The following is a 230,686-nucleotide window of genomic DNA, read 5'->3' on the forward strand; positions in this document are numbered from 1 at the left end:
GACCCGGCCATCGACCCGAGCTCGGACAGCCGTTGGGTGGACTTTGACACCCTTCTGTCCACGGCGGATGTCGTCAGTCTTCATGTCCCGCTGCTGGAAACCACTCGCAACCTGATCGGCGTACCTGAGTTCGCCAAGATGAAAGATGGCGCAATGCTGATCAACACCAGCCGTGGCGGTGTTGTGGACGAGCAAGCACTGGTCGACGCACTGAAGAGCGGAAAGCTGGCGGGTGCAGGTGCCGACGTCTTGGCCGCCGAGAACATCGACATGATCAAGCCATTCGACCATGACACGCCAGATATCGCGAACACGCCCAACCTGATCGTCACTGCCCATGTCGCCGGCCAGACCGATGAGTCGCTGTTGCGCGTTGGCATGAGCGCACTGGAGGCGATTGCCGCCGTGCTCAAGGGCCAAGCACCTGCCCACCCGGTCAACCAGCCTGCGCCGAAGTCGTTCAGCTAAGCCTATTTACGAAACTGGAGGTATCCAATGTTCATCAATGTGTCCGATGAGTCGATCAGTGTTAACGCCACCTGGGAGCGAGCTGACCTGGCGTTGATCGAGGAGATCTCGCACTACCCAGTGGCACTCATCGGCGACGTGCTCCATCGCATGGGCATGATGGCTTCGGCAATTCGCCACACCGCTGGCAAGCCTACGTTCTTCGGCACCATCTTGCCGCTGAACACTCGCGAGGGTGACAACCTCGCTATCCACCGTGCGCTGGACGAAGCCCAGCCAGGAGATGTGCTGGTCATCAACGGCAACAGTGAAGTGAACCGCTCTGTGTTCGGAGATCTGCTCGGTGAGATTTGCCTAGCCAAGCAGGTTGCAGCGGTCGTCATTGATGGCGCTGTACGTGACATTGAAGAGCTCGACAGCATAGGGCTGCCTATCTACGCCCGTGCAGTGAACCCAGCCGGCCCCTCGAAATGGGGCCCAGGCCAGGTAGGTGTTCCAGTCGCCTGCGGCAATGTCGTTTGCTACCCAGGCGATGCCATTATCGGTGACCGCGACGGCATCATCGTGATTGCTCGCAGCCTGCTGCCGACGCTAGCTGAGAAGGTGAAACTCCAGGACGGCTACGAAAACAGCTTCCGCGAGAAAGTACGGGCAAGCGTGCGCTAAACGCACGCTACCCTTGTAGGTAGTGGCCTCCCACGCCTCGACATGTACATGCCGAGTGGCCTCTACCTACCCCTCTGAACCTATCGCTAGCGCGGCTCTGCGCGATGACTAAAGCTCACCTTCGAGAATGATCAGCTCACGCCGAGACGCTTTGGTGGCAAATTCTATGGCCTCCACATAAGCCGGGGCGTGGTAGCAGGCTTTGGCCTGCTACAGACTGGCGAACTCGACGATCAGCAGACGCTTAGTGTTCAAGGCTCAGACCAAAGCTCCATCATCCAGCGCCTTGAACTTCGCATCGTACTTCTCAGCGATGGGTGCCCAGAGACGTCCGTATTCCGCCTGCGCCTTTTGATCGATGATCTCACCGCCGAAGATGATTCAGTAACCCCTTCATTCTGCTCTCTTTTCACTGATAACCCACCTGATAACACCTGACTGCATCACCATAGAAAAAGCCCCCATCAGGGGGCTTTAGCAAACCATCAGTGGAGCGTGTTACTGGGCGAGCCAGCCTTCCACCACATCGGAGCCGTATTCGGCTTTCCATTCCTTCAGCAGCTTGTGGTTGCCACCCTTGGTCTCGATGATTTCGCCGTTGTGCGGATTCTTGTACTGCTTTACCTGGCGGGCACGACGTGGGGCTTTCTCTGCAACAGCAGGAGCGGCGGCGCGACGGCTAGCCTGGGGATCCAGGATGTTGATGATGTCACGCAGGCTGTACCCGTATTTGCTCAAAAGATCGCGCAGTTTGGTCTCAAATTCGATCTCCGCTTTCAGCTCGGAGGAGCCTTTCATTGCTTCTAGTTCGGCCAGTTGTGCGGCCAATTTTTGCTCAAGCTGACGGAACTCTGCCAGACGGGACATAGTGCTTCCTCGAATACCGGATCAAATTAGTGGGTCACTATAAACTATTTCCAGCTCGCCCTACTTAAATTTTGAGTATGCACTGCCATTCTTGTTCAATTTCTAAGCAGTGACGTTCAAATAAACACGCCTGAATTAGCAATGCGAATAGCTGAGCCTGCCAGCGCGATGAGATATCTGCTTCGCTCCCGCCGAGCATGAACACTTGTCTCACTGACACCAGCGCATGAACCAAGACCGAGAATTGCCGGTCAATCTGTAACAGGAGATAGCAACAGATGGGATTCAGCGAATGGTTTCATTTGATCTGCAAAGGATGCTCATTGGCGAGTTCCCGCTGACCTTTCTCTTGGAGGTCGCCCTCCGCGTTTCAGCGGCTTTTCTAGCCGTGTTTTTCTTTCTGAAATTCAGTGGTCGACGCGGAATCAGGCAGCTTTCCCGATTCGAGCTCGTGGTGATCCTCACCTTGGGCTCAGCCGCAGGCGATGTGACCTTTTACGAAGATGTCCCCCTCCTCCCGGTCGCCTTGGTTTTCCTCACGCTTTTGCTGCTCTATCGCGGAACCGTCTACATGATGAGGCGCAGCAGAACCTGCGAGGCCTGGATCGATGGGTTGCCCATCACGGTCGTAAAGGACGGGATGTACGAGATCCATTCGCTGCGGAATTTGAACATCTCGTCCAACGAGCTCTTCATGGAACTGCGCCAACAAGGCGTGGAGCATCTCGGCCAGGTTCGGCTCGGCCTATTGGAAACCGATGGCGATATCAGCCTGTATTTCTATGGGCCAGATGACACCCGGCCAGGGCTGTCGGTGCTCCCGGTCGAACATCGTCCAGAATACCTGGCACCGCCGAACGCGGGCTTACATTGTTGCGTCAGCTGCGGCTTCCCTACCTTCCATGAACCTCAAGACTCAGTCGTGTGTGAACGCTGCGGACATAACGTCTGGTCACCTGCATTGGATACCGTGCGCAACCGCTAGACCAAATCCACTTAATAGCGCGGGGGTTGGACAGGCACCGTCTTCACTGACGGGTTTATTCACGTCCTTTTCACATGCGATGTGGGAACGTTAGTTATCCCTACGTGTGATAGAAGCTCCCTTGCCCGCCCCCAGCGGGCTTTCTTTTGCCCGCAAATTGCTCCGTCTAGCCCCTGCCCCGAGCTACTGCTCACCTCAATGGATAGTCCCAGCCCGCCGTACATGGGCACCTTTCAGAGCCTCGTACTTCCACACCAGTGGCTAATCCAATTCAGTGTGGGACAGACTGTCGTGTTACTGAATGCGCCGCAAGTGTGCGCAGAGATCGGAACGCCACGGCTTGGCCTGAGCAACAAAAATCATGCTGAATGTCACAAATTAATCATTGACGATGTACTATTTTCTTTTTAATCTCTGCCTACACCTTCCAAGCAGGCGGAGCACACGATGAGCACCTATTGGCGTAACCAGTTCGAAAAAAACTTTGTCTCACCTGAAGAGAAGCTCGATCTGGACGAGATTCTCCAGGAATCGCACGACGTCTATTGGGGTTCGCTGGGTGCCTCACTGATCAAATTTCATGGCCAAATCGACCCCACCAGCCTGGCGACTCTCGATCAGATTTACCAAGGTGAGATTCCTGTTCAGGCGGCAGCTCGAGACTGCTACGACTACGCAATCAACGGTCGGCTGAAACTCGCCACGAATGGTGCACAGCAAGACCGAATGAACGACAGCTGGGGACGTTTGGCCACGCTTGTGCTGTCTGCTAGACCCGACATCGAAGTCTTCTCGCCAAGCGTTCGCGGCCGTGAAATGACTTTACCCAGGGGGCTCGAAAAAATTCTGTTCCACGCTCTGATTCGAGCACGCCTAGACCTCGATACCCACCCGGCATTTAAAGATGACGACGCGCTACCCATGTTCTTGTCGGGGGAAGATCAAAGCGGATATCTGACCCTCAAGGAAATTGCAGTGTTGGGGCAAATGACCGAGCGAGCAGTACGCAATGCGGCTCAACCCACCGCAGCTGACCAGCTTCAAACACGTAAAGAACAGAATCAGACGGTGGTCGACTCGAACGAGGCGTTGCGCTGGCTGAAAGGACGCCGGGGCTTCATCGCCACCCGCGCTGACTAATACGCTGCCAATTACCATAGGACACGATCATGAGCCTCGAACAATTCAGCACCCTGCTCTCCGCCACTTCCTACGACTTTACCAACAACCTGCCGGAGGAGCTGTTGCTAACATCTGAGGGCAACCTGCATACATTCTATGCACCCTTCGACCACATCAATACCGGCGCCCGTATCGTGCTATGCGGCATCACCCCAGGGCTGCAACAAGCCAGCCGCGCCCTAGATGAGGCATGCAAACAACTTCGCCAGGGCGCCTCCATCGAGCAGGCCAGGGAAGCTGCCAAAGCAACCGCCAGCTTTGCTGGGCCTATGCGAAACAACCTGGTCAACATGCTTGATCACGTAGGTGTTCACACGCTGCTTGGCATCGACAGCTGCGCTCGACTCTTCGATACGCACCGTCATCTGGTGCACTACACCTCGGCGTTACGCTATCCAGTTTTTGTAGACGGTCAGAACTACAGCGGCAGCCCAGCCATGCTCAGTCGCTCCAGCTTGCGGCGCCAGGTTGAAACCCACTTGGCGGAAGAGATCAGAGTCTTGGGCCCGCAATGTTTGTACGTACCGCTCGGGCCGAAGGTGGCGGAGGTCTTCCAGCATTTGCAGGCCAAAGGCCTGCTGAAAGCCGAACAAATTCTTGATGGGCTTCCCCACCCATCTGGCGCTAACGCAGAGCGCATCAGCTATTTCCTCGGCAGAAAATCCCGAGATGAGCTGTCGACTCAAACCAATCCGACAGTGTTGGACAGCGCCAAATCCAAGATATTGGACAAGCTGGCAAAGCTCCCGAGGCTGGAGCGTTTTTAATAGCAAGGTGGGGGTTCACGTGCTTTAGATCTTAGTCACCGCCTGGGGTGGGGCGGTAATTCCCCCCTCTCTCTTGCTGGGCTTTTCCAGCTTACTGCTAAGCAGTACAGCGGCTCCGGTCTTCAGTAGCCGCTTTTTTCTGTGCTCGTTTTGCGCTGTATCAATCGAGCAAGCGCGTGATGATTTATCCCTACGTGTGATAGAAGCGCCCTTGCCCGCCTAGCAGCGGGTTTTCTTTTGCCCGTAAGTCGTCATCGACTCGAGCCACTCGTCCGTTTGTCTACCCGCTTCCTTGGCCGTGGCTGTCCTCTAAGGACACCAGCCAGAGCCTTTCTCATGCGACAGCTATTCCAAACGATAACCCTTCCCCTCGCCTGCACTCTGCTGTGGGCTTGCTCCGCTACCGAAACGAAGTCTCCTGTGGAGACACCAGGCAGGCCCGAGTCTGCTAAAACCCAGTTGCTGGAGGCCGGCGCTGCGACGCTGCAATCCAAGCCGCCCATCGACGCTATCAACGCCTACCTGGATGGCTTTCATTTTTATAACGGACATCCGGGCGTGCAGATGGAAGCTCACCATTACTGCTCCATCCTGAATGAGGATGTCATCCAGTGTGTGATCTTCGACGGCAATACCAAGGGCGCGAAGATCATGGGCGTCGAATACATCATCGACGAGAAGCTTTTTGCCGGATTACCACCCAAGGAGAAGGCAATGTGGCATAGCCATGGCTATGAGGTCTCCTCTGGGCAGCTGATTGCACCAGGCATTCCAGCACCTGCTGAGCATGCTCTTATGGAGCGACTGGCGCATACTTATGGGAAGACATGGCACACCTGGCACACCGATCAGGATAAAGCGCTGCCTGTAGGTGTGCCGCAGTTGATGATGGGTTTTACCGCAGATGGGCAGGCTGACACGGCGATGGTCGAACAGCGCAATCGGCGCCTGGGTGTGGATGCTGTGAAAACCAAAGCTGAACGGGCTGACATTCGTATTCCTGATGCTGATCCCCAGGCTGATGGCTGGCAGCACGGTAACGTCATTCAAATCACCGATCCAACCGGTGCCCATGTACATCGCTCTTCAACAGCTACACCACCCACTACAAATAGCCGATCCAGCCATTAGCCCCTGCATCAGCTTTGTGTGGATGGGGCCTCGGGCGTGCCCCCTTTCGGGGAAGCGGCTGTCGTGTACCGCGCCCTGGCGATGCCAGGGTCACGGCCCTACCGGGCTTCCATCCTCACGCCTCCGCCCATCCATGGGCTACGCGCTCCGCTTGCTAGTTGCCGTCACTCAAACGCCCGGCCTAGTCCTTGTCTCAAAGTGAACGATCAGCACACCGCGACACTCCATGTACCGCATCGTGTTTAGTGATCAGCACGGCGAGGGAAGGATCCTGATCAACATCCATGGAGAGGAAAACTGTGAGCGTCACCTTGAGATGTCTCAAATGCGGTGGGCAAGACCTTGTACGACCACAGCGGTTAAACAAGAAGGCCATCCTCACGTGCCGAGGATGTGCCGCCATTGCCAATTACGGTGATCTGATGGAGGCAGAAAGTAGAAGGCTCATCGCCGACATCCGGCAGCGCCTATCTCTCTTGAAAGCCGGATAGCCGCGCTCCGATTGCGAACAGCGTGCCAAGCTATGTCGCAACCTTTATTACACGATACGTTGCGCTTCACGATCTTTCGCGCAGCCGGTCAGCTAATACCAAAGTAAAGGGCGCGTCCCGAATTCGCCAAGCATCTCAACAGAACACACAGGCTCTCTGTGTGAACACACGAGGTGCGAGATCATGGCGAACGATCAAGACAAGACAGGTCAGCAAGGCGGCACCGCACAAAACAATCCTGGTAATTTTGCCAACGACCATGAGAAGGCTTCGGAGGCCGGTCATAAAGGCGGCCAAGCCTCGGGCGGCAATTTTGCCAATGATCCTCAGCGGGCCTCGGAAGCCGGCCAAAAAGGCGGTCAAATGTCCGGGGGAAGATCTGAGGATCAACAAACAGGGCAAGGTAGCGGCAGTGAGCTTCAGGAAGATGATCCTCAGCGTGCCGGTGGCGCAACCCAACGTGGTGGCCAGGGAGGACATACCACCGGCAGTAAAGCTGACCGGGAGCAAAGCATGGATGAAGGGTCGCAAGCTATTCAGGATGAAGACAGCGGGATGACGGAAGAAAACCGCTGAGCAACTATCCAGGGCTATGGATAGCCCTGGTTCTTCACCCGACCGGATGTTAGATGGAGCAGTTTGCGTTGAGCAGTTGGCCGTCAGCATCCCGCTCAACGACCAACCTTGAAATACGTAGTGTCTAGGCCACCTGCTTCGCTGCTGGCCGTTGATCTGTAGCCAGACGTCTGGCTCTACCAACACCCCAAGCCAGAGCTCGAGTCATAGATTCGCCGGGGCGGGAATCGAAGGCTTCTTCATGCAATGCCATTCCACAGCCAGCGTACACACCGATGAACATTTGCGTCTGACCGGTGCGCGAGAGCCTGACCTGAACATCAATCGTGGTGCCGTCGTCCAGCGTCTCGTCATGAGTCCGATGATGAAGCACTGGATCCGCCCAATCCCAAAAAACCTCACCTCGAATACGCATGCGCCCTCCTACGACTTTAGTCTTATACGGAAATCTGACCATAGCAAAGCAAGGAGGCAGTTCAATGACTCAGGCGGTAGCACCGCGAATTATCAGACAATCGGCGCAATTTTCGATACAAGAAAATTTCCTTGTACAAGTTTACAGCTGTGGTCAGGCGGTCAGAGCAGGCAACTGGGTTGCCAAGAGGCCGGCTGCAGCGGAATTCAGCAAGTCAGGCGTGAGCTTTTCACGAAGCACCCATTTACACGCGACTATTTCATGGTCGGCCACAGGCTTCTCAGTTTCGTGGAATCGGGTGATGAAGATGTGATGCACGACTGAACCCACCCTGATCGAGCACAAAGAAAGTAGGCCATGCCCTTCAATGGATGTCTCCTCACGTAGCTCTCTTGCTGCAGCACTATGAGGGGTCTCACCAGGCTCAATCGAACCACCCGGAAAATTCCATTTGCCGCCTTTTTTCCGAACAAGCAGTACCTTGCCGCTTCGCAGACAGATTATCGTTGCCCTGGATTTACTTCTGCATTTTCGTTTGTCCCGCATGCACACACTCGAATCGTCAATCTATACCCACCATCTCGCGACTCAGAGCATGGGCTTCTTCCCTGAAGACGTTTCCATGGGGCGACTCGTTCAATCTCATCGACGCATTAGCCCTCGGTTCACCTCTGGTGCGCAGAGCTTGGATAGGTAAGCTCTTCTTCGATGGTGCCGTCGGCCTTGTTGATTTTCACCGAGGCGGTTTTGCCCCGGGAGAACTAAGACAGTACCGTAGTGCTAACAATTTGCAATAACGATAAGATTGATACACAAGTCAATATCATTCGAGAAGGGAAATTAGAGTAGGTATTCGATTCACCAAACCCTCGAAAAATCAACACATCAATTTCCTTGCGTGCAGTCATGAACCTAGCTATTACTTACGTCTCCAAAGGAGGGGGATGGCAAAATGCAACCAAGATTCGTTATCGTTCCAGCGGTTCCTATAGAAAACGAATCATTCCAGGTTGGAAATCGGTTTTACGCTGCTACAAGCTCGGGAGGTTTTGATATCTACGACAATCAGGAAAAAATTAGAATAAAACGGAATTTCTCTAGTAAATCGCTAGCCCTGGCAGCGTGCGAGAAGATGATCTCAGAATCGCGAAACCCGTCCGAGCAATTTCCAGTAATGCGGACGGAATAGATTGCAAGAGGAGATTGCCTTCATGACTCCGCCCACAGACAAGACCTACATTTATTATGGCGCCATCTCAATCGCAGCTGCCTTTGTATTCATTTGCATGGCCTATGAATTTTCGGAGGCGCAGCTAATATGGACAATCATACGTCACTACTAGAGTGTCTCCTTATTCTCACTGGATCACTGATAGGCGTGGGCTTGGCGGCAGCTTTACTCCATTGGATCGTCTAGCACACTAAGCATGAGCCGTTTTTGGCTCACCAATCTCATCCGGCAGCACCGGAGGCTCCACATGCCCACCAAGCGGCTTATCGCCGAGCAGGCGAATCAATACAGCGACGATGAGCGTGTAAAACTTATAAGAGAATTTTGGAATTCAGGAAAATCCCTCAATGAGTTCTGCATAATCAAAGGCCACCCTTCCTTTCAGGTGATGATGAAATTGATAAGTATCTCAGCAGCCCCCTGTGAGCGCTCTGATAGTTCCAGCTGGTGGGACATCGCAGACATTGATGGTCAATATAATGACGAGCAACTCAGCAGAATTGCCAGCAGCCTCGCACAACTGCACGCCCAATTAAGATCAATCAAGCAAGAGATCGAATCACTTATGAATGGGCTGCACTATTAACAACCTGACAAGTAACGCCAAATCATTTTCGCAGGAGCACGAACTACTTAGCTCATCAAGATAAATTGCTAGGACTAAGCGACCTGGTCACACCATTCTAATTGGCCTCCGCGCATCATGCATATGATGGCTCGACTACCTGCGGCACTACGACTCTGTGTAAATAGCTCGTTAACCCGAACGCGCAGTGCCATCGCGCAACGTCCGGAGATCGCCGTTTATGGCAATGCGCGTAGTAACACGAGCGAGTGACTTCAAACATCGAGCAGAGTAATTCGACAGGCTCCTCGCGGCGGAGCTGATCAATCAACGCGAGCGCTCGTGTTCCCTCGGCCATCAAGAGCGCAGTAGCCTTTTTTAAAATCGATTTCTCCCGCTCCAGCCGGTTGATCCGAGCTTACAACTCTTGGATCTTCTGCTGCTCGGGGGTCAGCGCCTTGCTCGCTGGCGTAGCACCGCCACGCTCTAACTGGAATTGATTCACCCAGTGGCGCAGCCTGTGCTGCCGCGAACAGGTCACCGATGATCTCGCCCCGCTGGCTCAGGTCAAGCAGCAACACCTCCGCCTTGCTGTCCGAAAGGCCTCTCTGACTTCCGCACTGGGAATCACGTACCAAATGCCCGGGTGCTACGCTTAGTCAGCCTTAACGAATAAGATACGCAATTGGGACGGAGAACAGCCTGCATGCGGTTATCGACATTCATCATTCAGCACATGGACACCATCCTCCAGGCTTGGGAGGACTTTGCTCGTACCGTTGAATTACATCGCGAAGCGCTCAGTGACAAAGGCTTAAGAAGTCATGCCGCCTTCATCCTTCAGGCCGTGGCTCGCGATATGGATACGCCGCAAAGCTTGCAGCAAGAGATCGACAAATCTCAGGGCTTAGGCCCATCTGTTGTGGGAGAAAGCGCTGCTGAGACACATGCTGCACTTCGCTTTCTGGATGGATTCACCCTCGATCAGATGGTGTCCGAATATAGAGCCCTCAGATCCAGCGTGCTCAGACTTTGGCTTTCACAGGGAGCATCACCCGATCAAGCGGATCGAGTATCCGAAATCATCCGTTTCAACGAAGCTATCGATCAGGCGCTCGTCGAGTCCATCGCTTCCTATGGCAAGGCTGTCGATACCACGCGCAAAATGGTGCTGGGGGTACTGGGTCACGATCTTCGATCACCGCTAACGGCAATTAAGATGGGAGCGGCGTTGCTTACCAAAGCGAAGCAGTGGGGAGAGCGTGAACAGAGCTTGGCGGTGCAGATCGACACCAGTGCCGACCGCGCCAATCAGTTGGTGAACGATCTGCTGGATCTCGCCAGATGCAACCTGGGCCTGGGCATCACGGTGCAACGTCAGGATATCGATCTGACGTCGTTGTGTGCCAGGGTGGTACAAGAGGTCTGCTTCGCCCATCCACAGATTAACGTCGTTTTTGAACGTACCGATGCACTGCCGGCGAGCGTCGATCCGCTACGCATGAGCCAGGTGATATCTAATCTGATGGTAAATGCCATACGACACGGGGATGTTGAGCGGCCAATCCGAGTAGGTGCAACCTGCGTTGAGAACATGGCCGTAATTGAGGTACATAACTGGGGAAAACCAATCTCTGCCGAGCAGATCACTTACCTATTTGATCCTGAAGCACGCTTAACACGCGCAAGTCGTGCTGACGGTGAGCAGAGCCAAGGTTTAGGGCTAGGTTTGTTCATAGCCAAGGAAATCACAGCCAGCCATGCCGGCACCATTCATGTTGTATCTAGTCCTGAGCAAGGTACGACTTTTAGGGTGAGTTTTCCGAGACAGCCAACGACATAAGCCCTTCCACTTTAACAAGCGCAAGCTTGCTCTTTGACTTTGGAGAGAAACCTTAAGGTTAGCTGGGTCGAAAGCCGTCGCTTGCCTGCGCTGCCGGGAGACTGGCGCAGAAAATCTATTTTGGTGACTAACGAAAAAAGCCCGCGCTTTGGGCACGGGCCGCTCAGAGAGCAAGACCCGCCCTGATCAGTTATCCAATTCGTCTTTGATAATCTTGCCGTCATGCGGATCAACCTGGAATTCGTATTGCTTGCCATCAGCCTTGATACCCTCGCCTTCCCAGTGACCATCGTCGGCTTCGATCTTGGTAATCTGGGTGTAGCCTGCGCCTTTCAAGGTGGCCTCAGCCTGATCCTTGTTCACCTTCCAATCAGCACCGGGCGTATCAGCCCATGCCGAAGTAGCCCCCATAGCACCAACTAATGCCAGGCCAGTGAACACTCGAGTCATCGCTTTCATCGCTAACATCCTTTTCCATGACAGTTAACGATCTGACCCGAACGCTGATCTTGACGTTCAGTTTGTGTTGAAAGCCGACACTGATTCCGGGCGCCCATCATGGTGAACGAGCTCCTTCAGATCTCGTGAAAGCAAAGCAGCGGCTGTGGGCTTCAGCATGCTTGAGCTCAAGTCCTCCCAACAAATCCACTTACAGGCGACGATGCCTCTGCCAAGCGCGACGCAGCGACCGTCTGGTACGTCAGTCGTAAAAATGTGGTGGAGAACGTTGCCTACCTCGACGGTGCCCACAGGGTTCAAGCCTGAGCAATGAAGCGCCAGAGCCTTCCAAAGCTCGCGAGCAGCGGCAACGATTGGCGCCTCACCGGTCGCAAGCACGCCGCTTGGAAACTTCCATTTAGAACCCTTCCTGCGGACAAGCAGAATCTTGTCATTTCGTGAGCAGATGATCGTGGCCTTGGCTCTGAGCGGGTGATGCTTGGTGACGCTCATGAGGGATCGCACCTAGAGTATGGGCGACATCCTGAACGCTGGGGTGGGCTTCCATATGCTGATGACCTCTACGCTCGAAAAGTAGTTCAGGGGCGCAATGGAGCACAGCCCACCGCTGGCAGGATGCTGCAGCGTAGGTCATGAGGCCTCTGGCCTGCCTGTCAACCTATGCAATTCCCCAGGGCCACTATAGTGCCCGCTTTTCTAATGTGGTAGCGCTAATGCTGAAACCCATACTTCTAGTCGAAGACAGTAGCTTCGACCTGGAGTTGATACTCGTTTCACTGGAGCGCAGTAAACTTGCGAATGAGGTCGTAGTAGCACGAGATGGTGAGGAGGCCTTGGATTATCTTCTGCGGCGGAACGCCTTTGCCTCTCGCCCTGAAGGCAACCCTGCAGTGGTGCTCCTTGACCTTAAATTGCCCAAGGTGAACGGCCTGGAAGTCCTGGAGGTCATACGATCAATCGATGAGCTACGCACCATTCCCGTTGCGATGTTGACGGGTTCAAAGATGGAATGCGATGTCGAGAAAGCATATTGGGTTAGGGGTGAATGCTTACGTCGTCAAACCGCTCGAGTTTAAGCAGTTCGTATCATCGGTTTCAGGCCTGAGCAGTTTTTGGGCGCACCTAAACGAGCCTCCCCCCGGCTCAATACGAGTCGGGATCAGTTGACCCAATAACGACAACGGGAAGGAGACAATATAATGACTGATCCGATAGCCCGGCTGGACGCTGAGATTGCTTTTCTGGATCAGGTTGCTGCCGAACTGGAGCGCCAGGTTGGGCCCAGCCCTGTCACTCGCACTTTGGTCATTGCCTGGCTGACTGAGTGGGTGAAGAGGTCGGGCGGATCGAAACCCGATTTGCTTCACCTGCCTCCGGCCCTCAAGGCGGCTTATGCCGCCTGGACTCATCAAGCCGTGGACGAGTGACGAACCAGCCAGCCACGGGAATTCGCTTAATTTGTCTGTTGGTGAGGGTGGTGACGCTCGGTTGCAAGACGTCTTGCTCCCCAATGCCAGGGGGCGCGCTTTTTTCTCTTCCGGGCGAAGGTCAACGGCCTCCTCATGAAAAGCTGTGCCGGTGTCTGGGACACCTTTCGACACATGAAGTGAACTCCGCTTCAACATGACGGCCCTCCGTCAAAGGGAGGACAACTGATGAATCAGTCGAGAGAGCTTCATTCCACCGTCATCTGCCTGCAGGCAGGAAAGGTATTGCTTGTACGCAAGGAGGCACCTCAGTGGTCACTCCCTGGCGGCAAAATCGATCCTGGCGAAACGCAGCTTGAAGCAGCACGTCGTGAGCTACAGGAAGAAACGTGCCTAGAACTGACTGACGCTCAGGTTTTGGGGCATCACGTGCTCCAAGCGGAAGAGCACTGGCTGTACCGAATGGCCGTTCCGGCCAGCGTGATGCCTCGACCTTCGCACGAGATAGTGGAGTGTCGCTGGTTCTCAATCGAGGAGATCACCAAAACCTCAGTCAAGCCAACAAACGTAGAACTGCTAAGACGAGAAGGAATAATCACCGCTGACGAATAGCGTGAATCAGCCAAGGAGCTTGATTGTTCGATGGGCAGCAGCACTGATGAGTATCGATCAGAAAACTTGCCCGTCCCAAGAAAAGTATCGGTACGAGGAGAAATTTTCTGGCTTTATCTGGGCTTCGCCAACTCCCCCATCGTACTGGATGGCGGTCGCTTAATGGCTTTCCTTTCTGGCTCATTGGCAATGCTTTTGGCCCGTCCAATCCCCCCAAGCCAGCGCACGATTCATCGATTCGCCCGGCATGGCAGCAAATGCCTCTTCGTGAAGGGGCATTCCACTCGCGGCATAAACCCCGAGAAAAACCTGGGTGGCTCCGGTTCGTGACAACCTCGTCTGGACTTCTATAGCGGTTCCGTCGTCCAGCGTTTCATCATAACTGCGGTGGGCAAGCGCGGGGGCAGCCCACTTCCAGAAGACATCACCACGTATTCGCATGCCAGCCCCCTTTAGCTTTAAAGCGGAACGGTTGGAGCCCCCGAGCTTGGGATTCTCTCAGCTAGCCCTTGCGAACAGCCGATTATGATGGATGGCCACCGATTCGTCCCAGCAGCTCCATTTGGATCGCTCTGATATCGATGTGATCCGATTGGTTCAGCCAACTTTCGGATAGGCAGCGAATCAGTACCGCCTGCCTTGTTGGTCTGAACTTTGCTGTCCGCCATGGCTTCCCCTGCATACCGATCACGAAATTACGCGGCTGCAGGAGCTGACATTCATGAGAGCACTGACCTACCACGGAGCACACGACGTCAGGGTCGATAACGTCCCTGACCCGATCATCGAGCAAGAAGACGACATTATCCTCAGGGTCACCGCCACAGCCATTTGCGGCTCTGACCTGCACCTTTACCGAGGCAAAATTCCAGAAACCGAAGCGGGCGATATCTTCGGCCATGAGTTCATGGGCATCGTCGAAGACACCGGGAATGCAGTCACCAATCTCCAGATCGGCGACCGCGTGGTGATTCCCTTTGTGATTGCGTGCGGCAGCTGCTTCTTCTGTCAGCACGATCTGTTTGCTGCCTGCGAAACCACCAACACAGGTCGTGGCTCGATCATCAACAAAAAGGGCATTCCACCGGGCGCCGCTTTGTTCGGATACAGCCATCTCTATGGCGGTATCCCTGGCGGCCAAGCGGACTACGTCAGGGTGCCCAAGGGCAACGTCGGCCCGTTCAAAGTGCCCACCACGCTGGCCGACGACAAGGTGCTGTTCCTCTCGGACATTCTGCCAACCGCCTGGCAGGCGGTCATCAATGCCGAGATTGGCCAGGGCTCATCGCTGGCGATTTATGGTGCCGGGCCTGTGGGCTTGCTGAGCGCCGCCTGTGCGCGAATGCTCGGCGCTCAGACCATCTTCATGGTCGACGACAACGATTATCGCCTGGCCTACGCACAAGAGGCCTATGGGGTCATACCGATCAATTTCGAGCAAGACGACGATCCCGCCGACAGCATAATCCGCCAGACGCCAGGCATGCGCGGCGTCGATGCGGTGATCGATGCGGTCGGTTTCGAGGCCAAAGGCAGCACCGCCGAAACGGTAATGACGGCGCTGAAGATCGAAGGCAGCAGTGGCAAGGCGCTGCGCCAGAGCATTGCTGCGGTGCGACGCGGTGGGATTGTCAGCGTTCCAGGTGTGTACGCCGGCTTCATCCACGCCTTCATGTTCGGCGATGCCTTCGACAAGGGGCTCACCTTCAAAATGGGCCAGACCCATGTGCAGAAATACTTGCCTGAACTTCTTGAACACATCGAAGCAGGTCGCCTGCAACCAGAGCTGATCGTCACCCACCGCCTGGCCCTCGAAGAAGCGGCCATGGGCTACAAGATGTTCGATCAGAAGCAGGACAACTGCCGCAAGGTCATCCTCGTGCCAGGCGCGGCAGCAGGCACCTTGGGCCCTGACTACGTGTAAGGAGGCAAGCACATGAACGGTCTCGCCAGCTACTTCTGGATTGCCGTGGCGGCAATCCTCTTGCTCATCGATCTATGGGCCATCGTCAGCGTATTCAGAAGCGACAAGTCAGATGCAGTGAAAGCGGCCTGGGCCCTGCTGATCGTCGCGCTACCGCTGGTTGGCCTGGGTATCTGGGGCGTTGCTGGCCCGCGCGGTATCAAGCGAGGTACCGGGCCCACTTCCGACGAGCACAGCAAAGGCTGACATCTCCGAGCTCCACTTACAGGGGTTTCAACATGATCGATCAAGCGACAGGCATGAAATCAGGCGAACGCTATCGCGTGGAAAACGTGGAGCGCGCTCATCAGTTTCCAGGCTTCTTTCAAGACGGGAAGTATTATCTCGGCCCTGAACTTCTCACCGCCGTGGGCTGGCTCGAAGGTACGCGCTTCATCTACGACAGCCTGGATGCCGAAGGTGAGCCCGTATTTCCAAACCGGGAGGCAGGCACGGTGGAAGGGCTGACGTTGACCCTGATCGATGGCACCTCTCTTGAGCTCTCGCGGATCGAGGCCAGCGAAACCGTTGCCCCCCTTGACCTCAGCGCCTCGGGTGCGCAACGAGAAGCGCCTGTCCGTGGCGCTCCGCTCAAAGGGCCTCTGCGCGGCAAGGTCGTGGTCATCACCGGCGCATCCAGCGGCATAGGCCGAGCCGCCGCGCATGCCTTTGCGTGCAAAGGTGCTCGCCTGGTACTCGCCGCACGCGATGAAGAGGCGTTGTTCGACGTGCTGGATGAATGCACCGATTGCGGTACGGATGCCATAGCGATCACGACCGACGTTACCCACAGCGACCAAGTTCAAGCGCTTGCCGTTCAGGCCGCAGACTTTGGACATGGACGGATCGATATCTGGGTCAACAATGCCGGGGTCGGCGCGGTCGGCAATTTCGAAGAAACGCCGTTGGAGGCGCACGAGCAGGTCATCCAGACTGACCTGATCGGTTACCTGCGAGGTGCCTACGTCGCCCTTCCCTTCTTCAAGGCACAGGGCAGCGGCATTCTGATCAACACGCTGTCGCTGGGCAGCTGGGTGGCCCAGCCCTACGCCGCCGCTTATTCGGCGAGCAAATTCGGCTTACGTGGACTGACCGAGGCATTGCGAGGCGAGCTGACTGAATATCCCAACATCCATGTCTGCGATATCTATCCAGCAGTCATGGACACACCTGGCTTCCGAGACGGTGGCAACTACACCGGACATACGCTGACACCGCCAGGCCCCGTATACGATCCCGAGATGGTGGCAAAGGCTATGGTGGCCTGCGCAATCTCGCCTCGTGCTCACACCACGGTTGGCGCTGCGGCGCGCCTCGCGCATTTGGCCAGCTACCTGATACCAGGCCTGCCTCTGTTGTCAGGAAGGCTGACGCGCTGGGGGATAAATCGCAGCCCCATAGCCGAAGCATCATCAGGCAACCTCTTTGATCCTCCAAGTGGCCGGAGGGGTATCGACGGAGGCTGGAGAAAGCCGAAAGACAAAACGCCGCTGCTGATCGGCGCAGCGGCGCTGGGAATCCTTGTAGGTTTTACACTCACACATTCACGACGCAGGGATAGCTAGAGGAGGTCTGCGTACCGAAAATGAGCATGGTTTCATTGCGAGATCACGTTCGATCCCTACTTTGCTGACGAGCTCGTGGGATTAACCGGGCGATAGTCCTCCCCTGCTACCGCTCTCAAGTAAGCAGCGTCAGCCTCCAGACGAAGATCGCGCCATTCCTGCCAGCAGATAATCCCTCGACGATCCATCTCATCGGCCTGGCGAAGCAATTCGTCATGATATTCGTCTGGCGAATCCATTCGGAAGGCCCTGCTTTTCAGCACGCGGTACCAGTCTGCCAGACAGTTGAGCTTCAGCAATTGGGCGGCAGAGAGGTTTTTCTCGAACGTTCGCATCAGGAGGCCTCACACGCTGATGGAGGGTTGAGTCACGAAGATTCCAGAGGTTCAGTAAAGCGGTGTCAGCGGCGTCGATGTGTCCAGAAGGTCGCCCCGTTATGGTTCCGCTCACGGATGGGTATGGACGGCACTGACTCAAGTTGGAGTGAATTTCTTGAACGCTGGCGATGTCGTAGTGATGGCGCGCTGCTACGTCTTGCTGGAAGAAAGCAAGCAGACCTGGATGTCCCTCCCTTCCTGCAGCCGCATGTCCGAGTACCCATATGAAAGAGCTGCTTTCCGCTGCGAAGATAATTCGCCCAACTGTTCTCATCGTTGAGGACGAACCCATGATTCGAGAGCTTTTGACCCTGTACCTGGAAGAATGGGGGGCCATGGTGACAGCGGTGGCGACTGCCGATGACGGCAATGAGGCGTTGAGGAAGCAAAATTGGACGCTGCTGATAACGGATGTGCAAACGCCTGGTTCACTCAATGGGGTCGATCTTGCCTGGATGGCAAGCCAGCAAAAACCTCAGACGCGCATCATTGTCATGAGCGGATACTACGAATTTGCAGGGAGAGTGTTGCCGCCAGGTGCCCGGTTCCTTCCTAAGCCGTGGCCAATAACCCAGCTCCAGGAACTGCTCTGCGCTCAGCTTAACCACGCCAGCGGAGGCTGAAAATTCGGCGTCTGCAGACGGGATGCGAGCTTGATCCTTCCCAAACGTTCGCGAACAAAGCTTAAGGACGCCACACACGCCTGCACCAGTTCTTTCGCGCAACCCGTCGGCCTCGGCAAGAACCCACGGAGTAAACACCCCACGCCCCGACGTCCGAGTTGAACACAGACTTTCCTGTGTGACGACATGAGGTGAAAGATCATGGCTAACAACCAAACCAATCGTGGCCATCAAGGTGGTACTGCTCAGAACAATCCTGGCAATTTTGCCAATGATCGCGAGAAAGCGTCGGAGGCAGGTCGCAAAGGCGGGCAGAGTTCAGGCGGCAATTTTGCCAACGACCGTGAGCGCGCCTCAGAGGCAGGCCGTAAAGGCGGTCAAAACAGCCACGGCGGCGGGCGCGGTAGCGAAAACCGGTAACTTGAAATGAGCTTGGCCGGGGTGCCTGGCACTCTGGCCACTTTTTGAGAAAATGAAAGCGGTCTTAAGGAGACAGCGAAATGGGCAACAAGGGTTTGCTTCTCGCTCGAAGACGACCACCAACAAGCACCAGCGCCAATGACGCTGCCGCTAGCAATAGGCTCACCCCTAGCATCTGGCTAGTGAGGTTATGAAACCCTGAAACCGCAGCGCCGATTATGGCTAACATTCCTGAAAGCCCAGCGTAGCCTACCGCAGTCATCAGCCATCCCCAGTTACGCATCCCCTACTCCTCCAATGATGATTCCAGGTCTCGAATCAGCCTGATTACGACTATACGCATTTGGCTAAGTGCCATCGGTGTGTGCAGGCGCGCCTAGAGTTTGAAGCGTACATGGATACAACTTTTACTATCCTGCCGATCAACCACCACTGCCGCGCTACCGTAGCCGGAATAGCTTTTGACCAATCGCATGCCAAGCCCCGTACCTGTCGGCTTAGGATAATTATCAGGAAAGCCGTCGCCCTCATCCCTGACGGTGAGCTGAGCATGATCGCCGGCATGCTTGACGATCACTTCTATGGATCCTTTGCCGTACTTAAGGGAGTTGGTGATCAACTCGGAGATCACTAACCCCAAGGGAGCCATTCTTTCAGGTGGCAGGACGAAGTCGTCAGCCTCCAACAGAATTTGCCGGTCGGCCAAAGCCTTGCCCAGATCACCCAACAGGGCACTTAGGTAATCGCGAGCGCGTACTTCTTGGTCTTCGGCGGCCTGGTATAGTCTCTCGTGAACACTGGCAATGGTCACCACTCGCCCTGCGGCAGTTTCGAGCTGCAACTTAACAGCCGCATCTGGCGTGAGATTGGCTTGAAGTAACAGCAGGGTGTTTACAAGGTGGAGGCTATTTTTGACGCGATGATGGATTTCTTCGAGATAAAGGTCGCTTCGATTTTGCCTGCTGTTCTGCGCCTCAATGAGAGAGAGCAGCTGAGCTTCGTACTGGTGCCGTTCAGTGATATCCCGTGATACCGCTATGATCCGTTCGACCTGACCATCCGTGCCCATGATTGGCGCCACAGTCACGTCCCACCATTTGGGTTCATCGGGAGCGATTGGGCAGTACGATTCGAACCTCATGGTTTCGCCAGCGCTAACTTTAGCTACCGCCTCCCAAACAAGTGATCGCGACTCCTCAGGCCACAAGTCATACCATCGCTGACCTTTAACACTGGTCAGTTGGGTATCCAGGAATTTCAGCCCGGCTTCATTCATGAACTCGATCTCGCCGCTCGGGGCCAGGATATCCACCCAGTCAGGGCTTGCGTTCAGAATGGTCTCGGAATAAGGGTCGGGAACTGGAACATCCACGCCTGCAGATATTCTTTCGACAGCCATGGAAATGACGTTCGAGATGCCTTCCAGAAATACCAGATCGCTCTCTACGAAATCGTCCCCGTTGCTGCTGTCGGCTTCCAGTACACCAAACGGGCTGAGCACACCCCGGATCGGGACATTGATGGCCCGCTCGATTCCATATTTTTTGAGCAGTTCCGGCGTTCGAAAGCGATTTTCCATACCCAAATGATTTGAGAGTACGGGCCTATAGGTGGCCAATGCATAGCCTGCGGGACTAGCCACATCGCCGCCCACGGTTGCCCGCCCGATGTCAGAAGCATCCCAGCCAACGCCATGGGTCAGAACAAACCCTTCCCCGTCCTCTGCTGGCTGGAGCACCTTGGAAAAACGAGTGCACATTCCTTCAGCGACTACTTCACATGCACGGGTCAGCAACAGATCCAAGTCCGCAGCCTTCAGGGACATTACGCCAAACTCGACCACGAGCTCATGTTGGCGGTGCAAGCGCGTATGAGTCTTTTTCAAGGCCGCTCGGATTGTTTCGTCCACTGGTAGCTGCTGCATAGTCTTCCCTTCCGGATTAACGGGAAACGCCCAGAATCCTTTCAGGGCGTACAGGCGGTTCGCTTACCGCTTTCCTACCATAGCCGCTAATCCATGACGGCGCCTAGCGCACCACTCATCGCCCAGTAGCAACGGCGTAGAGGCCCAGAGCCCTAATGCATATGACCCGCGAGCAAACCCTACATGCCGAAAACCATCCTCATTGTGGAAGACGACGACCTCCTAAGAGACCTAACTGCCGAGAGCCTCTCGTCACTCTACGCCGTTGCTATGACGTGCTGCGCAAATGCTGACGAGGCGTTGCATTACCTTTGCAATAAGGAAGTCCCTAGCTTGGTGATGACCGATATCCATATGCCTGGAAGCATGGACGGTTTAGGCCTTGCACACGAGATTTGGCGTCGATGGCCTACCCTGCCAGTGATTCTGACTTCGGGCGACGCAATAATCGACACCGGTTTGCTGCCTGCTCGGACAGCATTTCTCCCCAAACCTTGGGAGATTTCTGATCTCGCCTCGCTGATCAACAAATTAGTAACGCTCCCGCCGCAAGTTGAAGCCTGATCCAAAGAACACTGCCTATCCCTTCCATGCTTCGTATTTGGCTAGCAGCGGTTGAACGCTCAACCCATGCAGCAGAATGCTCAACGCCACCACGGACAGCACCAGGTTGATGCTTTGCGCGGCCAAGGTGGGAAGCAGCCCATGATTGAGGGCATAGAACAGGTAGTAGAAGCTGCCGATACCTCGGATGCCAAACCACCCTAAAAGTCCACGCTGGCGGATATCCAGCATTCCTCGAGCCGGGAACAGCAGGATGCTGATGGGGCGAATGACAAAAAACAAAGCACCGGCAACAAGCACTGCCCGCCAGTCCCAATGCTCAATGAGCACTACCCCGAGCAGGGTCACCAGAAATACTTCCATTGCCCGTTCGATCAGGTTACCGAACGCCAACATGTCACCCAACATGATCCCCGCTGCTACCTGCGAGTCGTCGAGCCCTTTCAGATCGCCTTTGACTGCTAGCTCCGGCGCCACGTGCTGGTGACCTACCACAGGCTGTACCAAATGTTCAGCAGCCGGCGCTTCAGGGCTATTGGCGGTCTGCACCTCCGCCTGACGTAAACCAAGTCCCGCAGCGAACACCGCGAGGAACCCATAAGCCTGTATCGACTCGGCGCTCACGTATGCCAACGCAATCAGGGCAAGGGCCAGATAGTCATTGGGCGAGACGGTGCTGTCGTCGTTGCGCAGACGCAAGAACAGCGTGAGCTTGCCCAGGCCGCGCCCCATCCAGTAGCCAAGCACTAGACCTGCGGTTACTGCCCACAGCATGTCCTTGAGCAACCAGTCACTGAACCAAGTCTGGCCATTGTCCTGTTGCAGGAACAGTCCAAGCATGACGAAGGGAAACGCCACGCCGTCGTTGAGCCCTGCCTCACCCGACAAGCTGAAACGGACAAGATCATCGTCTTGGGCATCAACCACCTGCACCAGAGTTGCGAGAACAGGGTCAGTGGGTGCGAGGATCGCCCCGATCAGTAGCGAGACACCCCACCCCAGGTTCAGGCCGTAATGCAGCACCAGCGTTACCCCACCGATGCAGATCAACATCACCGGCCCCGCTAGAAAAAAGGCGCTGCACCAACGGTGGTTGTGCAAGGGCACGCGCAATTTCAAGCCACTGAAGAACAGCGAAAACAACACGGCGACCTCTGTGAGGTGCTCCATCCACCCGCTCGACTTGCTCAAGTCCAGTTGAAGAAAACCCAGCCCCGATGTACCCAGCCCGATACCCAAGGCAAGGCACACCACAGACGAGGTCACAGGGATCCAGCGCAGGTAGGAGGATGAGAGTGCGAGCAGCAGCAAGACTGCGCCCAGCATGGCGAACCAGACGATGAAGGTCATCTGCGCAGAAGCCTTGGGAAAGTTTTCGAGTATTTTTTTGACTTTCCGTCACGCCACGTCGTTCCGCTGCGCTTAGTGGGTTCACCCAATACCTGAGGTAAATGTAAAAAAAGATTTCAGCCCTTCACTGCGGTCAAACCCTATAGATCGCAGTGGAGATTACGTCATGAAATTCGCCCAGTTCTGCCAATGGCTCGCCAACCACGCCGGTAAGCCGAGCACCTTTTTGATCGCCGTGGTGTTGATCGCCATGTGGGCTGCCTCTGGGCCCTGGTTTCACTACAACGATACCTGGCAACTTATCGTCAACACGTCGACCACCATCATCACATTCCTGATGGTTTTCCTGATTCAGAACACCCAGAACCGGGATAACGACATCATCCACGTGAAGCTCGACGAGCTGATTCGCGCTACGAAATCTGCGGAGCAGTCGGTATTGGATCTCGAAGCGCTCGATAACCGGGAAATCCATAAACTTCGCAAGGAATATCAGGCGATGGGCAGCGAATGTGATCCCCACCATCAGGCGCCTGCTGAGCATCAGACGGACGATGTGGCTCGGGATAACCTACAGCGCTAGAGACCTTGTTGGTGGCCCAGCAGAAGAGTTGAAGGTACGTCTGCAGGGGGAAGCGCTTGGTCAATAGCTTGAGCGAGTTCCTCTATCGACCACGGCTTGAAGAGGTAGGTAACAGGTGGTGTGACCTGAGAAGCATCCAGCTGATAGCCCGAGGTCAGAATGGCGGGTAGCCCAGGCCACCTTTCGTGTGCCATGGAGATGAATTCCATACCTTTGATGCTTCCCGGAACACCGTGATCGACAACGATCAACGAGCAGTCGCTCTTGAGTCCCATCAAGTGAATCAAAGCATCTTCTGAGTTATCGAACGCATCGCAGGTGGCGCCCAACTCGATCAGGATTTCCACCAGAAGGGCTTGAAGCGTTGGATCATCCTCTACGACAACTACTGTCTTCCCTGACAGCGACAAACCCTCAATGTCGAGCTTCATCACCCTCTCCAGTACGTAATCCAATGGTCGAGTGTTTCACTCTTCCGGACATGCGTCGATGGGGGCTAAAGGCCACCAAACTCAATGGCCTTACAACTTCGTCAAATGGGACAAGCCTTCACGCATGAAAATCTCCACGGTCTTTGGGCCTACGCCCTCTAAACTCAGTAGCCAGCGCTTAAATCCCTCAGCATCTGACCCCTCCTGCAGTGCCTCAAGTTGGGCAACCAGTTCCACTTCTACCTTGTTGCCAAGATCATGCAGTCGTCGGGCAGTGGATTCATCGTAGCGCGCATAGCCGGCCTGGCCGAGGAGTTTGACCAGCGTGGAATGAGAAGTCTGGGCAAGCTTAATCGGCGTATCCAGGCCCTGCTGATCGACAAGCGTCCGGTACGCCTGCACTGCTACGGTGGCGCGGATGCGCTTCCCCATGAGAAAGCTGGCCAACAACCATCTGAACACGCCAAGGGCATCCGTGACCTCAATGCCGAGGTCACAGGCAGTTATAGTCTTCAACCTTTGCTACGGCGCGGGTCAGCTGAACGTGGATAGGTGCGTTCCTCCTCGAGAGTGCCGTCCGCTTTGTGGATCTTCACGGACGCCGTCTTACCCTCGAAGACATCTGCAAGGACACTGACAAGCTCCTGCTTCGTGGCGGCTCGTTTTGAGGCTCGCTCAGCACCGACTTTCTTCAATTCCCAGCCATCCGAAGTCGGGCTGAGGTGATAACTATCCATCAGCTGGTTCTCCTCTCTAAAGGGATTGGCCATCGTCCTGAAGGTCTTCTTCAGCCTCAGCCGCATCCGTGGCATCAGCGTCATTCAGTGGCGGCGACGTGGGCTTTTCCGGATCGTTAATGAAAGGCACGTCGCTTGGGCCTTTTTCTTCAGAGCCTTCGGTTTTAGGCTGCATGGCAACACCTCCAGGCACGTTGATGGAATACCGGTCTCAGGCCCCTTAGGTAGCACCTGAGAATTTGCCGACATCGATAGGTTGCGGAACGAATTCGGGGCCCTCTCCAGCCAGCCTCCACTTCACCTTGGCAATGCCATACCGCTCAGCCATCGGGCGACTGACCAGTTTGATGTTCTGCTGACTGAAACGCGGAATGATGCCCACGCCGGCATCACAGCCGGCCCAGTGCCATGCGGCGCCGTTGTCCATTTTCTCCAGACGGATAATGAATGTCCGAGGCTCACTGTGAAGCTCGTACTCAATTACATAGAGTTGCTGTCCGATCACCAGAATTCCCTCCCTAGTCATGCGTTATTGAGCAAACCAAGGAAGAAATAATTCCATCGAAATGGCAGGTGGTAAGCCACTGCGCATAGTCGACGCGCCGGGGCTATGTGTCCTGACTACCTGTAAGAAATTCGAACAAGGTCTCAGCGCAGGCCGTAATCCCCTCCAGAAGCACCATTTCGAAGCCATGGGTATTCTCGGTGGGTATCGCAATGCAACCAGCCCGGGCATCGATCCCGGCGCTCATCACCGCGCTTGCATCGGATGCAAAATCGACGAGCAATGCCGACTGGGGCTTAAAACCGGCCTTTAGGCCAGCGGCGATTAGGCCCTGCACCACGGTGCGGCTGTAGTATCCCTTCTGGTCGCCGGTATTGATGATCGGATTGGCCGAAAGCTCCGTGCCATATTCCTCAAGTACAGGGCCGACCTCGACAGCGATTGTGGTGTCGCCGGGCAGCCGGGAAGCTGCGTACATGGCGCCGGCATTCGACTCTTCCTCCAGCGTCGTAAGCACGAACCAAACGTCTTGCTTCAGTTTCTCTCGCCGTTCACTCAGTAGCTTCGCACAGAGAATGACAGCGCTCAGCGGAGCTCGGTCGTCGAGGAAGTGAGCGGCAATACAGTCATGTACCTTGAAGGGCTTACGCCAGTGCTGACTCAGCACGACTCGAGTACCAGGCCGAACGCCAAGCTTCTGGAGCTCTGACTTGCTCTTGCGCGTGACGATATAGACATCTTTCCACTGAACATTTCCTGCCAACACGTCTCTTCCATTCGAAGTACGACCGCTGTTGTGCATTGAACCGTAGGACAAAACACCCGGCAGGATGTGTTCATCGCCCAGGATATCGACAGGGCACACGCCGAAGCTTATCGGTTGCGCCCCCCCTAGAGCGAGCACCTCCAGGGTGCCGTTCTCCAGCACATTTTTGACGATCATCGCGATCTCATCGAGATGGGCCATAACGCGTATGGCTGCCTCTGGGCTACCAGCGCGGCCCCCACGAATTACCCCCACCACATTGCCAGCAGGGTCGATGTGCGTGTCATCACAGAATAGGCGCAGCTCGCGCAGACAAATGGCCCGTACTTCATCTTCTTGTCCGCCCGGCCCTCGGGCGTTGAGGAGCTCGGTCAGTAATGCCTCAGTCTTCAAAATGTTACCCCCATGTTCGCACGCAGACGTGTTCAGGCCAGCTGGATGTACACCGAGTAGCTACCCAGTAACACCCAGAACACCAGAAAGATCCACGGCGTCCGTAGCGAGAACAGCAATGATTTTCGATGCCCTGCACGCGAGGTTTCCGCCTCACAGAACAGCGGCGACTCGTCGTAAGCCAACCCCATCAACGGCTCGCTGCGCAGTAGGTGGCTCTGTTTGAGCTGCCAGTGATCGATGATGTTGTAGGCCGCCCGAATGCCAGGCCAGGCGTTGAGCGAGCTCAGTACCCCGAGCAAGGCGAGGAAAGCGGGCACGATCAGGGTGAACATCTCGCCCCATCCTTGATTGAGGTTCCCCATGGAGGAAACGAAGGCGATGACCAGGAATGACTGAGCCGCCAGGTAGGCATCCGTGCGGTTGGCCAGGATGCTGGTTTCGTACTGGATCTCACGCCGGTAAAAATCCAGACGCTCCTTAGGAGAGCCAAACATCCTGGCATTGTGCTCGCTGATCTCGTGCTCAGGGGTCGTTGGGGTAATGATTCGAGGCACTCGCTACTCCGGGTATTGGGCTCCGAGCGAAGAGATGAGACTGGAGCTGAGTCCGGTAGAACAGGCGATGGGGCATGGAATTCAATTGGATTGATATCCCGCACCGCTCGTCGTACCAACCGCAGATTGAAACCAACACGAGGAGGCAGGGCCTTTCGAACCGGTATGAACGTTCTCAACTGCAGGAGCTTCTACCATGCGAGACTTCCCTACCCCGCCCTTCCCTTCGCAGCCTCAAAATGTCCCTGGCTCACAGCGCAAGATGGAGCCCTACCCGGATTGTGGTGAGCAGTCGTATACCGGCCACAATCGCCTCGAAGGCAAGGTTGCACTCATCACCGGAGCAGACAGCGGCATCGGGCGGGCAGTGGCGATTGCCTATGCCCGTGAAGGCGCCGACGTCGCCATCGCTTATCTGAATGAGCATGAAGACGCGAAAGAAACCGCGCGCTGGGTTGAGTCCGCAGGCCGTCAATGCCTGCTGTTGCCCGGAGACCTGGCGCAGAAACAGCACTGCTACGACATCGTCGAAAAGACCGTTAGCCAGTTCGGGCGTATCGACATCCTGGTCAACAACGCGGCGTTCCAGATGTCCCACGAAACCCTGGAGGAAATCGACGATGACGAATGGGTGAAGACTTTCGATACCAACATCACCGCCATCTTCCGTATTTGCCAGGCGGCCCTGCCTTCCATGCCCAAGGGCAGTTCGATTATCAATACGAGCTCGGTCAATTCCGACGATCCATCCCCCAGCCTGCTGGCTTATGCCACGACCAAGGGGGCCATTGCCAACTTCACTGCTGGCCTGGCTCAGTTGCTAGGCAAGAAAGGTATTCGGGTCAACAGCGTTGCGCCAGGGCCTATCTGGACGCCTCTAATTCCTTCCACCATGCCAGAGGAAGCGGTTACACACTTTGGTTCCAAAACACCATTGGGTCGTCCCGGACAACCGGTGGAGGTCGCTCCGATCTACGTGCTGCTGGGCTCCGACGAAGCCAGTTACATCAGTGGCTCACGTTACGCAGTGACTGGCGGCAAACCGATCCTCTAGTGAAAAGAGGCTCGCCGTGCTGGCGAGCCTGACTCTCTTTTTGCGTGGCAGTTTCAGCGTTTGTGCTGATCGTGATCACGGGCCGTTTTTTGCGCTGTCGAGTCATGTGATGTGCCGGTGGATCCATCCGGACGATGAGCATCGTTATCTCGCTCCTCTTCCCCATGCGGCCTTGTCTGCGCACCTTCTTTTTGGCTGACGCTCACTTTCTTCATGTTGCTCTCCTCCCATTGCCTTTGAACAAGGGAAGCCAATCTACGGGGCAAAGTTCAGGTCAGTGACACTTCAGGAGATGGGCGGGCAACACGGGCGATGAACCAATTACCCCAGGCTCGCGTCCACCGCAAAACAAGCGAGTCGATTCTGGAATGGAAAACGACCCTGTACTGGCCGCCCTCGGCTATCTCAAAAACAACAAACTGATTTTGAGCACAGCAGAATCGTGCACTGCAGGCTGCCTTGTGGCGTTGTTGGCGGCGGTACCGGGTACCGGAGAGGTGCTGGAAAGCGGCTATGTCGTCTACTCACCCAGCGCCAAGAAGCGGCTGCTGGGGGTCAGTGCCGAAACCATCGAACGATACGGCCTGACCAGCGAAGCAGTAGCTTGGGAAATGGCCTTGGGCGCCTTGAGGGACAGCGATGCGAATGTGGTGATCGCCACCACCGGTATAGCCGGGCCGGCGCCCGAATCCGGGATACCACCGGGGACGATGTGCTTTGCGTGGGCCTTCGCCGGCGAGCCAATTGCCGTTTTCACGCGCACTCAACGCTTCTTCGGCGAGCGGCCTGAAGTCATGCGCCAAGGTGCCCTGTTCGGGTTGACCCGGCTTTCCCACTATCACCAGCGCTGGCTACGCGGTGAGCGCGCCTGAGGGGGTGATCATGTCGGAAGATGAACTGCTATCCAGGCGTCATCCTGTTCAAGAAGACATGCCGATGCAGCAGCGTGTTTGGCGCTTCGAGCGCGTGGGGTGGTACGTGCTCGTGGCCATCGTATTGCTTGCCTTGGCAGGCCTGTTCGGTAATGGCCCATTGAGCGATGCGGAGGTGGTGAGCCCGAATGGACGGGTACGGGTTGAGTACCAGCGCCTCAGCCGAAGCGGCACGACAGACAGCCTTTTCATCACCGTTCAGGGTATCCCTGGTCAGCCGGTGGAGGTGCAACTCGAGGGATCATTGCTCCGTGACGCCAGTATCGAGACGTTGCAACCGGAGCCACAACAGTCGATGTCGCATGGCCAGGCCATGCTGTTCCAATTGGGTACTAAGCAAGATGGGGTCGCCACCTTGTACTTGACCCTTCGAAGTGAGCACGTAGGCACTCTAGAGGGCAGCGTCAGGGCTGGCCCTGAAAGCGCCGTTCACTTCTCCACATTCCTTTACCCCTAGGAGTGCGTCATGGATTCGATCCTCCGCGCAGCCGGGATGTACGTCGCACTTATGCTGCTGTTTCGCGTAGCCGGACGGCGCTCACTGGCCGACCTGACGACCTTTGACTTCGTCTTGTTGCTGATCATTGGGGAAGCCACCCAGCAGGCACTTCTGGGCGAGGATTTTTCATTCACCAATGCCATGCTGGTAATTGCCACGCTGATCGTTTTGGACGTCGGCCTTTCACTCGCGAAGCTCAACTCCAAGCCCTTGGCCAGGTTTCTGGATGGGCACGCTACCCTGGTTGTTGAAAATGGGCGCTTCCTGCATCACCGCATGCGTCGCGCACGACTCACGGAGGACGATATCCTTGAGTCAGCGCGGGACAGCCAAGGCATCGAGAACATTGAGCAGGTAAAGTTCGCTATCGTCGAACGCAATGGAAAGATTTCGATCATTCCTGCCGAATAAGGCACGGAGCTCCACCTCTCAGGCCTTTTAGAGTGCAAATATCGCCTGGCTATGGTCGATGGTAGGGATGGGCATCAGTTCGCGCCGGGATACCAGCCAGGCCCGCATCCGCTCGGTATCAAAAATCTGACCCTCTTCCATCATCACCAGAATGAGCGCTTGGGACATTCGGTAACAGCCGCATTTAGAACAGCGTCGCTCTTCCCATCCACCGGTGCATTCGACGGACTCAGCTTGCCCAGCGCAAATCAGACAACTCATGTAAGCCCCCTTTTGTTCTTGTTCCTTGCAGGGTAATGCGAGGGCACAAAGCTCCCTTGTGTCCCGCTTTACATGAGATATTCATGCCAATCCTAAATTCCCTCTATTTGCGCAACGCTCACATAAGACGAACCAGACGCCAGATAGCCATGTCGGAATCAGAACACATGATCTCGAAGGCACACCGATGGAAAGAGAACCGGTAGAAGCTCAACAGGGTGCACCTGAGCGAGATGAGGGTGGCTGGTTGCCCCTGGAGCAGTATGGTGCACTCGGGGATGGGCGTTCCGTGGCACTGATTGGTCTGGACGGTTCCATCGACTGGTGGTGTGTGCCGCACATGGATTCACCTCCCCTGTTCGACAAGCTGCTGGCTCCGCAAACAGGAGGCTACTTTTCCATTACCCCCAACGAGCCGTTCGTTGCTGAGCGGCGCTACCTGCCAGGCAGCAACGTCCTCGAGACACTCTTCATCACCCACGAGGGTCGTGCGCGGCTGACCGAGTCCTTGAACAGTGGCCCCGCTGGGCGTTTACCTTGGGCCGAACTTGCCAGGCGCCTCGAATGTGTCGAGGGTACGGTCGATTTCGAGTTAGCCATCGACTTCGGAACCCAAGCCGACACGGTAAGCCCCTACGTGGCGCCGAATGACAATGCCTGCGTTTTTCATGCGGGCCGAATACTCGGCATGTTCCTGCACGACCATCAGGTGCACATCGAACGCAAGGATGACATGGGCGTGCGTGCTGTCCTTAGCCTTGCAGCAGGACAACGCTCAGTGGTCGCAATCATCGCAGGACGAGATGAGCCCCTGGTCGTACCCCCATTGGCCTTGATCGATGAACGCATCGACGGCTCGCACTGTGAGTGGTGCCAATGGTCGAAGGGGCTGGTCTACGACGGCCCGTACCAAAACCATGTAGTCCGTAATGCGCTGGCCCTCAAGCTTCTGTTGTCCTCTCCAAGTGGCTCGATCATGGCGGCAGCGACCTCATCCCTTCCCGAGCGGATTGGTGGCAGCAAAAACTACGATTACCGCTTCGCCTGGATACGCGACGCCAGCTACACCATCGAAGCGTTTCTGGGCATCGGCGCACAGCCGGAAGCCAAGGCTGCCTTCACCTGGTTGCTGCGCCGCCTGAGTGAACATGGGCCACGGGTGTTTTATACCTTGGACGGGGCCATTGGTGATTGCGTGCGCCAGGTTGATCTCCCTGGTTACAAAAACTCGCCTCCAGTCGTTGGCAACGACGCGCGCGACCAGCTGCAGCATGGCGTGTTCGGCGACATTTTCGAAACCGCCCGTTGCTTCATCGACAGCGGCAACATTCTTGATTCCCCGAGCGCCATGCTCCTCTCAGGCCTTGCCGACCAGTGCGCCGACTGTTGGCGTCAGCAGGACGCCGGTATCTGGGAGTTGCCGGAAAAGCAGCACTACACGATGTCCAAGATCAGTTGCTGGCAAGCCTTGAGCCGGGCCATCGAACTGGCAGATGGCGGCCACCTTCCCACCACCTGCCGGGAACGCTGGGATCGCGAGCGCCAGCGCATCCAGGCATGGATCGAGGCGCACTGCTGGAGCGAGGAGCGCCAAGCCTACCTGTTCTATCCAGACAGCGACCGGCTGGACGCCTCACTGGCACTGGCGGTCAGGTTCGGTTACCCCAGCAAACAACGTATGCGCAGCACACTGCAAGCCATTGACCATGATCTGGGGGCGGGCGCTTTCCATTATCGCTACACCGATGCACAGGAAGAGGAAGGTTGCTTCCTGGCCTGCACATTCTGGTTGATCGAAGCCTGGGCAATCCTCGGCCAGCAAGAACATGCCGTAGCCGCCTATGCAGATGCTTTGCAAGGGCTATCACACGGGGTAGGCATCTACTCGGAGATGATCGATCCGCAGACTGGACAATATCTGGGCAACCTTCCTCAGGGCTTGACTCACCTGGCAGCCCTCAAAGCCGCAATGGCTATTGGAGGTTGCCATCCTGAACGATGACGCCAGCCATCATCTGCGTTGAACCGTCTCGCTTAGCGGCTACTCAACCAGAGGCAAGTTCTTACATCCAATCCGTGATGAGGTAACGCCATGAACGCTATCGACTTACTGATTCAAGACCACAAGTTGGTAAAGAAGCTGCTCGAAGAGCTGTCGACCACCACCGAGCGAGCAGTGAAAAAACGGGCCGATCTACTCCACAGGATCGAGCAGGAGCTGCAGATTCACACCGCGCTCGAAGAAGAAATTCTATATCCGGCCATCAAGGAAGCGGGTGGCAAGGAAGAAGCGAAAATGTACTACGAGGCCAAGGAAGAACACCGGACTGTTGACTCCCTCGTCCTACCCGACCTGCTGCATACCGAAACCGGCACCGTCGAATTCGCCGGGAGAGTCAAGGTCATGAAAGAGCTGTTGGAGCATCACATCGAGGAAGAAGAAGGCGAGCTCTTCCCCACCGCGAAGAAGCTGCTCAGCAAGGATACCCTCGAGGAGCTTGGGCAAACCATGGAAATGCAGAAAAAGATGCTCAAGGGCGAGCGCCGAGCCGCTTAGTGGAGCCATCACCTGCCAGCTCTCTGGAAGCTGGCAGGTGATTAGCTTCAGATACCCATCATCATTTGGAAGGTTTCATGGAATATTGGATTGGGTTACTTGAATGGCCTGCCATGGTGATGACCGTGCTGGCAGCCTGGTGCATCGGTTCGCGCCGTCCGGGTAGAAGAAAGATTGGATTCTGCTGTTTCATCGCAAGCAACGTGCTGTGGGCTGTGTGGGGCTGGCAAGCACAAGCCTGGGCTCTGATCATCCTACAGTTCTGCCTCTGCGCGATGAATCTGCGAGGGTGGCGGAAGAACACGCAACTGGAAATTGCCGGGTGATAACGCTCTGACAAGCCGGTGAAGGGTTGCTTTTAAAACATGCAGGTTGCCCTTCTCACCAAGCTTCCGTCCCTGGAAGCAGTGAGAGCGGATCACGCAGCAGGCTTGAGCACCACTTTCGTCCAGCCATCATCCCGCGCATCGAAGTGCTTGTAGGCATCTGGGCCTTCGGCCAATTTCAAACGATGGGAAATGATATGCGAGGGCTTGGCGCGCCCATGATGGATAAGCTCTGCCAGGCGGCGATTGTAGGCCTTTACATTCGCCTGACCTGTCCGGATCTGTTGGCCCTTGAACCAGAACGCACCGAAGTCGAAGGCCATCTTGCCCTCCTTCGCCAGTTCGTTTTTCGCTCCAGGATCTTCTGGCACAAACACCCCAACCACGCCGATGCCGCCAGTGGCCTTGGTTGAAGCGACCAAGTTGTTCATGGTGAGGTAGTTCGCTTCATGGCCATGCTTGTCGCAGCACTGGTAACCGACGCACTCACAGCCCCGGTCGGTGCCTTTGCCGTGGGTAAGGTTCATGATCTCTTCCACTGCTCTTTGCTCGACTGCGTTGATGGGAGTTGCCCCAAGCTGCGCGGCAAGCTGTAGGCGATCCGGCTGGTTGTCGATGACGAAAACCTGGGACGCGCCTTTGATGATTGCCGAATGCGCCGCCATCAGGCCAACAGGCCCTGCGCCGTAAATCGCAATGCTCTCACCAGGAAGCAGTCCGGCCAGCTCAGTTGCATGCCAACCAGTAGGGAAAATATCCGAGAGCATGACGTAGTCATCTTCTCGTTCCTGGGCGTCCTCAGGCAGCACCAGGCAGTTGAAATCCGCATACGGAACGCGGAGCAGTTCCGCCTGACCGCCTTGGTAGGGCCCCATCTCAGCAAAGCCGTAAGCGGCGCCGGCAGAACCGGGATTGGCTGTCAGGCAGAATCCCGTGAGCCCTTTTTCGCAGTTCTCACAGAACCCGCAGCCGATGTTGAATGGCAGGCAGACGCGATCACCAATTTTGACCCGGTCGACTCCGGCGCCCACCTCAATCACTTCGCCGAGGTTTTCATGGCCAAAAACTCGACCTGTCTCGAAAGACGTGCGGCCTTCGTACATGTGCAGGTCAGAACCGCAGATGTTGGTCGTGGTGATACGCACCAGTACGTCGGTGGGCTTCTCGATTTTTGCGTCAGAAACATCCTTGACCGCGACGTCACGTGGGCCGTTGTACACGATGGCTTTCATGTTGAACTCCCAAAGTCAGGGGCGACGGAAAAGCGCCCTACTCTGTTCAGGTGAATCCAACGTCAGTACGTTCATCGTGTTGATTGTAGAGGCAGACCGGTGGCGCTAAATGCTGTCGCTCCCACCGGAACAGGGATCGCGTGAGCTATGAGGTTGGAAGCGAGACTCTGAATACAGTGCCAGATTGCACACTGGATTTGACATCGATGGAGCCACCATCATCTATAGCATTGCTGATAGTAAATGTCCGCGCTAGATCTCATACGTTATATTGCTCAAGGTCTCGATGAGGCCTAGACGGCATTCTTATCTAAAGAAGGACGCGAATTTCCCTGGCTTCGTTTGGCATGAAACTCCCTTACCTCATCCCACGTCATTTTGATCGCGATGCTCAATGCAGACGACTCGTCTATTACATAGACTTCCCCCTCTGGGTCACTGATCGGCGACACCAGCCGGAAAGGCTCCTGCAAACGACCGCTACCGATCATCCCATTCTGGCTGAAAATGACAGCGGGACAATGATCCCCTCCTTCGTACAGAGCTTTCACACCAGCCTTCAACCACTCCCAATCCACTTTCCCAGGATGCGGAGGCCTGGTGGTGTGAAAAACGACAGGGATGATTGAATCCAACCCTCCTACGATCTCATCAGGAAACCCTGACACAAGCACTTCATCATCAATAGTTCTCAAAACTTCGGTAACAGCGGCCCCACTCGCCAAGTCCATACCCGGAATGAGATGCGGCTCTAGGAACGCCATAAATCGAAGGTATCTTTGAGAATGCAACGTCTGTCCTTGACTTCCCTCAGCTTTAGCTAACACGGCAACGAGTAGGCTTCGAATGAGCTTGGCTGCTTCGTTTGGTTCGATGTGACTAATGCTCCCCTCCTCCCGCAATTTAAAAAGAGATGAATTGCAATAGCCAAGATCAAAACAAGCCTGATGAAATGGGTGGCGTTGGCTGACTAGGTCTTCGCTGACCCACTGAGCCAGATTCTGCACGGACTCAAACCGCTTCGAGGGTTCGTTGGACAGGTGGGGCATTGGCGTGACGACTTCTTCAGTGATGTCGTACATCTGCTTCATCTCGATGGCGTATCGGAGTGCTTCAAGTTGTGCCCACTCAACCATTGGCTCTATCTTGGCGGCATGTTCTTTATCGGGTGACGCATTGAACGCAGCGACCGCTAATTCTCCGAGGACACGACCAGCGAGGAAGGCATCGCTGCACTTAATCACACCTCCTGAGAATGGCACTCCAAGCGAGAGGTTCGCCACCAAGGTCATTCCAACCGCAGGATCTGTCCAGTCCAGCTGACTCCTCCCTACGAATGGCATGTAGTTCTGTCTGACTGCCGAGTTGCAAACAAAGGCCCGAGCATGCTGCCCCAAGCTCCCCCAGAAATCGAATCTCGTAGGCACAACCCTATGACGGTATTGTCGAGTCTTGAGATGCCACTGGAAATCGCCGCAAAACTCCGGATCGAAATGCTCTTCCAACAAAGGAAACGCAGCTTTCGCAATGTCATAAACAGTGGTGGGCGTCTGCCCTAGAAGGTCACCTCTACGGTTGTGAATGAACGCTCCAGCTTCGGATTCTCGTTGAGGTAGACCATGGTCTCTACACCACGCATACATCGTATAGGGATCGATGGCGGTAAGCGTAATGCACCACCTACCCCTCCCAAATCCGTGGACGTCACGCCAAAGCATCATAAATCCGTGTGATCCAGCCCGATCCCCTGCCCTAGCGATCACATCCATAGCTGAAAGAACAACTCTAGGGGGCCAACGCTCATCGTCCTCAACGAAGCCCCTACGATCATTCAAGGAGAGCTCATCTCCTAATTGATCTATGCCTTTGTAAGCAAGGTAAAGGTCAATTGACGTCAGCGCTTCGGGGGGAAGGTTCGTACTACCCGTCAGGTGCCAGGCTTCCGGCAAGTGCGCAACCAGGCCAAATCCAGACTCATTGCTGGTGAGTCGAAGTGCCAGGCACTGCTTTCCTGACCAAGCATTCATGCTACCTACAGCGTGAACCAGAAGAGTTGACCAATCTGAGGCGACAACTACGAAGCACACATCGAAATGCCCCAAGAATGGCAACATGTTTCGAAGCTCTTGCTCATATCCCGCAAGTTCTGTGACAGTCTGACGCTCTGTTTCGCTCGCACGCTTCACTTCAAAAACCACAAGAGTTTTGGTCTCTGAATTGAAACAAAGGATGTCTGGGCGTAGCACTTCACCAGTAGTAAGAGAAATGCTTTTATTAATCGATATTATTTCCAATAGGCTAAGCCTACCAAGCACATGCCTAGCCGCTTCAGCGGAGGTTCGTCGCGAGATGTAGTCGATACTAAAGGCTGGCAAGAAGCACTCTTCACTACCTAGATCTGCCAGCGACAGGACAGCCTCCTGACCCTGGATCGTATCCAAGAGCTCCTCTTGCTCTATAAGTTGCTGCAACCACGTTACCACTTCGGATTCGGGAGGGAGTTTCTGCGCTGACATGACTGTCCTTGACTTGACGAATACAAACGGTCAAAAATCTTTCCTCAACTCGAAGAGACTAGCCCACTCTAGGCAAGAAGCGAAGGGCTTTATGAATATCTTCGGGCCTGAAGCCAACAATTTGGCGTCATTTTTTACACCCAGCCGCACCATTGACATGCATAGCCGAAAGTTACTACAAGGTAGTGGCGCGACTCTACGCGCATTAAAAACCCTACGAAAGGAACTCGCAATGGCAGACGTAGCTGTGACATGCGTTACAAAACCTAACGTGAACAGTGCTCACGAGCGCATCACCCACTTGGGTAATCCAACTGCGGGTTGGAAATGGACAAGGGAACAGGTGATTCAAAGCATCGATGCTAAATCGAATACTTTTTATGTCCAAGACCCGGCTAGTGGGAAGAAGGCTTACATCGGCGTAGTTAGGGAAAACGGCAAGGCTGCTTATCTGCGAACTTATGCTGATGGGCAATGGAACAACAACCTGCTCTCCTTGAACCAATGCCCCTTGGGCTAATTCTACATAAATTAGCTACCAGGCTGGGCTCTACATTGATGAGTAGAAACTTCATTCATGCGGAGCCCGACTAGCTGCATTGCTACCAGCAGCAAGTCTATGCGAGACCATGCTGGAACTCAGAGATCCGGCAAGCGGAGCGCGCAGACGGGAGGATGAAAGCTCGACAGGGCCAAAACCCGCCTTGGGCGGGATTTGGTTCACGCCAGCCGTCCGCGAAGCGGCCCGCTCATTGGTTATCGGTGAAGCTTACTGAACCTCTCCACCACCCGAGCTGGCGCAATCGACTGCCATGTATCGAGCACAGTGGTTTTGTAAAACAAATACACTCCTGTACCGGCAAAGAAAGCGCCAACCGCTAACCCTGTGATCGATGCCAACCAAGTAGCGAGAGTTCCTTGGCCGGAAATAGACATACGACCACCACTGAACAAGAAATCTACCAAATATGCGAAACCTATGAAGCTCGCCACAAAAGCTATTGCAGCCATAATCGCTGCTGTTATTAATATATTAATCTGAACCTTATAACGCATACTTGGCACCGACAACAGCCTACCGCTCGCAGTCCGAACAGCATAGACAACTGCGATATTCTTGATTTTATTCTTCGAATTCTGCACAAGCGCGTAAAACTCGACCTGACTACCCTGCTCAAGCTCCTCATAGATAGCCAATGGAATTTTAAAGTTCGGGATGACCACTCCATCCACTCGCATAATCACCTGAACGACGTCAGAAAAATGCTCGAAAACTCGGATCTCCTCCAAGCATCCCGATATTTTGAGGTAATCGAACTTAGTCACTTACAGCTCCTTGCTTAACTGCCTATATTGCAGGCACAGGGATACCTAGGGCATGAACCAGCCATACCCTTGGCTCATTTCTAAAATTGATTCCCGCGATTAGGTGTTAGAGTACCGATTACCCAACAGGCGCCGGAATTCGTTGAAGCTACGCCGCCCACCATCGCGTTGGAATGTAGCTATCGCGTATCGGGAGTGGATCGTGGTAATGACCCAAAACCTCCCCTCCTTGGCTGCAGCGAGGATGTCGGAGGTTTGAATAAGGTGGCCATCCGCGTATCGCCCATGCGGGCCCTTCCTGGTATGCCCGTACACGACGCCAACCGCACTGTTCCTACTGATGTGGACATTTACAAGAACCGCCGTGACCTCTTCTTCGAAGCCCTGCCCGACCGCTCGAGCAATCCGAAGCAGGTCGAAATCGGAATAGCGTTTGACATAAAAATCGACTTCTACTTCGCTGTTCTCAGTCATGTTTGATCTCCGCCATTACCTGCAACTGATGTCGAATTCGAGGTACGACTGCGATACAGCTCTTTCAGCCCAGTCAGAGAATCGACTTTGAGGCCTGGTTCATGTGTGTCGATGTAAACCTCACCACCCTCAACCTCCAGGATCGAGACCGGCACTTCATCCATGCTGAGGCCCATGGAGAGAGACCTCAGCTTTTGCATCCTCCAGCCATCGCCTTTGTTCATCCATGCGGGTGTGACGGCTTGGACTTCCCGAACAACCAGGCTCTCATCTTGAGCCAACAGCAACTCAACGAGCCGGGCCTCATCGTTGAGCATCTCCTCATAATTCCTGAATTGGCCTTCATGGAGACGCTGAACGCTCACGTGGTACCAGTGGGTAGCAAGCGCTCGGGAAACGCCGTGCCAATGCATGAGTCCATCGCCAAACATGCCTGGGATGCCGGCCATGTCAGCTTGGTGGGAACGGAACATATCTTGATCTCTGAAACAGTCGAGTCGTCACAAGCGGGGCCGCGACACCTAGAAGATTGAGAAGATGCCTTGCAGCGAAGATGACTTGCGTTGTCCTGGCCCTTTGAGCACGTAGACGGTGTTTCTAGTCTCGAAGAGGTAGCCTTCATTGAAGGTTCTAGCGATTGTCGACCGCACCCAATCGCCAGGCTCGAAACGGCGCTGTTCGTCATGCACGACCTTGTGGGCAAACAAGAACATGGGCTGACATCCAGCCGCAGCCACCTTGGCCTGCTCATCTTCCGTGAGGATGGCGTCCAAGATCACCCAATCCTCTACCACGCAAAGAGGCATCCGCTTGTAATGTTCTCGAGCAGCGAGGAGCACATTTTCGAGGGATAGTTCAGAGCCGACCAGGTCAACGCCTCCCTCCCCAAGTGGCCCGTCGCTGAGTGGGCTATCCATCAAGCACATCCCCGCATTTCATTTTTCATAAATTGCAGGCCCAGAGGCCTGACCGCCATGATGAGGAATATATTCGTTTGTTTGGCGATAGGCAAACGCGGCATACATCTTGGTTTTTGGGGATTTGTAATGTCGCTCCGCCAATCCTTTGCGGCAGTGCTCCAAATGCTGCGCCAAAGCAAAGGCAACACGCAGCGCTCCATGGCATCCAGCCTGGATCAAACGACCATCAGCAAGGTGGAGAGCGGTAGGCATTCTGTGACCTTGGATGTAGGCCAAAAATTGGCTGCTGCGCTTGATCTTGAACTCACCGCGCTGATTGCTCTGGCCGTTTCTCGCGACAGCAATCGCACGCCTCGGGAAATACTTCTCACCTCGCTGGCCCAGCTCGAAGCCCTCGAATTGGCGGATACCAACCAGCCCTCAGCGCCTGGCAGCAAACTTCCGCTCAATGTTGTGTCGGCACGAGAGAAATGGCAGGCCGTACAAGAACTAAAAGATCAAGGCCTCACTCAATCCGAAGCTCGAAAAAAACTAGACCTGCCTGAGTCCACCGTCCGGCGTCTGTGGCATCTAAAACGCGAAAGTTAGGCCTACCGGGGGCCGGCTGCCGATAGAGCAAGAGACAAATCGTAGAAACCGCCGAATCAACCGCATCGTCAACAGGCATAGAGGAACTGACAAATTGAGCTTCGACTGGAGACGGGATGGGCGGCATGGTTGCGCCCTTCACAAATTCTCAGATGCAGTGACGTGATCGCCAACACGCAATTGGCCTCAAGCGGATGGGGCAGCCGGCAGCTTGCGTCCATACCTTTGGAAGACGCAAAGATGCTACTCACAACGCTGAAAAGACCACAGAGATGGTGGCCCAGGCTACTGAACCTAGAGTGTAAACAGAGGTGGTAAAAACGGGGGCGTTTTTACATTTTTTTAGGAATTTGTAATGAGATGCGGGGCGCGACCCTCTTCACCCCCAATGAAACTGGGGGTTCGAGGGTGACAGAGCGGTTTTTACACACCCGTTTACAATGCTCTTGATGGAGACCAGGCGTTTATCTTGCTGCTGCTCCACGCGGGGCGCTCCAACTTGCATCAGTTACAAAGCCGAGGATTGTACCCCAGCTCAACGTTTGGCGCGCACCTCGTCGACGCCGCGGTTGGCCAACTGGTCAGCGCGCTCGTTGCCGGGGTGGCCGATGTGCCCGCGCACCCACTTCCAGGTGACCTTGTGGCGGTTGACCTGCTCATCGAGCTGCTGCCACAGGTCGGCATTCTTCACTGGCTCTTTCGCGGCCGTCTTCCAGCCGCGTTTCTTCCAGTTGACCATCCACTCGTTGATGCCCTTCATCACGTATTGCGAGTCGGTGGTCAACACCACCTCGCATTCGCGCTTGAGCGCCATCAAGCCCTGGATCGCGGCCATCAGTTCCATGCGGTTGTTGGTGGTTTCGCGCTCGCCGCCCCACAGCTCCTTTTCGACGCCCTTGTAGATCAACAGGACGCCCCAGCCACCAGGGCCAGGATTGCCCTTGCAGGCACCATCGGTATACAACTCGACGCTATCGCTCATGTACCACTCATGTTCAGTGCTTTTCGGTATCCGGGCTGACCGCGGTGCGGTTGACCTTGGCCAGGGGCAACGGCAGCAGCTTGCCCATCGGCTCGCGGCGCTCCTGGCGCAGCGGCCTCAGGCCGACCACCATCTTGCGCGCTACCAGCAGGTAAACCCCGCCACCGGAGCTCTGCCAACCGCCCGCCACCCGTTCCCAGCCCGCCAGGCGTTGTTGCCAAGCCGGTGAGGCAAGCGGCGGACGATAACACCCGAAGCGGCGTTTCTCCAGCGCGAAGCCCAGCAGGTTGAGCCAGTCACCCACCCGTGACGGCGAGATGCAGCGGGCCTTGCGCAGCGCGCCATGGCTGAAGAAGTGGCGTATGCCCCAGCTGCTCCAGGGGTTGATGCCGACGATCAGCAGATGCCCACCGGGGCGTACGGCACTGGCGGCCTCGCGCAGCAAACCATGGGGCGACAGGCAGAAGTCCAGGCCGTGTTGCAGCACCACCACGTCGGCGGCGTGCTCGCTCAAGGGCCAGGCCTGCTCTTCGCAGACGATCTCCACCCCCGGCAACGGCGCGCCCAGGCGCACGTTGCGCTGTACCTGAGGGGCGCTGGGCGGTGCCTCGGCGCAGGGGCCATAATGCACCAGGTAACCACCGAAGAAGCGCCCGAGCTCCTCCTCCAGCAATTTTTCCTCTTCTTTGAGCATCAGCTGGCCGAGCGGGCCGTGGAACCAGTCACGGGCCAGGCTGATCAGCTCGACCCAGGCCGGGTCGGCCTGGGCAAAGGGTTGGTCGGTCATTTGCGCTCTCCCTCGAAGGTTCTCGCACCGCGCCATCGCGGCTAAGATGCCCTCATGTGCCACGCTTGGCGATACGGATCCACACCATGATACAGATCGATGCGCTCCCCGCTTTCTCCGACAACTACATCTGGTTGTTACAGGATACTGCCAAACGCCGCTGCGCGGTGGTCGATCCTGGCGATGCCGGACCGGTGCAGGCCTGGCTGGCCGCCCATCCTGACTGGCTGCTGGAGGATATCCTGATCACCCACCACCACAATGACCACGTCGGCGGAGTCGAGCAGCTGAAAGCGCTGACCGGTGCGCGCGTCTGCGGCCCCGCCAACGAGCGCATCCCGTGCCGCGACCTTGCATTGGACGAGGGTGACAGGGTGACCGTGCTGGGCGTGACCTTCCAGGTCCTGGCAGTGCCGGGGCATACGCTGGGCCATATTGCCTTCTTCAGCGACCAGCCCGCGACGCCGGTGCTGTTCAGCGGCGACACGCTGTTCGCCGCCGGCTGCGGGCGGATGTTCGAGGGCACGCCGGAGCAGATGCAGCCCGCCCTCGCCAGGTTGGCCGCGCTGCCGGAGCGTACCGAGGTGTACTGCGCCCACGAATACACCCTGAGCAACTTGCGCTTCGCCAAGGCCGTCGAGCCGCAAAACCCGCACGTTCTGCAACGTTTCGATGATGTTACCCGGCTGCGGGCCGACAATCGCATCACATTGCCATCAACCATCGGCCTGGAACGGCTGACTAACCCTTTTTTACGTACCGCTGAAACATTAGTTAAACAAAAAGCTGACGAATGGAAGGGACATTCAAACGCCACGCATGTCGCTGTTTTTGCTGCCTTGAGGTCTTGGAAGGACACCTTCTGATAACCTGAAGATATATCGCAACATGCGCTGCAAGGTTGACCCGGCGGGATGCGGTTTCTAGAATCGCCGAAATTTTTTGCCCGGATACCCGTCCCCGCCGATGTCTTCCCCAAGCCGCAGAACCGCTCATTCAGTCGCCCTGACGCGCCTGGCCCAAATCAGTGCGCTGGCGCTGGCCGCCACCCTGGTGGGTTGCCAGAGCACCCGTCAGCTCGACGAATCCGATAGCGTTCGCGCGCACAGCTACCAGGCGCGGATCAAACACAAACCCGCTCCCCTCGCGGTCAAACCAGCCGAGCAGGCGCCCCAGGATGTGTGGGAGCGCATGCGCCAGGGCTTCGCCCTGCAAGACACCATCGACGTCAACCCGCGCATCGAGCAGCAGCGGCTGTGGTTTGCCAGCAACCCCTCGTTCCTGGAAAACGCCGGTGAGCGCGGCAGCCTGTACCTGCACTACATCGTCGAGCGCCTGGAAGAACGCGACATGCCGCTGGAGCTGGCCCTGTTGCCGGCGATCGAAAGCGCCTACAATCCCATGGCCTACTCGCGCGCCCATGCTGCAGGCATGTGGCAGTTCATCCCCTCCACGGGGCGCCACTTCAACCTGCGCCAGACCAATTTCTACGATGGTCGCCGCGACATCACCGCATCGACCAATGCCGCGCTGGACTACCTGAGCCGCCTGCACGACATGTTCAACGGCGACTGGTTGCTGGCGCTGGCCGCCTATAACGCCGGCGAAGGCACCGTCAGCCGGGCGATCGAGCGCAACGAGAAACTCGGCCTGCCAACCGATTACTGGAACCTGCCCCTGCCGCAGGAAACACGCGACTACGTGCCCAAACTGCTGGCCCTGTCGCAGGTGGTGCTGACCCCCGAAGCCTACGGCGTGAATCTCAACCCGATCGCCAACGAGCCCTACTTCGAAGCCGTCGCCATCAATGACCGCCTGGACCTGTCGCGGGTTGCCGCCTTCGCCAACATAGACGAAGACGAACTGATCCAGCTCAACCCGGCTTTCAAGAAGCGCATGACCGTGGATGGGCCCAAGCAATTGCTGGTGCCGACGGCCAAGGCGCAACTGCTGTCCGACAGCCTGTCCAACCTCAAGCCTGAACAACTGATCAGCCTGCAGCCGAACAAGGCCGTGTTCGCTCGCGCCGTGGCTGAAGCCAAGGCGCCTGCCAGCGCCCGCAGCTACCGCGTGAAGCGCGGCGACAGCCTGAGCACCATTGCAAGGGCCAACCGGGTTTCGGTCAAGGATATCCAGCGCTGGAACAAGCTCCCGGGTAGCCGGGTAAAGGCCGGCCAGGTGCTGGCGCTGCGTGGCGGGAGTGCGGCGGGCAACCGGGTGGCGGCATCCTCCAAGCGCTCTACCCAGTACAAGGTCCGCAAAGGCGACTCACTGTATCTGGTGGCGAAACGGTTCAACGTCGAGATGAAGCACCTCAAGCGCTGGAATCCGCGCAGCGGGCATGCCCTCAAGCCAGGCCAGACCTTGACCGTCTACCTGGGGCACTGATCTGAATCGGGGCTGCTTGGCAGCCCCTCGATCTCCTTCCCGCCACACCCTTTTTCCAACCCCGCCAAGCTGTTACTGTAGCCCGACCAAAGCCCAACGCCTCTGGATCGGATGCCGACTTGATACGTCCCCTCCTGCTGTCACTCAGCCTGGCCTTGAGCTTTCCCGCAGCCGCGATGGTGAGCGAAAGCCACGGATACGCGCAGTTCGGCACGCTCAAGTACCCAGCGACATTCACCCATTTCGACTGGGTCAACCCGCAAGCGCCCAAGGGCGGCACCTTGCGTGCTATGGCATTGGGTACGTTCGATACGCTCAACGCCTATACCTTCAAGGGTTCAAGCCCGGTCACAACGCCGAACTTCCTGCAGTACGGGGTCAACGAGCTCAACGAAACGCTGATGGTCGGCACCGGCATGTACGACCCTTCCGGCGACGAACCCACGTCCAGTTACGGCCTCATCGCGCGCTCGGTGGAGTACAGCGAGGACCGTAGCTGGGTGGTGTTCAACCTGCGCCCGCAAGCGCGCTGGCATGACGGCAAACCGATCACCTCGGCCGACGTCGCCTTCTCTTATTACACGCTGCTAAAAGGCGGCCACCCGATCTACCGCACCAATCTGCAGGAAGTGCAGCGCGTAGATATCCTTGGCCCGTTGCGCATCCGCTTCGTGTTCAAGCGCGCTGGCAACCCGCTGCTGATCCTGCGCCTGGGCGAGATGCCGGTGCTGCCCAAACACTACTGGCAAGGCCGCGATTTCAAGGCCACCACCTTCGAGCCGCCTCTGGGCAGTGGCCCCTACCGCATCACCCAGGTGCAGCCCGGCAGGCGCCTGGTGTTCGAGCGAGTGAAGAATTACTGGGGCAAGGACCTTGCGGTGAACCGCGGCAAGTACAACTTCAACCGCGTCAAATACGAGTTCTATCGGGATGCCACAGTCGCGTTCGAAGCCTTCAAGGCCGGCGAATTCGACATCTATATCGAGCATCAGGCAAAGAACTGGGCCAACGGCTACAACTTCCCGGCACTGCGCCGTGGCGAGGTGATAAAGGCCCAGATCCCGCACCGCATCCCGACCCAGACCCAGGGGTTGTTCATGAACACCCGCCGGCCCACCTTCAGCGACGCCAGGGTACGCCAGGCGCTGGGCCTGATGCTCGACTTCCAATGGACCAACCGCGCCCTTTTCAGCAGCGCCTACCGCCGCTCGACCAGCTACTACCCCAATAGCGAGTTTGCCGCCAGCGGCTTGCCCACGGGCAAGGAGTGGCTGCTGCTGGCGCCGTTCCGTGACCAATTGCCGGAAAAGCTGTTCACCCAACCCTATCAGGTCAGCCACACCGATGGCCGCGGCATCAACCGCCAGACCCTGCGCCAGGCGCTGAGCCTGCTCGGCGACGCCGGCTGGAAGCTCGACGGCCAGCGCCTGGTCGACGCACACGGGCAGCAGCTGCGCATGGAACTGCTGCTGGTGAACCCCAACCTCGAACGCATCTTGCAGCCCTATGTCGAAAACCTGGCGAGCATCGGCATCGATGCGCGCTTGCGCACCGTGGACCGTGCCCAGTACAAACAACGCCTGGACCAGTTCGACTTCGACATGATTCTGATGACCCTGAGTCAGACCTTGAGCCCCGGCCTGGAACAGTGGTTGTACTTCCATTCCAGCCAGGCTGCGACCAAGGGCAGCAAGAATTACGCGGGGGTCAGGGATCCTGTGGTCGACCACCTGCTCGATACCCTGCTCGCCGCACGCACCCGCGATGACCAGGTCGCCGCCGCCCGCGCCCTGGACCGCGTGCTTTCCTGGCAGTACTACATGATCCCCAACTGGTATCTCGACAATCACCGCCTGGCCTACCGCAACCGGTTCGGTTTCGTCACCACACCGCCCTATACCCTCGGGCTGAATACCTGGTGGCTAAAGACTTCGGAGAAAGCCCAATGATGCCAACGTACCGCCTGCGCCAACTGGCAGGCAGCCTGCTGCTCGCCTGCCTGAGCCTGCCGGCCATGGCCGCGCCGCAACACGCACTGACCCTTTATGATGAAGCGCCGAAATACCCGGCCGACTTCAAGCACTTCGACTACGTCAACCCCGACGCGCCCAAGGGCGGCACCTTCCGCCAGTCCAGCTTCGGTGGTTTCGACAGCCTCAACCCCTTCATCAACAAAGGCGTGGCCGCCGAAAACGTCGGTGCCATCTACGACACCTTGATGCGCCAGAGCCTGGACGAGCCCTTTACCGAGTACGGCCTGGTTGCCGGCAAGATCGAAAAGGCCCCGGACAACAGCTGGGTGCGCTTCTACCTGCGCCCCGAGGCACGCTTCCACGACGGCCACCCGATGCGCGCCGAAGACGTGGTATTCACCTTCAACGCCCTGATCAAAGACGGCGCACCGCTGTACCGCCAGTACTATGGCGATGTCGCCCAAGTCGTCGCCGAAGACCCGCTGCGTGTGCTGTTCACGTTCAAGCACAAGAACAACCGCGAGTTGCCGCTGATCCTCGGCCAGTTGCCGGTACTGCCCAAGCACTGGTACGAAGGCCGCGAATTCAACCGCGGCAACCTGGAAATCCCGCTCGGCAGCGGCCCGTACAAGATCACCGAGGTCAAGCCCGGCCGCTCGATCCGCTACGAGCGGGTCAAGGACTACTGGGCCAAGGACCTGCCGCTCAACCGCGGCCAGTTCAACTTCGACGCCATGACCTTCGACTCCTACCGCGACAACACCGTCGCACTGGAAGCACTCAAGGCTGGCCAGTTCGACTATGGCCTGGAAACCAGCGCGAAAAACTGGGCCACCGCCTACAACGTTCCCGCTGTACGCGATGGCCGCCTGATCAAGGAAGAACTGCCCAACGGCAACCCCACCGGCATGCAAGGGTTCATTTTCAACCTGCGTAAACCGGTGTTCCAGGACATCCGCGTGCGCCAGGCGCTGAGCCTGCTGCTGGACTTCGAGTGGACCAACAAGCAGTTGTTCAACGGCGCCTACACCCGCACCGGCAGCTACTTCGAAAACTCCGAAATGGCCGCCCGGGGCCTGCCCTCGCCTGCCGAGCTGAAGATACTCGAGCCGCTGCGCGGCAAGATTCCCGAACAGGTGTTCAGCGAGGTCTTCCACAACCCGGTCACCGACGGCAGCGGCATGATCCGCGAACAGCAGCGCCAGGCTTACAAATTGCTGATGGACGCTGGCTGGAAGATCGTCGACGACAAGATGGTCGACAAGAACGGCAAGCCAGTGTCCATCGAGTTTCTGCTGGCCCAGACAGAATTCGAGCGCATCCTGCTGCCGTTCAAACGCAACCTGGCCGACCTTGGCATCGACTTGAACATCCGCCGCGTCGACGTCTCGCAATACATCACCCGCCTGCGCTCACGTGACTTCGACATGATCGTCAGTGGCTTTGCGCAGTCCAACTCCCCAGGCAACGAGCAGCGCGAGTTCTGGTCCAGTGCGGCGGCTGACAACCCCGGCAGCCGCAACTTCATCGGCCTGCGTGACCCGGCCATCGACCAGCTGGTCGAAGCACTGATCAACGCCGACTCCCGGCAAAGCCTGATCGACCACTCCCGCGCCCTGGACCGGGTGCTGCTATGGGGCTACTACGTGATCCCCAACTGGCACATCAAGACCTGGCGCGTGGCCTACTGGAACCACATCGGCCACCCCGATGTTTCACCCAAGTACGACATCGGCATCGACACCTGGTGGATCAAGCCTGACGTGACGCCAGCCGTGTCCGAAACGCCCGCTCAAGAGGCCAACTGACATGCTGGCCTACATCCTGCGTCGTCTGCTGCTGATCATCCCGACCCTGTTCGGCATCCTGGTCATCAACTTCATCATCGTCCAAGCCGCCCCCGGCGGCCCGGTCGAACAGATGATCGCCAAGCTCGAAGGCTTCGAGGGCGCCACCAGCCGGATCGCCGGCGGTGGCGCCGAGGTCTCCGTGGCCGGCTCCAACTACCGCGGCGCCCAGGGCCTCGACCCGGCGCTGATCGCGGAAATCGAGCGCATGTACGGCTTCGACAAGTCGCCCCCCGAGCGTTTATGGATAATGGTCAAGAACTACGCCCAACTGGACTTCGGCGAGAGCTTCTTTCGCGACGCCAAGGTCATCGACCTGATCGCCGAAAAGATGCCGGTTTCGATTTCGCTCGGGCTGTGGAGCACCTTGATCATGTACCTGGTGTCGATCCCCCTGGGCATTGCCAAGGCGGTGCGCCACGGTAGCCACTTCGACGTCTGGACCAGCTCGGCGATCATCGTCGGCTATGCCATCCCGGCGTTCCTGTTCGCCATCCTGCTGATCGTGCTGTTCGCCGGCGGCAGCTACTTCGACTGGTTCCCGCTGCGCGGCCTGACCTCGAACAACTTCGACGAGCTGTCCACGACCGGCAAGGTGCTCGACTACTTCTGGCACCTGGTGCTACCGATCACCGCCCTGGTGATCGGCAACTTCGCCACCATGACCCTGCTGACCAAGAACAGCTTCCTCGACGAGATCAACAAGCAGTACGTGGTCACCGCCAAAGCCAAAGGCCTGAGCCGCTCACGGGTGCTCTACGGCCACGTGTTCCGCAATGCCATGCTGCTGGTGATCGCAGGCTTCCCTTCGGCGTTCATCGGCATCTTCTTCACCGGCTCGCTGCTGATCGAGGTGATCTTCTCCCTCGATGGCCTGGGCCTGATGAGTTTCGAGGCGGCCATCAACCGCGACTACCCGGTGGTGTTCGGCACCCTGTTCATCTTCACCCTGCTCGGGCTGGTGGTGAAACTGATCGGCGACCTCACCTACACCCTGGTCGATCCGCGCATCGACTTCGCCAGCCGGGAGCACTGACATGGCCTTGTCCCCTCTCAACCGTCGGCGCTTCGAGCGCTTCAAGGCCAACCGACGCGGCTGGTGGTCGCTGTGGCTGTTCCTCATCCTGTTCGGCCTGAGCCTGGGTGCCGAGCTGATCGCCAACGACAAACCGATTGCCGTGCGCTACGACGGCGAGTGGTTTTTCCCGGCCTTCAAACGCTACCCGGAAACCACCTTCGGTGGCGAGTTCCCACTGGAGGCCAACTACAAGAGCCCGTATATCCGGGAGCTACTGGCCAAGAAAGACAGCTTCGTACTGTGGGCCCCGATCCCCTACAGCTACCAGAGCATCAATTACGACCTGCGCGTACCCGCCCCTGCGCCGCCCTCGGCGGACAACTGGCTGGGCACCGACGATCAGGGCCGCGATGTGCTGGCACGGGTGATCTACGGCTTCCGCATTTCGGTATTGTTCGCCCTCACCCTGACCATCCTCAGCTCCATCATCGGCGTCATCGCCGGTGCCCTGCAGGGTTTCTACGGTGGCTGGGTGGACCTTGCCGGCCAGCGCTTTCTGGAGATCTGGTCCGGCTTGCCGGTGCTGTACCTGCTGATCATCCTTGCCAGCTTCGTACAGCCCAACTTCTGGTGGTTGCTGGGCATCATGTTGCTGTTCTCATGGATGAGCCTGGTTGACGTGGTGCGCGCCGAGTTCCTGCGCGGGCGCAATCTCGAGTACGTGCGTGCCGCCCGTGCCCTGGGCATGCGCAATGGCGCGATCATGTATCGGCACATTCTGCCCAACGCCATGATCTCGACCATGACGTTCATGCCCTTCATCCTCACCGGTGCCATCGGCACCCTCACCGCCCTGGACTTCCTCGGTTTCGGCCTGCCTCCGGGCGCGCCGTCGCTGGGCGAACTGGTAGCCCAAGGCAAGTCCAACCTGCAGGCGCCATGGCTGGGCATCAGCGCCTTTGCCGTACTGGCGATCATGCTGAGCCTGCTGGTATTCATCGGCGAATCCGCCCGCGATGCCTTCGACCCGAGGAAGTGAGATGAGTGAACAGAACCTGATCGAAGTGCGCGACCTGGCGGTAGAGTTCGTTACCGGCGAACAGGTCAACCGTGTGGTCGATGGCATCAGCTTCGACATCCGCAAGGGCGAGACCCTGGCGCTGGTCGGCGAGAGCGGTTCGGGCAAGTCCGTTACCGCCCACTCGATTCTGCGCCTGCTGCCCTACCCGCTGGCACGCCACCCCAGTGGCAGCATTGGCTACGAAGGCAAGGACCTGCTGCAGCAAGGTGAGAAGGCCATGCAGAAGATTCGCGGCAACCGCATCGCGATGATCTTCCAGGAGCCGATGACCTCGCTGAACCCGCTGCACTGCATCGAGAAGCAGATCAACGAAATCCTGCTGCTGCACAAGGGCCTCACCGGCAAGCAAGCCACTGCGCGCACGCTGGAGCTGCTTGAACTGGTGGGCATTCCCGAGCCACGCAAACGCCTCAAGGCCCTGCCCCACGAGCTGTCCGGTGGCCAGCGGCAGCGGGTGATGATTGCCATGGCCCTGGCCAATGAGCCGGAGCTGCTGATTGCCGATGAACCCACCACTGCACTCGACGTGACCGTGCAGTTGAAGATTCTGGAACTGCTCAAGGAACTACAGGCGCGGTTGGGCATGGCATTGCTGTTGATCAGCCATGACCTGAACCTGGTCAGGCGCATCGCCCACCGAGTTTGCGTGATGCAGCGCGGGCAGATTGTCGAGCAGGCCGATTGCGCAACGCTGTTCAGCGCGCCGCAGCACCACTACACGCAGATGCTGATCAATGCAGAGCCCAGCGGGTTGCCGGCGCAAACCGCAGTGGGTGCGCCACTGCTGGAAGTGAACGACCTGAAGGTATGGTTCCCGATCAAGAAAGGCTTGCTGCGCAAGACGGTCGACCACGTGAAGGCCGTGGACGGGATCAACTTCAGCCTGCCCCAGGGGCAGACCCTGGGGATCGTGGGTGAGTCCGGATCGGGCAAGTCGACGCTTGGGCTGGCGATCTTGCGCTTGATTTCCAGCCAAGGGGGCATCCGCTTCCACGGCCAGGCACTGGAAGGCTTGAACCAGCAGCAGGTGCGGCCACTGCGACGCGAGATGCAAGTGGTGTTTCAGGACCCCTTTGGTAGCCTGAGCCCACGTATGTGTGTGGCGGACATCGTTGGCGAGGGGCTGCGGATTCACAAGATTGGTACAGCCGCGGAACAGGAAGCGGCGATTATCGCGGCGCTGGAAGAAGTCGGCCTGGACCCTCGCACCCGCCATCGCTACCCGCATGAGTTTTCGGGCGGGCAACGTCAACGTATCGCCATCGCCCGCGCGCTGGTGCTCAAGCCGGCGTTGATTCTGCTGGATGAACCGACCTCTGCGCTGGACCGTACGGTGCAGCGGCAGGTGGTGGAATTGCTGCGCAACCTGCAGCAGAAGTACAACCTCACCTACCTGTTCATCAGCCATGACCTTGCCGTGGTCAAAGCGTTGAGCCACCAACTGATGGTGATCAAGCATGGGCATGTTGTGGAACAGGGCGAGGCCCGGCAGATCTTCCATTCACCCCAGCACGCTTATACGCAGCAACTGTTGGAGGCAGCGTTTTTGCGCCACGACAGCTGAGGGTGACTGCCTTCGAGCGCCAGCGCGTGCGTCGCTGTCAGCACTGCCCTGGTGGCAGATGCTGACAGCGCCACGCAGGGTGCACCGGGCCAGAAGTGTTGGCCTGATAAGGCCCAGCGCCAACGAACCCCTCATCGCGAGACGAGCCCCTCCAGCAGCTACGCAAGCGCAGCGCTGGAGCTAGGCAGCCCGCACAGTGGAGCAAGCGCTCCGGATCCGAAATCAATCGTGCCCGAGAACTTCACCAACCGCGGATCGCCCTGAGTCATGTAGCCACCATTGGCTGAAGCCCAGTAGTTCTTGTCGGTAAGGTTTTCCACGTTCACCCGCAGGGTCAGGTCCTTCTCGGCGACTTTCAGCTTGTAGCGTGCACCGGCATCGAAACGGTTCCAGGTCGGCAGGCTGAGGTCGTTGGCGGCATCGACGTATTGGCCGCCGGTGCGCAGCATCCGGGCATTGAGTGCCAACCCTGGCACCCCCGGCACATCCCAGTCGACACTGGCGTTCAGCTGGAAAGTCGGCACGCCGATGGCGTGGTTGCCGTCATTGGTACCGTTGGCAGTCTTTTTCTGCTCCGACGCCATGCGGGTACCGCCGGCCATCAGGCGCAAACCTTCGATCGGTTCGCCGTAGACACTCAGCTCCAGGCCTTTGTTGACCTGCTCGCCATCGCGAATGTAGGTAGTACCCTCGGTATAGCCATCGGACGGTTTTTCAATGCGGAACACAGCCAGGTTCGCGCCGTAGGTCTGCTTATCGAGCTTGATACCTGCCTCAAGTTGCTTGGTTCGGCCAGGCGGGAACATCTGCCCGGCATTGACAGTGTTCGCCGGCGCCGTCGGGCCCTGGGCCAACCCTTCGATGCGGTTGGCGTAAACCGAGATGCTGTCGGTGGCCTTGTACACGATCCCATAGACAGGCGTAGTCACGCCCTTTTCATAAGCAGGACCGTTACGGCTTCCGTCATTGGCCGGGTTGGCGACGCCATTGAAAGTGGTACCGTCATAGAAATAGTTTTCGATGCGCAGTTGCTGACGACGCACCCCGTAAGTGAGCAACAGACGGTCATCGAACATGCCCACCGTGTCGGAAATAGCGATGCTGCGGTTACGGGTCTTGCCGGTCACACCGGGGTCACCCATCTCACCACCGGTGAGGTAGCCGTCGGTTGGCTTGGGCAGCGTGACCTTGTCGTAGATATTGGTATTGCCAGGGACTGGGCGATAAAAGGTGTAGGCGTTTTCCGCCTGCGTCCACAGGGTATTGGCGCCCACGGCAATCTGGTGGCTGAACGGCCCGGTCTGCAGGCGGCCATTGAGGCCGGCGCTGAAGCTGGTGTTGTCTTCGCCGTGGACGATATCCGAACCGGAGAGCGTAGCCGTGCCGCTATTGCCCACCAGCACCGGCGTGCCATAGGTGCCATGCTCGCGGGTATGGCGCGCACCACCGGCCAGATAGGCGGTCCAGCTCTCGTTCAGGTCCCATTCGCCACGAATCATGCCGAAGGTATCTTCCGACTCGCTGTAGCTCCAAGCCTGGCCGTAGTTGTGGCTGGCATCCGGTGCGGTTGGCACCTGGGTGGCGGTGCCTGGGCGCACTGAGTTGCGCAGGTGGTTGATACGCTGCTTCTGGTAACCGAAGTCGGTGGAGATGCGCACCGTGTCGCCGCGGTAGTCCAGGCCGGCAACGAATAGCTTGGTCCGCTGGTCCTGATCGTCAACAGCGGTTTCACCTTCACGCTGGCTGAGGTTCAGCCGCGCGCCAAAGCGGTTGTCTACGCCGAAGCGCTGGCCGATGTCCAGATGCTCGCCGATGCGCCCATCAGCACTGATGTCCTGGGTGTAACGGCGGGTAGGAACATCGCCAGCACGCTTGGGTTGCAAGTTGACGTTACCACCAAGGCCAGTGCCGGTCGGGCTCACACCATTGAGAAACGCATTGGGCCCTTTGAATACTTCAACACGCTCCACACCGTCGGTGGACATGATCTGGCGCGGCAGAATGCCGTAGAGGCCGTTGAAAGAGATGTCATCCCCTGCCAGCGGCAGCCCGCGTATCACGAAGACCTTCGACTGGTTGCCGAAGCCGAACGACTCGCGCACGGACGGGTCGTTGGCCAGCACGTCACCGATGTCCTCCGCCTGCTGGTCTTCGATCAGCTTGGAGGTGTAGCTGGTCAGGGTGAACGGGACGTCCATGTTGTCCTGATTGCCCAGCACACCCATGCTGCCGCCGCGGGCGACCTGGCCACCGGCGAACGCCTCGGGCAGCGCGCCGGGGGTGGGCTTGACGGCGTCGGCGTTGACGTCAGTGGCGTCGAGCTGAATAGGCTCGGCCGCTTGCGCCATCAGCGTTACGGAACAGCAGAGCGCCAGCATGGCTGGGCGCGATGGGAAGCGAGACGCCATCGTACAAATCCTGACAAAGAATTGTGAGTTAGAGTGATGGCGTGAATGATAATGCTTCCCATATATGAGCATCAACCTGAAACAAGGCCAAATGCCATCTATAGGACCAGTGGCATTTCGAGCCGTCACAGCGCGAGCAAGCCACCGATGCCTGGGGTTGGATTGCAGCGCCCGCGCAGACCGCTTTTCAGCTAAAAATACTCAGGCCTGAACAGCCCGGCCCACCGCGGCTTCGCTGTCAGCCACCATCCCCTCCCGCATGCGCTGCGCATCGCGACTGAAACAGCGCGACGCGGCCAACAGAAACACCATGGTCAACATCAGCGCCACCGGTATCAGGTACATCGCGTCGTGCAACCCCTGGGCCTTGAACGCCTCGCTCATTAGTACCTCCCCCGCTGCATCCATGGCGGCGACGGCGAAATGGTCCGACAGCCCACCGACCACCACCGGCCCCAAGCCACCGCCCAGCAGATAGAGGCCGGCGAAATACAGCGCCATGGCCGTGGCGCGCAAGCGAGGCTGCACCACGTCCTGGATGGCCGTGTACACGCAGGTGTAGAAGTTGTACGAAAACAGCCAGCCCACGCCGAACAGCGCCACGAACAGGCCCAGCTCGATCCGCCCGGCATGCAGCGCCCAGGCGGTGGCCAGCGTGGCGACCAGCATGCTCAAAACGGCGAACATCAGCCGGCCGTTGGCAAAGCGCTGATGCACCTTGTCGGCCACCCAGCCACCCAGAGTGAGGCCAACCAGACCGGTCACACCGACGATGACCCCGGTGGCCACTGCGGCTTGTTGCAGTTGCAGCTCGAAGTACCGCTGCAGCATGGGCACCATGAACGAGTTGCAGGCGTACGACGCAAAATTGAACGTAAGGCCCGCGAGCACCAGCCAGGCGAAGGTGGGCACGCTGAGTACGCGGCGCAGGGGCCGGTCCAGTGGCGCCTGGGAGACGGCTACGGTTTCGGCCGCACCGCGTGCGGGTTCGCGGATCAGGAACAAAAACAACGCCAGCACCACACCCGGCACAGCGGCGATGAAGAACGGTGCGCGCCAGCTGCCGAAGGCCTGCACCATGGCGCCAATGGTGAAGAAGGCCAGCAACAGGCCCAGCGGCAGGCCGAGCATGAAGATACCCATCGCCCGTGCCCGCCGCTCGGCAGGGAACAGGTCGCCGATCAGCGAATTGGCGGCAGGCGCATAGCTGGCTTCGCCGATGCCCACCCCCATGCGCACCAGCAGAAAGCTCCAGAAGCTGCCGACCATGCCGTTGACTGCCGTCAGCCCGCTCCACGCCATCAGGCCCCAGCCCATCAGCCGGCTGCGCGAGCCGGTGTCGGCCAGCCGTGCCAGTGGCAGGCCGGCGATGGCATAGACCAGGGTGAAGGCGGTGCCGATCAGGCCGATCTGGAAGTCGCTCAGGTGCCACTCCAGGCGAATCGGTTCGATGATGATGGCGGGTATGGTGCGATCGAAGAAATTGAACAGGTTGGCCAGAAACAGCAGCAACAGGATTCGCCAGGCGTTGTTCGCTTGGATGGCGGTCGGCATCGTCAGGTCCCTCTTTATTGTTGTTCGGGGCTTCCAGCACGCCACACGAATCTAGAGGGCCAACAGCTGTGCGTCTGCCACCATTGACCGCGCTGATACCGAGCGATGCCCGCTGAACGGTACGCCGGCCCGGCTCAACGCAAATCCTGACTCACTCGCTCTACAGCGTTCACCACACCCGTCGCGCCCTGCAGGATCACGCCAATCGCCTCACCTGCCTGCGAGGCGAGCTGCAGGCTCTGCGTGGCATGACTGCGGCTGGTTTCTATTTCGCCCACGGCCTGGCTGGCGAGGGTCTGGTTATGCGCCACCACCGAGACGATCTCATCGGTAGCGGTGCTGGTGCGCGCCGCCAGCTTTCGCACTTCGTCGGCTACCACGGCAAAGCCCCTGCCCTGCTCGCCGGCGCGGGCCGCTTCGATGGCTGCATTGAGCGCGAGCAGGTTGGTCTGCGCCGCGATGCCGCCGATGGTCTGCACGATCGAGCTGATCAATACCGATTGCTCACCCAGTGCAGTGATCGTCGTGCCGGCCGATTGCAGTTGTTGGGTCATGCCCTGCATGGTCTGCTCCACTTGCTGCACCACCGCCGCGCCCACGGACGCGCCGCCCACGGTGTCGCGCGACACCTCCAGCGCCATCTGCGCAGCCTGCCTGATAGCCTCTTCGCGCTGGACCTGTGCGGTCACCACCGAGGCGAATTTCACCACCCGCACCCGTTTTCCCTGGGCGTCGTTCACCGGGTTGTAACTGGCTTCCAGCCACACTTCCTGGCCGTGCCGGTCCAGCCGGCGGAAGCGGCCAGTGACGTAGCGGCCGGTGTTGAGCGTTCGCCAGAATTCTGCATAAGCCGGGCTGGCGGTGTCTTCTGCGCAGCAAAACATCCGGTGATGCTTACCCACCACTTCATCGAGGCGGTAGCCCATGCCCGCGAGGAACGTGTCATTGGCGGCCAGTACATTGCCTGCCAGGTCGAACTGGATGACCGCGCTGGAGCGTAACAGCGCGTCGAGCAGCGCCTGGTTCTCCCGGGCCAGCCCGACCTCTTGCGACACGTCGCGCCCGAATGCCCGTACCTCGCATACCCGCCCTTGTGCATCCAACCGCGGATACCAGCCCAGGCGCCACCACGCCGACTTGCCATTGGCCGCGCTCAGGCTCATGTCATCGTGCACCGGCGCACCCTTGGCAAGCGCGCTGGCCAACCCGCCCAAGGCCTGGGCGGGAAGCCATTGCTTCAAGGAGGTGCCGGCCAAGGCATCCACCGTCACACCGAACGCAGCCGCACTGACGAGGTTGCAGTCGAGGATCCGCCAATCGCCGTCGAGCCGCAGAAAAAAACCGGCCTGCTCTATCTGCTCCAGGCATTGCCGAAGGCTTTCCAGTTCGCGTTCACGCTCGGCGAGCGTGGTTTTCAATTGCCGGTTGAACATGCTGGCTACCTGCTGAGGATAAGCGACGAATAAGTCAAATCAGGACTGCGACCAGCGAAGCCGGTTGTTGCAGTACCACGTCTGGAAGGCGGCCAGTGGCATGGGCCTCGCCAGGTAATAGCCTTGCGCCTGGGCACAACCCCAGGCCTTGGCACAGGTGAGCTGTTCAGCGGTTTCGATGCCTTCGGCCACCACCTGGTAACCGAGCTGGTTAGCCAGCCCCACCAGCGACTGCACCAGCAGGAGGTCCTTGGCACTGTGCGTGGCCTTCTGGATCAACGAACGGTCCAGTTTCACCAGCGTGGCAGGAATGCGGCTGAGGTAGGCCCAGTTGCTATAGCCGGTACCAAAGTCATCGATGGCGACGTCGATCCCGGCCCGACGGGCGCGCAGCAATTGCCGCCGCACTTCTTCGGGTTGCTCGATCAGCACGCTTTCCGTGAACTCCAGCTGCAGGCGGCCCGGCGCGATGGCCCTGCGCTGGAGCTCAGCGAGCAAGGCGTCCATGAATGCTGCGCTCTCCAGGTCGCGCGCGGTGACATTCATGCTGATGCGTAAGTCTGGCGCCTGAGCGTGTTGCAGGATGTTCAACACCGCGTGCATCACCCACAGGCTGATCGACGCTATCAGCGCGGTTTTCTCGGCCAGGGCGATGAACTCGGCAGGGGAAATATCTCCCAATTGCGGGTGGCGCCAGCGCAACAGCGCTTCAGCGCTGTTGCACGTATGGCCTTGCAGTTCGACGCGCGGCTGCAGGTGCAGGCTGAGCTCGTCATCGCGCTGCAGCGCCGCCCCCAGGGAGGTCAGCAGGGAGAAGGCCCTGCGCTGTGCCGCGTCCACCTCCGGCTGATAGTGCGCGCAGCGCCCCGGGTTGCCACGGGCCGCGTCGGCGGCGCCGACCGCACGGCGCAACCAGTCAAGGCTGCCATCGTCGTCGCAGCGGCTGACCGGTGAAATACCGACCGAGGCATCCAGCAGGACAGGAATCTGATGACACAGCACAGGGTGGCTCAGCACACCGATGACCCGAGCGCACATTGCCAGCGGGTGCTGGTGCACGATGACGGCAAACCGGGTGGGGCTGATCTTGTACAGCGCCAGATCGGAATCAAGCTGGCTGACGATCAGGTCTTTCACCTGAAGGGTAAGGTCGTGGGCGAAGTTGTAGCCCAACACCTTGATCATGTGCGTCAGCACCTGCGCCGGCATGATGTCGAACACCACCACGGTCAGGGCATCATGGCGTTCAAGGCGCGTCTGCACGTCGCATTCCAGTTTCACCCGGTTGAACAGCCCGGTCGGCTGGTCGTAGAAATTTCGACGACGTATGCCGGCAATGATCTGCACCGCCATGTCGGCGAATGCCTGCAACATCCCGCGCTGGGCATCATCCAAGGCCGCACGCGGGGCCGTATCGATGATGCAGAAACTGCCAATCGCGACCTGCTTGTCTACCAGCAGCGGAGCGCCGCAATAGTAGCGAATGCCGGGCGCACCGGTGACCAGCGGGTTGTCGGCAAAGCGCGGGTCCAGCGTCGCATCCAGTACTTCCAGCGGCTGCGCCTGAAGAATGGTGTGGGCACAGAACGCGACATCCCGCGGCGTACTGTCGGCCTCCAATGCAGTCTTGGCCATGAACCACTGCTGGCACTCACTTACGATCGAGATCAGGCATATCGGCGCACTGAAGTACCGTCCGGCCCATTCGACCAGCGTGCGCAGTTCGGTGCTGCAGTCCTGGTGCGCAACACACCACTCGGCGACCGCAGCCAGGCGCTGCTCTTCGTTGGACGGCACTGGGGCGACATTCATGTTCATTTCACCTGCCCCGATCGGAATGGCAACTAGGTTATGGCTATAGGCCATTATTGAGACTTGATCACTCCCTTGAACGTTCCGCGCTCCTGCGAGGAATTCAACAGTACCGACAAAACCTGTACAAATCCAGATGACTGTACAATATTTTGATGCCAGGAAAGACCCATCCGCCGTGAATACGGCAAATTCACGGCTGCATACCTGTACAAAATAAAAATAGCGTACAAAGGAATGAACGGTCGCGCCCCAGGCTGCGCCTGGCAAAAAGCGCGAATGGAGGCGCTGTCGCGGCAACTGGCGGGCTGCTGCGACGCTTCAGAAAAGGGGGGAGTAATGGAGGGGGTGTTTCGGTTTGCGCGCCAACTGACGTTCAGCTTGCCTGGCAACGGCCCTAGGAGGAAGGCGCAACCAGCCTGTATCCCACCCCAGCCTCGGTGATGATGAACCGCGGTGCTGTTGGATCATCGCCCAGTTTCTGCCGCAAATGCCCCACGACAATCCGCAGATAATGGGTGTTCTCCACGTGTGTCGGGCCCCAGATATCCTTGAGCAACTGCTGCTGGGTAATGACCCGCCCCGGATGCCCGGCAAGTTGCGCCAACAACGCGTATTCCTTGCGCGTCAATGCCACCTCCGCGCCCTCAAGCGTCACCTTGCGAAAGGCGAAGTCCACGGTCAACGGCCCAAAGCTCGCGGTCACCTCGCCCCCACCCGCTTGCGGCACCTGGCGCAACAGCGCACGGACCCTGGCCAGAAACTCCTGGATGCCGAACGGTTTGGTCACATAGTCATTGGCCCCGCCATCCAGCGCATCGACCTTTTGCAGTTCGCTGGCACGCACCGACAGCACCAGCACCGGCACCGCACTCCACTCGCGCAACTCGCGCAGTACGTGCTGCCCGTCCATATCAGGCAAGCCGAGGTCGAGCACCACCAGGTCAGGCTTGGCCAAGGCAGCCTGAGCAAGCCCTTCGCTACCGGTGGCCGCCTCGATTACCTTGTAGCCTTGGGAGGCCAGGCTGATGCGCAGGAACTTGCGGATCTGCGGTTCGTCGTCAATGACCAGGAGGGTGGCGGACTGGCTCATGGGGTTTCGCTTTCGGCTTCGGGTTGTTGGGGCAAGGGCAAGCATAGAGTGATGCAGGTGCCATGGCCATCGATGCCTTCGCTGACCAGGATCTGCCCACCATGGGCACCGATCATGCCCTGGCAGATCGCCAGGCCCAGGCCAGTGCCCTGCCCGCCACGGTCGCCGCGGGCCGCGGTGTAGAACATGTCGAAGATTTTCTCGCGCTCGGCCACGGGGATACCAGGCCCTTGATCGCTGACCGCGAAGCGCAATTGCGCTTCGTGCACCGACACCTGCAGTTCGAGGCGGCCTTGGGCAGGTGAGAAGCGGGCCGCGTTCTCCAGCACGTTGATCAGCGCTTGTTCGATCAGCGCGGCGTGCACGAACAGCAACGGCAACTCGGCGGGCACCTCGGTGTGCACGCGCAGCGGCGCGAGCACCACGCGAAGGCGGTTCAGGGCACTGCCGACGATATCGGCCGGGGCGACCCAGTCGCGGGCCAGCTTCAGGCCGCCGTGGCCCAGGCGGGTCATGTCGAGCAGGTTCTGGATATAGCGGTCAAGGCGCTCGGCTTCGTTGCGGGTACCTTCCAACAGTTCGCGGCGGTCTTCGGTGGGGATGGCCTCGCCCAGCGCCAGCAGGCTGTCGATACTGCCACGCATGGCGGTCAGCGGTGTGCGAAGGTCGTGGGACACCGAGGCCAGCAGTGCACTGCGCAACTGCTCGGTCTCGCCGTGCAGCCGAGCGGCTTCCAGTTGCTCGGCCAGGCGAGCCCGGGCCAGCGCCTGGGCCAGCGGTTGACCAAGTGCCATGAGCAGCCGGCGGCGCTGGGCACTGAGAGGTTCGCCGGACTGGGGGCGCACGCCGAGCAGGGCCAGGGGATGATCGTCGACGATCAATGGCCACCACCACCAGCGGCCGTTAGGCAGGGTGTCGCTGCCATGGCCAGCGGCCTGCCCATGCTGCCAGGCCCATTCGGCGGCGGCGCGCTCGTTGTCGCTCAGGGCCTGAGCCTGGCCGCTGGCCACTTGCAACTGCCCTTCAGGGTTGCGTTCGAGCAGGCAGACGTGCACGTCCTGCCAGCCATTGAGGTGCTGGCCGGCGGCGTTGAACACGGCTTGCCGGTCGGTGGCGACCGTGAGCCGTCGCGACAGGTCGAGCAACTGGTTGGTCTGCGCCTGGGTTTCGCGAAGGGCCTGCAACTGCCGGCGCTGACGCGCAGCGAGGTTGCCGGTAAGCGCAGCCATCAACAGGAAGAACACCAGCGTCAGCACGTCTTCTTCGCGCTGAATGCTGAAGGAGAAATTCGGCGGGATGAACAGGAAGTCATAGGTCAGGAACGACAAGGCGGCACAGGCCAAGGCCGGGCCCAGGCTGCTGCGCACCGCAACCAGCAATACGGCGGCCAGGAACACCAGCGAAATATTGGGCAGCGCCAACACGCTCGACACCGCCCAGGACAACCCCGTCGCCAGCGCGGTGGCAGCCAGTGCCAACAGATAGTGGCGCCATACCCACACCCGTCGCACGGTCGAACGTGCCGGGGCCGGCTGGACATCGCGGTCGAGCACGTTGATTTCAAGCCCGTGGCTTTCACGCAGCAACCGGGCAGCCACGCCTGCACCGAACAGGCGACGACGCAGGCGGTCCCGAGACTGGCCTACCAGCACCAGGCTGGCTCGGCGCTCGACGGCATGCTGGATCAACGTGCGTGCCACCTCGCCTGCGCGCAGCAGCACCACTTCCCCGCCCAGGCGCTCAGCCAGTTGTTGCGCCGCCTGCAAACGCTGCCGTGCGGTTTCGTCGCGCAGCCGCCCGTTGTCCACATGCACCAGGCTCCAGGGCAAATGCCGACGCTGCGCAACCCGGCTGGCATGGCGCACCAGGCGTTCGGCCTGGTCGTCACCATCGACACCCACCAGCAGACGCCCGCGCAGTGCCGGCGCCTCTTGGCCACGCTGGCGGTAGCCGTGGGCCAGGTCGGCATCGACCTGTGCGGCGGCGGCCTGCATGGCCAGCTCACGCAACGCGGTGAGGTTGGTCTGGGAAAAATAGGCATCGATCGCAGCCCGAGCCTGCTCGGGCACATAGACTTTGCCCTCACGCAGACGTTCGAGCAGCTCGCGCGGCGGCAGGTCGATCAGCACCAGTTCGAAGGACTCCTGCAGCACCCAGTCCGGCAGGGTTTCACGCACGTGCACGCCGGTAATGTCGCGCACCTTGTCGTTGAGGCTCTCCAGGTGCTGGACGTTGACCGTGGTGTACACGTCGATCCCGGCGGCTAGCAGTTCCTGAACGTCTTGCCAGCGTTTGGCGTGACGGCTGCCCGGGGCGTTGCTGTGGGCCAGTTCGTCGACCAGGGCCAGATCCGGGGCGGCCTTGAGCAGGCCGTCCAGGTCCATTTCTTCCAGGGTGACACCACGGTATTCGCTGCGCAGCAGAGGTTGCTGGACCAGGCCAGACAGCAGTGATTCGGTTTCGGCGCGGCCGTGGGTTTCGACTACGCCTGCCAGTACGTGCACGCCTTGGCGCTGTTGGGCGTGGGCCGCCTGGAGCATGGCGTAGGTCTTGCCCACCCCGGGTGCTGCACCGAGAAATACCTTGAGCCTGCCACGCCCTTCGCGCGGCAGGTTGGCCAACAGCGCGTCTGCGCGGGCTGCGTCACTCATGCTTCATCCTTCAATAGCGCCACGATCGGTTTTTCTGGGCCTGCATCGCCGACAAGCCGACCCCCACAGGCGGTTCACAGCTTTGGAAAGTTGTGCACGACCTGTGTGAGCCGGCTTGCCGGCGATTGGGCCGCAAAGCGGCCCCACATTCATGACCCCAATTTGCTCAACGCTTGGTTAAGGGCCAGCACATTGACCACAGGCGGCCCGATCAATGGGTGGAGGGTGGCCTCTTCCAGCAGGGCTTGCAAGCGCTCTACCGGTATCTGGCGCGCCGCCGCCACCCGCGCAATCTGGTAGGCCACGGCCTGCGGTGGCAAATGCGGGTCCAGGCCACTGCCCGAGGTGGTCAGCAAGGCCTGCGGCACCGGCCCCTGCCCAGCCTGGTACAGCTTCGCGGCATCGCCCGTGACCCGTTCGGCCAGCGCCGGGTTGCTTGGCGACAGGTTGCTCGCGCTGCTGGCCACGGTGGCATAAGCCCCCGCCGAAGGCCGCGAATGGAACCAGCCATCGCCCTGGAAATCCTGGGCGATCAGTGCCGAGCCGCGCACCTTGCCCTGCTCATCGCGCACCAGGCTGCCATTGGCCTGCTCCGGAAAAACCACTTGCGCAACCCCGGTCACCGCCAGTGGATACAGCGCACCGGTGACCACTGCCAGTGACAGGATCAGGCTCAGCGCCGGGCGTACATATGTGTTCATGGTGGCCTCCTCAGACCAGGTGCAAAGCGTTGAGCAGCAGGTCGATCAGCTTGATCCCGACAAATGGCACGATGATGCCGCCCAGGCCGTAGATCAGCAGGTTGCGTCGCAGCAGATGAGCAGCACTGGCCGCCTGTACCCGCACACCGCGCAGCGCCAGCGGGATCAGTACGATGATGATCAGCGCGTTGAACACGATGGCCGAAAGGATCGCACTCTGCGGGCTGGCCAGGTGCATCAGGTTGAGCACGCCCAGTTGTGGGTAGATGGCGGCGAACAACGCCGGCAGGATGGCGAAGTACTTGGCCACGTCGTTGGCGATGGAAAAGGTGGTCAGCGCGCCACGGGTCACCAGCAACTCCTTGCCCACCTGGACCACGTCCAGCAGCTTGGTCGGGTCGCTGTCCAGGTCGACCATGTTGGCGGCTTCGCGCGCAGCCTGGGTACCGTCGTTCATGGCCATGCCCACGTCAGCCTGGGCCAGGGCCGGGGCGTCGTTGGCACCGTCGCCGCACATGGCCACCAGGCGGCCGTCATTCTGCTCCTGGCGGATGCGCGCCAGCTTCTTCTCCGGCGTGGCTTCGGCCAGCACGTCGTCAACACCGGCTTCGGCGGCGATGGCCGCGGCAGTCAGCGGGTTGTCGCCGGTCACCATCACCGTGCGAATACCCAGCTTGCGCAACTCGGCGAAGCGTTCGCGGATGCCAGGCTTGACCACGTCCTTGAGGTGGATCACACCGAGCAGGCGCTTGTCCACGCACACCAGCAGTGGCGTACCACCACTCTGGGCGATGCGTTCAACTTCACGCGTCAGCGCCAGCGGCATTTCCAGGCGCTGCATGCCGACGAAGGCGAGCACGGCATCAACGGCGCCCTTGCGGTAGCAATGCTGCTGGAAATCGATGCCCGACAGGCGTGTCTCGGCACTGAAGGCGACGGCGTTGTACTGCCCCGCGTCCGGCTCGACGAAGTCATGCAACTGGCGCAGGTACTCGACGATCGACTTGCCTTCGGCTGTGTCATCGGCCAGCGAAGCGAGCAAGGCACCTTCGCCCAGTTCCTTGGCAGTCACCCCGGTGGCGGCATGCAGGGCGCTGCAGCGGCGGTTGCCAAAGGTGATGGTACCGGTCTTGTCGAGCATCAGTGTGTGCACGTCACCGGCCGCCTCCACGGCACGGCCCGAGCGGGCGATCACGTTAAGGCGCACCAGGCGATCCATGCCGGCGATACCGATGGCCGACAGCAGGCCGCCAATGGTGGTCGGGATCAGCGTCACCAGCAGTGCCGCGAGGAAAATCAGTGGCAGGCTGCCGCCGGCGAAGTGAGCGAATGGCTGCAGCGTCACCACGACGATCAGGAAGATCAATGTCAGGCCGATCAGCAGAATGTCCAGCGCGATTTCGTTGGGCGTCTTCTGCCGCTTGGCGCCTTCGACCAGGGCGATCATGCGGTCCAGGGTCGACTCGCCAGGGTTGCTGGTGATGCGAATGAGCAACCAGTCGGAAACCAGCCGGGTATTGCCCGTGACAGCCGAGCGGTCACCACCGGATTCGCGAATCACCGGCGCCGACTCACCGGTGATGGCCGCTTCGTTGACCGCGGCGATGCCTTCGAGCACCTCGCCGTCACCTGGGATCATCTCGCCGGCCACCACACGGACTACGTCGTCCTTGCGTAACTGCGCAGCGGCAACGGTCTCGAACGTGCCGTCGCGCGTCCGGCGCTCTGCGGTCAGCCCCTGGCTGCCGGCCTTGAGGCTATCGGCGCGGGCCTTGCCCCGGCCCTCTGCCAGCGCTTCGGCAAAGTTGGCGAACAGCACGGTAAACCACAGCCACAACGCGATCTGCACGGCAACGCCGGTGCTCACGTCACTGCCGGGCGCAAAGCACAGCACGGTGGTCAAGACGGCGGTCAAAGCCACCACCAGCATGACCGGCGAGCGCTTGAGGTGACGCGGGTCAAGCTTGACGAATGCCTGCACCAGCGCCGGGCGCCACAGCGCGGCGAAGCGGGTCTGGTCCTTGGCGCTGTGCCGGGCGTTCACTTCAGGAATGGGCATATTCATGGTCGGTTCCTCAGAAACCCAGGCTCAGGTGTTCAGCGATTGGCCCAAGGGCCAGGGTCGGCAGGAAGGTCAGGCCGCCCACCAGCAGGATGGTCACCAGCAGCAGGCCGGTGAACAGCGGGCCATGGGTCGGGAAGCTGTTGAGCCCTTGGGGCGCGCTTTTCTTCGCAGCCAGGCTGCCAGCCAAGGCCAGGATCGGCAGGATGTAGCCAAAGCGGCCGATGAGCATGGCCAGGCCGATCATCACGTTGTGGAACACTGTGTTGGCGCCGAAACCTGCGAACGCCGAGCCGTTGTTGGCGGCGCCGGAGGTGTAGGCGTAAAGCAACTGGCTGAAGCCATGTGCCCCCGGGTTGCTGACCGCGCCGGCAGGGCCTGGCAGGCTGGCGGCGATAGCGCCAAGCACCAGCACGCCCACCGGCATCACCAGCAGGGTTGCCACCAACAGTTGCACTTCCCGGGCCTGCAGTTTCTTGCCGAGGTATTCCGGGGTCCGGCCGATCATCAAGCCGGCCAGGAACACCGCGATCAACACGAACAGCAACATGCCGTAGAGCCCCGCGCCAACACCGCCGAAGATCACCTCGCCGACCATCATGTTGACCATGGCGACCATGCCGGTGAGTGGGTTGAGGCTATCGTGCATGGCGTTGACCGACCCGTTGGACGCTGCGGTGGTGGTTACCGCCCACAGCACCGAGCCGGTCGTGCCGAAGCGGCTTTCCTTGCCCTCCAGGGGTGCGCTCTGCTGAACCTGCGCGCTGTCAAGCGCCGGGTTGGGCTGGTGCTCCGACCACAGCGCGGTCGCGCCGCCAATCAGAAACAGGCCGAGCATGCAGGCAAGAATCGCCCGGCTCTGGCGCAGGTCCTTGACGTAATGGCCGAAGGTGAAGACCAGGGCGGCCGGGATCAGGATGATCGAAGCCACCTCGAACAGGTTGCTCCAGGCCGTGGGGTTCTCGAACGGGTGCGCCGAGTTGACACCGAAGAAACCGCCACCGTTGGTCCCCAATTGCTTGATCGCGATCTGGCTGGCGGCAGGGCCGAGCGGAATCGTCTGGTCAGCGCCTTGCAGGGTCACTGCGTGGGCGTAGTCAGCGAAAGTCTGCGGCACACCCTGCCAGACCAGCAGCAGCGCGAGCACCAGGCAGAACGGCAACAGGCCGTACAGGGTGGCACGGGTCATGTCGACCCAGAAATTGCCGATACTGCTGGTCGAGCGCCGGGCGATGCCGCGGCACAAGGCGACCAGTACGGCCAGCCCGGTAGCGGCGCTGACGAAGTTCTGTACAGTCATGCCCAGCATCTGGCTCAGGTAACTGACCGAAGCTTCACCGCTGTAAGCCTGCCAGTTGGTGTTGGTGACGAAACTCACCGCGGTGTTGAACGCCAACGACCATTCCAGGCCGGGCAAGTGTTGCGGGTTGAGCGGCAGATACCCTTGCAGCAACAGCACGCTGAAGAGCAGCACGAAGCCGGCCAGGTTGAATGCCATCAGCGCCAGGGCGTACTGCTTCCAGTTCTGTTCCTGATCGGCGCGCACGCCGGCCAGCCGGTAGCAGCCCCGCTCCACCGGCCCAAGCAGCGGCGTCAGCCAAGTCCGCTGCCCTTCCATGACGTTGAAGTAGAACCGCCCGAGCCAGGGTGCCGATAGCAGCACGATAGCGAAAAACGCCACCAGCAACGCGTAGTCATAACTGTGCATGGCCGCTCCCTAGCTGCGATCGGCGCGCAGCAGCGCCATCAGCAGGTAAACCGCCAATGCCACTGCCAGTAGCAGTGACAGCCCGTCGAGCATGTTCATGTGTGGATCTCCCCTGGTTACGGCTTGAGCCGCTTTGGGGGAATTGTCCTAGGGGAAGGCGTAAAGGGGCGAGGTCGAGGCGCGGGGCTGGGGATAAAGAATGCGTAAAGATCAGGACGGGCATCGCCTGCACCGGCCCATTGGCGGGGCAAGCCCGCCAGGGGTCAGGCAGGCTAAGGTTGGGGGGTTGGCTGCCCGGCGTTGCGGCTCCAGTCCAGCAGCAGGCTATACCCCACCGCCAGCAGGGTCGGCCCGATGAACAGGCCAATGAAGCCAAAGGCAATCAAACCGCCAAACACCCCGAGCAGCACGATGACCAGCGGCAGGTTACCGCCCCTGCTGATCAGGTAAGGCTTGAGCACGTTGTCCACACCACTGATGACGAAGGTGCCCCAGATACCCAGGAACACCGCCATGCCGTACTCACCCTTCCATACCAGCCAGGCCGTCGCGGGTATCCACGCCAGTGGCGGCCCCATGGGGATCAGGCTGAGCATGAAGGTGACCAGGCCCAGCACGATGGCCCCCGGCACACCGGCAATCAGGAAGCCGATCAAGGCCAGCAGTGCCTGTGCCGCCGCAGTACCGATCACCCCGTTCACCACCCGTTGCACGGTGCCCGCTACCAGGTCCAGGTAATACTCGGCACGCTCACCAACAAGACGCTTCAGCAAACGCAGGACGAACGCCGCCAGGCGCGGGCCATCGCGGTAGAAGAAGAATACGAACACCAGGCTCAGCGTCAGCTCCAGCACACCGCTGCCGATCTGCGCACTGCGTGCCAGCAACCAGTTGCCGACCTGCCCCAGGTAAGGCTTGACCGACGCGATCAGCGCCGCGCCCTGCTGGTCCAGGGATTGCCAGCCGCTGACCAGCCGCTCACCGACCAGCGGAATGCCACCCAGCCACGCTGGGGCATCAGGCAAGCCATCGACCTGGACGTCGCGCACGAAGGCAGTGGCGTCCCGAACGTGGTCGGCGAGGTTGAAGCCCAGCCACACCAGCGGCAAGGCCACGATCAGGATCCAGGCCGAGGTCAGCAGGCCTGCCGCCAATGTTTCACGCCCACCCAGTGCGCGCGTCAGCAGGCGCATCAGCGGCCAACTGGCAAATGCCAGGATCGCCCCCCACAACAACGCGGAGATGAACGGTGCCATCACCCACAACGCGGCGCCGAGCAAGGTCAGCAGGATAATCTGGATCAGCAGGCGATCATTGTTGGCCATGGTGGCGCTCATTCAACGGATCAGTTCCAGGTGCAGGCCATCGGTGGGGGCATTGCCGACTTCGAGCCGGTTGCTGCGTACGCCGGCCTTGATCAGTTGCTGACGCCAGGCTTCGGCCTGGGCACCGCTGAGGCTGGCGCGCAACGTGATATCCAGCTTCAGGCTGCGCCCCAACAGCGCCACCCACGCAGGCTCAGGTGCACCCAGGTCGGGGTAGTCGAGCTTGCCAGTGTCGCGCATTTCAAGCAGCACCGTGGCGGGTGTCGGCAGCAATTCACCCAGCGGGCTGCTGGCGACGAACTCTTCCACGTGCAGGTAGGCGCGACGGTTGCCGCGGGTTACGGCGTAAAGCGCCACCAGGGTATCGGCCTCTTCGGCGGAGCGGCGCAGAAGGATGAACGCCTGCTGCTCGTCACCGCCATTGAGCCGCGCGCTGCCGAAGACCTCGTTGCCCCACAGGCTGGCTTCGCCGCAATCGCGGCCCAGACACCAGAACAACGGATAGCCGCCATCGCGCTGCAGTGCTTCACGGGCGCTGGCAAAAGCCTCGCGCGCCGTGCGCTCTTCCGGCAGCTCGTAGGTGATGGAGCTGACCTGACCCCGGCTCTCGACCTTGGCGTCCACGCGCAGACGGCCGCTGATCTTGCGCAGTGGGCCCATTGGGTAGATGCGTTCCTGCTCGACTGCCGGGCGTTGTTCGACCACTTTGGCGTCCACAGGCACCGGCAGGGCGCCGGCCCACAGCAACGGGCTGACGAGCGCCAGGCAGGCGCCGGCCGTGCGAATCATGACGGGCACGCTCATCGGCGACCCGCGCGGCGCCGAGCGCCGTGATGAAGCTCCAGGATGTCTGGCAGTTGCATGGTTGTCTCCCTGTTCAACCCGCCAAGCCTCGACACTTGTCCGGCTCAAGTCAAGCAAAGCCAAAGAAGCGATTGATACAGTCTGCGACAAGGGTCGCGCCGTGTTCATCGTTCAGGTGCAGATGATGGCCACCGGGTAGCACCGTCTGTTCAAAGGTTAGCTGCTCCAGCAGCTCAGCGTGGCGCGCCAGCATGCCATCGGCCGCCACCACCAGGCAGGCCGGGCAGTTCACCCGGCGCACATAGGCCATGGCCTGGGCATGGCTCAAGCGCACCGGCGACGGTAACGTCAGGCGGCTGTCACTGCGCCAGCTGTAACCGCCGGGCACCGGCATCAGTCCGCGCTGGGCGAGCAACTCGGCAGCGTCCCGGCTGACCGCGACCATGCCCTTCATGCGCGCCTGCACGCCCTCCTCCAGGGTCTTGTAGACCGACTTGCGTTTGCCATCCAGGCGCAACTGGGCCTGCAGCGCCAACCCCAGGCGCTCGCCGGCATCCTCCTCGGCCCCGGTCGGCGGGATGACGCCATCGATCAGCGCCAGATGGCTGACCCGCTCTGGCAGGGCGGCGGCCAGTTGCACCGAAATGATCGCCCCCAGCGAATGCCCCAAGAGGGCAAACCGTTGCCAGCCCAGTTGTTCGGCAACCCGCAGTACATCATGGGCGTAGTCGGCCAGCGCATAGCCGGCGCCTGGCGGGCGGTGCTGCGAGTAGCCGTGCCCGGCAAGGTCCAGGGCGAGGATACGCAGGCCTTTCAACTGCGGTGCGAGGCGGGCAAAACTGTTGGCGTTGTCCAGCCAGCCATGCAGGGCGATCACCGGCAGGCCATCTTCGGGGCCGAACAGGTGAGCAGCCAGTTCGATATGGCCGAGGCTGAGACGGATTTCCTCGACATGGGCACTCATGCCTGGCCCCAGCGGTCGAACAGGCCTTTGATCAGGCTGGCAGTGTCTGTCGGCCGCTCCAGCGGGAACATGTGCCCACCGGGCACGCTGTGGTATTCGCCCTTGGGCATGCCGCGCACAGCCAACGTGTGGTGGCGACGGATCACATTGCTGCGCTCCCCCCGCACCATCGCCAGGGGCACCTGAAGCTGCCGTGCAGGGGCCGGGCTGGCGTGAGGAATGCTGCGGTAGATGCTGATCTCGGTAGCCGGATCGAAGCGCAGGCGTACCCCCTGCTCCACGTCTTCCAGGCCATGCTCGAGGTAGGCTTCCAGGCAGTCGGGGTCAAAATGCCGGAACAGCTTCTTGCTGGCGAAATAATCCCGTGCGCTGGCGCGGTCGCTGAACGCTTCTCGCCGGCCCAGGGTACGGCCAGCAGGGGTAATGCGGTCGATGAAGCCAAAGCGCTTGGCGGTGCGCAGCAACCACTGATCGGCGCGGGTCAGCACCGGTGAGTCAAGCATGACCACACCGCGGTAATACGCCGGGCAGCGCAGGGCTGCATGCAGGTGCAGCACGCCACCGAGCGAGTGCCCGACACCCCACACCGGCTGATCCTGCCTGGCCAGGTGGTGCAAGAGTTCGTCCACCAGGCTCTGCCAGTTCTCGTTCACCGGAAAGCGGGGGTCGTGAGCATGCTGGGGCAAATGCTGCACCTGGTAATCCGGCGCCAGGGCAGCGAACAGCTTGCCGTAGGTGGCCGACGGGAATCCGTTGGCATGGGCGAAGAAGATCTGCTGCGACATGGCACCTGGTCCGGTACGGGGATGATGGCCCATTGTCGGCATCCCGCTCGCGCTCGGCAACGCCTGTAAAGGTCATCGGCGAGGGCGATCAGGTCACCGAGGGCTCACCAGGCGGGTATGCGAGCAATCGGCAGAGGGCACGGCAACAGGCACCAAGGCCCGTTGCCGATCACTCAAGGGGCGTGATGCAGGGCCTGCAGGGTCATCAGCCCCGCCAGCGGCCAGTCGCCTTCAAGCTGCGCCAGGCTGGCGGTGCTCAGCGGCGCAGGCTGTTGCGCGTGGCCATGCTCCAGCATGCCCACCAGCGCGCCCACCAACGGCTGGTGGCTGACCAGCAATACCTGGTCAAGCCCCAGGCGTTCGAGTTCGGCGATCACCTCTTGCACGTTGCTTTCCGGCGTCAGCCAGGGCACGGTGCGCACCGGCTCGGCGAAGCCCAGGGTGTCATGCACCAGGGCGGCCGTTTGCTGAGCACGCACGTAGGGGCTGGCAAGGATGGCCTGCAGCGGCTGGCCAAGCAGGTGCGCAGCACTGTGCAGCACCTGCTCGCGGCCGTGGGCAGTCAGGCGTCGTTCGGCGTCGGTGTTGGCCCTGGGCTCAGCCTCACCGTGGCGCAATACCCACAGTTTCACAGCTTGGGCTCCTCGTCGCGCACCGGATGGGGTGCTGGGGCAACGGCATGGGGCGCTTCGCCTTCCGGCGCACGCGGCGTGGGCCAGTCAGCGAAAGGCCACGGTTTGCTGTCGGTATGGAAGGTGCCAAAGCGACCGATCTGCGCCAGATACTGGCTCAGGCTGTCGCCGAAGTTCATCAGGCTGGCGCTCGGCGCGCCGTAGATCAGGCGGTAGATGAGCTGCACCAGCACCAGGCCGCCGAGCAGCAGCTCGGCCAATTGCCACACCACCAGAAACACCAGCATCCATAACACACGCAGGATGATCGACTCGCGCTGGGCGCGCTCAGGGGTATCGTTCATGTGTCGCTCCTTGTTCTGTTCAAAGCCGCGGCAGGCTCAGTTGAAACCGCTGATGGAAATGAAGTCGACGTCGGTCTTGGGCTCGGCACGCATCAAGCGCTCGATCACCTGGTTCAGCGTGCGGCCTTCGAAGAGGATGGCGTGCAGCCCGGCCACCAGCGGCATGTAGACCTGGACCTCCTCCGCCTTGGCCTTGAGTACCTTGAGGGTATTGACCCCTTCGGCCACTTCGCCCAGGCGAGTGACCGCCTGCTCCAGCGTCAGGCCCTGGCCCAGGGCGTGACCGACCTGGTAGTTGCGGCTCTTGGGCGAAGAGCAGGTGACGATCAGGTCGCCGACCCCGGCAAGGCCGAGGAAGGTCATGGGGTTGGCACCTTGGCTCACGGCGAAACGGGTCATTTCGGCCAGCGCCCGGGTAATCAGCATGCTCTTGGTGTTTTCGCCCATCCCCAATGCCACGGCCATGCCAGCGATGATCGCATAGACGTTCTTCAGGGCACCGCCCAGCTCGACACCGAAGCGGTCGCTGCTGGCGTAGACACGGAAGGTGCGCCCGTGCAATACCGCCTGCACGCGCTGGCAGAGGTCTTCATCTTCGCTGGCGACCACGGTAGCGGTCAGCGCATGCTCAGCGATCTCGCGGGCCAGGTTTGGCCCGGACAACACACCGATTCGCGCATCGGGCGCGATTTCTTCGAGGATCTGGCTCATCAGCTTGAAGCTCTGTGCTTCGATGCCTTTGGTCAGGCTGACCAGGCATTTGCCGCGTAACAGCTCGGCATGCGGGGCCAGGACGCTGCGCAAGGCGCTGGAAGGCAGCGCAACGAAGATCAGGTCGCTGCTGTGCAACGTGCCCAGCAGGTCGTTGACCGGCTCGACGCCGTCATGCAGGCGGATGCCTTTGAGGTAGCGCGGGTTCTCGCGATTGATGCGCATGGCCTCGGCCTGCTCAGGGTCACGCATCCATTGGCGCACCGGCACGCCGTTCTGCGCCAGCAGGTTCGCCACTGCGGTGCCGAAGCTGCCGCCTCCCAGAACCGCAACAGGTTGCTGTTCAGTCATATTCGATCCGTTAAAGCCATTAGTTAATTGGCGACGGGGCCCATTATACGACCAAGCCAGGGATTGCGAGCTACAAGCTGCAAGCTGCAAGCTGCAAGCTGCAAGCTTCAAGCCATAAGAAACCCTTGTGGCCAGTGAGGTCGCTGTTTCTTGCAGCTTGCAGCTTGCAGCTCGTAGCTTGCAGCTTGCAGCTCGCAGCCCGCAGCCCACCGTTTGGCTGGCAAAAGCTCCATGGTCAGTTAACATGCCTGTTTCAACTCTGATACAAGGCCGTATCGTGTTCCCTGGCACGCCTCCCTACCCTCGCCTGTTGCTGCTCACAGCATTGCTCGGCAGCCCGGCCGTGGCCGACGACCTGTTCATCGACAACGCCGACCTGCCACAGGTTCTGACCGCCACGCGGCTGAAACAGTCCCCGGCCGCCGTGCCGGGCAGCATGACCGTGCTCGACAGCGAACTGATCCGAGCCAGCGGCGCCCGCGACATTCCCGAACTGCTGCGCCTGGTGCCGGGGATGATGATCGGCTACGGCGCCGGCAACCAGCCGACCGTCAACTACCACGGCACCAACGTCAACGAAGCCCGACGCATGCAGGTGCTCATCGACGGCCGCTCGGTGTACCGCGCCGGCCTGGCCACGGTGGACTGGAGCGACATCCCGGTGGCGCTGGAGGACATCGAACGCATCGAGGTGTTCCGCGGCCCCAACACCGTCAGCTACGGCGCCAACGCACTGATGGCGGTGGTCAACATTCTCACCCGCAATCCCGCCGACAGCCACGGCACGCGCATGAAACTGACCCGCGGCCAGGATGGCATCGATGACTACTACCTCAGCCACGGCTTCGGCTGGGACGGCGGTGACCTGCGCCTGTCGGTGTCGGGCCAGAAAGATGACGGCTTCGATGAAAACCAGTTCGGCCAGGATTACCGCGACAGTCGCCGCCTGAACCGCTTCAACCTCAGCGTCAGCCACAACCTCGCGATAAACCAGACCCTGGAATGGCAACTGGCAGCCAAAGAAGGCAGCAACCAGCGGCCCTATACCTACCAGCCCGTATTCCCCTTCGTCACCGAAAGCGGCAACAATGCCGACGTCAATGCCAAGGACTACGCAGGCTCCGTGCGCTGGAACATCGACTTCAACCCTGACCACAGCCTGTACGTGCAGGGCTCGGCTCAGCACTTCGACCGCCAGCAGGTCTGGCGCGCCTGCGACGCAGCGCTGTCGTTCAGCCCGGAACTGACCCGGCTGTGGCAGCTCAACCCGAATTTCGCCGAGCAGGTCGCCCGCGGCGCGAACAACCCGCCCAACAGCAGCAACCCCGAAGAGCAGGCGCTGGTCGATGCCATCAAGGACCAGTGGAACAACCAGGGCGGCAGCAACGTGGTGTGCGGCGATGTCGACCAGAGCACCCGGGAAACCCGCTACGACCTGGAAATCCAGGACACCCTGAGCCTGACCGAAAACCTGCGCCTGCTCAGCGGCATGAACTACCGTTATGACCGCGCCGACTCGCAGACGTATTTCGACGGCGGCCTGGACGATCAGACCTGGCGCCTCTTTGGCCAGTTGGAGTGGCGCGCGGACGAGCATTGGATCGTGCAGGGCGGCGCGATGTTCGAAGATTCGCAACTGTCCGGCAGCTCGCTGTCACCGCGCATGGCGGTCAACTACCTGATCACCCCGCGCCACGGCTTGCGTGCGGTGTACTCCGAGGCAGTGCGCTCCCCGGACATGTTCGAGAACAACGTCAACTGGAGCTACACGGTCACGAACCTGACCCCTACTGCGTTCGGCCAGCAGAACGGCGAGTATTTCGTCAAGACCCGCGGGCCGGGCGACCTCGACCAGGAACGCATGCGCTCACGTGAGCTGGGCTACAACGGCCAGTTCACCGATATCGACCTGAACATGGATGTGAAGCTGTTCTACGACGAGATCACCGGAATGATCAGCGAGCCACTGCGCAACAACCAGTACATCGCCAGTAACGCCAACAAGGCCCGATTCAGCGGCAGCGAGGCACAGCTGGACTGGCGCCCCACCCGGCGCGACCGCCTGCGGCTCACGTATGCCTATGTCGATGCCTGGGCCAGCAACCCCGCCGACAGCGCCAACACTGCCCGCAACAGTGGCTCGGCGGGGTGGATGCGCGAATGGGGTGATGGCTGGTCCAGTGCGCTGTTCTACTACGGTGACGATGCACTCAACCAGTACCGCTACGAGCGCCTCGACCTGCGCCTGGCCAAACGCTTTCGTATCCAGGGCAGCACCCTCGAACTGGCCGCGTTATGGCAGCAGCGCCTGGACGACGAACCGACCACCACCGTGCAGAACCGCTATGACAGCCGTCACCGCCTGAGCGTCAGCGCGGAGCTGGAGTTCTGATGGCCCGCCTGCTGCGCCTGCTGGTGTTCTGCCTTTGGCCAATGGGTTCGCTGTCCGCCAGCGAAATCCTGTTGGTCGGTGGCGAGGAACAGCCCGGCATCCGTAGCTTCGTCGCAGCGCTCGAAAGCCGCCGCAACCACGATCAGGTAAGGTTTCAGACCGTCGACCAACTGCCTAGCCCAGGCAAGCTTCAGGCCGACCTGCGCCTGGTGCTGCTTGACAGCGCCGCACTGGAGTGGCGCCTGGCCGAGAGCAAAGGCCCGCCGGCCTTGGCCATGCGCATTAGCCGCGTAGAGGCCGAGCAGCGCCTGGGAAAGTCACGACCGGCGTACTTGACCCTGCTGTGGAGTGATCCGCCCCTGGCCCGCCAGTTGCGCCTGGCCCGCTACCTGTTGCCGCAAGCCCAACGCATCGGCGTGCTGTACGCAGAACACAGCCATTTTCTGCTTGACGAACTGCGCCAGGCGGCCCGGCCTCTGGGGCTGGAAATCGTCGCCCAGCAATGGCCGGACCAGCGCGACAGCCGACCACTGCTGAATCTGTTGGGCAACAGCGACGTGCTGCTGGGCCTGGAAGACCCCGACCTCTACAACTCCAAGACCGCCAAGAACCTGCTGCTCAGCAGCTACGGCCGGCAGATGGCGTTGATCGGCCCGAACGCCGGTTTTGTCCGCGCCGGTGCTCTGGCCAGTACCTACAGCGACCAGGAAGACTGGCTGGCGGTGCTCGACCGACTGCTCGACCGCCCGCCAGCGCAATGGCCGCGCAGCCTGTACCCCGACCGCTTCGGGGTCAGTGGCAACCAGCAGGTGGCTCGCGCCCTGGGCCTGGAACCGATCGATCCAAACGCCACTGCCAAGGTTTTGGCCGAAGGAGAACCCACCCCATGAGCAAACGCCTGAGCTGGGATATCCACACCCGCACCCAGATCATCAGCCTGGGCCCTGCGCTGCTGCTGACGTTGCTGCTGATCAGCTTCTTCACCTTCGTGCGTATTCAGGACCTGCGTCAGGAACTCAACCATACCGGCCAACTGATCGCCAACCAATTGGCCCCGGCATCCGAATATGGGGTGATCTCAGGCAACAACGAAGTGCTCGAGGGGTTGATGCGTGCCACCCTGAGCATTCCACATGTGCGCTTCCTGGAAGTGCAGGACAGCCGCAACCATATCCTCGTCTACGTCGAGCAGGCCGACGAAAGCACCAACCGGGCGCAGCGGGTAGAGGTATTCCAGGCCCCGATCCGCCTTCAACAGATCCGCCTGGACAGTGACTTCCTGCAGCAGGGCAAGGCGCCATCGCCGGCGATCGGGGACGATTATCTGGGGCGGGTGATCGTCGGCATGTCGGACGACGCCTTCAGCCAGCGCCAACAGGAGATCGTCATCAAGGCCGGCATCCTGGCACTGTTCGCCCTGCTGTTCACCTTCCTGCTGGCACGCCGCCTGGCCATGAGCCTCGCAAAGCCGATCAGCGACATGGGCCATGCGGTCAAGGCCATCCAGCAAGGCGACTACAACACCCCGCTGCCAGTGGTCGACGACAGCGAACTGGGGCACCTGGCGCGCCATATCAACAACCTGGCCAGCGCCCTGGAACAGGCCAGCGCCGAACAGAAGCAAGCCATTGCCCAGTTGATCCAGGCCCGCGAGGAGGCCGAGCAGGCCAACGGCGCCAAGTCGGAGTTCCTGGCGATGATGAGCCACGAGTTGCGTACCCCCATGAATGGCGTGCTGGGCATGCTGCAGCTGCTCGAAACCACCCAGCTGACCAGCGAGCAGGCCGAGTACACCGCTGTGGCCAGCGAGTCCACTGGGCACTTGCTCAAGGTGATCAACGACATTCTCGATTTCTCCCGGATCGAACGCACCACCCTGCAACTGGAGCATATCGACTTCAACCTCGGCGAGCTGATCGCCAGCAGCGTGCAGTCCTTCCAGCACAGCGCACAGCAACGGGGCCTGGACCTGCAACTGCAATTACCGCCCCAGAGCCAGCAGCTTCAAGTGGTCGGCGACCCCACACGCATCCGCCAGATCCTCCTCAACCTGGTCGGCAATGCCTTGAAGTTCACTGAACGGGGCCAGGTGCAGGTCGAGGCTCGTTGGCAGGCGCTCGATCGTCAGACGCTCTGGTTCACCTGCAGCGTGCGCGACACCGGCATCGGCATCGACAGCGAACGCCTGGAAATGATGTTCGTCGCCTTCCAGCAGGCCGACAGCTCGATTTCACGGCGCTATGGCGGTACCGGCCTGGGGCTGTCCATCGCTCGTACCCTCGCTGAACGCATGGGCGGCACGCTGCGCGGGGAGAGCCACGAAGGGCTGGGCTCGACCTTCACCCTGGAAATGCCGCTCGCCCTGGCCAGCCCTGCTGCTGCGGCATTGCCCGGCGCGCTGGTGGCTCACACCCCGCTCGCCCAAGGCGAACGGATCCTGCTGGTGGAGGACAATCCGGTCAATCAGAGCGTTATCGAAGCCATGTTGCGCAGCCTGGGCCTGGAAGTCAGCGTGGCCCAGGACGGCATCCAGGCCGTGGAAAAGGTCAGCCAGCAGCACTTTGCGGCCATCCTGATGGACTGCCGCTTGCCACAGCTCGATGGTTATGAAGCCACCCGACGCATACGCCTGCTGCCCAACGGCGGCCAGCTGCCGATCATCGCCCTGACCGCCAACGCCCTGCAGGGTGACCGGGAACGCTGCATGGCCGCCGGCATGGACGATTACCTGAGCAAACCGTTGCGTCGCACTGACCTGCAGCAGGTGTTGCAACGCTGGCTGCCTGGCCGGACAGTCGCGACTGGCGATAAATGCTAAAGTGCGGCAGTCTTAAGGACTGGACAGGACCGTCATCGGCCCTGAAAATAGACGTTTCAGTGCACACCTGTACTTCTTTCGCCAGGTGCGCTGTGACTTTCACTACAACGCAATAGTCTACCTGTAGGCTGCCGCCCGGACTGATGCCGGGTTGGCCGGGAAGATTCATCCCCTGCCACAGGGGGTTATTGAGGAGCTCGCATGACCAAACAACACGCCTTTACTCGGGAAGACCTGCTGCGCTGCAGTCGCGGTGAGCTGTTCGGCCCAGGTAATGCGCAACTGCCCGCGCCGAACATGCTGATGGTCGATCGCATCACCCATATCAGCGAAGAAGGCGGCAAGTACGGCAAAGGTGAATTGGTCGCCGAGCTGGATATCACCCCGGACCTGTGGTTCTTCGCCTGCCATTTCGAAGGCGACCCGGTAATGCCTGGCTGCCTGGGCCTGGATGCCATGTGGCAGCTGGTTGGTTTCTTCCTGGGCTGGCAGGGCCTGCCCGGCCGTGGCCGCGCCCTGGGTTCGGGTGAAGTGAAATTCTTTGGCCAGGTGTTGCCCACCGCCAAGAAAGTCACCTACAACATTCACATCAAGCGCGTCCTGAAGGGCAAGCTGAACATGGCCATCGCCGATGGCTCGGTCAGCGTTGACGGCCGCGAGATCTACACTGCCGACGCCCTGCGGGTCGGCGTGTTCACCTCCACTGACAATTTCTAAGGGTTATTCGCATGCGCCGCGTCGTTATAACTGGTCTGGGCATCGTATCGTGCCTGGGCAATGACAAAGCTACCGTCACCGAAAACCTGCGCAACAGCCGTCCGGGTATCCGTTACAACCCGGAATACAAGGAACAGGGGCTGCGTAGCCAGGTTTCCGGTTCCATCGACCTCAACCTCGAAGAACTGATCGACCGCAAGGTCTACCGCTTCGTCGGCCACGCTGCGGCCTATGCCTACCTGGCGATGCAGGACGCGATCAAGGACGCCGGCCTGACCGAAGAGCAGGTTTCCAACCCGCGTACCGGCCTGGTGGCTGGCTCCGGCGGGGCCTCGACCCTGAACCAGATGGAAGCACTGGACACCCTGCGTGAGAAAGGCGTCAAGCGTGTCGGCCCCTACCGCGTCACCCGCACCATGGGCAGCACCGTCTCGGCGTGCCTGGCCACCCCGTTCAAGATCAAGGGCCTGAACTACTCCATCTCATCGGCCTGCGCCACCTCGGCACACTGCATCGGCACCGCCCTGGAGCAGATCCAGTGGGGCAAGCAAGACATCGTCTTCGCCGGTGGCGGTGAAGAAGAGCACTGGAGCCAATCGTTCCTGTTCGATGCCATGGGTGCCTTGTCGACCAAGCGCAACGATACGCCAGAACTGGCTTCGCGCGCTTACGATGCCGACCGTGATGGCTTCGTCATCGCTGGCGGCGGCGGTATGGTCGTGGTCGAGGAACTGGAACACGCCCTCGCCCGTGGCGCCAAGATCTACGCCGAAATCGTCGGCTACGGCGCGACCTCCGACGGCTACGACATGGTTGCCCCAAGCGGCGAAGGTGCCATTCGCTGCATGCAGCAGGCACTGGCCACCGTCGACACCCCGATCGATTACCTGAACACCCACGGCACCTCGACGCCGGTCGGCGACGTTGCCGAAATCAAAGGCGTTCGCGCCGTGTTCGGCGACAAGGCGCCCAAGATCAGCTCGACCAAGAGCCTGTCGGGCCACTCGCTGGGTGCTGCTGGCGTGCATGAGGCGATCTACTGCCTGCTGATGATGGAGAACAACTTCATCGCCGGTTCCGCCAACATCGACGAACTGGATCCGGAAGTCGCTGACCTGCCGATCCTGCGCAAAACCGAAGAAAACGCCAAGATCGACACGGTCATGAGCAACAGCTTCGGCTTTGGCGGCACCAACGCCACCCTCGTGCTCAAGCGCTGGACTGGCAAGTGATGCTTTGACGCTGTAAATGAAAACGCCCCGACTGGTTCGGGGCGTTTTCTTTTGTGTATGCCTGTGCCGCGCAGCGCTGCGCTGCGCTGCGGGCAGAGCGTCAGCGAGCCTTGGGCAAGACCGCCAGGAAGTTGTCCCGCGCCACCTGCTGCGCCACCTCCTGCGGCAAAGCATCCAGAAACGGCTCGAAGCCGTGCATCTGCTCCCCCACGCTGCCAAACTTGCCCACCACGTCAGACCCAAGCATGAAGCGCTCAGGGAAGCGCTCGACCAGCGCCAGCCAAGCCTTGCGCGGCACACCCTTGTCATCCAGCAGGTACGGCTTGAGCACAGTCCAGGACAAGTCGATATACAGGTTGGGGTAGTCCTCGAGCAGGCGCGTCAGCACCGGCAATAAAAAATCCATCTGCGTCTGATGCCGATGAATCTCCATGCTCGTGCCCGCGTGCGCCCAGATGAACCGAGTATGCGGATGATTACGCAACGGTTCTTCGATCTCGGCCAGGTAAAGCGGGTTGCGCTCACGCTTTGAGGTGATGTTCGAATGCAGCAGCACCGGCATGTCGCGTTCGGCTGCCAGGTGATAGATACGCGTCATGGCCTCGTTGTTGGCGCGGGGCGTGTCCCCGCTGGTGAGCGCAGTGAGGTCGTCGTGCCGGGTGAAGACTTCACCTATGCCCTGCCAGAGCCCAGGGTAGAGATCGAGCATGCGCTCGATATGGCTGACCGCATTCTTGTCTACCGGATTGAAACCGGTCAGGAAAGGGTGAAAGCGCTTGCGCTGCTCCGCCGGCAGCTTCTGCAGCGCCGCCGCCACGTAGGTGTCGGTTGCGCTGTACCAGTAGGCATCGGCGTCGTCACCGGCGTAGTAGCGCGGCCGCTTGGGCTCATCCTCGTGCCATTTCTTGGCCACCGGAATACCGGAAATCATCGAGTGATCGACACCGGCTTCATCCATGGCCTTGATCAGTGCAGACATGCCTTCAGTCTCCTGAAAGAAGTCCACATAGTGCAGGTGGGCGTCACTGTAGCGATAATCACGCGCCTGTGCCGCCTGGCACCACGTTACGCACAACAACAGGCAGGCCAGCACTCTGGCAATCATGGGGCAGCATCCTTCTCTGGGTATGAGCAGAATAGACCTGACGGGCTAGCCAGCGGTTCAGCCGTGCACGGCAAACCGCTATGCTGTTGCTATTTCCCACCGCCTGGAGCACAGCATGAGCAGCCCATTGGTCATTCGCCCGCGCGCCGAATCGGTCGAGGGCCAGCCGATCCTGCGCCCACTGCCGTCGGCGCAGTGCCGCAGCGTTGGCCCGTTCGTGTTCTTCGACCACATGCTCGAAACCGACTATGCGCCGGGCCATGGTATGGATATCCGCCAACACCCACATATCGGCCTGTCGACCCTGACCTACCTGTTCGAAGGCGCGATCCTGCACAAAGACAGCCTGGGCACCGAGCAGCGCGTTCTGCCTGGCGATGTCAGCTGGATGACTGCCGGCAGCGGTGTGGCGCATGTCGAGCGCACGCCTGCCGACGCCCTGGCCCACGGCTCACGCCTGCACGGGCTGCAGGTGTGGCTGGCATCGCCGCGTGAGCTGGAACAAAGCCCGCCGAGCTACAGCCATCACCCCGCCGCCAGCCTGCCCGTGAGCGATAGCCTTGGGGTACGCATTTGTATGATTGCCGGCAGCGGTTTTTGCCTGGAATCACCGGTGCCCGTGCTCTCCCCCACCCTTTATGCGCACGTACAGATGCAGCCGGCAACGACGCTGCTGATACCGCCTGACCACGTGCAGCGGGCGCTGTACCTGCTCGATGGCGAGTTGGTGCTGGGCGATGAGGATGTGGAGCCTTGCAGCCTGGTGGTGCTGCCGGAGGGCGAGGATGTGACGCTGTATGCGCAGGGCGAGTGCCAGCTGGTGCTGATTGGCGGGAAGCCGCTGGACGGGCCGCGGCGGATGAACTGGAATTTCGTGGCCAGTGACCCGGAACTGATCGAGCAGGCCAGAGCCCGCTGGGCTGCGGGAGATTGGCCGCAGGTGCCTGGGGAAACCTCAAGGATCGAGTTGCCCCGGTAGTTTTGGGGCTGCTCTGCAGCCCATCGCCGGCAAGCCACACACATGGACTTGCGCCGGCTTTTGGAAATTGGGCAAGACGGTTGCTTGCGCAGGTAAAGCGCAGGCCTGAAGAACGGCGCGGTCGGGGTGGGAGCCGGCTTGCCGGCGATGGGGCGCGAAGCGCCCCCGCTATGTCAGCGCTGGAACACTTCTGTCAGCAGGTTGTGCATCGAGCGGAAGGCCCGCTCCGAAGTGCGACGGTCATACTGCATCTTGCCCGGTACATTGGCACCCGGGTCAGTGAACGAGTGCACCGCGCCACCGTAGCTCAACAGCTGCCAATCCACCTTGGCCGCGTTCATCTCCTCCTCGAACGCCGGCAGCTGCTCCTTCGGCACCAGCGGGTCGGAGGCACCGTGCAGCACCAACACCGAGCCCTGGATACGTTTGGCATCTTCCGGGTTGGGGGTATCCAGCGTGCCGTGGAATGACACAGCAGCCCTCAGGTCAGCGCCATCGCGGGCCAACTCCAGGGCACAGCAGCCGCCGAAGCAGAAGCCGAACGTGGCCACCTTGCCGGGGGTCAGCAGTGCCTTGGATTGGGCCAGCAGCTGCGACAGTGCTTCGCGCATGCGCTTGCGCAGCTCAGCACGGTCATCCTTCAATGGCGTCATGGCCGCGCCCGCCTCTTCAGCATTGGCAGGGCGTACCGATTGCCCATACAAGTCGGCAATCAGCACCACGTAGCCCTTCTCGGCCACTTCCTTGGCAATGCGCTCGGCACCTTCGCCAATACCCATCCAGTTCGGCGCCATTACAAGCCCCGGGCGCCCCAGCGCACCGGGCTCATACACCAGGCGGCTTTCATACGTCTTGCCGGACAGGTGATAAACCAGCGATTCGACGATTACCTTGCTCATCAAGCACTCCTTGGGCATTCACCATTAAAAAAGCCCGCCGAAGCGGGCTTATCGATGCATCAACTCAAGCAGACAGCTCGACCAACAGCTTGTTCAGGCGACGAACGTAAGCCGCCGGGTCCTTCAAGCTGTCACCGGCCGCCAGCGCCGCCTGATCGAACAGGATGTGCGACAGCTCGGCAAAGCGGTCTTCGCTCTGCTCGTTGTCCAGCTTTTCGATCAGCGGATGAGTCGGGTTGAATTCGAAGATCGGCTTGGAGTCCGGCACCTTCTGCCCGCTGGCTTCGAGGATCTGGCGCATCTGCAGGCCCAGGTCCTGCTCACCGATGGCCAGGATTGCCGGCGAATCGGTCAGGCGGTGCGACACACGCACTTCGGCAACGCTCTCACCCAGCGCAGATTTCAAGCGCTCGACCAGGCCTTCTTTTTCCTTGGCGACTTCTTCCTGGGCCTTCTTGTCCTCTTCGGAGTCCAGCTTGCCCAGGTCCAGGTCGCCACGCGCGACATCGACGAAGGCCTTGCCGTCGAACTCGTTGAGGTAGCTCATCAGCCACTCGTCGATGCGATCGGTCAGCAGCAGCACCTCGATGCCCTTCTTACGGAAGACTTCCAGGTGTGGGCTGTTCTTGACCTGCGCGTACGACTCGCCGGTGAGGTAGTAGACCTTGTCCTGGCCTTCCTTGGCGCGCGCCAGGTAGTCGGCCAGGGAGACGCTCTGCTCGCCGCTCTCGTCATGGGTAGAGGCGAAGCGCAGCAAGCCGGCGATCTTCTCTTTGTTGGCGAAGTCTTCGGCCGGGCCTTCCTTGAGTACCTGGCCAAAGTTCTTCCAGAAGCCCTTGTACTGCTCGGGCTCGTTCTTCGCCAGCTTCTCCAGCATGTCCAGCACGCGCTTGGTCAGCGCGGTTTTCATCGAATCGATGATCGGATCCTTCTGCAGGATCTCGCGGGAGACGTTCAGAGACAGGTCATTGGAGTCGACCACACCCTTGATGAAGCGCAGGTACAGCGGCAGGAACGACTCGGCCTGGTCCATGATGAACACGCGCTGCACATACAGCTTCAGGCCGCGGGGCGCTTCACGCTGGTACAGATCGAACGGCGCGCGGGCCGGCACGTACAGCAGCGAGTTGTATTCGAGCTTGCCTTCGACCTTGTTGTGGCTCCAGGCCAGCGGGTTTTCGAAGTCATGGCCGATGTGCTTGTAGAACTCCTGGTATTCCTCGTCCTTGATTTCGGTACGCGGGCGGGTCCACAGGGCACTGGCGCGGTTGACGGTTTCCCACTCTTCGGCCGGCTGCTCTTCACCTTCGGCGGCTGCCTGTTCCTTGGGCAGCTGGATCGGCAGGGCAATGTGATCGGAGTACTTCTTGACCACGTTACGCAGGCGCCAGCCATCGGCGAATTCCTGCTCGTCCTTCTTCAGGTGCAGGACGATACGGGTGCCGCGCTGTGGTTTTTCGACGGTGGAAACTTCGAAGTCACCCTCGCCTTTGGACGACCAGTGCACACCCTCGGCGGCCGGCTGGCCAGCGCGACGGCTGAACACGTCGACCTTGTCGGCGACGATGAAGGCAGAATAGAAGCCCACACCGAACTGGCCGATCAGGTGCGAATCCTTCTTCTGGTCACCGGTGAGGTTCTTCATGAAGTCGGCCGTGCCAGACTTGGCGATGGTGCCCAGGTGAGTGATCACGTCTTCGCGGCTCATGCCGATGCCGTTGTCCTCGAGGGTCACGGTACCGGCGTCCTTGTCGAAACTCAGGCGAATTTTCAGGTCGGCATCGTTTTCGAACAGTTCTGGCTTGGCCAGGGCTTCGAAGCGCAGCTTGTCGGCGGCGTCGGAGGCGTTGGAAATCAGCTCACGCAGGAAGATTTCCTTGTTCGAGTACAGCGAGTGAATCATGAGGTGCAGCAGCTGCTTCACCTCGGTCTGGAAGCCCAGGGTTTCCTTTTGTGTTTCCACACTCATGGTCTTCAAAACTCCGATCTGATGGCAGTGGGCGCCTGCAGCCGAGTCGGCATGCATTAACGGCGGATGTCATGCAGATGGGGGCAGCCCTGACGATTTCAAGGGCTTTTCCGGCTCAATCTTGAAATGCGCGCGGGCAGTGGCGATCGGGGCCTGTCGATCGCCCTGCCAGGCCGTGATCGCCACATTGGTCACCCGCCGACCTTGGCGCCACAACTGGCACTGCGCATAGGTGTCGCGAAAATGCCCGGCGCGCAGGTAGTCGATGGAGAAATCGATGATCTTGGGAATGCTGGCGCTCTCGCTGTAGATCAGCAGATACAAGGCGGCAGAAAGCTCCATGAAGCCGGCGATCACACCCCCATGGATGGCCGGCAGCAAAGGGTTGCCGATGTTGTCGGGGTTGGCCGGCAGGCGGAACAGCAAATCATCGCCCTGGCGCTCGCAGGTGATGCCGATCAGGCCGGCATAAGGTATCAACGCCAGCAATGGCTGGTAATCGCCCACCGCATGGGCCGCGTTGAGCTGGCGACGTACGTCTTGGGGAATCATGCCCTGCCCTCCTTCAGCGCCTTGCCGAAGCGGATGCCACCTTTTACCTCCTGCCCCAGGCGCATGAAGGTGCCGACAACCTGGCATATCGGCTGGGCGGGGTCGTCCTGATAGGCCATGCCTCGGGTGAAGATCACGTCCCGAGTGACCCGATAGCACTGGGCATGACCATAGATGGGCTTGCCCGCCTCTGCCGGATGCATGTAGTCGATGCGAAGGTCCAGGGTTGGACATACCTCAAAGCTTGGCAGCACGCAAAGCGTGGCCATCCCGCAGGTGGTGTCCATCAGCGTGGTCAGGGCGCCGCCATGCACTGCGCCGGTCTGCGGGTTACCGACGATGGCCGGTGACCAGGGCAAGATCAGCGTCATGCCATCAGTGTCCGCCTGTTCCACACGCATCTGTAGCACTTGGCAATGTTTCAGTGCCGATAAAAAACGCTCGGCCATGGCTATCAAGCTTGAATCGGTCATCGGTACACCCCACTCCAGTTCACGGCCGCCGGCGCAAGCTACATCTGCATAAGTGTGATAAAAAGTCTATGCGCAATGCGGTGTTATATATCTGTAAACGATACGGAACTATTGCCGCACGGCCGAACTCGAAGGAACAAGTCACTTATTCCACCAAGGAGAAACACCCAATGCGTAAACCATTTGCTTTTGCTCTGATGCTGGCTGCTGCCATGGGCCTGGCTGCTTGCGATAAAGCGAGCGAAGACAAAGCCCAAGATGCGCAGGAACATGCCGAGCAAGCCCAGGAAAAAATGGGCGAAGCTCAGGATAAAATGAACGACGCCGCCGAGGAAAACGCCGAAGCTGCCAAAGATCAGGCTGAAGCCGAGCAGAAGGCTGCTGAAGAGGCCGCGCCGGCCACTCCGGCTACTGCACCCGCTGAGCCTGCCAAGCAGTAATAGCGACGCACAAAAAAACCCGACAATGTCGGGTTTTTTTATGCCTGTCGGCTATGGATTAAACGTTTCAGGTGTTTGTGCTGACGCCTTCCTTGCTGATCTCGGTAGGCGCACTTTCCGTCGGCGTGAAAACCATCACTTCCAGCACATCGGAGTGGAACTCCCGGCGATAAAGGATCAATACAACCCCGACACTCACGACCATGAACAACCCGGGGCTGATGAACCAAGTGAGCATGGCCATGCCGAAGTAATAAGCGCGCAAGCCAAAGTTGAACTGGTTGGCCGCCAGCGACAACACCCTCGCCGCCCGCAAAGCGAAAGCCTTGCGCTCAAGCTCACTGACCAGTCGCTCGCCTATCATGGGCGCAGACCCCACCAGCACTGCCGCAAAGTTGTATTGGCGCATGCACCAGCTGAACGTGAAGAACGCATAGACGAACACCATCGCCAGGCAAAGCAGCTTGATTTCCGACATGCCCTGCGAGGCCTGTTGCACGAGAGGCAGGTCGGCCAGCAGCGACAGGGCGCGGTCAGTGGCCCCCAGAACGGTCAGGATACCGGCCAGAATGATCAGGGTACTGGAGGCGAAGAACGACGCGTTGCGCTCCAGATTGCCGATGACACTGGCATCGGCGATGCGGTTGTCGCGCAGCAGCATGCGGCGCATCCAGTCTTCCCGGTACAGATGCAGGACACTGGCCAGGCAGGCGGTGTCGCGGCCCTTCCAGATGGCATAGCGGGTATAGCCGCCCCAGCAAAGCGCGAACCAGCACAGGGCCAACACGTTGTGAAGATTGCTTTGGATGAAATTCATGCAGTTTTCCCGAAGGCCAGGGCACAAGGATAGCAACCGCTGTTCGACGCCTGCGAGCACGCAAAGACACATCCACGCAATAAAAAACCCCGCATCCTCAGGGATGCGGGGTTCGGTGTACAGCCAGCGCGGGCACCCTACGGCTTGTGGCCGGTGCCAACGGCAGGCGTCAACCTGTCAGGCCAGCGCTTCACGCGGCTTGCCAAGCATGCGGTCGCACGCCACGGCAGCAACCAGTGTCACCACCGACGGCACGAGCCAGGCCAGGCCCTGATCGCTCAGCGGCAGGTGCGCCATGAAGTCCGGCAACACGTGGGCAATGCTGCTGCCCTTGATCGCGTCGACCATGCCGAACAACAGCGACACCAGCATGACTGGCGCCAGGATGCGCGTAGGCGAATTCCACAGGTCATTGACGAAGCTCAGCCCCACCACCACGATGCACGGCGGGTAGATGGCGGTCAGCACCGGGATCGAGAACATGATCAGCTTGGTCAGGCCCAGGTTGGAGATCAGCAGCGAGAAGCCCGCCAGGATCACCACCAGCGCACGGTACGACAGCGGCAGGATCTGGCTGAAGTACTCGGCGCATGCGCAGGTCAGGCCTACTGCAGTCACCAGGCAGGCCAGCGCGATCAGCACCGCCAGGAAGCCGCTGCCCAGCGAACCGAAGGTGTGCTGTACGTAGGCGTGCAATACCGCTGCACCGTTGGTGGCGCCAGCCGCGATATCATGGCTGCTGGCCCCCAGACGGAACAGGCTGATGTACACCAGCGCCAGGCCTACACCGGCAATCAGGCCGGCGATGATGGCATAGCGGGTGATCAGCTTCGGCGATTCGACGCCCCGCGAACGGATGGCATTGACGATCACGATGCCGAAGACCAGCGCACCCAAGGTGTCCATGGTCAGGTAGCCATCGGAGAAGCCTTTGGAGAAGGCCGCGGCAGCATAGGCGGGCTGCGCTTCACCAATGGTGCCAGCCGGCAGCGCGAACGCAGCGATGCCAAGGACCGCCAGGGCGATGATCTTCAGTGGCGCGAGGAAACGGCCCACGGTATCGAGCAACTTGCCCGGGTACATGGACACCGCCAGTACCACGATGAAGTACACCAGGCTGTAGATGAACAACGCCAGCGGGCTTTCGCCGGTGAGCGGTGCAACCCCCACTTCGAACGACACGGTCGCCGTGCGCGGGGTGGCGAACAGCGGGCCGACCGACAGGTAGCACACCGCCGCCAACAAGCCACCGAAGAACTTGCCGATCGGGCTGCTGAGTGCATCCATGCCACCACCGACCTTGGCCAGTGCGACCACGGTGATGACCGGCAGACCCACCGCCGTTACCAGAAAGCCCAGGGCGGCCATCCAGACATGCGGCCCGGACTGCAGGCCAACGATGGGGGGGAAGATGATATTGCCAGCGCCCACAAAAAGGGCAAACGTCATAAAGCCAAGCGCCAGGATATCCTGGCCTTTTAAAACTTTCATTTAGGGTAGTACCACACTGCTGAAATCGGGATTCGAGAAGGGATTTCCCCATGGGTGAGGGAAATGCTGCCCGGCTTGATGGGCCAGACCCGTTTAGCGTGTCGTTCCCTTTTGGGGTACGGGCACAGAGTGAACGCGTAGATTAACCGTTTTACCCGGCAAACGCACTGGCACAGTGCTGCCTGTCCGATGTGCGTACATGTTTGTCGTCTGGTTGACCGTGTTCAACGACAATTTATTGCTGATTCGAGCGAATGTCTGGTTGAAAAACCTGATGAGCTCGGTCGAATTTTCCGAACCTTTGGGTCGCGTTAACCGATCACAAAAACGACAAAGGCCACCCGAAGGTAGCCTTTGTGCGCGTGGGGGGTACTACGTAAAGCGGGTGCTACTTACTTCTTGGCTTCCCAGCCAGTCAGCTCGGCCAGGGCCTTGCCGATGTCAGCCAGGGAACGCACGGTCTTCACACCAGCGTCCTGCAGGGCGGCGAACTTCTCGTCCGCAGTACCCTTGCCGCCGGAAATGATGGCGCCAGCGTGGCCCATACGCTTGCCCGCAGGTGCAGTAACACCAGCGATGTAGGAAACGACAGGCTTGGTGACATTGGCCTTGATGTAGGCCGCGGCCTCTTCTTCAGCCGAACCGCCGATCTCACCGATCATGACGATCGCTTCGGTCTTCGGGTCTTCCTGGAACAGCTTCAGGATGTCGATGAAGTTCGAGCCTGGGATCGGGTCGCCGCCGATACCCACGCAGGTCGACTGGCCGAAACCGGCGTCGGTGGTCTGCTTGACCGCTTCGTAGGTCAGGGTGCCGGAACGCGACACGATACCGACCTTGCCTGGCAGGTGGATGTGGCCTGGCATGATGCCGATCTTGCACTCGCCCGGGGTGATGACACCTGGGCAGTTAGGGCCGATCAGGGTAACGCCCAGCTCGTCGCACTTGACCTTGGCATCGAGCATGTCCAGGGTAGGAATGCCTTCGGTGATGCAGACGATCAGCTTGATACCGCCGAAAGCTGCTTCCAGGATCGAGTCCTTGCAGAACGGAGCCGGAACGTAGATCACCGAAGCGTCAGCGCCGGTAGCTTCCACGGCTTCCTTGACGGTGTTGAACACCGGCAGGCCCAGGTGGGTGGTGCCACCCTTGCCCGGGGTAACGCCGCCGACCATCTTGGTGCCATAGGCGATGGCTTGTTCGGAGTGGAAAGTACCCTGCGAGCCGGTGAAGCCCTGGCAGATGACTTTGGTGTCTTTATTGATCAGGACGCTCATTACTTGCCCTCCGCAGCTTTGACAACTTGTTGAGCAGCGTCGGTCAGGCTGGTTGCCGCAATGATGTTCAAACCGCTTTCTGCCAGTACTTTTGCGCCCAGTTCGGCGTTGTTGCCTTCAAGGCGAACGACGACCGGAACCTTAACGCCAACTTCTTTCACTGCACCGATGATGCCTTCGGCAATCATGTCGCAGCGAACGATGCCGCCGAAGATGTTGACCAGAACGGCCGCGACATTGCTGTCGGACAGAATGATCTTGAACGCTTCGGTAACGCGCTCTTTGGTAGCACCGCCACCAACGTCGAGGAAGTTGGCTGGCTTGCCGCCGTGCAGGTTGACGATGTCCATGGTACCCATGGCCAGGCCGGCACCGTTGACCATGCAGCCGATGTTGCCTTCCAGGGCAACGTAGTTCAGTTCGAACTTGGCAGCGTGGGCTTCACGGGCGTCGTCCTGCGACGGGTCGTGGAAGGTCTTCAGCTTAGGCTGACGGTACATGGCGTTGGCGTCGATGTTGATCTTGGCATCGAGGCAGTGCAGGTCGCCATCGGCCTTGATCACCAGCGGGTTCACTTCCAGCAGGGCCAGATCGTGATCCTTGAACAGCTTGGCCAGGCCAACGAAGATCTTGGCGAACTGTTGAACCTGCTTGCCTTCCAGGCCCAGCTGGAATGCCAGTTCACGCCCCTGGAACGGCTGAGCGCCGACCAGCGGGTCGATGGTAGCCTTGAGGATCTTCTCAGGCGTTTCGTGAGCGACTTTCTCGATGTCCACGCCACCTTCGGTGGAGGCCATGAACACGATACGGCGGCTCGAACGATCCACTACAGCGCCCAGGTACAGCTCTTTGGCGATGTCAGTGCAGGATTCGACCAGAATCTTGGAGACGGGTTGACCGTTGGCATCGGTCTGGTAGGTAACCAGATTCTTGCCCAACCACTGTGCAGCGAACGCCTTGGCGTCTTCCTTGCTGCGAACCAGCTTGACGCCGCCCGCCTTACCGCGACCACCAGCGTGGACCTGGGCTTTGACAACCCACTCGGAACCGCCGATCTTGTCGCAGGCTTCTGCAGCTTGCTCAGGGGTATCGACCGCGAAACCCTTGGAAACTGGCAGGCCGTACTCAGCGAACAGCTGCTTACCCTGATACTCGTGAAGATTCATGCTTTTTACCGTCTTCGTTAGGTACTGCGCTTCGGCGCTGCGCCATTACTGGCGCCGCACCACCTGTGACCGTTGACCCCGGTTTTCCCGTGTGATCCGGTCCGGCGGACGTTCCGCGGTGAGTCATGCACGCAAGACTCACGACGGGCAGCCCGCCGTGGTTTCTTATAATTAACGCTTCTTACGGTTGGCCACGTGAATGGCGCCGCCATTCACTGCCAGCGCTGCTTCATGCAACGCTTCGGACAGGGTTGGATGGCTGAAGACCATCATGCCCAGATCCTCGGCACTGGTGCCGAATTCCATTGCGATTGCGCCCTGCTGAACCAGTTCGGCAGCCGACGGGCCAATCACGTGTACACCCAGAACGCGGTCGGTCTTGGCATCAGCGATGACCTTGACGAAACCACCGGTGTCGTTGGCCGCCATCGCACGGCCGCTGGCCGCGAACGGGAAGGTGCCTACGTTAACCTCAACACCCTCGGCCTTCAAGGCTTGTTCGGTCTTGCCGACCCACGCGATTTCCGGGTGGGTGTAGATAACCGAAGGGATCAGGTCGTAGTTCATCTGGGCCTTGTGGCCCTTGATGCGCTCGACGACCATGATGCCCTCTTCCGAGGCCTTGTGCGCCAGCATCATGCCGCGCACCACGTCGCCGATGGCGTAGACGCCCGGCACGCTGGTCGCGCAGTGATCGTCAACGAAGATGTAGCCACGCTCGTCGATGTTGACACCGCTGTCGGAGGCCAGCAGGTCGGTGGTCACCGGGCGACGACCAACCGCGACGATCAGCTTGTCGAAGGTGATCTTCTGCTCGCCATCGGCATTGGTGTAGGTCACTTCGACTTCGTCGCCGTTGACTTTCGAGCCGGTGACGCGAGCGCCCAGCTTGATGTCCAGGCCTTGCTTGGTCAGGGTCTTCTGGGCTTCTTTCGACACTGCGGTGTCGGCAGCCATCAGGAAGGTGTCCAGGGCTTCCAGGACGGTGACTTCAGCACCCAGGCGAGCCCATACCGAACCCAGCTCCAGGCCGATCACGCCAGCACCGATCACGCCCAGGCGCTTGGGAACCGACTGGAATTCCAGGGCGCCGGTGGAGTCGACGATGACGTTCTGGTCGACCGGAGCCGGCGGAATGTCGATCGGACGCGAGCCGGAGGCCAGGATCACGTTTTCGGCTTCGATGATTTCGGTGGTGCCGTCAGCCTTGGTGACTTCGACTTTCTTGCCAGCCAGCAGTTTGCCGTGGCCCTGGATCGAAGTGACGCCGTTGGCCTTGAACAGGGTGGCAACGCCACCGGTCAGGTTCTTGACGATGCCAGCCTTGCGGCCAACCATCGCGGCGACGTCCATCTTCACTTCGCCGGTGGAGATACCGTGGACGTTGAAGCTCTCTTTGGCTTCCTTGTACTTCCAGGAGCTGTCCAGCAGCGCCTTGGAGGGGATGCAGCCTACGTTCAGGCAAGTGCCGCCCAGGGCCAGCTTGCCCTCGGCGTCGGTGTACTTCTCGATACAGGCAGTCTTCAGACCAAGTTGGGCAGCCTTGATGGCAGCCACATAGCCGCCAGGACCTGCACCAATCACCACTACATCGAATTTCTGGGTCATAAAAGATTCCTTTTTAACTTCAAGCGGCAAGCTGCAAGCCGCAAGACCAGCAGGCTTCGGCTTGAAGCGTGCGGCTTGCAGCTTACAGCTGCGCGATTAGATGTCCAGCAGCAGGCGGGACGGATCTTCCAGCAGGTTCTTGATGGTGACCAGGAAGGTTACCGCTTCCTTGCCGTCGATCAGGCGGTGATCGTACGACAGCGCCAGGTACATCATCGGGCGGATAACCACTTGGCCGTTGATGGCCATCGGGCGCTGGATGATGTTGTGCATGCCGAGAATGGCGGCCTGCGGTGGGTTGACGATCGGGGTCGACATCATCGAGCCGAAGGTACCACCGTTGGTGATGGTGAAGGTGCCGCCGGTCATTTCTTCGATCGACAGTTTGCCGTCACGGGCTTTCTTGCCGAAGGTGGCGATGCCGTTCTCGATTTCAGCCAGGCTCATCGATTCGGCGTTGCGCAGTACCGGTACTACCAGGCCACGGTCGCTGGAGACGGCAACGCCGACGTCGGCGAAGCCGTGGTAGACGATGTCGTTGCCGTCGATCGAGGCATTGACCGCCGGGAAACGCTTCAGCGCTTCGGTGGCAGCCTTGACGAAGAACGACATGAAGCCCAGGCGCACGCCGTTGTGGGTCTTCTCGAACAGGTCCTTGTACTTCGAACGCAGGGCCATGACTTCGGTCATGTCGACTTCGTTGAAGGTGGTCAGCATCGCCATGTTGGACTGGGCTTCGACCAGACGCTCGGCGATCTTGGCACGCAGGCGGGTCATCGGCACACGCTTCTCGGTGCGATCGCCAGCAGCGGTCACCACCGGAGCGGCAGCGGCAGGCTTGGCAGCAGGAGCAGCGGCAGGCGCGGACTTCTTGTTGGCAACTGCGGCAACCACGTCTTCCTTGGTGATGCGGCCACCCTTGCCGGTACCGGCAACGGTCGCCAGGTCGATGCCGTTCTCTTCAGCCAGCTTGCGCGCGGCTGGAGCGGCGACCGGGTCATCTTCGCCGGCGTCGGCGGCAGGGGCAGCGGCAGCCGGAGCAGCAGCGGCCGGAGCGGCTGCAGGTGCGGCGGCGGCAGCACCACCTTCCACGATCGAACCCAGCACTTCGTCGGACAGGACGGTATCGCCCTCGCCCTTGACGATGTCGCCCATCACGCCATCGGCGGTAGCCAGGACTTCCAGGACGACCTTGTCAGTCTCGATGTCGACGATCAGCTCGTCACGCTTGACGGCTTCGCCCGGCTTCTTGTGCCAGGTGGCAACGGTGCCATCGGCAACCGATTCCGGGAAGGTTGGGGCTTTGATCTCGATAGCCATTAGCAGTGTTTCCTTAAATTCGGTTTCAAGTGCGCGAAGGCGTTAGACAGTGAAGGCGTCTTGCAGCAGTTTTTCCTGCTGTTCGGCGTGCTTCGAAGCGTAACCACAAGCTGGCGCGGCGGAAGCGTCGCGGCCTGCGTATTCCAGGACCAGCGCCTTGTTGTGGCGGCCCAGGATACGGCGCATGTGGTGCTGGCTGCTGTACCAGGCGCCCTGGTTCATCGGCTCTTCCTGACACCAGACGGCATGCTTGAGGTTGGTGTACGGCGCCAGGATGTCGACCAGGTCGTCTTCCGGGAACGGGTACAGCTGCTCGATACGCACGATCGCGATGTCTTCGCGGCCTTCGGCACGGCGTTTTTCCAGCAGGTCGTAGTAGACCTTGCCACCACACAGCACCAGGCGTTCGACCTTGGCAGGATCCAGGGTGTCGATTTCCGGGATCACGGTCTGGAACGAACCTTCTGCAAGGTCCTCCAGGGTCGACACGGCCAGCTTGTGGCGCAGCAGCGACTTGGGCGTCAGCACGATCAGCGGCTTGCGCAGCGGACGGATGACCTGACGACGCAGCAGGTGGTAGATCTGTGCCGGAGTCGTCGGTACGCAGACCTGAATGTTGTGCTCGGCGCACAGCTGCAGGTAACGCTCCAGGCGCGCGGAGGAGTGCTCCGGGCCCTGCCCTTCATAGCCGTGCGGCAGCAGCATGGTCAGACCGCACAGGCGGCCCCACTTGTGCTCACCGCTGGTGATGAACTGGTCGATCACCACCTGCGCACCGTTGGCGAAGTCGCCGAACTGGGCTTCCCAGATCACCAGCGCATTCGGCGTGGTGGTCGAGTAGCCGTATTCGAAGGCCAGTACCGCTTCTTCCGACAGGAAGGAGTCGTACAGGTCAAAGCGCGGCTGGCCCGGGAACAGGTTCTGCAGCGGCACGTAAGTGCTGGCGTCCTTCTGGTTGTGCAACACCGCGTGGCGGTGCGAGAAGGTGCCACGGCCGATGTCCTGGCCGGTCATGCGGATCGGGTGACCTTCGAACTGCAGGGTGGCGTACGCCATGGTCTCTGCATAACCCCAGTTGATCGGCAAGCCACCGGCCTGCATCTTCTGACGGTCTTCGTAGATCTTCGACACCTGACGCTGGACGACGAAGCCTTCCGGCAGCTCGAGCAGCTTGGCCGACAGGTCCTGCAGGGTCTTGAGGTCGAAACGGGTGTCGTGACGCGCAGTCCAGGCGTGGCCCAGGTATGGACGCCAGTCGACGAACAGCTCGCGGTTCGGCTCCTTGACCAGGCTCTTGACCACGTGCAGGCCGTTGTCCAGCGCATTGCGGTACTCGTCGATCTTGGCCTGGGCGCGCTCGGCATCGATGCGACCGGCCTGGATCAGCGCCTCGGCGTACAGCTCACGGGTGGTGCGCTGCTTGCTGATCTGCTGATACATCAGCGGCTGGGTACCGTTGGGCTCGTCGGCCTCGTTGTGGCCGCGACGGCGGTAGCAGACCAGGTCGATGACCACATCACGCTTGAACTGCATGCGGTAATCGATGGCCAGCTGGGTGACGAACAGCACCGCTTCCGGGTCATCGCCGTTCACGTGCAGGATCGGCGCCTGGATCATCTTGGCAACGTCGGTGGCGTACTCGGTGGAGCGCGCGTCCAGCGGGTTGCTGATGGTGAAACCAACCTGGTTGTTGATCACGATGTGCACAGTACCGCCGGTCTTGAAACCGCGGGTCTGCGACATCTGGAAGGTTTCCATGACCACGCCCTGGCCTGCGAATGCAGCGTCACCGTGGATCGAGATCGGCAGCACCTTGTCGCCGGCGGTGTCGTTGCGGCGGTCCTGACGGGCGCGCACCGAACCTTCGACCACCGGAGAGACGATTTCCAGGTGGGACGGGTTGAACGCCATGGCCAGGTGAACTTCGCCACCGGTGGTCATCACGTTCGAGGAGAAGCCCTGGTGATACTTCACGTCACCGGAGCCCAGCTCGTTCATCTTCTTGCCTTCGAACTCGTCGAACAGCTCGCGCGGGTTCTTGCCGAAGGTGTTGACCAGCACGTTCAGACGACCACGGTGGGCCATGCCGATCACGACTTCCTTGGTGCCGTAGGAGCCGGAACGCTGGATCATTTCGTCCAGCATCGGGATCAGGCTTTCGCCACCCTCAAGGCCGAAGCGCTTGGTGCCCGGGTACTTGGTGCCCAGGTACTTTTCGAGGCCTTCACCGGCCGTCACGCGCTCGAGCAGGTGAGCCTGCACGTCGGCGGAAAAGTCCGGGCGGCCGCGCACGCTTTCCAGGCGCTGCTGGAACCAGCTGCGCTGCTCGGAATCGACGATATGGGTGAACTCGGCGCCAATGGTGCGACAATATGTCTTCTGGAGCGCCTCGATGATCTCGCGTAGGCTCGCCTCCTCTTTGCCGATGTACAGGTCGCCGGCACGGAAGGTCGTATCAAGATCGGCATTGGTCAAGCCGTAGTGATTGATCGACAGGTCTACGGGCGCAGGGCGCTGCCACAACCCCAAGGGGTCGAGCTTGGCAGCCTGATGGCCGCGCATACGATAGGCCTGGATCAGTCGCAGAACTTCAACCTGCTTCTTCTCGTGTTCACTGCTCACGCTCCCGGCAGATACCGGTTGGGCGCGGCGCTGGTTCTTTGCCAGCAGTACGAAATGGTCGCGGATTGTCGAGTGCGATACATCAGTAGCGGTGCTGCCGTCGGCGGGCAACTTCTGGAAGTAAGTGCGCCACTCTTCTGGCACAGCGTTAGGGTCGTGCAGGTAGAGCTCGTAGAGCTCTTCCACATATGCAGCGTTACCACCTGAAAGGTGGGCGCTTTCCCACATGCGCTGCATCACGCTTTCTTGCATGCTTGGTCACCCTCGGTTAGGGGACTGATCGGCGAGAGCCACAGCAAACCTGGAAAAGTCCGAACACAGCGACTGAACCACGCCACTTGGATCCTGCTGATTTTCCGGGTACCAGCCCGGAAAGCCCCTGCTGGTCTCATATCTTCATAGGTATCGAGCGCGGGCTTTGTGGGCCCTTGCTCAGGTTTTACCTCAGTGCGGGCTCACCACCCGCACCTCGGCTTACTGCAGTTACAACGCTTTGAATCAGGTGCCGCTTTGCAGCAGCATGTTACGTACGTGGCCGATTGCCTTGGTCGGGTTCAGACCCTTCGGGCAAACGTTGACGCAGTTCATGATCCCGCGGCAGCGGAAGACGCTGAACGGGTCATCCAGGGACGCCAGGCGCTCCTGGGTCTTGGTGTCACGGCTGTCGGCCAGGAAGCGATAGGCCTGCAGCAAGGCAGCGGGGCCCAGGAACTTGTCCGGGTTCCACCAGAAGGACGGGCAGGAAGTCGAGCAGCAAGCGCACAGGATGCACTCGTACAGCCCGTCCAGCTTGTCGCGATCTTCCGGCGACTGCAGACGCTCGATGGCCGGGGCCGGCGTGTCGTTCTGCAGGAACGGTTTCACCTTCTCGTACTGCTTGTAGAAGATGCTCATATCGACGACCAGGTCACGAATGACCGGAAGACCAGGCAACGGGCGCAGAACCAGCTTGTTACCCTTGACCACGCCGGACAGCGGCGTGATGCAGGCCAGGCCGTTCTTGCCGTTCATGTTCATGCCATCGGAACCGCAAACGCCTTCACGGCAGGAGCGACGGTACGAGAAGCCCTCGTCCTTCTCCTTGATCAGCGCCAGCACGTCCAGCACCATCAGGTCCTTACCGCCGGTATCGACGTCGAACGACTCCATCTTGGGTGCCGAGTCGGTATCCGGGTTGTAGCGATAAACTTCGACTTTCAACATAGCAGTCACCCTCAATAAGTCCGGACTTTTGGTTCGAAGGCTGGAACAGTCTTCGGCGCAAAGTTGACGCCACGCTTGGCCACGCGCTTCTCACCCGGGTAGTACAGGGTGTGGCACAGCCAGTTTTCGTCGTCACGGTCTTCGAAGTCTTCACGGGCGTGAGCGCCGCGGGACTCTTTACGGGCTTCGGCCGCGATGGCGGTAGCTTCGGCGACTTCCAACAGGTTCTGCAGCTCCAGCGCTTCGATACGCGCGGTGTTGAAGGCCTGGGACTTGTCGTTGATCTTGACGTTGGCGATACGCTCACGCAGGCCGGCCAGCTGCTCGATACCCTTGAGCATGTATTCACCGGTACGGAACACACCGAAGTAGTTCTGCATGCAGCTCTGCAGCTCGCGCTTGAGGCTGGCAACGTCTTCGCCAGTGGAGCGCTCGTTGAGCTTGTTCAGGCGGTTCAGCGCAACATCGATGTCGGTGTCGCTGGCGTCGAGGTGCTCGATGCCGTCGCTCAGCGCCTTCTCCAGGTGCAGGCCGGCAGCACGGCCGAACACCACCAGGTCGAGCAGCGAGTTGCCGCCCAGGCGGTTGGCACCGTGAACCGATACGCACGCCACTTCACCTACGGCGAACAGGCCAGGAATGATGTGATCCTTGCCTTCTTCGTCCATGGTGATGGCCTGGCCATGAATGTTGGTGGCAACGCCACCCATCATGTAATGGCAGGTTGGAACGACCGGCACCGGCGCGACGACAGGGTCGACGTGGGCGAAGGTCTTGGACAGTTCGCAGATACCTGGCAGGCGGCTGTGCAGCACTTCCTCGCCCAGGTGATCCAGCTTCAGCAGTACGTGGTCCTTGTTCGGGCCCACGCCGTTGCCGGCGATGATCTCTTTGACCATGGAACGAGCCACCACGTCGCGGCCGGCCAGGTCTTTCGCGTTCGGCGCGTAACGCTCCATGAAGCGCTCGCCGTGGGCGTTGATCAGGTAGCCACCCTCACCGCGGCAACCCTCGGTGACCAGTACGCCAGCGCCGGCGATGCCGGTCGGGTGGAACTGCCACATTTCGATGTCCTGCACCGGCACACCGGCACGCAGGGCCATGCCGATACCGTCGCCGGTATTGATCAGGGCGTTGGTGGTGGAGGCGTAGATACGACCCGCACCGCCAGTGGCCAGCACGGTGGCCTTGGACTTGATGTACATGGTTTCGCCGGTTTCGATGCAGATCGCGATCACACCGACGAAGGCGCCTTCCTGGTTTTTCACCAGATCAACGGCGTAGTACTCGTTGAGGAAGGTGGTCCCGGCTTTCAGGTTGCCCTGGTACAGGGTGTGCAGCAGCGCGTGACCGGTACGGTCGGAGGCTGCGCAAGTACGAGCAGCCTGGCCGCCCTTGCCGAAGTCCTTGGACTGGCCACCGAACGGACGCTGGTAGATACGGCCGGTTTCGGTACGCGAGAACGGCAGGCCCATGTGGTCCAGCTCGAAGACCGCAGCCGGGCCTTCCTGACACATGTATTCGATAGCGTCCTGGTCACCGATGTAGTCGGAACCCTTGACGGTATCGTACATGTGCCAGCGCCAGTCGTCGTTCGGGTCGGCCGAAGCGATGGCGCAGGTGATGCCGCCCTGGGCGGATACAGTGTGCGAACGGGTCGGGAAGACCTTGGTGACCACGGCAGTCTTGTGACCGCCCTGGGCCAGCTGCAGCGCTGCGCGCATGCCGGCGCCGCCGCCACCGATGATGATGGCGTCGAAGGAAATGGTTGGAATGCTAGCCATGGATCAGATACCCCAGAGAATCTGCACACCCCAGACGAAGTAAGCGAACATCGCAACGCCGCATACCGCCTGGAACAGGAAACGAATCGCAGTTGCCGACTTGCCGAACGACATTGGCGTCAGGTAGTCGGTTGCAATGGTCCACATGCCGACCCAGGCGTGAGCGCCCAGGGCAACGAGGGCCAGCAGACTGAAGATCCGCATCGCGTTGTTGGAGAACAGACCATGCCACTGGGTGTAGTCGATGCCTGGGTGGGCGACCACGTAGCCGATCAGGAAGAGAAAGTAAGCCGCGAGAACGACCGCCGAGACGCGCTGCGCCATCCAGTCATAGAGGCCCGAACGCGACAGGTTCGTGACATTGGTTACCATACCCAAACTCCCACCAGAACGATCAGCACCACGGAGATGACGATCACGATTTTCGAGCCCAGCTTGCCGCCTTCCAGCGTCTCACCGATGCCCATGTCCATGATCAGGTGACGCACACCTGCCACGAGGTGATAAAGCAGGGCGGATAGCAGGCCCCAGGTCACGAACTTGGCCAGCGGGCTGGTCAGACACGCCTTCACCTCACCGAAGCCTTCCTCGGAACCCAGCGATTTGCCCAGTGCATAAAGCATGATGGCAAGGCCGAGGAACAGGATGACGCCGGAGATACGGTGCAGGATGGACGTGTACGCTGTGACGGGGAGCTTGATGGTCCTTAGGTCTAGGTTTACAGGTCGTTGGCTTTTCACGGCTTTTTTCACACTGAAGAGCCCCTAGCGAATCAGGGCAAAGTTGTTGGTAAGTGTACTGGTCAGGTACCCACCACCCAGGGAACGGCGACCCCCAGCAGTTCGGGCTTGCAAGCCCCTGGCGGTCGGGTGCCGAGTATAGACAGTTAGGCTGCTTATGACAACGTGACGGGGTAGCCCAAATAGCGCATTGCCTTTAGCGAGCAAAAGGCGTAAATGGGCGAGAATTTCGCGAAAAATCAGGCCTCAGAGCGGGTTTCAACCAGCCTTTAGGCAAATTGACATTCGAATTTACTTCTCTATAGTGGTGCGGGCCCTGCGTGGGGGGTCTGTCTGATGATTTCAAGCATTAATAGGAGGCCACATGGCTGACAAAAAAGCGCAGTTGGTCATCGAGGGCGCTGCCCCCGTCGAGCTGCCCATTTTAACCGGCACCGTTGGTCCTGATGTAATCGACGTCCGCGGGTTGGGGGCCACTGGTCACTTCACCTTCGACCCTGGTTTCATGGCGACCGCTTCGTGCGAGTCGAAGATCACCTATATCGACGGCGACAAGGGCGTGCTGCTGCACCGCGGCTACCCCATCGAACAGCTCGCCGAGCAATCGGACTACCTGGAAACCTGCTACCTGCTGCTCAACGGCGAACTGCCCAATGCCGAGCAGAAGGCCCAGTTCGTCAGCACCGTCAAGAACCACACCATGGTTCATGAGCAGCTGAAGTCCTTCTTCAACGGTTTCCGCCGCGACGCCCACCCGATGGCCGTGATGTGCGGCGTGGTCGGCGCCCTGTCGGCGTTCTACCACGACTCCCTGGACATCAATAACCCGCAACACCGCGAAATTTCCGCGGTGCGCCTGGTCGCCAAGATGCCGACCCTGGCCGCGATGGTTTACAAGTACTCCATGGGCCAGCCGATGATGTACCCGCGCAACGACCTGTCGTACGCGGAAAACTTCCTGCACATGATGTTCAACACCCCGTGCGAGATCAAACCGATCAGCCCGGTGCTGGCCAAGGCCATGGACAAGATCTTCATCCTCCATGCCGATCACGAGCAGAACGCCTCCACCTCCACCGTCCGCCTGGCTGGCTCTTCGGGTGCCAACCCGTTCGCCTGTATCGCCGCCGGTATCGCCGCACTGTGGGGCCCTGCCCACGGCGGTGCGAACGAAGCCGTGCTGACCATGCTCGATGAAATTGGCGATGTCTCGAACATCGACAAGTACATCGCCAAGGCCAAGGACAAGAACGACCCGTTCAAGCTGATGGGCTTCGGTCACCGCGTTTACAAGAACCGCGACCCGCGCGCCACCGTGATGAAGAAAACCTGCGACGAAGTCCTGGGCGAACTCGGCATCAAGAACGACCCGCAGCTGGAATTGGCGATGCGCCTGGAAGAGATCGCCCTGACCGATCCGTACTTCATCGAGCGCTCGCTGTACCCGAACGTCGACTTCTACTCGGGCATCATCCTGAAGGCGATCGGCATTCCAACCAGCATGTTCACCGTGATCTTCGCCCTGGCACGTACCGTGGGCTGGATCTCGCACTGGAAAGAAATGCTCTCCAGCCCGTACAAGATTGGCCGCCCGCGCCAGCTGTACACCGGCGAGCAGCAGCGTGACATCGTTGAGCTGAAAGACCGCAAGTAAGCCAAGGTTTTGGGGCCGCCTTGCGGCCCATCGCCGGCAAGCCGGCTCCCACAGGGATTGCGCCAGCTTTTAAAAGTTGGGCAAGACAGTTGTTCCCGCAGGGGGCATTTGGCTGTACCTGTGGGAGCCGGCTTGCCGGCGATGGGCTGCGTAGCAGCCCCAAACACTACCTGATTGCCATTAGCCCTCAAGCAGCCTTTTCATTGCACCCCCTCCTGCACCGGCCTTAATTCTTCTCAGCCCGCTCGCGCAAGCTTTTCAGGGTATTGAACGGCGCATCCACCACGAACTTGTTGGCCACCATGGCCGGCACACTGCCACCCGGCTCGGTGTGCACCTGATAGGTCACTTCTGTACTGCCGCCCTTGGGCACCAATTTCCAGAAGCCTTCGACTTTCGCCACCCTTACGAAGCCCTTCTCTTCAGGGATATAAGACGGCTCACCTTTGAGGTTACGCGTCAGGCTGCCATCCGCGCCTTTGACGGTAGTGACCAGCAATACCGAATCGCGCGGCGTTACCGGCCACGGCGTATTGAACTGGGTGTAGGTCCAGCTCTGATCACCTTCGTGCTTGAGCAACTTCTGCGACTTGCACTCGTGAATCCACGCACAAGCCCCGGCCACATCCTCCTGCAGCGCCTCGACCTTGGCCAGCGGCGCCTTGATCACGGTGACACCGCGATAGGCCTTGTACTTGGAGCCCGGCACTTCGCTGAGGGACACCGTGATGCCCTCCTCGTCCTTGGCCACCTGCCAGTTTTCCGCCCAGGCGGCAGGCGCCAGCAGGACACCCATGCCACACAGCAGTGCAATACGCTTGAACGATCTCATCATCTTTATCCTTGTTGTCGAAGATCCAGCTTTGTCACGCCGCCGTCATCTGCTCCCACCAACCGAGAATCCTGATTGCCTCGTCGCGATCATGGCCGCACACCTCGACATCCGCCTTGAACCCACCACAGACCGCCGGCCGCTCGGGCATGCCGAACAGGTCGCAAAGGTTGTCGACGGTCAGGTGCAGGCAGCGCACGCCAGCCGGCTTGCCATCTGGCATGCGGGGCATGGCTGAAGTGATGGACGGGGCGATGCAGCAGGCACCGCAACCCTCACGGCATTTCATACAATCAGGACTCCCTGGAACAAAACGGGACGAACGTCCCCGGATACTAACCGCTCAAACATACGTTTGAAATTGCTGGCCCGATGAAATCTGTAGTGACCCAGCAGTCAGTTGCGCCCGACTACTGACGGAACTCAAAGTCGATGGCCGCCCCTTCCACATCACGGCGACTGTCGTTGCGCATCTGCAATTGCATTTCGTTGCTGATCAACCGCCCATTGAGCTGAAACGGGCTATCGTCGCTGTGAGGCTTTTCGGTGAACATGGCCGGCAGCAAAGGTTTGCGCCGGGTAGCAGCGCTGCCGACATCAGGCTCGAGCTCATTGACCATGTCGGCCGGCAAGCTGAGGTCGAGCTTTGCCCTGGGCACCGGTTTGGCCACAGCTTTGCTCACTGGCTTGCGCGGTACCTTGCGCTTGGCTTTGGGCTTGGGCTTGGGCTTGGCAGACTGCTTGGCCGATGCCTTTTCAGCCGCCGCGCCCTGATGCGCCGATGCGGCAGGCTGCGCCGCCTGGGCAAGGCCACAAGGCGCCCAGAGCGGCGCGAGGCAAAAAATCAGGGCAACGCTACGCAACAGTTTCATGGACATCGGCTGGCAGGCTGGAAATGTGCGTATGCTCTCTGTTCCGACCGCACCTGGCAAGCGTTACACAAGCGCAGTTACAGACTCCCTGCACAATTGCTGGGCGAGCATACCCAGTGTCATCACCGCCCGTTCGGCTTCCTTGTTCCACGGAATGCCACAGTTGAGCCGGATGCAGTGGTTGAACTGCTCGGTATTACTGAAGATAAGCCCGGGGGCGATACTGATCCCCTGCTCCAGCGCACGCACATGCAGCTCTTGAGTATTGACCCGCCCCGGCAGGCTGACCCACAGAATGAAGCCCCCCGTGGGCCGGGTCATCTGCGTACCCTCAGGGAAGTGCTGCTGCACCGCCAACTGGTAGGCACTGAGGTTCTTGCGGTACTCCTGACGGATATAGCGCAGGTGGCGATCATAGCCGCCGTTCTCCAGATAAGCCGCCACCCCCATCTGCGTGACACTGCACGCCGAGTGAGTGGTGAAGGTCTGCAGCCGCTGGATTTCCTCCTGGTATCGCCCCGCCACCATCCAGCCGACACGCACGCCGGGTGACAAGGTCTTGGAAAAGCTCGAGCAGTAGATCACACGATCCAGCCTGTCGAATGCCTTGAGCGCTTTGGTCTTGCCCTGCTCGAACATCAACTCGCCATAGATGTCGTCCTCGACGATCTGGATGTCGAAGTCCGAAGCCAGGCGCAACAACTGCTTCTGCCGCTCTTCGGGAATCGTGCCGCCGAGCGGGTTGCTCAGACGCGTGGTCAGCACCAGCGCCTTGATCGACCATTGATTGGCCGCCAGTTGCAGCGCCTCCAGACTGATCCCGGTGGACGGGTCGCTGGGGATCTCGATCACCTTCAGCCCGAGCAAATCAGCCAGCTGCAGCAGGCCGTAATAGGTGGGCGACTCGGCAGCGATCAGGTCCCCCGGGCGGGTCAGCACGCGCAACGACATCTGAAGGGCATCGACACAGCCATGGGTGACGATCACTTCACTGGGATCGACCAGCACACCCGCATCGCGCATGCGGATCGCAATCTGCCGACGCAACGGCTCGAAGCCTGGGCTGAACATGTAGCTGAAAGCTCGCGGGCTGTGAAAGCGCGTGACCTTGGCGATCTGCTGATGCAAGGCGCGCACCGGCAGGTAGTCGACATGGGGAACGGCGGCACCGAACGCGAACACGCCATCACGACGAGCCTCGGTCAATACCTGCTGGATGATGCTCGCGCGAGTGACCAGGCCGGGGCGCTCGACCCTGGCAATGTCAGGCGTCTGCGCAGTCAACGCCGGGGTCTGGTGCACGTAGTAGCCCGACTGCGGCCGAGCGCGGATCAGCCCTTGGTCTTCGAGATTGGCATAGGCCTGCAGCACCGTGGCATGGCTGACGTTGAGCTGGGCGCTCATCTTGCGCACGGACGGCACGCGCTCGCCTGGCTGGTAGACACCACGGCGGATGTCATCGGCCAGTTGCTGGGCGATACGCTGATACAGCAGCAGGTTGGTCATGGCGATATCTCGACGCGCGGACGGGCTCATTGTTCTTGTACGACTCACTTACGGTAGAGGATACCGTAACAGTTGCAAAGTGTACTGGGACAGATTGCACAATAGTCGACATTACAGTGGCGTGGCCGCTATCGAAAGGGTTAGCCAGCGCGCCTCTTCGCCAGCCACGAAGAGGCGCCAGCGGTCAGCGTGCCGGGGCCAGCCTTCCTTTGTCATCGGAGAAGACGATTTCCACCCGGCGGTTCTGCGCCCTGCCGCGCTCCGAGGCATTGGCCTCGATCGGGTACTGGTCGCCATACCCTTCAACCTGCAGACGCTTTTCGTCGACACCCAGGTCGACCAGCATGTCGGCCACGGCCTGCGCCCGGTCGCGCGACAGCTTGAGGTTATCTTCCGGCGCGCCGGTGTTGTCGGCGTAGCCCTCGATCCGCACCACCCGGCGCGGGTTGAGCTGAAGGAACTGGACCAATTTGAGCACCGTGCGGCTGGCCGAATTCTTGAGGTCCGCACGGCCGGTATCGAACAGGACATCGCCCAGGGTCATCACCAGCCCGCGATCGGCCTGCTGCGAGGCCAACGCGGCGATCTGCGCTTCAACCCATTCACCCTGCTGCTGCACGCTGGCCAGCTTGGCCTCGCGCAACGCCAGCTGCAGCCGCTGGCGCTCAAGGTCGAGCTTGGCCAAGCGCTCCTGATTCAGCGCCAACTTCGCGTGCTCACCGGCGATTTCACTGTAACGCTGGCTCAGATACGCATAGTGGCGCACGTCGCTACCGGTACCGATGTAGCTGGACAGGCGCTCGGCGCGGGCCAGCGATTCACCAGCCCGGATCACATCACGTGGTGCGCTGCGCAGTACAGCGGAGTCATCCTTGACCTTCTGAAAGGCCACGGAGGCATCGTCCAGCGCCGCGGCACTGCGCTGACTGGCGCACCCCTGCAGGCCGCCAGCCAGTGCCAGCAATGCCAGCGCCGCCATCGGTTTGAAGCACTTCATGGCTGCACCTCCAGCTGCTTGCGCAAGCGCTTGACCCGCGACTGCAATACGTCGAGCTGCTCCTCACTCTTCTGGTTGAGTACCCGCGCCTCGGCCAGACGGGCATCGAGCTCGGCCTGCTCGGCACGCATACGGGCGTCGCGATAGTCTTCGGTCAGCATGTCGCTCTTGGCGCGGGCGAGCTTGTCTTCGGCAAGCTTCAACTCCTCCACCTGGTCGGTGGCGCCGACCGCCCTGGCCTGTTCCAGCGCCTGCTCGGAAATACGCATCTGTTCATTGGGCGCCGGGTCGTTGGCGCAGCCGGCCAGGCCGAGCATGGCCACGGCAAGGATCAGTGATTGGGTTCTCACGCACTCTTCCTACTGTTTGGGGGCGTCCGCCTGCACATCCATCTGCGCTTTCCAGCGCTCGACATTACGTTGCAACACGGCTTCAGACGCACCGGAGATCGGCAATTCTGTCAGCTTTTTTGCCAGTTGCCCACGCAACCAGGTGTCATTGCATGCCGAGTTGTGCGACACGGCCAAAAACAGCCCGGGCCGGTCGACCGGCAGGCCGCGGGCGATCAGGTCATTGCTCATGCCCAGGCTTTGGGTCATGGCCATGCCCGCGTAGCGCCCAGCCAGTACGTAATCCACCTGGCCCAGCACCAGCTTCTGGAAGGCCTGGGTCAGGTTCTGCGCCGGCACCAGGTTCAACTGCGCCTTGGCAAAGGCACTGAAAGCCGGGGTCAGGCGGGCACGCTCCGACAGGCTACCCTGATACCTGGCCAGATCCGCCGGGCCGTTGAATTCCACTTCAGCATCATGGCGCGTCCACACCAGGTATTCATTGAGCTGCAATGGCGGGTGGATGTAGTCCAGGGCAGTCAACTGCTCCACCTGCAGGGGGGTGTCGAGCAACACATCCATGCGCCCACTGCGCACCTCTTCCAGCGCCTGGTCACGCCTGCCGGCATTGAGGACTTCCACTTTCAACCCCAATTCCCCGGCCACCTGGCGCAACAGATCGACATTGGCGCCGATCAGGTGTTTCGGGTCCTTCGGGTCTTGCCAGGAGTAAGGGGGCGCATCCGGGCTGCCGGTCGCCACCAGCCGCTCACACTTGCCAGCCGCCATCGCCAGCGGTGAAAGCATCGCCATCGTGCACACCAGCACCTTGCCTGCTTCACGCAACGCCATCCTTCACTCCTTGCCCGCATAAAAAAACCCGGCCCTCGTGAAAGGGCCGGGCTTCTTTATAAGTGAAGCAGGCGGATCAGACCAGCTTTTCCAGCTCCGGAACCGCTTCGAACAGGTCAGCGACCAAGCCGTAGTCAGCCACCTGGAAGATCGGCGCCTCTTCGTCCTTGTTGATCGCAACGATCACTTTGGAGTCTTTCATGCCGGCCAGGTGCTGGATCGCGCCGGAAATACCGACGGCGATGTACAGCTGCGGTGCAACGATCTTGCCGGTCTGACCGACCTGCATGTCGTTGGGCACGAAGCCTGCGTCAACCGCAGCGCGCGAGGCACCCACGGCAGCGCCAAGCTTGTCGGCCAGGCTGTACAGGTGCTTGAAGTTGTCACCGTTGCCCATGCCGCGGCCGCCGGAAACGACGATCTTGGCAGCGGTCAGCTCTGGGCGGTCGGACTTGGCCAGCTCTTCGCCGACAAAGGCGGAAATACCCGCATCGTGCGCAGCGCCTACAGCTTCAACAGTTGCAGAGCCACCTTCGGCGGCCACAGCGTCGAAGCCGGTGGTACGCACGGTGATCACTTTCACAGCAGCGCTCGATTGCACAGTGGCAATGGCGTTACCGGCATAGATCGGGCGCTTGAAGGTGTCGGCGGATTCAACCGAAATGATCTCGGAGATCTGGTCGACGTCCAGCAGCGCGGCAACGCGCGGCAGGATGTTCTTACCGTTGGTGGTGGCCGGGGCCAGCACGTGGCTGTAGCCGTTGGCCCCGCCTTGTTCAACAAGAGCAACGATCAGCGGCGCGACGTTTTCTGGCAAGACGTGGGCATAGGCTGCGTTGTCAGCAACCAGCACCTTGCCAACACCCGCGATCTTGGCAGCGGATTCAGCGATACCACCGACGTTCTGGCCGGCGACCAGCACGTGCACATCACCACCGATCTTGGCGGCTGCGGCGACAGTGTTCAGGGTGGACGGGGCTACGGCACCGTTCTCGTATTCAGCGACAACCAGGATAGTCATTTAGATTACCTTCGCTTCGTTCTTCAGCTTCTCGACCAGTTCGGCCACCGACTTGACCTTGATACCCGCGCTGCGGGCAGCAGGCGCTTCGACTTTCAGGGTCTTGTTGGTGGAGGCGAGCGATACGCCCAGCGCGTCTGGAGTCAGGGTCTCCAGTGGCTTCTTCTTGGCCTTCATGATGTTCGGCAGCGACGCGTAGCGCGGCTCGTTCAGGCGCAGGTCGGTGGTGACGATCGCTGGCAGGTTCAGCGCTACGGTCTGCAGGCCGCCATCGATTTCACGGGTGACGTTCAGCTTGTCGCCAGCCACTTCAACCTTGGAGGCGAAGGTACCTTGGGCGTAGCCGGTCAGCGCGGCCAGCATCTGGCCGGTCTGGTTGTTGTCACTGTCGATGGCCTGCTTGCCGAGGATCACCAGCTGCGGCTGCTCTTTGTCGACAACGGCCTTGAGCGCCTTGGCCACGGCCAGGGAATTCAGTTCGTCGGCAGCTTCGACCAGGATGGCACGATCGGCGCCCAGGGCCAGGGCAGTACGCAACTGCTCCTGAGCGGTGGTCGGGCCGACGGAGACGACGACGATCTCGCTTGCCACGCCCTTCTCTTTCAGGCGCACAGCTTCTTCCACGGCGATTTCGCAGAAGGGGTTCATGGACATCTTGACGTTTGCAAGGTCGACGCCGGAGTTGTCCGCTTTGACGCGAACCTTGACGTTGTAGTCGACCACTCGTTTGACAGCTACAAGAACCTTCATGGATTCCTCGTTACTCTCCGGTGAATAGATAGTCGCCTGGGGCTAAGCCCGGCGATGCGCGTGGGTACAAGGGCACCTCTGAAAACGATACGCGCGGTGCAATCTTCACGGTGACCAATCAGTCCAGTTGAGACTCTTGCGGCAAATACCCGCGGGTCATTTCCTGTGGTGGCGTGTAAACTCCACTACAAACCGTGTTTTGGCCCGAAAGCCTTACCCCACACCTGGTTTTTAGAGGTGTACCTGCGCCCGGCGTTAAGCCTACGGCGAACGTAAAACCGCTCGTATCTTGACCGCAACACCCAATCCGGTCAATACGGCAAATCGGTCACCCTCCAGCCGCGCTCCTTTGATTTTACTGGCCTGCGGCAAATTCAAACAAACGTTTGTATTGGACCCGCCAAGTGGTGTAGATATAATGCGCGGCCAAGACAAAACGGTGTAGTTCATCCTCTGTGACGCTACAGCTCCGCTCCCGTGAAGCGCGGCGCGCATGATCACCCCACACCCATAAGACAAAGCAACAGCACCAGCCTTGATGAGTAGGAGAGAACCAGTGGAACGCGAATACATGGAATTCGACGTGGTCATCGTCGGCGCTGGCCCGGCGGGCCTGTCAGCCGCCTGCCGCCTGAAGCAGAAGGCCGCCGAAGCCGGTAGCGAGATCAGCGTCTGCGTGGTCGAGAAAGGCTCCGAAGTCGGCGCCCACATCCTCTCCGGCGCGGTGTTCGAACCCCGCGCCCTGAACGAGCTGTTCCCCGACTGGAAGGACCTCGGCGCGCCGCTGAACACCGAAGTGAAGCGTGACGACATCTATGTGCTCAAGGATGCCGGCAACTCGACCAAGGTCCCTGACCTGTTCGTGCCCAAGACCATGCACAACCAGGGCAACTACATCATCTCGCTGGGCAACCTGTGCCGCTGGCTGGCCCAGCAGGCCGAAAACCTGGGCGTGGAGATCTACCCCGGCTTCGCCGCCCAGGAAGCGCTGTTCGATGAAAACGGCGTGGTCCGCGGCATCGTCACCGGCGACCTCGGTGTCGACCGTGAGGGCAATCCGAAGGACGGCCTGTACACCCCAGGCATGGAACTGCGTGCCAAGTACACCTTGTTCGCCGAAGGTTGCCGTGGCCATATCGGCAAGCAGCTGATCAAGCGTTTCAACCTCGACAGCGAGGCCGACGTTCAGCACTACGGCATCGGCCTGAAGGAAATCTGGGAAATCGACCCGGCCAAGCACGAACAAGGCCTGGTGGTACATACCGCCGGCTGGCCGCTCGACGTGATGAGCGCTGAAAACACCGGCGGCTCGTTCCTCTATCACCTGGAAAACAACCAGGTGGTGGTCGGCCTGATCGTCGACCTGTCCTACAGCAACGCTTACCTGTCGCCTTTCGACGAATTCCAGCGCCTCAAGCACCACCCGGTGATGAAGCAGTACCTCGAAGGCGGCAAGCGCATCAGCTACGGCGCCCGCGCCATCTGCAAGGGCGGCCTGAACTCGCTGCCGAAGATGGTGTTCAACGGTGGCGCGCTGATCGGTTGCGACCTGGGCACCCTGAACTTCGCCAAGATCAAGGGCAGCCACACCGCCATGAAATCCGGCATGCTCGCCGCCGAGGCAGTGGCTGACGCACTGGCTGCCGGCCGCGAGGGCGGCGACCTGCTCGACGGCTACGTCAGCGCGTTCAAGGCCAGCTGGCTGTACGAAGAACTGTTCGCCAGCCGCAACTTCGGCCCTGCCCTGCACAAGTTCGGCCCGCTGCTCGGTGGTGCGTTCAACTATGTCGACCAGAACTGGTTCGGTGGCAAGCTGCCATTCACCCTGCACGACACCAAGCCGGACTACGCCTGCCTCAAGCTTGCGGCCCACTCGAAAAAGATCGACTACCCCAAACCCGACGGCAAGCTCAGCTTCGACAAGCTCAGCTCGGTATTCCTCTCCAGCACCAACCACGAAGAGGAGCAACCCTGCCACCTGAAGCTGACCGACCCGAGCATTCCGATCGCCAGCAACCTGCCGCTGTACGACGAACCCGCTCAGCGTTACTGCCCGGCAGGCGTGTACGAAGTGGTCAGCCAGGAAGACGGCAGCAAGCGCTTCCAGATCAACGCGCAGAACTGCGTGCACTGCAAGACCTGCGACATCAAGGACCCGGCCCAGAACATCACCTGGGTTACCCCTGAAGGCGCCGGTGGGCCGAACTACCCGAACATGTAAGCCCGCCCTTGCAGCAAGCAAAAGCCCCCTGGCCTCACGGCCCGGGGGCTTTTTCGTTCAGGCTTGCAGCGCCCAGCGGGCGTTAGCCGTTCATTTGTCGACGCACATGAGCGGCATGGGCTCGGCCGCGAATGCCAAAGGTTCCCTGCGGCCAAAGTAGAGGGCCGTGAGCAGCCCCACCGCGCCCATGAGCAGGCAAAAGCCAACGCACACCCACGGGCTCCACGGCATCAACGCGATCAACGCCAACGGCGTGGTACTGGCCCACAAGGCGTAGGCCACATTGTAGGTGAAGGAAATACCCGACACCCGGATCTGCGCCGGGAACAGCCCGACCATTACCGACGGCACCACCCCCACCACACCACAGCACAGCCCGGCCAACGCGTAAGCCAGCCACGTCATGCCCCACTGCCCCACCAGGCTCGCATACAAGGCACCGATACCCAGCGGCAGCAGCGCGCTGTAGATCATCAGCGCCCGCCAGGCGCCCAGGCGATCGACCAGCAGCCCGGCGAGCACACAACCGATATTGAGAAAGACGATGCCTACGCTGCTCAGGGCGAACGTGTGCGCGGCGGTCATGCCGAAGCGCTGCTGCATGACCGTCGGCGTGATCACCACCAGCACCACCACCGCCGAGGTCAGCACGCAGGTCAGCAGCGCAGCCGGGATCAACGCCCCACGATGCTCGCCCAGCACCCGTCGCAGCGGGAACTTCACCGGCTGCTCCTTGCGCTCGCGCAAGGCCAGAAACACCGGGGTTTCACTCAGCCAACGGCGCAACCACACGCCGATCACCCCAAATACCCCGCCGAGCAGGAACGGGTAACGCCAGGCATAATCGAGAATTTCCTCGGCGGTAAACACCTGAGCCAACAGTGTCGCGGTCAGTGCCCCCAGCAAATAGCCAAAGGTCAACCCGGCCTGCAGGAAGCCCAGGGCGTAGCCCCGCCGCCCTTGCGGTGCGTGTTCGGCAACGAATGTCCAGGCACTGGGCACCTCGCCACCGACCGCAGCCCCCTGCAGTATGCGCAGCGCCAGCAAGACCAGCGGCGCCGCGTAACCGATCTCGGCATAGGTCGGCATCACCCCGATCAGCAGGCACGGCAGCGCCATCATCAGAATGCTCAGGCTGAATACCCGCTTGCGGCCCAGGTGGTCGGCGAAGTGCGCCATGACGATGCCGCCCAGCGGCCGCGCCAAGTAGCCGGTGACGAAAATCCCGAAGCTTTGCAGCAGGCGCAGCCACTCAGGCATTTCAGGCGGGAAGAACAGCTGGCTGAGGGTCAGGGCGAAGAACACGAAGATGATGAAATCATAGATTTCCAGCGCGCCGCCCAGGGCCGCCAGGCCCAGGGTCTGGTGGTCGCCGCGGCTGAACCGGGGCGGGCGAGCGGTATCGATGGCAGTCATGGCACAGGTCCGCAGATCGGCAAAGGGCAAGAGGATAACAAATACCCGCTGCCTTGCCCTGCCCGCTGCGGCTATCGGCTGAAGACCGTGTGGGCGAAGTTCCTGCGCGGGTAGGCCGGCGGCCCACTGCTGGATAGGCCGGACGGCAAGGCCAGCTTGCCGATCACCACCGGCGCATCGATCAGCGCCATGAACGACTCAAGGGCCTCGTTGTCCGGCACCTGCGGCAGGCTCACACTCACCGCTTGGCGCTCGCTCGGCGGCACACTCGGGACCTTCAGGTGCCGCGAGTGGTACAGCAAGGCATGCTGAATCTGCGTGCTCACCCGGCAGAAGCGCGCCAGGTCGACACCCGCATGGCTGGCCAGCTCGAAATTGCCCAGCAGCAGGTTGAACGGCTCCAGCGCGCACTGTACCAGGCGCTGCAGTTCGTCGAAGGAGCCCACCGGGGCAATCCGGTAATAGCCCAGGCCATTGAGCAGCCTTTCCAGCTGCAGGCGCTGGGACGGGTGCTCGTCGGCAATCAGGATGCGCAGGGTCTTGTTGGTCATTGTCGGACCTGGGCAGTCAGGTGAATAGGGACACGCTCCCTGACCAAACAGCGCCAGTGACAGGCAACCACCAGGGCGGCGCCTGGCGGGGTCAATTTAGATAGTTGTCTTGAAACAGTTAGAAATCAAGTTGCCAGCACACAGAATTTTCACCGGTGCACTACCTTTTTTTCAGGATTCCCACTGGCGCATGCGCACCCGGCAATGCTTCATGGCGTTGACGATGTGCTTTTCCACCAGGCTGCGCGAGATGCCCAGGTGCTCGGCAATCTGCTGATGCGACAGGCCTTCGAGCTTGCGCAACAGGAAGCTGTCACGGCAGGGCTGGCTCAATTCATCGAGTGCCTTCTGCATCAGCGCCAGGCGCTGGTCCAACTGCATGGTCTGGGTAGGCGCCGGGCTGTGCCAGCGTTCGTCCAGGTCCAGCACTTCCAGCGGTTCGGACTGGCGCAGCAGGTGGCGGCGATGACGGTCGATCACCAGGTTCAACGCCGTGCGGTAAAGGAACGCGCGCGGATGCTCGATCTGCTGCGTACCGGTGCGTTCGAGCACCCGCAGATAGGCATCGTGAGCCACATCTTCAGCCGCCTGGCGGCTGCCCAGGCGCGCAGAGAGGAAGCTCACCAATTCGCGATAGTAGTGTTCCACGACGGCACCTGGTGTACGTCCTGACAGGCTCGGACAGGGTCATGTGATATCAGCGTGGGATCTTACAAATTATAATGATTCTCAGCAACTGTCCTTCCCCCTGCGCCTGCGCAGCTAAATCCGCCCCGCGCGCCTTCGTTTAACTGGCACCTCCGTGCGCACCTTGATCTGGCTGCGTGTGGCCACCCATTGGCTGGAAGTCCGCATGAGTCGCATACCCAAAACCCGCCGCCACCTCTTGGCTGGCAGCCTCGGCCTGCTGGTCGTTGGCAGCCTGCTGGCCTGGAAGGCGCTTCCTTTGGGCGCCTTGCCCGTGAGTACCGTCGCGGTCACCCGCGCCGACATCGAAAGCAGCGTCACCGCCCTGGGTACACTGCAGCCGCGAAGGTATGTGGATGTCGGCGCCCAAGCCTCCGGGCAGATCCGCAAGCTGCACGTGGAGGCTGGCGATCAGGTGCACACGGGGCAGTTGCTGGTAGAGATCGACCCCTCTACCCAGCAAGCCAGGCTGGACGCCGGACGTTTTTCGATCGACAACCTCAAGGCGCAACTGGCCGAGCAGCGCGCACAGTACCAGCTGGCCACCCAGCAGTACCGGCGCCAGCGCGAACTGGCTGGCGCCGGCGCCACACGCGAGCAAGACCTGCAGGCAGCCGACGCCCAACTCAAGGTCACCCAGGCCCGCATCGACATGATCCAGGCGCAGATCCGCCAGGCCCAGGCCAACCTGCGCAGCGATGAGGCGGAGCTTGGCTATACACGTATCTACGCGCCGATGGACGGCACCGTGGTGGCGGTGGATGCCCGTGAAGGCCAGACCCTCAACGCCCAGCAACAGACGCCGCTGATTCTGCGGATCGCCAAGCTCTCGCCGATGACCGTGTGGGCCCAGGTGTCCGAAGCCGACATCGGCAAGGTCAAGCCTGGCATGAGCGCCTATTTCACCACCCTGGCCGGCGGCAAACGCCGCTGGAACAGCAGCGTGCGGCAGATCCTCCCAATCCCGCCCAAGCCGCTGGCGCATGCCAGCCAGGGCGGCGGCGGCCCTGCCAGTGCCATCGCCGGTACCACAGGCAGCCAGGTGGTGCAGTACACCGTGCTACTGGACGTCGACAACCCCGATAGGGCGTTGATGGCCGACATGACCACCCAGGTGTTCTTCGTCGCCGGCCAGGCCAGCCAGGTACTCACCGCGCCACTGGCGGCACTGGACGACAGCCAGGCCGATGACCTGCGCATGGCACAGGTACTGGGCGAGGATGGCAAGGTCGAACGACGCACAGTGCGGATCGGCCTCAGCGACCGGCTGCGCGCGCAAGTGCTCGATGGCCTCAGCGAAGGCGAGCGCCTGGTCATCGGTGCGCCCCTGGCCAGCGGAGGTTGAATGGCCGTTCCCCTGATCGAACTGCGCGACATCCGCAAATCCTACGGTGGCATCGACACCCCCAAGGTCGACGTGCTGCGCGGCATCAGCCTGAGCATCCACCCTGGCGAATTCATCGCCATCGTCGGTGCATCGGGCTCGGGCAAGTCGACCCTGATGAACATCCTCGGCTGCCTCGACCGCCCCACCTCGGGCAATTACCTGTTCGCCGGCAAGGACGTGGCCCGGCTGGGCAGTGACGAACTGGCCTGGCTGCGCCGCGAAGCTTTCGGTTTCGTGTTCCAGGGCTACCACCTGATCCCTTCAGGCTCAGCCCAGGAAAACGTCGAGATGCCCGCCATCTATGCCGGCACTGCGCCCGCCGAGCGCCACGCCCGCGCCGCCGCCCTGCTGGAGCGCCTGGGCCTGGCCAGCCGCACCGGCAACCGCCCGCATCAATTGTCCGGCGGCCAGCAGCAACGGGTGTCGATCGCCCGCGCACTGATGAATGGCGGCCATATCATCCTTGCCGACGAGCCGACCGGCGCCCTGGACAGCCGCAGCGGTACCGAGGTCATGGCCCTGCTGGACGAACTGGCCAGCCAGGGCCATGTGATCATCCTGATCACCCACGACCGCGAGGTGGCGGCGCGGGCGCGCCGGGTGGTGGAAATCCGCGACGGGCTGATGATCAGCGACTCGGCCGGCGACCAGCCTCCAGACAGTGCGCCGCAAAACCTGCAAGCCGATGACCTGCGCCAGCGCCTGGACCGTGGTACGACCGTGCGTGGTGCGTGGCAAGGCGAACTGCTCGAGGCGCTACAGGCAGCCTGGCGGGTCATGTGGATCAACCGGTTCCGCACCGCCCTGACCTTGCTTGGCATCGTCATCGGCGTGGCTTCGGTCGTGGTCATGCTGGCCGTGGGCGAAGGCAGCAAACGCCAGGTCATGGCCCAGATGGCCGCGTTCGGCTCCAACATCCTCTACCTCAACGGGCGCCCGCCGACGCTGCGCGAGCCAGGTGGCATCGTAACGCTCGATGACGTCGCCGCCATCGCCGCACTGCCCTTGGTTCGGCGCGTCATGCCGGTCATCGGCGGCGACCTGATGGTGCGCCACGGCAACAACAACCAGAAGTTCTATGTGGGCGGCAACAACGTCGAATTCCCCGCCATCCTCAACTGGCCGGTCGTGCAGGGCAGCTTCTTCAGCGAGGCCGACGAACGCAGTGGCGCTGCCGTGGCGGTCATCGGCCAGAAAGCCCGCGACAAACTGCTGGCCCCCGGCACCGACGCGCTGGGTCAATACCTGCTGATCGGCAACGTGCCGTTCCAGGTCGTTGGTGTGCTCGCCGGCAAGGGCGCAAGTTCGGGTGACCAGAAGAGCGACGAGCGCATCGTGGTGCCTTACTCCGCCGCCTCCATGCGCCTGTTCGGCAGCCACGATCCGGAATACGTGATCATCGCCGCCGCCGATTCGGCCCGGATCGCCGAGACCGAAGCCGCGATCCAGCGCCTGATGCGCAAGCGCCATCAAGGCAAGGACGATTTCGAGCTGACCAACGATGCAGCCTTGATCCAGGCCGAAGCGCGCACACAAAACAGCCTTTCGCTGATGCTTGGGGCGATCGCTGCGATCTCGTTGCTGGTCGGCGGCATCGGCGTGATGAACATCATGCTCATGACCGTGCGCGAGCGTACCCGTGAGATCGGTATCCGCATGGCCACCGGCGCGCGCCAGCGCGACATCCTGCGCCAGTTCCTCAGCGAGGCGGTGATGCTGTCGATGGTCGGCGGGCTGAGCGGCATCGTGCTGGCGCTGCTGATCGGCGGCGGGCTGATACTCGCCGACGTCGCCGTGGCCTTCGCCGTGCCCGCCATTCTCGGCGCCTTCAGTTGCGCCGTCATCACCGGCGTGGTGTTCGGCTTCATGCCAGCACGCAAGGCCGCCCGACTCGACCCGGTCAAAGCCCTTACCAGCGAATAATCCATGACATTGCCAAGCCGCATCAGCCTGTTGACCCTGTGCCTGGGCCTCACCGCCTGCACTACCCCCCCTGCGCCCTCAAGCGGCATCAGCGCACCGCAACACTGGCAAGGCAAGGCCGCTGCGCCCGCCATCGCACTGCCATCGGGGCACTGGTGGCAGGCGTTCGCCAGCCGTGAGCTGGACCACCTGATCAAGCGCGCACAACACAACGCCCATGACCTCGCCGCAGCCGCGGCCCGCGTACGCCAGGCCCAGGCCCGCGCCGTGATCGCTGGCGCGCCGCTGTTGCCAGAGGTGCAAGGGGGCCTCGATGGCAGCCGGCAACGCCTCCTGCACGGCGAAGGGTCCGACCAGTTGGACGTCAGTAGCAGCGAGCCCACCTACACAGCCTTCGGCCTGCAACTCACCGCCAGCTACGAGCTCGACTTCTGGGGCGGCCTGCGCGCGGCGCGGGCGAGCGCGCTGCACGGCCTCGACGCCAGCCGCTTCGACCGCCAGACGGTGGAACTGACCTTGGTCAGCGCGGTTGCCGACAGCTACCTGCAAGGCCTGGCCCTGGAAGAACAACTGCGCATCGCACGCCTTAACCTGCGCAATGCACGGGCGGTGCTGAACCTGGTCGAAACCCGCCAGCGCGCGGGCTCCGCGACCCGCCTGGAACTGGCCCAGCAGCGCAGCCTGGTGGCGGCTGTGGAGCGCCAGGTGCCGCTGCTCGAGCAAAAGCGCCAAGACAGCCGCGTCACCCTCGCCACCTTGCTCGGCGACCCGGTACAGGCCTTGCCGGCCAGCCGCCAGCCGATCACCACCCTGCACTGGCCGGCAATCGGCAGCGGCGTTCCCAGCGAGCTGCTGACTCGCCGCCCCGACATCGCCGCTGCCGAAGCACGCCTGGCCGCCGCTAACGCCAATGTGCAGGTGGCCAGGGCGGCCATGCTGCCGAAGCTGACGCTGGGCGCCAACCTTGGCACGGGCGCGAACACCTTTGCCCAGGTGCTCGACAGCTCCTACTACACCCTCACTGCCGGCCTGGTCGCGCCCATCTTCAACAACGGCCGGCTGCGCGCCTCACGCGAGCTGGCCGAAGCCGAGCAGGACGAATTGCTCGAACAGTACCGCAGCAGCATCCTGGCCGGCTTTGCCGACGTGGAAAAAGCCCTCAACGCCATCGAGGGTGTGGAGCGTCAACGGCTGTGGCAGGACGAAGAAGTGGTGCAGGCACGCCAGGCCTTCGGCCTGGCACAACAGCGCTATGAAGCGGGTGCCGAGACCCTGCTGAGCGTACTGGAGACCCAGCGCACGCTTTACCTGGCCCAAGACCAGCAGGCGCAGTTGCGCCTGGCCCGCCTGCAGGGCAGCGTGGCGCTGTACAAGGCACTTGGGGGTGGCTGGCAGCTACCGCACTGAAAAGGCCGCGACTACTTGCGGCCGATGTTTTCAGCGCTGCGCCAACTTCAGATTGCGCGCGTACCAGGGGCGTTGCGGGACTTTCGGCCGCAGCTTGGCGAACAGGTCATCGTCGCCAAAGATGATGCGTAACGCCAACTTCATGGTCTCCGGGTCCATCTCCACACTGCGCCCGGGCCGCAGCCCCGGTACCGTCGAGCAACCGTGGGTGTCTGGCCCCAGCCACGGGTCGGCCACTTCGACCCAGCGCCCAGGCGCAAACCACGGCACACCGTTGACGTCCAGGCGCCTGACCTGCCCCGGGTGCACCCGCTCATGGGCGCGGAACCAATCCTCGATACGGTCGTCGATCCAGCCGTGGAAGTGCCAGAACACCGGGTTTACATGGGATGAAAACGGATCGCCGAGGAAGTCGTTCTCGGCCTGGAACCAGCGTGCGGCAAAATCTTCCGGTTTGCGTGCGAACGGCACCGGCAGGCCACTGGAGGGGTCGCGCGGCACCGAAGCCCAACGCATGTGCAGCCAGTCGTGCAAACCCAGCTCCATTTCCGAGCCGAACTGCCCCAGCGTAAGGGTGCTCAGGTAGTGCGGGTCGGTGTACTTCGACTCCCATACCTGGAAGTTGGCGTGGAACGTATCGGGCGTCTTTATATCGCGCACCCATTGGGTGTACGCGGCATCGCCCGAAGCCAGCCAGGTAGGCGGCAAGGCATTGCCGTCATGGTTGTCGAAATAGCGGGCAAAGCCGATGCGGTCGCGCTCAAGCTCAGGTTGCGGCAGTGGAAAACGCTTCCAGGAGGGTAAATCCTGATGGGCCCGGGCTGCACCCAGCATGTGCCGGTGCATGAAGAAGAAATCCACGCCCGAGCCGTTGCGGTCCTTGTGCCGGCCCCGCGCATCGCGCTCATGGCCGCGCGGCCCTGGCTGCCAGCCCAGGCCGCGCAGCGCCGCCTGCTGGTCCTTGTCCAGCTTGTGCCACTTGTCGCGCGAGGCATGCCAGAGCTGGTGGAACAATCGATGCTCCGGCGCGATCAGGCTCGCCAGCAAGGCCGGTGACAAGGGCGCCCGTTCCCGGGCCTCGGGGAACGGGCGCTTGAGCGCAAGAAAGCGGTTGTCCTGCTCGGGCAACGTCAATGCGCGCCCCAGCGGCAGCATGCGGCCATTGAGGGTCGCCTGGCCGGCGTTGCCGAACCCGCCCCAGGCTTCGTCGAGGACCACCTGGCACTCATAGCTCACCTGCTCCTGCCCCGGCTGCGTCGAAAACAGCCGCCAGCGCAGTGCCCCTGGTTTGTCCCCCAGCAGGTCGCCCATCACACGATAGCGCGGCTCTTGCGTACCCCGCAGGCGCTCGGGCGTGTCCAGGTAACCACGCAGGCCACGCCCACTGTGGGCCACGTCCAGCAACAGCTCCAGCTCCCCCTCAGGCAAACCGTGCAGCCCTGCGTCCGCGCCCTGCGCCGTCCAACGCCAGCACCCGCGCAAGGTGTCCCCCAACTGCTGCAGGGGCGCATCGGCAAGTTCGACCACGGCTTCGCCCGGGGTTTCAGGAAACTGCTCGTCGAACTGCTGGCGCTGCACGTGCCGCACGTACAGCGCGGCGGGCACCGCCACGCCTGTCAATGCCACACCGGCGATGAAGCCGCGTCGAGAAATCGTCATTGCACTACCTGAGCATTCATTGCGGCCATGGAACACGGCCCGTCCAAGGCTAGAACGTTGTGCACCACGCAAAATTTACCGCCGCGGGCGGACCGCCCGTGGCGCAGCCAACGATAAATTTGCCCTGCCGTTGTTCGTCCACCTGATACCCAAGCCCTGCCCGCGCAGACCCTGAGCCGGCAGCCGCCCCGATCACCCGCGCAACGAGATGGCAATGACCAAGACCCGTTCCCGCAAAGCCCTGTACATCGGCCTGCCCCTGGCCCTGACCGTTGCCCTGGCAAGTGCCGCTGGCTACTTCTATTGGCAGCACCTGCACGCAGGCTACCCGCTGAAAATCGTGCAACAGGCTGAGCAGCTGCACGAGCACATGCTCTCGTTCGACAGCCATATCACCGTGCCCTTGAGCATGGGCAGCGAGGGGCACGAAGTGGACAAGGATGGCCCCGGCCAGTTCGACCTGGTCAAGGCCAACCGTGGCCGCCTCTCAGGTGCCGCCCTGACCGTATTCGGCTGGCCGGAAATCTGGAACGGCCCGAACGCTCCGCACCGCCCTACCCCCGGTTTCGTCGATGCCGCCCGGCAAGAACAGGAAGGGCGTTACAAGATCATCACCGGCATGGTCCGCGACTTCCCCAACCAGGTCGGTATCGCCTACACCCCTGACGACTTCCGGCGCCTGAACGGCGAAGGCAAGTTCGCCATCTTCATCAGCATGCTCAATGCCTACCCGCTGGGCCACGACCTGTCGCAGCTCGACCTGTGGGCGGCACGTGGCATGCGCATGTTCGGCTTCAGCTACGTCGGCAACAACGACTGGGCCGACTCTTCGCGGCCGCTGCCGTTCTTCAACGACACCGCCGATGCCCTGGGCGGCCTGTCACCGCTGGGCGAGCAGGCAGTGAAACGCTTGAACGACCTGGGCGTGATCATCGACGTGTCACAGATGTCCACCTTGGCACTCGAGGATGTCGCTCGCCTGTCGCGCGCACCAATCGTAGCTTCGCACTCGGCACCGCGGGCCATGGTGGATATCCCGCGCAACCTCTCCGACAAAGAGATGCAACTGATCAAAGAGAGCGGCGGCGTGATTCAGGTGGTCGGCTTCGGTCAGTACCTCAAGCCCCTGACCCAGCCGGTCGTGGACAAGCTCGATGCCCTGCGTGCGCGCTTCGACTTGCAACCGCTGCAAGGCCTGACCAATGCCTTGATGCCGGGCGACGCGGTGATTGCCATCTGGCCAGAGGCCCGCTTCGGCGAGTATGCAAGCTCGCTGTACGCCATCCTGGAAGACGAACCCAAGGCCACCTTGAAACAGTACGTCGACGCCATCGACTACACCGTGAAAAAGGTCGGCATCGACCACGTCGGCATCGCCTCGGACTTCAACGATGGTGGCGGCCTGGAGGGCTGGAAGGACGTCAGCGAAATCAGCAACGTCACCGCCGAACTGCTGACCCGCGGCTACAGCGAAACAGACATTGCAAAGCTCTGGGCGGGCAATTTCCTGCGCGCCTGGGAGCAAGTCCAGCGCGCTGCCCACCCTGTCGCCAACCGTTGAGCCGAGCCTGCCTACCATGAGCAACCGCCGTAGCTTCCTGAAACAGGCCGGCCTGCTGGCCGCGAGCCTGCCACTGCTGCCCCAGGCCCTGGCTGGCGCCAGCGCACCACTGAGCGGCCCCGACAAATGGCGCAACCTGCGCACGCTGTTCCCGCTCGACCCACAAGTCGCGCACTTCGCCAACTTCCTGGTGACCGCCCACCCGCGCCCGGTACAGGCAGCGATCGACCGCCACCGTGCCGCGCTGGACCGCAACCCCGCCGCCCTGATGGACTGGGAAAGCCAGTACGAATGGCAGCGCGAGGATGAAGTGCGCGAGTGGGCCGGGCGCTACCTTGAAGTCAAACCGCGCCAGGTGGCCCTGACCGGGAGCACCACCGAAGGCCTGGCGATGATCTATGGCGGCCTGAAGGTCGGCGCCCACCAGGAGATCCTGGTCACCGAGCACGAACATTACTCCACCCACAAGGCGCTGGCCTTCCGCACCCAGCGCCAGGGCACCCTGACCCGCAAGATCCGCCTGTTCGACGACCCGTGGACAGTCTCCACCGACCAGGTGCTCAGTACCCTGGACAAAGCCATCCAGCCGCATACCCGCGTGCTGGGCATGACCTGGGTGCACTCCGGCAGTGGCGTCAAGCTGCCGGTCGGCGAGATCGGCGCGCTGGTGCGCCAGCACAACCGCAACCGCAGCGAAGCCGAGCGCATCCTCTATGTGGTCGACGGTGTGCACGGCTTCGGCGTGGAGAACGCGCGTTTCGCCGACTTCAACTGCGACTACTTCATCGCCGGCATCCACAAGTGGATGTTCGGCCCGCGCGGCACGGGGATCATCTGCGCGGCCTCCACCGGCATGGAGCACCTCACCCCGACCATGGCCACGTTCTCCCGCGATGAGGACTTCGCCACCATCATGACCCCGGGCGGCTACCACGCCTTCGAGCACCGCTGGGCCGCCAATGAGGCCTTCAAACTGCACCTGGCGCTGGGCAAGGCCGACGTGCAACAGCGCATCCACCAACTCAACAGCCTGCTCAAGGGGCGCCTCGCCGAGCACCCTCAGGTGCAGCTGGTGACACCGCGCAGCGAGCGCTACTCGGCCGGATTCACGTTCTTCCGCATCAAGGACCGCGACCCCGACGCCGTCGCCGCCCACCTCACCGCCAACAAGGTGATGTGCGACGCGGTGTATCGCGATGTCGGCCCGGTGATCCGCCTGGCCCCCAGCCTGCTCAATGACGAGCAGCAGATCGACCGGGCCATGGCCCTGATTACCCAACAACTCTGACAAGGCATCCCCATGACCGCTTCCATGCATCGCCTGACCCTGACCGGCCTGCTGGCCGCCTGCAGCCTGCCGGCCCTGGCAGCCCAAGCCGCGCAACCCCCGGGCACGGTGTTCCGTGACTGCGACACGCTCTGCCCGGAGATGGTGGTGCTGCCCGCCGGCACCTTCAACATGGGCACCCCGCCCGACGAAATGGGGCGCCAGGATGACGAAGGCCCACAGCATGCGGTGACCTTCGCCAAACCCTTCGCCATCAGCCGCTTCCAGGTGACCGCCGAGCAATGGGATGGCTACCTCAAGGCCACGGGCACGCGCATCGCCGACGGCGACGATCGCCCGGGCCGGCGCTGCACCGCCAGCAAGCCGAGTTACAAACAGGGCCCGCAGCAACCGGCAGTGTGCATGAGCTACCACGACGTGCAGGACTACGTGGCCTGGCTGTCGAAAAAGACCGGCAAGCACTACCGCATGGTCAGCGAGGCCCAACGCGAATATGCCGCACGCGGTGGCAGCACGGGCATGTACCCCTTCCCCATCGACCCAGACGCCACCTTGGAAATCAGCCAGCACGCCAACGTCTACGGCCCCAAGGATGGCTACAGCTACAGCTCGCCCGTGGGCAGTTACCCCGCCAACGCCTTTGGCGTATACGACATGCACGGCAACGTCTATGAATGGGTCGCAGACTGCTACCACAACAGCTACGCAGGCGCCCCGGCCGACGGCAGTGCCTGGGGCCAGGCCAGCCGGGCCAAGGACAGCTGCAAGGTGGTCAGCATCCGCGGCAACGACTGGGGCGAGGCGCCGATCTTCTCCCGCTCGGGCAACCGCAACACCAATTTCCCGGAGCGCCTGGGTGACTGGCTGGGTGTCCGGGTGGTCCGCGACCTCTGAAGGTACGCGGTTAAATTGCCCTGCGGGCCACTCGTCATAACCATGTACTTCTGCCTCTGATCCAGGAATTCAACATGACCTCCAAAACCCGCGGGGCGCTGAGCGAGCTGTTCACCCTGCTCAAACCGTTCTGGCCGATCGTTTCCCTGTCGGTCGTCATGGGCATGGTCGGCGGCCTGAGCGTTACCGCCCTGCTGGCCACCATCAACAGCGGCCTGCACGCCGACGGTGGCCTGAGCAACAGCGTGATCCTCGGCTTCGCCGGGCTTTGTGCGCTGGCACTGGCCAGCTCGATCTGCTCCGACATCGGCACCAACTATGTCGGCCAGCACATCATCGCCAAACTGCGCAAAGCCCTGGGCGAGAAGGTGCTGTCGGCGCCGATCGAGCAGATCGAACGCTTTCGCAGCCACCGCCTGATCCCGGTGCTGACCCATGACGTCGACACCATCAGCGACTTCGCCTTTGCATTCGCACCCCTGGCGATTTCGCTGACCGTGACCCTTGGCTGCCTGGGTTACCTGGCCACGCTGTCACTGCCGATGTTCCTGATGATGCTCGTGGCAATCGGTATCGGCAGCGTCGTCCAGTACATCGCCCGAGGCCGTGGCATCAAAGGCTTCATGGCCGCCCGCGACGCCGAAGACCGGCTGCAGAAGCACTACCACGCCATCGCCGAAGGCGCCAAGGAGCTGCGCATCCACCGCCCGCGCCGCCAGCGCATGTTCCGCCAGGGCATCCAGGACACCGCCGATGCGATCTGCGCCACCCAGGTACGCTCGATCAACACGTTCGTCATCGCCAAGAGCTTTGGCTCCATGCTGTTCTTCGTGGTCATCGGCCTGGGCCTTACCCTGCAGTTCCTCTGGCCAAGCGCCGACCCCAAAGCCATCAGCGGTTTTGTGTTGGTGCTGCTGTACATGAAAGGCCCGCTGGAACACCTGATCGGCACCTTACCGGTGGTCAGCCGCGCGCAAATCGCCTTTCGCCGTATCGCCGAGCTTTCCGAGCAGTTTTCTTCGCCTGAACCGCACCTGCTGCTGGAGGACCACGGCAACCCGCCCGTGGTGGTCGACAGCCTGGAATTGCGCGAGGTGAGCTATGCCTACCAGGCCAGCCCAGGCGCCCAGCCCTTCCAGGTAGGGCCGGTGAACCTGCGCATCGCCCAGGGCGACATCGTCTTCGTGGTCGGAGAAAACGGCTGTGGCAAGACCACCCTGATCAAGTTGCTGCTGGGCCTGTACCCGCCGCAACAGGGGCAGATCCTGCTCAACGGCCAGGCCATCGACGCACAGGGGCGCGACGACTACCGGCAATTGTTCACCACCGTGTTCGCCGACTACTACCTGTTCGATGATGTGGTGCAGGGCGATACGCACATCCCCGGCGACGCCAACCGCTACCTGGAGCGCCTGGAAATCGCCCACAAGGTCAGCGTCAAGGACGGTGCGTTCAGCACCACCGACCTGTCCACCGGCCAGCGCAAGCGCCTGGCGCTGATAAACGCGTGGCTGGAAGAACGCCCGGTGCTGGTGTTCGACGAATGGGCCGCCGACCAGGACCCGACCTTCCGGCGCATTTTCTACACCGAGCTGCTGCCGGACCTCAAGCGCCTGGGCAAGACCATCATTGTAATTTCCCACGATGACCGCTACTTCGACATCGCCGACCAGCGGGTCCGGCTGCAGGCTGGCAAAGTCGTCGTAGAACACACGCCAGCCCTTGCCTGAACCCCACCCGGCGCGCCCCACGCGCGCCGGGTGCAGCTGTTTCACCGCCTGCCTAAATCACCCCCCTGCCCCTTCGTCTCTCTCAGTACGCTTAATTCTCCAGTGATGGCGAGACCGAGATGACACCCCAGAACCAATCCACCGATGACGCGCTGCTGGCCCTGCTCTGCGAGCTCGACGACACCGCCGCCCCTGCCGGTATCGTTGCCCACGGCGCCGATCACGCGCCGCTGTCGTTCGCCCAAGAGCAGCTGTGGCTGCTCGATCAGCTCGACCCCGATGCCGCCACCTACAACCAGCCGCGCGCCTTTGTGCTCCAGGGCCCGCTGCAGGCCCAAGACCTGCAACAGGCGCTGGACCGGGTCATCGACCGTCACGACATCCTGCGTACCCACATCAACGAGGTGCAGGGCCATCCACGCCAGCAGGTCGACCGCGCGGCGCGCTTGAACCTGCGCTGCGTCGACCTGCGCGGGCAACCACCGCAGGTGTTGCGCGAGGCGCTGCAGACCGAGGCCGCCACCCCGTTCGACCTCACCCAGGCCCCACTGCTGCGCGCCTGCCTGTATCAGCTGGGCGCGCAACGCCATGTGCTGGCCCTGACCAGCCACCACATCGTCAGTGATGCCTGGTCCAACCCAGTGCTGCTGCGCGACCTCTCCCAGGCCTACGCCAACGTCTGCACCGGCAATGACGACCAGTTGCCTCGCCCTGCGGTGCAGTACCTGGACTTCGCCCACTGGCAGCGCGGCGCCTACCAGGCCAGCCCGGCCCACGAGCGCGCCGCCAGCTACTGGCGCCAATACCTGCAAGGCGGCCTACAACGGCTGGAACTGCCCACCGATCACCCGCGCGACAGCCGCCCCGCCACGGCCGCCGGGACCTGCACCCTGGCCTTGCCCGCCGCGCTGTTCAACCAACTGCAGGCCGCCTGCCGGGCCCATGGCCTGACGCCATTCATGGTGCTGCTGGCCGCTTGGCAGCTGGTACTCGGCCGCCATGCCCGGCAGGACGATTTCATCGTTGGTGTGCCCAATGCCGGGCGCAACCAGGAACAGGTGCACGACCTGATCGGCTTTTTCGTCAACAGCCAGATCCACCGGGCGCGCCTGGACCCGCGCCAGTCCGTGGCCAGCCTGCTCGAGCAGGTACGCAAGCACGCCCTGGCATGCCTGGAGCATGCCGACTACCCACTGGAGCAAGCGCTTGCTGAACAACGCCAAGGCAGCAACGGCGTGCTGTTCCACTGCCTGTTCAATTGGACCAGCGACAATGCCGAGCAGCCCGCCGCCGGTTTTCCAGGGTTGCACATCGAGCCGATGCCCAGCGCCCCCACTGCCGCCAAGTTCGACCTCAGCCTCAACGTGCATGCCGGTCGCGAGCGGCTGGGCATCAGCCTCGACTACGATGCCGCGCTGTTCGAGGCGGCCACCGCTGAGCGGCTGGGCGAGGACTGGCTGGCCATCCTCCAGGCCATGCTCGACCACCCCCAGTGCGCCATCGGTGAGCTTCATGCGCAGCCTGCCGTGCAGCGTGAACAGTGGTTGGCCGCGGCCCAGGGCCCGGCAGGCGATGCCCTCGACGGCCTGGCCGTGCACCAGCAGTTCGCGCGCCTGGCACAGCGCCACGGCGAGGCCGTTGCACTGGTGGCCGGCGACACGCGGCTAAGCTACCGCGCCCTCGACAACGCTGCCGAGCGCCTCGCCCGGCGCCTGCACACCGCCGGCATCGGCCCAGGCGAGCGTGTCGCGGTGGCCCTGGAACGCGGCGCGCCGCTGATCGTCGCCCTGCTGGCCACCCTCAAGGCCGGTGCGGCGTACGTCCCGCTGGACCCCCATTTCCCCGCCGAACGCCTGGCCTACATGCTTGAAGACTGCGGCGCCCCCCTGCTGCTGAGCCAGGCCTCGGTGCTGGCTGCCCTGCCAACGCCACGCCAGCAGGTACTGCTGCTCGATGACGTCGACCTGCACGCCGCGCACCAGCCCGAACCGCCCCTGGCCCTGGACTGCCCACCGCAGCAACTGGCGTACGTGCTGTATACCTCCGGCTCGACTGGCAACCCCAAGGGCGTGATGGTGCCCCATGGCGCACTGTCCAACTTCGTCGCAGCCATGGCCAAGGCGCCCGGCATGCAACCGGGGCAGCGCCTGCTGAGCATCACCACCTGCTCCTTCGACATTTTCGGCCTGGAGCTGTACCTGCCGCTGTGCACCGGGGCATGCATGGTGCTGGCCGACAAGCACACCGTGCAGGACCCGGCGGCAATTCTCGACCTGCTCATCAGCGAACGCATCGACGTGCTGCAGGCCACCCCATCGACCTGGCGCATGCTGCTCGACAATGACCCCGAGCACCGCCTGCCCGCCCTGACCGCACTGTGCGGCGGCGAGGCACTGGGCGATGACCTGGCGGCAAGGCTGCTGGCCCGTTGCGCCGCACTGTGGAACCTGTACGGCCCGACCGAAACCACCATCTGGTCGGCGCGCCACGCACTGGCCCGCAGCAGCGCCCGCCCCGAACTGGGCCAGCCGATCGAGCGCACCGCCCTGTTACTGCTCGACGGCAACCTGCTGCCCAGCCCGCAGGGCGTACCGGCCGACCTGTACATTGGCGGCGACGGCCTGGCCCAGGGTTACCACCAGCGCCCCGGCCTGACCGCCGAACGCTTCGTGCCGCACCCCTACGGCAAGCCCGGCGAGCGCCTGTACCGCACCGGCGACCTGGCGCGCCGCCACGCCAGCGGGAGCCTGGACTTCCTTGGCCGGGTCGATCATCAGGTGAAGATCCGCGGCTTTCGCATCGAGCTGGGCGAGATCGAATCGGCCCTGCTCACCCTGGACGCGGTACGTGAAGCCGCAGTGGTCGCCCGCGACGGCGTCGATGGCGCGCAATTGGTCGGCTATGTAGTACCCGCCAGCACGCCCGCCGACAGCCAGGCATTCATCGAACACTGCCTGGCACCGCTGCGTGAGCAACTGCCGGGCTACATGCTGCCAGCACGCCTGCACCTGTTGCAGGCCATGCCCCTGACGCCCAACGGCAAGCTCGACCGCAAGGCCCTGCCGGTGGTCGATGACAGCCCTGCACAGGCTCGCTACCAGGCGCCGACGAGTGACCTGCAACGCCAGGTTGCGGCTACCTGGGCCGAGCTGTTGAAGGCCGAACGGGTCGGGCTGGAGGATGATTTCTTCGCCTTGGGCGGGCATTCGCTGCTGGTGGCGCGGGCGGTCTCGCGCCTGCGCCACGAGCTGGCGCTGAACTTCCCCCTGCGCCTGCTGTTCGACCAGCCGCGCCTGGGCGACTTCTGCCAGGCCCTGACGCAGCTGCAAACGGCCACCCCGCTGGCCATGCCGGTACGAACCACGCGCGACCAACTGCCGCTGTCTTACGCCCAGGAGCGCCAGTGGCTGCTGTGGAAGCTGGACCCAGACAGCAGCGCCTACCACATTCCCAGCGTACTGCGCCTGCGCGGCCCGCTGGATGTCACCGCCCTGAACCGAGCCTTCGACCAACTCATCGCCCGCCACGAAGCGCTGCGTACCTGCTTCACCCTCGAAGGTGAGCAGCCGCGCCAGCACATCCTCGCCCCCTGGTCGCTGAACGTGCAGGGCGTGCCGCTTGAAGAAAGCCAGTGCCAGGCCTTCATCACAGGCCTGCTCGGCCAGCCCTTCGACCTGGCCAGCGGCCCGCTGCTGCGCGTAGGCCTGGCACGCCTGGCGGCCGACGACCACGTGCTGGTGCTGGTGCAGCACCACATCGTCTCCGATGCCTGGTCGATGCAGGTGATGGTCCGCGAGCTGTGCGCGCTCTATCAAGGCCAGGCCTTGCCCGCACTGGCACTGCAATATGCCGACTTCGCGGCCTGGCAGCGGCGCTGGCTGGATGACGGCGAACGCGAGCGCCAGCTGGCCTACTGGCGCACACGCCTGGCCGGCGAGCAACCGGTGCTCGAACTGCCCTGCGATCACCCCCGCCACGACGATGCCAAGCGCCCGGCGGCACGCTTGCATCTGGCATTGCCCACGGCACTGGGCGAAGCCGTGCAACGCTTCGCCAGCGCACACCAGGCGACGGTGCCGATGGTGCTGCTGGCGGCCTGGCAGGCCCTGTTGCACCGCTACAGCGGCCAGCCGGACATCCGCATCGGCGTACCGGTGGCCAACCGCAACCGCCTGGAAACCGAGCAATTGATCGGCTTCTTCGTCAACACGCTGGTGTTGCGCGCCGAGTGCACGGCCGACCTGTCGTTTGCCGGGCTGCTGGCGCAGACCCGCCAGGCCATGGTCGAAGCCCAGGACCACCAGGACCTGCCCTATGAGCAACTGCTCGAAGCCCTGCTGCCCCAGCGCGGCCCACGCCAGGGCTTGTTCCAGGTGCTGTACAACCACCACCAGGCAGCCGACGCCACGCCACTGGGTGCACTGCGCCTGGAGGCACTGGACAGCCAACCCCAGGAGGCCCAGTTCGACCTGGCGCTAAGCACGGCCGAGGGTGAACAAGGCCTGAGCGCCAGTTTTACCTACGACCGTACGCTGTTCGACGCTACGACCCTGCAACGCCTGGCCAGGCACTGGCTGAACCTGCTCGAACAGGCCTTGGCCCAGCCCGGGCTGCCGCTCGCCCGGCTGGCCCTGATGGACCCGGCCGAACGCTTGCAGGTCCAAGAGGCCTGGAACGGCGCCCCGGTCGCCCACCCACAAACGCAAGCACTGGCTGCACGCATCGAATCCCAGGCACAACGCCAGCCGCAGGCCGTTGCCCTGCGCTATCAGGGCCAGGCCTTGAGCTACGCCGAGCTCAACCAGCGCGCCAACCGCCTGGCACACCGCCTGATCGCGGCGGGCGTGGGCGCCGATGTGCCGGTGGGCCTGGCCGCCGAGCGCGGCTTCGCACTGATCGTCGGCATGCTGGCCATCCTCAAGGCCGGCGGCGCCTACGTGCCGCTCGACCCCGCGCACCCGGCAGAGCGCCTGGCTTTCGTGGTCCGCGACAGCGGCATCAAGGTGCTGCTCGACCAACCTGGCCTGCTCGCCGAACTGCCCGCGCACGATGGGCTGCTGCGCCTGGACCTGGAGGCCGGCTACGACGACCAGCCGGTGCACAACCCCGCACCGCGCAGCAGCGTCGACAACCTCGCCTACATCATCTACACCTCCGGCTCCACCGGCCTGCCCAAAGGCACGCTGCTCAGCCAGCGCAATGTCCTGAGGCTGTTCAGCGCCTGCGATCGCTGGTTCCGCTTCGACCACAATGACGTCTGGACCTTGTTCCACTCCTTTGCCTTCGACTTTTCGGTGTGGGAGATCTTTGGTGCGCTGCTGCATGGAGGCCGCCTGGTGATCGTGCCGCACGCCTTGAGCCGCGACCCGCAGGGCTTCCTGCAACTGCTGGTGGACGAGCGTGTGAGCGTACTCAACCAGACGCCATCGGCATTCAAACCCCTGACCCAGGCCGCGTGCAGCGCCGCCTCGGCAGACCTTGCCCTGCGTCATGTGATCTTCGGCGGCGAAGCGCTCGACGTGGCGGCACTGCGCCCCTGGTTCGAGCGCTTCGGCGCACAGCGGCCACAACTGGTGAACATGTACGGCATCACCGAAACCACGGTGCACGTCACCTATCGACCGATTGGCCTGGATGATGTGAACCGCACGCTGAGCCCGATCGGCGAACTGATCGACGACCTCAGCGGCTACCTGCTCGACGGCGAGCTCGAACCGGTTCCGGCGGGCTGCATCGGCGAGCTGTACATTGGCCAGGCGGGCCTTGCCCGAGGCTACCTCAACCGCGCCGGGCTGAGCGCTACGCGCTTCATCGCCAACCCGTTCTGCTCCCAGCCCGGCAGCCGCCTATACCGCACCGGCGACCTGGCGCGCCGCCGCAGCGACGGCACCCTCGAATACATCGGGCGCATCGACCAACAGGTGAAGGTGCGCGGCTTCCGTATCGAACTGGGCGAAGTCGAGGCCAGCCTGCTGGCGCAGCCGGCGGTGGCCCAGGCGGTGGTGATCGCCGACCAGGGGCCCGCCGGCACCCGCCTGCTCGCCTACCTGGTGGCGCACCACGGCCAGGGCGGCGACACCGCCACCCTGCGCGCCGCGCTCAAGGCGCAGCTACCCGACTACATGGTCCCGGCCCATTGCATGTGGCTCGAACAGCTGCCCCTGACCGTCAACGGCAAGCTCGACCGCAGCGCCCTGCCGGCACCGGCCGACAGCCCTACCCAACGCCCCTTCCGCGCGCCCCACACAGCGTTGCAAGTGCAACTGGCAGGCATCTGGCAACAGGTGCTCGGTGTGCAAGCGGTGGGCCTGGACGACGACTTCTTCGAGCTGGGCGGCCATTCGCTGCTGGTGATCAACGTCGTCTCGCGCATCCAGCTGGAGCTGGGCCGCGAGCTGACCCCACAGGCCCTGTTCCAGCACCCGACCCTTCAAGCCCTGGCGCTGCACCTGGACACCACTACAACCGCGGTCGATGAAAACAAGCTCGACACCCTCGAAGCCTGGCTCGACGAAATGGAGGAACACTGATGGACAGCACTGCCGCTTCGAGAATCGCCAAGCGCTTTGTCCTGCTGCCGCTGGAAAAGCGCCGGCAGTACCTGATGAAGATGCGCGAGGAAGGCCTGTCGATGGCCAGCCTGCCGATCCCTCAGGTACGTGAAGCGTTCGACCGCCTGCCGTTGTCGTTCGCCCAGCAACGCCAATGGTTCCTCTGGCAGTTCGACCGCCAGGCCAGCGCTTATCACATTCCCTGCGCCCTGCGCCTGCGAGGGGCACTGAACGTGGCGGCGCTGCAGGCCAGCCTTGAGGCGCTGGTGCATCGCCATGACAGCCTGCGCACGCGTTTCGTCGAAGACGAGCACGGCGTGGCGCAGCAGGTGGACGCCACCGTCGCCGTCGCCCTGACGCTTACCACGCTCGATGAGCAGGCCCTGCAGGCGCATATCCAGGCGCGGGTACGTGAACCGTTCGACCTGGCCTGCGGGCCCTTGTTGCGTGCCGAGTTGCTGCAACTGGGCAGCGATGACCATGTGCTGCTGCTGGTGCAGCACCACATCATCAGCGACGGGCGCTCGATGCAGGTGATGGTCAAGGAGCTGACCCACTGCTATGCACGCTTCAGCCAGGGCCTGTCCAGCCAGCTGCCCGAACCGCAGCTGCAGTACGCCGACTACGCCATCTGGCAACGCCACTGGATGGAAGCCGGCGAGCAGGAACGCCAGCTCGACTACTGGCGCCAGCGCCTGGGCAGCGAAGTGCCCGTGCTGGAACTGCCGTTGGACCGGCCGCGCCCGAGCGTGCAGCGCTTCGACGGGGCGCGCCTGCCGCTGGCCATCCCACCGGCCCTGGCCCTGGCCGTGCGCCAGCTTGCCCAGGCCCGCCAGGCCACACCGTTCATGGTGCTGCTGGCCGCGTTCATGGCCCTGCTGCACCGCTACACCCGCCAGCAGGACATCCGCGTCGGCGTGCCCAGTGCCAACCGCAACCGGGTCGAGGCAGAAGACCTGATCGGCTTCTTCGTCAACACCCTGGTCATCGATGGCCAGTGCCAGCCGACCCTGTCCTTCGAGCAACTGCTCGACCAGGTCAAGGCCACCACCTTGCAGGCCCAGGCCCACCAGGACCTGCCCTTCGAGCAACTGGTCGAGGCTTTGCAGCCAGCGCGCAACCTCAGCCACAACCCCCTGTTCCAGGTCATGTTCAACCACCAGGTCGGCGCGCCCCAGCCGAACGAATCGGCCCTCGGCCACGGCCTGGCCATCGAGCCGCTGCCACTGGCAGGCGAGACCGCGCAACTGGACCTGACCCTCAACACCTTCGAGGACGCCCAGGGCCTGAGTGCGAGCCTGACCTACGCCACCGCCCTGTTCGACCACAGCTCCATCCAACGCCTGGGGGACCACTGGCTGCGCCTGCTGGCGCACGTGGTGCAGGCTCCGCAGCAGGCGCTTGGCGAGATCACGTTGCTGGCCGATGACGAACGCCAGCGCTTGCTCACCCAGTGGAACGCCACCACCCACGCCTACCCGGCCACGCCGTCGATCCACGCCCTGGTCGAAGCCCAGGCACGCCGCACGCCCGATGCCACCGCACTGCTGTTCGGCGACAGCGCGCTGAGCTACGCCCAGCTCAACCGCCAGGCCAACCAGCTGGCGCACGCCCTGATTGCCCAAGGCGTGCGCCAGGACACGCCGGTCGGCATCGCCGCCGAGCGCAGCCTGGAGCTGGTGGTTGGCCTGCTGGCCATCCTCAAGGCCGGCGGCGCCTACGTGCCGCTGGACCCTGAATACCCCGCCGAGCGCCTGAGCTACATGGTCGAAGACAGCGGCATCGGCCTGCTGCTGACCCAGGCGCACCTGCGTGAGCGTCTGCCGCTGCCGCCCGGGCTGCCGGTGCTGCTGCTCGACCAGGCGCCCGCCGCGCAGCCCGAACATGACCCGCAAGTGCCGTGCACGCCCGAGCAACTGGCCTACGTCATCTACACCTCCGGCTCCACCGGCCGCCCGAAAGGCGCAGGTAACAGCCACCAGGCCCTGGCCAACCGCCTGCAGTGGATGCAGGCGGCCTACGGCCTGGATGCCAGCGACACAGTGCTGCAGAAGACGCCCTTCAGCTTCGACGTGTCGGTGTGGGAGTTCTTCTGGCCGTTGATCACCGGCGCCCGCCTGGCCATTGCCGCGCCGGGTGACCACCGCGACCCGGCGCGCCTGGTGCAACTGATCGTCCAGCATCAGGTCACCACCCTGCACTTTGTGCCCTCGATGCTGCAGGCCTTCCTGCTCGACGACCAGGTCAGCCGCTGCAGCAGCCTGCAGCGCATCGTCTGCAGTGGCGAGGCGCTGCCGGTGGAGGCGCAGCAACAGGTGTTCGCGCAGTTGCCCCAGGCCCAACTGTACAACCTGTACGGGCCCACCGAAGCGGCCATCGACGTCACCCACTGGACCTGCCGCGACGAGGGCAAGACCGGCGTGCCGATTGGTCAACCGATCGCCAACCTGGCCTGCTGGATCCTCGATGCCGGCCTGCAGCCGCAACCCGCTGGCGTGATCGGCGAGCTCTATCTGGGCGGAGTGGGCCTGGCCCGCGGGTATCATCAACGCCCGGCGCTGACCGCCGAGCGTTTCGTTGCCTGCCCGTTCCAGCCTGGCGCGCGCATGTACCGCACCGGCGACCTGGCGCGCTACCGCGCCGACGGCGTGATCGAGTACTGCGGGCGCATCGACCACCAGGTGAAGATCCGCGGCCTGCGCATCGAACTCGGTGAGATCGAAGCGCGGCTGATGGAGCAACCCGCCATCCACGAGGCCGCCGTGCTGGCCGTGGACAACCAACTGGTCGCCTACCTGGTGGCCAGGGCCGGCGAGCCGCTGCCTGAGCGCGAGCAACTGAGCCAGGCACTGCTGGCCCACCTGCCCGACTACATGGTGCCCAACCAGTGGTTGTTCCTGCCGCGCATGCCGCTGAGCCCCAATGGCAAGCTCGACCGCAAGGCCCTGCCCGCCCCAGGGCTGGCTCAGGCCCAGGCCAGCTACAGCGCCGCCGAAGATGAACTGCAGGCACGCCTGGTGCAGGTCTGGCAGCGGGTGCTCAAGCGCGAGCACGTGGGCATCGATGACAACTTCTTCGAGCTGGGCGGCGACTCGATCGTGTCCATCCAGCTGGTGAGCCAGGCACGACGCGACGGCCTGCACTTCACCCCCAAAGACCTGTTCAGCCACCAGACCGTGCGCACCCTGGCGCAAGTCACCCAGACCCAGGCCGAACCGGCCGAGGCCGCGTACCGGCCTGCCAGCGGTCCCAGCCTGCTACTGCCGATGCAGCAGCAGTTCTTCGCCCAGGCCGTGCCGCAGGCGCAGCGCTGGAACCAGTCGGTGATGCTCAAGGCCAACCAGGCGCAGGCCCCGGCCCACGTGCGCCAGGCGCTCGCGGCGCTGCTGGAGACCCACGATGCCTTGCGCCTGCGCTTCAGCCAGGTGCAAGGCCAGTGGCAGGCTCACTTTGCCCCGCATACGCCCGACGACGACCTGCTCTGGCTGTTCGAGCCAAGCCAGGGCGACAGCTGGCAGGACCTGTGCGACCGCGCTCAAGGCAGCCTCGACCTGGGCCAAGGCCCGTTGCTGCGCGCCGTGCTGGGGGTGGTCGACGGTGAGCAGCGCCTGCTGCTGGTGATCCACCACCTGGCCGTGGACGGTGTGTCCTGGCGCATCCTGCTTGAAGACCTGCACAGTGCCTATTCCCTGGCGGTTGCCGGCCAAGCCTGCGCGCTGCCACCGCGCACCCTGTCGGTGCAGGACTGGGCCCTGCGCCTGCAAGCCTACGCACAGAGCCCGGCCGGGGAGCAGGAAGCCGCCTTCTGGCAACGCCAGTGCGCCGATATCGACAGCACCCTGCCGGTGCTCGATGCTGACGTTGCGCTGCGCCTGTGCGACAGCCGCAGCGTCACCACCCATCTGGATGCCGCGACCACCACGCGCCTGCTCAAGGATTGCCCAACGGCCTACCGCACGCAGATCAACGACCTGCTGCTGGCCGCCCTCGCCCGTGTGCTGCAACGCTGGACCGGCGCCTGTGACCATCTGGTGCAACTCGAAGGCCATGGCCGCGAAGCCTTCGCCGACTTCGAGGCCGACCTGACCCGCAGCGTCGGTTGGCTGACCAGCCTCTACCCGGCCCGCATCAGCGCCGGCAGCTCGCTGGCCGAAGCGATCATGCTGACCAAGGAACAGCTGCGCGCCCTGCCGGGCAAAGGTGCGTTCTTCGGCGCCCTGCGCAGTTTCGCCAGCCCGGCGATACGTGAGGCCCTGGCCGCACTGCCCGCTGCGCGCATCACCTTCAACTACCTGGGCCAGTTCGACAGTGGCCACGACGATGCCGCTACGCTGTTGCGGCCGATCCCCGCAGACAAAGGCCGCGAACAAAGCCCCGATGCGCCGTTGCAGAACTGGCTGGCCCTCAATGGCCAGGTGTTCGACGGCGAACTGCGCTTGAACTGGAGCTTCAGCCAGCGGATGTTCGAGCCGGCTCAACTGCAGCACCTGGCCGACGACTATGCCGCCGAGTTGCGTGAGGTGGTGGCCTTGTGCGGCCAGGGCGTACGCCTTGGCCTCACCCCTTCGGACGTGCCGTTGGCCCGGCTTGGCCAGGCCCAACTGGCCCTGCTGCCTTTCGCCTGCGACCAGGTCGAAGACATCTACCCGCTGTCTACCGTGCAGCAGGGCATGCTGTTCCACACCCAGGACGCCGGTGCCGGGGACTTCTACATCAACCAGACCAGCGTCGAGGTCCAAGGCCTGGAGGCGCCACGTTTCATCGCTGCCTGGGGCCGGTTGGTGGAGCGCCACGAGATGCTGCGCAGTGCCTTCTGGCAGGCGCCGCAACTGAGCGAGCCACTGCAGGTCGTGCTGCGTCAGGGCCAGCTCGACGCCAGGACGCTGGACTGGCGCGGCCAGGCCGTCGAGCCGGCGCGCCTGGCCGCCGCCGCGGAAGCCGAGCGGCGTCGCCCGTTCGACCTGCTCGCCCCACCCTTGCTGCGCCTGTTGCTGATGCGCCTGGATGACGAGCGCCATCAGTTGATCCTGACCAGCCACCACATCCTCATGGATGGCTGGAGCCAGTCACGCCTGCTCGGTGAACTGTTCCAATGCTACGCCGGCCAGGCGTTGCCGGCCCAGCAAGGCCGTTACAGCGACTACATCCGCTGGCTGCAGGCGCCGGCGCAACAGGCCAGCGAGGCGTTCTGGCGGCCACGCCTGGCCGAGCTGCAGGCCCCTACCCAACTGGCCGGCGTGGCCGGTAGCCGCAGCGCCCAGCAAGGCCACGGCGCGCTCTACCTGCACTGGGACGAGCAGCGCACCACCTGGCTGCGCGAGCAGGCCCAACGCCTGCGCGTTACCCCCAACACCTTGGTGCAGGCTGCCTGGGTGCTGCTGTTGCAGCGTTACACCGGCCAACAGACCGTGTGCTTCGGCGCCACCGTGTCCGGTCGCCCGGCCAGCCTCCCGGGTGCCGACAACCTGCTGGGGCTGTTCATCAACACCTTGCCGATCATCCAGGCCCCGCACCCGGCTCAACCGGTGCAGGACTGGCTGCAACAGTTGCAGACCTGCAACCTGGAAGTGCGCGACCACGAGCACACCCCGCTGGTGGACATTCAGCGCTGGGCCCAGAGCAATGGCCAGGCGCTGTTCGACAGCATCATCGTGTTCGAGAACTACCCCATCGATGAACGCCTGCAATCGGCCGGTGCCGCCGGCCTGCGTTTCGGTGAAGCGCAACTGCGCGACGTCACCAACTACCCGATGGACTTGGCGGTGCACCTCAATGCCCGTCTGCGCATCGAGTTCCTCTACCGCCAGGACCATTTCCAGGCGCCGCAGGTGGAGGCCATCCGCAGCCACTTCGACACCTTGCTCGAACGCCTGCTGAGCCACCCCGAGGCGGCCGTCGGCACGCTTGGCCTGCTCGACACCGTCGTGCAGCCGCAGCCACAGCCCGGCGTGAGCCCTGAGCATGACCTGGCCAGCCTGATCGGCCGTCATGCCCAGGCGCGTGCAGACCAGGTGGCGGTGCGCTGCGACGGGGTGCAACTGACCTACGGGCAACTGGAAGAGCAGGCCAACCGCCTGGCCTGGACCCTGCTCGAACGCGGTATCGGGCGCGAGGACCGAGTGGGCATCGCCCTGGATCGCTCGGTGCGCACCATCGTTGCCTTCTACGCGGTGATGAAAGCTGGCGCGGCCTATGTGCCGCTGGACATCGACTACCCCGCCGAACGCCTGCAATGGATCATCGGTGACGCCGACGTGGCCCTGTTGCTGACCGACAGCATCATCGGCGAACGCCTGGGCGTGGCCCCCGAGCGCCGCCTGGACCTGGACCGCTGCGAGCTGTCCGCGCAGCGACACGCCCCGCAACGGCAAGCGCTGGACGATCAGCTCAGCTACATGATCTACACCTCCGGCTCCACCGGTAACCCCAAGGGCGTGGCCGTGGCCCGCGGCCCACTGCGCATGCACTGCCAGGCGATCATCGAACGCTACGAAATGGGCCCCTCGACCCGCGAGCTGCTGTTCATGTCGTTCGCCTTCGACGGGGCTCAGGAACGCTGGCTGTCGACCCTGATCAGCGGTGGCCTGCTGGTGGTCCGTGGCAACACCCTGTGGACCCCACAGCAGACCTGGGACGTGCTGCATGCCGAGGCCATCGGCATCGCCTGCTTCCCGCCGGCCTACCTGCAGCAACTGGCTGAATACGGCCAGGCCCAACCGGCACCGCCCCCGGTGCGCATCTACTGCTTCGGCGGCGATGCGGTGGCCGATGCCAACTTCGAGCTGGTCAAGCAGGTGCTCAAACCGCACTACCTCACCAACGGCTACGGCCCTACCGAAACCGTGGTCACCCCGTTGCTGTGGAAGGTGCCGGTGACGGCGCGCTGCGAAGCGGTGTACGCCCCCATTGGCGTGGCCGTGGGCAACCGCACGCTGCATGTGCTGGATGATTGCCTCAACCCGCTGCCGGCAGGCCTGGCCGGGGAGCTTTACATCGGTGGCGAGGGCCTTGCCCGCGGCTATCACCGCCGCCCGGGGCTGAGTGCCGAGCGCTTCGTCGCGGACCCGTTCAGCGCCACTGGCGGGCGCCTGTACCGCACCGGTGACCTGGTACGCCAGCGCCCGGACGGGGTATTCGACTACCTCGGGCGCCTGGACAATCAGGTGAAGGTCCGCGGTTTTCGTATCGAACTGGGCGAGATCGAGGCGCGCCTGCGTGATATCGCCAACGTGCTCGATGCGGTGGTGGTGGCGCGCGAGGCTGCCAACGGTAAGCAACTGGTCGGTTACGTGGTACGTGACGACGGCGAACGTGCTGTCACGCCGATGCTCGAGCATCTGCGCCAGGTGCTGCCCGATTACATGGTACCGGCGCAACTGATGGTGCTCGATGCGTTGCCGCTGACCCCCAATGGCAAGGTCGATCGCCGCGCACTGCCCGAGCCTTTGCTGCGCGAGCGCCAGTACCAGGCCCCGGCGGATGACCGCCAGCGCGCCCTGGCGGCGATATGGGCCGATGTGCTGGGCCTGGAGCAGGTCGGGGTGAGTGATCACTTCTTCGAACTGGGGGGCGATTCACTGAGTGTGCTCAAGGTGCTCTCGCGCTTGCGCAACCAACCGCAACTGGGCCTGAACCTGAAGCTGCGCGACCTGATCGCCCGCCCGACCATCGCCGAACTGTGCCCGGCCGAGGCGGGCGAGCAGGCGGCGCTCGACCCACTGCTGCTGCTCAACCGCAAAATCGAACGCCAGGCCCCGCTGTTCTGCCTGCATGCGGGCTTCGGCACAGTGTTCGACTACCGCGCACTCGCTCAGCGGCTGGACGGCGTTTGCAGTGTCTATGGCCTGCAGAACCGCATGCTGCTCGACCGCCAATGGCAGGACGAGTCGCTCGACGCCATGGCCATCGACTACGCCCAGTACATTCGCCAGAAGCAGCCCCACGGCCCCTACCGCCTGCTGGGCTGGTCGCTGGGTGGCACCCTGGCGCTGCTGGTGGCCCGTGAGCTGGAGCGCCAGGGCCAGCAGATCGACCTGCTCGGCCTGGTTGACCCGTATGTACCGGGTGAGCCAGGTGCGGCGCTGGACGAAGACTGCGGTGGCGACTTGCGCGCCTTCCTCGCCGTGGTCGGTGGCCGCTCGGCCGACAGCCTGCCGCTGTTCCCGGTAGCGGCCAATGCCGATGCCACGCAGTTGCAGGCACTGATCGAGCAGAGCCTGGGCGCAGAGGCCAAGGACGCCCTGCAAAGCAGCGAGGAGTTGGCGCGCACGTTTACCGTCGCCATGACCCTCAAGGCCCTGTCGCTGCAAGTGCACGCCCTGCCCGCGGTACGCGCCAGCCTGGACTGCTGGTGGGCACAGAGCAGCGAAGCGGGCGTCTGCCAGGCCTTCGAAGCGCACCACGCGATCCACTCCAGCCAGCGCCTGGCCGCTGATCACTACACCATCGTCAGCCATGGCGCACTGCTCGAAACCGTGCTTCAGCGCCTGCAGCCGGTGGCCGCACACACCCTGTGAACCTGCGCCCGGCCGCCCTGTGCGGCCGGGCCTTTATCCAACACTGTGAAGGAAACCCGAATGTCCCTGGATTGCGATCTGGAAGCGTTCCTGGAACTGGCCGAACTCGGCCGCCTGACGGGCAAGAGCCAGCCCATGCATCAGTTGAGCATCGCCCAGGCACGGGCGGAGTTCGAAAACGCCTCGCGTCTGCTCGACCCCGACCCTCCCGCCCATGTCGACGTGCGCGCCCTGCAGTACAGTTGCCGCGAGGGTGCGCAGTTGCCCGCCCGTCTCTATGTGCGCCCGGGCGTCACGCCCAAGGCCACCCTGTTCTACCTGCATGGCGGTGGTTATGTGGTCGGCAGCCTGGACTCGCATGACTGCGTGTGCCGGCGCCTGGCCTGCCTGGGTGACTATGCGGTGTTCGCTCCGCACTACCGGCTGGCGCCCGAGCAGCCGTTTCCAACGGCACTGCACGATTGCCAGGACGCCGCCCTCTGGCTGCAGCACAACGCTACCGAGCTGGGCCTGCCGAGCGCGCTGGTGCTGGCCGGTGACAGCGCGGGTGCTACGCTGGCCACGGTTCTGGCGATCGAAGCCGCGCAACACCCGCAGGCCATGGCAGTCAAAGCGCAGCTGCTGTTCTACCCGGTAGCCGAAAGCAATACTCGACGCGCTTCGCACCGGCAGTATGGCGAGGGTTACCTGCTGGAGAGCGGTACGCTGGACTGGTTCTACGAGCATTACCTGGGCGCCACCCAAGCGCACACTGACTGGCGCGCCTCGCCCCTGCTGCACCCGGCGTTGCCAGCCATGGCGCCGGCCTATGTGAACCTGGCCCAGTACGACCCGTTGTTCGATGAAGGCCTGGACTATGCGCGCAAGCTCGAGGCGAGCGCCACACCGACCACGCTGCGTATCGAGGCGGGGTTGACCCACGATTTTCTGCGCATGTCGGGTATCACTGGGGCGACTGGCGAGGTGTATGCGGCGGCAGGATGCTGGTTGGAGCAGGTGCTGGCCTGACCAGCAAGCCTGATGCCCGTAGGGCAAGCGATCTGGGGCCGCCATGCGGCCCATCGCCGGCAAGCCGGCTCCCACAGAAATGCGCAGTTCTCGAGGCCTACGCAGTACCTGTAGGAGCCGGCTTGCCGGCGATGGGTACAGCGCAATCCTCGAGGGCTACGCAGTACCTGTGGGAGCCGGCTTGCCGGCGATGGGTACAGCGCAATCTTCGAGGCCTACGCAGTACCTGTGGGAGCCAGCTTGCCGGCGATGGGCTGCATGGCAGCCCTGATTACGCTGGCTGAAATCAGTACGTCGCGCGTACCGTCAGCATGAAGTTGCGCGGATCGCCGTAGTAGTTGCCATAGGTCGAGGTACCGACGGTCTGGTAGTACTTCTTGTCGAACAGGTTGTTGCCGTTGAGGGTCACATTCCAGTGCTCGTCGATGCGGTAGTCGACCATCGCATTCCAGATCGCATACCCGCTCTGCTGGTATTCGAAAGGCACATTGGACTGCACCACGTTGCCCAGGCCGTCATAGGTCGCAGCAGTACCGCTGACCTTGGTCGCGCTCTGGATGTCCACACCACCCCCGACGCGGAAGTCGTTCAACACACCGGGCAGGCGGTAGGTGGTGAACAGCTTGGCCATGTGCTTGGGCGTGACCGTGCTCAACGCAGAGCCAGTGTCGCGGTTCTTGTTGATGTTCAGGGTGTAGCTGGCCATCATCATCCATTCCGGCAGGATTTCGCCGGAGATTTCCATGTCGATGCCCTTGCTGATGGTTTCCCCACCATTGACGTAACAGCAGTTACCGCCGAATGCCACCTGGCTCAACGGGTAGTTCGGGTCCTGCACCGCCTGGTCTTCACGCTTGGTGTAGTACAACGCGATACTGGTGTTGACCGCGCCGCCAAACAGCTCGCCCTTCAGACCGGTCTCATAGGTTTTGCCGGTCATCGGGTCCAGCGTGCTGCCGGAGGTCGCAGGCCCGGCCAGCAGGTTCTGCTGTGGCTTGAAGATCTCGGCGTAGCTGGCATAAGCGGCCCACTCGTCCGTCAGGTCATAGACGATGCCACCAAACGGGGTGACTTTGGTCGGCTCGCGCATGTCCACCCGCGACTGCTGGGTCCAGGTCCCGGCGGCGTCTGCCGTCTGGTAGGTCTGGTCGAACTTGTAGCGCTGTGCCCGGGCACCGACGATCAGGTGCAACGGCTCGGCCAGTTGCAGGCGCAGGCTCGAGTACAAGCCATATTGAGTCTGGCTGTTGGGTTTGTAGTCGCGGCTGATGGCCGGGCGGGCGCCAGGATCATCCCATGGGGTGGAGTCCGGGTCGAACACATTGACCGGGCCGCCGGCAGTGGTGAAGCGGCCAGTGCCGCGCCAGCGGCTGTCGATCTCTTGATAGTCACCCCCCACCACCAGGCGGTGGTCGAGGCCGAACATGCTGAAGTCGCCGGAGACGTTGACGTCCCAGAGGTTCTGCTCGCTCCACTGGGTGTTGTAGGTGCCGTAGCGGGTCACGCCGACGCCGGTGACCGGGTTCACCGAGCCCAGCGTCGTGGCGTTGTTGGTGGTGATGGTGTCGTAGATGTTGGTGTAGCTCAGGTTGAGCTTCCAGTCATCGTTCAGGCGATGGTCGACCTTGGCGAAGTACTCGCGGGAAAAGCCGTCCGCGTACGCCCAGGTGGTAGACAGCCCGGTATGGCGCGGCAGGCCAAGGTCGGCACCGTCGCTGTAGCGTGGCACGGCCGAGGCGGTGCCGGTCTCGTGGACCTTGTTGAAACGCAAGCCGGCGGTGAGCATGGTGTCGTCGGTGACATCGGCTTCAAGCACGCCATAGAAGAACGGCTTGTCGGTGGCACGGTTGTCGACGAAGTACTGGCGGTCCTGATAGGCCACCACCATGCGGCCGCGCAGCTTGCCATCGAAGCCCAGCGGCCCGGTCACGTCCAGCTCGCTGCGGTAGTTGTCCCAGCTGCCCGCCGAGGCGGTGAACTTGAGCTGGTAGAAGTCCAGCGGGCGCTTGCGCACCAGGTTGATGATACCGCCCGGGTCACCGGTGCCGCCAAACAGCGCGCTGGCGCCACGCAGTACTTCCACGTGGTCGAATTCGGCGATGTCGTAAATGTTCGACGCGTAGAAGCTGCCGGCGGTGGTACCCAACGCCATGGGGGCGGCACCGTCAAGCTGGATGTTCTGGATCGGGAAGCCGCGCGAGTAGAAGTCCTGGATACGGAAGGTGTTGCTCTGCACCGTCACACCCGGCACGGCCTTCATCGCATCGTTGATGTCGGTGAACTGGCGGTCTTCGATGACCTGGCGGGTGATCACCGACACCGATTGTGGGGTTTCTTTCAACGAGGTCGGGCTTTTCGAGCCGACGCTGGTCAGGCCCGGCGTGTAGGAGCCAGTGTTCTCGGTCGCCTGGCCCATGCCCTGGCCCATGATGGTGGTTTCGCCAATGACCAGCGCACCGGCGCCGACGTCACTGGTGTCGGTGCTGATCAGCAGGACCGAATTGTTCTCGATACGGTACGTAAGGCCTGCGCCTTCCAGCAGTTGCGACAGGGCCTGGTCCGGCTCCATGGTGCCGCTGACCTTCGGTGCACGCTTGCCGCTGACCAGGTCGGGCGAGTAGACCATCTGCAGGCCGGTCTGCTGGCCAAGGGCGATCAGTGCCTGGTCCAGTGGTTGGGCTGCGATGTCCACCGCCACCGGCTGGGCATGGGCGTGGGCCATGGCCAGGCTCAGCACCAGTGCCGAGGCACGCAGGCTCCACTTCGATGGCCCGGCGGCCAAGGCTGCCCCCTTGTTTCGCATACGTTTGGACTTCATGTGCGCGACTGACTCCGAATGTTCTATGAGTGTGTAGGTGACGGTCTCGACGTACCGTTTCTATAAGAGCCTTACGCGTTCGAGCGACACGTTTTCAGCGGCCTACAGGTAAGACGCACGAACGTTAAAAAAACTGATAACTTTTTTCATTTACGTTCAATGTTTCGCAGGCACGGGGGGCTGGAGCTAGCGCTCATGAGAGGCAACCTGGAGGCTGGTGGCGGTGAGGTGAGCGATTGGGGCCGCTTTGCGGCCCATCGCCGGCAAGCCGGCTCCCACTGGGATCGCGCCAGCTTTTAGACATTGAGCAAGACATTCCCACCCATGATGGCCAGCCCTGGTACACCGCCGTTCTTGAGCGCTGCGCGGTAGGGGGTGGGAGCCGGCTTGCCGGCGATGGGCCGCAAAGCGGCCCTATGAACGCTGATCGAGCTATGCGGTGACGTTCTTCGCCTTGGCCAGCATCTGCTCTTTTTCCTCAGGGCTCATGCGCTCCAGTTGCAGGCGCGCCTGGGCAATCTTGAGCAACTGCCCGCGGTTTGCCTCGTTGGCCTGCAACGCCTCGGCCAGCCCCGCCACGGTGGGGTGCTCGAAGACCAGCGCCGGCGCCACTTCACAGTTCAGCAACTTACGAATCCCAGCCACCAGCTTGATGATCAGCAGCGAATGGCCGCCGGCCGCGAAGAAGTCGGTGTGGATACCGATGCTTTCGCGCCCGAGCAACTGCGCCATGCGCTGGGCCAGCAATGTCTGCAATGCGTCCTGGGGTACATCCTGCTGGCCGCCCTCCTGCGGCATTTCCAGCAGCGCGCGACGGTCGAGCTTGCCGTTGGCCAGGCGCGGCAGGCTCGGCAGGCGACGCAGCTGGGTTGGCACCATGGCCGCTGGCAGGCACTCGGCCAGCCGCGCACGCAGCGAGGCTTCATCGAGCCCATGGCCTTCGCCGTGCACGACGTAGCAAGCCAGCAGCTCCAACTGCCCCGGCTGGTTTTCAACCGCCAGCACCGCACCTTGAGCAACCCCATCGACCTCCAGCAGGCGCGCTTCCACTTCGGCCAACTCGACACGGAACCCGCGGATCTTCACCTGATGATCCTGCCGGCCCTGCAGCAGGATGCCGCCATCGGCCTGGTAACGGGCCAGATCACCGCTGCGGTACAGACGCTCGCCGGCTTGCAGGGGGTTGTCGATAAAGCGCGACGCCCCCTGCTCGCCCCCCAGATAACCCCGGCACAGCTGGCGCCCGGCCACATGCAGTTCACCCAGCTCACCCACGCCCGCCAGTTGCCCAGCAGGCGTCAGCACGTAAACGCGGTTGCCGGCCAGCACCTGGCCCAGGCTCGCCATCGGCGCGTCGGCCCGCAGTGGCTGGACCAGCACGCCGACCGTGGCTTCGGTCGGGCCATAGTGGTTGAACACCCGAGCCTGAGGCGCCAGCCGTGCGATGCGCGCCAGCAACTGCACACTCGGCGCTTCGCCGCCCAGCACCAGGGTCGCTGGCAGGCAAGGCTGCGCGCTGTCGAGCAGCGCCGCCAGGTGCGACGGCACGATCTTCAGGCAATCGATACCTTCGTCGCGCACGAACGCGGCAAACGCTGCCGGGTCCTGCATCACGGCGTCGCTGGCAACGTGCAACGTGGCGCCAACCTGCAAGGCGCCGAACAGGCTGGTGTGGCCGAGGTCAGCCGCCACCGTGGCGCTGAACGCAAAGTGCCTGCAGGCCGAAAGGTCCAAAGCTTGCTCAGCGGCCTGCAGGTACCCGGCCAGTTGCCCATGCTCGATGACCACCCCCTTGGGCTCACCGGTCGAACCTGAGGTAAACAGTACATAGGCTGCCGTATCGGCCGTGAGCACTTGCGCCTCGAACGGCGCTGAAGTTTCCGCGAGCTGCTCGAACAGCGTGGCATCGACCTGCAACTGCGCGCCGGCCAGGCGGCTGACCTGCTCGCGTCGCGCAGCGGGCCAGAGTGGGTCCAGCGGCAGGTACGCAGCGCCGCACTTCCAGCAGGCCAGCACCGCCGCCAGCCAGTGCACCGAGCGCGGCAGGGCCAGGCCGACCACGCTGGCATTGCCAATGCCCTGGGCCTGCAGGTGGGCGGCCAACGCCGTGGCCAGCTGGTCGAGCTGCTGCCAGCTCCACCCCTGCCCTTGTTCGATGATCGCCAGCGCCCGGGGCTGTTCGCGCACCCAGCGGGCGACCCGCTCGGGCAGCAGTTCGGTGACCGCTGGCAGTGCGGCCTGGGCGTTACGCTCAAGCACCAGACGACGCTGTCGTTCACCGGCAATGCCCAGGCTGACCAAGCTCGCGTCGGGCGTCTGGGCAATGCTTGCCAGCAGCGTGGCGTACTGTTCGAGCAGGAGCTGCGCCAGTGCCGGGCTGTGCCACGCGGCCCAGTACTGCACCAGCGCCTGTGGCGCTGCGCAGTCGCTGTCGACCTGCAGCAGCAGGTCGGGGCCCGCCATCGGCGCGTCAATGCCCACCACCTGCCAACCACCGGCCAGCGGCGGGCAGGCGGGGGTCAGGCAAAAACCGATGGCGGCAGGCGCCAGCGCGGGCGTTTGCTCGGGGCTGAAGTATTCCTGCCAAGCCGCATGCTGCTCCAGCTGCGCAGCCAGGCCGTGCAGCCAGGTACGCAGTGGCTGCTCGGCCTGATAATCGAGCAGCACCGGCAACTGCTTGTGGTACACCCCGGCGCTGCCGGCGAAATAGGCGTAGTCGCCACGGCTGTCGTGGCACCAGTTCACCACCTGCACAGGCTGGCCATCGAGCCGCGCCAGCAGCAGCCACCAGGCTGCCTGCAGCACCCTGTCCAAGGGCAGGCCAAGCCCGGCCAGGCGTGTCAAAACGTCCGGGTCGAGGTCTGTGCGGGCCTGCGCGCGCTCACCGCGTGGGCTGCCTGGGGCTGGGCGCCAGGGCAGTTGCTGGGCGCTCGCGGGCTTGCCGTTCAGCGCGTTCCAGTAGCTGCGCGCAGTGCTGGCGTCTTCATCCACCACCACCTCGCTGCGCCACTGCAGGTATTGTTCGAAATCGCCATCGTCGGTTGTTTCCAATGCGCCTTGGCAGATCGCCGCAAGGCTTGCAGCCAGCGCCGGCAGGCTGGCAGTGTCGACCAGCGCTGCCAGTACACCCAGCACCAACTGGCAACGCCCCTCGGCCTGCTCGCACACCAGCACGGCAACGCCCGCACCGGCCTGCACATCCACCTCACGCTCGAACCAGGCCTGGCGGCCGGCGCTATCGCCCGCCGCCAGCCACGTCAGCTCCACCCCCGCGGCCTCGCGCTCAAAAAACTGACGCAAGCCGCGATAACCTGCGGCTTGGCCGATGCGCAGGCGCAGCGCGTCATGGCGGCCCTGCCACTGCTGCAGGGCGGCCCGCAGTGCGGCGGGCGCCGGCACGTTGTCGAGCTGCAAGGTGATGCAGCGCGCCGCGTCCTGCCAGCGGGCAGGCAGTGCAGTCAGCTCGAGCGACTGCATGGGCAACAACGGCAGGCCACTCGTTTCGGCGGTGATGTTCATGCTTGCACTCCTGTGCGGTTCAAGGTGAGGGCTTCAAGGTCGGCACGTTGCATCATGTCGCCCATGGCGACGACGATCTTGCGTGGCCCCTGGAACGGGTCGCGGGCGTGTGCCGCCAGCATGTTGTCGAGCAGGATCACATCACCGGCCTGCCAGTCGAAACGCACCGCACAGGCCTCGTACAGCTCACCGATCAACGCCATGTCGGCGTCTTCGATCGGGCTGCCATCGCCGTAGTAGACCTGACGCGGCATGCGCTCCAGGCCATACAACGCCAACAGGTCCTCGCGCACGTCGGCATCCAGGCAGAACACGTGGTGCAGCTGCACCTGGTTGAAGAAACTCTTCTCACCACTGACCGGGTGCTCGATCACCGCCGGGCAAGGTGTGCGGATCTGCAGTTCGTCGTTGTCCAGCCAGCGCCACTGGATACCCGACGCCTGGCAACGGCGCTCGACATCGGCACGCGAGTCGGTCTTGAAAAAATGCTGCCAGGACACGTCCAGCTTGTCGGTGAACGTACGGACGTAAAGCAGGCCTTTGTCCTCGAAACGCTGACGCAGGGGCGCGGGCAAGCGTTGGTACATCTGCCGGCAATCGACCACCGGGGTGGCCCCCCCCACCGGCGACGGCAGCTCGCAGAAAAACAGCTGCTTGCGCGGCCAGCGGTCCTGGTGGGCACTTTCGTTATGGAACAGGATCATCTTCTGTTCCGGATACGGCGTGGAGCGGTAGGTGTTCTTACCGCCTTCCTTCTTCGGCAGGTCACCGTACTGGCCATACAGCCCGGGCTGCACCGCCTCGGCGAAGGCTTCGAAATCCTGTGGGGTCTGCAAGCCAAAACCGCGGAACAGAATGCCGCCATGCGCCACCAGTTTGCGTTCGACCTCGGCACGGTGCTTGACCACCCAGTCGGTCAGGCTCACGCCAGGGTCGACCGGTTCGATCAACAACGGAAACGCCTGCCCCGGTACCAGTGCAGCCTCGCGCACTGCGCTGGCCGGCCGGGTTGGCGTGCCGGCGCCGCGCTTGAGGAAGCTGCCCAGCTTGTCCTTCTTCGGTTGCCCGCCGGCAGCGGCAGGCGCCGCCACGATTTCACTGTGAACCGCCATAGTGATCTCTCTCAGTTGAATGTGTGGGTTGCCCAGCACCTGGCCCAGGATGTCCAGCCAGCCACGCAGCAGTGCCTGGACCCGTTCTGCCCTGAACAGCTCCGTGGCGTACTGCCAGGTGACGCGCCAGCCGTCCGCGACCGGGTCGATGAACAGCGCCATGTCGAATTTCGAATAGCCGCCCGCCTGCGGCAGTACCTGCACACTCAGGTCGGCCAGGCCGCCGTGCGCCACTGGCATGTCGTTCATCACGAACAGCACCTGTACCAGTGGGTTCATGCCGGGGTGGCGCGGCGCGCCAGCAGCCTCGACGATCAGGTCGAACGGCAGTGCCTGCTGCTCGCTGGCATCGAGCAAGGTGGTGCGGGTGCGCGCCAGCCACGCGGCGAAGTCCAGCCGTTCGTCCAGTTGCGAGCGCAGTGGCAGAACATTGACGAAGAAACCGATCAGCGCCTCGAGGTCGGGGTGTTCGCGGCCTGCGACATCAGCCCCCAGCAGTAGATCGTGCTGGCCGCTGGCGCGGTGCATCAGCAGTTGGAACGCCGCCAGCAGCAGCATGTAGGGCGTTACACCCAGCTGTGCGGCGCGTTCGCGTACCGCCACGACCGTAGCCGGCGGCAGGTCGTGATACAGGTTTTCACCCGCCTGGGAGGCCTTGGCCGGGCGCGGCAAATCAGTCGGCAACTGCAAGCGCCCGCTGCTGCCTTGCAGCGCCGTGCGCCACCACTGCGCCGGGGCCTGCAGCAACCCGGCACGCTCGCGCGCGGCCTGCCAGAGCGCATAGTCGGAGTACTGCAGCGCCAGCGGCGCCAGCGCGGGCGCTTGGCCACGGGCAAGGGCGCTGTAGCTGGCGATCAGTTCGTTGACCATCAGCGCCATCGACCAACCATCGGAAATGATGTGGTGCATGTTGAGCAGCAGCACATGGGCGTCACCGGACGAGCGCAGCAGGCGTGCACGCAGCATCGGCGCCTGGTCCAGGGGCACCGGCTGACGCACGTTGGCCAGTTGCGCTTCAAGCACGCGCAGCTGCTGCTCGGCGGCAGGCAACGGGCTCAGGTCGTCCACGGGCAGGTTCAGGTCTACCGCAGCCTGGATCAGCAGCAGCGGCTCACCTTCCTCGTCACAGGCCACCGCGCTGCGCAGCACTTCATGGCGCTGCACCAGCACCTGCAACGCCTGCTTCAGGCATTCGGGCTGCAACGGCCCGTCCAGGCGCAGGCCCAGCGGCATGCCGTACGCCCCGCTGCCCTGGGCGAACTGTTCGGCAATCCACAACCGGCGCTGGGCCAGCGACAGCGGTGCACTGGCCTTGTCGCCCAGGGCGCGCAGTTGCGGGCCGGCATCGCTCACTGGCTGTGCCTGGCGCAGGCACTGAGCGAAATCACACAAGCGCGGGGCGCTGAACAGGTCGCGCACACTGACGCCGGTGTGGCCATCGCGGTGCAGGCGCGCCACCACCTGGGTGGCCAAGAGTGAGTGGCCACCGGCCTCGAAGAAGTGCTCGAAACGGCCCACTGCTGGTCTGCCCAGCACAGTGGCCCAGGCCTCGGCGACCTCGCATTCGAGCGCATCCAGCGGTGCACTGAACGCTTCTTCAGGGATGTCGGCCTCGATTGCCGGCAATGCCTTGCGGTCGACCTTGCCGTTGGGGTTCAGCGGCAATCTGTCGAGCAGCTGCAGGCGTGACGGCACCATGTAGGGCGGCAGCGCGGCGCGCAACGCGTCGAGGATGCGCTGACGCAGGCCGGCATCAGCGTGCGAACCGCTGACCGGTACCAACCAGGCGGCCAGGTACAGGTCGGCACCTTGACCGCCCGGCATCACCACCGCCTCGCGCACCTCAGGCAGCGCCAGCAGGCAGGCTTCGACTTCGCCGGGCTCGACGCGGAAGCCGCGGATTTTCACCTGGTGGTCCAGGCGGCCGATGAACACCAGCTCGCCACTGGCCTGCTGGCGCACCAGGTCACCCGTGCGGTACAGGCGGCCGCCGCCGACCGTGTCGTACGGGTCGGGCACGAAGCGTTCAGCGGTCAGCGCCGCCTGGCCGAAGTAACCACGCGCCAGGCAAGGGCCGCCGATGTACAGCTCGCCGTCAGTGCCGGTGTCGAGCAGTTGCAAGGCAGCATCGAGCAGGTAAGCGGTGCGCCCCGGCACCGGTGTTCCGATCGGTGCATAGCCAGTGTCGACGCGGGTCAACCCGTCGGCCTGCCACAGCAGCGGGGTGATCACGGTTTCGGTAGGGCCGTAACCATTGACGATACGCTGGGGCTGCAAATGGGCCTGGATTCGCTCGAAGCCTTCGCGCGGCAGTGCCTCCCCGGCTACGTTCAGGCAGCGCACCGGCAGTGCCCGGCCCTGCTGATGCGCCCACTCGGCCAGCTGACAGGCGTATTGGGTTGGGAAGTAGACCACGCTGGCGCGCTCGCGCTCGATCACCTCGAAGGCCTGGGCTGCAGTCCAGATATCATCGCCACGCACGATGCAGCAGGCGCCCTGGCTCAGCGGCAGCAACCACTGCTCGGTGCCCCAGTCGAAGTTGATCGAAGCGAAGTGCACGAAGCGGTCCTGCGCCGTCACCTGGTACTGGCCGACCATGGTCGCGATGTGCGCGGCGATGGCGCCATGGGTCAGGGCCACACCCTTGGGGCGCCCGGTGGAGCCGGAGGTGTAGATCAACCCCAGCAGGTTGTCGGCGCTGGCGCGCGGCACAGGGTTGGCGTCCAGCGGCGCCAGCGGCTGGTCCAGCCACAACCACTCGGCTGCGCCTGCCAGCGCCAGTGGCTGCGCGGCGGTGCGGGTGCCCAGCACCAGCCTGACGGCGCTGTCGTCGAGCATGTCCTGCAGGCGCTGACGTGGGTAGTGCGGGTCCAGCGGCACGTAGCCGGCACCGGCTTTGAGGATCGCCAGCAGGCCAACGACCATCGCCAGGCCTCGCTCGCTGCACAGGCCTACCAGGTCCTCGGGGCCGATACCCCGCGCGATCAACTGGTGCGCCCACGCGTTGGCCAAGCCATTGAGCTGGCCGTAGTCCAGCGTGCCGTCGTCGGCGACCAAGGCCACGGCCTGCGGGTTGCGCGCCGCCTGGGCCTCGATCAGCTGGTGCACACCCCATGCCGGAACACTGCGGTCGGCGGCCTGCCATTGCCCCTGGCAACGCTGACGGCTGGCGGCATCCAGCAGGCTGAGCTCAGCCAGGCATGGATTACCCGCGCCAGCGAGCGCCTGCAGCAGCTGGCCAAACTGCTCGGCCAGGCGCTGCACGTCGGCCAGGCTGAAGGCGTCGTGGCGCACGCGATAGTCGACCTGCAACTGCTCACCCATGCCCACTGACAGGGTCAGGGCGTAGTGGGGTTGCTCGTGGCTGTCCGGCACACCGAAGCGCGGCCCGTCACCGCCACCTTGCAGCACCTCGGCCACGGGGTAGTTCTCGAACGCCAGCAAGGTGTCGAACAGTGCCTCGCCTGCTCTGCCCGCCCAGCGCTGGATGTCGGCCAGTGGCGTGTACTCGTGCTCGCGCAGTGCCAGGTTGCTGGCCTGCAGCTGTTGCAACCAGTCATCAAGACGCTGCTCAAGGCGCGGGGCAGCCACCAATGGCACGGTGTTGATGAACAGCCCCAGTTGCGCCTCGATGCCCGGCACCTGAGCAGGCCGCCCCGATACCGACACACCGACGCAAACGGTGTCCTGACGGCAGTGCCGTTGCAGCAGCAAGAGCCAGGCCGCCTGCACCAAGGTATTGACGGTAACCTTGCGCGCCCGCGCCGCCGCCTTGATCTGCGCCGATGCCGCACTGCCAAGGCGTTGCTGCCACAGGCCGTAGGCAGCCGGTTCAACACTGCGGCGCTGGCTGGCGAGCAGTGTCGGCGCCTGCATGCCCTGCAGTTGCGCCTGCCAGAACGACTGGTCCTGCTGGCGGTCACGCGCGGCCAGCCAGGCCAGGTAGGTGCGAGGGTGCGCAGGTGCCTGGTGGGGTGTCTGGCCGCTGTAGCGTTGCATCACTTCAGCCAGCAACCGGGCATGGCTCCAGCCATCGAGCAGCAGGTGGTGATGGGTGTAGATCATGTGCCAGCGCTGCTCGCCCAGGCGCACCAGGGTGATGCCCAGCAAGGGCGCCTGATCCGTCGCGGTCATGGCCAGGCGCTGCTGCTCGGCGAGGCTATGCAGGTGGTCGGCCGGCACGGCCTGGTCGCGCCAGTCGAGTTGGCTGAACGGCAGCTGCACCTGGCGGCGGATCACCTGCACCGGTTGCTGCACGCCCACCGGCCAGTGAAAGCTGGCACGCAGCCCCGGGTGGGCGTCCAGCGCCGCCTGCCAGGCCGCCTGGAAACGTTGTGGGTCGAGCTGGTCGATGTCCAGGCGCAACTGGTTGATGTAGTCGCCGGGTGCGGCCGCATGCAGGCAATGGAACAGCAGGCCCTGTTGCAAGGGAGACAGCGGCAGGATGTCCTCCACCTGAGCCAGCTCCACTGCCAGAGCGGCGAGCCCGCTGCTGTCCAGTTGGCTCAGCGGGAAATCAGACGGCGTGGCACTGGCGACCCCCGGTTGCAGGCAGTGATCGACCAAGGCGCGCAGCTGGGTGGCGAAATCGCTGGCCAGGGCGTCGATGGTGACCTCGTCGTACATCGCCTGGCTGTAGCCGAAACTGATGCCCAGCTCGCCCTGGTAGACCTGCCCTTCCACGCTCAGCCAGTTGGCCAGCGGCGCATCGCTATCCTGCCCCTGCCCGGCCCCGCGAGGGTCGGGCTGCCACAGCGCGCCCTTGTCGAACTGGCTGTCGAACTGGCCCAGGTAGTTGAACGTCACCCGCGGCTGCGCCTGGCGCGCCAGTTGCTCGCGTTGCGCCGGTGTGCCCAGATAACGCAGCACGCCGTAGCCCAGGCCACGCTGGGGTACTGCGCGCAGTTGTTCCTTGATGGCCGCGATGCAGGCGCCGGGCTGTGCTTGCGGGCGCAGGGCGACCGGATACAGGCTGGTGAACCAGCCCACGGTACGGGTCAGGTCGATATCGTCGAACAGCGCTTCACGGCCATGCCCTTCGAGCTGCACCAGTACCTGCTGCTCGCCGCTCCAGTTGCACAGGGCCCGGGCCAGGGCCGCCAGCAGCAGGTCGTTGACCTGCGTACGGTAGGCACTCGGCGCCTGTTGCAGCAGGGCCTGGGTAAAGGCCGGCGGGAAACTGACCCGTACCTTGCGCTCATCGGCCACGCGCGTCTGTGTTACCGCCCGGTCACGTGGCAGCGCCTGCGCCCCGGCCTCGCCAAGCGCCAGCCAGTAGTCGAGCTGCCCCGCACAGGCGTCGGCATGCCCGGCCAGGCGCTCGGCCCAGGCCTGGTAGCTGCTGGTCCGGGCAGGCAGCGGCTGGCCCAGGCAGGCACGTTGCAGGTCTTCGAGCAGAATGCGCCAGGAAACACCATCGACCACCAGATGGTGGATCACCAGCAGCAGGCGCTGGCTGCCATCGGCCATGGCCACCAGCATCGCCGCCAGCAATGGCCCCTGATCGAGCTGCAGGCTGCGCTGGGCTTCATCGCACAAGGCAGCCAGCGCTTGCTCGCTGTCTGCCTGGCGCTGCCAGAGCTGCGGCACGCCAGCAGAGGCCGGCGCGTGGTGCTGCTGCCATTGGCCATCGGCCTGGGTGAAGCGCAGGCGCAAGGCGTCGTGCTGCGCCACCACCTGAGCCAGGGCCTGCTGCACCTGCGCCGCTTGCAGCGGCTCACGGGGCACCAGCAGCACGGCCTGGTTCCAGTGTTGGCGCACCGGCATGGGCGTGTCGAAAAACTGCAGCTGCACCGGGGTCAGGCGTGCCTCGCCCTCAGCCGGGCGCTGGTCGGCCTGACGGCTGTCCACGCTGCCCGCAGCCTGGGCCAGGGCGCGCAGCGTCTGGTGCTGGAACAGGTCGCGCGGACTGAGCGCCAGCCCAGCCTGACGGGCGCGGCTGACGACCTGGATGGCAATGATCGAATCGCCCCCGAGTTCAAAGAAGTTGTCATCCAGGCCCACCTGCGCGGTGCCCAGCACCTCGCTCCAGACCTTCGCCAGCTGGCGTTCGGCCGCGCTCTGAGGGGCAACATGGTCACCCTGTGCCCCGGCCTCGGGCTGGGGCAGGGCCTTGCGATCGAGCTTGCCGTTGGGTGTCAGCGGCAGGCCATCCAGTGGCAGCAGCTGGCTGGGCACCATGAATTCGGGCAGGCTTTGCAGCAGCCAGTCCTTGAGCTGCCCTTGCCAGCCCTCAGGCATGGCATTGAGCACCAGATAGGCGACCAAGCGGCGACCATCGAGGGCCAGCACCACACACTCGCGCACCAGCGCATGCTCGGCCAGACGCGCCTCAATCTCACCCAACTCGATGCGCAACCCGCGGATTTTCACTTGGTGATCGAACCGCCCCAGGTACTCGATCACACCGTCGCCACGCTGGCGCACCCGGTCACCCGTACGGTAGAGGCGCTCGCCGCTGACGAACGGGGCTGCGACGAAACGCTCGGCGGTCAGCCCGGGACGGCGGTGGTAGCCGCGCGCCAGGCCCACCCCGCCCAGGTACAACTCACCGGCCACGCCGACCGGGACGGGTTCAAGACCGGCGTCGAGGACATAGGTGCGGATATTGGCGATCGGCTGGCCGATAGGCACGCTGTCCCTGCCCTCTTCGACGCAGGTCCAGTGGGTGACATCGATGGCAGCCTCGGTGGGGCCATACAGGTTGTAGAGGCTCGCTGCCGGTAAGCGCGCGAACACCTGGCGCTGGGCGTCCACCGGCAACGCTTCGCCGCTGCAGACGATGCGCGAGACGGTGCTGCAGGCGTGCACACCGGGCTCGTGAATGAAGGCCTGCAGCATCGACGGCACGAAGTGCAGGGTGGTCACCCGGTAGCGCTCGATGGCGCGGATCAGGCGTTGCGGGTCGCGGTGCTCGCCCGGCGCCGCGATGGCCAGACGGGCGCCGGTCATCAACGGCCAGAAGAACTCCCACACCGACACGTCGAAGCTGAACGGGGTTTTCTGCAGCACTGTATCGCTGGCGTCCAGGCCATAAGCCTGTTGCATCCAGCACAAGCGGTTGGTCAGCGCCTGGTGGCTGTTGCCCGCGCCCTTGGGGCGCCCCGTGGAGCCCGAGGTGTAAATGACATAGGCCAACTGCGCCGGCTCTACCTTGAGCCCTGGGGTGCTGTCCGGCATGGCGTCCAGCACCAGGGTATCGAGCGCCACGCACTGCACACCGTGCGGCAGCGGCAGGCTGTCGAGCAACGCCTGCTGGGTCAGCAGCAGGCCAATGCCGCTGTCTTCGATCATGTAGGCCAGGCGTTCCTCAGGGTACTCCGGGTCCAGTGGCACGTAGGCGCCCCCGGCCTTGAGAATCCCCAGCAAGGCTACGACCATCTCGATGCTGCGCTGCGCCGCGACACCGACCAGGCTGTCGGCGCCTACCCCCTGGCCGCGCAGGTAGTGGGCCAGGCGATTCGCCCGGGCATCGAGCTCGGCATAGCTGAGCAGGCTATCGTCGAACAGCAATGCCGGCGCGTGCGGGGTGCGCTGCACCTGAGCCTCGATCAGCTCATGCACGCCAGACTGCAGCGGGTAGCTGGCAGCTGTGGCGTTCCAGTCCTGCAGCACCCGGTGGCGGGTGGCCTGGTCGAGCATGGGCAGTTGCCACAGCGACCGTGCAGGGTCCGCCACCAACTCACGCAGCACGGTGAGCCAGTGCCCCGCCATGCGTTCGATGGTCGCTGCCTCGAACAGGTCGGTCGCGTACGTGAACGCAGCGCGCAGCACGCCACCCTGCTCGTACGTGTCCAGGCTCAGATCGAACTGGGTGGTGCGGCTGCGCCACTCCAGTGCGGACAGCTCCAGGCCAGAGCCCAACGTGACCGCCGCCAGGTCGGCGACCTGCGGCTGGTGGTTGTACATCACCTGGAACAACGGCGCGTGGCTCAGGTTGCGCTCCACCTTCAACGCATCGACCAGGCGCTCGAACGGCAGGTCCTGGTGGGCCTGGGCGCCCAGCACGGTCTGCCGCACGGCCTGCAGATAGGCCAGTGCGTCAGTTTGGGTATCCGGCTGCAGGCGCAATACCAGGGTGTTGACGAACAGGCCGATCAGCCCCTCGACTTCAGCACGGTTGCGGTTGGCCACCGGGCTGCCGATGCGCAGGTCGCACTGGCCGGTGTAGCGCTGCAGCAGCACGCCGAAAGCACCGAGCAGCACCATGAACAGCGTCAGGTTGTGCCGCGCCGCAAAGCTACGCAGTTGCTGAGCGAGCGCCGAGTCCACCACCAGCTCCTGGCGGCTGCCTGCAAAACTTGGCGAGGCCGGGCGTGAGCGGTCGAGCGGCAACTCCAGCACCGGCTGCTCGTCACCCAAGGTGGCTTGCCAGTACGCCAGCTGGCGTTCGAGCTCGCCGGCTTCGAGCCAGCGCCGCTGCCAGAGCGCGTAATCGACATACTGGATCGGCAGCACCGGCAGTTGCGGCTGGGTGCCAGCGGCGCAGGCGTCATAGCAGTGGCTGAATTCGTCGATCAGCACGTTCATCGACCAACCGTCAGCGACGATGTGGTGCAGCGTGAGCAGCAGCACATGTTCCTGCTCAGCCAGTTGCAGCAGGCGGATGCGCAGCAACGGGCCATGCTCCAGGTCGAAGGGGCGCAGCGACTCGGCCTCGATCTCGGCTTGCACCCGGCCCTGACGGGCGTCTTCGGCAAGCTCGCGCAGGTCCAGACGCTGGATCTGCGGCGCGGCCGGGCGGTGCACCTGGCACAGGCGCTCATCGGCCTGCTGCTGGAACACGCAGGTCAGGGTCTGGTGGCGTTCGAGCAGGCAAGTGAACGCCTGCTGCAGGGCCGCCTCGTCGAGCGCCCCCTTGAGGCGGACCGCACCTGGCAGGTTATAGGCACCGCCCTGCGGGTCCAGCTGCCAGAGCACCCACATGCGTTGCTGGGCGAACGACGGAGCAAGACGGTCCTGGGCCGCCACTGCGGCCGGAATCGGGAACTGGGAAAAGTCGATGCCCTCTCTGGCCAGGGTTTCAAGGAACAGGCGGCGCTTTTCCAGCGGCAATTCAATGAAACGGCGGGCCAGTTGCAGGGACTTTTCGGGATTCATCAGCTTGCTTTCCGTACGAGTGGGGTACCACGGGCAGTGCCCGGCTATCCCTACGAAACGGATACAACCTGCAAAAAATTACCACCGCCAACCCCCTGGCCAGCGCTGGGCGGCGCGCTAAATTTCGCAACCCGCCCTTCGTTCCGTTCTCACACCCCTCCCCCACGAAGAGGCTGCGCCGTGGAACTGCAACCTTTGCTGAGCAAGCTGTTCGCCAATGCCGGTGCCGTAGGCGTCGAAGGCATCTTCCAATTCATCTTCGGCCCGCAGCAGGCCTACTGGTGTGAAGCCGGTACCCGGCCGCGCACCGAAGCCGGCCGGCATGCAACGCCGGATGTCACCATCGAAGTCACCCAGCAGGACCTGCTGGGCATCATGGCCGGCAGCGCCAACGTCGAGGAGCTGTTTGCCGGCGGCCGGCTGAAAATCGGCGGCAACCTGGGCCTGGCCACGCTGCTGCCGCAAATCATCGACCTGGCGCGCAAGGGCGTGACGGCGCAGAAGACTGACATGAACCAGCGCCATGTCACGCCACCGCGCTACAGCGAACGTGTGTCGGCCAGCCTGCCGCAGTTGACCGAAGTAGAACGAATCCCCGCCGCGCAATTGAATGTAGAGCGTTTCCAGCGCCAGTATCTGCCGTACGGCACACCGGTGGTGATCAGTGACGCCCTGCGTGAGTGGAAGCTGTTCAACCTCGACCGCCAGGCTTCGCTGGAGCACTTCGCCGAACTGCAGGGCATCACCCGTCATGGCGACTACGTGAAGAAGACCTTCTCCACCGAGCGCGACTTTCGCTCCACGTCCATGGCAGATTTCATCAACGCCCTGGACAACCCGCAGCCGCGTGACAGCAACGGCGAGCCACCGGCTTACATGGGCAACAACATCGTGCCTGCGCAGTTGCTCGAGCTGATCCAGTACCCGCCCTACTTCGAGCGCTCGCTATACATCGCACCGCGCATCTGGATCGGCCCCAAAGGTACCCTCACGCCGTTGCACCGCGACGATGCCGACAACCTGTTCGCCCAGGTGTGGGGGGACAAGTCGTTCATCCTGGCGGCGCCACACCATCGCCCGGCCCTGGGCACCTGGTCGACCTCGCCCAAGGGTGGCCTGGACGGCTGCGACTTCAACCCTGATGCACCGGATTATCAGCGTTTCCCCGAAGCGCGCGGGGTTACCTTCCTGCGGGTGCTGCTGCAAGCCGGGGATCTGTTGTTTCTGCCAGAAGGCTGGTTCCACCAGGTGGAGTCGGTATCGACATCGCTGTCTGTGAACTTCTGGGTCAACTCCGGGCGCGGCTGGTAAGCGGTAGCGAACGCGGCGGGCATGCCCCGCCAGTTCTAGGGAAAGCGGGCTTGCCGAGAAATGGGGCGCAGCGCGCCCCTCAGGGGTCAGACCGCCGCAGCCAGGGCCTGCGCAAAGCGCTGCGCCACCTCATCGACCTGCTGCGCAGTGATGATCAGCGGCGGCAGGAAGCGCACCACCGCACCGTGGCGCCCACCCAGCTCCAGAATGAGCCCGCGTTTGAGGCATTCGCGCTGCACCTTGGGTGCCAGTTCGCGATTGGCCGGCGGGTGGCCCAGCACGTCGCGCTGGCCCTGCACATCGACCAGCTCGACCCCGAGCATCAGGCCACGCCCACGGATATCGCCCAACTGCGGATAGTCGCGTTGCAGCCGCTGCAGGTGATCACGCAGGCGCCGGCCCATGGCCTCGGCATGCTCGGCCAGGCGATGCTCGACCAGGTAGTTGATCACCGCCGAACCCGCGGCCATGGCCATCTGGTTACCACGGAACGTGCCGGCATGGGCGCCCGGCTTCCAGGTGTCGAGCCAGTCGCGGTACACCACCACCGCCAGCGGCAGGCTGCCACCAATGGCCTTGGACAGGGTGACCACATCGGGCACGATGCCGGCGTGTTCGAAGGCGAACATCCGCCCGGTACGGGCAAAACCGCTTTGAATCTCATCGACGATCAGTGCCACGCCGGCCTGCTCGGTGATGCGCCGCACCCCCTTGAGCCATTCGACATCGGCAGGTATCACCCCGCCTTCGCCCTGCACCACCTCCAGGATCACGGCAGCGGGCAGCGGCACGCCACTTTCAGGGTCCAGCAGCAGGTTTTCCAGGTAATGCAGGTTGGCCTTGACCCCGGCTTCGCCACCCAGGCCGAACGGGCAGCGGTAATCGTAGGGGTACGGCATGAACTGCACCCCGTTGGCCAACAAGGCACCCAGCGGTTGCTTGGGGCCATGGCTGCCCATCAGGCTCAGCGCGCCCTGACTCATGCCATGGTAGGCGCCCTGGAAGGCCAGCACGGTGCTGCGCCCGGTGGCGCTGCGCACCAGCTTGAGCGCCGCCTCCACGGCGTCGGTCCCGGTCGGGCCACAGAACTGCACCTTGGCCTCACGGCGCAGCGCCTCGGGCAGGATGCCGAACAGGTCCTGAACGAAGCGATCCTTGACCGGCGTGGTCAGGTCGAGTGTGTGCAAGGGGATTTCATCGGCCAGGACACGCTGGATGGCCTCGATCACCACCGGGTGGTTATGGCCCAGGGCCAAGGTACCGGCGCCAGCCAGGCAGTCGATGAACTGCCTGCCCTCGACATCTTCGACATGGATGCCACGGGCGCGCTTGAGCGCCAACGGGATACGCCGCGGATAGCTGCGGGCGTTGGATTCCTGTTGCTGCTGGCGTTGCAGCAGGGGCGACTCGGTGAACTCGTACAGCGGTTGCGGCGCGCTGGCCGGCAGGACCTGGGCAAGGCTGGAAGCGGTCGACATGGGTAAATCCTCGCAAGCAAGCGAATGTGCGGGTAGTTGTCGCTTGGAAAACGCTTGGCTGGGGGGAGGATTTAGCGCTTGTTGTGGGATTTTTTGTGGCCTGTGCTGCCCAGTCGCCGGCAAGCCGGCGCCCACGGCGACCGTAGCGCTGCTCTGGACTGCGCGCCCAATGTCAGACCGTTAGCGTGATCAGGGCTGCTGCGCAGCCCATCGCCGGCAAGCCGGCTCCCACAAGGTACTGCGCTGGCCCCAAAAACTGCAGCAAGTGCTGCAACTGCTGCAACTGCTGCAACTGCTGCAACTGCCGCAGCCCAGTGGGAGCCGGCTTGCCGGCGATAGGGCCGGTACAGCCGGCGCAGATCAAGCGCCCGAGCGCGCCGGCACTTGCAGCACCACCCGCAAGCCATCGCTCTGGCTGTCGAAGCGCAAGCTGCCGGCACAGCGCTGCACGATCGCCTGGACGATCGCCAACCCCAGCCCGCAGCCACCGCTCTGGCCGTTGCGCCAGAAACGCTCGGTCAAGTGCTGCAGGTCATCAGCGGCAATACCAGGCCCATGGTCGCGCACCATGAAGCCAATCTGCCCATCGGCCATCTGCACCTCCAGTTCCACTTCCGAGTCACCGCCATGGCGCAAGGCGTTGTCCAGCAAGTTGCGCAGCGCCGCCACCGCCAGCGGTGCCGGCATACCGAGGTAGATGCGCGTGGCCTCCTCCGGCAGGCGCACGACGATGCGCCGGTTATCACCCCCACCGGCATCCTGCACCGCCTGCCGGGCGACCTGTTCGGCGCTGCACTGCACGCCATCTTCGAACGACAGGCTGCCTTCGACCCGCGCCAGCAGCAGCAGTTGTTCCAGGGTCCGGTGCATGCGGTCGGTGCCCTGTTCTGCATGCGCCAGCGCCTGCTCGCGCACTGCGCCATCGGTCATGCGGGCCACCTGCAGGTGGGTCTTGATCGCCGTCAGCGGGCTGCGCAGTTCATGCGCGGCGTCGTCGGTCAGCCGGCGTTCGCGCTCCAGGGTCTGGGCGATGCGCAGAAACAGCTGGTTCTGGGTGTCGAGCAAGGGTTGCAACTCACTGGGCAAGCCCGCCACCTGCAACGGCTCCACGCTGTCGGCTCGCCGCCTGCGCAAGGCGTCACGCATACGATTGAGCGGCTCCAGGCCTTTGCCCAGGCCGATCCACACAAGCCCCAGGCTGCCGAGCAAAGCCATCAGCACCGGCGCCGAGGCGGCCAGCAGGATGGACTGGTTGAGCGCCTCGCGCTCCATGTGGCGGTCGGCAGTGGTGATGCGCACATCGCCATGGTTGTAGGTGAAGGTACGCCACAGCGCGCCGTCGATGGTCTGGTCGCGGAAGCCGCTCTGTTCATCGTCCATGCCCCCATCATGCTTGTGGTTGCTGGCAAGGATCTCGCCGCGCAGCGAGCTGACCTGGCAGGCCATGCCGTCGGGCACAGTGAACTGGTCGGCGGAAAAATGCGCCTCTTCGCCCTTGGCGCTCAGAGGCTTGGGCAACTGATCGATCAGCCCCGCGACCATGCGCGCTGACGCCACCAGGCGCTGGTCGAGGGAGAACATCATCTGCTGGCGCAGGTCGCGCAGCATCCAGGCAGCCGCGAGCACCCAGATGATGATGAACGCACTGCCCAGAATCAGGCTCAGGCGCACCCGCAGGCTCATGATGCAGCTTCCTCTGGCGCCTGCGCCGGGCCAAGGCGGTAACCCAGGCCGCGCACGGTCTCGACGATGCTGTTGCCAAGCTTGCGGCGCAGATGATGGATATGCACGTTGAGGGCGTTGCTTTCGACCTCGTCACTGAAGCCGTACACGCAGTCCTTGAGCTGCTCGCTGGACAGCACCCGACCAGGGTTCTGCAGCAGGGCCTGGAGCAAGGCCTGCTCACGCCGCGACAGGTCGACCGGCTGACCGGCCAGGGTCGCTTCGCAGCTGCTGGGGTCGTAGCGCAGCGGGCCATGCTCGATCACGTTCACCGCCCGCCCCGCGACCCGCCGCAGCAAGGTGTGCAGGCGCGCGGCCAGCTCGCGCAGGTCGAAGGGCTTGAGCAGGTAGTCGTCGGCACCGGCCTGCAGGCCGTCGACTCGATCAGTGACCGCATCGCGGGCGGTGAGCACCAGCACCGGCAGGTCGATGCCCTGCTGACGCAGGCGGCGCAACAGTTTGAGGCCGTCTTCGTCGGGCAGGCCGAGGTCAAGGATCATCACATCGAACTGCGCCGCCTGGAGCATGGCCCGGGCGGCAGCGGCGTTGGCTACGCGGTCGACGGTCAAGCCTTGGGCAGTGAGGCCGGCGCAGATGCCGCTGGCGATCAGGTCGTCGTCCTCGCAGAGCAAAACGTGCATGGTGGGGGCTCCCGCAGTGGTGTGGCTGGCATTGCACTATGAAGGGATTAACGGGGGATTATGGGCCTTTTTCGGGCCATGGTGGGCATGCCGTTCAAGGCCGGTGAGCTCAGGCAGGGGCATCGGTCTTTTTGCACCATGATCATCTCCATTCGAAGACGATAAAGACTTTTCCTACAAGAACCACGGAAATGATTACTTCCAAACCATGATGTGATTTCCCCTGCACAGCGCTGTCAGGGAGACACACATGTTTCTGAGCCACCTGGTGCCGTCATGGCACGAGATCGAGTCACGGGTCATCGATAAAGTGGGCTATCAGGGAGGCGCCCATTTCCGCACCCACCATAACCAGCCAGTGGCTTCACTGTCACTCAACCTACGCCGACTCAGGGCGGTGCAGTCTGCCTTCAACCAGGCCGAATGGCAGGCCGCGCACATGCTGCGCCAGCGCTTCGCCGACCTGAACATCGCCGTCATCATTGACGAACTGCTGATCGTCGTCAGGCAGATGGCGATGATCGTTGTCGGCAGCACGTTAACCGGCGGCGCCATTGGCGCCGGGATCGGGGCATTCGGCGCCGGTGCAGGGGCCATCCCCTTGGCCGGCACTGGCGCGACAGTGGGCCTCAAGGTCAGTGGCTGGATCCTGGGTGCACTGGGACTTGCCTCCATTGCCGAGTTCTTTATCGATGGTTTGCCCCGGATCGGCGAGTACTACATCGATGGCATCCGCATCGCCTGGGAGGGCACACGGGACGAAAGCCTTAACCCTTTCGGGCGGGATGATCCGCATGCAATTTCCAGGGCGGCCCATCACATTGCCTTGGGCCATGTGGAAGTGGTGGTTCTGCTATTGGGGGCAATGGTTTCGTACCTCACACGCGGTCGGGGCGATGCCCGGGTGCTGGCGCAGGAGATGGCGGCCAGCAGCAAGGGGGCGCGGCTTGGGCAATGGATGCTAAAGCATGAAGAAGGGCTGAAGAACCGGCCGGATTTGCAGGTGCCGGAGCGGCGTAAGGGGGCGCTGGATCATCCGCAGCCTGCGCAGGCGAATCGCCCTGCGGGGAAGGACAAGGAGTCTTCCCAGGGCAAGCCCAAAAGCATGCCGTTGCATACTGTGGCTTGCTTCAAGGCGGATAAATTGCCAGCCTCTAAGCACATTGAGTTTGAACGGCAACTGAAGGGACAGCAGGATGGGCTAAATCGCCTCACAGTTGAGGAATTCTTGGAAAATATTGCTAACCCTGCAAAGCGGGACCCAAACATAGCCAGAAAAGCAAGAAAGAAATTGTATGATGATCTAAGAAAGAGGGCTTATCGAGATTTGGCTGAGCAGATGAATCCTATCGAAGCAAAAAAACTGTCAACAAAACAGGCCAAAGAAACAATGTCTTCACTTGCAGCATTGCATAATCCAGACTTGATCGCCGGCGGCAAAGACCTCATTAGTGATTTTGGCGACAGGCAAGTCAATTCGAGCATAGGCCCTCAGTGGAAAAGCAAAATTGGAGTACTCGTGCAATCTGTCAAGCAACAGTCCAAGGCGGGAGGCGCCTCTAGCTTCCTAAACATCAAACTGCATAAGTGCTAACAAACAAGGATCATGAATATGGACGAAATCTTCTCGCTCTTCATAGAGGAAATGGGCGAACCTATATTCAGACAGGAAGTTCCTCCATCAACCATAGCACGCTACCGAAGTGTATTCCCAGAAAAATTATTGGACTACTGGATCGAGCACGGCTGGTGCGGGTATGGCGACGGGATATTTTGGACAGTTAATCCTCAGGACTACGAAGGTGTAGTTGCCTCACTCATAGAAGGTACACCACTCCAAGGCCGAGATAACTATCACATCATCGCGCGAGGCGCTTTTGGCGACCTCTACCTATATGGCGAAAGATCCGGTTTTTCGTTAGATATCGTACCGTACACATCAAATTACTGCGGCCGAATTCAAGCATCCGCAACAAATGACTCGGACAAACAGGTACAGGGATTTTTTCTATTAATGGATCGTGAATCCAACGATTTCGGGAATTTTTTCGAGCCAGCAAAAAACAAATTAGGCAGACTTGAACCTGACGAAATTTATGGTTTTATCCCCGCACTTGCGTTCGGCGGAACACTCCGGCTTGAAAATATTCAAAAAGTCAAGACAGTGGAGCACTTGACACTACTCTCTCAGCTTTCACCCCTTGAACCCTATCCATTCTCCGATTTCTGATGGCACACAAAAGAGCCTCCGCCAAACGCTTGACAATTATCACATAACAAACAGTAGAACTTCACACACAAAACCCTAAAAAGGAATTTACCAATGAACGTAGTTTTCTCCATCTTCCTTGAAGCCTTCGGAGACCGTATAGGCCAACAACCCGTACCGCCTTCAGCCCTCGATCATTACAAAGACAAACTCCCCAACCAACTCCTCGACTACTGGAAAGAACACGGTTGGTGCGGCTACGGCAGTGGCCTTTTCTGGCTGGTAAACCCACGTGAATACGAATCCGTAGTCGATGCCTGGCTGGGTGGCACCACCCACGACACATACCACCTCATTGCCCACAGCGCTTTCGGCGAGTTGTACCTATGGGGTGAAAACACCGGCTCGCTGCTGACCATTGCGGCCTACCATTCCCGGTACTTCCTGAGTGTGCCAAGCGCCAACAGCGAAGAACGGGACAACAAAATCCAAAGCTTGCTCATGCGGGCCATGACCGAAAACATCGGCCTTGGGCTTTTCGACGAGGCCAGAAAAGCATTGGGCGATCTGGAGGCCGGCGAGATGTACGGTTTCGTACCTGCCCTGATGCTGGGAGGCTCTGCCGAGCCGGAGCGCCTTCAGCGACTGGATGCCGAAGTGCATTTGAGTCTGCTCGCGCAACTGGCTGACCTTCAGCCGTATGACCTCGACGAAGAGGAAGAAGAAAATGAATAGGCAGAACGACGTGCTCAGCGATTGATGGCTTCGGGCCGGTCCACGTCCTGCAACACTCCGGCGTCCTGCACTGCAAGCCTGATGCAACTCGCCGGGTGCGCCTTCAGCACCGAGCGCGCGCCCTCATCACCCGTCAGGCGTGAAAGCGCCGGCCAGAAATCGCGCCCGAACAACACCGGGTGCCCCTGTTGTCCGTCATGTTCTGGCAAGACGATCCTGGACAAATCGGCAACCGCGGCAAGCTGGCCCAACGTTGCCTGAGCGATCCAGGGCATATCGCCCAACAGCACCGCCACCGCCTGTGCCTCACTGTCGATCAATGAGGCAGCCCCGGCCGCCAGGCTATGCCCCATCCCCAACCCGGCATCCGGGCTGGCAATGACCCGGCATTGGCCCGGTAAACCCAGATCCTCGCCGCGCTCCCCCTCACGCAATACCACGCGAACATCGCTGAATACCGAACAGGCACGCTCGACGCTATGCACCAGCAAGCTGCGCCCATCGGCCAACGTGGCCCGGCGCTTGTCGCCACCGAAACGCACGCTGCTGCCCGCCGCCAGCACCAGCGCGACGATGCTCACAGCGCCGCCCGCTGGATGCCGTTACGCATGCGCAGGATATCGGCCAGCACTGCCAGGGCGATCTCTGCGGGGGTCTTGCTGCCCAGGTTGAGGCCGATCGGTGCGTGGATGCGCGCCAACTCGCCACTGCCCAGGCCACCGATGCGCTGCAGGCGTTCGCGACGCTTGTCGGAGGTGGCCTTGGAACCCATGACGCCAATGTAAAACGCCTCGGTACGTACTGCTTCAAGCATGGCCAAGTCATCGATTTTGGGATCATGGGTCAATGCAACCACTGCCGTGTCGGCATGGCAACCACCGTTGGCGATGAATTCCGACGGCAACTCGCGGCGCACTTCGATGCCGTGCAGCACCACGCCTTCAAGCACCTCGCTGCGCGGCTCGCAGAGGATGACTTCAAACCCCAGCCCCTTGCCGAACTCGGCGCAATACTGCGCAACGCTGGAATACCCCGCCAACAGCAGCCGCTGAGCGGCGCCCACACGCAGGCGCACACGGTTGGCAGCACGTTCGACCCTTGGGCCCTGGCACGTGTCGTCGCTGAGCCGGCGGGAGCCGTCGGGCAGGCTCACCTCGCGCAGAAGCCGCCGCTGGCCCTGCAGCGCACTTGCCAAGGCGCGCAGATGCGCCTGCACGTCGCAATCGGCCGGCAGGTTTTCCACCAGCACCTCCAGCACCCCGCCACACGGCAGGCGAATGCTAGAACGCCGGTCGCTGCCATCGCCATAGCGCACGATCGCGACCGGCTCGGGGAACTCGCCCAGGGCCACGCGCTCGAGGAAGTCGTCCTCGACGCAGCCGCCCGACAGCGAGCCCACCCACTGCCCTGCTTCGTTCACCGCCAGCAGCGAGCCCGGCGCGCGCGGCGCCGAACCGTAAGTGGCCAGCACCGTGCACAACCAGACCCGCTGGCCGTTACCCGACCACTGCATCGCCTGGTGTACAACCTGCAGATCAAGATGTTGCACGTATTACTCCGCCTTCAGCTCAGCAAGCTGTTGTACGCTCAAATCACCTGGCAATCCGCCCCAGGCCTGACGCAGGTAATTGACCATATCCGTGACCTGCTCATCACTGAGCGTGTCGGCAAAGCCCGGCATCGGCTGCATGCGCTCGAAACCTGTGAATTGCTGCTCACGGATACCGTCGAGGATGGCCTTGACCAGGTTGCGTGAATCCCCCTGACGTAGCACCGTGTTGCCCTGCATTGCCACCGCGATATGCGGCTTGCCTTCGCCGTCGACACCGTGGCAACCGGCGCAGACATTGAGGTATTGCTGGCGGCCGCGCTTGGCGCTGTCGCTGAGCTGGTCCAGGGGGACTTCCTGTATGACCTTGGCAGGCGGCGGCTGTTCACCCAACAAATAGGTGACCATGGCAGCCAGGTCGGCGTCCTTGAGGTGCTGGGTGCTGTGGTGCACCACCGGGTACATCTCGTTGAACATGCTGCCCTGGGCGCTGATACCGTGCTTGAGGAAGGTGGTGAGGTCGGGCTGGGTCCAGCCACGGTCGGCAAGGTCCTTGGCCAGCAGGCTCGGTGCCAGGTAGCCATTGAGCAGCCCGCCGGTCAGGCGCTGGTCCTGCTGCAGCGCACCAATCGGGTTACGCGGGGTATGGCACTCGCCGCAGTGGCCCATGACTTCGACCATGTACTGCCCGCGCTGCCATGCCGGGCTTTTACCTTCGGTGGGCTGTAGCTGCACGCTCTTGCCGTACAGCATGTTCCAACCCGACAGGCCCATGCGCACGTTGAACGGGAAGCTGAGCTTGGTCTGCGGTGCCGGGCGGTTGATCGGCGGCACGGTCATCAGGTACGCCAGGATCGCATCGGAGTCTTCCCGGGAGATCAGGTGGTACGAGGTGTAGGGCATGGCCGGGTACAGGTTGGCGCCGTCCTTGCGCTTGCCCTCGGTGACGGCCGCAAAGAATTCGTCGGCGGTGTAATTGCCGATACCGTACTCTTTGTCCGGGGTGATGTTGGTGCCATAGATGGTGCCGAACGGTGAGTGAATCGGCAGGCCGCCAGCATAGGGCGCGCCGCCTTCGGCGGTGTGGCAGGCCATGCAGTCGGCGGCACGGGCGAGGTATTCGCCGCGCTTGATCTGTGCCGGGTCATCGGCCTGGGCCGCCATCGATACGGCGAGGCCAAGCGCCAGCGCCAGGCTGGAACGTACGAACGCCATGCTCAACCCTCCTTGACCAGGCCGAGGTCGTTGAGGACCGTACGGGTGGCGTCGTAGTAACGCACGTAGCCAGTGCAACGGCAGATGTGGTGCCCCAGGCTCTCTTCGATACGGTCCTCCAGCTCGCTCTTCTTCACCGGCTGACGCTGGGCATTTTCCACCAGCACGGTGGCCGCGTTGACGAAGCCCGGTGCGCAGTAGCTGCACTGGAACGCGAACAGGTCGACGAACTTCTGCTGGATGGGGTTGAGCGTGAAGTTGCCGGCCTCGTCCTGCTTAGCATGGCTTTCGATGGTACGGACCTTCTTGCCGGTGAAGTAATGGGCACCGGTGATGCAGGTACGCACTTCTTCACTGGTGCCATCCGGGTTGTCGACGATCACGACGCAGGCATGGCAGATACCCTGGCCGCAGCCCAGGCGCGAGCCGGTGAGGTTCTGGTGTTCGTGCAGGTAGTCGATCATCGCCAGGTCGTCGGGGACCTCGACCGGACCGACAGGTTGACCGTTGAGGGTCAGTTGAAGCGGACGGTTAGCCATTGAGGGCCTCCTTGATGCGGGCTGGAGTAATCGGAAGGTCACGCACACGCTTGCCGATGGCATGGGCCACGGCGTTGCCGATGGCGCCGACCACCGGGATCATCACCACCTCGGCAATGCCCTTGGACGGGTCGGTGGGCGACAAGGGCGGGAGAATCTCGGACGTCTGCTTCCAGACCGCCACGTCCTTGGCATGCGGCAGGCGATAGCGGTTGAAGTTCCAGTCGCCCTCCCCCGGGCCACCCTCATGCAACGGCATCTCTTCGGTCAGCGCATGGCCAATGCCCATGGCGATGCCGCCTTCGAGCTGGCCCTTGACCAGCTCCGGCACCAGCACACGGCCGCACTCGACCCAGCTGTGATGGTTGAGGACCTGCACCTCATGGGTGCCCTTGTTCACTTTGATTTCGACGATGGTGGCCACCGGGCTGTAGTAGGTGACCATGGCGTTGTTCAACTGGGTGGCCGGGTAGGCGGCGTTCTGCCGGTCGAGCAAGTGGTAGCCGTTGCTGCTCATCTGCGCTTTCTTGGCGTTCGGCGCACCGTCGCCGTATTTCACGGCCACCGCATCGAGCGGGAAACGCTCGCGCACGCCGTCGATGACGAAGTCGGCCTCTGCCCAGCTCCAACGGTTGAAACCGTGCACGCTGACGCCGGTGACCAGGCCCATTTCGTGGGCTTTCTTCGCAAGCTCGGCGAACGGGATCGGCGCCAGGCCATTGCCGGTCAGTTCACCGTTGACCCACACCGCGTTCTCGCGGCGCACCACCAAGGGGTTGGCCTGCCCACCGAACGGGCCTTGACGCCACAGGGCCACGGCCGCCGGCCAAAGGCCATGGTTGAATAGCACGCGCGCCGCTTCGCGGGTGGCGTGGCTGAAATAGAACGCCGAGTTGGTCGCCGACGACGGCGATGCCAGCTTGCCGACCCAGCGCGGGTTGCGCAGCGCCGCGTCCTGCTCGGCCTGGCTGATCAGGTACGGGTTGCCGCTGGTGGCCAGTTGCAGTTCAGGCCACTCGGTCACTGCGGTCTTCACCTCGTCGGCCGAACGGCCGAGGAAGTCGCTGACCACCAGGGCCTGGGAAGTGGACATGCCGGTGCCCAGCTCGGTACCGATGTGGCGCAGGCTGATGCGGCCATCGGCGGTGAACTCGACGCTGGCCATCGGTGCTTCGGAACCGGTGCCGAAGTCCTTCTGGCAGATGGCGAAACCGACGCCGTACCAGTGGTCCTTGTCTTTGGCGTCCATCTCGCGCTTGCGTGCGTCACGGTTGCGCCACCAGTCGTGGGCGGCGGCCTTGTCGAGGATCTCGTGCAGGCGCAGGGCACCTGCCGGGACCGCGCCCTGGGTGTTCTTCATACCCGATTTGAGCGCGTTGGCGCGGCGCAGGTCGATGGCATCGACGCCCAGGCGCCCCGCCACTTCGTCGACCATCATTTCGGTAGCGGCCATGGTCTGCAAGGTGCCGTAGCCGCGCATGGAGCCGGCCTCGACGCCACGCGAGTGGTAGGCCGTGACGGACAGGTCGTTCTGCGGCATGTAGTAGATCGACTGCGCCGCCGTGGCGCCAACCGCAGCCACCGACGGGCTGTAGTTGATGCGGCCACCGCCATCACAGCTCATGTCGGCGCGGAAGATCTTGAAGCTGTTGTCCTTCTTGTCCACGGCCAGTTGATAGCGGATGTCGAAGGCATGGCGCTTGATGCCGCTCTGGAACTGCTCATAGCGGTCGTTGGCCAGGCGGATCGGCACACCGGCACCATACAGCGCGGCAACTGCGGCGTAGAAAACGAAGATGTTGTTGTCTTTGGAGCCATAGCCCACGGTGTAACCCGGGTGCATGTTGAGGTGGTTGAGGGCGAAGCGCGAAGGCTTGATCATGTGCACGCAGTCCTGCGCCACTTCGAACGGGCACTGGGTGGCGACCACGAAGTGCAGCGTACCGGTGCCGGCGTCGTACCAGCCATTGCCGTTGTCGGGCTCGAGCGCCGCCGGCTCGATGGAAGGCGTCTTGTAGCGCTCATCGAACACCAGCCAGTCTGCCGGCGGGTTGTCCAGTTGCTCACCGATGCGCTGGGCGTAGAACAGGCCCTGCTCGGTGAGGTCGCCGTGCTGGTTGGGCTGCTTGGACCACACCGGTTTGCGGTTGAGGATGGTCGGGAACAGCATGCTGTTCTTCAGGCTGGAGAACTCGTCCTCGTCGAACGGCGTGGCGCCGCCGACGCGCACGAAACGGAAGCTGCCGTAAGGGTCACGCTGGTACAACGGGGCCTGGGCGCCGTAGCGGATCGCCTTGTCGTTGAACTGCAGCTTGCGCTTGGCCTGGCGGAAGCGCTCGAAGTCGTTCCAGATCAGGATCGCCACCGGGTGGCCAATGAACATCGGCACCTTGCCAGGTGGCAGCAGCGGGTCAGGCGAATGGGCTTCGGGCCAGGCGATACCGTCCTTTTCCAGGTCGGCGGCGGTGACGATGCGGTCCGGCTGCAGCTCGGCGCCGAGCAGGCCGAGGTCGAAACCGGCGTAGATGCGGTCGGCCTTGGTGGTCTTGAGCAACATGGCATGCCCTTGCTGCTCGGGCCAGCCGGGCATGTCCTTGGCGCGGATGTCGCGGGCAAAGACTTTGTTGCCACAGACCTTGGACAACGCGTCGTTACGGAAACGCGCCTTGCCGTCGTGGTTCATCCACTTCTGCGGCGACGTGGTGACACGGTCCTCCATCAGCGCGGCGAAGGCCTGGCTGCCGAGCGGCGCCATGCTCACGCCGACACCGGCGATCAGGCCACCTTGCAGGAAGGAGCGCCGGGAAATATCACGGTTGGACATGCTTGATCCTCTGGGCAGGCCGCTGCCTGCCCATCTTTTGATTCTTGTGCTGGAAACGCGGAAGGATGTGACCGCCTACGCAGGACGCCCACAAAAACTGACTTTCACGTCAACTTTACAGCACTCCAATAGGTTTTGGCAAAGTCAAGCAGACAGTATGTCGCGGTATGTCCGCGCTGCTCGCGCCCGGACACGGCCACAGGTTAACTTTGGGTTAATCGGCTCAGGCCAGCATGGCCCCGTTCAACTCTGCCAAGGCGAAGACATGCGCGTCCTCCTGCTCTTCCTCACATTCCTTGTGGCCGGCCCGCTGCAGGCCAACCCGTTCGCGGTAAAACCCGACTTCCTGCCGGTGAACCAGGCGTTCGTCCTGACCCACGACCGCCAGGCCGACGGCCAGATGCGCCTTCATTTCCAGATCAAACAGGGCTACTACCTCTACCAGAAGCGCCTGAAATTCGATGGCCTGCCCGTCGAGCAGCACCCGCAACTGCCGCCAGCCCTCAACCATCACGATGAATTCTTCGGCGACAGCGCGGTGTACCGCGAGCAACTCGAACTGCTGCTCCCCGCCAACGCCGAAGGCCAGTTGCGCCTGGGCTGGCAAGGCTGCGCCGACGCCGGCCTGTGCTACCCACCGCAAACCACTGTCATCGACCTGGGCGGCAGCGCCGCGCCTGCCACCGACCAGGCCAGCGACCAAGCCCTGGCCAGCGGCCTGCAGAGCGCCAGCCTTCTCTGGAGCCTGCTGGCGTTCTTCGGCCTTGGCCTGCTGCTGGCTTTCACCCCTTGCTCGCTGCCGATGCTGCCGATCCTGGCCGGCCTGGTCATGGGCAACGGCGCCAGCGCACGCCGTGGCTGGGTGCTGGCCGGGGTCTACGTGCTGAGCATGGCGCTGGTCTATGCAGGGCTCGGCGTGGTTGCAGCGCTGCTTGGCGCCAGCCTGCAAGCCTGGTTGCAGCAGCCTTGGCTGTTGGGCAGCCTGGCGGCGCTGTTCGTGATACTTGCCCTGCCGATGTTCGGCGCTTTCGAATTGCAATTGCCAGCCGCCCTGCGTGATCGCCTGGACCGTGCCGGGCAAAGCACCCGTGGCGGCAACCTCTACGGTGCGGCGCTTCTGGGGGCCCTGTCGGGACTGCTGCTCGGGCCGTGCATGACCGCGCCGCTGGCCGGCGCCCTGCTTTACATCGCGCAGAGTGGCGATGTGCTGCAAGGCGCGCTGGTGCTGTTCAGCCTTGGCCTGGGCATGGGTGTGCCCTTGCTGTTGCTGGTCACCTTGGGCAACCGTTATCTGCCCCGCCCAGGCGCCTGGATGGAGCGGGTCAAGGGGGTGTTCGGCTTCGTGTTCCTGGCCATGGCCCTGTACACCGTCCGCAGCCTGCTCGCCGCACCGCTGCTGCTGGCCTTGAGCGGCGCCTGGCTGATTGCGCTGGGCTGGGCGGCCTGGCCGGCCCTGCAGCGTCTGCCGGCCTTGCGCGCCGTACCGTTGCTGGGCGCCTTGTGGGGCGGCCTGCTGCTGATAGGCGCTGCCGCCGGCGGCGATGACCTCTGGCAGCCGTTGCGCCCATTTGCCGGCGGGCCCGCACCTTCGGCCACTGAGCACGGCGAAGATGCGTTCGTCACCGTCAGCCGCCCGGAGGACCTGCAACGCGAGCTCGATGCGGCCAAAGCCCGTGGCCAATGGGTGATGGTCGATTACTACGCCGACTGGTGCGTATCGTGCAAAGTGATGGAAAAAAAGGTGTTTGCCCGTGACGATGTGCAAGCCAGCCTGGCCGGCGTGCGCCTGCTGCGCCTGGACGTGACCGCCGATGCCCCCGCCAGCCGTGCCCTGTTGCAGCGCTACCAGGTACCCGGCCCGCCCAGCATCCTCTGGCTCGGCCCGGAAGGCGAAGAACGCCGCGCGCGGCGCATCACCGGCGAGGTGGATGCGGCCGCCTTCCTGCAACATTGGGCCCAGACCAGGAGCCAAGGCTGATGCTGACGGTAACCCTGGGGCCCCTGACCATGGCCCTCAATCATCTGTTGATGCTCGCCGCCCTGGGCATCGCCAGCGTGGTCGGCTGGTGGGTGGCCCGGCGTGGCGGCGAAAGCCCGGAGTCGGCGCTGTTCAACCTGTTCTTGATCGGCCTGCTGTGCGCTCGCCTGGGCTTCGTGCTGGCCTACTGGCCGATGTACCGCGATGACCTGGTGCAGGTGATCGACATCCGCGACGGCGGATTCCTGCTCTGGTCGGGGCTGACCGGCGTCGTGCTCGCCAGCCTCTGGCAAGGTTGGCGCCACCCCGGGCTGCGTCGCCCACTGGGCTGGGCGCTGTTCAGTGGCGCGCTGTTCTGGGGCCTGGCCAGCCTTGGCAGCCATCTGTACAGCAAGGGCACCGAGCTGCCAGAGCTGAGCCTGCGCAATGCCAGCGGGCAATCGGTCGCGCTGCACAGCTATCGCGGCAAGCCGCTGGTGATCAACATCTGGGCGACCTGGTGCCCACCGTGCCGCCGGGAAATGCCGGTGCTGCAACACGCCCAGGGCGAGTACCCTCATGTGACGTTCCTGTTCGTCAACCAAGGCGAGACGCCGGAAAACGTCAGCACCTTCCTCGCCACCACGGGACTGAGCCTGACCCATGTGCTGTTCGACGGCACCGGTATTCTGGCCCAGCGAGTCGGTTCGATGGCCCTGCCCACCACCCTGTTCTACGACGCCAACGGGCGGCTGATCGGCAGCCACCTGGGCGAGCTGTCCCGGGCCAGCCTGCACCGTGCCCTGGAACCTTTCGAACGGGCCGCCGCGCCCGCCCCTGCCGCACAAGGAAAATGACATGCGAATGACTGCACTGCTGCCCCTGTCTCTGGCCCTGCTGGCCGCCCCGCTGGCGCAGGCCGAAACGCTGCCCAAGGCAATCGAGCAACTGCAAGCCAAGGGTGCCGTGATCAAAGGCAGCTTCGATGCACCCAATGGCCTGCGCGGTTACGCCGCCGAGTACCAGAACAACGGCATCGCCCTGTACCTCACGCCCGATGGCAAGCATGTGCTGGTCGGCAGCCTGTTTGACGAACAGGGCCAGGACCTCAGTGCCGAACCCCTGGAAAAGCTGGTGTACGGGCCTATGTCCAAGGCCATCTGGGCGAAACTGGAAAAAACCAGCTGGATCGCTGACGGTAAGGCCGATGCACCGCGCAAGGTCTACCTGTTCAGCGACCCGAACTGCCCGTACTGCAACATGTTCTGGCAGCAGGCGCGGCCATGGGTGGAATCAGGCAAGGTGCAACTGCGCCATATCATGGTCGGCATCATCCGCGAGGACAGCCCGGGCAAGTCGGCGGCACTGCTGGCCGCCAAAGACCCGGCCAAAGCGCTGGAGCAGCATGAGAAAGCAGGCAAGGCCAGTACCCTGAAAGCGCTGGACAAGGTGCCAGAGGCGGTGCAGCAGAAACTGGCGGCGAACCTGGCCTTGATGGAAGAAATGGGCTTGCAGGCCACGCCGGCGATCTTCTATCAGGATGAGCAGGGCAACCTGCAGAGCCAGCAAGGGGCACCACGGCCGGAGGCATTGGGGAAAATTCTCGGCAAGCGCTAACCTCGCCCATCCAGTGTTTTCGAGCGCCGCACACGCGGCGCTCGAGTTCAGAGGTGGGGCACAAAGCAGGGGATCTACCCGCAAAGAGGCCGCTACGGGTCAATCCGTACCGGTCACAACCCCTCCAGCTCCGCCATCAAATCACTCAACCTATCCACCTTGCCTTCATCCAGCGCACTGCCCTGCAGCCCACGCACATATTCAGCCAGCTCCTCGACCGTACTGCACTCGAACATCGCCCGCAGCGGCACGTTCAACCGCAGCTGCTTCTGCACCCGCGAGGCAATCTGCGTAGCCAGAAGCGAATGCCCGCCCAGTTCGAAGAAGTTGTCGTGCATCCCTACCCGCTCGGCCTTGAGCACGTCGGCCCAGATACCGGCGAGCACCTCTTCCAGTTCGTCGCGGGGCGCCACGTAGGCCCGGCCATGCTGGCCGCCGATGTCGATGGCCGGCAATGCCTTGCGGTCGAGCTTGCCGTTGGCGTTGTGCGGCAGGCTATCGAACCAGCCCCAGTGCAGCGGCACCATGTATTCCGGCAAGTCGGCGCGTAGGCGTTGCTTGACCTGCTCCAGCAGCGTGGCATCGGCGCTGACGCCCTGATGCGCCACCAGGTATCCGACCAGGTGCTTGCCGTTGACACCGTCCTGCACACCCACGGCGGCGTCGCGGATTTCGGCCTGCTCGTGCAGGCGGGCTTCGATTTCACCCAGTTCGATCCGGTAACCGCGGATCTTCACCTGGTGGTCGATGCGTCCGACGTATTCGAGCACGCCATCGGGGCGCTGCCGCGCCAGGTCACCCGTGCGGTACAGGCGCTCGCCCGGCGCACCGTGCGGGTGCGGGATGAAGGCCAGGGCGGTGCGCACCGGGTCGCCGACATAGCCACGGCCCACGCCGGTACCGGCAACGCACAGCTCGCCCACCGCGCCCAACGGCACCAGCGTTTGATCCTCGCCGTACAGGTACAGGCGGTTGTTGTCGGTTGGCGTACCGATCGGCAGGTAGCTGCCGCGCGTCGAGGCCAGGTCGACGCGGAAGAACGCTACGTCATCGGAGCACTCGGCCGGGCCGTAGGCATTGACCAGGCCGATGCGCGGATAGCGCTGCAGCCATTGCGCGGCCAGCTCAGGCGGCATGGCTTCGCCGGTCGGCAACATCCAGCGCAGGCCGTCCAGCGCCTGGTGATCGTTGGCCAGCATGCCCTGGATCAGCGAGGGTACGCTTTCCAGCACGGTAATGCCGGTGGCCTGCACATGGGCCAGCAGGCCTTGCGGGTCGTGGGCGATGGCGTTTGGCACGATCTCGACCCTGGCACCGAACAATGGCGCGGCAAGGAATTGCCAGACCGAGATATCGAAGCTTTGCGAGGCGGTCTGGGCAATCACGTCATGCTCGTTCAGCGCCAGGTAAGGGACCTTGCTCAGCTGGTTGTTGAGCATGCCGCGCTGCTCGACCATCACGCCTTTGGGCAGGCCTGTGGAGCCTGAGGTGTAGATCACATAAGCCAGGTTGTCCGGCCCGCTGTGAATCCCTGGGTCATGGCTGGCGACGCTGCTCGCCTGTACCTCTTCCCACACCAGCAGGCGTGGCCGTGCCCCACCCGCCAGTTCGTCCAGCAACAGGCGCGCCTGCTCGGCACAGGCCGCGCTGCACACCAGCACCGGCGTGCGGCTAAGCTCGACGATGCGCTGCAGGCGCGCCGACGGCAGGCCGGGGTCCAGCGGCAGGTAACCGGCACCGGCCTTGAAGCTGCCGATGATCATGCCCAGCAGTGGCAGGCCCCGCTCGGCAAGCAGTGCGATCGGCTGATCGATGCCTGCGCCCGCAGCGACCAGCGCATGGCCCAGGCGGTTGGCTGCCAGGTTCAGGCCGGCGTAGTCGTAGCTCGCCTCGAGGCAGCGGGCCACCGTGCGCTCGGGGTGCGCGGCGACCTGTGCCTCGAACTGCGCGACGTAGCTCTGCTCCAGGGCGTAGGCATGTTCGGTACGGTTGCAGTCATCGAGCAGGAAGCGCTGTTCTTCTTCACCCAGCAGCGGCAGTTCGCTGACCTCGCCCTCGAAACCCTGCACCAACGCCAGCAACAGGCGCTTGAACTCGGCCAGCAGACGTTCGACGGTCGAATGCTCGAAGTAGCGCTGGTCGAACGACAGGTGCAGGCCAAGGTCATCGCCCGGGTAGCACACCGCCGTCAACGGGAAGTTGGTGTGAGTACGGCCCGAGTCGGAGCTGGCGTTGAGGTGCTGGGCGTGGTCGAGCACCGCGGTTTCCACCGGGGCGTTCTCGAACACGAACAGGCTGTTGAACAGGGGCTGACCTTTGGGCAGTTCGCTGCATTCCTGAATCGTCACCAAAGGCAGGTATTCGTATTCGCGCAGCTCCATGTTGCGCTCCAGCAGGCCTTTCAGCCACTGGCGCACGCTGCAACGCTGGCCCGGTTCGGGCAATTGCACACGCAGGGCGATACTGTTGATGAACAGGCCAACGGTGCGCTGCATCTGCGGCATGCTCACCGGCCGCCCGGCCACGGTCACGCCAAAGGCGACGTCGCGCTCGCCGCTGTAGCGGGCAAGCACCAGGGCCCAGGCCGCCTGGGCGAAGGTGTTGATGGTCAGTTGGTGAGCCTGGGCCAGTTCGCGCAGGCGCACGCCGTCACTCACCGCCAGGCGGGTGTAGCAGTCACCGACCACCATGCCGTCACCGGCATGGTCATTACGCAGCGGGCGGTCGCTTGGGATCGCCGTGGCGCGCTCGAAGCCGGCCAGGTTGGCCTGCCACCAGCCTCGTGCTTCGTCCAGGTCCTGGCGTTGCAGCCAGCCGATGTAGTCGCGGTAGCGTGGCGGCACCGGCAGCTGGGCCTGGCGGCCTTCGCCAAGGGCCTGGTAAAGCTCGAAGAAATCGTTCATCAACAGCGAGCGGCACCAGGCATCGATGAGGATGTGGTGGTTGCTCATCATGAACCAGTAACGCTCATCGTCCACCCGCACCAGGCGCAAGTGGAACGGCGCCTGGCGCAGCAGCTCGAAGCCAGCCTCGCGTTCCTGCTTGTGCAGTGCTTGCAGCCGCTGTTCCTGGGCCGCCTCGTCGAGGCCGCGCCAGTCCTGATAGTCGACAGGCGTGTTACCCGGTTTGTGAATGATCTGCAGCATCGCTTCGCCGGCATTCCAGCTGAACGATGCTCGCAGTGCCTCGTGGCGCGCCACCACCGCCTGCCAGGCCTGGGCGAAACGCTGCGGGTCGAGGGCGCTATTGATGCGATAACGGTCCTGCATGTAGTAGATGCCGGTACCCGGCTCCAGCAGGGTATGCAGCAGCAGGCCCTCCTGCATTGGGGTCAGCGGGTAGACGTCTTCAATTTCGCCAGCCGGAACCGGCAGCGCGTCGATCTGTTCCTGGGTCAGGTGCGCCAGCGGGAAGTCCGAGGGCGTGAAGCTGCCCGTACCCTCGGCCAGGCAGTGGCCAACCAGTGCCAGCAGTTCGTGGCGATAGGCATCGGCCAGACGCGCAATGGTCTGCTGGTCGAAACGCTCGCGACTATAAGTCCAGCGCAACTGCAAGGCACCGCCATAGACCTGGCCGTCGACGCTCAGCCAGTTCGGCAGCGGCGCGTCGAGGTCGTGGGCCAGGCCGGCAGGGGCATCCAGCGGCTGGAACAGCGCCGCACTGTCGAACTGCTGGTCGAACTGGCCGAGGTAATTGAAGGTGATGCGAGCTTGCGGCAGCGCGGCCATGCGTTCGCGCCCGGCGTCATCAGCCAGGTAACGCAGCACGCCGAAGCCCTGGCCTTTGTGCGGCACCTCGCGCAGCTGTTCCTTGATGCGTTTGATCGAGGTGGCGCGTGCGCGGTCGTCGTCACCCGCCTGAGGGTTCAGGCGCAGCGGGTAGGCACTGGTGAACCAGCCCACGCTGCGGGTCAGGTCCATGTCTTCGAACAGCCCGTCACGGCCATGGCCTTCGAGCTGCACCAGCACCTCGTCGTCACCGGTCCAGTGGCACAGGGTGCGCGCCAGGGCAGTCAGCAGCAGGTCGTTGACCTGGGTGTGGTACGCCGCGGGGGCCTGCTGCAACAACTGACGGGTCTGCTCCACATCCAGGGCGATGGCCAGGGTATCGGCATGCCGGTGCAGGTTGCCGCCCTGCGGGTGATCACATGGCAGCTCATGGCGCACATGCCCCAGTTGGTCCTGCCACCAGCCGAGCTCGTCGCGCAGCGAATCGCTGCCGGCGTAGCTTGCCAGGCGCGCGGCCCAGTCGGCCATGGCGTGGGTCTTGGCCGCCAGCGGCTGACCACGGTACAGCGCCTGCAGGTCTTCGAGCAGCACGCGCCACGACACCCCATCGACCACCAGGTGATGGACCGCCAGCAACAGTCGCTGGGCGCCCTGCCCGTCACTGACCAGCAAGGCCCGCAGCAATGGCCCGTGTTCCAGGTCCAGGCTGCGTTGTACGTCGGTGTAAAGCGCCTGGCAGTCGTTGAAATCGGCCACCGTGGCAGTCCATAGCAACTGCTCGCCAGGCGATACGGCGTATTCGCCCTGCCAGCGGCCATCGGCCTGGGTGAAGCGCAGGCGCAAGCTGTCGTGGTGCGCCAGCAATGCAGCCAGGGCCCGCTCCAGCAGGGCACTGTCCAACGGCACCCGCGCCTGGAGCAACACCGCCTGGTTCCAGTGGTGCGGTTGGGCCACCTCACTGTCGAAGAACCACTGCTGGATCGGCGTCAGGCCGCTGTGACCCTGGCGTTGGCCCTGTTCGATGATGTTCGCTATCTCGCTGCGGCCAACCACGGCGGCCAGGGTCTGGATGGTCTGGTGCTGGAACAGGTCGCGGGGGGTGAACTCCAGGCCCAGCTGACGCGCCCGGCTGACCACTTGAATGGACAGAATCGAGTCGCCGCCGAGCTCGAAGAAGTTGTCCTGCACACCCACGCGGGAGACGTTGAGCACTTCGCGCCAGATCTGCGCCAGTTGTTCCTCCAGCTCGTTGGCCGGCGCCTGATAGTGCTGGCGCGCCTGCTCCAGGTCGGGCATCGGCAGGGCGCGGCGGTCGAGCTTGCCGTTGCCCATCAACGGCAGGCTGGCGAGCAGCACCAGGTGCGCCGGTACCATGTAATCCGGCAGATGCTGGCGGGCGTCGGCCTTGACCGCTTCGCGCAGCTGGGCCTGGGCCTCGCTGTCGGCACTGGCCTGCTTGCACACCAGGTAGCCCACCAGTTGCTTGCCACCGGGCAGGTCGAGCGCGAGGACCACAGCCTCGTCGACATCGGCATGCGCCTGCAAGCGGCTTTCGATTTCGCCGAGCTCGATGCGGAAGCCGCGAATTTTCACCTGCTGGTCGGCACGGCCGATGTACTCCACCAGACCGTCGGCGCGCAGGCGAACCAGGTCACCCGTGCGGTACAGGCGCCCACCGTCAGGGCTGAACGGGTCGGCGACGAAGCGCTCGGCACTGAGGCCCGGACGATCGTGGTAACCCTGGGCCAGGCCGGCACCACCGACGTACAGCTCACCGATGCCGCCCTGTGGCAGCAGTGCCAGTTCCTCGTCGAGGATGTAGGCGCTGCGGGCGCCGATCACCCGGCCGATGGGCACGCTGCCAGCGTCGGCGGGCAGTGTGTCGGGGGCCACGCAGGCCAGCGGCATGACCACGGTTTCGGTCGGGCCATAGGCGTTGATGAACTGCTGCGGGGCGAAGGCCTGGCGGATGCGCGCCAGGTGCTCGCCGGTCAGCGCTTCGCCGCCGGTGATCACCAGGCGCACCGGCAGTGGCTCGCCCTGCGAGGCGAGGTATTGGGCCAGCTGGCTGCCGTAGCTTGGGGTGAAGCCAAGGACACTGACCTGCTGCTCACGCACCAGCTGGCAGATCTCTTCGGCGCCCCATTGGCCCTGGGCACGCAGCACCACGCGCGCGCCGCACAGCAATGGCACCAAGAGGCGTTCGCTGGCCGCGTCGAAGTTGATCGAGTAGAAGTGCAGCTCGCAGTCGTCGCTGCGCATGCCGAACGCGCTGATCACCGCCTGGCAATGCATGGCGATTTCACCGTGGCTGACCACCACGCCCTTGGGCTTGCCGGTGGAGCCGGAGGTGTAGATCAGGTAGGCCGGGTGTTGCGGCAGGTTGAGGTTGTCCAGCGGCGCATCGCTGTGGGCGCACAGGCTTGCGGCATCGTCCTCCAGGCTCCAGCTGGCCACCCCGCCTGGCAACTCGCCCAGGCTTTGGAGCAACGCGCGCTGGCTCAGCAGCAGGCCGATGCGGCTGTCCTCGATCATGTAGCGCAGGCGGTCGAGCGGGTATTCCGGATCGAGCGGCACATAGGCGCCGCCGGCCTTGAGGATGGCCAACAGGCCGACGACCATTTCCAGCGAACGCTCCAGGGCCAGGCCCACGCGCACCTGCGGGCCGACGCCACGCTCGCGCAGGGCACGGGCCAGGCGGTTGGCCTGCTGGTCGAGTTCGGCATAGCTCAGGTGCTGGCCGGCAAAGGTCAGCGCGCCGGCCTGCGGGGTGCGTGCGGCCTGGGCGGCGAACAGGCCGTGCAGGGTCTGGTCGAGGGCATAGTGATGTTCGCCTTGCAGCTGCCCGATCATCACCTGCTGCTCGGCGTCGGCCAGCATTGGCAGTTCGCAAAGGCGCTGCTCGGGGTCGTCGAGCAGGCCAGTCAGCAGTTGCTGCCAGTGCTCGGCCATGCGCGCGATGCGCGGCTCGTCGAACAGGTCGCGGCTGTAGGTCAGGCAGCAACCCAGGCGGCCGTCGAGGTCGGTGACTTCCAGATACAGGTCGAACTTGGTGGCGCTGGCGTCGTTGACCAGATAATCCACCTGCATGCCGGCCAGCTCGCGGCTTTGCTGGAAGGCCCAGCGCTGCACGTTGCACATCACCTGGAACAGCGGGTTGTAGGCACTGCTGCGCGGTGGCTGCAGGGCTTCGACCAACTGGTCGAATGGCAGGTCCTGGTGCGACTGGCCTTCGATGGCGGCCTGGCGCACCTGGTCGAGCAAGGCGGCTACGGTCATCTGCCCGTCCACCTCGCAGCGCAGCACTTGGGTGTTGAGGAAGGCGCCGATCAGCCCTTCGCTTTCGGGGCGGATGCGGTTGGCCACGGGCGCGCCGATGCGCAGGTCACGCTGGCCGCTGTAGCGGTGGAGCAAGGCGGCCAGGGTGGCGGTCATGGTCATGAACAGGGTCAAGCCGCGCTGGCTGTTGAAGGCATGCACGCGGGCCACCAGGGCCGGGTCCAGATCGAAGCGGTACAGCTCGCCACGGTGGCTTTGCACAGCCGGGCGTGGCCGGTCTGCCGGCAGGGCCAGCACCGGGTGCTCATCGCCCAGGCGCGCTTTCCAGTAGGCCAGTTGACGCGCCCCTTCGCCGCTTTCCAGCCACTGCCGCTGCCACACGCTGTAGTCCAGGTACTGCACTGGCAACGGCGTCAGCGGCGACTCGCGCTCATCGACGAACGCTTCGTACAGCTCGCCCAGTTCGCGGGCGAAGATGTCCATGGCCCAACCTTCGGTGACGATGTGGTGCAGCGTGAGCACGAAATAGTGCTCGCGCTCCGCGGCCTTGACCAGGCAGGTGCGCAGCAGTGGGCCACGCTCCAGGTCGAACGGCTGGTGCGCCTGGGCCTCGGCCAATTGCTGCAGGCGCTGCTCGCTCAGGGCTGCTGGCAAATTGCTGAAATCCTGCCAGTCCAGGTGCACGGCGCTGTCAGCGGCCACGCACTGGTACGGCACACCGTCGATGGCGGGGAACGTGGTGCGTAGGGTTTCGTGGCGCACGATCAACGCCTGCAGCGCACGCTCGAAGGCATCCACATGCAACGTGCCGCGCAGGCGCGCCATGCCGCCGACGTTGTAGGCCGGGCTGTCCGGCTCCATTTGCCAGAGGAACCACATGCGCTGTTGCGAGTACGACAGCGGCACGGCCTGGCGGCGGTCGACGCGGGGGATCTCGCCTTGCAGGTTGCGTTCACCGGCATCGCGGATACGGGCGATCTCGGCGCAGAAGGTGCCCAGTTCGCTGGCCTCGAACAACACTTTCAGCGGCAGCTCGACGTCGCACGCCTGGCGGGTGCGCGAGACGATCTGGGTGGCCAGCAACGAGTGGCCACCGAGGGCGAAGAAGTCGTCATGCAGGCCGATGCGCGGCAGGTTGAGCACTTCACGCCAGATCGCCGCGACCTTCTGTTCGAGCGCCGTTTGCGGTTCGACATGTTCACGCTGCTGCCAGGCCGGTGCCGGCAGGGCCTTGCGGTCGACTTTGCCGCTGGGGCCCAGCGGCATGTGTTCAAGCGCGATCAACTGCGCCGGCACCATGTAGGCCGGCAGGCGCTCGGCCAGGTTGGCCAGCAGCGTTTCAGCCTGAGCCGAGCCGCTGTAGTAGCCGACCAGTTGCGCCCCGACAGCGTCCTGGTGAATCAGCACCAGCGCCTGTTCGACACCCGGCTGGCTGAGCAGGCAGGCCTGAACTTCTTCCGGTTCGACGCGAAAGCCCCGCACCTTCACTTGCTGATCCAGACGGCCGAGGTACTCCAGGGCTTGTGCCTGCCAGCGGGCACGGTCGCCACTGCGGTACAGGCGCTCGCCGTTGCCATCGGCCTGGGGCACGAAGCGCTCGGCGGTCAGGCCTGGGCGGCCCAGGTAGCCGCGGGCCAGGCCCGCGCCACCGAGGTACAACTCACCCGGTACGCCTGGCGCAGCCAACTGCAGGTCGGCATCCAGCACGCGGCAGATCACGTTGCCCAGCGGGCGACCGATGGGCGAACGCTGGCCGTCCTCGGCCTGGCAGTGCCAGTGGGTGACGTTGATGGCGGTTTCGGTCGGGCCGTAGCGGTTGTGCAGCTGCACCTGCGGCAGCAGTTGCAGCACGCGGTCACGCAGGTTGGCCGGCAGCGCTTCGCCACCAGAGTACAACCGGCGCAGGCTGGTGCAGCCTGCGGCCAGCGGCTCTTGCACGAACACCTGCAACAGCGGCGGCACAAAGTGCAGCGTGGTGACCTGATGCGCCTGCACCAGTGCGGCGATACGTTGCGGGTCGCGGTGTTCACCGGGGCCTGCGAGCACCAGTTTGCAGCCGGTGATCAGCGGCCAGAAGCATTCCCACACCGACACATCGAAGCTGATCGGCGCCTTCTGCATCAGCACGTCGCTGTCATCCAGCGCGTAGGTGGCCTGCATCCACTGCAGGCGCTCGGCCAGGGCCGCGTGGGTATTGCCCACGCCTTTGGGCTGGCCAGTGGAGCCGGAGGTGTAAATCACGTAGGCGAGGTTGTCGCCGTGCAGGTGCAGGCCCGGCGCTTGGCTGGGCCAGCTGTCCAGGTGCAGCTGGTCGAGGGCGATGGCGCTGACGCCGTCGACCTGCGGCAAGCTGGCGAGCATGGCGCTGTTGCTCAACAACAGGCTGGCCTGGCAATCGCGCAGCATGTAAGCCAGGCGCTCGGCGGGGTAGTCGACGTCCAGCGGCACATAGGCGCCACCCGCCTTGAGGATGGCCAGCAGGCCAACCAGCAGTTGCGGCGAGCGCTCGACGGCGATGGCCACGCAGGTGTCGGGGCCAACGCCCTTGTCGCGCAGGTAATGGGCCAGGCGGTTGGCCTGCTGATGCAGTTCGGCATAGTCAAGGCTGCCGCCTTGCCAGGCCAGCGCAGTGCGCTCGGGGGTCAGGCGCGCTTGTTCGTTGAGCTGCTCGACCACCAGACGCTGCGGTACCGGCGCCGGAGCCTGGCCCCAGGCCAACAGTTGCTGACGGCCTTGCTCGTCCAGCAAGTCGACGTCGCCCACGGCCAGCTGCGGCTGTGCGCACACCTGTTCGAGCAGCGCCAGCAGGTGCTGGGACAGGCGCTTCACAGTGCCCTCGGCAAACAGTTCGGCGGCATAGTCGAAGGCCAGGCTCAGGCGGCCCTGGTGGTCTTCCTCGCTGTGCAGCTGCAGGTCGAACTTGGCTTCGCGGCTGTGCCATGGCAACTCTTCTGCCAGCAGGCCCGGCAGGCGGCGCAAGGCCGAGAGGTCGCGCTGCTGGTGGTTGAACATCACCTGGAACAGGCCTTGTTCACGGGCCTCGGGCAGCGCTTCGAGCAGTTGCTCGAACGGCAGGTCCTGGTGGGCCTGGGCATCGAGGGTGGCTTGGCGCACCTGGGCCAGCAGTGCGCTGAATGGCAGGCGGCCATCGAGTTGCGCACGCAGTACCTGGGTGTTGATGAAGAAGCCGACCATGCCCTGGGTTTCCTGGCGAGGGCGGTTGGCGTTCGGCACGCCGACGCGGATTTCCGCCTGGCCGGTGTAGCGGTGCAGCAGGCCTTGCCAGGCGGCCAGCAAGACCATGAACAGGCTGGCTTGCTGTTCGCGGGCCAGGCCTTTGAGGGCGTCGCTGAGCGCAGCCGGGACCTTGAGGCTCAGGCGTGCGGCGCGGCGAGTCTGCTGGGTGGAACGCGGCTGGTCGGGGTGCAGGTCGAGTACCGGCAGCCTACCGCCCAGGTGTGCCTTCCAGTAGTCCAGTTGACGGGCGCTTTCGCCGTCGGCCAGCCATTGGCGCTGCCAGCTGCCGTAGTCGGCGTACCCCAGCGGCAGCGGCGCCAGCGCGGCTTCCAGGCCCTGGCAGCGGGCCGCATACAGTTTGGCGAACTCGTCGAGCAGGATATTCAGCGACCAGCCATCGGCGACGATGTGGTGCAAGGTCACCCACAGTTGATGATCTTCATCGCCCAGCTGCGCCAGGGTCACACGCAGCAGTGGCCCTTGGGTCAGATCGAACGGTTGCTGGGCTTCGGCTTCGCGGCGCTCGGCCACTTCGCTGGCCGTCAGCCCTTGCAGGTCCAGGCGCTGCAGATTGAAAGGCTGCTCGGGCAGGATGTGCTGCAGGGCCTGGCCATCTGCTTCGCTGAACACGGTGCGCAGTGCTTCGTGGCGCTGCACCAGCGCCTGGAACGCGCCTTCCAGCGCGGCCTGGTGCAGCTCGCCGCGCAGGTGCAGGCCGGCGGGAATGTTGTAGGCCGCCGAGTGCGGCTCCAGTTGCCACAGCAACCACAGGCGGTTTTGCGCCAGCGACTGCGCCAGCGCCTGGCCACGGTCGAGGGCCGCGACAGCTGCCGCGCCACCACCGCCCTGGGCGATGATCGCCGCCACAGCGGCGCTGTAGTCGGCCAGGGTCGGCGCTTCGAACAAGGTGCGCAGGTTCAGCGAGATACCCAGCTCATCGGCCAGGCGCGCGGTGACCTGGGTGGCGGCAATGGAGTTACCGCCCAGCAGCAGGAAATGGTCGTCGGCGGCGACCGCTTCGGCGTCGAGAATCTCGCGCCAGACGCCGGCGATGCGGGCCTGCAGGCCATCACCGGCTGCAGCGGTCTCGGCCGCTTCGGTAGCGCTCGGGAAACGCGCGTAGCAATCGAGGCTGCCGTCATTCATGCGCAGGCGGCACGCCGAACGTTGCAGCTTGCCGCTGGAGGTCTTCGGCAGCGCGCCCGGGTTGAGCAACAGAACCACCGCCGGCGCCTGGCGGCAGGCATCGGCGATGACCTGGCGCAAGGTCTTGATCAACGCCTCGGGCTTGACCGCCTTCTGCACGTTGCGGCTGACTTCCACCGCCACGCCGATGCCCTCCTCGCCCTGATCGTCGACGGCGAACACCGCGACGCGGCCCTTGCGCAGCAGCTCGACTTCGCGCTCCAGGGTTTTTTCCAGATCCTGCGGGTACAGGTTCTGGCCGCGCACGATGAGCATGTCCTTCAGGCGCCCAGTGACGAACACTTCGCCGTCGCGCATGAAGCCCAGGTCGCCAGTACGCAACCAGGTCTGGCCGTCCATGGCGACGAAGGTGCGGGCGCTGGCCTCGGGATTGCGCCAGTAGCCCAGGGCGATGCTTGGGCCACCGGCCCAGATCTCGCCCACCCGGTTGTCCTCCAGCACTTGCAGGCGCTGCGGCTCGACGATACGCACCGCATGGCCGGGTTGCGGGTAGCCGCAGCTCATCAGCACGCTGCCCTTGCCGGGTTCGGCGCGGTTGGCGGCGAACGCTTCAGCGTCGAGTTCCAGCGCACCGATGCCCTGGCCACGGCGGCTGCCGCTGACGAACAGGGTGGCTTCGGCCAGGCCATAGCTGGCGAAGAAGTTGCTGGGCGTGAAACCACAGGGGGCGAATTTTTCGGCGAAGGTCTCCAGGCTGTCCTGGCGGATGGGCTCGGAGCCGGAATAGGCCACACGCCAGCGGCTCAGGTCCAGGCCGGCCAGGGCCGCCTCACTGACCCGTTCGCTGCACAGGCGGTAGGCAAAGTCCGGGCCGCCGCTGATGGTCCCGCCGTATTCGCTGATCGCCTGCAACCAACGTTGCGGCCGTGCGAGGAAATAACCTGGCGACATCAGCACGCAGGGCACGCCGCTGAAAATCGGCTGCAGCAGCCCGCCGATCAGGCCCATGTCGTGGTACAGCGGCAGCCAGCTGACGATCACATCGTCGGGGTTGAGGTCGATGCCGAAGCCGTGGCGGATCAATTGCTCGTTGGCCACCAGGTTGCCGTGGCTGACCTGCACGCCCTTGGGCAGCGCGGTGGAACCGGAGGTGTACTGGAGAAAGGCGATGTCGTCGCCAGCCAGCGCAGGTTCGCGCCAGGCACTCGCCAACGTCGGGTCCAGGCCATCCACCGCCAGCAGTTCGGGGGCGTTGTCGGCGGCCAGGGCTGGCAGGCCCTGCAAACCGTCATGCAGCGCTGCCACAGTCAGCAGCAGGCGCGGCTCGGCATCGTCGATGATCGACAGCAGGCGCTCCTGGTGATGCTGGCGCGAAGACTCCGGCGGATAGGCCGGCACGGCAATCACGCCGGCATACAGGCAGCCAAAGAACGCCGCCACGTAATCGGGGCCGCTGGGGAACAGCAACACGGCACGGTCACCGAACGCGGCGCGGCTCTGCAAGGCGGCGGCGATGGTGCGCGCGCGCAGGTCCAGGTCGCGATAGCTGAGCACGGCCTGCTCGCCTGGAGCATCGGCCAAGAAGCGCAAGGCGATGCGGTCCGGGGTCTGTGCGGCGCGTTGCGCCAGGGCCTGGACCAGCGAGAGCGGGAGTTCGAAGGCGTCCGTCATGGGGTGTTCCTGCCAGTGTCTGGGTAAGTCGGGCCGGTTGCCCGCGCAAGGTCGGCGGGCAGCGTTCGGCGGCCGGATGTACAGAGGGGAACGGACGGGCGAGGGAAGAAATTACCGGGATGAGGCGGCTTTGTACGCAGCGAAAGGTGAACCGCGTCACGCTCGCCGGCTTAGAACTGAAACTAATAGATACTCATTAACTTTCGTATTTGACAATCATTATCATTCTGCATAGTTTGTCGCACGTCGTAGGAAGCTTCCCTGTGCGGGGTGCTCCTATTCCTTTCTGTGACAAGGTGATTTCCATGGCGGAACAACTATCCACAAGTAAGTGCGATTCACCATTACTCCAGGCATTCGTCGCCAATCGCAGCATCCTGGTCAAGATCGCAGCGCGCATCACCGGCTGCCGCTCACGCGCCGAAGACGTGGTGCAGGACGCGTTCTTCCGGCTCGGCGCCGCCCCGCAGATCACCTCGTCGTTTAAGGCGCAGCTGAGCTACCTGTTCCAGATCGTGCGCAACCTGGCCATCGATCATTACCGCAAACAGGCGATGGAGCTGAAGTATTCGGGCAGCGAGGAGGAAGGCTTGAACGTGGTCATCCAGAACGCGTCGCCCGAAGCGACGCACATCAACCTGGCGGCCCTCGAGCACATTGCCGAGGCGCTGAACGAGCTGCCCCAGCGCACCCGTTACGCTTTCGAGATGTACCGTTTGCACGGTGTGCCGCAAAAAGACATCGCCAAGGAGCTGGGCGTGTCGCCGACGCTGGTCAACTTCATGATCCGTGATGCGCTGGTGCACTGCCGCAAGACCGCCAGCCGCCAGGCCTGACCCAGCGGCAAGCTGCAAGCTGCAAGCTGCAAGACGGATCAGCGCCGACCCGCTTTTCTCTTGCAGCTTGAAGCTTGCAGCTTGCCGCTCCAGGCCTAGGCCAGGCTGCAGCGGTCGAAGAACCGCTCCCGACCCAGGATCATCAACGCTGCACGTTTGTGCGGGAAGTCGAACTCCTTGTCGCAGTGGAAGCACTGGTCCTGCATGTAGCCGATCATCTTGCCGTTGTCGGCACGGGGCTCGGCCACCACCCGCTGAGTGCGGGGGTCATCCAGAAATAGGTAGTGCACCAGCGCCGACAGCCAACTGGCGACCTTGTGCCGCCCCCGATGCGCCTGCTCACCCACCAGCATATGGATGCCACGGTCGTAGTCGTCGGCCTGGTAGAACGGCGCGATGCGGTCTTCCTTGGCCCAATAAGCCTCGAAGTAGGCAAATGGCTGATCGTCGAAGCAGCCGATCAAGGTCACGGTGCGCGGGTCGGCTTGCAGCTTGGCCAGGTACTCCCGATGCTGCTCCAGCGACCCGCCCTCCTGCCAGAACTGCTCCACACGCGGATCGTTCTGCCAACGATTGAAGCGCTCCAGGTCCTGGTCGATCTCCAGGGTACGCAGCGACACCCAGCTGCCCAGGCGCGCATCGAAGCGCCGATACACCTCGCCACGGGGCTTGGGTGCCCGGCGCGGGTGGCGCTTGCCATCGCTGAGCTGCATCTGTTGCGGGTATGCGCCCTTGACCGGCTGCGCCAGCCAGGGCTGTGGCAACTGCCAGAACATGGAGCGCTCGCACAGGTACACGCCTGGCTGTTGCGTGCTGAGCAACAGGCCACTGGCGAGGGCCTCAGGGACAGCCTGCGGCAGGTGCCAGGCAAGGCGCTGGCAGGCTGGGTCACGCGACAACAACCAATAACAGGCGGCCCACAGGGCCTGCTCCGGGCGCTCGGGGCACAGGCGTTCAACATGCACCGCCAGGGTAGCGGCTGGCGCCAGGCGCACCTGGATCAGCGGGCGGCCCTCCAGGGTCAGGCTCAGGCACAGATCGCCCTCTTCAGCGCTGAGGCTACGCCAGCGGGGCTGTGACAAGGGCTGCGAAGCGGCATCGAAAGGCATGGTCAGGGCTCACAGAAATGAATTGAAGGCTCGCTTCTGAAAACGTCATTGCAATCGGGGAATTTAGTCGTGGGGGGCTTGGACGGTGATCTGGTAAGGCTGGAAGATGCGGGTCAGTTCGCCGGTATCACGCAGGCGGCGCAGCAAAGCGGCCAACTGCGCGTCGCTGATCGGCGCGCCAGGGCGCAGCAGCGCATAGTGATGGTAGACCTGATCGATGCGCGTGGAGGCGATCAGCTGGCCCTGGCTGGCCGGGTTGCGCGCCAAGAAATCACTGAGGTACGAGCGCGTCACCAGCGCGATGTCGGCGCGGCCAGCCTGCACCATCAGCAGGTTGCTGTCGTGCGAATAGGTCAGCGTGGCGTTGTAGGCCTTGCGCAGGTAGTTGGGGTCCGGGTTGAAACGGGCGAATGCATAGTGGTAACCGTTGAACAGCGCCAGGCGCTTGCCGGCAAGGTCATCGAAATAGCGTTGGTCACGGCCATCGACCTGCTTGGCCACGAACACCTCGGCATCTTCCAGGCCCATGTCCACCGCCTGATGGGGTATTCGTTGCCAGCCCCACTGCGGGTTCTCGAAGATGGCCATGTCGGTGCGGCCTTGCTGGAAATCGCCAAAGCGCCGCTGGATCGATGTGGGCACCAGCACGAAGCGATAGTCTTGCTGCAGGCGGTTCAACGCTTCGACCAGTTGCGGCAGCAACCCGGTGTCCGCGCCTTGCTCGGGGCGCACCGTATAAGGCGGAAAATGCGCGGCACCGATCTTCACCTTGATGGCGTCAGCTGCCCAGACCGGTGCCGCCAGCCATACAGCGGCCAGCATCAACAGGGTGGTCAAAGCCTTCAGGCCGGGCGCTGGAGTCAAGACGGACACTCATAACGGTTCATACCTGGATGCGCCTAAGCTAGGCGTTTTCCTGGCAAGGCACAACTGCTGGTTATGCCAAAGTGAGGGCATTTTGCCAGGGGATGCCGTGACGCCGGACATTGGCTACGCTGCTCTGGCATGTATGGCGAGGGAGCCTGGTATGGGCCACTGGTTGGTAATCGACCTGGAAGCCACCACCGACGACGGTGGCTGGCCGGTGACGGAGATGGAAATCATTGAAATCGGCGCCAGCCTGGTGACCCGTGAAGGCCGCGAAGTGGACCACTTCCAGCGCTTCGTGCGGCCCAGGCGGCGGCCGCAACTGACGCCGTTCTGCCGAGAACTGACTCATATCAGCCAGGCCAGCGTGGACAGCGCGGCGCCATTTCCCGAGGTATGGGCGCGTTTCGAACGCTGGCTGGGGCACCACCGTGGGCAATTGCAGGCCTGGGTCAGCTGGGGTGATTACGATCGCCAGCAATTGCTTCAGGAATGGCAGCAACATGAGCTCGATAGCCTGTTGCACAACCTGCCGCATATCAACCTCAAGCAGCGCTTCGCCAAGGCTCGTCACCTGCAGCGCCCGATGGGCCTGAACGGTGCCCTGCAACTGGCCGGCATGCACTTTTGCGGGCAGCAGCACCGGGCGCTGGAGGATGCCCGCAATACCGCGCGGCTATTGCCCTTGAGCCTGCCGGGCATTTGAGCGCAGGCCACCTGAAAGCAGATGACGAGGCGGATGGGCTTGGGCATACTGGCCAGCCCTTTTTCATCCCTCTTTTTCAGGAGTCGCCCCATGTTCAAGGTCAACGAGTACTTCGATGGTACCGTCAAGTCGATCGCCTTCGAAGGCACTGAAGGCCCGGCCACCGTCGGTGTCATGGCACCGGGCGAATACGAGTTCGGCACCGCCAAGCGCGAAATCATGCACGTGGTTTCCGGTGCGCTGACCGTCAAGCTGCCAGGCAGCGACAACTGGGAAACCTTCAACGCGGGCGACAAGTTCAATGTGGCTGCCGACAGCAAGTTCCAGCTCAAGGTAGCGGTAGACACTGCCTACCTGTGCGAGTACCGCGACTAAGCGCTGCCTGCACCGGCCTCATCGCCGGCAAGCCGGCTCCCACAGGTACCGCGCTGCTCTCAAGGCCAGCGCTAACCCAGTGGGCCGGCTTGCCGGCGATGGTGGCAACGCTATCGCAACAGAAACCCCGCAACCTGCTCAGCCGCCGCCTGCAAATGCTGCTCATGGCTGAACCCCGAGGCCTCCCACAGCTACCGCGCTGCTCTCAAGGCCAGCGCTAACCCTGGAGGGAGCCGGCTTGCCGGCGATGGTGGCAACGCTATCGCAACAGAAACTCCGCAACCTGCTCAGCCGCCGCCTGCAAATGCTGCTCATGGCTGAACCCCGAGGCTTTCAGCGGCTTCAGGTCATGGTCGCCTGCCACCAGCCAGCTGACCTCGATCGACGGTGACAGCGCATACCCCTGCACCGCCTCACGATTGCCCAGCGCATCCCGCTCGCCCTGCACGATCAACGTCGGCGTCTGCAAGCCTGCCAAATGTTCGACCCTCGGTTTTTCCGGTTTGCCCACGGCATAGAACGGATAACCCAGGCACACCAGCGCGTCAGCACCCAACTCGTCAGCCAGCAGGCTGGCCATGCGCCCGCCCATTGACTTGCCGCCAATCGCCAGCTTGCCCGTGACCAAAGGTCGCACCTGCCGGTACACCTCGCGCCAGCATTCGAGCAGCACCTTCTGTGGATTAGGTGGCCGCTTGCCACCCCCTGCCCTGCGCTCGGCCATGTAGGGGAACTCGAAGCGAACCACCCCGACGCCAAGCGCCGCCAGCCTTTGCGCCATTTCGTCCATGAACCCGCTGTCCATTGGCGCGCCAGCGCCATGGGCCAGGATCAGGCACGCCGCCGCTCTGCCATCTTGCGGCGTGTGCGGCGGATTGCAGTGCAAGCCTGGGACATTTCCGATCTTCGCCCATTGATCCCCGTCAATACCGGCACGTTGCCCATTAATCATGCTTGCCTCGCTGTAAAGCCTGCCAATAACCGTGGATGGGAACCCATACATGAACACAACCAGCAGTACCGCCTATAACTATAAGGTGGTCCGCCAATTCGCCATCATGACGGTGGTGTGGGGAATCGTCGGGATGGGGCTCGGCGTCTTCATCGCCGCCCAGCTCGCCTGGCCTTCCCTGAATTTCGACCTCCCCTGGACCAGCTTCGGCCGCCTGCGCCCACTGCATACCAATGCGGTGATCTTCGCGTTCGGCGGCTGCGCACTGTTCGCCACCTCCTATTATTCGGTGCAACGCACCTGCCAGACCACCCTGTTCGCACCCGGCCTGGCCGCGTTCACCTTCTGGGGCTGGCAACTGGTCATCCTGCTGGCGGCCATCACCCTGCCGCTGGGTTACACCAGCTCCAAGGAATATGCCGAGCTGGAATGGCCGATCGACATCCTGATCACGATTGTCTGGGTCTGCTACGCCATCGTGTTCTTCGGGACCCTGATCAAGCGCACCACCAAGCATATCTACGTCGGCAACTGGTTCTTCGGCGCCTTCATCCTGACCGTGGCCATGCTGCACATCATCAACAACCTGGAGCTGCCGGTCAGCCTGACCAAGTCGTACTCAGTCTACGCGGGGGCCACCGACGCCATGGTGCAGTGGTGGTACGGCCACAACGCCGTGGGCTTCTTCCTCACTGCAGGCTTCCTGGGGATGATGTACTACTACGTGCCCAAGCAGGCCGAGCGCCCGGTGTATTCCTATCGCCTGTCGATCGTGCACTTCTGGGCGCTGATCACCCTGTACATCTGGGCAGGCCCCCATCACCTGCACTACACCGCGCTGCCCGACTGGGCGCAGTCGCTGGGCATGGTGATGTCGCTGATCCTGCTGGCCCCCAGCTGGGGCGGCATGATCAACGGCATGATGACCCTGTCCGGTGCCTGGCACAAACTGCGCAGCGACCCGATCCTGCGCTTTCTCGTGGTATCCCTGGCGTTTTACGGCATGTCCACCTTCGAAGGCCCGATGATGGCCATCAAGACCGTCAACGCCCTGTCCCACTACACCGACTGGACCATCGGCCACGTGCATGCCGGCGCCCTCGGCTGGGTGGCGATGATCTCGATCGGCGCGCTTTACCACACCATCCCGCAAGTGTTCGGCAAGGCACGCATGTACAGCATCGGCCTGATCAACGCGCACTTCTGGCTGGCCACCATCGGCACCGTGCTGTACATCGCCTCGATGTGGGTCAACGGCATCGCCCAGGGCCTGATGTGGCGCGCGGTGAACAGCGACGGCACGCTCACCTACTCGTTCGTGGAAACCCTGGTGGCCAGCCACCCGGGCTTCATCGTGCGTTTCGTCGGTGGCGCGATCTTCCTCAGTGGCATGTTCCTGATGGCCTGGAACACCTGGCGCACCATCCGTGCACCGGCCGCCGAGGCCGCCCCTGCCAACGCCCAGCTGGCCTGAGGAGACTTGCCTTATGAAACATGAAGTCATCGAGAAAAACGTTGGCCTGCTGGCCCTGTTGATGGTGTTCGCCGTCAGCATCGGCGGCCTGACCCAGATCGTCCCGCTGTTCTTCCAGGACGTCACCAACAAGCCGGTCGAAGGCATGAAGCCTTACACCGCGCTGCAGCTTGAAGGCCGCGACATCTACATCCGCGAAGGTTGCGTGGGCTGCCACTCGCAGATGATCCGCCCATTCCGCGCCGAGACCGAGCGCTACGGCCACTATTCGGTCGCGGGTGAAAGCGTGTGGGACCACCCGTTCCTGTGGGGCTCAAAACGCACCGGCCCGGACCTGGCCCGGGTCGGTGGGCGCTACTCCGACGACTGGCACCGCGCCCACCTGTACAACCCGCGCAACGTGGTACCGGAGTCGAAGATGCCGTCCTACCCATGGCTGGTCGGCCAGCAGGTCGACAACAGCCACACCGACACCAAGATGCGCACCCTGCGCACGCTGGGGGTGCCGTACACCGACCAGGACATTGCCGGTGCGCGTGATGCGGTCAAGGGCAAGACCGAGATGGACGCCCTGGTCGCCTACCTGCAGGTGCTCGGCACCGCGATCAAGAACAAGAGGTAAGAGCGATGGAAATGGATATCGGCATGATCCGTGGCGTGGGCACCCTGGTGGTGATGATTGCCTTCATCGGCCTGTCGCTGTGGGTGTTCAACCGCCGCCGCGACCATGATTTCGCCGAAGCGCGCCTGCTGCCCTTCGTCGACGACCGCCTGCCCCCTGCCGGGCAGGACACTGGCATGAGGAGTAATCCCCAATGACTACCTTCTGGAGTACGTACATCTGCGTACTGACCATCGGCAGCCTGATCGGCCTGACCTGGCTGCTGCTGTCGACCCGCAAGGGCCAGAGCAGCAACACCACCGACCAGACCATGGGGCACAGCTTCGACGGCATCGAGGAGTACGACAATCCGCTGCCCAAGTGGTGGTTCTGGCTGTTCGTCGGCACCCTGGTGTTCGCCGTGGGCTACCTGATTCTCTACCCGGGCCTGGGCAACTGGAAGGGCGTTCTGCCCGGCTACGAGAACGGTTGGACCGGCGTGAACGAATGGCAGAAAGAAATGGACAAGGCCGACGCCCGGTTCGGCCCGATCTTCGCCAAGTACGCCGCCATGCCGGTCGAGGAAGTGGCCAAGGACCCGCAGGCCTTGAAGATGGGCGGCCGTCTGTTCGCTTCCAACTGCTCGGTGTGCCACGGCTCGGATGCCAAAGGCGCCTATGGTTTTCCCAACCTGACCGACAACGACTGGCGCTGGGGTGGCGAGCCCGAAACCATCAAGGCGTCGATCATGAATGGACGCCACGGCGTGATGCCGGCCTGGGCTGAGGTGATCGGCGAACAGGGCGTGGCGGATGTAGCCGCCTACGTGCTGACGAACCTCGATGGCCGCAGCCTGCCCGAAGGGGCCAAGGCTGATGTGGCCAGGGGCAAGGAGATTTTCGCCGGCAACTGCGTGGCCTGCCACGGGCCCGAGGGCAATGGCACCCCGGCCATGGGCGCGCCAAACTTGAACCATCCGCAAGCGTTCATCTACGGTTCGAGCTTTGCCCAGCTGCAGCAGACCATTCGCTATGGCCGCCAAGGGCAGATGCCCGCCCAGGCGGAAATTCAGGGCAATGACAAGGTGCATCTGCTGGCCGCTTATGTGTACAGCCTTTCACAGGGTGGTATGACTGAAACCGTGACTGCCAAGTAACACCCCGGGGCCGCAAAGCGGCCCCGGCATTCCCCGCCCCGCCCCCGCCTTGCACCCCCTCCGAACAGAACTAAGCTTGTTGGCACAGTTGCCTTCGCTGTCGATCCAGCGCAGCAGACGCGGTGCATCGCCTGACACCGCCCGCAAAAAAAGCTTGACCGATCGATCAGAAAAAGGCGAAAAACGGTACACATTACAAATATTTATTTGTGTACAATCGCCCAGACCATACTGCCGTGGGACACCGGCAAAAGGGCCCGGACACGGGTCGGCGCAGGGCTCCTTGCGTTGCCATAACCCTGGCGGTTATCGATACTGGCGCCGATTTTTCAACCAACAAGAACACCAAAACCGTGGAACCTTAGAATGAGCACAGCAATCAGTCCGACTGCTTATAACTATAAGGTCGTCCGCCAGTTCGCCATCATGACGGTGGTCTGGGGGATCCTTGGCATGGGCCTGGGCGTTTTCATCGCCTCGCAGCTGGTGTGGCCGCAACTGAACCTGGACCTGCCCTGGACCAGCTTCGGCCGCCTGCGCCCCTTGCACACCAACCTGGTTATCTTCGCCTTCGGCGGCTGTGCGTTGTTCGGCACCAGCTACTACGTGGTGCAGCGAACCTGCCAGACCCGGCTGATCTCCGACAGCATGGCCGCCTTCACCTTCTGGGGTTGGCAGGCCGTCATCGTCGGCGCGCTGATCACTTTGCCGATGGGCTACACCACCACCAAGGAATACGCCGAGCTCGAGTGGCCACTGGCGATCCTGCTGGCCATCGTCTGGGTCACCTATGGGCTGGTGTTCTTCGGCACCATCGTCAAGCGCAAGACCAAGCACATCTACGTCGGCAACTGGTTCTATGGCGCCTTCATCGTGGTTACCGCGATGCTGCACATCGTCAACCACGTCTCGCTGCCGGTGAGCCTGTTCAAGTCGTACTCGGCCTACTCCGGCGCCACCGACGCCATGATCCAGTGGTGGTACGGCCATAACGCCGTGGGCTTCTTCCTCACCACCGGCTTTCTGGGGATGATGTACTACTTCGTGCCCAAGCAGGCCGAGCGGCCGATCTACTCGTATCGCCTGTCGATCGTCCACTTCTGGGCGCTGATCACCCTGTACATCTGGGCAGGCCCGCACCACCTGCACTACACCGCGCTGCCCGACTGGGCGCAATCGCTGGGCATGGTGATGTCGATCATCCTCCTGGCACCGAGCTGGGGCGGCATGATCAACGGCATGATGACCCTGTCCGGCGCCTGGCACAAACTGCGCACCGACCCGATCCTGCGCTTCCTCGTGGTATCCCTGGCGTTCTACGGCATGTCCACCTTCGAAGGCCCGATGATGGCCATCAAGACCGTGAACTCGCTGTCGCACTACACTGACTGGACCATCGGCCACGTACATGCCGGCGCGCTCGGCTGGGTGGCGATGATCTCGATCGGCGCCGTGTACCACATGATCCCGCGCCTGTATGGCCGTGAACAGATGCACAGCGTGGGCCTGATCAACGCGCACTTCTGGCTGGCGACCATCGGCACCGTGCTGTACATCGCCTCGATGTGGGTCAACGGCATCACCCAAGGCCTGATGTGGCGCGCCATCAACGATGACGGCACGCTGACCTACTCCTTCGTCGAAGCGTTGCAGGCCAGCCACCCGGGCTACATCGTCCGCGCACTGGGCGGTGCGTTCTTCGCCTCCGGCATGCTGCTGATGGCTTACAACGTGCTGCGTACCGTACGCGCCGCCAACCCGGCAGAAGCGGATGAAGCCGCCAAGATCGTCGTTGTGGGAGCCCACTGATGAAGCATGAAGCTGTCGAGAAGAACATCGGCCTGCTGGCCTTCTTCATGGTCATCGCCGTGAGCGTCGGTGGCCTCACCCAGATCGTCCCGCTGTTCTTCCAGGACGTCACCAACAAACCCGTCGAAGGCATGAAGCCGCGCACCGCGCTGGAAGTCGAAGGCCGCGACATCTACATCCGCGAAGGTTGCGTAGGCTGCCACTCGCAGATGATCCGCCCGTTCCGCGCCGAAACCGAGCGCTACGGCCACTACTCGGTGGCCGGTGAAAGCGTGTGGGACCACCCGTTCCTGTGGGGCTCCAAGCGCACTGGCCCGGACCTGGCCCGCGTCGGTGGCCGCTACTCCGATGACTGGCACCGCGCACACCTGTACAACCCGCGCAACGTAGTGCCGGAGTCGAAAATGCCGGCCTACCCGTGGCTGGTGGAGAACACGCTCGACGGCAAAGACACCGCGAAGAAGCTGGAAGTGCTGCGTACCCTTGGCACGCCGTACACCGATGCCGACATCGCCGGTGCCCGCGACGCGGTCAAGGGCAAGACCGAAATGGACGCACTGGTCGCGTACCTGCAGGGTCTTGGCACCATCATCAAAAGCAAACGGTGACGCTGATGGATATCGGGATGATTCGCGGCCTGGGCACCGTCGTGGTGATGGTGGCCTTCGTGGGCCTGGCGCTGTGGGTGTTCAACCCACGGCGCAAGCAGGAGTTCGACGAGGCGACCCAACTGCCGTTCGCCGATGACCCCGAGGCCAAAACGCACGTCGAGCAAGCGCAAGCAAAAGCTTCTGGGAGCAAACAACAATGACAACCTTCTGGAGTCTGTACGTCACCGTCCTGACCCTGGGCACCATCTTCGCGTTGACCTGGCTGCTGCTGTCGACCCGCAAGGGCCAGCGCGAAGAGGTCACCGACGAAACCGTCGGGCATGCCTTCGATGGCATCGAGGAATACGACAACCCGCTGCCCAAATGGTGGTTCTGGCTGTTCGTCGGCACCATCATCTTTGCCCTCGGCTACCTGGTGCTGTACCCGGGCCTGGGCAACTGGAAAGGCGTGCTGCCAGGGTATTCGTACCTGGATAACGACAAGCAGACCGAGTTCACCAACGGTCAGCCCGGCTGGACCGGCGTACACGAGTGGGAGAAGGAAATGGCCAAGGCCGATGCCCGCTTCGGGCCGATCTTCGCCAAGTACGCGGCCATGCCTATCGAGGAAGTGGCCAAGCAGCCGCAAGCACTGAAGATGGGTGCGCGGCTGTTCGCTTCCAACTGCTCGGTGTGCCACGGCTCCGACGCCAAGGGCGCCTATGGCTTCCCCAACCTCACCGACAACGACTGGCGTTGGGGTGGCGAGCCGGAGACCATCAAGGCCACCATCATGGGCGGCCGCCATGGCGTGATGCCGGCATGGGCGCAAGTGATTGGCGAACAAGGTGTGGCCGACGTTTCAGCCTTCGTGATCAGCAAGCTCGATGGCCGCAGCCTGCCCGAGGGGGCCAAGGCCGATGTCGAGAACGGGCAGAAGATCTTCGCCGCCAATTGCGTGGCGTGCCATGGCCCTGAAGGCAAGGGCACACCCGCCATGGGCGCGCCGAACCTGACCCACCCGCAGGCATTCATCTACGGTTCGAGCTTCGCTCAATTGCAACAGACCATCCGTTATGGCCGCCAGGGCCAGATGCCGGCGCAGGAGCAACTGCAAGGCAATGACAAAGTGCACCTGCTGGCGGCTTATGTGTACAGCCTGTCGCATCAAGGGCAGGAGCCTGAAAAGGCCGAGTGAGGCCTGCACTGGCGCTATCGCCGGCACGCCGGCTGCCACAGTCACCCCGTGAACTCCGGTTCGCTGGGGCCGCTGTGGGGGCCGGCTTTCCGGCGATAGCGCCGGTTGATTCAGCGCCGCATGACCTGGATCAATTGACACCCGCCTTAACACGATAAACACCACGAAACCAACGCGACTAAAGGTCGCAGATCGACCCCGGCGTGCCATCAGCGGCGTATCATGGGTCGCAGCGCTAGCAGAATGCGCGAGACTGCGGCCGGCACGCACTGGCCGCGGCATTTCTCCACTGCCGTGGGACTTGATGATGAGCAAGCACATTCCGGTACATGACGTCACCCCGCCTGCCAGCAAAGGGAAGGATTCCGTCGACCTCTACGCCTCTCGCGAGAAAATCTACACCCGCGCCTTCACCGGCCTGTTCCGCAGGTTGCGGATGGTCGGCGGGGCAGCGCTGTTCATTCTGTACTTCGGCACGGTGTGGCTGAACTGGGGCGGGCATCAGGCGGTATGGTGGAACCTGCCTGAGCGCAAGTTCTACATCTTCGGCACCACCATCTGGCCGCAAGACTTCATCCTGCTCTCGGGCATCCTGATAGTCGCCGCCTTTGGCCTGTTCTTCGTCACCGTGTACGCCGGCCGCGTGTGGTGCGGCTACACCTGCCCGCAAAGCGTGTGGACATGGATCTTCATGTGGTGCGAAAAGGTCACCGAAGGCGACCGCAACCAGCGTATGAAGCTCGACCGGGCCCCGATGAGTGCCAACAAGTTCGTGCGCAAATTCACCAAGCACAGCCTGTGGCTGCTGATCGGTTTCGTCACCGGCATGACCTTCGTCGGCTACTTCTCGCCGATTCGCGAACTGGTCATCGAGTTCTTCACCGGCCAGGCCGATGGCTGGGCCTACTTCTGGGTCGGCTTCTTCACCCTGGCCACCTACGGCAACGCCGGCTGGCTGCGCGAGCAGGTGTGCGTGTACATGTGCCCCTACGCCCGCTTCCAGAGCGTGATGTTCGACAAGGACACACTGATCGTCTCCTACGACCCGCGCCGCGGCGAAACCCGCGGCCCGCGCAAGAAGGACACGGACTACAAGGCCCAGGGCCTGGGCGACTGCATCGACTGCACCATGTGCGTACAGGTCTGCCCTACCGGCATCGACATCCGCGATGGGTTGCAGATCGAGTGCATCGGCTGCGCTGCCTGCATCGACGCGTGCGACAGCATCATGGACAAGATGAACTACCCCAAAGGCCTGATCAGCTATACCACCGAGCACAACCTGTCGGGGCAGAAAACCCACATGCTGCGCCCAAGGCTGATCGGCTACGCGCTGGTACTGCTGGTGATGATCGGCGCCTTGGCCACCGCCTTCGCCACCCGCTCGCTGGTGGGCTTCGACGTCAGCAAGGACCGCGTGCTGTACCGCGAGAACGCCCAGGGCCGGATCGAGAACGTGTACAGCCTCAAGGTCATGAACAAGGACCAGCGTGACCACGTCTACGTGCTGGACGCTGCCGGCCTGCCTGACCTGCGGCTCGAAGGCCAGCGGGAAATCCGCGTGGCCGCCGGTGATATCGTCAGCCTGCCGGTGCAGTTGTCGGTCGCCCCTGAAAAACTGCCTTCGACCACCAACGAAATCACCTTCACCCTCAAAAGCGCCGATGACAGCGCTGCCGAGGTCGAAGCCAAGAGCCGCTTCATCGGCCCACAGATCCGCTGAGAGAGAACGCGAACCATGCCTGCCGCCACCGCCACCAGCCCTTGGTACAAGCACCTCTGGCCCTGGATCATCATCGGCATCCTCACCACCTCGGTGTGCCTGAGCCTGACCATGGTCAGCATCGCCGTGAACAACCCGGACAACCTGGTCAACGACAACTACTACGAAGCCGGCAAAGGCATCAACCGCTCGCTGGACCGTGAATTGCTGGCGCACAACCTGGGTTTGCAGGCCAGCGTGCACCTGGACGAACTGACGGGCGAAGTGGACCTGCGCCTGACCGGTAGCAGCGACCCGAAGCGCCTGGAGCTGAACCTGATTTCCCCCACCCAGCCAGAGAAGGACCGCAAGGTGCTGCTGAGCCGGGTCGAGGCGGGGCGCTATGTGGGGCAGCTGGAGGACAAGGTCGACGGGCGCCGCTTCGTCGAACTGCTGGGTAGCGAAAACGGCCAGGTGTGGCGCTTGTTCGAGGAGGAAAAGGTGGCGCACGGTGTGACCTTGCAGCTGGGTGATGAAGCAATCCAGGGCGCTGAACACCTGTAGCCACGCGCCGGCCAGCCAAATATGCAAGGCAATGATGTGATGACCCAGCCCACCCCCTGCTACCACTGCGCCCTGCCCGTCCCCACTGGCAGCCGCTTCACCGCCATGGTCCTTGGCCAGCCCCGGCAGTTCTGCTGCCCCGGCTGCCAGGCGGTGGCCGAGGCCATCGTCGCCGGTGGCCTGGAACACTACTACCAGCACCGCAGCGAAAACAGCGCCAACCCCGAGGCCCTGCCCAAGCAGTTGCAGGACGAACTGGCCCTGTACGACCGTAGCGACGTGCAAAGAACCTTCGTCCACCACCAGGGCGAGCTGGCCGAAACCACCCTGCTGGTCGAAGGCATCAGCTGCGCCGCCTGCGGCTGGCTGATCGAAAAGCACCTGCGCAACCTGCCCGGGGTGGCCGACGCACGCCTTAACCTGTCCAACCACCGTTTGCTGCTCAGTTGGGAAGACCAACGCCTGCCGCTCTCGCGATTGCTGGCCGAGCTACGCCAGATCGGCTACGCCGCCCACCCCTACCAACCCGACCAGGCCGCCGAGCAACTGGCCCGGGAAAACCGGAGTGCCTTGCGCAGGCTGGGCGTGGCCGGGCTGCTGTGGTTCCAGGCCATGATGGCCACCATGGCCACCTGGCCGGAATTCAACATCGACCTGTCGCCCGAGCTGCACACCATCCTGCGCTGGGTGGCGCTGTTTCTTACCATCCCGATCGTGTTCTACAGCTGCGCGCCGTTCTTCAAAGGGGCTGCCCGCGACCTGCGCACCCGCCACCTGACCATGGACGTGTCGGTATCGCTGGCCATCGCCCTGGCCTTCGGTGCCGGCATCTGGACAGCCGTTACCGGCAGTGGCGAGCTGTATTTCGACACCGTGGGCATGTTCGCACTGTTCCTGCTCACCGGCCGCTACCTTGAACGCCGCGCCCGAGAGCGCACGGCGGCGGCCACTGCGCAACTGGTCAACCTGCTGCCGGCCTCCTGCCTGCGCCTGGACAGCCTTGGCCGCAGCGAGCGCATCCTGCTCAGCGAACTGCACTGCGGCGACACCGTGCAGGTGCTGCCCGGTGCGTTGATCCCGGCTGACGGGCGCATTGTCGAGGGCCGTTCCAGTGTCGACGAGTCGCTGTTGACCGGTGAGTACCTGCCGCAACCGCGGCGGGTCGGCGATCGGGTCACCGGCGGCACCCTGAACGTCGAAAGCCTGCTGAACGTGGAAATCGAAGCACTCGGCCAGGCGTCGCGACTGTCGGCCATCGTCCGCCTGCTGGAACGCGCGCAGACCGAAAAGCCACGCCTGGCGCAGATTGCCGACCGCGCCTCGCAGTGGTTTTTGCTGTTCACGCTGGTGGCCGCCATCGTCATCGGCCTGTGGTGGTGGCACCTGGACCCGACACGGGCGTTCTGGATTGTCCTGGCCATGCTGGTAGCCACCTGCCCCTGCGCGCTCTCGCTGGCCACCCCTACTGCACTGACCGCCGCCACCGGTACGCTGCACAAGCTCGGCCTGCTGGTCACCCGCGGTCACGTGCTCGAAGGCCTCAACCAGATCGACACGGTCATTTTCGACAAGACCGGCACGCTCACCGAGGGCCGCCTGACCCTGCGCAGCATTCGCCCGCTGGGCGCGGTGGCCGCCGACCGCTGCCTGGCGCTTGCCGCCGCCCTGGAAAACCGTTCCGAACACCCCATCGCCCGCGCCTTCGGCCGCAATGCCGAGCCCGCGGACGAGGTGCAAACGGTGCCCGGGCTGGGCCTGGAAGGGCTGGTCGGCGGGCAGCGCCTGCGCATCGGCCAGCCCACATTCGTTTGCGCCCTCAGCGGCGCGGAAATCCCGACCGTCCCGGAACCTCGCGGTCAATGGCTGCTGCTGGGCGACCGCCAAGGCCCGCTGGCCTGGTTCGGCCTGGACGATCGCCTGCGCGAGGACGCCCCTGCCCTGCTGGCGGCATGCAAGGCGCGTGGCTGGCGCACCCTGCTGCTGTCGGGCGACAGCTCGCCGATGGTCGCCGAGGTGGCCGCCCAGCTGGGTATCGACCAGGCCATTGGCGGCCTGCGCCCGGACGACAAGCTGGACCGGCTCAAGGCCCTGCAGACCGCCGGACGCAAGGTGCTGATGCTGGGTGACGGGGTCAACGATGTGCCGGTGCTGGCCGCCGCTGATATCAGCATTGCCATGGGCAGTGCCACCGACCTTGCCAAGACCAGTGCCGATGCCGTGCTGCTGAGCAACCGCCTGCAAGCGCTGGTACATGCCTTCGACCTGGCCCGCCGCACCCGCCGCAACATCCTTGAGAACCTGCTTTGGGCGACCCTGTATAATGGCCTCATGCTGCCGTTCGCCGCGCTCGGCTGGATCACCCCGGTATGGGCCGCCGTCGGCATGTCGGTCAGCTCGCTGATCGTGGTCCTCAATGCCCTGCGCCTGACCCGGCTGCCTGGCGTGGCGGCCAGGGCCAGCGCCCCACAACCTGCCATTGCCTGATCAGGAGCCGCCCATGCCAGCCCTCTATGTCATGATCCCGGCCGCCCTGCTGCTCGTTGGCGTCGCCGTGTACATCTTTTTCTGGGCGGTGGACAGCGGCCAGTACGACGACCTTGAAAGCCCTGCCCACAGCATCCTGTTCGACGACCAGGACCCCCGCCACCAGGCTGCCGTCACCCCCGAGCCCGCCGAGCCGCAAGACAAGGACCAACCACCCCGTGCCTGACCTGCTTCCCCTGCTTGGCTCCGCGCTGGTCCTCGGCCTGCTGGGCGGCGGCCACTGCCTGGGCATGTGCGGCGGCCTGATGGGCGCGCTGACGCTGGCCATCCCGCCGGAGCAACGCGGCCGGCGCCTGCGTCTGTTGCTGGCGTACAACGTCGGGCGTGTTCTCAGCTATGCCTGCGCCGGCCTGCTGCTGGGCCTGGCCGGCTGGGCCGTAGCCAGCAGCCCTGCTGCCCTGGCACTGCGGGTGGTGGCCGCGTTGCTGCTGATCGCCATGGGCTTGTACCTGGCCGGGTGGTGGAGCGGGCTGACACGCCTCGAAGCACTGGGCCGGGGGCTGTGGCGGCGTATCCAGCCCGTGGCTTCGCGCCTGTTGCCGGTCTCCAGCCTGCCCCGGGCCCTGCTGCTTGGCGCGCTGTGGGGCTGGCTGCCGTGCGGGCTGGTGTACAGCACCCTGCTGTGGGCAGCCAGCCAAGGCAACGCGGGGTACAGCGCGGCCCTGATGCTGGCATTCGGGCTGGGTACCTGGCCAGTGCTGCTGGCCACAGGGCTGGCGGCGGAGCGGGTCAACACCCTGTTACGGCGGCGCAGCGTACGCATGGCAGGCGGACTGCTGGTCATCCTGTTCGGCCTGTGGACCCTGCCGGGGCCGCACCAGCATTGGTTGATGGGGCACTGACCGGGCTGCTGCACAGCGGCCCCCATAGCGCTTGACACAAATCAACACAGATTCCTACAGACGGCCATAGACTCCGGGGCACTGCTGCTCATTCCGGGGACCGCCCACATGCTCGAAGATCTACGCTGGGATGCCGACCTGATCCGCCGCTACGATCTGGCCGGCCCGCGCTACACCTCCTACCCGACTGCGGTGCAACTGCACAGCGAAGTCGGCTCGTTCGACCTGCTCCACGCCCTGCGCGAAAGCCGCCGGGCCGTGCGCCCGCTGTCTGTATACGTGCATGTGCCGTTCTGCGCCAACATCTGCTACTACTGCGCCTGCAACAAGGTGATCACCAAGGACCGTGCCCGAGCCGCACCCTACCTGCAGCGCCTGGAACATGAAATCCAGCTGATCGCCTGCCACCTGGACCCTAAACAGCGTGTTGAACAACTGCACCTGGGTGGCGGCACGCCGACCTTCCTCAGCCATGTGGAACTGCGCCAGCTGATGGCCACCCTGCGCCAGCACTTCAACCTGCTGGACGATGATTCCGGCGACTACGGCATCGAACTGGACCCCCGCGAGGCCGACTGGTCGACCATGGGCCTGCTGCGCGAACTGGGCTTCAACCGGGTGAGCCTCGGCGTGCAGGACCTGGACCCTGCGGTGCAGCGCGCGATCAACCGCCTGCAGAGCCTGGAGCAGACCCGCACCCTGATCGAGGCGGCGCGTACCTTGCAGTTCCGCTCGGTCAGCCTGGACCTGATCTACGGCTTGCCCAAGCAGACCCCGGAGGGCTTCGCCCGTACCATCGAGGAAGTGATCCGCCTGCAGCCTGACCGCATCTCGGTCTTCAACTATGCCCACCTGCCTGAGCGCTTCATGCCGCAACGGCGTATCGACAGCAACGACCTGCCGGCCCCGGCTGCCAAGCTGGAGATGCTCCGGGCCACCATCGAGCAGCTCACCACCGCCGGCTATCGCTACATCGGCATGGACCACTTCGCCCTGCCCGACGACGAGTTGGCCGTTGCCCAGGAAGAAGGCACCCTGCAGCGCAACTTCCAGGGCTACACCACCCACGGCCACTGCGACCTGATCGGCCTGGGGGTTTCGGCAATCAGCCAGATCGGCGACCTGTACTGCCAGAACAGCAGCGACCTCATCACCTATCAGGACGCGCTCTCCGGCTCGCAGCTGGCCACCCAGCGCGGCTTGCTGTGCAATCACGATGACCGCGTGCGACGCGCAGTGATCCAGCAACTGATCTGCCACTTCGAACTCGACTTCGAGCCTATCGAAAGCGCCTTCACCATCGATTTTCGCGGCTATTTCAACGACCTTTGGCCAGCGCTGCTGAACATGCAACGGGACGGCCTGATCCGCCTCGATGAACAGGGCATCCGCATCCTGCCGGCCGGGCGCCTGCTGGCACGCTCGGTCTGCATGGTGTTCGACGCGTACCTGGTGATGCATGACCGTCAGCGTTTTTCGCGAGTGATCTAGCCAGGCGAACCCTCGACCGTGTGGACAAGCCCGCTTGCCAGGCACACTATGGGCAATGACGGACCCCCGGCATGATGCAGCTGGGGTTCGGCCAAGGCGCATCATCCTCGCGCACGCTGGCCTACACCCTATGCCGTAGGTTACCCTTACGACTTATGTGTGCTTTCCCACAAGGATCGATTCAAATGTCCGAGCCAGTCAAACTGCGCGCCCACGGCCAGGCCCATTGCAAGGATTGCAGCCTGGCACCCCTGTGCCTGCCTCTTTCGCTCAACCTGGAAGACATGGATGCACTGGATGAAATCGTCAAACGCGGGCGCCCGCTGAAAAAAGGCGAGTTTCTGTTCCGACAGGGTGACAATTTCGGCTCGGTTTACGCCGTACGTTCCGGCGCCCTCAAGACGTTCAGCCTGAGCGACAGCGGTGAGGAGCAGATCACCGGCTTCCATCTGCCCAGCGAACTGGTCGGGCTGTCCGGCATGGACACTGAAGCCTACCCGGTCTCGGCTCAGGCGCAGGAAACCACCTCGGTCTGTGAAATCCCGTTCGAGCGGCTCGATGAGCTGTCTGTGCAACTTCCCCAGCTGCGCCGCCAGCTGATGCGGGTGATGAGCCGTGAAATCCGCGACGACCAGCAGATGATGCTGTTGCTGTCGAAAAAGACCGCCGATGAGCGCATTGCCACCTTCCTGGTCAACCTGTCGGCACGCTTCCGCGCCCGCGGCTATTCGGCCAACCAGTTCCGCCTGAGCATGTCGCGCAACGAAATCGGCAATTACCTGGGCTTGGCCGTTGAAACCGTGTCGCGGGTGTTCACCCGCTTCCAGCAGAACGGCCTGCTGCGCGCCGAGGGCAAGGAAGTGCACATTCTCGATCCGATCCAGTTGTGTGCGCTGGCCGGTGGTGCGATGGAGGCCTGAAAGGCTGCTTGAAAAAGGTATACTGGCGCATTCGTTTTTCAGGATACCTGCAACAATGCACAGCGAAGCCTTCGACCTCAAAGCCCTGATCCGCCCGGTAGTGGACTTCCCCAAGCCGGGTGTGATCTTCCGCGACATCACCCCGCTGTTCCAGTCGCCACGCGGGCTGCGCTATGTCGCCGACCAGTTCATCGAACGTTATGTAGAGGCGGAGTTCAGCCACATCGGCGCCATGGATGCCCGTGGCTTTCTGATCGGTTCGATCATCGCCCACCAGCTGAACAAGCCGCTGATCCTGTTCCGCAAGCAAGGCAAACTGCCGGCTGATGTGCTGTCGGAGGGTTACCAGACCGAGTATGGTGAGGCCTTCCTGGAGGTGCATGCCGACAGCCTGTGCGAAGGCGATTCGGTGCTGATCTTCGATGACCTGATCGCCACCGGTGGCACCCTGCTGGCCGCAGCCAACCTGGTGCGCCGCACCGGAGCCCAGGTGTTCGAGGCGGCGGCAATCATCGACCTGCCTGAGCTGGACGGTTCGCGCCGACTGCAGGCGGCGGGTGTGCCGACCTTCTGCCTGACCGAGTTTTCCCTGAGCGAGTACTGAGCGGCAAGCCGCAAGCCGCAAGCTACAAGCTACAAGCTACAAGCGAACGCGGATCTGCTTTTACTTGCAGCTTGCAGCTTGCAGCTTGCAGCTTGCAGCTCTCAAAGCCACAAGCCACAAGCGTACGCGGACCTGCTTTTACTTGCAGCTTGCAGCTTGAAGCTTGCAGCTCTCAAAGCGCAATGGGCTTACGCCCGGCAAAGGCATGCGCCAGGGTGCCGCCATCGACCAGCTCCAGCTCGCCGCCCAGCGGCACGCCATGGGCAATCCGCGAGGCCACCAGCCCCTTCTCGGCCAGCAACTGGGCGATGTAATGGGCGGTTGCCTCACCCTCCACGGTCGGGTTGGTGGCCAGGATCACCTCGGTGAAGCTGCCCTGCTCCTCGATCCGCGCCATCAACTGCGGCACGCCAATAGCATCAGGCCCCAGGCCATCGAGCGGCGACAGGTGCCCCTTGAGCACGAAGTAACGACCGCGATAACCGGTCTGCTCCACCGCATACACATCCATCGGCCCCTCCACCACGCACAGCTGGGTATCGTCGCGGCGCGGGTCAGCGCATTGCGGGCACAACTCCTGCTCGGTCAACGTGCGGCACTGGCGGCAATGGCCAACCCCTTCCATGGCCAGGGTAAGCGCCTGGGCCAGGCGCACACCCCCGCTGCGGTCGCGTTCCAGCAACTGCAGGGCCATGCGCTGGGCGGTTTTCTGGCCAACGCCCGGCAGCGTGCGCAGGGCGTCGATCAGTTGGCGGATGAGGGGGCTGAAGCTCATGGGAAAGGCCTGATAATTCTATGAGAGGCGGTTTATACCGGCGCAGGGTGACAGCGTCAAATCTCACACATCACAAGCGGCGCTCCATCTTGAGGCCGCCAGAATGATCGCACGGCCACACCCCTACGCCCCCTGTAAACATCACCACAAAAAAAGCCGCCTTGGAACCCCACGGCGGCTTTTGAACAGCAAACGCCTTAGAACGGCATCTTGAAGCCCGGCGGCAGCTGCATGCCAGCAGTCATGCCACCCATTTTTTCCTGGCTGCTCTGCTCGACCTTGCGTACGGCGTCATTCAGCGCAGCAGCAATCAGGTCTTCGAGCACTTCCTTGTCGTCTTCATCCGTCGACATCAGGCTTTGATCGATGCTGACGCGCTTGACGTCATGACGACCGGTCATCACCACGCTGACCAGGCCGCCACCCGATTGGCCCGTCACTTCGGCGTTGGCCAGCTCTTCCTGCATCTTGGCCATTTTTTCCTGCATCTGCTGGGCCTGCTTCATCAGGCCGGCCATGCCACCTTTCATCATGGGGGTATACCTCGATTGGGTCGTGTGATGCAGCCCGCCACAGGGCGGCCGCATGGTTATCCGTTACTGACCCTGACTGACCAGGGCCGCTACAGGTTCAATAGTATCCTGCCGCACGGTAGCACCGAACTGCTTGATCATCTGCTGGATCAACGGATCCTGCTCGATCGACGCCACCGCGTCCTGCTGGCGCTCGGCACGCTTGCGCGAGGCTGCCTGGGCCGGGGTTTCCTGCTCGGGCAGGATAAGCTCGATGCGCAGGTTCAGCGTGCGCCCCAGGTGCTGGTTGAGCGCGTCATTCAAGCGCCGTTGCTGGGTGGCGTTGAACAAGGCGCCTTGGCCTGGGTCAAGGTGCAGCAGCCAATCGTCACCGTCTGCAGCGATCAGCGTGCAGTTTGCGGCGATGTTGCCTGTCATACCGGACACAGGCAACTGTGGGAATAATTCCAGCCATTGCAGGGCCAGGCCGGTGGCGGGCTTGGCAGCCGGCAGCGGCTCGGGCGCAGCGATGGGGGCGTCTTCCTGGACGTGCTCGACCAGTTCGTCCAGATAGCTGAAGCCCACCGGGTCGCTTTCGCCCCCGTAATAATCCTCATCCATGGGCGGCTCGTCATCACGCTCCATGCCCACCGAGGCGTACTCCGACGGATCGAATGGCGGCGCATCATAGGCCGGCTGGGCAGCTTGCGGCTCGGCGACTGCAGGCCGGGGCGCGGCAGCCGGCGCAGGCGTGGGCTCAACGGCCAGCGGCTCAGGCTGTGCAGCAGGCTCCTCCCAGGGCAGGTCGATGACTTCCTCTTCCAGTGCCGGCTCGGGCTCGGGCTCGGGCTCTGCCAGCTCAGCCTTCGGCTCAGGTTGTGGTGGCGCCGCCGACAGCGCCTCGGCGACGACCGCAGGCTCGGCTTGCGGGGCCATCACCACAGCAGCGGGGGCTTGGGCAACGACAGACGCGCCGGGAAGCACCGCAGGCGCTGCCACCGGGGTTGCAGGATCAGCTGTGGCCTGGCTGATCCCCACCGGCTTTAGTACCGGTTTCGGCGCATCGTCGCTGTCGGCCGGGCGGAACGCCAGCATCCGCAGCAGGACCATTTCGAAACCGCCCCGCGGGTCGGGTGCCAAAGGCAGGTCGCGGCGACCGATCAGGCCCATCTGGTAATAGAACTGCACATCCTCGGCAGGCAACGCCGACGCCAGCGCCAGCACCCGCTCGCGATCACCCTGGCCGTTGTCCACCGCTTCGGGCAGCGCCTGGGCGATGGCGACACGGTGCAGCACATTGAGCATTTCGGCCAGCACGCCACTCCAGTCCGGCCCCTGCTCGGCGAGGTTGCGCACCGCCTCCAGCAGCGCCCGTGCATCCCCCTCCAGCAATGCCTGCAGCACACCATAGACCTGGCCGTGATCGAGGCTGCCGAGCATGGCCCGCACATCGGCGGCCAGCACCTTACCCTCGCCGAACGCGATAGCCTGGTCGGTGAGGCTCATGGCATCACGCATCGAACCATCGGCAGCACGGCCAAGCAACCACAGCGCATCGGGCTCGAACGGGACGTTCTCGGCCTCCAGCACATGACTCAGGTGTTCGACTACCCGCTCCGGGCTCATGTTCTTCAGCGAGAACTGCAAGCAGCGCGAAAGGATGGTGGCCGGCAGCTTTTGCGGGTCGGTGGTGGCGAGGATGAACTTGACGTAGGGTGGCGGCTCTTCCAGCGTCTTGAGCAAGGCGTTGAACGAGTGCGTGGACAGCATGTGCACTTCGTCGATCAGGTAGACCTTGAAGCGCCCGCGGCTGGGGGCATACTGCACGTTGTCGAGCAGTTCGCGGGTGTCCTCGACCTTGGTACGGCTGGCGGCGTCGATCTCGATCAGGTCGACGAAACGGCCTTCATCGATCTCCCGGCACACCGAGCAGGTGCCACAGGGCGTGGAGGTGATGCCGGTCTCGCAGTTGAGGCACTTGGCGATGATTCGCGCAATGGTGGTCTTGCCCACACCCCGCGTACCGGTGAACAGGTAGGCATGGTGCAGGCGCTGGTTGTCCAAGGCATTGATCAAGGCCTTGAGCACATGGGCCTGGCCGACCATTTCGCGGAACGAGCGCGGACGCCATTTACGTGCAAGAACCTGATAACTCATCGAAAAACCATCGCAGCCTGATCGAGCGGAAGATCGCTAATGCTAGCGGAGCGGGGCCGAAATTGCACCCTGCATGGTTCGTCTACGCTCAGTAACTGGCGCACGTTGTTCATGGAGGATGTGCTTTGCGAAGACTGCTGGCCCTGTTGTTGCTGTGGACCACTTGCAGCCTGGCCGATCCACCGGTGCTGCGCTTTTCCGTCGCCGAAAGCTGGAGCATGCCGCTGGTGCGCGTCGAGGGCCAGCAGCCGGTCGAAGGGCTGCTGTTCGACCTGATGCAAGGGATCGCTCGCGAAGTCGGCGCCCGCCCCGAATACCACGTACTGGCCCGCCTGCGCCTGCAGCAGGCGATGGATAATGGCGACATCGACGTGCGCTGCTATGTGAGCACGCAGTGGTTCAATGACCGGCCAGGGCATTTTGTCTGGAGCTTACCGTTGTTCCATCAGCGCGATGTACTGGTCGGGCAGCCAGGTGACAACGCCCCGATCCGGCCGGAACAACTGCCGCGGCAGGCCATTGGCACGGTATTGGGGTACACCTACACGACGCTGGAGCCTTTGTTCGAGCAGGGGCAGTTGCGCCGCGAGGACAGCCGAAGCCAGGCGTTGGCGCTGCAGAAGCTGCAAATAGGGCGTTATCGGCACGCGGTCAGCAATGAGCTGTCCTTGCAGTGGTTCAACCAGCGGCTGCCGGCCGAGCAGCGCCTGCAGGTGCTGGCGGTGCTAGATGAGCAGGCGCTGGGGTGCATGGTGAGGAACGACCCGGCAATACCGACGCAGGGAATACTCAGGGCTTTGGTACGCATGCAACAGTCTGGCGAGATCGCGCGGATCATGCAGCGTTACGGTGCCAAGGCGGCTTTTGATGAGGTTGCTGCACAACAACCTGGGAAATAACTGCCACGGCGTCGGAAAACTCCGTCAAAGCAGCCGCACAACCCGACGCCCGATACCCCGAAGCAAGTGGCCAGCGAAAAATACCATCATCCCCGTCAAGATCAGGCCGATGGCCAACCACTGGCCCGCGCCCAGCCTTTCACCGAAGAACATGCAGGAGGTGACCAGCCCTGATACCGGCACCAGCAACGACAAAGGGGCGACCTGGGTAGCCGGATACTTTTTCATCAGGTTGTTCCAGACCCGATAACCCAGAATGGTGGTGATCAGGCTCTGGAACAGCACGGAGAACAGCGCCTCCCACGCCAGGCCATGACCAAGGCCTTCGAATGCCTTCCAGCCTTGCGAGACGACTATGAAGGCGAAGATGAAAGGCAGCGAGAACAGGCTCGACCAGACGATGAACGCCGTCATCTCACCAGGGCGCTTGAGCTTGATCAGCAGATTGCAAAATGCCCAGGCAAGCGCGGCGAGCAGCACGAGAAATAGCCCTATCACCGTCGACGACTGGCTGCTCGACAACAGCATCATGCCCAGGCCACAGGCCGCGAGCGCCATTCCCCAGAAGTGTGCGGCAGTGATGCGCTCGCGCAGGAATACCGCACTCAGCAGGATGGTGAAAAATGCGCTGAACTGCAGAAAGACCGAGGCCATGCCGGGGCTAAGCCCCTGGTACATGGCAAAATTGACCATCCACCAGATCCCCACTGCGAACAGCACGCCATAGAGCGCCATGACCGCCATGGAAACGCCCGTCGGCCGCCTGATGAAGAACACCAACGGCAGCGCACAGAGGGTGAAACGCAGCAGTGTCATGACGGAGGGTTCGAGCGTGCTCAAGCCCAGTTCGATCACACCGTAGTTGCAACCCCACAGCACCGTTACCAGCACACCGATGGTCAAATCCCGTTTGCACATTCCCATGCCTGCTCTCCTATTTCAGCAGGCATGACCTTATTTTTTACAAAGGTGGATAGATGTAGGGGCTTTCTTCATGGGGCGTACGAACGCTGAAAAACTAGCGCCGCCGCTCAACCGCCATCGCCACCGCATCCGCCTGCCCCCAGGCAATCTGCATCGCGCGCAATCCATGCTCCAGCTGCTGCCGCGTCTCTTCATCCTCGATCCTCTCCAGCGCGCGCCGGCTGTCGCTGTAGGCGAACATCAGGTAATGGGTGACATTCATCATCACGAATTCAATCGGCACGATGCCGTCGCTAATGGCGCGGGAGAGGGATTTGCCGGGAGGAAGTTCGAAGGTGTGTGGTGGATCAGGGACAAGTTTTTTCATGAAAGCACCGTACCGGATTGAGGGCACCCATTCGCTTCCACACTTTAGGGTGACAGTTGTACGCGGGGTGGAAGACCAGGGGTACGGTGAACCCGGCAGGCCCGAAGGCCTCCCGCGAACAACTGTCATAACGACAAAAACCGAACCCCAGGCTTCCACACCCGATCGCTGAACTGACAGCGACCGCAAAAGACTATAGGGCGAGGTTTCCAGGGACAATCAGACGGGCGTCGACAGGTTGCGTAGGATATTTCCACGCCAGTGGAATAGCAGTAGGCCCTTTCTTAAATACCCGTGGGATCCAGCCAACCAAGCAACGCGAGACCAATGGAATACGGCTTTTAGCTTCTTGGACTACAACGGCGAACGAGGCGAACGATTTCCAAACGACGACAAACTCCACCTCGAAAATCGCCAGCTGGCAGCGGAGGCACGAAAGTTCGCAGCCGAAGCATGCAAGCTCAGCAAAGAGACACTCTGCGACCCCTCAAAGATCGGAACCGCTTTTAGGGTGGCGGTCGCAGGCATCCTGAGCTTCCTGATAAAGCTCTGAGTTTTTACATGAGGAACGACGATGTCCCGGATGAACGAAGAAAGCGCGATCAGGTTTCAACGCGAACTGGAAGCGCTCGACGAAGACCTGCGCAAAGCAAGGATGAGTTCACCCTGGCGGGTCCTGATACCGTTTACCTTGGGCATGGGCTAGGGCTGGCTGGACTTGTGGCGGTTATTCTGGTGATGAAAAGGCTAAAGCGCCATGAACTGGCAAAATAGTGAACATCTGAAAGGGGGGCAGTGCGAGGGGTTCTTGAGAGAGGCTGGCGTAAATGGAGGCGGCCCCACCAGCCACACCCCGGCACTCGATGTTCCCGCTATGGCTGCTCCCTTCCGGGCCTGACCAGGTTAACGGGTAATCAATGCGGGGGGACCGATGGGGCCACCACTACGCGGCTCGCCAAGTAGCGAGCCGCGCCATTGTACCGGTCTGGGGCGAAGTTACAACCTTTAACCGGAGAAAAAGTCATCATTTCTCAATGACTTGTCCAGATCGAGGGGCCTGGCCTGGCCTCATCGCCGGCAAGCCGGCTTCCACAGGGGCTGCGCCGAGCCTGGGGGCGATGAGGCCTGGACGATCAGATGGCAATGCCCTGCTCGCCCAGAAACACGACGAACGCATCCTCATCCAGTACCTTGACCCCGAGTTCACTGGCCTTGGCCAATTTGGAGCCCGCGCCTGGGCCAGCGACCACGCAGTGTGTCTTGCCCGACACCGAGCCGGCCACCTTGGCACCCAGGCTTTCCAGCTTCTCCTTGGCGATATCGCGGCTCATACGCTCCAGCGTGCCGGTCAGCACCCAGGTCTGGCCAGCCAGGGGCAAGCCCTCGGCGACCTTCTTCTGGCTGGTCCAGTGCATGCCGAACGCCAGCAACTGGGCTTCGATGTCTCTGGCCAGCTTTTGGTTGGCCTCCTCCTTGAAGAATTCGCGCACGGCTTCGGCCTGTTTCGCCGCCAGTGCCTGGCGCAGGTCGATGCCATCGGCGGCGATGATCTTTTCCAGGCTGTCCAGCTTGGCTACCAGCTTCTGCGCGCCGGTTGGCCCGACCGAAGGGATGTTGAGCTTGGCGATCATCCCGGCCAGGGTGGTGCTCGCAGCGAACTCTGCCGCCAACTCGCCTTCGTCCTGCAACTGCATGCCGCAAGCGAGCAACTGCTCGATGACCTTGCAGTTGTGTTCGTCTTCAAAGAAGTTGTGGATCTCGTAGGCCACTTCCAGACCAATGTCCGGCAGGTACGTCAGCACCTGCGGCAACGCCTGCTGCACCCGTGCCAGGCTGCCCAGCGAGCGGGCCAGCACCTTGGCGGTCTCCTCGCCCACGTCCGGGATGCCCAGGGCATAGATGAAGCGCGCCAGGCTCGGGCGCTTGCTGGCCTCGATGGCATCCAGCAGTTTCTTGCTGGAGACTTCGGCAAACCCCTCCAGGCCGACGATCTGCTCGAACTGCAGTTTGTACAGGTCCGCCGGCGAACCGATCAGGCCTTCGTCCACCAACTGCTCGACGCTCTTCTCGCCCAGGCCGTCGATATCCATGGCGCGCCGCGAAACATAGTGAATGATCGCCTGCTTGAGCTGGGCGCCACAGGCCAGACGGCCGACACAACGGTACACCGCGCCTTCGCTGGTGGTTTCCTTGCCTTTGCTGCGCTTGACCAGCTGGGTGCGCTCGACCTGGGAACCGCACACCGGGCACGCGCTTGGCACCTGCACCGGGCGGGCGTCCTCAGGACGGCGGTCAAGCACCACCTGCATGACTTGCGGGATCACGTCACCCGCACGGCGAATAATCACCGTATCGCCGATGCGCAGGCCCAGGCGGGCAATCTCATCCATGTTGTGCAAGGTGGCGTTGGACACGGTCACGCCAGCCACCTTGACCGGCCTGAGGCGTGCGACCGGCGTGACCGCCCCCGTACGCCCGACCTGGAATTCGACATCCAGTACCTCGGTGAGCTCTTCCATGGCCGGGAACTTGTGGGCGATGGCCCAACGCGGCTCGCGGGCGCGAAAACCCAGCTCGCGCTGGGAGGCCAGGCTGTTGACCTTGAACACCACCCCATCGATTTCGTACGGCAGGCTGTTGCGCCGCTCGCCGATGTCGCGGTAGTAAGCCAGGCACTCCTCGATACCGGCCGCATGCCTGAGCTCACGACTGATCGGCAGGCCCCATGCTTTGAGCTGTTCGAGGATACCAATATGGCTCTCGCCAATGCTTGCCGATACCTGACCAACGCCATAGCAGCAGAACTCCAGCGGGCGGCTGGCGGTGATTTTCGAGTCCAACTGGCGCAGGCTGCCGGCAGCGGCGTTGCGCGGGTTGGCAAAGGTCTTGCCACCGGCCTCGGCCTGGGCCGCGTTGAGGCGGTCGAAACCCGCCTTGCTCATGAACACTTCACCACGCACTTCGAGCACCGCTGGCCAGCCTTCGCCCTGCAGCTTGAGCGGGATATTGCGCACGGTACGCACATTGGCGCTGATGTCTTCGCCGGTGGTGCCGTCACCCCGGGTCGCACCCTGCACCAGCTGGCCATCGCGGTAGAGCAGGCTGACCGCCAGGCCGTCGAGCTTGGGCTCGCAGCTGTAATCGACCGCGCCCGGCTGGTCGAGGCCCTCCACCACACGGCGGCCGAATTCACGCAGGTCGGCTTCCTCGAAGGCGTTGCCCAAGCTGAGCATCGGCACTTCGTGGCGCACCTGGCTGAACGCGGCCAGGGCGGTACCGCCGACGCGTTGAGTGGGCGAGTCGGGGGTGACCAGGTGCGGGTGTTCGGCTTCGAGCGCCTTGAGTTCGTTGAACAAGCGGTCGTATTCGGCGTCCGGTACGCTGGGCTCGTCGAGTACGTAGTAGCGGTAGTTGTGCTGGTCGAGCTCGGCGCGCAGCGCGTGGATTCGGGATTCGGCGTTCATTCTTCAGGTTCTCTTGCGAAGCACAAGAGCAGCCCTTGGCTCAATGCCAGTCAGGCAAGCGGTTTGGGGCCGCTCTGCGGCCCATCGCCGGCAAGCCAGCTCCCACAGAGATGGCGCAGCGCCAGAGGCCTGCGCTGCGGCTGTGGGGCTGGCTTGGCGGCGATGGGCTGCAGAGCAGCCCTGCTCGCACTCACTGATTGGCATCAGCCCTAGGCTGCTCTTGCGCTTGAAACGAAGCGAGCAAGACCAGGGCATGGTCCGCTCGCTCGATGACATCAGCGTTTCTGGGTCAGCGCGCGGCGCTCGAACTCGACGATGCGCTGGCGGTAATGCTCGATGGTCTGGGCGGTCAGCACGCTGCGCTGGTCATCCTTGAGCTCACCATTGAGCTCGTGGGCCAGCTTGCGCGCTGCGGCGACCATCACATCGAAGGCCTGCTTCGGATGGCGCGGGCCTGGCAGCCCGAGGAAGAAGCTGACCGCGCGCGTGCTGAAGTGATCGATGTCGTCCAGGTCAAAGATGCCGGGCTTGACAGCATTGGCCATGGAGAACAGGACTTCGCCGTGACCGGCCATGCTTTCATGACGATGGAAGATGTCCATCTCGCCGAAGCGCAAGCCACTTTCAAGAATGTTCTGCAGCAGCGCCGGGCCCTTGAAGCCACCTTCATCACGCGAGATGACGCTGATCACCAGCACCTCTTCGACCGGTGGCAGCTCCTTGGCAGCACTGCCCGCAGCAGCAAAACCACCGTTGCGGTTGTTGTCGGCAGCGAAATCGTCGTCGGCATCGGCGAACAGGTCGGGCTCGCGCGGCTCGGCCACCAGGTCCAGGTCGCCCTGCGGCTGCACTTCAGCGGCACGCTTGCCACGCTTGCTGGCCTTGGCCGGTTTCTGCTCGCGCTCGCGCTCACGCGCCGGCGCACTGAGCGACGGCAGGTCGCTTTCGTCCAGCTCCGGCTCCTTCTGGGTATCGAGCACGCGCGACGGGCCCAGCACCTCAGCGCTGCCTTCCTCGTCCGGGAGGTTGGAATAGCTGCGATCCAGACGGAATTTCAACTTGCCTTTTCCGCCGCGCATGCGGCGCCAGCCGTCGAAAAGAATACCGGCGATGACAATGATGCCGATGAGGATCAGCCACTCGCGCAGACCGATTTCCATGTAATCCCGTGCCTCTATAAAAATATGCTTGAAAACAAAGGCTTCAAAGCCCTTTAACACGTGGCGCCAACTCTATGTTCTGACAGGCGTTTTACCCACGCATAAAACGAGTGACATTAAGCTAGCACGACCAAAGACAACTTTACACCGTCTGTCGCACATGGCGGGGGCATTTACCTGCACATTCCGCCTTCTCTTGGCTCATCAGGCGTCGACCATGGCCAGTGCCTCCTCCACATCCACTGCAACGAGACGTGAACACCCAGGCTCGTGCATGGTCACCCCCATCAATTGATCCGCCATCTCCATGGCAATCTTGTTGTGCGTGATGTAGATGAACTGCACGCTTTCACTCATCTCCTTGACCAACCGGGCATACCGGCCGACGTTGGCATCGTCCAGCGGCGCATCGACCTCGTCGAGCATGCAGAACGGTGCGGGGTTCAGCTTGAAAATGGCAAACACCAGCGCCAATGCGGTCAGTGCCTTCTCGCCGCCGGACAGCAGATGAATGGTGCTGTTCTTCTTGCCAGGCGGGCGCGCCATGATCGTCACCCCTGTATCGAGTAAATCTTCGCCCGTCAGTTCCAGATAAGCGCTGCCACCACCGAAAACTTTTGGGAAAAGTGCCTGTAATCCGGCATTTATCTGATCAAAGGTATCCTTGAAGCGGGTGCGGGTTTCCTTGTCGATCTTGCGAATGACGTTTTCCAGCGTCTCCAGCGCCTCGACCAGATCGGCGTCCTGGGCATCCAGGTAGCGCTTGCGCTCGGATTGCTGTTCGTACTCCTCGATCGCAGCCAGGTTGATCGCGCCCAGGCGCTGAATACGGGCGTCGATCTGCTCCAGCTCCTGCTCGGTGCCCTGTTCGCTGGCCTCGGCCTCGACAGTGGCAAGCACACCCTGCAGGTCGTAGCCGTCGGCCAACAATTGCTCCTGCAAGGTCTTGCGCCGTACATCCAGCCCCTGGCACTCCAGGCGCAGCTGCTCGAGCTGGCCGCGTAGCAACTGCGCCTGCTGCTCGGCCTGGGTGCGGCGCTTTTCGGCGTCGCGCAGGGCGCGGTCGGCGTCGTCCATGTGCAGGCGCGCCTGGCGCATTTCTTCGTCGACGCTCATGCGCCGCTCAAGCAGTTCTTCCAGCTTCAGGCGCAGCTCTTCCAGCGGCGCCTCGCCCTCTTCCAGGTTCAGGCTCAACTGCTCCTGCCGCTCGCTCAGGCGGGCCGCCTGTAGCTCCAGGCGCTCCAGTGCCTGGCGGGTCGAGTCGTGCTGGGCGCGCAGCGAACCCAGGCGCACAGCCAACTGGTGGGCATGATCCTTGTGCTGGCGAGCCTCCTGGCGGACCCGGTCAAGGCCCTCGCGCAAGGTATCGCGGCGGGCCATCAACTGTTCGCGTTGCTCGGTGTCCTGGGCCATCAGGTCCAGGGCCTCCTGCAGCACCAGGCGGGCTTCGCCCAGTTGCTCCTGCTCCAGGGCGCGCTGCTCCTGAAGTTCGCTCAATTCTTCCTGCAGACGGCGCCGACGCAGCTCGACCTGTTCGGCACGGGCCCGGCCTGCCGAAAGGCTGGCCTTGAACTCGCCATGCTGGCGGCTTTCTTCCTGGGTGCGCCGGCGTAGCTGCTCGCGCTGCTCTTCCAGGCCCAGTTGCTGCTCACGCAAGGCTTGCAGCTGCTGCTCCGTGTGCTCCAGCGTAGCTTCCAGCTCCAGCTGTTCCTGGCCGAGGCGCTCGATTTCCTGCGCCCGCGCCAGCACCCCACCCTGGGCTTCGCTGCCGCGGCTGACGCGCAGAAAATGCCGCCCAACCCAAAAGCCGTCGCGGCTGACCAGGCTCTGGCCTTCGTCAAGGCCGGCGCGCTCAGCGAGGGCTTGAGCCAGGTCTTCGACTGGCCGCACCTGGGCCAGCCAAGGGGCCAGGTCGGTGTGCCCCTCGACCTTGTCGAGCAAGCTGCCGGGCCGGCGCGCACCTTCCTGCCCCGCCACCAACAGACGCAACTCGCCTTGCTCCAGCCCGGCAAAATCCAAGCCGTTGAAGCCGTCCACCAGCACCGCTTGCAGGTCAGCGCCCAATACGGTTTCCACCGCCAGCTCCCAACCCGGCTCCACACGCAGCCCTTGCGCCAGGCGTGGCCGCTGCTCCAGCCCTTGCTCGCGCAACCAGTCGGCAGCCCCTGCACCGGGTTCGAGCGCAGCCTGTTGCAACGCCTCCAGGGATGCCAGGCGGCCGCCCAGACGCTGCAAGTCGCCTTGCTGTTGCTGCTGAGCCTGGGTCGCCTGATGCAATTGCGCGCGCAGGCCCTCCAGGCGCTCGACCACCTGTTCTTCGGACAACTGCAGCTCTTCAAGCAGCATCTCGCTGGCAGCCAACTGCTCGGACAGCTCCAGCATGGCGCTTTCCTGCGGGTCAGCGCCCAACTGGTCGCGTTCCTCACCCAACTTGCGCTGGCGCTCGGCCAAGCGCTCCAGGCTGGCTTCAAGTTGCTGTAGGCGCGACTGCTGCACTTCGGCCTGGCGCCGCGGCTCGGCAGAGCGGGTGTTGAAGCTGTCCCACTGCTCCTGCCAGCCGTGCATGCCCAGCTCGGCCTCTTCGAGGGTGGCGGCAGCCTCTTCGGCTGCGGCCAGGGTCATTTCCTGCTCCGGTTCGAGCATCGCCAGCTCTTCACCGAGGGTCGCCAGCAGGGTGCGGTCATGCCCAAGGTGTGACTCGGTTTCCTGGCGCGTGCGCTCGGCTTCCTTCAGGTCATCCTGCAATTGGCGCAGGCGCTGCTGCCCATGCTGAATGCTCTGCTCGACCCGGGCGATGTCGCCGGCCACCGAATAGAAGCGGCCCTGCACCTGGTTGAAGCGCTCGGACAGCTCATGATGGCCGTCACGCAGCCGCTCGATGCTCGCATCGGCGTTGCGCTGTTCGGCCACCAGCGCCTCATGGGCCACATCCTGATCGCCGATCACCGACTCGCGCTGGCGTACACGCTCATCCAGATCACGCCAGCGAAGCGCCGCCAGACGTGCTTTGAGCTGACGTTCCTGCGCCTTGTACTCACGGTATTTCTCAGCGGCCTGCGCCTGGCGGTGCAGGCGTTCGAGCTGGCGCTCAAGCTCATCGCGCAGGTCGGTCAGGCGCGCCAGGTTCTCCTGGGTGCGGCGGATGCGGCTCTCGGTCTCGCGGCGGCGCTCCTTGTACTTGGAGATGCCCGCCGCCTCCTCGATGAAGTTGCGCAGCTCCTCGGGCTTGGCCTCGATCAGCTTGGAGATCATGCCCTGTTCGATGATCGAGTAGCTGCGCGGGCCCAGGCCAGTGCCGAGGAAGATGTCGGTGATGTCGCGGCGGCGGCATTTGGTGCCGTTCAGGTAATAGGTGTTCTGCCCGTCACGGGTGACCTTGCGGCGGATGGAGATTTCCGCGTAGGCGGCATATTCGCCCAGCAGCGTGGTCTCGCTGTTGTCGAAGACCAGCTCGATGCTGGCCTGGCTGACCGGCTTGCGGCTGGTGGAGCCGTTGAAGATGACATCGGTCATCGACTCACCGCGCAGGTTCTTCGCCGAGCTTTCGCCCATCACCCAGCGCACCGCATCGATGATGTTGGACTTGCCGCAGCCATTGGGGCCGACCACGGCGGCCATGTTGCTGGGGAAGTTGACGGTGGTCGGGTCAACGAACGACTTGAACCCAGCCAGGCGAATGCACTTCAGGCGCATCGGTCAGCCTCGGGCCAGCGCCGCCAGCACCAGCTCGCAACTGCGCTGGCAATAGGCGGTGAGTACCTCGCGGATGCGCGGCAGTTCACGGGCCACCACGGCGTCTAGCAGGTGGGCGAACAGGTCTAGGTAATCGAGCATGTTGGCTTGGCGCTGATCGAGGGCCAGGTAATAGGCTCGGCTCATGGCCGGCTGCAGGTTTTCGACGGTTTCCTGCAGGTAAGGATTGTCGGCGAACGGATAGGCGGCGCGCATTACAGCAAAACTGTCGGCGACGAAGGCCTTGATGTCACCCCGTTCGCGGGCCTGCTGCAGGCGTTGCTGGATGTCCAGAAACGGGCGCAGGTCCGCATCGAGGCGCCATTTCTGGGCAACGGCATTACCCAGCAGGATGTAGAACTCGCCCATGAGGGCACACAGGCTGCGCACACTGCGTTCGTCGAGCCGGGTCACATGAGCGCCGCGGCGCGGCAGGATCGCAACCAGATGGCGACGTTCGAGGATCAACAACGCTTCACGCACCGAGCCGCGGCTGACATTCAGCGCCTGGGTGACCTTCTGCTCCTGGATGCGCTCACCCGGCGCGAGCTCGCCGCGAATGATGCGTTCGGCCAGGTAGTCGGCGATCTGCTCGGAGAGGCTGTCCGGCGCCTTGAACGTCATGGTTTTCCTTCGAAATCATTGAACTGGGCACAAGTGGGCGATTGTAGCGCACTTGGCCAGCCGTCGCGCAGAGGGGCTACAGCCTTTATTTGTGCTGCCAGGCAACGGTCAAGGCGGCCCGATCTATGCTTTATATATGGGCAGGCTGGGCGGCCAGACCTTCGTGCGGAGAATTTCTTGACCCTTAAGTCAGAAAATTATTGACCAGCGTGTCAGCTCTGCTTATTGTCCGCTCAACAACAATAAAACCATTGCGAGGCCATCCCCGTGATCCAGTTTCTCGTCAACCAGGAGCTGCGCAGCGAGCACGCCCTGGACCCGAACATGACGGTGCTGCAGTACCTGCGTGAGCACCTGGGCAAACCCGGCACCAAAGAAGGCTGCGCCAGCGGCGACTGTGGCGCCTGCACCGTGGTGGTCGGCGAGCTGACCCAGGATGATCAAGGCCAGGACAGCCTGCGCTACCGCAGCCTCAACTCCTGCCTGACCTTCGTTTCGTCGCTGCATGGCAAGCAGCTGATCAGCGTCGAGGGCCTCAAGCACCAGGGCGAACTGCACAGCGTGCAACAAGCCATGGCCGACTGCCATGGTTCGCAATGCGGCTTCTGTACCCCAGGCTTCGTCATGTCGTTGTTCGCCCTGCAGAAGAACAGCCAGGGCCACGACCTGCATCAGGCCCAGGAAGCGCTGGCGGGCAACCTGTGCCGCTGCACTGGCTACCGGCCGATTCTCGATGCCGCCGAACAGAGCTGCCGCCAGCCGTGCCGCGATCAGTTCGACGCGCAGAAAGCCCAGACCATCAGCCGCCTCAAAGCCATCGAGCCGACCCAGACCGGCGAGCTCAACAGCGGCGACAAACGCTGCCTGGTGCCGCTGACCGTAGCCGACCTGGCCGACCTCTACAGCTCGCACCCCGAAGCGCGGTTGCTGGCCGGTGGCACCGACCTGGCGCTGGAGGTCACCCAATTCCACAAGACCTTGCCGGTGATGATCTACGTCGGCCACGTGGCCGAACTCAAACGCATCGACAAGACCGCCAGCCACCTGGAAATCGGCGCTGCCACACCACTGACCGATTGCTATGGCGCGCTCAACGAGGAATACCCCGATTTCGGCGACTTGCTGCACCGCTTTGCATCGCTGCAGATCCGCAACCAGGGCACCCTGGGCGGCAACATCGGCAACGCCTCACCGATCGGCGACTCACCGCCCTTGCTGATCGCCCTCGATGCGCAGATCGTGCTGCGCCAGGGCGAGCGCCAGCGCACGATGCCGCTGGAGGACTACTTCATCGACTACCGCATCACTGCCCGCCAGGACAGCGAATTCATCGAGAAGATCATCGTACCGCGCGCCAGCAATGACTGGGCCTTCCGCGCCTATAAAGTCTCCAAGCGCCTGGATGACGACATCTCGGCTGTGTGTGGCGCCTTCAACCTGAGCATCGAAGACGGCGTGGTCAGCGGAGTACGCATCGCCTTCGGTGGCATGGCCGCGATCCCCAAACGTGCCCGCGCCTGTGAAGCCGCGCTGCGCGGCAAGCCGTGGAACCAGGCGAGCCTGGAGCGCGCCTGCCAGGCCCTGGCCGAGGACTTCACCCCGCTCAGCGACTTCCGCGCCAGCAAGGAATACCGCCTGCTGACCGCGCAGAACCTGCTGCGCAAGTACTTCATCGAACAGCAAACGCCGCACATCGAAACCCGGGTGACCGACTATGTCTAACCATCACGCCGTCAAGAGCCAGGCCGAGATGGCCGAACTGTTCAGCCAGGACCTGACCACCGGGGTCGGCCGCAGCGTCAAGCACGACAGCGCCGACAAGCATGTGGCAGGCGAAGCGGTGTATATCGACGACCGCCTGGAATTCCCCAACCAGTTGCACGTCTATGCGCGCACCGCCGACCGTGCCCACGCCCGCATCCTGCGCATCGACACCACGCCGTGCTATGCCTTCGAAGGGGTGCGCATCGCCATCACCCATGAAGACATCCCAGGCCTCAAGGACATTGGCCCGGTGGTTGCCGGTGACCCGCTGCTGGCCATCGACAAGGTCGAGTTCTTCGGCCAGCCGGTGCTCGCCGTGGCCGCGCGCGACCTGGACACCGCGCGCCGTGCCGCCATGGCGGCGATCATCGAATACGAAGACCTGGAGCCGGTACTGGACGTGGTCGAGGCGCTGCGCAAGAAGCACTTCGTACTCGACAGCCACACTCACCAGCGCGGTGATTCGGCCACTGCCCTGGCCAGCGCCCCGCACCGCCTGCAGGGCACTTTGCATATCGGTGGCCAGGAGCATTTCTACCTGGAGACGCAGATTTCTTCGGTGATGCCCACCGAAGACGGCGGCATGATCGTCTTCTGCTCCACGCAAAACCCTACCGAAGTGCAGAAGCTCGTCGCCGAAGTGCTGGACGTGCCGATGAACAAGGTGGTGCTCGACATGCGCCGCATGGGCGGCGGTTTCGGCGGCAAGGAAACCCAGGCCGCCAGCCCGGCCTGCCTGTGCGCCGTGATCGCACGCCTGACCGGCCAGCCGACCAAGATGCGCCTGCCGCGCGTCGAAGACATGATGATGACCGGCAAACGCCACCCCTTCTATGTCGAGTACGACGTCGGCTTCGATGACGAAGGGCGCCTGCAGGGCATCGACATGGACCTGGCCGGTAACTGCGGCTACTCGCCCGACCTTTCCGGTTCGATCGTCGACCGTGCCATGTTCCATTCCGACAACGCCTACTACCTGGGCGATGCCACCGTGCACGGCCACCGCTGCAAGACCAACACCGCCTCCAACACCGCCTACCGCGGCTTCGGCGGCCCACAGGGCATGGTTGCCATCGAGCAGGTGATGGACCACATCGCCCGCCATCTGGGGCGCGACCCGCTGGCCGTGCGCAAGGCCAACTACTACGGCAAGACCGAGCGCAACGTCACCCACTATTACCAGACCGTCGAGCACAACATGCTCGAGGAGATGACCGCCGAGCTGGAAGCCAGCAGCGACTACGCAGAACGCCGCGAATCGATCCGCCGGTTCAACGCCAACAGCCCGGTCCTCAAGAAGGGCCTGGCGCTGACCCCGGTCAAGTTCGGCATCTCGTTCACCGCCACCTTCCTCAACCAGGCCGGTGCGCTGATTCACATCTACACCGATGGCAGCATCCACCTGAACCACGGCGGCACCGAGATGGGCCAGGGCCTGAACACCAAGGTGGCCCAAGTCGTGGCGCAGATTTTCCAGGTTGATTTCAGCCGCATCCAGATTACCGCCACCAATACCGACAAGGTGCCCAACACCTCGCCGACCGCAGCCTCCAGCGGCGCCGACCTGAACGGCAAAGCGGCGCAGAATGCGGCCGAGATTCTCAAAAAGCGCCTGACCGAGTTTGCCGCGCGGCATTATCAGGTCACCGAGGAAGATGTCGAGTTCCGTAACGGCCATGTGCGCGTGCGCGACCAGATCGTCAGCTTCGAACAACTGGTGCAGCAGGCGTACTTCGCCCAGGTCTCCCTGTCGAGTACCGGCTTCTACCGCACGCCCAAGATCTTCTACGACCGCAGCCAGGCACGCGGCCGGCCGTTCTACTACTTCGCCTTCGGCGCCGCCTGCGTGGAAGTGATCGTCGACACCCTGACCGGCGAGTACAAGATGCTGCGCGCCGACATCCTCCACGACGTCGGCGATTCGCTGAACCCGGCCATCGACATTGGCCAGGTGGAAGGCGGCTTCATCCAGGGCATGGGTTGGCTGACCACCGAAGAGCTGGTGTGGAACAGCAAGGGCAAGCTGATGACCAATGGCCCGGCCAGCTACAAGATCCCGGCCGTGGCCGACATGCCGCTGGACCTGCGGGTAAAGCTGGTGGAAAACCGCAAGAACCCGGAAGACACCGTGTTCCACTCCAAGGCTGTTGGCGAGCCACCGTTCATGCTCGGCATCGCCGCCTGGTGTGCGATCAAGGATGCCGTGGCCAGTATCGCCGGTTACCGCCTGCAACCGAACATCGACGCACCGGCGACACCGGAGCGGGTGCTGTGGGGCTGCGAGCAGATGCGCAAGGCGGTGGCTGCCACCGAGCCTGCAGAACCGCAACGGGAAACCGTCACACACTGAGGTTGGGTGGGCGCCTGTTCGGGCCCTGTCGCCAGCAAGCCCTGCGCTGTACCTGCGGGCACCAGGCTTGCCAGCGACAAGGCTCGAACAGGCCACCTGGAATGAGGAACTGCATCATGCACCAATGGATCAACGCCCTCGCCGACCACCAGTCCCGTGGCGAAGCCTGCGTGCTGGTGACCATCATCGAGGAGCGCGGCTCGACCCCACGCAACGCAGGCTCGAAAATGGTCGTCAGTGCCAGCGGCCTGTTCGACACCATCGGCGGCGGCCACCTGGAATACAAGGCCCTGCACATCGCTCGGCAGATGCTTGAAGAGCAGCGCAGCACGCCGCACCTGGAGCGCTTCAGCCTCGGCGCCAGCCTCGGGCAGTGCTGTGGCGGCGTCACCGTGCTGCTGTTCGAGCCCATGACCGCTGTACAGGCGCAAATCGCCGTGTTCGGCGCGGGCCATGTCGGCCGTGCTCTGGTACCCTTGCTCGCCGCCCTGCCCTGCCGGGTGCGCTGGATCGATTCGCGAGAACAGGAATTCCCCGAGCTCATCCCCAACGGGGTGACCAAGGTGGTCAGTGAGGAGCCGGTCGACGAAGTGGCCGAGCTGCCACCTGGTTGCTACTGCATCGTCATGACCCACAACCATCAGCTCGACCTGGAGCTGACCGCCGCCATTCTCAAGCGCAACGATTTCACCTGGTTCGGCCTGATCGGCTCGAAGACCAAACGGGTCAAGTTCGAGCACCGCCTGCGCGAGCGCGGCTTCGACGAGACCGTGATGGCGCGCATGCGCTGCCCGATGGGCCTGGCCGAGGTCAAGGGCAAGTTGCCGATCGAGATCGCCGTGTCCATCGCCGGCGAAATCATTGCCACCTACAACGCCTGCTTTGGCCAGCATGACGCTGGCGTCAATGCGGGCCCCATCGCCCAACTGCTGCCGCCGTCCCGGCGCAGCCAAGCCAATTGACGAGTGAGTTATGACCGCTACCCGCAAAGCCTACCGTGCCGCCATCCTGCACAGCATCGCTGACCCGGCCGAGGTGGGCCTGGACGCGTCCCATGAGTACTACGAGGACGGCCTGCTGGTGATCGACGATGGCCGCATCAGTGCACTGGGCCATGCCAGCGAACTGCTGCCGACGCTGGATGCCGACATCGAAGTGGTGCATTACCAGGACGCCCTGATTACCCCGGGCTTCATCGACACCCACATCCATTACCCGCAGACCGGCATGATCGGTTCCTATGGCGAACAGCTGCTGGACTGGCTCAACACCTATACCTTCCCCTGTGAAAGGCAGTTCGCCGACAAGGATCACGCCGACAAAGTCGCGAAAATCTTCCTCAAGGAACTGCTGCGCAACGGCACCACCACGGCCCTGGTGTTCGGCAGTGTGCACCCGCAGTCGGTCAATGCACTGTTCGAGGAGGCCGAGCGCCTGGACCTGCGGATGATCGCCGGCAAGGTGATGATGGACCGCAACGCGCCCGACTACCTGACCGACACCGCCGAAACCAGCTACACCGACAGCAAAGCGCTGATCGAGCGCTGGCACGGCAAGGGCCGACTGCACTACGCAGTCACCCCGCGCTTCGCCCCCACCAGCACCCCGCAGCAGTTGAAGCTTGCCGGGCAGTTGCTCAAGGAGCATCCGGGCGTCTACATGCACACGCACCTGTCCGAGAACCTCAAGGAAATCGACTGGGTCAAGGAACTTTTCCCTGAGCAGAAAGGTTACCTGGACGTCTACGACCACTTCGAACTGCTCGGCGAGCGCTCCGTTTTCGCCCACGGCGTGCACCTGTGCGACGACGAATGCCAACGCCTGTCCGAAACCGGCTCGGCAATCGCCTTCTGCCCGACCTCGAACCTGTTCCTGGGCAGTGGCCTGTTCAACTTGCCCCAGGCCGAACGCTTCAAGGTAAACGTAGGCCTGGGCACCGACGTCGGTGCCGGCACCAGCTTCTCGCTGCTCAGTACCCTGAACGAAGCGTACAAGGTCATGCAGCTGCAGGGCGCGCGCCTGCACCCCTACAAATCGCTGTACCTGGCCACCCTCGGCGGCGCCCGTGCGTTGCGCCTGGATGACCGGATCGGCAGCCTGCGCCCCGGCAACGATGCCGACTTCGTGGTGCTCGACTACAAGGCCACGCCGCTGCTCGACTACCGTATCCAGCAGTCGGGCAGCATCGAAGAGACCTTGTTCGTCCTCGCCACCCTGGGCGACGACCGCACCGTGCGCGAAACCTACGCCGCCGGCCGCTGCGTGCATCAGCGCTAAGGCGCTTTGGCCAACCCCCGGTACAGTGCGCCGCCGATCGCTGCTCCGATCAGCGGCGCCAGCCAGAACAGCCACAGTTGCTGCAAGGCCCAGCCACCGACGAACAGCGCCGGCCCCGTGCTGCGCGCGGGGTTGACCGAGGTATTGGTCACCGGGATCGAGATCAGGTGGATCAGCGTCAGGGCCAGGCCGATGGCGATGG

General features: G+C 62.6%; 182 protein-coding genes, 1 other RNA gene and 5 pseudogenes (2 of these 188 cut by a window edge). 87 read left to right on the forward strand and 101 right to left on the reverse strand.

The window, feature by feature from the left end:
- Both OSW16_RS17970 and OSW16_RS17975 read left to right on the forward strand, forming a co-directional pair.
- Nucleotides 1-468, forward strand: partial view of a hydroxyacid dehydrogenase gene (locus OSW16_RS17970; protein WP_012051543.1) — the 3' end only. The gene continues 507 nt to the left of window position 1, outside the view; only the last 468 of its 975 coding nucleotides appear in the window; its start codon lies beyond the left edge, outside the window; the stop codon is at nucleotides 466-468.
- Nucleotides 469-495: 27 nt separating this feature from the next.
- Nucleotides 496-1,134, forward strand: coding sequence for an RraA family protein (locus OSW16_RS17975; protein ID WP_196173069.1), 639 nt, complete (start codon nucleotides 496-498; stop codon nucleotides 1,132-1,134).
- A gap of 108 nt (nucleotides 1,135-1,242) precedes the next feature.
- On the opposite strand, the gene OSW16_RS17980 is transcribed toward OSW16_RS17975, so the two are convergent.
- The gene (locus tag OSW16_RS17980) at nucleotides 1,243-1,311 is read right to left on the reverse strand and encodes a hypothetical protein (RefSeq protein WP_345956201.1); all 69 of its coding nucleotides are present in this window, start codon (nucleotides 1,309-1,311) and stop codon (nucleotides 1,243-1,245) included.
- Between the two features lie 321 nt (nucleotides 1,312-1,632).
- Nucleotides 1,633-2,001, reverse strand: coding sequence for a histone-like nucleoid-structuring protein, MvaT/MvaU family (locus tag OSW16_RS17985; protein ID WP_267817331.1), 369 nt, complete (start codon nucleotides 1,999-2,001; stop codon nucleotides 1,633-1,635).
- A 292-nt stretch (nucleotides 2,002-2,293) separates the two neighbouring features.
- Between OSW16_RS17985 and OSW16_RS17990 the strand changes: the two genes are divergently transcribed.
- The 5 genes and pseudogenes from OSW16_RS17990 to OSW16_RS18010 form a co-directional block, all read left to right on the forward strand.
- Nucleotides 2,294-2,986, forward strand: coding sequence for a DUF421 domain-containing protein (locus OSW16_RS17990; RefSeq protein ID WP_196996695.1), 693 nt, complete (start codon nucleotides 2,294-2,296; stop codon nucleotides 2,984-2,986).
- Between the two features lie 447 nt (nucleotides 2,987-3,433).
- Entirely contained in the window at nucleotides 3,434-4,126 is a 693-nt protein-coding gene (locus OSW16_RS17995; protein ID WP_196996696.1) for a hypothetical protein, read from the forward strand.
- A gap of 29 nt (nucleotides 4,127-4,155) precedes the next feature.
- The gene (locus OSW16_RS18000) at nucleotides 4,156-4,935 is read left to right on the forward strand and encodes a hypothetical protein (protein WP_104886462.1); all 780 of its coding nucleotides are present in this window, start codon (nucleotides 4,156-4,158) and stop codon (nucleotides 4,933-4,935) included.
- A 336-nt stretch (nucleotides 4,936-5,271) separates the two neighbouring features.
- The gene (locus OSW16_RS18005) at nucleotides 5,272-6,066 is read left to right on the forward strand and encodes an OBAP family protein (RefSeq protein WP_104886463.1); all 795 of its coding nucleotides are present in this window, start codon (nucleotides 5,272-5,274) and stop codon (nucleotides 6,064-6,066) included.
- 674 nt (nucleotides 6,067-6,740) lie between these two features.
- Nucleotides 6,741-6,932, forward strand: a pseudogene (locus OSW16_RS18010) (general stress protein); the annotation flags it as partial.
- 325 nt (nucleotides 6,933-7,257) lie between these two features.
- Here OSW16_RS18010 and OSW16_RS18015 read toward each other — a convergent pair.
- Nucleotides 7,258-7,548, reverse strand: coding sequence for a hypothetical protein (locus tag OSW16_RS18015; protein WP_104886466.1), 291 nt, complete (start codon nucleotides 7,546-7,548; stop codon nucleotides 7,258-7,260).
- Nucleotides 7,549-7,701: 153 nt separating this feature from the next.
- On the reverse strand, nucleotides 7,702-8,094 hold the full coding sequence (locus OSW16_RS18020; RefSeq protein WP_104886467.1) for an NUDIX domain-containing protein: 393 nt from the start codon (nucleotides 8,092-8,094) through the stop codon (nucleotides 7,702-7,704).
- A gap of 406 nt (nucleotides 8,095-8,500) precedes the next feature.
- On the opposite strand from OSW16_RS18020, the gene OSW16_RS18030 reads away from it, so the two are divergent.
- Nucleotides 8,501-8,737 (forward strand): hypothetical protein, encoded by a 237-nt coding sequence (locus OSW16_RS18030; protein ID WP_104886468.1) that lies wholly within the window; start codon nucleotides 8,501-8,503, stop codon nucleotides 8,735-8,737.
- A 289-nt stretch (nucleotides 8,738-9,026) separates the two neighbouring features.
- Entirely contained in the window at nucleotides 9,027-9,365 is a 339-nt protein-coding gene (locus OSW16_RS18035) for a hypothetical protein (protein ID WP_267817341.1), read from the forward strand.
- A gap of 113 nt (nucleotides 9,366-9,478) precedes the next feature.
- Here the strand turns inward: OSW16_RS18035 and OSW16_RS18040 are convergent.
- Nucleotides 9,479-9,861, reverse strand: a pseudogene (locus tag OSW16_RS18040) (IS3 family transposase); the annotation flags it as partial.
- 219 nt (nucleotides 9,862-10,080) lie between these two features.
- Here OSW16_RS18040 and OSW16_RS18045 point away from each other — a divergent pair.
- Nucleotides 10,081-11,187 carry a sensor histidine kinase gene (locus tag OSW16_RS18045; protein ID WP_256599991.1) on the forward strand — a complete coding sequence of 369 codons (1,107 nt, stop codon included), beginning with the start codon at nucleotides 10,081-10,083 and terminating at the stop codon, nucleotides 11,185-11,187.
- A gap of 186 nt (nucleotides 11,188-11,373) precedes the next feature.
- Here OSW16_RS18045 and OSW16_RS18050 read toward each other — a convergent pair whose 3' ends face one another.
- Together OSW16_RS18050 and OSW16_RS18055 are read right to left on the reverse strand one after the other, a co-directional pair.
- Entirely contained in the window at nucleotides 11,374-11,646 is a 273-nt protein-coding gene (locus OSW16_RS18050) for a PepSY domain-containing protein (protein ID WP_054902847.1), read from the reverse strand.
- Nucleotides 11,647-11,703: 57 nt separating this feature from the next.
- Complete coding sequence (locus OSW16_RS18055) at nucleotides 11,704-12,138, reverse strand: NUDIX domain-containing protein (RefSeq protein ID WP_104886471.1); 435 nt, start codon at nucleotides 12,136-12,138, stop codon at nucleotides 11,704-11,706.
- A gap of 221 nt (nucleotides 12,139-12,359) precedes the next feature.
- Between OSW16_RS18055 and OSW16_RS18060 the strand changes: the two are divergent.
- The 3 genes and pseudogenes from OSW16_RS18060 to OSW16_RS18070 all read left to right on the forward strand — a co-directional run bounded on the left by OSW16_RS18060 (nucleotide 12,360) and on the right by OSW16_RS18070 (nucleotide 13,685).
- Nucleotides 12,360-12,813, forward strand: a pseudogene (locus tag OSW16_RS18060) (response regulator).
- Between the two features lie 32 nt (nucleotides 12,814-12,845).
- Nucleotides 12,846-13,073: a hypothetical protein gene (locus OSW16_RS18065; RefSeq protein WP_104886472.1), complete on the forward strand. Its 228-nt coding sequence runs from the start codon at nucleotides 12,846-12,848 to the stop codon at nucleotides 13,071-13,073.
- A 228-nt stretch (nucleotides 13,074-13,301) separates the two neighbouring features.
- Nucleotides 13,302-13,685 (forward strand): NUDIX domain-containing protein, encoded by a 384-nt coding sequence (locus OSW16_RS18070; protein WP_104886473.1) that lies wholly within the window; start codon nucleotides 13,302-13,304, stop codon nucleotides 13,683-13,685.
- 113 nt (nucleotides 13,686-13,798) lie between these two features.
- Here the strand turns inward: OSW16_RS18070 and OSW16_RS18075 are convergent.
- Nucleotides 13,799-14,126 (reverse strand): annotated as a pseudogene (locus tag OSW16_RS18075) (hypothetical protein).
- A 280-nt stretch (nucleotides 14,127-14,406) separates the two neighbouring features.
- Here OSW16_RS18075 and OSW16_RS18080 point away from each other — a divergent pair.
- From OSW16_RS18080 to OSW16_RS18090, 3 genes are read left to right on the forward strand one after another with little or no spacing between them, the layout of a single operon-like run.
- Nucleotides 14,407-15,609 carry a zinc-dependent alcohol dehydrogenase gene (locus tag OSW16_RS18080; RefSeq protein WP_104886474.1) on the forward strand — a complete coding sequence of 401 codons (1,203 nt, stop codon included), beginning with the start codon at nucleotides 14,407-14,409 and terminating at the stop codon, nucleotides 15,607-15,609.
- 12 nt (nucleotides 15,610-15,621) lie between these two features.
- On the forward strand, nucleotides 15,622-15,855 hold the full coding sequence (locus OSW16_RS18085) for a PLD nuclease N-terminal domain-containing protein (protein ID WP_014859183.1): 234 nt from the start codon (nucleotides 15,622-15,624) through the stop codon (nucleotides 15,853-15,855).
- Between the two features lie 32 nt (nucleotides 15,856-15,887).
- Complete coding sequence (locus OSW16_RS18090) at nucleotides 15,888-17,213, forward strand: SDR family oxidoreductase (RefSeq protein WP_104886475.1); 1,326 nt, start codon at nucleotides 15,888-15,890, stop codon at nucleotides 17,211-17,213.
- A gap of 56 nt (nucleotides 17,214-17,269) precedes the next feature.
- Here the strand turns inward: OSW16_RS18090 and OSW16_RS18095 are convergent, their stop codons facing one another.
- On the reverse strand, nucleotides 17,270-17,548 hold the full coding sequence (locus tag OSW16_RS18095; protein WP_004573953.1) for a hypothetical protein: 279 nt from the start codon (nucleotides 17,546-17,548) through the stop codon (nucleotides 17,270-17,272).
- Nucleotides 17,549-17,814: 266 nt separating this feature from the next.
- Here OSW16_RS18095 and OSW16_RS18100 point away from each other — a divergent pair, with 266 nt between their 5' ends.
- Both OSW16_RS18100 and OSW16_RS18105 read left to right on the forward strand, forming a co-directional pair.
- Complete coding sequence (locus tag OSW16_RS18100) at nucleotides 17,815-18,213, forward strand: response regulator (protein ID WP_267817343.1); 399 nt, start codon at nucleotides 17,815-17,817, stop codon at nucleotides 18,211-18,213.
- Between the two features lie 201 nt (nucleotides 18,214-18,414).
- Nucleotides 18,415-18,633: a general stress protein gene (locus OSW16_RS18105; protein WP_004573951.1), complete on the forward strand. Its 219-nt coding sequence runs from the start codon at nucleotides 18,415-18,417 to the stop codon at nucleotides 18,631-18,633.
- 376 nt (nucleotides 18,634-19,009) lie between these two features.
- Here the strand turns inward: OSW16_RS18105 and OSW16_RS18110 are convergent, their stop codons facing one another.
- Entirely contained in the window at nucleotides 19,010-20,557 is a 1,548-nt protein-coding gene (locus tag OSW16_RS18110) for a sensor histidine kinase (RefSeq protein WP_004573950.1), read from the reverse strand.
- A 183-nt stretch (nucleotides 20,558-20,740) separates the two neighbouring features.
- Here OSW16_RS18110 and OSW16_RS18115 point away from each other — a divergent pair, with 183 nt between their 5' ends.
- Entirely contained in the window at nucleotides 20,741-21,121 is a 381-nt protein-coding gene (locus tag OSW16_RS18115; protein WP_104886476.1) for a response regulator, read from the forward strand.
- 15 nt (nucleotides 21,122-21,136) lie between these two features.
- Here the strand turns inward: OSW16_RS18115 and OSW16_RS18120 are convergent, their stop codons facing one another.
- Nucleotides 21,137-22,471 carry a cation:proton antiporter gene (locus OSW16_RS18120; protein ID WP_267817344.1) on the reverse strand — a complete coding sequence of 445 codons (1,335 nt, stop codon included), beginning with the start codon at nucleotides 22,469-22,471 and terminating at the stop codon, nucleotides 21,137-21,139.
- 166 nt (nucleotides 22,472-22,637) lie between these two features.
- Between OSW16_RS18120 and OSW16_RS18125 the strand changes: the two genes are divergently transcribed.
- Entirely contained in the window at nucleotides 22,638-23,054 is a 417-nt protein-coding gene (locus tag OSW16_RS18125; protein WP_114942202.1) for a low affinity iron permease family protein, read from the forward strand.
- Here OSW16_RS18125 and OSW16_RS18130 read toward each other — a convergent pair.
- The 7 genes from OSW16_RS18130 to OSW16_RS18160 all read right to left on the reverse strand — a co-directional run bounded on the left by OSW16_RS18130 (nucleotide 23,051) and on the right by OSW16_RS18160 (nucleotide 26,443).
- A complete protein-coding gene (locus OSW16_RS18130) occupies nucleotides 23,051-23,485 on the reverse strand; it encodes a response regulator (protein WP_004573946.1) in 435 nt (144 codons plus the stop codon). The genes OSW16_RS18125 and OSW16_RS18130 overlap by 4 nt on opposite strands.
- Before the next feature lie 90 nt (nucleotides 23,486-23,575).
- Nucleotides 23,576-24,001 (reverse strand): DNA methylase, encoded by a 426-nt coding sequence (locus OSW16_RS18135; RefSeq protein WP_104886478.1) that lies wholly within the window; start codon nucleotides 23,999-24,001, stop codon nucleotides 23,576-23,578.
- On the reverse strand, nucleotides 23,998-24,222 hold the full coding sequence (locus tag OSW16_RS18140) for a DUF2188 domain-containing protein (RefSeq protein WP_104886479.1): 225 nt from the start codon (nucleotides 24,220-24,222) through the stop codon (nucleotides 23,998-24,000). The genes OSW16_RS18135 and OSW16_RS18140 overlap by 4 nt, the downstream gene beginning before the upstream one ends.
- A 16-nt stretch (nucleotides 24,223-24,238) precedes the next feature.
- Complete coding sequence (locus OSW16_RS18145; protein ID WP_177409988.1) at nucleotides 24,239-24,397, reverse strand: hypothetical protein; 159 nt, start codon at nucleotides 24,395-24,397, stop codon at nucleotides 24,239-24,241.
- 45 nt (nucleotides 24,398-24,442) lie between these two features.
- Complete coding sequence (locus OSW16_RS18150) at nucleotides 24,443-24,727, reverse strand: DUF6555 family protein (protein WP_267817345.1); 285 nt, start codon at nucleotides 24,725-24,727, stop codon at nucleotides 24,443-24,445.
- Between the two features lie 103 nt (nucleotides 24,728-24,830).
- Nucleotides 24,831-25,886, reverse strand: a complete 1,056-nt coding sequence (locus OSW16_RS18155; protein ID WP_016711381.1) for a peptidase M42 — start codon at nucleotides 25,884-25,886, stop codon at nucleotides 24,831-24,833.
- A gap of 32 nt (nucleotides 25,887-25,918) precedes the next feature.
- Complete coding sequence (locus OSW16_RS18160) at nucleotides 25,919-26,443, reverse strand: hypothetical protein (protein WP_016486361.1); 525 nt, start codon at nucleotides 26,441-26,443, stop codon at nucleotides 25,919-25,921.
- Between the two features lie 196 nt (nucleotides 26,444-26,639).
- Here OSW16_RS18160 and OSW16_RS18165 point away from each other — a divergent pair, with 196 nt between their 5' ends.
- Nucleotides 26,640-27,497 (forward strand): SDR family oxidoreductase, encoded by an 858-nt coding sequence (locus OSW16_RS18165; RefSeq protein ID WP_104886482.1) that lies wholly within the window; start codon nucleotides 26,640-26,642, stop codon nucleotides 27,495-27,497.
- 53 nt (nucleotides 27,498-27,550) lie between these two features.
- Here OSW16_RS18165 and OSW16_RS18170 read toward each other — a convergent pair whose 3' ends face one another.
- Entirely contained in the window at nucleotides 27,551-27,712 is a 162-nt protein-coding gene (locus OSW16_RS18170; protein ID WP_162998278.1) for a hypothetical protein, read from the reverse strand.
- A gap of 153 nt (nucleotides 27,713-27,865) precedes the next feature.
- On the opposite strand from OSW16_RS18170, the gene OSW16_RS18175 reads away from it, so the two are divergent.
- Genes OSW16_RS18175 through OSW16_RS18185 form a run of 3 tightly spaced genes read left to right on the forward strand, consistent with a single transcriptional unit; the run spans nucleotide 27,866 to nucleotide 29,339 of the window.
- On the forward strand, nucleotides 27,866-28,369 hold the full coding sequence (locus OSW16_RS18175; RefSeq protein WP_104886483.1) for a CinA family protein: 504 nt from the start codon (nucleotides 27,866-27,868) through the stop codon (nucleotides 28,367-28,369).
- Nucleotides 28,370-28,379: 10 nt separating this feature from the next.
- Complete coding sequence (locus OSW16_RS18180; protein ID WP_177409989.1) at nucleotides 28,380-28,886, forward strand: hypothetical protein; 507 nt, start codon at nucleotides 28,380-28,382, stop codon at nucleotides 28,884-28,886.
- A gap of 9 nt (nucleotides 28,887-28,895) precedes the next feature.
- Nucleotides 28,896-29,339, forward strand: a complete 444-nt coding sequence (locus OSW16_RS18185; protein WP_104886485.1) for a DUF421 domain-containing protein — start codon at nucleotides 28,896-28,898, stop codon at nucleotides 29,337-29,339.
- A gap of 27 nt (nucleotides 29,340-29,366) precedes the next feature.
- On the opposite strand, the gene OSW16_RS18190 is transcribed toward OSW16_RS18185, so the two are convergent.
- The gene (locus OSW16_RS18190) at nucleotides 29,367-29,507 is read right to left on the reverse strand and encodes a hypothetical protein (protein WP_016711387.1); all 141 of its coding nucleotides are present in this window, start codon (nucleotides 29,505-29,507) and stop codon (nucleotides 29,367-29,369) included.
- Between the two features lie 340 nt (nucleotides 29,508-29,847).
- Here OSW16_RS18190 and OSW16_RS18195 point away from each other — a divergent pair, with 340 nt between their 5' ends.
- From OSW16_RS18195 to OSW16_RS18205, 3 genes are all read left to right on the forward strand, one after another.
- Entirely contained in the window at nucleotides 29,848-31,602 is a 1,755-nt protein-coding gene (locus OSW16_RS18195) for a glycoside hydrolase family 15 protein (protein ID WP_104887840.1), read from the forward strand.
- Between the two features lie 90 nt (nucleotides 31,603-31,692).
- Nucleotides 31,693-32,157 carry a hemerythrin domain-containing protein gene (locus tag OSW16_RS18200; protein WP_104886486.1) on the forward strand — a complete coding sequence of 155 codons (465 nt, stop codon included), beginning with the start codon at nucleotides 31,693-31,695 and terminating at the stop codon, nucleotides 32,155-32,157.
- A gap of 77 nt (nucleotides 32,158-32,234) precedes the next feature.
- Nucleotides 32,235-32,483 (forward strand): hypothetical protein, encoded by a 249-nt coding sequence (locus OSW16_RS18205; RefSeq protein ID WP_016711391.1) that lies wholly within the window; start codon nucleotides 32,235-32,237, stop codon nucleotides 32,481-32,483.
- Between the two features lie 92 nt (nucleotides 32,484-32,575).
- Here OSW16_RS18205 and OSW16_RS18210 read toward each other — a convergent pair whose 3' ends face one another.
- Together OSW16_RS18210 and OSW16_RS18215 are read right to left on the reverse strand one after the other, a co-directional pair.
- Nucleotides 32,576-33,715 (reverse strand): glutathione-independent formaldehyde dehydrogenase, encoded by a 1,140-nt coding sequence (locus OSW16_RS18210; RefSeq protein WP_016711392.1) that lies wholly within the window; start codon nucleotides 33,713-33,715, stop codon nucleotides 32,576-32,578.
- Between the two features lie 293 nt (nucleotides 33,716-34,008).
- Complete coding sequence (locus OSW16_RS18215) at nucleotides 34,009-36,231, reverse strand: hypothetical protein (protein ID WP_267817357.1); 2,223 nt, start codon at nucleotides 36,229-36,231, stop codon at nucleotides 34,009-34,011.
- Between OSW16_RS18215 and OSW16_RS18220 the strand changes: the two genes are divergently transcribed.
- Nucleotides 36,230-36,751, forward strand: a complete 522-nt coding sequence (locus tag OSW16_RS18220) for a DUF3892 domain-containing protein (protein WP_218277905.1) — start codon at nucleotides 36,230-36,232, stop codon at nucleotides 36,749-36,751. The genes OSW16_RS18215 and OSW16_RS18220 overlap by 2 nt on opposite strands.
- Nucleotides 36,752-36,987: 236 nt before the next feature.
- Here OSW16_RS18220 and OSW16_RS18225 read toward each other — a convergent pair whose 3' ends face one another.
- The 4 genes from OSW16_RS18225 to OSW16_RS18240 form a co-directional block, all read right to left on the reverse strand.
- Nucleotides 36,988-37,557 (reverse strand): hypothetical protein, encoded by a 570-nt coding sequence (locus OSW16_RS18225; RefSeq protein WP_104886489.1) that lies wholly within the window; start codon nucleotides 37,555-37,557, stop codon nucleotides 36,988-36,990.
- A 99-nt stretch (nucleotides 37,558-37,656) separates the two neighbouring features.
- Nucleotides 37,657-38,031, reverse strand: a complete 375-nt coding sequence (locus OSW16_RS18230) for a hypothetical protein (RefSeq protein ID WP_267817360.1) — start codon at nucleotides 38,029-38,031, stop codon at nucleotides 37,657-37,659.
- Complete coding sequence (locus OSW16_RS18235) at nucleotides 38,028-38,504, reverse strand: hypothetical protein (protein WP_267817362.1); 477 nt, start codon at nucleotides 38,502-38,504, stop codon at nucleotides 38,028-38,030. Before OSW16_RS18235 ends, OSW16_RS18230 begins: the two co-directional genes overlap by 4 nt.
- A 48-nt stretch (nucleotides 38,505-38,552) precedes the next feature.
- Nucleotides 38,553-38,948: a DUF6957 family protein gene (locus OSW16_RS18240; RefSeq protein ID WP_267817364.1), complete on the reverse strand. Its 396-nt coding sequence runs from the start codon at nucleotides 38,946-38,948 to the stop codon at nucleotides 38,553-38,555.
- A 129-nt stretch (nucleotides 38,949-39,077) separates the two neighbouring features.
- Between OSW16_RS18240 and OSW16_RS18245 the strand changes: the two genes are divergently transcribed.
- The gene (locus OSW16_RS18245) at nucleotides 39,078-39,539 is read left to right on the forward strand and encodes a helix-turn-helix domain-containing protein (RefSeq protein ID WP_267817366.1); all 462 of its coding nucleotides are present in this window, start codon (nucleotides 39,078-39,080) and stop codon (nucleotides 39,537-39,539) included.
- Nucleotides 39,540-40,074: 535 nt separating this feature from the next.
- Here the strand turns inward: OSW16_RS18245 and rnhA are convergent.
- Both rnhA and OSW16_RS18255 read right to left on the reverse strand, forming a co-directional pair.
- Entirely contained in the window at nucleotides 40,075-40,521 is a 447-nt protein-coding gene (gene rnhA, locus OSW16_RS18250) for a ribonuclease HI (protein WP_012315304.1), read from the reverse strand.
- Nucleotides 40,522-40,534: 13 nt separating this feature from the next.
- The gene (locus tag OSW16_RS18255) at nucleotides 40,535-41,308 is read right to left on the reverse strand and encodes a class I SAM-dependent methyltransferase (RefSeq protein WP_241807012.1); all 774 of its coding nucleotides are present in this window, start codon (nucleotides 41,306-41,308) and stop codon (nucleotides 40,535-40,537) included.
- An 86-nt stretch (nucleotides 41,309-41,394) separates the two neighbouring features.
- Here OSW16_RS18255 and gloB point away from each other — a divergent pair, with 86 nt between their 5' ends.
- The 7 genes from gloB to OSW16_RS18290 all read left to right on the forward strand — a co-directional run bounded on the left by gloB (nucleotide 41,395) and on the right by OSW16_RS18290 (nucleotide 51,179).
- On the forward strand, nucleotides 41,395-42,174 hold the full coding sequence (gloB, locus tag OSW16_RS18260; protein ID WP_267817369.1) for a hydroxyacylglutathione hydrolase: 780 nt from the start codon (nucleotides 41,395-41,397) through the stop codon (nucleotides 42,172-42,174).
- 100 nt (nucleotides 42,175-42,274) lie between these two features.
- Nucleotides 42,275-43,696 carry a lytic transglycosylase domain-containing protein gene (locus tag OSW16_RS18265; protein WP_267817371.1) on the forward strand — a complete coding sequence of 474 codons (1,422 nt, stop codon included), beginning with the start codon at nucleotides 42,275-42,277 and terminating at the stop codon, nucleotides 43,694-43,696.
- 119 nt (nucleotides 43,697-43,815) lie between these two features.
- Entirely contained in the window at nucleotides 43,816-45,645 is a 1,830-nt protein-coding gene (locus tag OSW16_RS18270) for an extracellular solute-binding protein (RefSeq protein ID WP_267817373.1), read from the forward strand.
- Nucleotides 45,642-47,477: an extracellular solute-binding protein gene (locus OSW16_RS18275; RefSeq protein ID WP_267817375.1), complete on the forward strand. Its 1,836-nt coding sequence runs from the start codon at nucleotides 45,642-45,644 to the stop codon at nucleotides 47,475-47,477. The genes OSW16_RS18270 and OSW16_RS18275 overlap by 4 nt, the downstream gene beginning before the upstream one ends.
- Before the next feature lies 1 nt (nucleotide 47,478).
- Nucleotides 47,479-48,552, forward strand: coding sequence for a microcin C ABC transporter permease YejB (locus OSW16_RS18280; RefSeq protein WP_039603181.1), 1,074 nt, complete (start codon nucleotides 47,479-47,481; stop codon nucleotides 48,550-48,552).
- A gap of 1 nt (nucleotide 48,553) precedes the next feature.
- Complete coding sequence (locus OSW16_RS18285) at nucleotides 48,554-49,573, forward strand: ABC transporter permease (protein ID WP_241807017.1); 1,020 nt, start codon at nucleotides 48,554-48,556, stop codon at nucleotides 49,571-49,573.
- A 1-nt stretch (nucleotide 49,574) separates the two neighbouring features.
- Complete coding sequence (locus tag OSW16_RS18290) at nucleotides 49,575-51,179, forward strand: ABC transporter ATP-binding protein (protein WP_267817379.1); 1,605 nt, start codon at nucleotides 49,575-49,577, stop codon at nucleotides 51,177-51,179.
- 158 nt (nucleotides 51,180-51,337) lie between these two features.
- On the opposite strand, the gene OSW16_RS18295 is transcribed toward OSW16_RS18290, so the two are convergent.
- From OSW16_RS18295 to OSW16_RS18375, 18 genes and pseudogenes are all read right to left on the reverse strand, one after another.
- Nucleotides 51,338-53,587 (reverse strand): TonB-dependent receptor, encoded by a 2,250-nt coding sequence (locus OSW16_RS18295; RefSeq protein ID WP_267817381.1) that lies wholly within the window; start codon nucleotides 53,585-53,587, stop codon nucleotides 51,338-51,340.
- Between the two features lie 201 nt (nucleotides 53,588-53,788).
- Nucleotides 53,789-55,141: a spinster family MFS transporter gene (locus OSW16_RS18300; protein ID WP_267817383.1), complete on the reverse strand. Its 1,353-nt coding sequence runs from the start codon at nucleotides 55,139-55,141 to the stop codon at nucleotides 53,789-53,791.
- A 134-nt stretch (nucleotides 55,142-55,275) separates the two neighbouring features.
- On the reverse strand, nucleotides 55,276-55,782 hold the full coding sequence (locus tag OSW16_RS27165) for a methyl-accepting chemotaxis protein (RefSeq protein ID WP_418942205.1): 507 nt from the start codon (nucleotides 55,780-55,782) through the stop codon (nucleotides 55,276-55,278).
- Nucleotides 55,783-55,860: 78 nt separating this feature from the next.
- Nucleotides 55,861-56,574 (reverse strand): annotated as a pseudogene (locus tag OSW16_RS27170) (PAS domain-containing protein); the annotation flags it as partial.
- A 39-nt stretch (nucleotides 56,575-56,613) separates the two neighbouring features.
- Complete coding sequence (locus OSW16_RS18310; RefSeq protein ID WP_267817387.1) at nucleotides 56,614-58,386, reverse strand: GGDEF and EAL domain-containing protein; 1,773 nt, start codon at nucleotides 58,384-58,386, stop codon at nucleotides 56,614-56,616.
- Between the two features lie 397 nt (nucleotides 58,387-58,783).
- Entirely contained in the window at nucleotides 58,784-59,479 is a 696-nt protein-coding gene (locus tag OSW16_RS18315; protein WP_241807023.1) for a response regulator, read from the reverse strand.
- Nucleotides 59,476-62,130: a sensor histidine kinase gene (locus OSW16_RS18320; protein ID WP_267817389.1), complete on the reverse strand. Its 2,655-nt coding sequence runs from the start codon at nucleotides 62,128-62,130 to the stop codon at nucleotides 59,476-59,478. The genes OSW16_RS18315 and OSW16_RS18320 overlap by 4 nt, the downstream gene beginning before the upstream one ends.
- A gap of 149 nt (nucleotides 62,131-62,279) precedes the next feature.
- Nucleotides 62,280-62,831, reverse strand: a complete 552-nt coding sequence (gene kdpC / locus OSW16_RS18325; RefSeq protein WP_241807025.1) for a potassium-transporting ATPase subunit KdpC — start codon at nucleotides 62,829-62,831, stop codon at nucleotides 62,280-62,282.
- Nucleotides 62,832-62,841: 10 nt separating this feature from the next.
- Nucleotides 62,842-64,896, reverse strand: coding sequence for a potassium-transporting ATPase subunit KdpB (gene kdpB / locus OSW16_RS18330; protein WP_267817392.1), 2,055 nt, complete (start codon nucleotides 64,894-64,896; stop codon nucleotides 62,842-62,844).
- 10 nt (nucleotides 64,897-64,906) lie between these two features.
- Complete coding sequence (kdpA, locus tag OSW16_RS18335) at nucleotides 64,907-66,601, reverse strand: potassium-transporting ATPase subunit KdpA (RefSeq protein ID WP_267817394.1); 1,695 nt, start codon at nucleotides 66,599-66,601, stop codon at nucleotides 64,907-64,909.
- 9 nt (nucleotides 66,602-66,610) lie between these two features.
- Nucleotides 66,611-66,700 (reverse strand): K(+)-transporting ATPase subunit F, encoded by a 90-nt coding sequence (kdpF, locus tag OSW16_RS18340; protein WP_039602773.1) that lies wholly within the window; start codon nucleotides 66,698-66,700, stop codon nucleotides 66,611-66,613.
- 173 nt (nucleotides 66,701-66,873) lie between these two features.
- Nucleotides 66,874-67,926 carry an AI-2E family transporter gene (locus tag OSW16_RS18345; RefSeq protein WP_267817397.1) on the reverse strand — a complete coding sequence of 351 codons (1,053 nt, stop codon included), beginning with the start codon at nucleotides 67,924-67,926 and terminating at the stop codon, nucleotides 66,874-66,876.
- 12 nt (nucleotides 67,927-67,938) lie between these two features.
- Entirely contained in the window at nucleotides 67,939-68,730 is a 792-nt protein-coding gene (locus OSW16_RS18350) for a DUF4892 domain-containing protein (protein ID WP_267817400.1), read from the reverse strand.
- 109 nt (nucleotides 68,731-68,839) lie between these two features.
- Nucleotides 68,840-69,694, reverse strand: a complete 855-nt coding sequence (locus OSW16_RS18355; RefSeq protein WP_267817402.1) for an alpha/beta hydrolase — start codon at nucleotides 69,692-69,694, stop codon at nucleotides 68,840-68,842.
- Nucleotides 69,691-70,479, reverse strand: coding sequence for an alpha/beta fold hydrolase (locus OSW16_RS18360; protein ID WP_241807031.1), 789 nt, complete (start codon nucleotides 70,477-70,479; stop codon nucleotides 69,691-69,693). The genes OSW16_RS18355 and OSW16_RS18360 overlap by 4 nt, the downstream gene beginning before the upstream one ends.
- 173 nt (nucleotides 70,480-70,652) lie before the next feature.
- Nucleotides 70,653-71,111: a phosphohistidine phosphatase SixA gene (sixA, locus tag OSW16_RS18365; protein ID WP_267817404.1), complete on the reverse strand. Its 459-nt coding sequence runs from the start codon at nucleotides 71,109-71,111 to the stop codon at nucleotides 70,653-70,655.
- Nucleotides 71,108-71,455 carry a DUF4389 domain-containing protein gene (locus OSW16_RS18370; protein ID WP_046785237.1) on the reverse strand — a complete coding sequence of 116 codons (348 nt, stop codon included), beginning with the start codon at nucleotides 71,453-71,455 and terminating at the stop codon, nucleotides 71,108-71,110. Before OSW16_RS18370 ends, sixA begins: the two co-directional genes overlap by 4 nt.
- 36 nt (nucleotides 71,456-71,491) lie before the next feature.
- Nucleotides 71,492-72,517, reverse strand: coding sequence for an NAD(P)H-dependent glycerol-3-phosphate dehydrogenase (locus OSW16_RS18375; protein WP_267817408.1), 1,026 nt, complete (start codon nucleotides 72,515-72,517; stop codon nucleotides 71,492-71,494).
- 244 nt (nucleotides 72,518-72,761) lie between these two features.
- On the opposite strand from OSW16_RS18375, the gene OSW16_RS18380 reads away from it, so the two are divergent.
- From OSW16_RS18380 to fabB, 5 genes are all read left to right on the forward strand, one after another.
- Nucleotides 72,762-74,909, forward strand: a complete 2,148-nt coding sequence (locus OSW16_RS18380; RefSeq protein WP_267817409.1) for a TonB-dependent receptor plug domain-containing protein — start codon at nucleotides 72,762-72,764, stop codon at nucleotides 74,907-74,909.
- Complete coding sequence (locus OSW16_RS18385; protein WP_267817411.1) at nucleotides 74,909-75,799, forward strand: ABC transporter substrate-binding protein; 891 nt, start codon at nucleotides 74,909-74,911, stop codon at nucleotides 75,797-75,799. The genes OSW16_RS18380 and OSW16_RS18385 overlap by 1 nt, the downstream gene beginning before the upstream one ends.
- Complete coding sequence (locus tag OSW16_RS18390) at nucleotides 75,796-77,727, forward strand: ATP-binding protein (RefSeq protein WP_267817413.1); 1,932 nt, start codon at nucleotides 75,796-75,798, stop codon at nucleotides 77,725-77,727. Before OSW16_RS18385 ends, OSW16_RS18390 begins: the two co-directional genes overlap by 4 nt.
- A gap of 201 nt (nucleotides 77,728-77,928) precedes the next feature.
- On the forward strand, nucleotides 77,929-78,444 hold the full coding sequence (fabA, locus tag OSW16_RS18395) for a 3-hydroxyacyl-[acyl-carrier-protein] dehydratase FabA (RefSeq protein WP_241807037.1): 516 nt from the start codon (nucleotides 77,929-77,931) through the stop codon (nucleotides 78,442-78,444).
- Nucleotides 78,445-78,455: 11 nt separating this feature from the next.
- Complete coding sequence (fabB, locus tag OSW16_RS18400; RefSeq protein WP_012315335.1) at nucleotides 78,456-79,676, forward strand: beta-ketoacyl-ACP synthase I; 1,221 nt, start codon at nucleotides 78,456-78,458, stop codon at nucleotides 79,674-79,676.
- Nucleotides 79,677-79,776: 100 nt separating this feature from the next.
- Here fabB and OSW16_RS18405 read toward each other — a convergent pair whose 3' ends face one another.
- Nucleotides 79,777-80,781: an amidohydrolase family protein gene (locus OSW16_RS18405; protein ID WP_267817417.1), complete on the reverse strand. Its 1,005-nt coding sequence runs from the start codon at nucleotides 80,779-80,781 to the stop codon at nucleotides 79,777-79,779.
- A gap of 115 nt (nucleotides 80,782-80,896) precedes the next feature.
- Between OSW16_RS18405 and OSW16_RS18410 the strand changes: the two genes are divergently transcribed.
- Nucleotides 80,897-81,760 carry a pirin family protein gene (locus OSW16_RS18410; RefSeq protein WP_267817419.1) on the forward strand — a complete coding sequence of 288 codons (864 nt, stop codon included), beginning with the start codon at nucleotides 80,897-80,899 and terminating at the stop codon, nucleotides 81,758-81,760.
- 173 nt (nucleotides 81,761-81,933) lie between these two features.
- Here OSW16_RS18410 and OSW16_RS18415 read toward each other — a convergent pair whose 3' ends face one another.
- The 4 genes from OSW16_RS18415 to OSW16_RS18430 form a co-directional block, all read right to left on the reverse strand.
- The gene (locus tag OSW16_RS18415; protein WP_241807041.1) at nucleotides 81,934-82,659 is read right to left on the reverse strand and encodes a dienelactone hydrolase family protein; all 726 of its coding nucleotides are present in this window, start codon (nucleotides 82,657-82,659) and stop codon (nucleotides 81,934-81,936) included.
- Between the two features lie 64 nt (nucleotides 82,660-82,723).
- On the reverse strand, nucleotides 82,724-84,628 hold the full coding sequence (gene htpG / locus OSW16_RS18420) for a molecular chaperone HtpG (protein ID WP_046785421.1): 1,905 nt from the start codon (nucleotides 84,626-84,628) through the stop codon (nucleotides 82,724-82,726).
- A 69-nt stretch (nucleotides 84,629-84,697) separates the two neighbouring features.
- Nucleotides 84,698-85,180 carry a PaaI family thioesterase gene (locus tag OSW16_RS18425; protein ID WP_267817423.1) on the reverse strand — a complete coding sequence of 161 codons (483 nt, stop codon included), beginning with the start codon at nucleotides 85,178-85,180 and terminating at the stop codon, nucleotides 84,698-84,700.
- A complete protein-coding gene (locus OSW16_RS18430; RefSeq protein WP_267817425.1) occupies nucleotides 85,177-85,653 on the reverse strand; it encodes a PaaI family thioesterase in 477 nt (158 codons plus the stop codon). The genes OSW16_RS18425 and OSW16_RS18430 overlap by 4 nt, the downstream gene beginning before the upstream one ends.
- Nucleotides 85,654-85,823: 170 nt before the next feature.
- Between OSW16_RS18430 and OSW16_RS18435 the strand changes: the two genes are divergently transcribed.
- Nucleotides 85,824-86,093, forward strand: a complete 270-nt coding sequence (locus tag OSW16_RS18435) for a hypothetical protein (RefSeq protein WP_012315342.1) — start codon at nucleotides 85,824-85,826, stop codon at nucleotides 86,091-86,093.
- 67 nt (nucleotides 86,094-86,160) lie between these two features.
- Here OSW16_RS18435 and OSW16_RS18440 read toward each other — a convergent pair whose 3' ends face one another.
- The 11 genes from OSW16_RS18440 to sdhC form a co-directional block, all read right to left on the reverse strand.
- On the reverse strand, nucleotides 86,161-86,910 hold the full coding sequence (locus OSW16_RS18440) for a DUF599 domain-containing protein (RefSeq protein ID WP_267817427.1): 750 nt from the start codon (nucleotides 86,908-86,910) through the stop codon (nucleotides 86,161-86,163).
- 177 nt (nucleotides 86,911-87,087) lie between these two features.
- On the reverse strand, nucleotides 87,088-88,401 hold the full coding sequence (gene brnQ, locus OSW16_RS18445) for a branched-chain amino acid transport system II carrier protein (RefSeq protein WP_267817429.1): 1,314 nt from the start codon (nucleotides 88,399-88,401) through the stop codon (nucleotides 87,088-87,090).
- 392 nt (nucleotides 88,402-88,793) lie between these two features.
- On the reverse strand, nucleotides 88,794-89,678 hold the full coding sequence (gene sucD, locus OSW16_RS18450; RefSeq protein WP_016393102.1) for a succinate--CoA ligase subunit alpha: 885 nt from the start codon (nucleotides 89,676-89,678) through the stop codon (nucleotides 88,794-88,796).
- Complete coding sequence (gene sucC, locus OSW16_RS18455; RefSeq protein ID WP_011534748.1) at nucleotides 89,678-90,844, reverse strand: ADP-forming succinate--CoA ligase subunit beta; 1,167 nt, start codon at nucleotides 90,842-90,844, stop codon at nucleotides 89,678-89,680. The genes sucD and sucC overlap by 1 nt, the downstream gene beginning before the upstream one ends.
- A gap of 171 nt (nucleotides 90,845-91,015) precedes the next feature.
- Entirely contained in the window at nucleotides 91,016-92,452 is a 1,437-nt protein-coding gene (gene lpdA, locus OSW16_RS18460) for a dihydrolipoyl dehydrogenase (protein WP_241807047.1), read from the reverse strand.
- Between the two features lie 96 nt (nucleotides 92,453-92,548).
- On the reverse strand, nucleotides 92,549-93,772 hold the full coding sequence (odhB, locus tag OSW16_RS18465; protein ID WP_267817433.1) for a 2-oxoglutarate dehydrogenase complex dihydrolipoyllysine-residue succinyltransferase: 1,224 nt from the start codon (nucleotides 93,770-93,772) through the stop codon (nucleotides 92,549-92,551).
- 42 nt (nucleotides 93,773-93,814) lie between these two features.
- The gene (locus tag OSW16_RS18470) at nucleotides 93,815-96,646 is read right to left on the reverse strand and encodes a 2-oxoglutarate dehydrogenase E1 component (protein WP_267817435.1); all 2,832 of its coding nucleotides are present in this window, start codon (nucleotides 96,644-96,646) and stop codon (nucleotides 93,815-93,817) included.
- A 246-nt stretch (nucleotides 96,647-96,892) separates the two neighbouring features.
- Nucleotides 96,893-97,597: a succinate dehydrogenase iron-sulfur subunit gene (locus tag OSW16_RS18475; protein WP_012315348.1), complete on the reverse strand. Its 705-nt coding sequence runs from the start codon at nucleotides 97,595-97,597 to the stop codon at nucleotides 96,893-96,895.
- Between the two features lie 11 nt (nucleotides 97,598-97,608).
- Nucleotides 97,609-99,381 (reverse strand): succinate dehydrogenase flavoprotein subunit, encoded by a 1,773-nt coding sequence (gene sdhA, locus OSW16_RS18480; RefSeq protein ID WP_241807050.1) that lies wholly within the window; start codon nucleotides 99,379-99,381, stop codon nucleotides 97,609-97,611.
- Nucleotides 99,382-99,384: 3 nt separating this feature from the next.
- Nucleotides 99,385-99,753 carry a succinate dehydrogenase, hydrophobic membrane anchor protein gene (gene sdhD / locus OSW16_RS18485; RefSeq protein ID WP_003254214.1) on the reverse strand — a complete coding sequence of 123 codons (369 nt, stop codon included), beginning with the start codon at nucleotides 99,751-99,753 and terminating at the stop codon, nucleotides 99,385-99,387.
- Complete coding sequence (gene sdhC, locus OSW16_RS18490) at nucleotides 99,747-100,133, reverse strand: succinate dehydrogenase, cytochrome b556 subunit (RefSeq protein WP_012315350.1); 387 nt, start codon at nucleotides 100,131-100,133, stop codon at nucleotides 99,747-99,749. Before sdhC ends, sdhD begins: the two co-directional genes overlap by 7 nt.
- A 352-nt stretch (nucleotides 100,134-100,485) precedes the next feature.
- On the opposite strand from sdhC, the gene gltA reads away from it, so the two are divergent.
- On the forward strand, nucleotides 100,486-101,775 hold the full coding sequence (gltA, locus tag OSW16_RS18495; RefSeq protein WP_241807051.1) for a citrate synthase: 1,290 nt from the start codon (nucleotides 100,486-100,488) through the stop codon (nucleotides 101,773-101,775).
- Nucleotides 101,776-102,001: 226 nt separating this feature from the next.
- Here the strand turns inward: gltA and OSW16_RS18500 are convergent, their stop codons facing one another.
- The 9 genes from OSW16_RS18500 to OSW16_RS18540 all read right to left on the reverse strand — a co-directional run bounded on the left by OSW16_RS18500 (nucleotide 102,002) and on the right by OSW16_RS18540 (nucleotide 108,934).
- Nucleotides 102,002-102,607, reverse strand: a complete 606-nt coding sequence (locus OSW16_RS18500) for an START domain-containing protein (protein ID WP_267824035.1) — start codon at nucleotides 102,605-102,607, stop codon at nucleotides 102,002-102,004.
- 34 nt (nucleotides 102,608-102,641) lie between these two features.
- Entirely contained in the window at nucleotides 102,642-102,896 is a 255-nt protein-coding gene (locus tag OSW16_RS18505) for a YkgJ family cysteine cluster protein (RefSeq protein WP_267817439.1), read from the reverse strand.
- A gap of 121 nt (nucleotides 102,897-103,017) precedes the next feature.
- Nucleotides 103,018-103,479, reverse strand: a complete 462-nt coding sequence (locus OSW16_RS18510) for a hypothetical protein (RefSeq protein WP_267817441.1) — start codon at nucleotides 103,477-103,479, stop codon at nucleotides 103,018-103,020.
- A gap of 63 nt (nucleotides 103,480-103,542) precedes the next feature.
- Nucleotides 103,543-104,985: a PLP-dependent aminotransferase family protein gene (locus OSW16_RS18515; protein WP_241804444.1), complete on the reverse strand. Its 1,443-nt coding sequence runs from the start codon at nucleotides 104,983-104,985 to the stop codon at nucleotides 103,543-103,545.
- Nucleotides 104,986-105,169: 184 nt separating this feature from the next.
- On the reverse strand, nucleotides 105,170-105,982 hold the full coding sequence (locus OSW16_RS18520; RefSeq protein WP_241804445.1) for an OmpA family protein: 813 nt from the start codon (nucleotides 105,980-105,982) through the stop codon (nucleotides 105,170-105,172).
- The gene (locus OSW16_RS18525; protein ID WP_267817447.1) at nucleotides 105,979-106,332 is read right to left on the reverse strand and encodes a DUF4398 domain-containing protein; all 354 of its coding nucleotides are present in this window, start codon (nucleotides 106,330-106,332) and stop codon (nucleotides 105,979-105,981) included. Before OSW16_RS18525 ends, OSW16_RS18520 begins: the two co-directional genes overlap by 4 nt.
- A 9-nt stretch (nucleotides 106,333-106,341) precedes the next feature.
- Nucleotides 106,342-107,163 (reverse strand): substrate-binding periplasmic protein, encoded by an 822-nt coding sequence (locus OSW16_RS18530; protein ID WP_267817449.1) that lies wholly within the window; start codon nucleotides 107,161-107,163, stop codon nucleotides 106,342-106,344.
- Between the two features lie 76 nt (nucleotides 107,164-107,239).
- A complete protein-coding gene (locus OSW16_RS18535; RefSeq protein ID WP_267817451.1) occupies nucleotides 107,240-108,184 on the reverse strand; it encodes an electron transfer flavoprotein subunit alpha/FixB family protein in 945 nt (314 codons plus the stop codon).
- Nucleotides 108,185-108,934: an electron transfer flavoprotein subunit beta/FixA family protein gene (locus OSW16_RS18540; protein ID WP_012315360.1), complete on the reverse strand. Its 750-nt coding sequence runs from the start codon at nucleotides 108,932-108,934 to the stop codon at nucleotides 108,185-108,187.
- Between the two features lie 556 nt (nucleotides 108,935-109,490).
- Between OSW16_RS18540 and OSW16_RS18545 the strand changes: the two genes are divergently transcribed.
- Nucleotides 109,491-111,155, forward strand: coding sequence for an electron transfer flavoprotein-ubiquinone oxidoreductase (locus OSW16_RS18545; protein ID WP_241804450.1), 1,665 nt, complete (start codon nucleotides 109,491-109,493; stop codon nucleotides 111,153-111,155).
- 90 nt (nucleotides 111,156-111,245) lie between these two features.
- Here OSW16_RS18545 and OSW16_RS18550 read toward each other — a convergent pair whose 3' ends face one another.
- From OSW16_RS18550 to OSW16_RS18560, 3 genes are all read right to left on the reverse strand, one after another.
- Nucleotides 111,246-112,571, reverse strand: coding sequence for an MFS transporter (locus OSW16_RS18550; protein WP_267817454.1), 1,326 nt, complete (start codon nucleotides 112,569-112,571; stop codon nucleotides 111,246-111,248).
- A 71-nt stretch (nucleotides 112,572-112,642) separates the two neighbouring features.
- Entirely contained in the window at nucleotides 112,643-113,122 is a 480-nt protein-coding gene (locus tag OSW16_RS18555) for a histidine kinase (protein WP_241804452.1), read from the reverse strand.
- A gap of 171 nt (nucleotides 113,123-113,293) precedes the next feature.
- A complete protein-coding gene (locus OSW16_RS18560) occupies nucleotides 113,294-113,770 on the reverse strand; it encodes a sigma-70 family RNA polymerase sigma factor (protein ID WP_241804453.1) in 477 nt (158 codons plus the stop codon).
- A 205-nt stretch (nucleotides 113,771-113,975) separates the two neighbouring features.
- Between OSW16_RS18560 and OSW16_RS18565 the strand changes: the two genes are divergently transcribed.
- From OSW16_RS18565 to OSW16_RS18575, 3 genes are read left to right on the forward strand one after another with little or no spacing between them, the layout of a single operon-like run.
- Entirely contained in the window at nucleotides 113,976-115,154 is a 1,179-nt protein-coding gene (locus tag OSW16_RS18565) for an efflux RND transporter periplasmic adaptor subunit (RefSeq protein ID WP_267817459.1), read from the forward strand.
- The gene (locus OSW16_RS18570; RefSeq protein WP_267817461.1) at nucleotides 115,155-117,119 is read left to right on the forward strand and encodes a MacB family efflux pump subunit; all 1,965 of its coding nucleotides are present in this window, start codon (nucleotides 115,155-115,157) and stop codon (nucleotides 117,117-117,119) included.
- Between the two features lie 3 nt (nucleotides 117,120-117,122).
- Nucleotides 117,123-118,526: an efflux transporter outer membrane subunit gene (locus tag OSW16_RS18575; RefSeq protein WP_267817463.1), complete on the forward strand. Its 1,404-nt coding sequence runs from the start codon at nucleotides 117,123-117,125 to the stop codon at nucleotides 118,524-118,526.
- Between the two features lie 30 nt (nucleotides 118,527-118,556).
- On the opposite strand, the gene OSW16_RS18580 is transcribed toward OSW16_RS18575, so the two are convergent.
- Nucleotides 118,557-120,185 (reverse strand): twin-arginine translocation signal domain-containing protein, encoded by a 1,629-nt coding sequence (locus OSW16_RS18580; protein WP_267817465.1) that lies wholly within the window; start codon nucleotides 120,183-120,185, stop codon nucleotides 118,557-118,559.
- Between the two features lie 214 nt (nucleotides 120,186-120,399).
- Between OSW16_RS18580 and pvdM the strand changes: the two genes are divergently transcribed.
- From pvdM to OSW16_RS18615, 7 genes are all read left to right on the forward strand, one after another.
- Nucleotides 120,400-121,746, forward strand: coding sequence for a pyoverdine-tailoring dipeptidase-like protein PvdM (gene pvdM, locus OSW16_RS18585; protein ID WP_267817467.1), 1,347 nt, complete (start codon nucleotides 120,400-120,402; stop codon nucleotides 121,744-121,746).
- 16 nt (nucleotides 121,747-121,762) lie between these two features.
- The gene (locus OSW16_RS18590) at nucleotides 121,763-123,034 is read left to right on the forward strand and encodes an aminotransferase class V-fold PLP-dependent enzyme (protein ID WP_267817469.1); all 1,272 of its coding nucleotides are present in this window, start codon (nucleotides 121,763-121,765) and stop codon (nucleotides 123,032-123,034) included.
- Nucleotides 123,035-123,046: 12 nt separating this feature from the next.
- On the forward strand, nucleotides 123,047-123,928 hold the full coding sequence (locus OSW16_RS18595) for a formylglycine-generating enzyme family protein (RefSeq protein ID WP_267817472.1): 882 nt from the start codon (nucleotides 123,047-123,049) through the stop codon (nucleotides 123,926-123,928).
- A 74-nt stretch (nucleotides 123,929-124,002) separates the two neighbouring features.
- The gene (locus tag OSW16_RS18600; RefSeq protein ID WP_267817474.1) at nucleotides 124,003-125,658 is read left to right on the forward strand and encodes a cyclic peptide export ABC transporter; all 1,656 of its coding nucleotides are present in this window, start codon (nucleotides 124,003-124,005) and stop codon (nucleotides 125,656-125,658) included.
- A 119-nt stretch (nucleotides 125,659-125,777) separates the two neighbouring features.
- Entirely contained in the window at nucleotides 125,778-132,188 is a 6,411-nt protein-coding gene (locus OSW16_RS18605; protein WP_267817476.1) for a non-ribosomal peptide synthetase, read from the forward strand.
- Nucleotides 132,188-140,725 carry a non-ribosomal peptide synthetase gene (locus OSW16_RS18610; protein ID WP_267817478.1) on the forward strand — a complete coding sequence of 2,846 codons (8,538 nt, stop codon included), beginning with the start codon at nucleotides 132,188-132,190 and terminating at the stop codon, nucleotides 140,723-140,725. Before OSW16_RS18605 ends, OSW16_RS18610 begins: the two co-directional genes overlap by 1 nt.
- 60 nt (nucleotides 140,726-140,785) lie before the next feature.
- The gene (locus tag OSW16_RS18615; RefSeq protein WP_267817480.1) at nucleotides 140,786-141,733 is read left to right on the forward strand and encodes an alpha/beta hydrolase; all 948 of its coding nucleotides are present in this window, start codon (nucleotides 140,786-140,788) and stop codon (nucleotides 141,731-141,733) included.
- 286 nt (nucleotides 141,734-142,019) lie between these two features.
- On the opposite strand, the gene OSW16_RS18620 is transcribed toward OSW16_RS18615, so the two are convergent.
- The 3 genes from OSW16_RS18620 to OSW16_RS18630 form a co-directional block, all read right to left on the reverse strand.
- A complete protein-coding gene (locus OSW16_RS18620; protein WP_267817482.1) occupies nucleotides 142,020-144,551 on the reverse strand; it encodes a TonB-dependent siderophore receptor in 2,532 nt (843 codons plus the stop codon).
- Between the two features lie 432 nt (nucleotides 144,552-144,983).
- On the reverse strand, nucleotides 144,984-148,070 hold the full coding sequence (locus OSW16_RS18625; RefSeq protein WP_267817484.1) for a non-ribosomal peptide synthetase: 3,087 nt from the start codon (nucleotides 148,068-148,070) through the stop codon (nucleotides 144,984-144,986).
- Nucleotides 148,067-158,281 carry a non-ribosomal peptide synthetase gene (locus tag OSW16_RS18630; RefSeq protein WP_267817486.1) on the reverse strand — a complete coding sequence of 3,405 codons (10,215 nt, stop codon included), beginning with the start codon at nucleotides 158,279-158,281 and terminating at the stop codon, nucleotides 148,067-148,069. Before OSW16_RS18630 ends, OSW16_RS18625 begins: the two co-directional genes overlap by 4 nt.
- Nucleotides 158,282-158,461: 180 nt before the next feature.
- Here OSW16_RS18630 and OSW16_RS18635 point away from each other — a divergent pair, with 180 nt between their 5' ends.
- Entirely contained in the window at nucleotides 158,462-159,592 is a 1,131-nt protein-coding gene (locus OSW16_RS18635) for a cupin-like domain-containing protein (protein ID WP_267817488.1), read from the forward strand.
- Between the two features lie 86 nt (nucleotides 159,593-159,678).
- Here OSW16_RS18635 and OSW16_RS18640 read toward each other — a convergent pair whose 3' ends face one another.
- From OSW16_RS18640 to OSW16_RS18650, 3 genes are all read right to left on the reverse strand, one after another.
- A complete protein-coding gene (locus tag OSW16_RS18640; protein WP_267817490.1) occupies nucleotides 159,679-161,070 on the reverse strand; it encodes an aspartate aminotransferase family protein in 1,392 nt (463 codons plus the stop codon).
- Between the two features lie 360 nt (nucleotides 161,071-161,430).
- Nucleotides 161,431-162,753, reverse strand: a complete 1,323-nt coding sequence (locus tag OSW16_RS18645) for an ATP-binding protein (protein WP_267817492.1) — start codon at nucleotides 162,751-162,753, stop codon at nucleotides 161,431-161,433.
- Nucleotides 162,750-163,433 carry a response regulator transcription factor gene (locus OSW16_RS18650; RefSeq protein ID WP_016393078.1) on the reverse strand — a complete coding sequence of 228 codons (684 nt, stop codon included), beginning with the start codon at nucleotides 163,431-163,433 and terminating at the stop codon, nucleotides 162,750-162,752. The genes OSW16_RS18645 and OSW16_RS18650 overlap by 4 nt, the downstream gene beginning before the upstream one ends.
- 250 nt (nucleotides 163,434-163,683) lie before the next feature.
- On the opposite strand from OSW16_RS18650, the gene OSW16_RS18655 reads away from it, so the two are divergent.
- From OSW16_RS18655 to OSW16_RS18665, 3 genes are all read left to right on the forward strand, one after another.
- Nucleotides 163,684-165,027, forward strand: coding sequence for a DUF6861 domain-containing protein (locus tag OSW16_RS18655; RefSeq protein ID WP_267817523.1), 1,344 nt, complete (start codon nucleotides 163,684-163,686; stop codon nucleotides 165,025-165,027).
- A gap of 18 nt (nucleotides 165,028-165,045) precedes the next feature.
- Nucleotides 165,046-165,663, forward strand: coding sequence for a GAD-like domain-containing protein (locus OSW16_RS18660; protein WP_267817525.1), 618 nt, complete (start codon nucleotides 165,046-165,048; stop codon nucleotides 165,661-165,663).
- A gap of 93 nt (nucleotides 165,664-165,756) precedes the next feature.
- A complete protein-coding gene (locus tag OSW16_RS18665) occupies nucleotides 165,757-166,377 on the forward strand; it encodes a GAD-like domain-containing protein (protein WP_267817527.1) in 621 nt (206 codons plus the stop codon).
- Between the two features lie 14 nt (nucleotides 166,378-166,391).
- Here OSW16_RS18665 and OSW16_RS18670 read toward each other — a convergent pair whose 3' ends face one another.
- The 5 genes from OSW16_RS18670 to OSW16_RS18690 are packed head-to-tail and all read right to left on the reverse strand — an operon-like array spanning nucleotide 166,392 to nucleotide 172,504.
- On the reverse strand, nucleotides 166,392-166,958 hold the full coding sequence (locus tag OSW16_RS18670) for a nucleotidyltransferase family protein (RefSeq protein ID WP_267817529.1): 567 nt from the start codon (nucleotides 166,956-166,958) through the stop codon (nucleotides 166,392-166,394).
- Nucleotides 166,955-167,926, reverse strand: a complete 972-nt coding sequence (locus tag OSW16_RS18675) for an XdhC family protein (protein WP_267817531.1) — start codon at nucleotides 167,924-167,926, stop codon at nucleotides 166,955-166,957. The genes OSW16_RS18670 and OSW16_RS18675 overlap by 4 nt, the downstream gene beginning before the upstream one ends.
- A 3-nt stretch (nucleotides 167,927-167,929) precedes the next feature.
- Nucleotides 167,930-169,141: a c-type cytochrome gene (locus OSW16_RS18680; protein ID WP_418942020.1), complete on the reverse strand. Its 1,212-nt coding sequence runs from the start codon at nucleotides 169,139-169,141 to the stop codon at nucleotides 167,930-167,932.
- A gap of 2 nt (nucleotides 169,142-169,143) precedes the next feature.
- On the reverse strand, nucleotides 169,144-169,680 hold the full coding sequence (locus OSW16_RS18685) for a (2Fe-2S)-binding protein (protein ID WP_241804480.1): 537 nt from the start codon (nucleotides 169,678-169,680) through the stop codon (nucleotides 169,144-169,146).
- On the reverse strand, nucleotides 169,673-172,504 hold the full coding sequence (locus OSW16_RS18690; RefSeq protein ID WP_267817533.1) for a xanthine dehydrogenase family protein molybdopterin-binding subunit: 2,832 nt from the start codon (nucleotides 172,502-172,504) through the stop codon (nucleotides 169,673-169,675). The genes OSW16_RS18685 and OSW16_RS18690 overlap by 8 nt, the downstream gene beginning before the upstream one ends.
- Before the next feature lie 265 nt (nucleotides 172,505-172,769).
- On the opposite strand from OSW16_RS18690, the gene dsbD reads away from it, so the two are divergent.
- From dsbD to dsbG, 3 genes are read left to right on the forward strand one after another with little or no spacing between them, the layout of a single operon-like run.
- Nucleotides 172,770-174,482: a protein-disulfide reductase DsbD gene (gene dsbD, locus OSW16_RS18695; RefSeq protein WP_267817535.1), complete on the forward strand. Its 1,713-nt coding sequence runs from the start codon at nucleotides 172,770-172,772 to the stop codon at nucleotides 174,480-174,482.
- Entirely contained in the window at nucleotides 174,482-175,318 is an 837-nt protein-coding gene (locus OSW16_RS18700; RefSeq protein WP_241804483.1) for a TlpA family protein disulfide reductase, read from the forward strand. Before dsbD ends, OSW16_RS18700 begins: the two co-directional genes overlap by 1 nt.
- 1 nt (nucleotide 175,319) lies before the next feature.
- Complete coding sequence (gene dsbG / locus OSW16_RS18705; RefSeq protein WP_267817538.1) at nucleotides 175,320-176,078, forward strand: thiol:disulfide interchange protein DsbG; 759 nt, start codon at nucleotides 175,320-175,322, stop codon at nucleotides 176,076-176,078.
- A gap of 113 nt (nucleotides 176,079-176,191) precedes the next feature.
- Here dsbG and OSW16_RS18710 read toward each other — a convergent pair whose 3' ends face one another.
- Nucleotides 176,192-189,139 (reverse strand): non-ribosomal peptide synthetase, encoded by a 12,948-nt coding sequence (locus OSW16_RS18710; RefSeq protein WP_267817540.1) that lies wholly within the window; start codon nucleotides 189,137-189,139, stop codon nucleotides 176,192-176,194.
- 305 nt (nucleotides 189,140-189,444) lie between these two features.
- Between OSW16_RS18710 and OSW16_RS18715 the strand changes: the two genes are divergently transcribed.
- Nucleotides 189,445-189,975, forward strand: a complete 531-nt coding sequence (locus tag OSW16_RS18715; RefSeq protein ID WP_241804486.1) for an RNA polymerase factor sigma-70 — start codon at nucleotides 189,445-189,447, stop codon at nucleotides 189,973-189,975.
- Nucleotides 189,976-190,070: 95 nt separating this feature from the next.
- Here OSW16_RS18715 and OSW16_RS18720 read toward each other — a convergent pair whose 3' ends face one another.
- Nucleotides 190,071-191,084: a GNAT family N-acetyltransferase gene (locus tag OSW16_RS18720; RefSeq protein ID WP_267817544.1), complete on the reverse strand. Its 1,014-nt coding sequence runs from the start codon at nucleotides 191,082-191,084 to the stop codon at nucleotides 190,071-190,073.
- Nucleotides 191,085-191,147: 63 nt separating this feature from the next.
- Nucleotides 191,148-191,948: a substrate-binding periplasmic protein gene (locus tag OSW16_RS18725; RefSeq protein WP_267824039.1), complete on the reverse strand. Its 801-nt coding sequence runs from the start codon at nucleotides 191,946-191,948 to the stop codon at nucleotides 191,148-191,150.
- A 163-nt stretch (nucleotides 191,949-192,111) separates the two neighbouring features.
- On the opposite strand from OSW16_RS18725, the gene OSW16_RS18730 reads away from it, so the two are divergent.
- Together OSW16_RS18730 and OSW16_RS18735 are read left to right on the forward strand one after the other, a co-directional pair.
- Nucleotides 192,112-192,657 carry an exonuclease domain-containing protein gene (locus OSW16_RS18730; protein ID WP_267817546.1) on the forward strand — a complete coding sequence of 182 codons (546 nt, stop codon included), beginning with the start codon at nucleotides 192,112-192,114 and terminating at the stop codon, nucleotides 192,655-192,657.
- A 90-nt stretch (nucleotides 192,658-192,747) separates the two neighbouring features.
- Nucleotides 192,748-193,032, forward strand: coding sequence for a pyrimidine/purine nucleoside phosphorylase (locus OSW16_RS18735; RefSeq protein ID WP_012315400.1), 285 nt, complete (start codon nucleotides 192,748-192,750; stop codon nucleotides 193,030-193,032).
- A gap of 259 nt (nucleotides 193,033-193,291) precedes the next feature.
- On the opposite strand, the gene OSW16_RS18740 is transcribed toward OSW16_RS18735, so the two are convergent.
- Nucleotides 193,292-193,984: an alpha/beta family hydrolase gene (locus tag OSW16_RS18740; protein WP_267817549.1), complete on the reverse strand. Its 693-nt coding sequence runs from the start codon at nucleotides 193,982-193,984 to the stop codon at nucleotides 193,292-193,294.
- Nucleotides 193,985-194,033: 49 nt separating this feature from the next.
- On the opposite strand from OSW16_RS18740, the gene ccoN (OSW16_RS18745) reads away from it, so the two are divergent.
- From ccoN (OSW16_RS18745) to OSW16_RS18820, 16 genes are all read left to right on the forward strand, one after another.
- On the forward strand, nucleotides 194,034-195,458 hold the full coding sequence (gene ccoN, locus OSW16_RS18745; protein ID WP_267817551.1) for a cytochrome-c oxidase, cbb3-type subunit I: 1,425 nt from the start codon (nucleotides 194,034-194,036) through the stop codon (nucleotides 195,456-195,458).
- 13 nt (nucleotides 195,459-195,471) lie between these two features.
- Nucleotides 195,472-196,080 carry a cytochrome-c oxidase, cbb3-type subunit II gene (gene ccoO / locus OSW16_RS18750; RefSeq protein ID WP_241804492.1) on the forward strand — a complete coding sequence of 203 codons (609 nt, stop codon included), beginning with the start codon at nucleotides 195,472-195,474 and terminating at the stop codon, nucleotides 196,078-196,080.
- A 5-nt stretch (nucleotides 196,081-196,085) separates the two neighbouring features.
- Nucleotides 196,086-196,277 carry a cbb3-type cytochrome oxidase subunit 3 gene (locus OSW16_RS18755; protein ID WP_012315404.1) on the forward strand — a complete coding sequence of 64 codons (192 nt, stop codon included), beginning with the start codon at nucleotides 196,086-196,088 and terminating at the stop codon, nucleotides 196,275-196,277.
- Nucleotides 196,274-197,215, forward strand: coding sequence for a cytochrome-c oxidase, cbb3-type subunit III (gene ccoP / locus OSW16_RS18760; protein ID WP_267817556.1), 942 nt, complete (start codon nucleotides 196,274-196,276; stop codon nucleotides 197,213-197,215). Before OSW16_RS18755 ends, ccoP (OSW16_RS18760) begins: the two co-directional genes overlap by 4 nt.
- A gap of 366 nt (nucleotides 197,216-197,581) precedes the next feature.
- On the forward strand, nucleotides 197,582-199,024 hold the full coding sequence (ccoN, locus tag OSW16_RS18765; protein WP_267817558.1) for a cytochrome-c oxidase, cbb3-type subunit I: 1,443 nt from the start codon (nucleotides 197,582-197,584) through the stop codon (nucleotides 199,022-199,024).
- Complete coding sequence (ccoO, locus tag OSW16_RS18770) at nucleotides 199,024-199,632, forward strand: cytochrome-c oxidase, cbb3-type subunit II (protein WP_012315407.1); 609 nt, start codon at nucleotides 199,024-199,026, stop codon at nucleotides 199,630-199,632. Before ccoN (OSW16_RS18765) ends, ccoO (OSW16_RS18770) begins: the two co-directional genes overlap by 1 nt.
- A gap of 5 nt (nucleotides 199,633-199,637) precedes the next feature.
- Nucleotides 199,638-199,835, forward strand: a complete 198-nt coding sequence (locus OSW16_RS18775) for a CcoQ/FixQ family Cbb3-type cytochrome c oxidase assembly chaperone (protein WP_012315408.1) — start codon at nucleotides 199,638-199,640, stop codon at nucleotides 199,833-199,835.
- Nucleotides 199,832-200,812 carry a cytochrome-c oxidase, cbb3-type subunit III gene (gene ccoP, locus OSW16_RS18780; RefSeq protein WP_241804496.1) on the forward strand — a complete coding sequence of 327 codons (981 nt, stop codon included), beginning with the start codon at nucleotides 199,832-199,834 and terminating at the stop codon, nucleotides 200,810-200,812. Before OSW16_RS18775 ends, ccoP (OSW16_RS18780) begins: the two co-directional genes overlap by 4 nt.
- A 307-nt stretch (nucleotides 200,813-201,119) precedes the next feature.
- Nucleotides 201,120-202,535 carry a cytochrome c oxidase accessory protein CcoG gene (ccoG, locus tag OSW16_RS18785; protein WP_267817564.1) on the forward strand — a complete coding sequence of 472 codons (1,416 nt, stop codon included), beginning with the start codon at nucleotides 201,120-201,122 and terminating at the stop codon, nucleotides 202,533-202,535.
- A 15-nt stretch (nucleotides 202,536-202,550) separates the two neighbouring features.
- The gene (locus tag OSW16_RS18790) at nucleotides 202,551-203,078 is read left to right on the forward strand and encodes a FixH family protein (protein ID WP_241804498.1); all 528 of its coding nucleotides are present in this window, start codon (nucleotides 202,551-202,553) and stop codon (nucleotides 203,076-203,078) included.
- Nucleotides 203,079-203,117: 39 nt separating this feature from the next.
- Entirely contained in the window at nucleotides 203,118-205,562 is a 2,445-nt protein-coding gene (locus OSW16_RS18795; protein WP_267817567.1) for a heavy metal translocating P-type ATPase, read from the forward strand.
- 13 nt (nucleotides 205,563-205,575) lie between these two features.
- Complete coding sequence (gene ccoS / locus OSW16_RS18800) at nucleotides 205,576-205,788, forward strand: cbb3-type cytochrome oxidase assembly protein CcoS (RefSeq protein ID WP_241804500.1); 213 nt, start codon at nucleotides 205,576-205,578, stop codon at nucleotides 205,786-205,788.
- Nucleotides 205,781-206,464 (forward strand): sulfite exporter TauE/SafE family protein, encoded by a 684-nt coding sequence (locus tag OSW16_RS18805; RefSeq protein WP_267817571.1) that lies wholly within the window; start codon nucleotides 205,781-205,783, stop codon nucleotides 206,462-206,464. The genes ccoS and OSW16_RS18805 overlap by 8 nt, the downstream gene beginning before the upstream one ends.
- Before the next feature lie 108 nt (nucleotides 206,465-206,572).
- On the forward strand, nucleotides 206,573-207,955 hold the full coding sequence (hemN, locus tag OSW16_RS18810; protein ID WP_267817573.1) for an oxygen-independent coproporphyrinogen III oxidase: 1,383 nt from the start codon (nucleotides 206,573-206,575) through the stop codon (nucleotides 207,953-207,955).
- A gap of 185 nt (nucleotides 207,956-208,140) precedes the next feature.
- Nucleotides 208,141-208,875, forward strand: a complete 735-nt coding sequence (gene fnrA / locus OSW16_RS18815) for a Crp/Fnr family transcriptional regulator FnrA (protein ID WP_012315416.1) — start codon at nucleotides 208,141-208,143, stop codon at nucleotides 208,873-208,875.
- Between the two features lie 55 nt (nucleotides 208,876-208,930).
- The gene (locus OSW16_RS18820; protein WP_003254303.1) at nucleotides 208,931-209,479 is read left to right on the forward strand and encodes an adenine phosphoribosyltransferase; all 549 of its coding nucleotides are present in this window, start codon (nucleotides 208,931-208,933) and stop codon (nucleotides 209,477-209,479) included.
- Nucleotides 209,480-209,651: 172 nt separating this feature from the next.
- Here OSW16_RS18820 and recR read toward each other — a convergent pair whose 3' ends face one another.
- From recR to dnaX, 3 genes are all read right to left on the reverse strand, one after another.
- Entirely contained in the window at nucleotides 209,652-210,254 is a 603-nt protein-coding gene (gene recR / locus OSW16_RS18825; RefSeq protein ID WP_241804503.1) for a recombination mediator RecR, read from the reverse strand.
- 197 nt (nucleotides 210,255-210,451) lie between these two features.
- Nucleotides 210,452-210,787: a YbaB/EbfC family nucleoid-associated protein gene (locus tag OSW16_RS18830; RefSeq protein WP_008093501.1), complete on the reverse strand. Its 336-nt coding sequence runs from the start codon at nucleotides 210,785-210,787 to the stop codon at nucleotides 210,452-210,454.
- A 63-nt stretch (nucleotides 210,788-210,850) separates the two neighbouring features.
- Nucleotides 210,851-212,923, reverse strand: coding sequence for a DNA polymerase III subunit gamma/tau (gene dnaX / locus OSW16_RS18835; protein ID WP_267817577.1), 2,073 nt, complete (start codon nucleotides 212,921-212,923; stop codon nucleotides 210,851-210,853).
- A gap of 125 nt (nucleotides 212,924-213,048) precedes the next feature.
- On the opposite strand from dnaX, the gene OSW16_RS18840 reads away from it, so the two are divergent.
- Nucleotides 213,049-213,822, forward strand: a complete 774-nt coding sequence (locus OSW16_RS18840; protein ID WP_267817580.1) for a substrate-binding periplasmic protein — start codon at nucleotides 213,049-213,051, stop codon at nucleotides 213,820-213,822.
- Nucleotides 213,823-213,846: 24 nt separating this feature from the next.
- On the opposite strand, the gene OSW16_RS18845 is transcribed toward OSW16_RS18840, so the two are convergent.
- Both OSW16_RS18845 and OSW16_RS18850 read right to left on the reverse strand, forming a co-directional pair.
- Entirely contained in the window at nucleotides 213,847-214,746 is a 900-nt protein-coding gene (locus OSW16_RS18845; protein ID WP_267817582.1) for an EamA family transporter, read from the reverse strand.
- 94 nt (nucleotides 214,747-214,840) lie between these two features.
- Nucleotides 214,841-215,113: a hypothetical protein gene (locus tag OSW16_RS18850; protein ID WP_267817584.1), complete on the reverse strand. Its 273-nt coding sequence runs from the start codon at nucleotides 215,111-215,113 to the stop codon at nucleotides 214,841-214,843.
- Nucleotides 215,114-215,687: 574 nt separating this feature from the next.
- Between OSW16_RS18850 and OSW16_RS18855 the strand changes: the two genes are divergently transcribed.
- Nucleotides 215,688-215,819 carry a hypothetical protein gene (locus OSW16_RS18855; protein WP_267817586.1) on the forward strand — a complete coding sequence of 44 codons (132 nt, stop codon included), beginning with the start codon at nucleotides 215,688-215,690 and terminating at the stop codon, nucleotides 215,817-215,819.
- 131 nt (nucleotides 215,820-215,950) lie between these two features.
- On the opposite strand, the gene ffs is transcribed toward OSW16_RS18855, so the two are convergent.
- From ffs to OSW16_RS18880, 5 genes are all read right to left on the reverse strand, one after another.
- Nucleotides 215,951-216,047, reverse strand: an RNA gene (ffs, locus tag OSW16_RS18860) — signal recognition particle sRNA small type.
- 199 nt (nucleotides 216,048-216,246) lie between these two features.
- Entirely contained in the window at nucleotides 216,247-218,577 is a 2,331-nt protein-coding gene (ligA, locus tag OSW16_RS18865) for an NAD-dependent DNA ligase LigA (RefSeq protein WP_267817588.1), read from the reverse strand.
- A gap of 275 nt (nucleotides 218,578-218,852) precedes the next feature.
- A complete protein-coding gene (gene zipA / locus OSW16_RS18870; RefSeq protein WP_241804510.1) occupies nucleotides 218,853-219,737 on the reverse strand; it encodes a cell division protein ZipA in 885 nt (294 codons plus the stop codon).
- A gap of 204 nt (nucleotides 219,738-219,941) precedes the next feature.
- Complete coding sequence (gene smc, locus OSW16_RS18875; protein ID WP_267817591.1) at nucleotides 219,942-223,430, reverse strand: chromosome segregation protein SMC; 3,489 nt, start codon at nucleotides 223,428-223,430, stop codon at nucleotides 219,942-219,944.
- A 3-nt stretch (nucleotides 223,431-223,433) separates the two neighbouring features.
- On the reverse strand, nucleotides 223,434-224,093 hold the full coding sequence (locus OSW16_RS18880) for a GntR family transcriptional regulator (protein WP_267817593.1): 660 nt from the start codon (nucleotides 224,091-224,093) through the stop codon (nucleotides 223,434-223,436).
- Between the two features lie 267 nt (nucleotides 224,094-224,360).
- Here OSW16_RS18880 and xdhA point away from each other — a divergent pair, with 267 nt between their 5' ends.
- From xdhA to guaD, 4 genes are all read left to right on the forward strand, one after another.
- Complete coding sequence (gene xdhA, locus OSW16_RS18885; RefSeq protein WP_267817595.1) at nucleotides 224,361-225,815, forward strand: xanthine dehydrogenase small subunit; 1,455 nt, start codon at nucleotides 224,361-224,363, stop codon at nucleotides 225,813-225,815.
- Nucleotides 225,808-228,207 (forward strand): xanthine dehydrogenase molybdopterin binding subunit, encoded by a 2,400-nt coding sequence (gene xdhB, locus OSW16_RS18890; RefSeq protein ID WP_267817597.1) that lies wholly within the window; start codon nucleotides 225,808-225,810, stop codon nucleotides 228,205-228,207. Before xdhA ends, xdhB begins: the two co-directional genes overlap by 8 nt.
- 116 nt (nucleotides 228,208-228,323) lie before the next feature.
- Nucleotides 228,324-229,169: a xanthine dehydrogenase accessory protein XdhC gene (xdhC, locus tag OSW16_RS18895; protein WP_267817599.1), complete on the forward strand. Its 846-nt coding sequence runs from the start codon at nucleotides 228,324-228,326 to the stop codon at nucleotides 229,167-229,169.
- A 10-nt stretch (nucleotides 229,170-229,179) separates the two neighbouring features.
- Complete coding sequence (guaD, locus tag OSW16_RS18900; protein ID WP_267817601.1) at nucleotides 229,180-230,484, forward strand: guanine deaminase; 1,305 nt, start codon at nucleotides 229,180-229,182, stop codon at nucleotides 230,482-230,484.
- Here guaD and aqpZ read toward each other — a convergent pair.
- Nucleotides 230,481-230,686, reverse strand: the end of a protein-coding gene (aqpZ, locus tag OSW16_RS18905) for an aquaporin Z (protein WP_267817603.1). The gene runs 493 nt beyond the window's last position; the window shows 206 of its 699 coding nt (coding positions 494-699); its start codon lies off the right edge, out of view; the stop codon is at nucleotides 230,481-230,483. The genes guaD and aqpZ overlap by 4 nt on opposite strands.

The organism is Pseudomonas putida, assembly GCF_026625125.1.
Taxonomy (GTDB): Bacteria; Pseudomonadota; Gammaproteobacteria; order Pseudomonadales; family Pseudomonadaceae; genus Aquipseudomonas; species Aquipseudomonas putida_X.

Coding starts and splice junctions, on each gene's coding strand:
- OSW16_RS18565 (WP_267817459.1), top strand. CDS start 113,976: ATGAGTCGCATACCCAAAACCCGCCGCCACCTCTTGGCTGGCAGCCTC.
- OSW16_RS18385 (WP_267817411.1), top strand. CDS start 74,909: ATGGCCCGCCTGCTGCGCCTGCTGGTGTTCTGCCTTTGGCCAATGGGT.
- OSW16_RS18355 (WP_267817402.1), bottom strand. CDS start 69,694: ATGAGTGCCCATGTCGAGGAAATCCGTCTCAGCCTCGGCCATATCGAA.
- OSW16_RS18105 (WP_004573951.1), top strand. CDS start 18,415: ATGGCTAACAACCAAACCAATCGTGGCCATCAAGGTGGTACTGCTCAG.
- OSW16_RS18295 (WP_267817381.1), bottom strand. CDS start 53,587: ATGGCGTCTCGCTTCCCATCGCGCCCAGCCATGCTGGCGCTCTGCTGT.
- OSW16_RS18820 (WP_003254303.1), top strand. CDS start 208,931: ATGCACAGCGAAGCCTTCGACCTCAAAGCCCTGATCCGCCCGGTAGTG.
- OSW16_RS18510 (WP_267817441.1), bottom strand. CDS start 103,479: ATGAAACTGTTGCGTAGCGTTGCCCTGATTTTTTGCCTCGCGCCGCTC.
- OSW16_RS18790 (WP_241804498.1), top strand. CDS start 202,551: ATGCCTGCCGCCACCGCCACCAGCCCTTGGTACAAGCACCTCTGGCCC.
- OSW16_RS18190 (WP_016711387.1), bottom strand. CDS start 29,507: ATGTCCCAAGCGCTCATTCTGGTGATGATGGAAGAGGGTCAGATTTTT.
- OSW16_RS18600 (WP_267817474.1), top strand. CDS start 124,003: ATGACCTCCAAAACCCGCGGGGCGCTGAGCGAGCTGTTCACCCTGCTC.
- sucC (WP_011534748.1), bottom strand. CDS start 90,844: ATGAATCTTCACGAGTATCAGGGTAAGCAGCTGTTCGCTGAGTACGGC.
- OSW16_RS18880 (WP_267817593.1), bottom strand. CDS start 224,093: ATGACGTTCAAGGCGCCGGACAGCCTCTCCGAGCAGATCGCCGACTAC.
- OSW16_RS18020 (WP_104886467.1), bottom strand. CDS start 8,094: ATGCGGGACAAACGAAAATGCAGAAGTAAATCCAGGGCAACGATAATC.
- OSW16_RS18470 (WP_267817435.1), bottom strand. CDS start 96,646: ATGCAAGAAAGCGTGATGCAGCGCATGTGGGAAAGCGCCCACCTTTCA.
- OSW16_RS18310 (WP_267817387.1), bottom strand. CDS start 58,386: ATGAATGTCGCCCCAGTGCCGTCCAACGAAGAGCAGCGCCTGGCTGCG.
- OSW16_RS18320 (WP_267817389.1), bottom strand. CDS start 62,130: ATGAGTGACGCAGCCCGCGCAGACGCGCTGTTGGCCAACCTGCCGCGC.
- fabB (WP_012315335.1), top strand. CDS start 78,456: ATGCGCCGCGTCGTTATAACTGGTCTGGGCATCGTATCGTGCCTGGGC.
- OSW16_RS18180 (WP_177409989.1), top strand. CDS start 28,380: ATGTCGGAAGATGAACTGCTATCCAGGCGTCATCCTGTTCAAGAAGAC.
- kdpC (WP_241807025.1), bottom strand. CDS start 62,831: ATGAACACATATGTACGCCCGGCGCTGAGCCTGATCCTGTCACTGGCA.
- ccoG (WP_267817564.1), top strand. CDS start 201,120: ATGAGCAAGCACATTCCGGTACATGACGTCACCCCGCCTGCCAGCAAA.
- OSW16_RS18300 (WP_267817383.1), bottom strand. CDS start 55,141: ATGCCGACCGCCATCCAAGCGAACAACGCCTGGCGAATCCTGTTGCTG.
- OSW16_RS18615 (WP_267817480.1), top strand. CDS start 140,786: ATGTCCCTGGATTGCGATCTGGAAGCGTTCCTGGAACTGGCCGAACTC.
- OSW16_RS18170 (WP_162998278.1), bottom strand. CDS start 27,712: ATGAAGAAAGTGAGCGTCAGCCAAAAAGAAGGTGCGCAGACAAGGCCG.
- pvdM (WP_267817467.1), top strand. CDS start 120,400: ATGACCAAGACCCGTTCCCGCAAAGCCCTGTACATCGGCCTGCCCCTG.
- OSW16_RS18845 (WP_267817582.1), bottom strand. CDS start 214,746: ATGGGAATGTGCAAACGGGATTTGACCATCGGTGTGCTGGTAACGGTG.
- ccoS (WP_241804500.1), top strand. CDS start 205,576: ATGCCAGCCCTCTATGTCATGATCCCGGCCGCCCTGCTGCTCGTTGGC.
- OSW16_RS18085 (WP_014859183.1), top strand. CDS start 15,622: ATGAACGGTCTCGCCAGCTACTTCTGGATTGCCGTGGCGGCAATCCTC.
- OSW16_RS18660 (WP_267817525.1), top strand. CDS start 165,046: ATGGACGAAATCTTCTCGCTCTTCATAGAGGAAATGGGCGAACCTATA.
- OSW16_RS18435 (WP_012315342.1), top strand. CDS start 85,824: ATGCGTAAACCATTTGCTTTTGCTCTGATGCTGGCTGCTGCCATGGGC.
- recR (WP_241804503.1), bottom strand. CDS start 210,254: ATGAGCTTCAGCCCCCTCATCCGCCAACTGATCGACGCCCTGCGCACG.
- OSW16_RS18140 (WP_104886479.1), bottom strand. CDS start 24,222: ATGGATAGTTATCACCTCAGCCCGACTTCGGATGGCTGGGAATTGAAG.
- ccoN (WP_267817551.1), top strand. CDS start 194,034: ATGAACACAACCAGCAGTACCGCCTATAACTATAAGGTGGTCCGCCAA.
- OSW16_RS18575 (WP_267817463.1), top strand. CDS start 117,123: ATGACATTGCCAAGCCGCATCAGCCTGTTGACCCTGTGCCTGGGCCTC.
- OSW16_RS18735 (WP_012315400.1), top strand. CDS start 192,748: ATGTTCAAGGTCAACGAGTACTTCGATGGTACCGTCAAGTCGATCGCC.
- OSW16_RS18405 (WP_267817417.1), bottom strand. CDS start 80,781: ATGATTGCCAGAGTGCTGGCCTGCCTGTTGTTGTGCGTAACGTGGTGC.
- OSW16_RS18245 (WP_267817366.1), top strand. CDS start 39,078: ATGTCGCTCCGCCAATCCTTTGCGGCAGTGCTCCAAATGCTGCGCCAA.
- fabA (WP_241807037.1), top strand. CDS start 77,929: ATGACCAAACAACACGCCTTTACTCGGGAAGACCTGCTGCGCTGCAGT.
- OSW16_RS18530 (WP_267817449.1), bottom strand. CDS start 107,163: ATGGCGTTGCGTGAAGCAGGCAAGGTGCTGGTGTGCACGATGGCGATG.
- OSW16_RS18410 (WP_267817419.1), top strand. CDS start 80,897: ATGAGCAGCCCATTGGTCATTCGCCCGCGCGCCGAATCGGTCGAGGGC.
- OSW16_RS18185 (WP_104886485.1), top strand. CDS start 28,896: ATGGATTCGATCCTCCGCGCAGCCGGGATGTACGTCGCACTTATGCTG.
- fnrA (WP_012315416.1), top strand. CDS start 208,141: ATGTCCGAGCCAGTCAAACTGCGCGCCCACGGCCAGGCCCATTGCAAG.
- OSW16_RS18095 (WP_004573953.1), bottom strand. CDS start 17,548: ATGCGAACGTTCGAGAAAAACCTCTCTGCCGCCCAATTGCTGAAGCTC.
- OSW16_RS18045 (WP_256599991.1), top strand. CDS start 10,081: ATGGACACCATCCTCCAGGCTTGGGAGGACTTTGCTCGTACCGTTGAA.
- hemN (WP_267817573.1), top strand. CDS start 206,573: ATGCTCGAAGATCTACGCTGGGATGCCGACCTGATCCGCCGCTACGAT.
- OSW16_RS18425 (WP_267817423.1), bottom strand. CDS start 85,180: ATGATTCCCCAAGACGTACGTCGCCAGCTCAACGCGGCCCATGCGGTG.
- ligA (WP_267817588.1), bottom strand. CDS start 218,577: ATGAACGCCGAATCCCGAATCCACGCGCTGCGCGCCGAGCTCGACCAG.
- OSW16_RS18715 (WP_241804486.1), top strand. CDS start 189,445: ATGGCGGAACAACTATCCACAAGTAAGTGCGATTCACCATTACTCCAG.
- OSW16_RS18540 (WP_012315360.1), bottom strand. CDS start 108,934: ATGAAGGTTCTTGTAGCTGTCAAACGAGTGGTCGACTACAACGTCAAG.
- OSW16_RS18740 (WP_267817549.1), bottom strand. CDS start 193,984: ATGATTAATGGGCAACGTGCCGGTATTGACGGGGATCAATGGGCGAAG.
- OSW16_RS18290 (WP_267817379.1), top strand. CDS start 49,575: ATGAGTGAACAGAACCTGATCGAAGTGCGCGACCTGGCGGTAGAGTTC.
- OSW16_RS18370 (WP_046785237.1), bottom strand. CDS start 71,455: ATGAACGATACCCCTGAGCGCGCCCAGCGCGAGTCGATCATCCTGCGT.
- gltA (WP_241807051.1), top strand. CDS start 100,486: ATGGCTGACAAAAAAGCGCAGTTGGTCATCGAGGGCGCTGCCCCCGTC.
- OSW16_RS18265 (WP_267817371.1), top strand. CDS start 42,275: ATGTCTTCCCCAAGCCGCAGAACCGCTCATTCAGTCGCCCTGACGCGC.
- OSW16_RS18440 (WP_267817427.1), bottom strand. CDS start 86,910: ATGAATTTCATCCAAAGCAATCTTCACAACGTGTTGGCCCTGTGCTGG.
- OSW16_RS18605 (WP_267817476.1), top strand. CDS start 125,778: ATGACACCCCAGAACCAATCCACCGATGACGCGCTGCTGGCCCTGCTC.
- sdhA (WP_241807050.1), bottom strand. CDS start 99,381: ATGGCTAGCATTCCAACCATTTCCTTCGACGCCATCATCATCGGTGGC.
- OSW16_RS18210 (WP_016711392.1), bottom strand. CDS start 33,715: ATGAAAGCCATCGTGTACAACGGCCCACGTGACGTCGCGGTCAAGGAT.
- OSW16_RS18280 (WP_039603181.1), top strand. CDS start 47,479: ATGCTGGCCTACATCCTGCGTCGTCTGCTGCTGATCATCCCGACCCTG.
- OSW16_RS18720 (WP_267817544.1), bottom strand. CDS start 191,084: ATGCCTTTCGATGCCGCTTCGCAGCCCTTGTCACAGCCCCGCTGGCGT.
- xdhB (WP_267817597.1), top strand. CDS start 225,808: ATGTCTAACCATCACGCCGTCAAGAGCCAGGCCGAGATGGCCGAACTG.
- ccoP (WP_267817556.1), top strand. CDS start 196,274: ATGACTACCTTCTGGAGTACGTACATCTGCGTACTGACCATCGGCAGC.
- OSW16_RS18795 (WP_267817567.1), top strand. CDS start 203,118: ATGACCCAGCCCACCCCCTGCTACCACTGCGCCCTGCCCGTCCCCACT.
- OSW16_RS18165 (WP_104886482.1), top strand. CDS start 26,640: ATGCGAGACTTCCCTACCCCGCCCTTCCCTTCGCAGCCTCAAAATGTC.
- kdpF (WP_039602773.1), bottom strand. CDS start 66,700: ATGAACATGCTCGACGGGCTGTCACTGCTACTGGCAGTGGCATTGGCG.
- OSW16_RS17995 (WP_196996696.1), top strand. CDS start 3,434: ATGAGCACCTATTGGCGTAACCAGTTCGAAAAAAACTTTGTCTCACCT.
- OSW16_RS18580 (WP_267817465.1), bottom strand. CDS start 120,185: ATGACGATTTCTCGACGCGGCTTCATCGCCGGTGTGGCATTGACAGGC.
- OSW16_RS18380 (WP_267817409.1), top strand. CDS start 72,762: ATGCCTGTTTCAACTCTGATACAAGGCCGTATCGTGTTCCCTGGCACG.
- OSW16_RS18610 (WP_267817478.1), top strand. CDS start 132,188: ATGGACAGCACTGCCGCTTCGAGAATCGCCAAGCGCTTTGTCCTGCTG.
- OSW16_RS18730 (WP_267817546.1), top strand. CDS start 192,112: ATGGGCCACTGGTTGGTAATCGACCTGGAAGCCACCACCGACGACGGT.
- OSW16_RS18645 (WP_267817492.1), bottom strand. CDS start 162,753: ATGAGCCTGCGGGTGCGCCTGAGCCTGATTCTGGGCAGTGCGTTCATC.
- htpG (WP_046785421.1), bottom strand. CDS start 84,628: ATGAGTGTGGAAACACAAAAGGAAACCCTGGGCTTCCAGACCGAGGTG.
- OSW16_RS17975 (WP_196173069.1), top strand. CDS start 496: ATGTTCATCAATGTGTCCGATGAGTCGATCAGTGTTAACGCCACCTGG.
- smc (WP_267817591.1), bottom strand. CDS start 223,430: ATGCGCCTGAAGTGCATTCGCCTGGCTGGGTTCAAGTCGTTCGTTGAC.
- odhB (WP_267817433.1), bottom strand. CDS start 93,772: ATGGCTATCGAGATCAAAGCCCCAACCTTCCCGGAATCGGTTGCCGAT.
- ccoO (WP_012315407.1), top strand. CDS start 199,024: ATGAAGCATGAAGCTGTCGAGAAGAACATCGGCCTGCTGGCCTTCTTC.
- OSW16_RS18130 (WP_004573946.1), bottom strand. CDS start 23,485: ATGAAGCTCGACATTGAGGGTTTGTCGCTGTCAGGGAAGACAGTAGTT.
- OSW16_RS18430 (WP_267817425.1), bottom strand. CDS start 85,653: ATGACCGATTCAAGCTTGATAGCCATGGCCGAGCGTTTTTTATCGGCA.
- OSW16_RS18640 (WP_267817490.1), bottom strand. CDS start 161,070: ATGTCGACCGCTTCCAGCCTTGCCCAGGTCCTGCCGGCCAGCGCGCCG.
- kdpA (WP_267817394.1), bottom strand. CDS start 66,601: ATGCACAGTTATGACTACGCGTTGCTGGTGGCGTTTTTCGCTATCGTG.
- guaD (WP_267817601.1), top strand. CDS start 229,180: ATGACCGCTACCCGCAAAGCCTACCGTGCCGCCATCCTGCACAGCATC.
- OSW16_RS18015 (WP_104886466.1), bottom strand. CDS start 7,548: ATGCGTATTCGAGGTGAGGTTTTTTGGGATTGGGCGGATCCAGTGCTT.
- OSW16_RS18115 (WP_104886476.1), top strand. CDS start 20,741: ATGCCGAAAACCATCCTCATTGTGGAAGACGACGACCTCCTAAGAGAC.
- OSW16_RS18100 (WP_267817343.1), top strand. CDS start 17,815: ATGAAAGAGCTGCTTTCCGCTGCGAAGATAATTCGCCCAACTGTTCTC.
- OSW16_RS18520 (WP_241804445.1), bottom strand. CDS start 105,982: ATGAAGTGCTTCAAACCGATGGCGGCGCTGGCATTGCTGGCACTGGCT.
- rnhA (WP_012315304.1), bottom strand. CDS start 40,521: ATGAGCGATAGCGTCGAGTTGTATACCGATGGTGCCTGCAAGGGCAAT.
- OSW16_RS18255 (WP_241807012.1), bottom strand. CDS start 41,308: ATGACCGACCAACCCTTTGCCCAGGCCGACCCGGCCTGGGTCGAGCTG.
- OSW16_RS18345 (WP_267817397.1), bottom strand. CDS start 67,926: ATGGCCAACAATGATCGCCTGCTGATCCAGATTATCCTGCTGACCTTG.
- OSW16_RS18830 (WP_008093501.1), bottom strand. CDS start 210,787: ATGATGAAAGGTGGCATGGCCGGCCTGATGAAGCAGGCCCAGCAGATG.
- OSW16_RS18655 (WP_267817523.1), top strand. CDS start 163,684: ATGTTTCTGAGCCACCTGGTGCCGTCATGGCACGAGATCGAGTCACGG.
- OSW16_RS18350 (WP_267817400.1), bottom strand. CDS start 68,730: ATGAGCGTGCCCGTCATGATTCGCACGGCCGGCGCCTGCCTGGCGCTC.
- OSW16_RS18090 (WP_104886475.1), top strand. CDS start 15,888: ATGATCGATCAAGCGACAGGCATGAAATCAGGCGAACGCTATCGCGTG.
- ccoP (WP_241804496.1), top strand. CDS start 199,832: ATGACAACCTTCTGGAGTCTGTACGTCACCGTCCTGACCCTGGGCACC.
- OSW16_RS18360 (WP_241807031.1), bottom strand. CDS start 70,479: ATGTCGCAGCAGATCTTCTTCGCCCATGCCAACGGATTCCCGTCGGCC.
- OSW16_RS18215 (WP_267817357.1), bottom strand. CDS start 36,231: ATGTCAGCGCAGAAACTCCCTCCCGAATCCGAAGTGGTAACGTGGTTG.
- OSW16_RS18755 (WP_012315404.1), top strand. CDS start 196,086: ATGGAAATGGATATCGGCATGATCCGTGGCGTGGGCACCCTGGTGGTG.
- OSW16_RS18620 (WP_267817482.1), bottom strand. CDS start 144,551: ATGAAGTCCAAACGTATGCGAAACAAGGGGGCAGCCTTGGCCGCCGGG.
- OSW16_RS18285 (WP_241807017.1), top strand. CDS start 48,554: ATGGCCTTGTCCCCTCTCAACCGTCGGCGCTTCGAGCGCTTCAAGGCC.
- OSW16_RS27165 (WP_418942205.1), bottom strand. CDS start 55,782: ATGGCGCTGGAGGTGTCGCGCGACACCGTGGGCGGCGCGTCCGTGGGC.
- OSW16_RS18080 (WP_104886474.1), top strand. CDS start 14,407: ATGAGAGCACTGACCTACCACGGAGCACACGACGTCAGGGTCGATAAC.
- OSW16_RS18500 (WP_267824035.1), bottom strand. CDS start 102,607: ATGAGATCGTTCAAGCGTATTGCACTGCTGTGTGGCATGGGTGTCCTG.
- OSW16_RS18535 (WP_267817451.1), bottom strand. CDS start 108,184: ATGACTATCCTGGTTGTCGCTGAATACGAGAACGGTGCCGTAGCCCCG.
- OSW16_RS18685 (WP_241804480.1), bottom strand. CDS start 169,680: ATGGCTAACCGTCCGCTTCAACTGACCCTCAACGGTCAACCTGTCGGT.
- OSW16_RS18855 (WP_267817586.1), top strand. CDS start 215,688: ATGTCCCGGATGAACGAAGAAAGCGCGATCAGGTTTCAACGCGAACTG.
- OSW16_RS18145 (WP_177409988.1), bottom strand. CDS start 24,397: ATGCAGCCTAAAACCGAAGGCTCTGAAGAAAAAGGCCCAAGCGACGTG.
- xdhC (WP_267817599.1), top strand. CDS start 228,324: ATGCACCAATGGATCAACGCCCTCGCCGACCACCAGTCCCGTGGCGAA.
- OSW16_RS18590 (WP_267817469.1), top strand. CDS start 121,763: ATGAGCAACCGCCGTAGCTTCCTGAAACAGGCCGGCCTGCTGGCCGCG.
- OSW16_RS18000 (WP_104886462.1), top strand. CDS start 4,156: ATGAGCCTCGAACAATTCAGCACCCTGCTCTCCGCCACTTCCTACGAC.
- OSW16_RS18475 (WP_012315348.1), bottom strand. CDS start 97,597: ATGTTGAAAGTCGAAGTTTATCGCTACAACCCGGATACCGACTCGGCA.
- OSW16_RS18690 (WP_267817533.1), bottom strand. CDS start 172,504: ATGTCCAACCGTGATATTTCCCGGCGCTCCTTCCTGCAAGGTGGCCTG.
- brnQ (WP_267817429.1), bottom strand. CDS start 88,401: ATGAAAGTTTTAAAAGGCCAGGATATCCTGGCGCTTGGCTTTATGACG.
- OSW16_RS18030 (WP_104886468.1), top strand. CDS start 8,501: ATGCAACCAAGATTCGTTATCGTTCCAGCGGTTCCTATAGAAAACGAA.
- OSW16_RS18515 (WP_241804444.1), bottom strand. CDS start 104,985: ATGACCAACCTGCTGCTGTATCAGCGTATCGCCCAGCAACTGGCCGAT.
- ccoO (WP_241804492.1), top strand. CDS start 195,472: ATGAAACATGAAGTCATCGAGAAAAACGTTGGCCTGCTGGCCCTGTTG.
- OSW16_RS18630 (WP_267817486.1), bottom strand. CDS start 158,281: ATGAATCCCGAAAAGTCCCTGCAACTGGCCCGCCGTTTCATTGAATTG.
- OSW16_RS18595 (WP_267817472.1), top strand. CDS start 123,047: ATGACCGCTTCCATGCATCGCCTGACCCTGACCGGCCTGCTGGCCGCC.
- sucD (WP_016393102.1), bottom strand. CDS start 89,678: ATGAGCGTCCTGATCAATAAAGACACCAAAGTCATCTGCCAGGGCTTC.
- kdpB (WP_267817392.1), bottom strand. CDS start 64,896: ATGAATATGCCCATTCCTGAAGTGAACGCCCGGCACAGCGCCAAGGAC.
- OSW16_RS18230 (WP_267817360.1), bottom strand. CDS start 38,031: ATGACTGAGAACAGCGAAGTAGAAGTCGATTTTTATGTCAAACGCTAT.
- OSW16_RS18175 (WP_104886483.1), top strand. CDS start 27,866: ATGGAAAACGACCCTGTACTGGCCGCCCTCGGCTATCTCAAAAACAAC.
- lpdA (WP_241807047.1), bottom strand. CDS start 92,452: ATGACCCAGAAATTCGATGTAGTGGTGATTGGTGCAGGTCCTGGCGGC.
- OSW16_RS18775 (WP_012315408.1), top strand. CDS start 199,638: ATGGATATCGGGATGATTCGCGGCCTGGGCACCGTCGTGGTGATGGTG.
- OSW16_RS18850 (WP_267817584.1), bottom strand. CDS start 215,113: ATGAAAAAACTTGTCCCTGATCCACCACACACCTTCGAACTTCCTCCC.
- OSW16_RS18065 (WP_104886472.1), top strand. CDS start 12,846: ATGACTGATCCGATAGCCCGGCTGGACGCTGAGATTGCTTTTCTGGAT.
- OSW16_RS18700 (WP_241804483.1), top strand. CDS start 174,482: ATGCTGACGGTAACCCTGGGGCCCCTGACCATGGCCCTCAATCATCTG.
- OSW16_RS18070 (WP_104886473.1), top strand. CDS start 13,302: ATGAATCAGTCGAGAGAGCTTCATTCCACCGTCATCTGCCTGCAGGCA.
- dnaX (WP_267817577.1), bottom strand. CDS start 212,923: ATGAGTTATCAGGTTCTTGCACGTAAATGGCGTCCGCGCTCGTTCCGC.
- OSW16_RS18275 (WP_267817375.1), top strand. CDS start 45,642: ATGATGCCAACGTACCGCCTGCGCCAACTGGCAGGCAGCCTGCTGCTC.
- sdhD (WP_003254214.1), bottom strand. CDS start 99,753: ATGGTAACCAATGTCACGAACCTGTCGCGTTCGGGCCTCTATGACTGG.
- OSW16_RS18415 (WP_241807041.1), bottom strand. CDS start 82,659: ATGAGCAAGGTAATCGTCGAATCGCTGGTTTATCACCTGTCCGGCAAG.
- dsbG (WP_267817538.1), top strand. CDS start 175,320: ATGCGAATGACTGCACTGCTGCCCCTGTCTCTGGCCCTGCTGGCCGCC.
- OSW16_RS18625 (WP_267817484.1), bottom strand. CDS start 148,070: ATGAACATCACCGCCGAAACGAGTGGCCTGCCGTTGTTGCCCATGCAG.
- OSW16_RS18200 (WP_104886486.1), top strand. CDS start 31,693: ATGAACGCTATCGACTTACTGATTCAAGACCACAAGTTGGTAAAGAAG.
- OSW16_RS17985 (WP_267817331.1), bottom strand. CDS start 2,001: ATGTCCCGTCTGGCAGAGTTCCGTCAGCTTGAGCAAAAATTGGCCGCA.
- ccoN (WP_267817558.1), top strand. CDS start 197,582: ATGAGCACAGCAATCAGTCCGACTGCTTATAACTATAAGGTCGTCCGC.
- OSW16_RS18390 (WP_267817413.1), top strand. CDS start 75,796: ATGAGCAAACGCCTGAGCTGGGATATCCACACCCGCACCCAGATCATC.
- zipA (WP_241804510.1), bottom strand. CDS start 219,737: ATGGAAATCGGTCTGCGCGAGTGGCTGATCCTCATCGGCATCATTGTC.
- OSW16_RS18315 (WP_241807023.1), bottom strand. CDS start 59,479: ATGAGCCAGTCCGCCACCCTCCTGGTCATTGACGACGAACCGCAGATC.
- OSW16_RS18005 (WP_104886463.1), top strand. CDS start 5,272: ATGCGACAGCTATTCCAAACGATAACCCTTCCCCTCGCCTGCACTCTG.
- OSW16_RS18375 (WP_267817408.1), bottom strand. CDS start 72,517: ATGACTGAACAGCAACCTGTTGCGGTTCTGGGAGGCGGCAGCTTCGGC.
- OSW16_RS18110 (WP_004573950.1), bottom strand. CDS start 20,557: ATGCAGCAGCTACCAGTGGACGAAACAATCCGAGCGGCCTTGAAAAAG.
- OSW16_RS18505 (WP_267817439.1), bottom strand. CDS start 102,896: ATGAAATGCCGTGAGGGTTGCGGTGCCTGCTGCATCGCCCCGTCCATC.
- OSW16_RS18555 (WP_241804452.1), bottom strand. CDS start 113,122: ATGACCAACAAGACCCTGCGCATCCTGATTGCCGACGAGCACCCGTCC.
- gloB (WP_267817369.1), top strand. CDS start 41,395: ATGATACAGATCGATGCGCTCCCCGCTTTCTCCGACAACTACATCTGG.
- OSW16_RS18550 (WP_267817454.1), bottom strand. CDS start 112,571: ATGACTGCCATCGATACCGCTCGCCCGCCCCGGTTCAGCCGCGGCGAC.
- OSW16_RS18120 (WP_267817344.1), bottom strand. CDS start 22,471: ATGACCTTCATCGTCTGGTTCGCCATGCTGGGCGCAGTCTTGCTGCTG.
- OSW16_RS18055 (WP_104886471.1), bottom strand. CDS start 12,138: ATGAGCGTCACCAAGCATCACCCGCTCAGAGCCAAGGCCACGATCATC.
- OSW16_RS18235 (WP_267817362.1), bottom strand. CDS start 38,504: ATGTTCCGTTCCCACCAAGCTGACATGGCCGGCATCCCAGGCATGTTT.
- OSW16_RS18125 (WP_114942202.1), top strand. CDS start 22,638: ATGAAATTCGCCCAGTTCTGCCAATGGCTCGCCAACCACGCCGGTAAG.
- OSW16_RS18240 (WP_267817364.1), bottom strand. CDS start 38,948: ATGGATAGCCCACTCAGCGACGGGCCACTTGGGGAGGGAGGCGTTGAC.
- OSW16_RS18650 (WP_016393078.1), bottom strand. CDS start 163,433: ATGCACGTTTTGCTCTGCGAGGACGACGACCTGATCGCCAGCGGCATC.
- dsbD (WP_267817535.1), top strand. CDS start 172,770: ATGCGCGTCCTCCTGCTCTTCCTCACATTCCTTGTGGCCGGCCCGCTG.
- OSW16_RS18570 (WP_267817461.1), top strand. CDS start 115,155: ATGGCCGTTCCCCTGATCGAACTGCGCGACATCCGCAAATCCTACGGT.
- OSW16_RS18710 (WP_267817540.1), bottom strand. CDS start 189,139: ATGACGGACGCCTTCGAACTCCCGCTCTCGCTGGTCCAGGCCCTGGCG.
- OSW16_RS18680 (WP_418942020.1), bottom strand. CDS start 169,141: ATGGCGTTCGTACGTTCCAGCCTGGCGCTGGCGCTTGGCCTCGCCGTA.
- OSW16_RS18205 (WP_016711391.1), top strand. CDS start 32,235: ATGGAATATTGGATTGGGTTACTTGAATGGCCTGCCATGGTGATGACC.
- OSW16_RS18035 (WP_267817341.1), top strand. CDS start 9,027: ATGCCCACCAAGCGGCTTATCGCCGAGCAGGCGAATCAATACAGCGAC.
- OSW16_RS17990 (WP_196996695.1), top strand. CDS start 2,294: ATGGTTTCATTTGATCTGCAAAGGATGCTCATTGGCGAGTTCCCGCTG.
- OSW16_RS18050 (WP_054902847.1), bottom strand. CDS start 11,646: ATGAAAGCGATGACTCGAGTGTTCACTGGCCTGGCATTAGTTGGTGCT.
- OSW16_RS18220 (WP_218277905.1), top strand. CDS start 36,230: ATGACTGTCCTTGACTTGACGAATACAAACGGTCAAAAATCTTTCCTC.
- OSW16_RS18665 (WP_267817527.1), top strand. CDS start 165,757: ATGAACGTAGTTTTCTCCATCTTCCTTGAAGCCTTCGGAGACCGTATA.